Genomic DNA, 229224 nt, shown 5'->3' on the forward strand with positions numbered 1-229224 from the left:
GACTGGGGCGGTCGCCTCCCAAACAGTAACGGAGGCGCGCGAAGGTTGGCTCAGAGCGGTCGGAAATCGCTCGTTGAGTGCAATGGCATAAGCCAGCCTGACTGCAAGACTGACAAGTCGAGCAGAGACGAAAGTCGGCCATAGTGATCCGGTGGTCCCGAGTGGAAGGGCCATCGCTCAACGGATAAAAGGTACGCTGGGGATAACAGGCTGATGATGCCCAAGAGTCCATATCGACGGCATCGTTTGGCACCTCGATGTCGGCTCATCTCATCCTGGGGCTGGAGCAGGTCCCAAGGGTATGGCTGTTCGCCATTTAAAGAGGTACGTGAGCTGGGTTTAGAACGTCGTGAGACAGTTCGGTCCCTATCTTCCGTGGGTGTAGGATACTTGAGAGGAGTTGCCCCTAGTACGAGAGGACCGGGGTGAACGATCCACTGGTGGACCAGTTGTCGTGCCAACGGCAGTGCTGGGTAGCTATGATCGGACAGGATAACCGCTGAAGGCATCTAAGCGGGAAGCCCCCCTCAAAACAAGGTATCCCTGAGGACCGTGGTAGACCACCACGTCAATAGGCCGGAGATGTAAGTGCAGCAATGCATTCAGTTGACCGGTACTAATCGTCCGATAGGCTTGATCTGTTCCAGAAACAGCAACGCTTCAGAAACATACTAAAAACGTACTTCACTTGGAAATCTTGGTTCTTTCTCGGTCTGGTGGCTATAGCACGAGCAAAACACCCGGTCCCTTTCCGAACCCGGCCGTTAAGTGCCGTTGCGCTGATGGTACTGCGTCTTAAGACGTGGGAGAGTAAGTCACCGCCAGACCTAGTAAGAACCAAATTCTCTCTAAACATATCAATCTAATATCCCCATAAGCAGCTTCGCTAAAAAAGGGATAAGTGTTTACACACCCAACGCGGGGTGGAGCAGCCCGGTAGCTCGTCAGGCTCATAACCTGAAGGTCGTAGGTTCAAATCCTACCCCCGCAACCAAATCCCATGATAACAAATGCCGTATCGCCCCGCAAAACGCGGGGTTCTTTGCGTTGGTGCCACACTACCCCTTGGGCCACCGTTCCGATGGCCCAAAAGGCACGTTAATCAGGCTGTCGCAGCACTCAAACCCTGATCAAGATCCGCGATAATATCCTGAACATCCTCGATCCCGATCGATATCCGCACAACGTTCGGACCAGCTCCAGCTTTGATTTGCTGATCTTCTTCCAGCTGACGGTGCGTGGTCGAGGCCATCGGCCAAGCCAGTTATTTTGAAAGCGTGGCTTCGTCATAGACCTTAAGCACATTTTGTACGGCTTCTAACAAGGCTTCATCAAAATGCTTTGCGGTCACATTTGGCAGATACTGCGAAAGAAGCGGCTCGGGGATAGTTCGGCCAGCGAAGCGCGACTTGAGGGCTGACACGGCTTCGGACGCGTCCTCAGTCGGCCAATAATAGCGGATGCGATCAGAGTAGCTGAAGTGGCGCTGGTAAAAGAGGTCTTCGTCGGAGCCTTCGTAGTACTTCGACCAGTTGTCGGGACGCTGCAGCATCGTGTTTTCCAATGCCGACATCAGCCGGTTCTTCGGCGCATATCCGTCCATAACGTCAGCAATCGCATCAAGGCCATAGAGCGCTTCGCGCAGAGCAAACGTCAGCCAAGGGCCGACTTTCAGAATGGAGAAGCCGCCCTGTACCAGCGCAGCCAGTGCTTCTTCGCTTTGGTAGTCGGTCGAGTGCGCCTCGAATACGATCATTGGCAACGACTTTAGGTAGTCGGTCAGACCGGACGCGTTTGATGGGACGAACTTTATGACGTCCGAGTGGCCAAACTCCACCCCAGGCTGCACGACCATACCGATGACGCGGTCAAAGGCACTTTGCTGGTCTTGCTCTGCAAACGCAGTCTTATGGACCGCGTAGGTTTTTGATACCGCGTCGGTGGTCGTCACAGCCAGCTCGTGTAGCTCATCAAGTGCGCCGCCAGGCACGGGGACTTCGGTGCCGATAACGTACACAGGGTCTCTGTCCGTTTTATTGGCTTCGGCTACGGCAGCAAGCCGCGCGGCGCGCGACGCCGTTGTGTCGTCATCCAGAGCGACGGGCTCACCTGCGCAGCCCATCGAGCAATCGAGGTGGAGTTTCGTAAAGCCCGCAGCGGAGAAGGCCGCAATCATGGCTTCGGCTTTTGTCATGGCGTCCTCGGCGGGAAGCGATTTCCACGGGTTCGGGCCCAAGTGGTCGCCGCCGAGGATCACGTTGTCCATAGAGATACCGACCTTTTGCGCGATCTCCTCGACGAAGGACCGGAAGTCGGATGGCGTCATGCCCGTGTAGCCGCCTTCGTGATTGACTTGGTTGCATGTCGCCTCAATCAGGGCAGGGCGACCGGTTTCTTTTGCCAACGATAGCGCAGCCTCAATGACAACGGGATGGGCCGAGCAAACGGACGTGATGCCAAGCGGCTTTCCGGAATGGAAAGCTGCCGGGATCGAACGGAGAGGATGGGTCATACGGCTCTCTCTTTGGATTTCATAAATTCGACAAGGGTTTCATAGGTCGCGGCGCCCTCCATCGGGCCTCGCTTGGTCACAGCATGGGCGCCTGCTGCCGCGGCAACGTTCAGGGCATCGGAAACGTCCGTTCCGGCGCACCATAGGGCGACGAAGGCTCCGCCAAAGCAGTCGCCCGCACCAGTCGGGTCGACCTCGTCGACGATATAGGGCGCGATGAATTTGCTGGTGTTGGCGTCATAATACTGCACCCCCTCTGCGCCCATTTTGTGGACGATGACTTTGACGCCGAGCGCAAGGAGCTCCGCGACCGCGTCCAAGTCGTTTTGTGCTGATGTCAGCAATGTCAGTTCGGCGCCGGAGGGAAGAAAGACGTCGGTCAGCGTGACGAACTCTTTCATCGCTTCGGCCAAACCGGGGGATGAGAGGATCTCTTTACGAAGGTTAGGGTCGAACGAGATTGTCCCACCGCGCTCCTTGACCCCTCGCGCTGCTTTCAAGTTCATCTCTACGAAGGATGGGCTCGAAAGTGACGAGCCCATGACGTGGAGGTGCGTTGCGTCATCCAGAACGCGTTGCGCTGCTTCACTCTCGGGCAGCAGCCCGCTGGCTGAATGACGGATATTGAAAACGAAGTCCCTTGACCCGTCACTTCTATATCTGACGAAGGCCGAACCGGTCGGACGGTCCTGATCGATCGCTATTCCTGAGATATCCACGCCGTCTGACGCCAACCGTTCAATATTGAGCCGACCGAAGTCGTCGTCCCCGACCGTCGATACAATGGCGCACTCCGCGCCCATGCGTGCCACTTGATCGATAAAAATGGCTGGCGCGCCGGACGGATAGGGGCCTGTCATCGCAATGGGGTCTTTAAACCCATCGCCGATGGTGTCGGCCATGATCTCAACGAGAATCTCGCCAATAACCACGATTTTACCCATACCCGAACCTTCCCTGCGCTTATCGGTGGCGCGAATACGCTCGCGGATCGTCACCGTTTTGGCGCCATCCACAGGCATCGAAGTTAATCTATAAGTTTACGCGCGTAAATAAAATGTTCCGTTTTGCGGTGCGTCGTGGCAATCTTTATCTACTTGCGGCAAGTAAATGGTCCCGCCCGAGGAAAGGGATTGAAGATGGAAGAGAAAAAGATCCGCAATATGGACGAGTTTGCTACAGTGAGTGGCATCTCCCGTCCGACCCTTTCGAAGTACTTCAACAACCCGAGGAGGGTCAGGGGCTCGACGCGCGAGCGCATCGAGGCTGCTCTCGACAAATATGACTACCGACCGAACCTATTCGCGATGAACCAGAACCGGCGCTCTACCCGCAATATCGGGATCGTCGTACCGACCATCGCTGATCCCTTTTTTGCTGAAGTCGTGCGCCATGTGGAAATGCGCTGCACTGTTGCAGGGTACTGGCCGATCGTTATTTCGTCGCACGGCGAGACAGAGCAGGAACTGGCTGCGCTGGACACCCTGCGCACGTTGAGGTTGGCTGGTGCGGTGATTGCGCCATTGGGTGAACCGAGCGATGTCGAGCGCTTGCGCCAGTTCGCGGATGAGGCCCCGACAGTACTGTTCGATAGTTACCTCGATGTCGGGCAAGTCTTTGTAGGAAATGATAATTTCAACTCAATAGGATTGATCGTCGAGTATCTCTGCCGCACTGGCGAGCCGCCCTGTTTCCTAGACATGCCAGCGGTCAATCTGAACGCGTCGGAACGCCGGGACGCCTATGTTGCCGCAATGGAGCGCCTCGGCCATGAGCCGCGTGTTGTGCCGATCTTGGGGTCGAGCTGGAACTTTGAAGAGCTCGGCTACGAGGAAGGCCTTCGCCTGATCTCGAATCGCGAATTCACGTCCAGCACTGTCTTGTGCGCAAACGACCGTATGGCGATCGGGTTACTGGCTGCGGCGTACTCCAAAGGATTGCGGGTCGGGCGCGGAGCTGGCTGTGCTATGCGTATTGCTGGTCATGACGATCACCCGCTGGCGCGCTTTACCTGCCCGCCGCTGACCACCGTCGCGCAGGACTACACGGCGATTGCAGAGCGGAGCGTTGAGTCCCTGTTTGCGCTCATTGAAGGGGAAAATAGGGATGCCGTTCCAGCAATCCAGAGGCTGGGAGCGCGACTGATCATGCGGGACTCGGCCTGATAGGTCGTGGTAGGTCGAAAAATTATCGCGCGTAAAAATATTGATGCGAAGTTGAGATGTCCTCGTTTCTCACCGTGGTCTTTCAGCACCGAGGGAGGAAATGGATGAAAACCGCATGCAAACACGTGGCGGCATCGGCGCGCTAATGATCCATCGCTTGAGCCGTGAAAAGCTAGTGGCGTTGATGTTGGGCGTATAGATTGCCGAAAGCCTGAAAATTCAGGTGCAGGACCACGATGCCCGGCGCAAATTCTACCTGTGCATTACGTTGGCATAGCCATCGTGGATCACCTGGCTCATCGCTTCTCGCGCCTCTGTCGGAGCACCCGAGGCGATGGCCGAGACGATGGCGCGGTGACGTTTGGCGACGGTCTCGCGGCGATCAGAAAAGTCGCCGATATGCTCGGCCATGAACAGCGAGTAGAGCGCCGTCTGCACGAGGTCACCAAGCGACTGGAGGAAGCGATTGCCGGACAGGCGCAGGACCTGCTTGTGAAACTCGTAGTCGGCCAGTGCGAAATCGGTGCGGCTGTCTGCGGTTGCCAATCGGTCGCAGAGAGCGTGCAACTCGTCCAGCTCGACCTGATTGACGCGGCCCGCTGCTTGGGCGGCGGCCGCGGGCTCGAAGATCATCCGGATCTCGTAGAGCTCTTCAAAGAACCGCGTCGGATTGCGGGCCGTGGCGTGCCAGCGCAGAACATCCTCATCGAACATGTTCCAGTCATCGGCGCGGCGCACATGGGTGCCGACCTTGGCCTTTGACTGGATCATACCCTTGGCAATCAGCGTCTTCTTCGCCTCGCGCACTACAGTGCGCGACACGCCAAACATCTCGCACAGGTCCGGATCGAGCGGGATCATCGTCTCCGCCGGATATTCGCCAGCTACGATGGCGCGGCCGATCTGGTCCACCACGAAGGCCGTGTGGTTCGACGCACGCTCCGCCACGCCTCCGGATTGGATGAGTGTCATGAATGAGCGGCGAAGCCAGTAGCTTTCTTTCGTTTTGCCTGCCCCGCTTTTGCCTGCGTCGCCCACATCAATCCTTTCTGTAGGAGGATGAATGCGAACAGCAGCCCTCCGATGACGATTTTCGTCCACCAACTCGACAGGGTGCCGTCGAAGACGATGTACGTCTGAATAAGTCCCATAATGAGGATGCCGAAAAACGTCCCCGCGACAAAACCATATCCACCAGTCAAAAGCGTGCCGCCGATCACGACCGCTGCGATCGCGTCGAGTTCAACGCCCACAGTCGCCAACGAATAGCCGGCCGATGTATAAAGCGAGAAGACGATCCCTGAAAGCCCCGCGAGCCCTCCGGACAAGGCATAAATGCCGATCGTGGTCTGCGCGACAGGAACGCCCATCAGCTTTGCAGCCTGTTCACCGCCGCCGAGCGCATAGACGTTCTGACCGAAGCGGGTGCGGTGCGCCACAAGGATGCCCGCGATAAACGTCAGCACCATCACGCCGCCAATCAGGCGGAAGCGGGCACCGTCGACTTTCCAGTAAAGGCCCTGAAGCGTGTCGTAGAACTCGTGCGTGATCGGGACGCTTTCGGTCGACAAAACGTAGGCCGCACCGCGCGCGAGGAACATTCCAGCCAAGGTCACGATGAAGGGCGGCATTTCGAGGTAGTGAATAGTCGCTCCCATCGCGGCCCCAAAGCAGGTGGTCAGCGTCAGTACGATGGCGAATGCGACCAGCGGATGCAGCGAGGTATCGCGCAGGATAACGGCCAGGAAAACGCCGGTGAAAGCGATGATCGAACCGATCGACAGGTCGATACCGCCCGACAGGATGACAAACGTCATACCGACCGCCGCAATGCCGATGAATGCGTTGTCCGTCAGCAGGTTCGCGATCACCCGCGTCGACAGCATCGCGGGGTAGGCGTAGCCGCAAAGGGCGTAGGCCAGAACGAATGTTCCGAGGGTCACCAAAAGCGGAAGATGGGTCGCGCGGATCATTGGGTGGCCTCTTTCTTGGGACGTGCTCGGGTAGCTTCGGGCTGCGGTTGCGGACCGGTGGCGCGGATCAGATAGATCAGGTTCCCGATACGGGGCGACTGGATCACGAGGATGGTCAGGATCAGGGCCGCCTTGATCACCAGATTGAACTCCGGCGGCATTCCCGACAGCAGGATCACCGAATTGATGGACTGGATGATCAGCGCACCAAGCAGCGACGCGACGATAGAGAACCTTCCGCCAAGGAGCGAATTGCCTCCGATCACGACCGCGAGGATCGCATCAAGCTCCAACCAAAGCCCGGCGTTATTGGCGTCCGCGCCTTTGATGTCAGCTGCAACGATGACACCGGCGAGAGCAGCGCAAAGGCCGGTCAGAAGGTAGACGCAGACCAGCAGTACTCGGCTGTTGATACCGGCCAAGCGGGACGAGCGCTCGTTAATGCCGATGGCTTCGATCAGCATCCCGAGGGCCGAGCGGCGGACGACAAATGTCACCAACGCTCCCAATGCGACCCAAATCAGGATCGGCGTCGGCAAACCGAAGACCGTGCCGGAACCGAGCTGGATCAGACCCTCGTTCGAGAACGTCAGGATTTTGCCTTCGGTTACCAGCTGTGCAATCCCGCGTCCGGCCACCATCAGCACAAGCGTCGCGACGATGGGCTGGATGCGTAGCACCGCTACAAGAAACCCGTTCCACAACCCGCAAAGACCGCCCGCAAGCAGTGCGGCCAGAAGCGCCGTGCCCCAGCCATGTCCTTCGACCACTGTTGACGCCGCGACTGCGCCCGAGATCGCCATGACCGCGCCGACCGACAGGTCGATGCCTTTGGTCGCGATGACGAGCGTCATGCCGATGCACAGCAATGCGACGGGCGCGCCGCGGTTCAGAACGTCGATGAGGTTGCCGAAAATTCGGCCATTGCGGAAGTCGATCTGGAAGAAATCCGGAAAGACGATGACGTTCAGCAGAAGTGCCGCCGCGAGGATGATAAGCTGCGGCAGGATCCGTTTCAGAAGCGAAGGTTTCGGTCCCATCAGGCGTCCTCTTTTTCGTCTGCGATGGCGCGCACGATGTTGTCCGGCGTGATCTCGTCGCCGTTCAGTTCGCCGACCTGTTTGCGGTCGCGCAGCACCACGACGCGGGTAGAGTAGGCGACCAGTTCCTCAAGTTCGGACGACGCCACAAGCAGCGCCATCCCATCGGCGCGAAGCTGGTCGATGAGAGCGATAATCTCTGCATGCGCCCCGACGTCGATGCCGCGTGTGGGTTCATCAAGGATCAGGAAATCGGGGTTCGTCGCCAGCCAGCGGGCGAGGAGGGCCTTTTGCTGGTTGCCGCCAGACAGCAAGCGGATCGGCATGTCCAAAGAGGCCAAGCGGATATCCAACGCACGCACGTAGCGTTCGGCGATCTCCTGAACTTTCGCGCGGGGTATCGGCTTCATCCAGCCTTGGCGGGCTTGAAGGGCGATGATGATATTATCGCGCACCGACAGATCGCCAACGATCCCGTCGACCTTGCGATCTTCGGGGCAGAGGGCAAAGCGCTGCGCTACGGCATCTCGCGGACGGTTGACGGATACGGGCCGCCCCCGCAGGTGCGTTTCACCTTCGTCCGCTGCGACAACGCCGAAGATCAGGTTGCAAGTCTCGGAACGACCGGAGCCGAGGAGGCCGGCAAGCCCGACGACCTCTCCTTCGCGGACGGTCAGATCGAACGGCTCGATCATGCCGCGTTTGGTCAGGCCCTTGAACTCGACCAGCGCCTTGCCGGCCGGAGCGACCGTTTTGCGCTCGACGCGGGATTCAAGCTGACGCCCCAGCATCATCGTGACGATATCCCGCTGCGTGACATCGCGGATGATGCAGCTGTCCACGACGCGCCCGTTGCGCAGGATCGTCGCGCGGTCCGAAATCTCGAAAACCTGGTCGAGGAAGTGGGTGATGAACACCACCGCCAGTCCTCGGGCGGTTAGCTGACGGATCACGCCAAATAGAAGCGCGACCTCATCGCGGTCCAAGCTCGCGGTCGGCTCATCAAGGATCAGAACCTTGCCGGACATCTCTACCGCGCGTGCGATGGCGACGACCTGCTGGATCGCGACCGAGTAGGCCGAAAGCGGCTCTGCGGGGTCTATGTCCAACCCGTAGCTCGCCAGCACGTCACGCGCTTCGGTATTCATCTTTCGGCGCGCCAGAAACGGCCCGCGCATCGGCTGCCGACCGAGGAATAAGTTCTCGGCCACGGTCAGGTTCGGCAGCAGATTGACCTCTTGGTAGACGGTGCCAATGCCAAGCTTCTGGCTGGCCGCAGTAGACTCTGGCGCGACCTCTTCACCGTCGAGGACAATCACACCGCCGTCACGCCGATAGGCGCCAGTCAGGCATTTGATCAGCGTGGATTTCCCCGCGCCGTTCTCACCCAGCAGGGCATGAACTTCGCCAGCATGCAGAACGAGTTCCACATCGTCCAAAGCAATCGTACCGGGAAAAAATTTCGAAATGCCTCGTGCGTGCAGCATCGGTGCTGCGAGCGATGGCGTCATGTCGTTCATACGGAAATCCTAGAGGCTGACCGGTCTTCTTCTGACGAAAATACTGACCGGCCCGATGGGAAAGGCCGGTCAGCAGTTGGGTGCTAACGCACCTCCGGGAGAGCCTTAGTAACCAAGGTCTTTCTTCATTTCGTAGATCGCTTGGTTGTCGTCAGCCGCAGTGAACAACTTGGATTCCGTCTGGATCCACTTCGCAGGCTCGGTGCCGTCAGCCAAATAGGCTTCGAGTGCGTCCAGAGCCGGACCCGCCATGTTCGGCGTCAGTTCGATGGTCGCGTTCATCTCGCCGTTGGCAATGGCAAGGTGCGCATCCGGAACGGCGTCGATGGCGACGATCTTGATGTCTTCGCCCGGGGTCAGGCCGGCCTCTTTGATCGCCTGGATCGCGCCGACGGCCATGTCATCGTTGTGGGCGTAAAGCGCGCAAATGTTCTCGCCACCCTCGGCCTTGAGGAAGCTCTCCATCACGACCTTGCCCTGCGCGCGGGTGAAGTCACCGGTCTGCGAGCGGACGATTTCGAGGTTATCGTGTCCGGCGATGCCTTGTTCGAAACCGCTTTTACGGTCGATGGCAGGTGAGGAGCCAGTCGTGCCCTGAAGTTCGACGATACGGCAATCGGCGCCGTCCATTTCGGTTGCGAGCCATTCACCGGCAACCTGACCTTCGTGAACGAGGTCGGACGTCACGGCGGTCAGATAGAGCGACTCGTCGGCATCCACGGTACGGTCGAGCAGGACGACCGGAATCTCGGCATCCTGCGCTTCTTCGAGCACCTCGTCCCAGCCGGTCGCAACAACCGGCGCGATCAGGATCGCATCGACGCCCTGAGCAATGAAGCTACGGATCGCCTTGATCTGGTTCTCCTGCTTCTGCTGCGCATCGGCGAATTTGAGTTCGATGCCGCGCTCTTCAGCTTCGAGACGGGTCACGGTGGTTTCGGCAGCACGCCAACCGGATTCCGAGCCGATCTGGCTGAATCCGATGGTCATATCCGCAGCAATCGCGGCGATGGGCGCAGAGGCAATAGCGGTCGCTAAAAGTACAGTTTTAAGTTTCATAAATTCCTCCCTTGGAGCCTTCTCCTAACTCCGTGGAGGCTATTAAGTATTATTTTATTAGTTTTGGCAATCTTGGCGTGTGTCTGGTTGAGGCGCGGAATTGTGCGCGCATTATCAATGTTTTGCGGGTGAGAGTTGCCACGTGTCCTAATGACCTGCCGATCGAACGACCTTCTGCGACGCACCTCATGCGGGCAAAGTCGAAGCCACGATTCGCCTCTGTCCCGAGCAGCGCTACGCACCAGATCGCACGCGCCACGCGCCTGATTCAAAGCCCCTCATCTGGTGCGAAAACACCCATTTGCCGAACGCCCTGCACCTTGTTGACAATCCCTCGCGACTTGCCAGTCTGGCACCGTTTCCAGAAGGTGTCCCACATGTCGAAAAGCGTTAATCGAGTGCACGAAGCAGCCAAGTCACTGGGCCTCGACGTCGAGGTTGTCCGGATGCCGGATAGCACGCGCACGGCTGCCGATGCTGCGAACGCCTGCGGGTGTGAAGTTGGCCAGATCGTCAAATCGATGATCTTCGAAGGCGTGGAAAGCGGCGAATTAAAACTGCTGCTTGTGAGCGGCGCGCACGACGTCGATCTCACGACCATCAGCGATCATGTGGGCGAGGGGCTGACACGCGCCGACCCCAAGCGCGTTCGCGAAGAAACCGGCTTTGCCATTGGCGGGGTGTCCCCAATCGGGCACCTCGCGCCAATCGCGACGTGGATGGACGACACGCTGCTGTCGTACCAAGAGGTCTGGGCCGCCGCTGGTGCGCCGAATGCGGTCTTTCGCGTTGCGCCCGACGTTTTGAAGGCAAAGATCGAGGCGAAGGCTCTGCCGCTGAACAGCGCGTAAGTGCTCCCCGCCACTCAGAATTATCCGTTCTCCTGACGCTCTCGAGCGCGGGCGCGCGGCATGATGCGATCAAGCTCCGAGGAAAAATCACTGTCCCTCGAAGCCCCGCCCAATGGTTGAAAACGTTACCCTCCTCGCACGCAAAACATATTGATTGGAGAATGGCTAACAGCCAATCTCATCGGCACTTCACATCCTTTTGCCCAAGTTTTGTTCACGACTTATGTAGGAACGATTTTCATGACAGTTGAAGTGACTCTGACCGACTTGAACGGTTTGATCGAATACACCCTCGAAGATGTAGATTTGCTGTTCTTCGCGGGCGGCGGCGCCGCGTTCGACTTTAGTTATCTCGATGCCAATCAACTCACGGGGTTGGCGGAAATGACCCCCGCCACGATCATGCCCGAGAATACGTTCCGGCTCACCTATTACAGCGATATTACGGGATCGGTGACGGCCGATCTGGTTGGCGATTGGCCGGAGCCGCTTCAGCTTTTCCAGATCGGAAATAGCGATGCATGGGTGGAAAGCACCGCGAATATCCAGATCGAAGAGGTCACCGTTATTGCGCCGCACTCCTACAAGATCGTTATCGATTTCAACGGCGAAGGCCCGACGGTCAAGGAGTTCGTCGAAACGTGGACCGAAGCGGATCTTGCCGCGCTGAACCCGCTCGTGAATGGTGAATTCGCGACCCAGGACGGGTGGTCGGGCACCAGCGGCAAAGACAAATACAACGGCACGGCGCAGGACGACGTGATCGAGGGTCTTGGCGGCAAAGACATCCTCAGAGGTGGCCGCGGCGACGACGAGATCTTTGGCGGCAGCGGTAACGACAAACTGGTGGGACAAGCCGGAAACGACACGCTCGATGGTGGCGCTGGCAATGATAAACTGTCTGGCGGCGGCGGACGTGACCAACTGAGCGGCGGTGAGGGCAAGGACAAACTGATCGGTGGAGGCGGCAACGACAGCCTTGCCGGTGATGGCGGAAACGACGTTCTCTCCGGCGGTGGGGGCAATGACCTGCTTCAGGGCGGCACAGGCAATGACCGTCTGATTGGCGGGGGCGGCAATGACGCGCTCTCTGGCGGTGACGGCATGGACACCTTCATCGACGGTGGCGGCGACGACTACATGTATGGCGGCGGCCACGCGGACGTTTTCATCTTTGAAAAGAAGAGCGCAGGCGGTGACGACTTCGTTTCAATGGAGCGCTTCGGCGGCGACGTAATCCGTCTGGAGGGCTATGGCGTGAGTGTCGACACCTCCACAGCCAGCGCGTCCGAAATCGAAGCAGCAATGTCCAATCGTGGCATCACCGTCACGCAGGAAACGGCTGGCGGTGAATTCGTGGTCCACTTCGCGAAGTCTGGCGACACCATTACAATGAGCTTTGACCAAGCGGTCCTCCTGCCTCAGGTCTGGGACTACTTCGAGTTCGGTTGACGTCAGTGATGAAACGCAGAAGCGTCCCGACCGGTGAGTGCGGGGCGCTTGTCTGGTGTTAGTGTCGGCGCCGGTCCGACCCCCTGATCCGTTTGCGATATGCGCTCGGGGTTTCGGACCGCATCCGCAGGAAATGGCGGTTGAAGTTCGCTTGCGACGAATAACCAACGTCTTGCGAGATGATCCCGACAGGCAGATCAGTCGCCGCAAGTCGGGCACACGCTTCACCGATCCTGAGGTTGATGAGGTAACTCGACAGGCTGACGCCCACATGTCGGATGAACATCCGGTGCAGCCCCGAGGGACTGAGCGCCGCGATTGCCGCCAGAGCCTCGATGGTGATCGGCTGATCATAGTGCCGGTGGACGTGATCGAGGACGCGGTTCATCCGGTCGGGGTAGCCTTCGGATTTCTGGAGGAAGCCGATTGACGACAGCGTGGTTGCTCCATTGTCTCTTGACAGAAGCAGTAGCAGTTCCAGCAAAGTCGTGATCCCCTCACGCACCGGCAACTCGAAAAGGCGCTCAATAAGGGGGCGGGCTTTCGACTGCATTTCCTGCGAGAACTGCAGCCCGCGCTGGGCGCGATCACAGAACGACATCAGGGCCGAAAACTCCGGCGCAGACCGCCCTATGGCTTTGAGCCACTCCGCATCGAACCAGATGACCTTGGCGAGGAACGGTAGCGACGGGTCGATCCGTTCTTGAGAGGCCCATGTGTGGGGCAGGTTCGAGCCGACCAGAGCGAGGTCTCCGTCGCCGAAACCGGACACATGATCACCGACGAAACGTTGCCCGACGCAGTTCAGCGTCAACGTCAGTTCCATCTCCGAATGGTGGTGCCAGTTGAACGGAATACCCTGTTCCAAACGACGGTCGAGCCGCTGCCACGACACATCGCCGCGCTGGGGCAATACCTCTCGGCTTGCGCTCTTGAGCATGTAATCCGGCGACATGACGCCAGAATAGTATTGGAAATCGCCAGAAGTCGACAACAATCGGCATCCATGCGGCGCATGATGGTTGGGACTTACCAAGAGGGAGACCCACAATGTCAGAAGCCACCGAGCGCGATCATCACCCCACAACGTCCCAAACGACGCCTCTGCATCTTATCAAAAAACAGCTTCCGCTGCGTGTCCTGTCGCAGAGCGACTGGGAGCACTGGATTACGAAAGGCTACGTCATCGTCCGTCAGGTCGTGCCGCAAGCGAATGTCGAGCGACTGGCAAATCTGCTGTGGGAGTTCGACGAAAAGGACCCCAACGACCCGTCGACATGGTACGCGCCGCAACGGCGTGAGCACAAGATGAAGGAACTCAACAACACCGGAATGCTGGAGATCTACAATCACCAGTACCTTTGGGATAACCGCATGGAACAGCGGGTCTATGATGTGTTTGTCGACATCTGGGATCGCACCGACCTGTGGGTGACCATCGACCGCGCGAACCTCAATCCGCCGAAAAAGGTCAAAGGCAACCCTGACGGGTTCATCCATTGGGACGTGGACACCTCGCTCGATCCGCTGCCGATCGGCGTGCAAGGCGTTCTGAGCCTCATGCCGCAAGATCACGAGACCGGCGGGTTTCAGTGTGTGCCGTACCTCTTTGAGAAGTTTGACGAATGGAAGGCCACGCAGCCCGCTGACCGTGACCCGATGCACCCCGATATGACGGGGCTGGAGCGCGAGAATATCGAAATGGCGCCTGGTGATCTGCTGATCTTCAACTCGCTGCTGGCCCACGGGGTGCGCCCCAACCACTCGGACAACCGTCACCGCATGGCGCAGTACATCTCCATGCATCCCGCCGAGCCGCACAATACTGCGGAACGTGATGAACGCATCCGGCTCTGGCGCGAACAGGACCACCCGCAGCGTGATGCATTTCCGGGCGATCCGCGTGAATGGGAAAAGCGCCATGGGAAGGTCGCTGAACTGACCGAATTGGGCGAGAAACTCCTCGGGCTACAGTCGTGGTGAGTTGGCTTTAGGCGTCGAGCTTTGGATTTGTAAATGAGAGCAGGGAGTGGGCGGATAGTTCCGCCAACTCCTTTCGGCATTGACCAGCGCGGCTTGGTTGGCACCTTCGACCTCTCCATCGGCCAGAGGCCTCTGCGGGATCTGCCGTCAGATGCGCACTAATCTCGGTCTGACTGAAGCCCAAGAGATCAGAACGGCAAACGACAGCTGGTTGATCACGTCGAAGACAGCATGATCACTCCGCCGATCAGGACCGCGCAGCCGATCAATCGCCATTTGCCGACTGCTTCGCGCAGGATCAACATTCCCATCAGCGCGCCGACCATCATCGACATCTCCCGCATGGGGGCGACGAGGCTCAGCGGTGCGCCCATGCTGAGCGCGGTCAGGACGAGGATGTAGGAGAGAGGAGAGAGTAATCCCACTCCGGCAGCGGTCCACCAATGCCCGCGCATCGCGGTCAACGCACGGCGCGGGTTGGCGAGCACCAGCGGCAGCAACAGCAGCAGGCGCAACACGCTCGAAAACCAGTCGAGGACCACGGGCGCGATCCCGAGCGTCTTGACCTCATAAGCGTCGACAACTGTGTAGCTGGCGATGAGACCGCCCGTCGCCGTACCCCATCTGATACCCGCTTGGCCGCCGGGCTGGGTGAAGGCGGACAGCCGCCCTTGGGTCGCGATCAGCAGGATACCGGCGACGATTAGCACTAGCCCGACCACACCCAGTGCGGTTGGTGTTTCGCCGAGGATCAGGAACGCCCCAATCGTCGACAGCAGAGGGCCGGTTCCGCGCGCAACGGGGTAAACGACAGAAAGGTCGGCGACTTGGTATCCGCGTTGCAAACACAGGCTGTAGGCGAGGTGGATGAGCCCGCTCAACACAACGAAGCCGACCTTTATCCACGTCCAGTCGATGCTGCCCTGCATCAGCAGATACACCACCCAAGGCGCATAAAAGATGACGCCTATCACGTTGTAAAAGAATACGAATACAGCGCCGACCGATGCGGCCCGCTTGGCCAGCAAGTTCCATGTGGCGTGGCAAACGGATGCTAGAACGACGAGCAGTAACGAGGAAAGCGTCATTGAGACCTCCTGATGCGCAATTGGCGCGGTTGATCTCGACGTCTCCTCCCCTGGGCTTTTATCCCTTGGGTGCAGCCAAGGAACTCCCCCGGTCTCTGCAACGCTCGGTCCTGCGGCGCGTCGCCCGGAACCCTAGTTGCCACTCAGTCGATGGGGCGATGCTAATCATGGACGAACTCGGGCCGCAAGTGCGCGGCCTAGTAACTCATGAGGATCTTGGCTTGCGCGTCCTTGGTGAACTCGGCCAGCAGGTCAATGAAGACGCGGACGGCAGGCACGCTGGCGCGGCGCGGGGGAAGGCAGGCGAAACCTTCGATCATGGGGCCGGAGTGGCGCGGCAGGGCGCGTACGCAGATACCAGACCGGACGAGCAGATCGCCCAAAATCGCTGGCAGCAGGCCGACTCCATGGCCGCTCCGCAAGATGCCCAGAACGACCGCGGGATCGCCGACGCTCGCGAGCGGGTTGGAGGACATGGAAACCGCGCTGCCGTCGTCAGCGCGCAGAACCCAGTCCTCTGGAATACCGGGCGCCTGAATGACGACGCGGCCGAGCGCTTCGATGGACACGGGATCTTCGATGTCGATTTGATCGGCCTTCGCGGCGGGAATGTAGAGTTGCAGCGGCGAGCGCATGATCCGCCGCACGACGAGGTAATCCTCGGTCGGCTGGCCGATGCGCAGCATGACGTCGATGTCCTCCACCAGAGGATTAGGCGCGGTGCCGGTCACGATAACTTCGGCGCGGACGGACGGATGGCGGCGGTGCAGTTCGCCCAGCACCGGCCCCAGCACGAGCTGCGCAACGATCGCCCCCGCCGCGATTTTCAGCGGTCCTTGTGGCGTTTCATGCGCTGCGCGAAGGACGGCCTCTGCTTCTCGGGCGATAGAGGCCGTGCCTGCGGCAACCGAGGCCAGCGCGGCGCCCGTGCGGGTCAGGCGGAAACCTTGTCCCATACGGTCGAACAGAGGCGTGCCCGCCGATTGCTCCAGCCTCGCGAGGGCGCGCGACAGGGTTGCTTTGGATGCACGGGATCTGCGGGCGGCGGCGCTGATGCCGCCTTCCGTTGCGATCAGGTGAAAGACCCTGAGGTCATCAAGGCTCACGTTATCCATCGAGCTATCGTTTCAAAAGTGGAACACCTGTCATCAGATACGGTCATTTTCGAGACGGCGCAATTCGTTAGATTGCCGACTAATATTGCAGGATCTGACGACATGAGACACGCCAAAGCTTCGACCCCGACCGAAAGCACCAACACCAAAGACCCGCTGCGGGTTGTCGGACACCCCGAACCGAGTGACACGCCCGCTAAGCCGGCCCCTGATGAGCACACTGAAACCGCACCTCCCAAGCGCGGTGGGCGCAAAAAGTTCATCCTGCTCGCTGTCGCTTGCGTCGCGCTGGCACTTGCCGCGCGCCAGGGTGAGCATTGGTGGACCGTGGGCCGCTTTATCGAGGAAACCGAGGATGCCTACCTTCAGGCGGACATCGCATCGGTTTCCGCGCTGGTCGAAGGCACGGTGCAGGAGCTGCCGGTATCCGACAACGCCCAAGTCAGCGCTGGCGATGTGCTGCTGGTCCTCGACCCGACGACATACGAGGCGCGGCTCCAGTCCGCGCAGGCCGACGTGACGGTGGCGCAGACCGCGCTGGCGAACATCGACGCGAAGGAAGTGCTCCAACGCGCCCGCATCGCCTCTGCGGAGGCCGAGGTCTCCAATGCCGAAGCGCAGCGCCGCTTGGCCGCCACGCGGGACCAGCGCGCGCGGACGTTGGTCGAACAGGGGACCGCATCGCAGGCCACCGCAGACGACACTGGCGCCGCGCTCGACAGCGCAGAGGCCGCCGTCAGCCGCGCCAACGCCGCATTGCAGGTCGAGCAGGGCCAGATCACCATCCTCGAAAGCGAACGCGAACAGCAGCGTGCGTCCCTGATCCGCGCGCAGGCCGCCGAGCGCCTTGCCCGCATTGATCTGGACAACACGACCATCCTTGCGCCGCGCGACGGTATCGCGGGCAATATCGGCGTCGCGGTTGGCGAATACCTCCGCCCCAGCACGCGGTTCATGAGCCTCGTTCCGACGGGCGACGACATCTACATCACGGCCAATTTCAAGGAAACGCAGGTCGCCGCCTTCCACCCCGGAATGCCGGTCGAGATCGAGGTCGACATGCTCCACGGCGAGACGCTGCACGGCACGATCGAGAGCCTTGCCCCCGCGACGGGCAGCGAGTTCTCGGTGCTGCCGACGGACAATGCCACCGGTAACTTCACCAAGATCGTTCAGCGTATCCCCGTCCGCATCAAACTAACCGAGATGGGCGAGCAGCCGCTGCGGGCAGGGGCCTCGGTCGTGGTCAGCGTCGACACACGCGGAGGTCACCAGTGACCGACGACGACTTCAAACCGAAAGGAGGAACCTTCGGGTTCTTCCTGATGGTCTGCGGCATGTTCATGGCAATCCTCGACATCCAGATCGTCGCCGCATCATTGCCCGACATCCAGTCGGGCGTTGCCGCGTCAATGGACGAGGTGACGTGGGTCCAGACCGCCTACCTCGTGGCAGAGGTCGTGATGATCCCGCTGTCGGGCTGGCTGGCGCGGGTGATGTCGACACGGTGGCTCTTCGCGGCGTCATCTTTCGGTTTCACCCTGATGTCGCTGGCTTGCGGCTTTGCGTGGGACATCAACTCGCTGATCGTCTTCCGTGCGCTGCAAGGCTTCCTCGGCGGCGCGATGATCCCCACTGTGTTTGCTGCGAACTTCAAGCTGTTCCCACCTGAACGGCAGATGATCGGCACCGTAGTGATCGGCCTGACCGCCACCGTCGCGCCCTCCATCGGCCCGACGCTGGGCGGCTGGCTGACGCAGCAATTGTCTTGGCACTGGCTGTTCTTTGTCAACGTGCTGCCCGGTTTGCTGAGCACCGTTGCCGTCCCGCTGATCGTCGATATCGACCGCCCGAACTGGAAGCTTTTCCGCCGCATCGACCTGCCGGGTATCGTGCTGATCGCGGGCTTCCTTGGATCGCTCGAGTTCGTCTTGGACGAAGGCCCACGTGAGGACTGGTTCGACAGCCACGAGATCATGCTCTTCGCCGCTATCTCGGCCATTTCGGGCATCCTGCTATTCTGGCGCGCGTTCACGATCAAAGAGCCGATCATCACCTTCGGCGCGTTCAAGAACCGCAATTTCACAGTCGGCTGCATTCTGACCTTCGTGCTCGGCATCTGCCTTTTCGGGCAGAGCTTTATTCTGCCGCAGGTCCTGAGCCGCGTGCGGGGTTTCAACTCGTTCCAGATCGGGCAAGTCATGTGGGTGACGGGGGCCGCGATGTTCTTCACTGCGCCTCTCGTGGGTCGCCTGAACGGGCTGCTGGACCCGCGCATCCTCCTTGCCGTCGGCTTCCCGATGACCGCTGTTGGGATGTGGCTCAATTCACAGATGACGGGGCAGGTCGGGTTCGAGCAGCTCTTCTGGGCGCAGGCCATCCGCGGCGCTGGGCTGGTGATCTGCATCGTGCCGATCACGCAGGCCGCGCTCGGCACGCTGCCACTTTCCGAAGTCGGCACGGGTTCGGGACTGTTTAACCTGTTCCGCAACATGGGCGGGGCACTTGGCCTCGCGATGATCAACACCCAATGGGACGGCCGCTATGACCGCCACTACTGGTGGCTGGCGGAACGCCTCAGCAATACCGATGCCGACGTCGAGGCGCGTTTGGCAGGCATTGCGGGGTCGATGAATGGGCAGGGTGTTCTGCTGGGTGATCCCGACCAGATGGCGCTGCAACAACTGGCGTTCAGCGTCTCGGGGCAGTCGAACATCATGGCGTGGAACGATGTGTTCTGGATGCTGGCCGTGGTGTCGATCTGCTCGACGCTGTTGGTGCCGCTACTGGCGAAACCGCGCAAAGAGCAGATCGCCGCGCACTAAGCCCTTGTTTGCCCGCACGCCAATCGCAGCGTGCGGGCAAATTTTAGCTCGGCAGGTACTCGCGGCTCCAGCTTTCGCTGACGGCGCCGCTGGCAATCATCTCGTCGATCTGCTCAGCCGAATAGCCAAGCTCTTGCAGGATCGCGCGGGTGGAGGCGCCGAATTTCTCGGTCGGCTCCAGCGCATAGATCGAGCCGTGTTGCGGCCGGATCGCGAAAGGATCAAGCTGAGTGATGACATGGCCGCTCGGGTGGTTCTCGTAGACAGAGAACGAATAGCTACCGTTGTGAGTGCCCGGCGTTCCGTCGGCGGGGCGGCTGTTATAGGTGCGCAACGCCTCGATATTCTCGCAGACCGTGGCGCCGATATCGGCGGCGACCAGACGTTCCGCCCAGTCCTCTGCGCGGGCCAGCATGAAGGCGCTGGCGAGGAACGCGGCGCGCTCGTCTTCGGGCACGTCGATGATGCCTTCCAAACCTTCGACCGTGTTCAGCTTTGGCAGATCGGCCTCATACGCCGAAAGCAGGATGAAACGGTCCGAGGCGGTGTAGTAGAACCGCTCCAGCGGACCGGTGCCGTTAGCCTCACGGCCCGACGGTTCATCAAACAGCCCGCGCCGTTCGTAGTCGTAGCAGAACGGAATTTGCGCGAGGCCCGAGAGCGCCGACAGCGAGGTTTGGGGGCGACCGATGCGGCCGAACTTGAGCTTCTGATAAAGCGCAGCCGCAATGCCCAAAGACGCCCCGAAGCCGCACATCACGTCGATGGTGCCGACGTGAGCGTGTTCTTCCGGCGTATGCATAGTGCCGCCGAAGCGCAGCATGATGCCCGTGGTCGCCTGCACAAGGTCGTCGTACCCGAGGTAATCTGTGCGCGGCCCGCGGCGGACACCGCTGAAGCAGTCGAGCTGACAGAAAATCGCCTCGGGGTTCAGCTTGCGCAGCCCTTCGACGTCCAGACCCTTCGCCTTCACCTGACGGTCGGGCGCATTCCAGACCACGACGTCGACCTCGGCCACCAGCTTCTCGAAAATCACGCGGCCTTCGGGGGTGGAGATATCCGCAAGGATCGAACGCTTGCCGCGCCCATGCGAGAGGCTGAAAATCACCGTGTTCCAGCAATCGTAGTTCGGGACGGCGGGGTCGATCTTGATGACCTCCGCGCCGAAACGGGACAGGTAGGAGACCGAATGCGGACCCGCAATAACATTGCACATGTCGAGGATGCGCACCCCGTCCAGCCAACCCGCCGTTTCCTGATTACGCTTCGGACGCGGCAGTTTTGTCGGCAGTTTGCGCAGTTGCTTCAGGGCGGCCTCCACCGTGTCCCAACGGCGCGGGGCGGGCGAGAGCATCTCTTCGCCGCTTTCCGTCAGCCAGACCATCGGACCGGGCTGGGTCATGGGGCCGAACTCCGGATCGTCGACCTCAACCATCAGGCCAGAGGTCTCTGCATGGTCGTCGTTGATCCACTCCTGAAGCCAGCGCTGCGGCGCACCGGGGAATTTGCCGCGACCGAAGATCTTCTCCCATTCCTTCGCGGTGCGGGTGATGAACACCTCTTTCATCCGCGCAGCGATCTTGTCGGCCCAGTGTTTCGGCAGCGGGTAGACGCCCAGCGACACGTCGGACTTCCATTCGGACACGGGCAGATAGGTGTCCTCTTCCTCGGTCAGCCCTTCGGCCACGAGGTCGTCGTAGATGCCCAGCACCTTGAGGCAGCGTTTGGCGTGCTGCTTGTGGCTGGGGCAGACCACGTAGAACATCCGCCCGTCCTTGCATTCGTAGGAGCGGTAGAACGGGTCGAGGAATTCCTGCAACTCCTCGTAAGTCACGTTCATCGGCAGGCCCTCGGTACGACGGCGTTCGATCTCCATCTCGCGTTGGGTCTTGTAGCGTTCGGGGTAGTCCTGAATGTGGATCGAGTTATACGACAGCCCCTCCATCACGGCGGCGGCCAGCGGCACTTCTATCGCGTCGCCGTAGCCCGTGCGTTCGCGGGATTGCAGCGCAAGCACGACAGCCGAGGCGGCCAGCATGGTCCCGTATGCGGACGACAGCGGGAGCGGAGAGAACGACGGGTTCACGCCCATCAGCACGCGGTTGAGGCCCATGTCGGTGAACACGCCCGAGCTTGCTGCGATGATGCTTTCGAACGCGCGCCAATCACGGCGGAGCGTGTCGTTCGACGCAAAGCCGGGGATAGAGAGGGCGATCAGTTCGGGGCGCTCTTCGCGCAGCGCGGCAAAGTCGATGCCGAGGCGCTTCATCACGCCGGGGCGGAAGCTCTCGACGACGATGTCGACCTCCGCGATCAGCTCCAGCGCCTCCTCAAGCCCCTCAGGAGTCTTGAGGTCGATCGTCACGATGGTCTTGTTGCGGTTAAGCGTCGCGTTCGCGGGGCTCTGCCACATCGGGCCGTTCGGCGGATCGACATGGATCACGGTCGCGCCGAGGTCCGCGAGGATCATCGCAACGGCGGGTCCAGCGATATACTGGCCGAAGTCGAGCACTTTGACGCCCTTGAGCGGCAGGAGCGAAGGCTGGGGAGTGGTCATGTCTTAATCCATCAAAAACATGGTGTATGGGGTAACGGCGCCTCAGACGCCCGCTTGAATCCAGCGCGCGGCTTTCTCGGCGATCATCAGGGTTGGCGCGTTGGTGTTTCCGCTGGTGATTTCAGGCATGACGCTGGCGTCCACGACGCGCAGACCTTCGATACCGCGCACACGCAGATGCGGGTCCACGACGGCTGTCGGGTCATCGTCCCGGCCCATTTTCACGGTCCCAGCGGGGTGGAAGATCGTGCTGGCGATATCACCTGCGAGGGTCGCAAGCTCTTCGTCCGACTGGAACTGCACACCCGGTTTGAACTCGACGGGTCTGTATTTCTGCATGGCGGGCTTCGCCATGATCTCGCGCACTTGGCGGAGGCTCTGGGCCGCGATCAGGCGGTCTTCGTCGGTCGACAGATAGTTCGGCTGAATCACCGGCGCGTCTTCGGCCTTGTTCGAGGTGATGCGCACATGCCCGCGCGAGGTCGGGTTGAGGTTACACACGCTCGCGGTCATCGCGGGGAAGGGGTGCAGGTCCTCGCCGAATGCCTCAAGGCTCAGCGGTTGCACGTGATATTCGAGGTTCGCGTGGGGGCGGTCGGGGCTGGAGCGGGTGAACGCACCAAGCTGGCTGGGCGACATGCTCATGGGGCCGGAACGTTTCAACGCGTACTCAAGCCCGATCTTCGCCTTGCCGACCATGGAGTTCGCCAGCGTATTCATCGTTTTGGCATTCTCGACCTTGTAGACCGCGCGGATTTGCAGGTGGTCCTGAAGGTTCTCGCCGACGCTCGGGGTATCTTGCACCACGTCGATGCCATGGGATTTGAGCAGCGACGCCGATCCGATGCCCGACAACTGCAGGATTTGCGGCGACCCGATCGCACCTGCGGAGAGTATGACCTCGCCTTTCGCGTGGACGGTGACAGGCTGGCCGCCCCGACGGACCGAGGCACCGACGCAGCGTTTGGCACCGCTGTCGGTGGTCGTGAAAATCAGCCGCTCAACGTGGCTTTCGGTCCAGACGGTGAGGTTTTTGCGGTCCTTGATCGGACGCAGGAACGCCTTGGCCCCATTCCAGCGCCAGCCGGATTTCTGCGTGACCTCGAAATATCCGACGCCCGCGTTGTCGCCGCTGTTGAAGTCATCGGTGCTTTCGATACCCGCCTCGTTCGCGGCTTTGGCAAAGGACTCCAGAATATCCCAGCGAAGGCGCTGCTTTTCGATCCGCAACTCGCCGCCGCCGCCGTGCAGGTCTGAAAAACGGCTGTTGCTGCCCGTCGCAGGGTCCGCGCCGCCGTCCAGTTTGTAGTGGTGCTCGTGCGCTTTGAAATCGGGCAGGGACTTTTCCCACGACCAGTTGTCGTCGCCTGTCAGCGCCGCCCAGTTATCGTAGTCACGCGCCTGACCGCGCATGTAGATCATGCCGTTGATCGACGAACAACCGCCCAGCGTTTTGCCGCGCGGATAGCGCAGCGTGCGGCCGTTCAGACCCGGCGTCGCCTCGGTGTTGTACATCCAGTCGGTACGCGGATTGCCGATACAGTAGAGGTAGCCAACGGGCACGTGAATCCAGATGTAATTGTCGCGCTTGCCCGCTTCGAGCAGCAGCACATTCTTGGTCGGATCGGCGCTGAGGCGGTTGGCCAGAAGGCACCCAGCGGTGCCTGCGCCAACAACGATATAATCGAATTGATCGGTGGACATGGGCTGTTCCTTCTCAGCTGCGGAAGGGCAGGACGACGCCGAAACGGCGCGCAGAACGCGGGTCGCACTTATATTGCCCAAGGTTCGAATGTGTCATTGCGGTCCTCCCAGTCCTCTTGAGCATCGATAACTGCTCGGGCGGGCGGATTTCCAATGACTAATGACACAGTGCATTATAAGCTGGATTTATATGGAGCAGATCACGGACCTTCGGACCCTACGGTCTTTCGTTACGGTTGCGCGCGAGGGGAATGTCTCTCGCGCGGCAGATGTGCTGGGCCTGACGCAGCCCGCAATTAGCTTGCAGATGAAGCGCCTCGCCGAGCGGACCGAACTGACGCTTTTCGTGCGTACGGCCAAGGGCGTTGACCTGACGCCCGACGGTGCTGCGCTGCTGGTGAAGGCAGAGCAGGTGCTCGGCGCGCTTGAGGATTTTCGCCAGACCGCGCGGCGGATGAAAGGAACGGTGCGCGGGACGCTGAAGCTCGGCACGGTGATCGACCCCGACTTCATCCGCCTTGGCCAGTTTCTGCACGAGATGATTGCCGTCGCGCCCGACCTGCGCACCCAGCTGACCCACGGGATGAGCGGCGATGTGCCCGTGCGCCTGCTGCGCGGAGAGATTGACGCGGGTTATTTCCTTGGCGACCCTTCGGACGGCGGCTGGTGGTCGGGGCAGGAGCCTGATCCGTCCGCTTTCCACCACACCGTCCTGACCAAGTTCAAATACCGCGTCGTTGCGCCCGCCGGATGGCGCAACCGTACCGCTGGTTTGGGATGGAGCGGGCTGGCCTCGCTCCCGTGGATCGCCACGCCGCCTGCCTCGGTCCACCGCCGCCTGCTCGACGCGCAATTCGGCGCGCTGGGCGTCAGGCAGAACGAGGTCGCGGTGGTCGATCAGGAATCCTCCATGCTCGCCATGGTCCGTTCGGGCGTCGGATTGTGCCTCTGCCGCGAGTCCCTCGCGCTCTACGAAGAACAGGCCCACGGCATCGTCATCGTGGACGGGGCGGAGGTCGAAACGACGCTCGGCTTCATGTCGCTGGCCAATCGGAAGGCGGAGCCCAGCATCGGTCTGGCGTTCGACCTCGTTGGCAAAATCTGGAACCTGTGACGGCTTTCCTTTCGGGGCGGCGTCCCCCTATGGTGGGCCATTCAATTCAAGGATTTCCCCATGGTTTTTGAGACCAACCTGCCGCTCATTCTGCTCGCGGCCTTTGTCGCTGCCGCCAGCCCCGGTCCTGCGACGCTCACGATTGCCGGCACGTCGATGAACGCAGGCCGCAAGGCGGGCCTGCCGGTCGCCTCGGGTATCTTCGTCGGCTCGCTCATGTGGTCGGTCGCGGCGGCGCTGGGCCTGAGCACCATCATGCTCGCCCATGCGTGGATATTCGAAGCCATCCGTTACGGCGGCGCGGCCTATCTGATGTACCTCGCGTACAAATCCGCGCGCTCGGCGCTGTCGCGCAAGGACGCGAAGATGACGTCAATGACGGGCAATACTAAGGCTTTGTTTTCCAAAGGGCTGATGCTCCACCTGACGAACCCCAAGGCCGTTCTGTTCTTCGGCTCGCTCTATTCGCTCGGCGTGCCTGCGGATGCCTCGGCGTCCAGCCTGATTACGGTCATCGTGGCGGTCGGCGCGCAAAGCTTCCTGATCTTTCACGGCTACGCGCTACTCTTTTCCAGCAAGGCCATGGCGCGTCTCTACCAGCGCCTCCGCCGCGCGTTCGAGAGCGTGTTCGCCTTCGGCTTTGCAGCGGCGAGCGTGAAGATTCTGACAGCGAAATTGCAGTGAGTCTGCCCGCGCATTTATCGGATTTCGATATCAAAGTTATCGCGACTGGGCGGATTATCACATCAATCGGAGCCGATAGTGTGTCCTGACCTTTGGCCGAAATTTAAACGGAGCGATATCATCCGTGACTGCACACCGCGAACCGGCGTCGATCCGGACATTGGCGACCCTTGCGATCCTTCTGGGCTTCGCGTCGATCTCGACCGATCTGTTTCTGCCAGCGCTTCCGGCGATGGCGGCGGACCTGAATGCGCCGCAGGGGCAGCTCGAACTTGTGGTGTCGACCTACCTGTTCGGGTTCGGTTTTGGACAACTCCTCTGGGGGCCGGTCAGTGACCGCTTCGGGCGGCGCGGGCCGATCCTGATAGGTGTCATGGTGTTCGTCCTCGGCTCCGCCGGATGCGCGCTGGCGACCGAGGCGTGGCACGTGATCCTCTGGCGCGTCGTTCAGGCGCTCGGCGCGAGTGCGGGCGTGGCCTTGGCGCGCGCCATGGTGCGCGACCTCTACGAGCGGGACCGCGCGGCCAAGGTGATGTCTGGCCTGATGATGGTCATGGCCATCGCGCCGCTGGTCGGGCCGACGGTTGGGGCGCAAATCCTCGCCTTCGCGTCTTGGCAGGCGATCTTCTGGACGCTTGTCGCGCTGGGCATCGGGGTCATGCTTGCTGTGGCCGTTTTGCCCGAAAGCCTGCCGATTGACGAACGGTCCGAAGGCGCGATCTGGCACGCGTTCCGCGACTATGGGCGACATTTCCGCAATCGCGCGTTGCTTCTGCCCACCGCTGCGTTGGGGTTCTATTACACGGGCGTGTTCGGAGGCATCGCGGGCGCGCCGTTTGCCTTTATCAGCTATTACGAGCTATCGCCGCAGGCTTACGCGCTCGTCTTTGCGTCCGGGGTTTTCGGGCTGCTGCTGACCAATGCCGTCAACGTGCGACTGGTGGTGCGCTTGGGAAGTGAGCGGATGCTGCTGGTCGGAGCCATCGGCGCGGCGCTGTCCGGCGCGCTCATGTTCGTGGTCACGTTGACAGGATGGCAGGGGGCGCTCGGCCTCATCGCGGCGAACTTCCTGTTCATGGCAATGAACGGGCTGATTACTGCGAATGCCGTTGCAGGCGCTTTGGCAGGCGTACGGCAGGGCGCGGGTAGTGCCTCTGCGGTCGTCGGAGCGATCCAGTACGGCAGCGGCATGATTGGCGCGGCGCTGGTCAGCGGCTTGGCAAACGGGACGCCGGTGCCGATGGGCGTGGTCATTGTGCTGTCCGGCATCGGCTGCCTGATCTGCGCATGGCTGGCTCGTAAATGACGAACGGGCCGCAAAACGCGGCCCGCAAAGGCAGGCGATCAGCCCGCGTAGTCCTCGTCAGAGACCTTCTCCATCCACGTCACAGCCGTGCCGTCGATAGCCTCCTGAACAGCGATGTGGCTCATCGCGGTGTCTTCGGCGGCGCCGTGCCAGTGCTTCTCGCCAGCGGGGAACCAGACGACGTCGCCCTGGCTGATTTCTTCCACAGGGCCGCCTTCGCGCTGCACGCGGCCGCGTCCGAAGGTGACGATCAGGGTCTGGCCAGCTGGGTGGGTATGCCATGCGGTGCGCGCACCGGGCTCAAAAGTGACATGGCTGCCTGCCACACGGCCGGGATCTTCGGCCTGAAACATCGGGTCGATGCGGACGGTGCCAGTGAACCAGTCGGCGGGGCCTTTGACGGAAGCGGTGCTTCCCGAGCGGGTGATTTTCATCGCAAAATCCTTTGTCAGTTACTTGCCAGAGTAGACGGGGAACATCGACGCGTCGCCATAATCCTTGGCGGTGATCGATTTCAGCGTGTCCATGTCTTCGGCGCTGATGTCGAACCCGAGGTCCGCGTTCGATTTCATATGCGCAGGCGTCGCAGTTTTCGGCAGGGCCAGCATCCCTAGTTGCAGGATGTAGCGGATGCAAAGCTGCGGAACCGACACATCGTATTTGTCAGCAATCGCCTTGATATCCTCGTTTTCGAGGATTTTGCCGTGGCCTATGGGCGAGTAAGCTTCGACCAGCATGTCCTTGCTCGTCGCGTACTCGATCAGGTCGAACGGCGTGTTGCCGACGTGGGCGAGCAGTTGCAGGATCATCGGCTTGATCGAGGCGTTCTGGGTCAAGTTGTCGAGGTCGGGCTTCTGGAAGTTCGACACACCGATCGCGCGCAGTTTGCCCTCGGCCAGCGCCTCTTCCATCGCTTTCCACGCGGCAAGGTTGCCTTCGAAATAGCGGTCATCGGTGCCCCATTCGGCCCACGGCTGCGGGCTGTGGATGATGAAGAGGTCGATGTATTCAAGGCCCATGGTCTCAAGCGACTGGTCGATGGCAGCCTTCGCGCCTTCGTAGTCTTTGACCTCGGCGGCCAGTTTGGACTGCACGAACAGCTCTTCGCGGGGCACGCCGCAGGTGCGGATCGCTTCGCCAACGCCGCGCTCGTTGCCGTAGGCTTGGGCGGTGTCGATGTGGCGGTAGCCGATCTCGATGGCGGTGCGGACGGCATCGGCAACCACGTCATCCTCGATCATCCACGTGCCCAGAGCGAGTTTCGGAATGGCGACGCCGTTCGGCAGTTTGGTGGTTTCTGCAATATTCATTTTCATCTCCTTCGTCGCGGTAATGGTCCGCGTTCAGGAGGGAGATAGGCCCAGACACTCGTGTGGATAATCGGCGGAATGTGACTAGGACTTATGACTGTGGTTCATGAAACTATGACGGCGGCTTGGATCGCCCCAAGCCGCCCTCAAGTTCATGCTTTCTCGGTTTCTTCCACCGTCTCTGCAAAGGATGCAAAGAACTGGGCCGAGAGTTTCTTGGCCGTGCCTTGGATCAGACGGCTGCCAAGTTGCGCCAGCTTCCCGCCGATATCGACCTTTGCGGTGTAACGCAGCAGGGTCTCAGCGCCGCGATCCTCAAGGTGCACATCCGCGCCGCCCTTTGCAAAACCGGCCGCGCCGCCAGAGCCTTCGCCGGTGAGGCTGAACGCTTCGGGCGGGTTGTCGGGGGACAGCGTGACCTTGCCGCTGAACCGCGCCTTCACGGGGCCGACTTTCAGAACGACCTTTGCTTCGAGGTCGGTATCGCTGTGTTTGATCAGCTCTTCACAGCCAGGAATGCACTGGCGCAGCACTTCGGGGTCTTGCAGCGCGGCGTAGACGACATCGCGGGGGGCATTGATGACAATTTCATCGGTCAGATCCATTTCGGAGTCCTTCTAACAGCATGGAAATTTAACGGTGGCGAGGACGGTCGCCTGTTCGTCGTTCAGGGGCGGGAACAGGCGCCGGAAAGCGCGGGTTATGAGGCCTCTCTCCCGCTGGGGGGCTGAGGGCGGCGGCGGAATGCCACGATTTCAGCCATGATGGAGAGGGCGATTTCCTCGGAGGTGATCGCGTGGATATCGAGGCCCGCTGGCGCTTTGACGCGGTCGATGCGGGCAGAGGCGATGCCCTCGGCGATCAGCGCATCGCGCAGCGTGCCGAATTTCTTGCGGCTCCCGACGAACGCGATGTAGCCCGCATCGGTCATGACGGCAGCACGGAGGGCATCCTTGTCGCCGCGCCCTTGGGTGGCGACGACAATGGTTGATGTGGGGCCAGCCTCGATTGCGGCATCGGTCAGCAGGTCTTCGACGCGGGGCATGTCCTTAGCCTCGGGTGCGAAAACGCTTCGGCGGAAATCGAAGCGACCCGCTTGGTCGAGCAGCGCCCGCGCTACGGGGCTGTCGCCGTAGACCACAAGGCGGGGCATGGGCAGGACGGGTTCGATGAAGATGTCCATCGACCCTTTGGACGGGCAGCCGTTGCGGGCAAAGCGGATGCCGTCGACCTCTTCGCCTGCCGCATGTCCTTCGTCGGCGAGCACCTCTTCTGGCTTCAGGGATACGAACTGCGGCTTGCCGATTTCCACGGCAGTGCGGGCGGCGCGGCCCACGGCGCCGCGTGCGCAACCGCCGCCGATCCAGCCGTCGATAATCTCTCCATTTGCGCCGATCAGCGCCTTGTCACCCGGTTTGGCCGAGGTCGCGTTGACGGTGCGGACGATCGTCGCGACAGCGTAGGCGACGCCTTGGGCCTGTAGCTTTTCCGCCTCCTGCTCCAGCCGGAGGGTCGTGTGCATGGACATGGTCATAAACGTGTCAGCTCCTTTTCCAGAGAGGCGAGGTCCGCCAGCGTGTTCGCGGCGGCAAAAAGGTCGAGGTGAGGGAGCGCCGCTGCCATCCCGCGGGCAACGGGCTCGTAGCAGGTCCAACCCTTGAGCGGGTTGAGCCAGATGATGCGGCAGCCACGACGCGACAGGCGTTGCAGCGCCGCGGCGATCAGCTCGGGGGCCGCACTGTCATAGCCGTCCGAGAGGATCATCAGAACGGTATGGCCATCGACAAATCGGCGAGCGTAGGTGCGCGAGAACTGGTCGAGTGATCCGCCGATGCGCGAGCCGCCACCGAAGCCGTCCGCTAGCAGCGTGATACGATTCAAAGCGCGGAGCGGATCGTCATCGCGCAGGGCTTCGGTAATTCGCACGAGGCGGGTGTGGAACAGGTAGGCGTCCGCGTCAGGATCGGCGCGCATCAGGCCAGCCAGAAACGCCAGAAACGGCCGCGCATAGAGCGTCATTGATCCCGACACATCGCAGAGCGCCGCGATGCGAAGCGGGCGGTCCAGCGGTTTGCGGCGGATGATGTGCAGCGGCTCTCCGCCCGACGACAGACTACGCCGGATGGTGCGGCGGAAATCTACGCCGGTGCCTTTCGCAGCGATGCGCGCACGGCGGCTCCGCTTGCGGCGGATGGCGGCACCCAGACGGCGGGCGATGGCCTCGGCCTCGCGGATATCGTCGGGGGAGACGACCTCGCGCAGGTCTTTCTTCATCAGGTTCTTGAGGTCGGAAGCGATGAGCTTGCCCGTGCCCTCGGCATAGGTTTCGCCCTCACCATCAGGGCCGTCCTCGGGACTGTCGGCGGTGCCGGTGCTGTCACTCTGTTCCGTCCCCTTGCGGGTGGTGCGGGTGTGTTCGAGCGACGAGGCGGCGGAGTTCACGACCTTCTCGCGTATCCGTCCGTTGTTCATCCAGTAGGACGTGAACAGCTCGGGAAAACGGTCTCGCTCTTCGCGGCATCCGCAGAGCACGGTCTGTAGGGCGAGGCGGGTTGTTTCCGGTTCGACCATCACGCGGGACAGGGCGTCGACCGACAAGCGGGTCTCATCCGGCCCGACTCGAAAACCGTTCGCCCGCAGGTGCGCGACAAATCCGGCGATGCGCGTGGCTGGTCCGTCGTCACGCGCAGAGAAACGGGTCACGCGGGTCATGCCGCTTTCCCCGCGAGGCGCGCGGCAACTTCGGGCGGGATCGCCGCGCGGTCGCTGCGGGTTTTCAGAAGCGTTGCCAGCGTGACCGACAGCACCGCCGGATCGCTGTTCAGGTCGTTGACGCCAAGGCCCGCAACCGCGGCGGCAAAATCCAGCATCTCGGCCACGCCGGGTTTCTTTTCGAGCTCCTCACGGCGCAGCGCCTGCACGAACCCGACGATCTGCGCGGCAAGGCGCGGCTCGACCTCGGGATGGCGGCGCGTCAGGATCGCGCGTTCGGTGGTGGGGTCGGGGTAATCGACATAGGCATAGAGGCAGCGGCGGCGCAGCGCGTCCGACAGATCGCGGGTGCCGTTAGCCGTCAGGATCACCATGGGCCGTGAGGTCGCGTTGATCGTGCCGAGTTCGGGAATGGTGATCTGGAAATCGGAGAGGATTTCGAGCAGGAACGCCTCGAATTCCTCGTCCGCACGGTCGATCTCGTCGATCAGCAGAACAGGCGGAGTAGGCTGGCGGATAGCGCGCAGCAGGGGGCGTTCGAGCAGGTATTCTTCGGAGAACAGCCGCTCCTCGACCTCGCGCTCGCCCGCTTCGGAAGCGGCGCGGATCGCAAGTAACTGGCGTTGGTAATTCCATTCATAGATCGCTTGGGCCGCATCCAGCCCTTCGTAGCATTGCAGGCGGATCAGATCGCAGCCTTTGGCGGCGGAGAGGGCGCGGGCAAGTTCGGTTTTGCCCACGCCAGCCTCGCCTTCGAGAAGCAGAGGTCGTCCCAGTTCCAGCGAGAGGTGCAGCGCCATCGCAAGGTCCGGCGCGGCCACATACCCGTCTTGTTCAAGATCGTTCTGAAGGTCTGTCCAGTCGCTCATATCTGCCTCGGTCAGGAGAGTGCGGGGCGGCGCGAACCGCCCCGTTTTGGATCAGGCGTGAAGGCCCAGATCGCTCGCGATCTTCCAGATGCGCCAGTGATCGTGCGGCATGTGCGACTGACGCAGGCCGAAGGCGCGGAACGCGTCGTGCACAGCGTTAGAGAACGCCGGAACACCGCCCACATTCGGGCTTTCGCCCACGCCCTTGGCACCGATGGGATGGTGCGGAGAGGGCGTGACGGTATGGTCGGTCGTGTAGTTCGGCACTTCCCAAGCGGTGGGCAGGAAGAAGTCCATCAGCGTGCCGGTTTTCACGTTGCCCATATCGTCGTAGGCGATCTCCTGACCCATCGCGATGGCGAGGGCTTCGGTGACGCCGCCGTGGACCTGACCGTCGATGACCATAGGGTTGATGCGGGTGCCGCAGTCGTCCAACGCGTAGAACTGCCGAATGTCCCACTGGCCCGTGTCCACGTCGACTTCCATGACGCAGATGTAGGCACCGAAGGGGTAGGTCATGTTCGGTGGATCGTAGTAGCTGACCGCTTCAAGCCCCGGCTCCAGACCCGGAATGGCCTGATTGTAGGCGGCATACGCGATCTCTTTCATGGTCTTGAAGCGCTCGGGCGCGCCCTTGACCGAGAAGCGATCCACATCCCATTCCACATCGTCGTCATGCACTTCGAGCAGATAGGCCGCGATCATCTGCGCCTTGGCGCGGATTTTCCGACCTGCCAGCGCGGTTGCCGCACCCGCGACCGGCGTAGAACGTGACCCGTAAGTGCCGAGGCCGTAAGGCGCGGTGTCGGTGTCGCCTTCCTCGATGGTGATGCTGTCGGCGGGGATGCCGGTTTCGGTCGCGAGGATCTGCGCAAAGGTCGTGGCATGCGCCTGACCCTGCGAGATCGTACCGAGACGCGCAATCGCGGAGCCCGTCGGATGGATGCGGATTTCGCAGCTATCGAACATGCCCATCCCGAGGATGTCGCAGTTCTTCACGGGCCCGGCGCCAACGATCTCGGTGAAGTGGGTAAGGCCGATGCCGAGCAGCTTGCGGGTTTTGCCAGCCTTGAAGTCCTCGATGCGCTGGGCCTGCTCTTTGCGCAGCCCTTCGTAATCGACAGCCTTCAGCGCCTTGTCCCAAGCGGTGTGGTAATCGCCGGAGTCGTATTCCCAACCCAGCGCAGACTGGTAGGGGAACTGATCGGCGCGGATGAAGTTGATGCGCCGCAACTCTGCCGCGTCCATGTTCAGCTCGATGGCGAGCACTTCGATCATGCGTTCGATGAAGTACGCAGCTTCGGTTACGCGGAACGAGCAGCGGTACGCCACCCCGCCAGGCGCCTTGTTGGTGTAAACGCCGTCGACTTTCACGAATGCGGCGGGGATGTCGTAGGAGCCCGTGCAGATGTGGAAGAAACCGGCGGGGAACTTGGTCGGGTCGGCGCAGGCGTCGAACGCACCGTGGTCGGCGGTCACATGGCAATGGAGGCCCGTAATCTTGCCGTCCTTGGTGGCCGAGATGCGGCCCTTCATCCAGTAGTCACGCGCAAAAGCGGTGGCCATCAGGTTGTCCATGCGGTCTTCGATCCACTTGACCGGCTTGCCCGTCACGATGCTGGCGACGATGGCGCAGATGTAACCGGGGTAGACGCCGACCTTGTTGCCGAAGCCGCCGCCGATGTCGGGCGAGATGACGCGGATGTTGTGCTCTTCGATGCCAGACAGCAGCGAAGCGACGGTGCGGACCACGTGAGGCGCTTGGAACGTGCCCCAGACGGTCAGCTTACCCGTTACCTTGTCCATCGAAGCGACCGTGCCGCAGGTTTCCAGCGGGCAGGGGTGGGTGCGGTGGTAGTAGACCATTTCCTCGGCCACGACCTCTGCGCTGTCGATCGCCTGTTCGGTGGCGGCCTCGTTGCCTTCGGTCCATGTGAAGATGTGGTTGTGATGGTTGCGGGGCCCATGCGCGCCCGATGTTTCGTCCTTGATGTCTTCGCGCAGGACCACGTCGGACTTCAGCGCCTCGAACGGGTTCACGATGACGGGCAGTTCTTCGTAATCCACCTCGACCAGTTCCACGGCATCGGCGGCGGCATAGCGGTCACTGGCGACGACGAAGGCGACTTCCTGCCCTTGGAACAGCACCTTGCCGTCGGCGAGCACCATCTGCTTGTCACCGGCCAGCGTCGGCATCCAGTGGAGGCTCAACGGCTCAAGGTCCTTAGCGGTCAGCACGGCGACCACGCCGGGCACCTTCATTGCCTCTTCGATGTTGATGGATTTGACGCGGGCGTGGGCGTAGGGCGAGCGGACGAAGTCACCGAAGAGCATCCCGTCGAGCTTGATATCGTCGACGTAGTTGCCCTTGCCTTGGGTGAAACGGACGTCTTCCACGCGCTTGCGGGACGTGCCCATGCCTTTGAGTTTGGCGGCGCGTTCGATCTGGTCTTCTGTCAGGTCTTTCATTCTGCGGCCTCCTTCATGGTATTCATCTCGGCAGCAGCGGCCATGATGGATTTCACGATGTTCTGGTAACCGGTGCAGCGGCAGAGGTTACCCGCCATGCCGAAGCGGACTTCTTCTTCGGTCGGGTTCGGATTTTCCTGCAGCAGGCGGTACGCGCGGGTGATCATACCCGGCGTGCAGAACCCGCACTGGAGCCCGTGGTGTTCGCGGAACTTGTCCTGAAGGACATGAAGGCCGTCGGGGCCTGCGAAACCTTCGATGGTCTTGATCTCTGCGCCGTTGGCTTGGGCCGCGAATACGGTGCAGGCTTTGACCGACTTGCCGTTCAGATCGACGGTGCAGGCTCCGCAGTGGGAGGTCTCGCAGCCGATATGCGGGCCGGTGATGTTCAGCCGCTCGCGCAGCGTGTGGATCAGCAGCTCACGCGGCTCGGCCAGCATTTCGTGCTCTTGGCCGTTGACGGTCAGCTTGATGTGCATCTTGCTCATTGTCGTCCTCCCTTATGCCCGCGACCAAGCGCGCTCGATCGCGCGGCGGAGCATGGTTGCAGCCACATGGCGTTTGAATTCGATGGGGCCGCGGTTGTCCTCGTTCGGCTGGATGTCGACCTGCATCGCAGCAATTGCGGCGTTGATCGCAGCAGCATCGCAGGCGGTCCCGACCAGAGCGTCGCCAGCACCGACCGAGTGGATCGGCGTGTCGCTGAGGTTGGTCATCGCGATAGAGGCGCTCGTCACCTTGCCGCCCGACTGTTCGATCAGCACGGCGGCAGCGGCGGTGGCGTAGTCACCGATTTTGCGCTTCTGCTTCTCGTAGGCGTAGCCTGCGGTGGTGGCCTTGATCTTGATGTGGGTCAGGATCTCGTTGTCGGCACGGGCGGTCATGTAGGCCGCTTCGTAGAACTCGCGGGCGTCCACTTCGCGCTCACCGTCAGAGCCGTAGAGGACATAGGTCGCGTCGAGGCACTGCATCAGCCCCGGCATATCGTTGCCCGGATCGCCGTTCGCCACGTTGCCGCCGATGGTGCCGACATAGCGCACCTGCGGGTCAGCGATTTGAAGCGCCGCTTCGCGCAGGATCGGGGCCGCTTTGGCGAGCGCGTCGTTGCCGATCAGTTCGGCCTGTGTGACCATCGCGCCGATGGTGATGGTATCGCCGGAAACAGAGACCTCTTTCAGGCTCGCGACGTCCTGAAGGTCAATCAGATGGGACAAATCGGCCATGCGCAGCTTCATCATCGGAATGATGCTATGCCCGCCCGCAAGTACGCGCGCTTCGTCGCCGTGTTCGTCCAGAATTTTGACCGCTGCCGGTAGGTCCGACGGCCGGTGGTATTCGAAACCGGATGGTATCATGAGTTCCTCCCTTGGCCCGATGGGCTGGGAAAAACGCTATGACGAGTTTCGGAATCCGGGTCCGGAATGGCCCGAAAACAGCCCGAAATCCCATGAATTGCGCCGTTCCTGCACGAACGGCGTACGCAGGCGCAGAAAAATCGTGCTGCGCTGCGCTAAAGGCCGAGCTTCTCGCGGACCTCGCTGATGCGGGCGCGGGCGACAGGCACCTTGGGCAGAGACTCGATGCCCTCGAAATAGCAGACGCCGGTGTCCTTGCGGCGGTCGAAAGCGGTCACGAAACGGGTGTTCACGAGGTAGCTGCGGTGAGTGCGGATGATGTCGGGATGGTGGATGCGGTTCTCCGCCTCCGAAATCGACCACGGGCAGAACAGGCGCTCGGCCTCGTGGTAAAGAACGGTATAATGCCCCTCGGCGCGGATGGCGGCGACGTCCTCGAAATCGACAAAGTGGGTCTTGCCCTCTTTCTCGTAAGGAATGCGGTTCGTGCGGCTGGCGACGAGCGGGTTAGGGGCTTCCTTGACGGGGAGCGCGTCGACCTGCTGCTCTGGCGCGGCGACGTTGATGCCAGTCAGGAGGAACGCGCCGAGGATCACGAAGGCCACCAGAGTGACAGCAAAGGCGAGGGTCGCGTTGGAAATCCACGGCCCGCTGGCCGAGCTTTCGGCAGCCACGAACCCCGTGCCCGCCATCGCGACAAAGTGGACGGCAAAGACTGCGATCCCGAAGCCGAGCGAGCCCAGCAGGATGTTCCGCGTCCGCCGCCTGTCGTAGGCGATCCAGAACGCGAAACAGGACAGCGCCGTTGATGCGATCCCCGCGAGGAGGATGCCCATCGGCGTATAGACCGGACGGCAAAGCTCCATCCCCGACATGCCCGTGTAGTGCATGACCGCGATCCCGATGCCCATGAGTGTGCCAGCCGCCAAGACGCGGCCACGGGTGCGCGTTCCGAAATGCACGATAATCAGCGACACGCCTGTAATCAGAATTGCGATCAGGGCAGAGATCAGCGTGGTCAGCGCGTCGTAGAAATAGAGCACCGGCAGGTTCAGGCCCAGCATCGCGACGAAATGCATCGACCAGATGCCGCCGCCCAGTGCAACGGCCCCCATCGCGACCACGGCCTTGCGTTTGCCGAGCGGCAGTGCGGACGCCCCGCGGGTCAGGCTCAAACCTGTGAACCCCGCGATCAAGGCAATCGCAAGCGACGCCAGAACCATCCAGTAGTTATGCGTATACTCGAGCACCTAGGTTTCCTCCCCGACACCTGGCTTGCCCCCGACAACTAGCGTGCCGGTTCTCAACCCGCACCATAGCGCAACGAAGGGGGAGGCAAGCAATTGTTTTGTCAGGTGCCGGAAGGTTAGGCGTCAGATATCCTTCATCAGGCGTAGCGCATCGTAGATCGCCGCATGGGTATTGCGCGCGGAAACCGCGTCCCCGATGCGGAACAGTTGGAAAGTGCCCTCTGGGTTGCGAGAGATGGTCTGCGGCTTGCCTTGTATCAGTGCATCCTGATCCACCGCACCTTCGTTCGACGACAACGGCTTGAGGTCGAAGTAGAGGTCGGCGAGGGGCAAGGTGCCGTAGTTCACGACGATCTGGTCATAGGTCTTTTCGGTAATCAGATCGCTGTAGTCCGTCCCGATCTTGGCCTTCAGGCGGTTGCCGTCCCGCTCCACATCCTTGAGGCGGCGGGTGACGGTGAAAGTCACGTCCTTGTCCTGAAGGTTACGCATATAGGGGACGAGGTTCATCGCCATGATGTCGGGGGCAAAGGTGCGGTCGGGGGTCATGACCTCGACCTTGGCCCCTGCCTTGGCCGCGACTTCGGCTGCCATCAGGGCAGGATGATCGCCGCTTTCGTCATAGATCAGAACGTGGCTCTCGGGCTTCACATCGCCGGTGATAAGGTCCCACGTGGTGACGACGAGGTCCTGTTCGGTCTTGCTTTCAAACAGCTCCACATTCGGAAGGCCGCCTGTGGCCACAATGACCACATCGGGGTTCAGGGCTGTGACGTCCTCCGCCTCCGCCCAGAGATTAAACCGGAACTCCACATCGCGGGCGGCACATTGGGCCATGCGCCAGTCAATGATGGAGATCATCTCGCGGCGGCGATCATTGAGCGCGGTCAGGCGCACCTGTCCACCGGGGTCCTTCTGCGCTTCCAGCACCGTCACATCATGCCCGCGCTCGGCAGCCACGCGCGCGGCCTCAAGGCCCGCAGGACCCGCGCCGACGATCACGACCTTCTTGCGCTGGGCAGCAGGCGTAATGGCGTGCGGCATGGTCAGTTCGCGGCCCGTAGCGGCGTTGTGAATGCAGAGCGCATCACCTGCCTGATAGATCCGGTCCAAACAGTAGGTCGCGCCGACGCACGGGCGGATGTCATCCTCGCGGCCTTCGATGATTTTCTTGACGATGTGCGGGTCGGCCATGTGGGCGCGGGTCATCCCGACCATATCCAAAAGACCGGCAGAGACCGCATGACGCGCGGTCGCCACGTCGGGGATCTTGGCCGCGTGGAAGGTCGGCATTCCGGTCGCCTTGCGCACTTCACCCGCGAAATCGAGGTGCGGAGCGTTCCGCATCCCTTGGATCGGGATCAGGTCGGTCATCGCGGGGTCGGTGTGGATGCGTCCGCGTACGACGTTGAGGAAGTCGACCATCCCGCCATCGGCGAGGCGCTTGGAAATCTCGATCCCTTCGTTGAAATCAATGCCGCCCTTTTCGACCTCGTCGGCGGTGTAGCGGATGCCGACGATAAACTCGTTTCCGACCCGCTTGCGGATGCCCGTTAGCACGTCGTTCAGCAGCTTCATCCGGCTGTCGAGCGTCTGCGGCCCGTATGGCCCGTCGAGGTCATTGGTCAGCGGCGACCAGAACTGGTCGAGCAGGTGGCCGTAGACCTGCAATTCGATCCCGTCCATGCCGCCTTCCTTCATCCGCTCTGTCGCGTCGGCAAAGTCGCTGATGATCCGCTCGATATCCCAATCCTCGGCCAGTTTGGGGAAGGCGCGGTGCGCAGGTTCGCGGTGTTTGGAGGACGACACGGACGGCAACCAGTCGCCCTTGTTCCACGCGGTGCGGCGACCAAGGTGCGTCAGCTGGATCATCGCGGCGCAACCGTGTTCGTGCAGCCCGTCGGTCAGGCGTTTGATCCACGGCACGACCTCGTCCTTATAGGCGAGAATGTTATTGAACACGGGCGGGCTGTCCTTCGACACCGCAGCCGATCCCGCGGTCATCGCCAGCGCGACGCCCGCCTTTGCACGTTCGGCGTGGTAGGCGATGTAGCGGTCCTTGGGCATCCCGTCTTCGGGGTAGGCTGGCTCATGGCTTGTGGTCATGATGCGGTTGCGCAGGGTCAGGTGTTTGAGCTGATAGGGTTGCAAAAGGGGATCGTTGGACATGCGTCGCTCCGGCTGATGGCAGGGCCATCCTTGTTCAAATTGTTGGCGCTGGGAAGTCTACCGGTTCAGTACCACGCGTCCGGCATCGACGCCTTGCGCTGTGCGATGAAGTCCTTGAGCGCGCCGTCAATTGCAGGATCGAGGTAGGGTGCCTCGAACTCCTGCAGGATCTTCTTCCACCGTTTGTTTGCGCGTAGAGCGCTGTCTTCCTTGCCTTGTTCGGCCCACGTCTCCCACGGCTGGTCATCGTTCATGCCGCTGTCCCAATAGGCGGTCTGGTAGTGGCGCAGCGTGTGATCGGTGGCAAACAGGTGCTCACCCGGTCCGAACTGGGCCAGCGCGTCAAAGGCGAGCGTGTCCTCAGTGACCTCCATACCCTTCATGTACGCATGAAGAGCGCCGCACATGTCACTGTCGAGAATGAATTTTTCGTAGGACATGGACAGTAGGCCGTCGAGGAAGCCTGCCGAGTGGAGGATGTAATTCGCACCGCCCTGAATGGCCGACATCATCGACATCATCGCCTGCTGCATCGCCTGACCGTCGGGCATTTTCGAGGTGCTGAAGTTGCCTGCGCAGCGCAGCGGCAGATTCATGCGGCGGGCAAGTTGGCCCATGACCAGCGAGCCGAGCGCGGGCTCTGGCGTCCCGAAAGTGGGCGATCCGGTGCGCAGCGACATCGACGACAGGAAGCCCGCGAGGACCGCCGGCGCGCCGGGTCTGACAAGCTGGGTCAGAGCGCAGGAGGACATGGACTCCGCAAGACACTGCGCCACCGATCCAGCCATGGTCAGCGGCGACACCGCGCCGCCCAGAAGGAACGGCAGGTGGATCGAACCCTGACCAGCCTCGGCATATGTGCGAATGCCCGCCGCCGTCACACCGTCGAGCACCAGCGGCGAGGTCGTGTTGAAGTTGCCCATGATGACGCAGTGCTGGTCGACGAACTCAGCGCCGAACAGGATGCGGCACATCTCGATACTGTCGGCGGCACGCTCGGGCGCGGTAATAGAGCCGAGAAATCCGCGATCGGAATAGCGCATGTGGGCGTAAACCATGTCGAGGTGACGCTTGTTCACCGGCACGTCCGTCGGCTCGCAGATGGTGCCGCCCGAATGGTGCAGCCACGGCGAGGACTGGCCCAGCTTCACGAGGTTCTCGAAGTCCAGAATAGTCCCGTAGCGGCGCGTCCCGTCCGCATCGAGGATAAAGGGCGAGCCGTAGGAGGGCGCGAAGACCGCCGCCTTGCCGCCGATCTGCACATTGTTGGCGGGGTTGCGGGCGTGCTGGGTGAACTCGGCGGGTGCGGTTTGCAGGATCTCGCGGATCATGCCCGGCTCGAATTTGACACGCCACGCCTTTGCCGCCGTTTCGGTGACGCTCGCACCGGCTTCGCGATAAAGGCGCACAGTTTCCTCGTCCTCGCGCACCTCAATCCCGATCTCGGCAAGGATGCGGTCGGCGGTCGCTTCGATTTTCTCCAGCGAGCTTTCGTCTAGCAGATCGTAGGTCGGGATGTTGCGGGTGATATAAGGCACGCGCAGATGCAGGTTCTGACCCGGTTCGCTACTCCGCTCTGCATGGCCCGAGCCACGACGCTTGCGACGTCCTGATTTAGCGGGGGTCACTGTATCTTGGATCATCGCGCGTCTCCTGATTTTCACAGACAAACTTTTCGGTCCTATACGATGATTGGCAATTGCAGAAAAAGTAATCTTGGAGTTAGCTGAACTAATCTAAGAAATGTGCAGCTGCTGCTATGTAGCGTTTGCACTGACAGTGCCATGAGGTCAGCTTGGTCAAACGGCCCTATAACCTGCCGCAGATGAGCGCACTTGTGGCCTTCGAGGCAGCCGCGCGCCATGTCAGTTTCCGCTCCGCCGCGCAGGAACTAAATGTGACCCCTGCGGCTATCAGTCATCAGGTGAAGGCGCTGGAAGCAGAGCTCCGCTGCTCGCTGTTTTCCCGTCACCATCGCGGCGTCGCATTGACCGAGGCAGGGGCATATCTGCTCGTCGCCCTCCAGCGCGGGTTTGAAACGATGGCCGATGCGACCGACCAGCTTCGCCAGCGGACCGACCGCGCTGCTGTGACCATCGGTGTGTCGACGGCTGTCAGTTCACTCTGGCTCACCCCGAAGCTCGCGCGGTTCTGGCGCGAGCACGGGGACGTTTCGGTGGCCCAGATCGTCAGCGACAGCAGCCAGCAGCCGCAGGACTGCGACCTGAGTATCCATTACGGAGACATCAGCCGCGAAAAGGGCGCCTGCGATGTCTTGTTCCACGATCAGGTGCAGGCTCTCGCCAGTCCGTCCTATGCAGAGAAACATCCCGCTCAGACCGCCGCCGACCTCGCGCAGTTGTCACTGATCCATATCGACGTGAACGAGACTGGCTGGGTCGACTGGACCCGTTGGCTCGCCAGCGCGGGCTATTCAGGCAAGATGCGCCCCGGCCACCGCGTGAACAACTACGTCATCGCGCTGCAGGCGGCGGAGGATGATATGGGCGTGGTTCTGGGGTGGACGAGCCTGACGCACGGATACCTCGACACGGGGCGGCTGGTGACGATGCTGCCGCACCGCATGGAAGCCACCGAAGTTTTCTACATCAAGCTGCATCCGAATGCGTCAAATCGCGCGAAACTCGTCTACGATTGGCTGCTGAGCGGCGCTTGAGCCGATGAAATCCGTCTTGTTCGGGAACCTTCCAGTGCTGGAAGGTCGTTGGTCCTATGACCAACCCACGGAGACGGCTCATGAAATACTCGAAGTTTTTCCTGATGATCGGAACATCGACTGTCGTGATGTTCGGACTGATGTACCTTAATACCTATCTATGGGGACACGTCTTCTTTTCCGAGACACGAACCTACATGGCGATCATGATGGGTGCTGTGATGGCCATTATCATGTTGGCGTTCATGCTCGGCATGTACAAAAACCGCATGTTCAATATCGCGATTTTCGTGGGCTCGATTGTGGTGTTCGCAGGCAGCCTCTGGCTGGTGCGCAGTCAGGTGACCGTGCAGGACCGTTCCTACATGAGCGCGATGATCCCGCACCATTCGATCGCAATCATGACCTCGACTCGCGCCAACCTCACTGACCCGCGTGTGCGCAAACTGGCTGATGGCATCATCTATGCGCAGGATAAGGAAATCGCTGAAATGCGATACCTGATCGCTGATATCGATGCGAATGGCGAAGCGACCGATCCCGCGCCGACAGATGCAGCGCAACTCAAAAGCGCAGAAGACGCGCTGGCGAGCGAGGTCGTCGCGAAGGTCGATCCCGAGTTCCTGACGCAAGACGACATCGCCGCGGTGCTGCCCGATGGGGCAGTCTGCAACTTTACCTACACCACCACGAGCCCGTCGGTGCTTGCCGTGGGGCAGGAGACGGCCGTGATGAAGATCAGTGGCGATCTGGTGCAGCTTGACCTGCAGTCGGACGCTGACGAACTCACCGCCCTTGCTGCTGGTCCGTTGACCGCCGAAATCCGCAAGGGCGATGACCTGCAAGACCTCGTGGTGTCTGCAGGTGAAGACTACACAGCGGGCTTTCGCGGTCAGTATAGCTGCGCTCGTCGCTGATAGTCGCACCCATCGATGAGCGAAGCTGACGGAAGAAGAGTGGCGGTTCCCTGTAGAGAACACGCAAACCAAGTCGCCTATAGCCCCGCAAAACACTCCGCAATCTGCCCCCTGAGCCAGCGATGGCCAGGGGCGTTGTCCGAGCGGCGGTTCCAGAGCATCATTAACGGAATATCGGCGCGATCAACCGGCAGCGGATGGCGGGTAATGCCGTGATGCGGGCCAAGGCGGTCGATCAGGTGTGAGGGCATGGTGCCGATCACGTCGCTCCCCTTCACCGTTGCGAGCACGGCGGAAAAAGTCGGCAGAGTGGCGATGATGTTGCGCTTGCGCCCCATCTTGGTGAGGATCAGGTCCATATCATCCAGCGTGCGGCCATCGGGCGAAAAGTGAACGTGCGAGAGGTCGCAGGTCAGGTCGAGCGGGATCGGCTCGCCATCACCAATGCCCGCCGAGGTCAGGCGCTTGTTGCCGCTTCGCGCAATGAACTCGAACCGCGTGGTGACCAAGTGCTGGCGGTTCACCCACTTGGGCATGTCCAGATCGGGCCAGAACGCGATGTCGACCGTGCCGTTCTCCAGCGCATCCAGGGTCGTGCCGAAAACGCGGTCCACCATGACGATTTGCAGGTTCGGGGCGGACAGGCGGATGGTCTCTAGCAGGCGGGGCATCATCAATTCGGAAAAGAAGTCCGACCCCGACAGCCAGAACCGTTCGGTCAAGCGCGCAGGGTCGAGGTCCGTGCCGTAGTCGAGCAGACCCGATATCGCGGTGAGCGCCTTTTCGACTTCGGGCCGCAATTCCAGCGCCACGGCGGTCGGCGTCAGCTTGTGCCCCGCGCGAACGAACAGCGGGTCTCCCAGCGCATCGCGCAACTTTCGCAAAGACGTCGAAGCTGCAGGCTGGGACACGCCCAGACGCTCCGCCGCTTTGGTGACAGAGCCCTCTGCGAACAGTGCAGCAAAGACTTTGAGAAGGTTCAGGTCGAACGCATGAATATTCATTTCATTTATGTACGATATAATATTCAGAATATTCAATTATGATCGCGCGCGGCGTAGGGTGGACGCACGCAATTAAATTTCAAACGAAGGTTTCTACAATGAACGGGATGCCCGCAGGCACCCCGCTGGGAACCTGCATCTTCAAGGGGGGGCATTATGGAACGAACCGAAGAGGTGAGCTGGAACAATGTCAGCTACCGCACCATCCTGACCAAAGAAGCGACGAACGGCGCGATGTCGATCGTGGACTCCACCACACCGGCAGGCGAAGGGCCGCCGCGCCACATCCACGCCGCCGAGGACGAAGTGTTCGTCGTTCTGACCGGTGAGATCGAGATCTGGATCGAGGGAGACTTGCGCCGTCTCGGACCGGGCGAGAGCGGGTTCATTCCGCGCGGCAAAGAGCACACGTTCCGCGTCTGCTCTGACACGCCGTCACGCCATCTGGTCATCCTGACTCCGGGTGGTTTTGAAGGCTTTTTCTACGAATCCGCTGATCGGGACCTGAAAATCCCGATGGATATGCCCGCCATTATCGAGGCGGGTAGCCGCTTCAATCTGACGTTCACCGGCCCACCTTTGGGCGCCTGACAAAAGGGGAGACAGGCATGAACTCTGTATCGCAACGGTTTTTCGCGTTCGGCGCACTTTGCGCTCTGTGTGGCATGGCTTGGGGGATCGTGATGTCCGCCTCGGGTGACCACAGCCTTTCACCGGCCCACGGCCACCTCAACCTCATCGGCTTCGTCGCGTCGTCGGTGTTTGGTGCGTACTACGCGCTCAGCCCCTCGGCCTCGGCGTCGAAGCTGGCCAACGTGCATTTCTGGCTGGCGGTCCTATCAGTCATCGTCATCGTGCCGGGTATCGTTATGGCACTGACCGAGCAGGGAGAGACATTGGCCAAGGTCGGATCAATCCTGACCATCCTGTCGATGCTGCTGTTCTTCGTCACGGTGCTGCGCAACCGCGTCGGCGAGTAAACAGACGGGCGGCACCTGTCGGGATGCCGCCCTTCGCAATTACCAAGCGTTGTATTGCAGGTATTTGCCCGACATCTTTACCTCGACGCGGTCGCCCTTGGGGTTTTCGATCCGCTCGACAGACATGTCGAAGTCGATGGCGGACATGATGCCGTCGCCGAATTTTTCATGGATCAGCGCCTTGAGCGTCGGGCCGTAGACGCCGACGATCTCGTAGAAGCGGTAGATGCAAGGATCGGTCGGCACGGTTTGCGCGAAGACCTTCGTCGGGCTTTCGGCGAGCACTTCGGCCGCTTCGCTCGGCAGGTCGAGCGCGGCGACCAGCGCCTCTGCCTTGTCCATCGGAAACGCGTTCATGCCCATGCAGGCCGAGTGGGTGTAGACGGGTGACATGCCGATGGTTTCGGCGATGCCTTCCCACGTCAGTTTCTTCGCCTTCTTGGCGATCAGGATCAGAGCAGTGACGTCCTCTTTGGTCATGAGGTCGGCGGCGATGATGTCTTTCATGGTCTTCACTCCGGATAAGTCAGTGGAAAAGGCGGGCGGCGAGGGCAATCGTGGTCACGGCGAGGATCGCCGAGGTCGTCTGCCAGAAGCGGACGGGATTGCGCTCGATCAGGGGAACATGGCGGGCGGCGTTCCAGCTTTGGCCGGGGCGCTTCAGATCGCCGAGGAATTCGGACAGCGTGTCGTAGCGCTTCGCCGCTTCAGGATTGGTGGCGCGCTTCAACGCGGCGTCCATCCACGCGGGCACCTTGCTGTCGTCGTCCCGCGCGGGGCGATAGGTCAGACGGTGCAGGTCGCGGCGCGTGGTGACGCGTGCGACGTTCGCTCCATAGGGCAGGTGGCCCGTCAGCATCTCGTAGGCGATGACGGCGAGTGAAAACTGGTCGGACCGCCAAGTCACGTAGTCGCCCGAAAAATACTCCGGCGCGGTGAACTGGTAAGTCCCCGGCATATGGCCGAGCACGCCAGCGGTTGCTTCTTCCACGCCTGCGACAGAGGTCGAGCCGAGGTCGATGATCTTCACCGTGCCGTCGTCGTCGATCATGATGTTCTCGGGGCGCAGGTCCTGATGCAGCATTTCCTTGCGGTGGAAAGCGCGCAGGCCGATGACGATCTGACCGATGATGTCGCGCACTTGGTCGAGGTCTGGCTCGGGATTGTCAGTCATCCACTGGCGCAGTGTCCGGCCCGTGACCCATTCGGTCACCACATAAAGCGCGGTGCGGGTGTCAGGCGACTTCGCCGCGCGGAGGACATGGGACGACGAAATCCGCCGCGCGATCCATTCCTCTAGCGCGAAACGGTTGAGGTAGGCTGTGTCTTCGGCCATTTCGCGGGTCGGGATTTTCAGGGCGACCTTCTGACCGTCCGGACCCTCGGCGAGGTAGACATGGCTGCGGGCGGTGGAGTTCACGGGCCGCAGAATGCGGAAGCCGTCGATCACATCGCCCGCTTTGGGCTGCGGTGGCAGGGGGAGTTTGGCGATCTCCGGCTCGAACTCGGCCTGCTCTTCGGGGATGGCGTCGATACGGGCCAGCACCACGGTCAGGTTGTCGGCCGATCCTATGACCAGCGCGCGTTCGGTCAGCTGTTTGGCGGCATCATCAAGGCTCGGCGCCTCAAGAGCGCGTGTAACATCGCTGCCGTCGATGAATTCATGCACGCCGTCAGTGGTCAGCAGCAGCACATCACCGACCTCAAGCGAGATGCGGCGGTAATCGACGGCGATCTGGCTATCGAGGCCCATGCCGCGGGCGAGGTAGCTTTCCTCGCTCGACAGAACGGCGCGGTGGTCGGTGGTCAGGGGCTCCAGAACGCCGCCGACCAAGCGGCACACGCGGCTATCGCCTGCGTGGAGGATATGCCCTTCACTCCCCTTAAGGATCAGCGCGGAGAGGGTACAAATCTTGCCCGCATTCATATCGGGCAGTGCTTCGTTCTGGCCGTAAAGCCATGCATTCGTTGCGGAGATCACAGTAGTGGCCGCAGTGCGCGCGGTCCAAGCGTCCGATGTTGCGTAATAGTCGGTGAGCAGGGCGTTAACCGCTGCCTCCGACGCTTCGGCGCTGGTGGCGCTGGACGAAATGCCGTCCGCCACGGCGAGGGTGATCCCCTTGAGCGACAATTCGGCCCCCGTAGGCACACGAACGCCGCAGAAATCCTGGTTTTCGGGCTTCAGGCCCTTGTCCGAATACCGGCCGACCGAAACCTTCAGCGTCATCGCAGTGGTGTCTTTGGGCATGTCGGAACCTCGAATGGAAAAGAGGCCCCGCACGAAGCGGGGCCCAGTTCAGGAAGAAATTTATTCAGCCGGAACGCCGGTCACGTTGGCCGATGCGTTGCGCTTCGGGGATTCCTTGAAGTGGGTGGCGTAGATCATGCCGCCAACGAAGGTCAGACCGCCAACGAGGTTACCCAGAACAACGGGGATTTCGTTGTAGATGAAGTAGTCGGCCCAAGTGAACTCGCCGCCCAGCATGATGCCCGAGGGGAAGAGGAACATGTTGACGATCGAGTGCTCGAAACCGAGGTAGAAGAACACGAGGATCGGCATCCACATGGCCATGATCTTGCCCGAGGTCGAAGTGGACATCATCGCAGCGACAACGCCGGTCGACACCATCCAGTTACACAGAACCGCGCGAACGAAGACGGTCAGCAGGCCGGCACCGCCAGCGGCAGCATAGCCGAGCGTACGGGCTTCACCGATCTGGCCGATCTTGGCACCCACGGCATTGGGTTCGGTCGAGAAGCCGGTGGTGAATACGATCGCCATCAGGATCGCGGTGGTCATCGCACCTGCAAAGTTACCGGTGAACACGAGGCCCCAGTTGCGGAACACGCCGCCCCACGTGCAGCCTGGACGCTTGGCAATCACGGCAAGCGGGGCGAGGGTGAAGACGCCGGTCAGCAGGTCGAAGCCCATGAGATAGAGAAGGCAGAAGCCGACGGGGAACAGCAGCGCAGCAACCAGCGGCTGGCCTGTGTTGACGGCGATGGTAACGGCGAATGCAGCGGCGAGCGCGAGGATCGCACCGGCCATGTAGGCGCGGATCAGAGTGTCCTTTGTGGACATGAAAATCTTGGACTCGCCGGCGTCGACCATCTTGGCCGCGAATTCCTTGGGCGTAACGTATGACATGGTTGTGTGTCCCTTTGGCTTTGCCTGACTTCAGGCGGAAGGTTCGAAGTCGATGGAGGTGGTGTGGTGGTGCATTGCGGCGCTCCGGCTGACGCGGGCCGAGCGATGGTGTGCACGGGTCCGCAGCGATTTCGGTCTGGGAAGGCAAGCCTCCCCATAATTCGGGTTTCGAAGAGAAGATGCAGCGCCGTTGCTGCGTGCGTCCAAAGACGCTCTTGACGGAAATGGCCGCGCCGTTGCGGCTATCCGGCGGTCCGACTTGGCGGACGCGGTATGTAATTATGCACACACAAACGTGGGGCGCCGCACAAGCGCCATGACTAAAATGTTGGGTCAAATTGGCGGTTATGCGGGCGCGAGACGCAAACCGCCTAATATATGCGCTCTAATTTTGCGGCTTAGCCAAAGCAATTCGCACTCGCAGAATAGAGGCTGACGGGTGCTGGCTCTGCATTTTTGCGGGAATCGACCGGAGAGAGGTCAGGAATCCTCTAGGTTGCCAAGCCGCGCCCTGCGCATTACCCTCACGTCATTGGTCAAGGATTTCACAACGGGAGGGCAAGAGCTGAGCATGCGTATCATCCGCCGACTTCAGCATGGTCCCCGTGTTGCCCTGCAGATCCGTTTGCAGGGCTGACCGATGATTTCCATCAAAGGTCTGCCCAGAGCCGCATTGCGGCAAAATTTCTGTGACCCGAGATATCTATGACTATCATCAATACCAACGCGCTGGGCGTGACCCTTGGCGACCCGCTTTTCGCTGACCTCAACCTGACCGTTTCCAAATCCGACCGCATCGGCCTCGTGGCTGCGAACGGGCGGGGTAAGACGACGCTGCTCGATTGCCTCGCGGGGGAGCACGATCCGACGACCGGCGATATTACCTACGCCCGCGGCCTCTGCGTGGGCTATGTTAAGCAATACGTGCCAGCCGAAGCGCTGGACATGACCCTCTATGACTGGGTGCTTGCCGCGTTGCCGCCCGAGCTGGTGGACTTCGAAAGCTGGCGCGTCGACGTGGTGCTGGACGAACTGTCGATACCCTACGAGATGCAGCACAAAACGCTTGGCGAACTCAGCGGCGGTTGGCAGCGGACGGCGATGCTGGCGTCGGTCTGGGTGAAGGAACCCGATGTCCTGCTGCTCGACGAGCCGACCAACCACCTCGACCTTGAACGGGTTGCGCTATTGGAGGTATGGCTCGGCAACCTGTCGCGCGAGACGCCGGTGATCCTCACCTCGCACGACCGCGCGTTTCTGGACGCCACCACGAACCGCACCCTGTTCCTGCGGGCCGAGAATTCTCGCGTGTTCAACCTGCCGTTTTCTGCCGCCCGCGCCGCGCTGGACGAAGCCGATGCGGCGGACGAACGGCAGCTGGCCAACGACATGAACAAGGCCAAACAGCTGCGCCGACAGGCCGCCAAGCTGAAAAACGTCGGGATCAACTCCGGCTCCGATCTGCTGCTGACCAAGACCAAGCAACTGACCGAGCGGGCCGACAAGCTGGAAGCTGCCGCGCGCCCCGTCCACCGCGAACGGTCGGCGGGTGATATCAAGCTGGTGAATAGCGGCACACACTCGAAGGCGCTGGTGACGCTGGAGGATGTGGCGGTCCAGACGCCCGATGGCTGCGTCCTCTACAAGACCGGTCAAAAGTGGATTTCGCGCGGCGACCGTGTGGTTCTGCTGGGTGCCAACGGAACGGGAAAAACCCGGCTTGTCAGTCTGATCCAGAGGGCGCTGACAGGCGAAGACGACACCGTGAAGTGCGCGGCGTCGATCGTGCCTGCGTTCTCCGATCAGCAACTGAGTATGCTTAGCGGCGCCGATACTCCGATTAGCGCAGTGACCGGCGAATTCAGCATCGGCGACGAACGTGCGAGGGCATCGCTTGCGGGTGCGGGCATCAATTTCCAGATGCAGAGCACCAAGATCGACGCTCTGTCCGGCGGACAAATGGCCCGCCTCGCCATGCTGCTCCTGCGGCTGAGGAACCCGAACTTCTACCTTCTCGATGAGCCGACAAACCACCTCGACATCGAAGGGCAGGAAGCGCTGGAGGCCGAGCTGATCGACAACGACGTGTCCTGCCTGCTGGTCAGCCACGATCGCACGTTCCTGCGCAACGTCGGCAACCGCTTCTGGTTGATCAAGGGCAAGCGGCTGGTCGAAATCGACGATCCCGAGGAGTTTCTGGCGGGCGAAATGGCGGGGACTTAACGGTTCAGGTGCCGCCACCAGTCGGCCGCGTAGGCCGCAAGACGGCTGTCCTCGGGCGGTATAACGCGGGTGGTTTCGGGCGCTTTGGCGTCCGGAATGCACAGCATCGCTGCGCCGACGCTGGTGCCTGTGGCGGATGCCGCGACCTCGACGCCGTCGGGCCTGATCGCGGCGAGCATAGCGAGGAAGTCGGTGTTCTTGGCGAACGGTCCTTCGATCACGGTCGGGCCTTTGGCACCTATCAGGTCGAGGCAGGTGTGCGTCATCAGGGCGAGGTAGTAGGACAGGGCAACCAGTTCTTCGCCCTCGGCGCGGGCAGTCCCGACCCATGACGCGGCGCGTCCTGCAAAGGGGCCGGTGTTCGGCTCCACCGCTGGCAGCAGATAGATGCCGCCAAGCACGCTCTCGCGGTCAGCGCCTGTTGCCTGCCAGTCACGACCCTTGCGGATGATCTCGAACTCCCTCCCACCCATGAAGCGGGAGGTCGGGACCGCTTGGCCCAATGCGTTCACGTTCATCAGCGTATCGCGCGCCGGGTCCAGTCGCGGTGCGCTGCCGCCCATCGCCATGCAGATCACCCATGTCCCTGTCGAGACGACCGAGAACGCACCCTTGCGGCCCAGCAGGTGCGGGTAGAGCGAGGCGTTGGAGTCGTGGATGCCGACCATCACGGGCGTGCCGGATGGAATGCCGGTAGCCTTTGCGATGTTATCGGTGATTGTGCCAAGCACGTCGGATGACTTGCGGGCAGGTGCCATGAGGTCTGCGATCCTCAGACTGTCGACCAGCACCGAGAACCGCCCGTTTTGCGGCTCCCATAGGTCGGTATGGCAGCCAAGGCTAGTGACGTCGGTCGCCAGCTCTCCGGTCAGGCGGTAGCCCCAATACTGCGGGTATGTGACAATCGCTTTGACCTGATCGCGGAGGTCAGGGTGCGCCTCGAACAGCCAGTGAAGCTGCGCGCCGACATTCAGGCCGAGCGGCAACCTCGGCGAGCCGGTCGCGTCGAAAGACGGCCTCAGCGCGTCATAGCCCTCTCCGCTATCAGGCCCGCTGAATTCGTAGTCCAGCATTGGCAGCGCAGCACCGTCTTGACCGATCAGAGTAGCCGAAGCTCCGTGCGTCGTGATGCTGATCGCGTCAATGCCGTAGGCGGTCTGGAACTCGGTCAAAACCTCCATGAAGAACGCGAAATGACCATCGAGGTCGAAATGCGGGTAGGGGCCGTCGGTCAGCACCGCATTGGGACGCGTCCTGACGTCGATCTCTTCCAAAGTTGCGGCATTGACCAGCGCCAGCTTGGCGTTGGTTTTGCCGACGTCGATGACGGCGATGTGCTTCATGGCATGTGGAACACGTTCGTCAGCGGGGTCGCGACGGGTTCGTTATTCGGGTGGGTCTCCATGATGTCGGCCATATGCGCCCACCATTTCTGCATCACCGGATGCTTCGGCAGATCGTCCATGCCGTGATTGTCCGTCCGCCAGAGGACACCGAAGAGGATGCCCGTCTCCTCGTCCAGATGGATCGAATAATCCGACACGCCTGCGCTTTTCAGGAGGTCGACCAGCTCGGGCCAAATCTCGTCATGGCGGCGCTTGTATTCGTCCAGCTGACCGTCGTGCAGCTTCATCTTGAAGGCATATTTCTGCATCACTTCCTCCACATCGCCCAGAGGCGCGGCAGGGCGATCACGCCGATCAGCAGCGCGCCGATGAAGATCGACATCACGATACCCGGAACGTTCAGCAGGCCAAGGCCGAAGGTCACGAGGCCCATGACAAACGCGGCAATGACAACGCCAGGAATGGAGCCCGAACCGCCCAGAATGTTGACCCCGCCGAGGACGACCATGGTGACGACCTCAAGCTCCATGCCAAGCCCGATGGACGGGCGGGTGGAACCGAGGCGCGAGGTCAGGCACACAGCCGCAACGCCCGACATCAGGCCGGTGAGCATGAACAGAATGAACTTCACGCGGCCAACGCGGATGCCCGAAAACAGCGCGCCCGTGGCATTGTTGCCGATGGCGTAGACCGCGCGACCGAAGTTGGTTTTGTGCAGCAGGATGCCGTAGATTACCGCGAGCACGAGGAAGAGCACGAACTCGAAGCTGATGACCCACCAGACGTAGCCTTGACCAAAGAAGGCGAAATCGCGCGGGTAGCCGCGGTAGGCTTGGTCGCCGAGGACGATGTAGCTGATGCCGCGGAACAGGCTCATCGTACCGATGGTCACCACGATCGACGGCAGGCCCATGACCGTGACAAGGATTGCGTTGAACGCGCCGCAAGCTACGCCGACCGCGAGGCCGGTCAACACGATGGTCAGGGTCGACACGTCGGACTGCGCCACAGCGCCCATCGCGGTTGAGGCCAGCGCGATGATCGAGGCGACAGAGAGGTCGATCTCTCCCGCGATGATCAGCAGCGCCATCGCAAATGCGATCATCGCCTTTTCGGTGAAGTTGAAGGTTGCGTCCGACAGGTTCCATGCGTTCAGGAAGTACGGCGAGGCAAACGAGTTCGCGATGAAAATTCCGATGGCGACGGCCAGCAGCAGCGTCTCCCAGCTTTTCAGGTTTTTCTGAAGCGGGGACTGGAGGCGGTCGGGAATGATGCGGTCGGTATGGCTCATTGCGCGGCCTCCGCTTTCTTGAGGATGATGCGGCCTTTGGTGCGGCCAGCGCGGGTGTTGACGGCGATGGCGATGATGATCGCGCTCCCCGAGATGGCCATTTGCCAGAACGGGCTGACGTTGATGACCGGCAGAGCGTTCTTGATGACGCCAAGGAACAGTGCGCCGAGGACCGCGCCGCCGATGGAGCCGATCCCGCCGGAGATCGCGATGCCGCCGATCACGCAGGCGGCGACCACGTCAAGCTCGAACCCGAGCGCGATATCGACATAGGCGACGGCGTAGCGCGACACCCAGAGGTAACCTACGAGGCCCGCAAGCGCGCCCGAGAAGGTGAAGGCCCAGAACTGCGTTTTGCCGACGTCGATGCCTGTGTAGACCGCCGCGTGAGGGTTGCCGCCGACCGCATAGAATGCGCGGCCCAGCGTCGTGCGGGTCATGATGACGAAGAAGATAATCGTCATGATGATCGCGATCCACGACAGCATAGGCAGACCGAGCAGGGCGGCGCGGGGGAAGGCTTTGAAGGCGTCCGACATCTCGTGGCTGTTCACCCATTTACCGTCGGAAATCAGGAAGATAACGCCGCGATAGATGGTCATCGTGCCGAGCGTCACCACGATGGGCGGGATGTCCAATTTCCACACCAGCACGCCGTTGAACATGCCGAGCAGGGCGCCAAGCGCGATAGCGACGATCAGGATCACGACCACTGGCGTTCCGGGGGCTGCGACGTTGATCATTGCGCAGACCATGCCCGTCAGCGCGAGGTTTGCCGCCACCGACAGGTCGATACACTTCGTCAGGATCACGATCATTTGGCCTATGGCCAGCAGGATCAGCGGCGAGGTGTCATTGAACACGGCAGCGAGGTTCGAAGGCGCGACAAACGCGGGGAAACGGGTCGCGATGAGGACCACCAGTACGACAATCGCGCCTGTCAGTATCATCTCGCGGGATTTGAGGATGCTCATTTACGCCTCCGCGATGCCCGCAGCGTGGCGGACCAGAGTTTCGGGGGTCATGTCATCGCCGCTCACCTCGGCAACGATCTTGCCTTCGCGCATGACGATCACGCGGTCAGACATGCCGAGGACTTCGGGGATTTCGGAACTGACCATGATGACGGCGAGTCCCTGCGCGGCAAGTTCGGCCATAAAGTCGTGGACGGCAGCTTTCGAGCCGATGTCGATGCCCTTGGTCGGCTCATCAAGGATGATGACCTTCGGCTTCGTCGCCAGCCATTTCGCGATGACAACCTTCTGCTGGTTGCCGCCCGACAGATTGCCGACAGGCGTATCGAGCGATGCAGCCCTCAGATCGAGGCGCTGGGTGTATTCGCGGGCGAGGGCGAATTCCTCGGCCAGCCGGATGAACCCGTCCTTCGACGTGCGCTTAAGCGAGGCGAGCGACACGTTCTGGAAAATCGGCATCGGGCGGATTGCGCCTTGCAGGCCGCGGTCCTCGGGCACATAGACGATGCCCGCCTCGACCGCCGCAGCGGGCGACCGGATGACCGTGATCTGTTCGTCAATTTTAGTGATGCCCTTGGACGGCTTAGTGATGCCGAAGAGCGATTGCATGAACTCTGACCGGCCCGCACCGACAAGGCCATAAAACCCAAGGATTTCGCCACGATGCAGGGTGAAGTTAATGCCCTCGAACTCCGTCGGATGGTCGTAACCGACGACCTGAAGAACCTCGGTCCCCAAGAGCGGCTCGCGTTTCGGGAACACCTGATCGACGGAACGGCCGACCATCATCTGGACCAGCTCGCCTTCGCTAATTTCCGAAATCAAGCCGTCCGCCACGAACTGCCCGTCACGGAACACGGTGTAGCGGTCGGCGATGCGGAAAATCTCGTCGAACTTGTGGCTGATGAACAGGATCGCCTTGCCCTGCGCCTTGAGCTTATCCACCAGCTCGTACAGTTCGTGGATTTCCTTGTGGGACAGCGACGCCGTTGGCTCGTCCATGATTACGACCTGCGCGTCGATAGACAGCGCGCGTGAAATAGCGACGAGGTGTTTTGATGCGATGCCGAGGTCGCGCAGGCGGGCCTGCGGGTCGATCTCTGCCCCGATGCTCCGCAGAATTTCGGCGGCCTTTCGCGTCTGTGTGCGTGTGTCGATCAGGCCCCATTTGGTCTTGGGCGCGTGACCGAGAAAGATGTTCTCTGCAACGGTGAGGTCGTCGAACAGCACCGTTTCTTGGTGAATGGCAGTGATGCCGTGCGCCGCCGCGTCCTGCGCGGTCGGGAAATTCACTTCGGTGTCGCCGACATAGATCGCGCCGCCGTCGGGCTGGTAGATGCCCGTCAGGATCTTCACGAGCGTCGACTTGCCCGCGCCGTTTTCGCCGACAAGCGCAGTCACCTGACCCGGATAGAGGCCCAGCTGCACGTTATCGAGCGCTTTGACGCCCGGAAATGTCTTGGTGATCCGGTCGAGCCTGAGTGCGGGCCCGTCGGACTGATGAAGAGATTGCATAAAACCCCCGAAAAGAAGACCGGCGCGCGGTCTGACGCGCGCCGGTCTGTGGGATGCTTAGAAAATGTTGACGAAGTCGGCGATGTTCGATGCGTCGTAAACGAACGGATCGGCCATGGCGCCCGAGTTGGTGTCGTCGAGGGTCACTTCGCCCATGCGGCCCATCGGGATCGATGCGCCCGGCTCTGCGGTGGCTTCACCGGTGGCCAGTGCGTGCGCGATCATGGTTGCCGAGTAACCGAGGTCGATCGGGTTCCAGATGGCGAACGACTGCGATGCGCCGGACTCGATGGCGCCAGCCATTTCGGACGGCAGGCCCAGACCGGTGACGTTGATCTCGCCCGCCTTGCCAGCGTCTGCGACAGCCTGAGCGGCAGCCACAATACCAACCGAGGTCGGCGCGATGATGGCGTCGAGGTCCGGATAGGACTGCATCAGGCCCTGCGCTTCGCGGTAGGACTTGTCGGCGAGGTCGTCACCGTAAACGGTCGCGACGACTTCGATGCCGGGGTAGTTGCCCATCACCTTGTTCATCTCTTCGATCCAGATGTTCTGGTTCGTCGCGGTGGCCGATGCCGAAAGAACGGCGACCTGACCGCCGTCAGGCAGGTGGTCGGCGGCCAGCTTGATGATCATGTTACCGATCAGCGGGTTCGACGACGGGTTCAGGTGCATCTGGCGGCCTTCTTCGGCAACGCCCGAGTCCCACGAGATGACGGTGATGCCGCGCTGCATGGCGCGGGCGAGGGCAGGCGCGACCGCATCAGGGTCGTTGGCCGAAATCGCGATGGCGTCGACGCCCTGCGCGATGAGAGAGTTGATCACTTCGATCTGACCTTCAGCGGTGGTGTCGGTCGGACCGGTGTAGATGATTTCGACGTCGCCCAGCTCTGCGGCGGCCTCTTCGGCACCTTTGGCGGCAGCTTCGAAGAAGCCGATACCTAGTGCTTTCACGACCAGAGCGATGCGCATGTCTTCGGCCTGTGCAGCCGAACCGGTAAACGCAGCGGCGATCGCTGCGGTCGACAAGATCTTCTTCATTACACTCATGATTTCCTCCCTAAAGTGCAACCTAGCGGATTTAAGTTACCGCCTCCTTCGCTTCCGCGCCCTCAACAGGGGCTACGATGAGCTTGACCTCCGCTGCTTCGAGCATGGCGGCCGTCTTGTCCGTGATCCCCTCATCGGTGATCACGATGTCGATCCGGTCGAGACCGCACAGAACGAGACTGCTGCGGTGCTCGAATTTCGAACTGTCGACCAGAACGACGAGCTCGTCGGCCTGTCCGATCAGTTTCTGTTCGGCCTGGATCAAAAGCGGGTCTGCCTCCATCAGACCCAGCGGGCCGATACCTTGGGCCCCCATGAACATGCGGCGCGCGTAGAAATTGCGCGTCACGTCGTTCTCGAACGGGGAGAGCACGATGTTCTGTTCGCGGTAGATGACACCGCCCGACAGCATGATCGTGTTCTTGGAGTTCTTCAGCAGATGCGCCGCAATCGGGAACGAGTTGGTGAACACCTGCATCCGCTTGGACGCGAGCGGGTGGACCATCTGGAACGTCGTCGTGCCGCCGTTGATGATGATGGGGTCGCCATCCTCGCACAATTCGACAGCAGCGCGTGCGACTGCTTGTTTCTGCTTGATGTTGATCGTTTCGTTGATCGAAAACGGACGACCGGCGAGCCCGACCACCTGCGGCGGGGTCAGTGCTTCGGCGCCGCCACGCACGCGGCGCAGCTTCTTACGCTCATGGAGCGTGCCGATATCCCTGCGAATAGTGGCTTCCGAGGCTCCGGTCAGGCCACATAGGTCAATCACCGTCACGACCGGCCGGTCCTGAACAGCGGATAGAATGACCCTATGACGCTCGGTTTCGTGCATTAAATACTCCCTTGAGGCGGAATGTTGCGAGAGAATCCGCCGATCTGTCAATCACAAAAAATCAAAAACAATCATGCTGCACCTGCAAACGATCATTCGTGATCGTTTATGATTGACATTCCGACGCACCCCCGACAGTTTTGCATCAAAGGGTATTATCGCGTTTTGCGCGCGAAGGGAGGATATGATGTCGAATTCCGGTGCAGATCAGCGCCTTATTAACGGCTGGGACGACGCCAAAGCCGCCAGCATGAGCGAGTCGGAAAAGTTGCTTTACCGCTCGAACCTGCTTGGTTCTGACAAGCGGATCACCAATTACGGTGGCGGTAACACCTCGGCCAAGGTCATGGAAAAAGATCCGCTGACCGGTGAAGAGGTCGAGGTTCTCTGGGTCAAAGGTTCGGGCGGTGACGTCGGTTCGATCAAGATGGACGGTTTCGCCACGCTCTACATGGACAAGCTCCGCGCGCTCAAAGGTATCTATCGCGGGGTGGAGTTCGAGGACGAGATGGTCGGCTACCTGCCGCACTGCACTTGGAACCTGAACCCGCGCGCCGCGTCGATCGATACCCCCCTTCATGCCTATGTGCCGCGCAAGCACGTCGATCACATGCACCCCGATGCGATCATCGCGATTGCGGCGTCGAAGAATTCCAAAGAACTGACCCAAGAGATTTTCGGCTCTGACATCGGCTGGCTGCCTTGGAAAAAGCCCGGTTATGAGTTGGGTCTGTGGCTGGAGAAATTCTGCGTTGAGAACCCCGATGCGAAGGGCGTCGTGCTGGAATCCCACGGCCTGTTCACGTGGGATGACGATGCCAAGGCATGTTATGAGCTGACGCTGGAGATTATCCAGAAAGCGATGGACTGGTTCGCAGCCAAGACCGAAGGGCAGGCGGCTTTCGGCGGCGCGGTTCATGCCTCGCTGGACGCTGCCGCCCGCCGCGCGGTGGCCGCGCAACTGATGCCTGCAATCCGAGGCATGGTCTCCGGCGCGCAGCACATGGTCGGTCATTTTGACGACCAGGACGCCGTGCTGGAGTTCGTCAATTCGAAGAATATGGAGCCGCTCGCCGCGCTCGGTACATCGTGCCCCGACCACTTTCTGCGCACGAAAATCCGTCCGCTGGTCGTGGCCTTCGATCCTGCGAAAAACAACGTGGACGAGGTGCTGGAAGGGTTGCCCGCTCAGGTCGCCGCTTACCGCGATGACTACGCAGCCTATTATAATCGCTGCAAAAAAGACAACTCGCCCGCGCTGCGCGACCCCAACGCCGTGGTCTATCTGGTCCCCGGTGTCGGCATGATCACCTTCGCCAAGGACAAGGCGACGGCTCGCATTTCCGGCGAGTTCTACGTCAACGCCATCAACGTGATGCGTGGCTCGTCCGCCGTGTCGGAATATTGCGGTCTGCCCGAACAAGAAGCTTTCGACATCGAATACTGGTTGCTCGAAGAGGCGAAGCTTCAGCGGATGCCCAAGCCGAAATCCATGGCGGGTCGCGTTGCGCTGATCACCGGCGGCGCTGGCGGCATCGGTGCGGCGACCGCCCACCGCTACCTGACCGAAGGTGCGTGCGTCATGCTGGCCGACATCAACGCGGCCTCGCTCGAAGAGGTCCGCGCGGGCTTTGCCAAGCAGTTCGGCGCTGACGTCGTGCGCACAGTCGAGATGAACGTGACCGACGAGCAGGCGATTATCGATGCCTACGCCTACACCTCGGTCGAATTCGGCGGCGTCGATATCCTCGTGTCGAACGCGGGCATCGCGTCCTCGGCCCCGATCGAGAAGACAACGCTCGACCTGTGGAACAAGAACATGGACATCCTGTCCACGGGCTATTTCCTCGTGAGCCGCGAAGCGTTCAAGGTCATGCGCCAGCAGAACATCGGCGGCTCCATCGTGTTCGTCGCTTCGAAAAACGGCCTCGCCGCATCGCCGAACGCGTCGGCCTATTGCACCGCAAAGGCCGCTGAAATCCATCTGGCCCGCTGCCTCGCGCTCGAAGGCGCAGAGGCCGGTATCCGCGTCAACGTGGTCAACCCCGACGCCGTGCTGCGCGGCTCGAAAATCTGGGAAGGCGAGTGGTTGGAACAGCGCGCGGGCACCTACGGCACCGACAAAGAGGGGCTCGAGGAGATGTACCGCAACCGCTCCATGCTGAAACGCTCTGTCCTGCCCGAAGACATCGCGGAAGCCGCCTATTTCCTTGCCTCCGAAGCTTCGGCAAAGTCGACGGGCAATATCATCAACGTCGATGCTGGCAATGTCCAAGCGTTCACGCGGTAAGGTGCTGTTATGAAATCTGTTATCCAGAACGAGAACGAAAAGCGGTTTGCCGACCTCCAACGCGACTACGATGCGCTGGGGGAACAACTAGACCGCCGCGGCATCGACATTGCCGCGATCAAAGACCGCGCGAAGGGCTTTGGCGTTGCCGTCCCGTCGTGGGGCACCGGCACGGGCGGCACGCGTTTCGCCCGCTTCCCCGGAAAGGGTGAGCCGCGTGATATCTTCGACAAACTCGACGACTGCGGCGTGATCCACGGACTGACGGACGCGACGCCCAAAGTCTCGCTCCACATCCCGTGGGACAAGGCCGATCCGGCACAGATGAAGGCGAAGGCCGCCGAGTACGGCCTCGGCTTTGACGCGATGAACTCGAACACGTTTCAGGACCAGCCCGATCAGGCGCACTCCTACAAGTTCGGTTCGCTCAGCCACGTTGACAGCGCGACCCGCCAGCAGGCCATCGACCACAATATCGAGTGTATCGAGATCGGCCAGAAGCTCGGCTCGACCGCGCTGACGGTGTGGATCGGGGACGGCGCGAACTTCCCCGGACAGACGCATATGGGCCGCCAGTTCGACCGCTACATGCAGTCGATGTCCGCGATCTATGACAAGCTGCCGGACGATTGGCAGATTTTCAGCGAGCATAAAATCTACGAGCCCGCATTCTATTCGACGGTCGTGCAGGACTGGGGCACGTCGCTGATGATTGCGCAGGAACTGGGCGAGAAGGCCAAATGCCTCGTCGACCTTGGTCACCACGCGCCGAACGTGAATATCGAGATGATCGTCTCGCGCCTGATCCGCGCAGGCAAACTGGGCGGCTTCCATTTCAACGACTCCAAATACGGGGACGACGATCTGGATAGCGGCACTATCGAGCCATACCGTCTGTTCCTCGTCTGGAACGAACTGGTGGATGCCGAGAGCCCCGATCTGAATCTCGCGCATATGATCGACCAGTCGCACAACGTGACCGATCCCATCGAGAGCCTGATGATCTCGGCCATCGAAATCCAGCGCGCCTACGTGCAGGCGTCCATCGTCGACCGCGAGGCGCTGGGTGGATATCAGGCGGATAACGACGCACTCATGGCATCTGCCACGCTGCGCCGCGCGTTCCGCACCGATGTCGAACCGATCCTGCAAATGGCTCGTTTCGAGGCCGGAGCCGCGATTGATCCGGTCATGACCTACCGCGCATCTGGCTACCGCGCGAAGGTCGGGGCGGAGCGTCCGGAAGTGAGCGGGGCAGGCGGCGGCATCGTCTGATCTGCGCACAGACCGCAAAAGCGCCCTCTGCCGAAAGGTGGAGGGCGTTTGCATTTGCAGAACGCCGACAACCTTCTACGCCTTTAGTACAAGGCCCAAACGGCTATCTCCCTTAAAAGACACCATTCTGCGTTTTTTTGACATTCGCCCTACTACCATTGTGCAATTTCTCGTGAGCTTTTCTTGGCCCGATGATGTTTCCGGATCGAGCCACTTGCGGGAGGGAGCGGCGGCGCGGTTGCAAAACAGCATCCGAGGGAGGATTAGAATGAACCGTTTTGTCATGGCCGCATGTGCCATGGTCACGAGCGCCGCGATGGCGACCGGTCCGGTATGGGCCGAGGTGACCGAAGAAGATCTGGCCAACGACGCCGCATCGACGGGCGACGTGCTGACCAACGGCATGGGCCGCGATCTCCAGCGTTTCAGCCCGCTGACCACACTCAACCGCGACAACGTGGATAACCTCGTTCCAGTCTGGGCGTTCAGCTTCGGCGGTGAAAAGCAGCGCGGTCAGGAAACCCAGCCGCTTATCCATGACGGCATGATGTATGTCACCGCGTCCTATTCGCGGATTTACGCGATCGACCTCGAAACCGGTAAGGAAGTCTGGCAATACGACGCCCGCCTTCCCGAAGGTATCCTGCCGTGCTGTGACGTGATCAACCGTGGCGGTGCGATCTACGGCAATAACATCTACTTCGGCACTCTGGACGCGCGTATCGTGGCGCTTGACCTGAAGACAGGCGACGTCGTGTGGAACAAGAAGATCGCCGACTACAAGGAAGGCTACAGCTACACCGCAGCGCCGCTCATCGTGGACGGTCTGGTCATCACTGGCAACTCGGGCGGTGAATTCGGCATCGTCGGCGAAGTGCAGGCACGCGACGCCGAAACCGGCGAAACCGTCTGGACCCGTCCGGTCATCGAAGGCCACATGGGCACGCTCAACGGCGAAGAAAGCACCATGACCGGCACGCTGAATGCCTCTTGGCCGGGCGACATGTGGAAGACCGGTGGCGGCGCGACATGGCTTGGCGGCTCCTATGATGCCGACACCGACACGCTCGTCTTCGGTGCTGGTAACCCGGCACCGTGGAACTCGCACCTGCGCAACGCTGGTGCGCCGACCGAAGGCAACACTGGTGACAACCTCTATGCGGCCTCGCGCCTCGGCATTGATCCGGCTACCGGCGAGATCAAGTGGCACTTCCAGACCACTCCGCGCGAAGGCTGGGACTATGACGGCGTGAACGAAGTCATCGCCTTTACCGACGCAGACGGCAACATGAAGTACGCCACTGCCGACCGTAACGGCTACTTCTATGTTCTGAACCGCGAAGACGGTGCGTTCATTGACGCGTTCCCGTTCGTCAAGGACATCACGTGGGCCGAAGGCATCGACGAAAACGGTCGCCCGATCTTCAACGAAGACAACCGTCCGGGTAACCCCGCCGACTCCGTCGATGGCGCACGCGGCGAGATGGTTTTTGCCTCGCCGTCGTTCCTTGGCGGTAAGAACTGGATGCCGATGGCCTACAGCCAGAACACCGGCCTGTTCTATGTTCCGTCGAACGAATGGGGCATGGATATCTGGGACGAGCCCGTCACCTACAAGGCAGGCGCGGCGTACCTTGGTGCCGGCTTCACGATTAAGCCCAACTACGAAGACCACATCGGCAGCCTGAAGGCGATCGACCCGCAGACCGGCGAATGGATGTGGGAATACCAGAACGAAGCTCCGCTCTGGGGCGGCGTTATGACGACCGCTGGCGGTCTGGTGTTCTTCGGCACGCCCGAGGGCGAGTTCATCGCGCTCGACGACACCACCGGCGAGAAGCTGTGGTCGTTCCAGACCGGCTCGGGCATCGTTGGCCAGCCTGTCACTTGGGAAGCCGACGGCGAGCAGTATGTCTCGGTCGTATCGGGCTGGGGCGGCGCTGTTCCGCTCTGGGGCGGCGAAGTTGCCAAGAAGGTCAACTACCTGAACCAGGGTGGTACCGTCTGGACCTTCAAACTGCCCGAAGCACTTGCCATGGCGAACTGACCCCCTCCGGTCATCGTCCGCAAGGCGCGCCATCCGAAAGGGTGGCGCGTTTTGTTTGGAGATTTGATATTTGGGTGATCGGCACGCATGAAAAAGCCCCGCTTGATGGCGGGGCTTTCGATTGTCCGGTTCAGCCTTTACGGGACTGGACGCCTCTGGCTGGATCATAGCCCCAAACCGCGATGCCTGCGAAGACGATGAGCGCCAGGAGCGTCCATGCAAGGGCGGGAAGGTTGAGTTGTCCGTAAAGCGCGAAACGGATCATCTCGACCGCTTGGGTGAACGGATTGACCGCGCAGAGGTCTGCAAGAAGCGGGCTCGCCTCGCGCATCTTCCACAGCGGGTAGAGCGCGGATGACATGAAGAACATCGGGAAGATGACGAAATTCATCACCCCTGCGAAGTTCTCCAACTGGCGGATGACGGACGACAGCATGAGGCCGAGTGCGCCCAGCATCAGGCCGGTCACCAGCAGCGCGGGCAGCACGGCGAAATAGCCGACAACGGGCGGGCGAATGCCCCAGATCGCCGCGATGCCGAGGAAGATCATGCACTGGAGGATCGACACGAATGTGCCCGCCAGCAGCTTTGCCATCAGGAGCCACCAGCGCGGCAGCGGCGAGGTCAACAGGAGCCGCATCGACCCCATTTCGCGGTCGTAGACTAGTGAAAGAGATGACTGCATCCCGTTGAAAAGACATATCATTCCGAGAAGTCCGGGAATGATGTAGGTCTCGTAGGTGATGTAGGTCTGATAGGGCGGCGTGATCGACAGGCCGAGCGCCGCGCGAAAGCCTGCCGCGAAGATGAACAGCCACACCAGCGGCCTGACGAGCGCCGCAACTAGCCGTCCGCGTTGGCCAATGAACCGCAGCGCCTCACGGTGGAGGATGGCGCGCAGGGCAATGAGCCAGCTCATAGCGCGTCCTCTCCGGTCATCTGCAGAAAACGGTTAGAGAGGCTCATCTCGCCGCGAATATCGCCTGCCGTCCCGCGCGCCAGCAGTTGCCCGCGGTGGAGAATAGCGAGGTCGTCGTTATCGCGTACTTCGTCTGTCAGGTGCGTTGCCCAAAGGACCGCCATCCCGTCTGCTGCCAATTCATGCGCGTAGTCCGTGATCGCCGCCCGCGCTGCCGCATCAAGGCCGACCGTCGGCTCATCGAGCAACAGAACGGCCGGGCGGTGGATCAGCGCCCGCGCCAGCTCCATCCGTCTGCGGTGGCCACCGTTCAATGAGCGAAGCTGCTCGCCCGCGCGCTCCGCCATATCCAGCCGTTCCAGCGCGGCCTCGACCCGTGCATTCGCTTCCTTGCCCGCCAGCCCATGTAGCGCAGCGAAATACAGCAGGTTCCGCCGTACTGTTAGGTCAAGGTCCATCGTCGGTTGCTGGAACACCACGCCGATTTTCGCGAGCGCCTTACGCGGTGACTTCGCGAGGTCATGGCCCGCCACGGTGATCTGTCCGCTGGGTGCCACGAAGAGCCGTGTCAGCAGTGAGAACAACGTGGATTTCCCTGCGCCATTCGGCCCCAACAAAGCGCAAAACCGCCCCGAAGGGACGGTCAGCGTGAGGTCATTCAGGGCCGTCTTCGCCCCGTAGCGGTAGCTTATGCCACGGATCGAAAGCCCGCCCGTCATGTGTCAGCCCTTATTCAATCGTGATTTCAACGCGCTGGGTCTCTCCGGTCGTGCCGGGGATCGCGAGGGAGTAACGCCCTGGTTTGATCGCGATAAAGGACATCTCCAACGTACCTTCGTCGTCAAACTCGAATGAACTGAGGCCCATCGGGCGGACTTCGATGTCGTTGATGACTACTTCGTTCACCCAGATCGCACGGAAGAAACCCGCACCTTCGAGGGCGAGCTCTGCGCTGCCGTCCGCTTCGATCTCCAACGTGTAGTAAGTGCCAGAGGTCAGGTTCAGCGGCGCTTCGGACACCGGCACGCCCGACGAGAGCGTCAGCGGCGGCAGGTCAACGCGGTTGGCTTTGGCCAGAAGGCCGGCGGTCTGCGCATTGGCGCTGAGGGGCAGCGCGAGCAGGGCGGCGAGCAAGAGTGCTTTCATCTTCATTCCTCAGTTCGACGTGGGCCGCATCGCCGCGCCCCAAGGGAAGCGGCCGACCTTGATGGATTTGATTGCTTCCTCGCGCGCGACGTCGATGACAGTCACATCGCCTGAGACACCATTCGTGGTGAAAAGCTGCGTCTGATCGGGCGAATAGGCCATGTGCCAGACGCGGCGACCGACGAGGATGTATTTCTCGACCTCCAGCGTTTCGGCATTCACAACGGCCACGTGGTTCGACGGACCCAGCGCGACGTAGACCTTGGTCTGGTCCGGCGAGAATTTCATGCCGACAGGCTGGATCAGATCGTCGTTCACCCCCTGAATGGCAAAGCGGACTTTGCCGACTTCGCTCTGGTCAGCCACATTGAACACAGTGATCGTCCCGCCGATTTCCGAGCTGACCCAGACCTTCGTCCCGTCCTCGGTGAACTCCGCATGGCGAGGGCGTGCGTCGACGAGCGTGTTGGCGAACAGCTCGTGGGTCGACGTGTCGATCCAATGCGCCATATTGGTCGTCTCGGACGTGGTGATGACGATCTTGCCGTCAGGACTGACAGCCATGCCTTCGGGCTCGATGCCGACGTTGATCTGGGCAACCACGCGGCGGGTTTCGGTGTCGACGACAGTTGTGACCGCATCATCCTCGTTCGCGATGTAGAGGTGCCGGTTATCGGGGTGCAGAATGAACTGCTCGGGGTCTTCGCCCGACGGCAGATCGCGCAGGATTTCACCCGTGTTCGGGTCCATGACCTGCACGGTGTCGCTATCGGAGGCGCAGATATAAAGCCGCGTGTAGTCATGCGAGAACGTCACACCGCGCGGGCGTTCGCCTGTCGGGTAGGTCTGGACGACCTCCAGCGTGTCCACGTCGATCACGCTCACGGTGTCGTCTTTTTCATTCGTCACCCAGATTTGCCCGTCCGCCATGGCGGTGGAGGCAAGCAGCGTGAAGGCAAGCGCGGAGATGCGGCGCATGGGTTACTCCTGAAATGCGGTGCAAGCGCTCTCGGCCTCGTCGAGGCCAAGGCTGTCGGTTTCGTTGCGGTGGTGCAAAAAGCCCTCGACCGGAGCCAGCGTGACCAGTGCGCGGTCATTCACAACGGCAATGGGCTGGCGCATCTGGCCGTTCCAATGGCGGAACGTGAGCGCGCGGCCCTTGAAGCCGTCGAGCTGGAAATCGTCCGACAGGAAGTAGTCGCGCAGCACGGCAGGATCGGTGCTGGAGGTGCGCGTCACCGCCTCTCCGATCGCGCGAACGGCGGTCCAAGCGGCGTAGTCCTGCGAGCGCATGTTGCGGCCCGTGGCGTCCTCGAAACGGTTCTGAAGCTGCACGGCGCCCCACGCCTCGATCACGCTGGCCCAGCCTTCGGCGCGCAGGCCGTGGGTGCCAGCAACAGGGCGGGGCAGCCACGTGTTGTGCAGCACGTAGCGCCCGAAATCGTCGGTCGGATCGGCGACCAGCAGTAGGTCGTGGTCGGGCAGATCCTGCGTGAAGCGTGGGATTTCCGACATCGTCGACTCGCGCAGGTCCGTATCAAATGTCCATACTTTCTCGGCCTTGAAGCGCATCCCGAATTTGCGGGCGGAACTGCGCAGCGCCTCGGCGAAACGGGCGTCATCCTCGCGCGGCCCGACGATCATGGCGAGGTCGGTCCACTGCCGCGCGACCAGTACTTGCATCAGCGCATCGGTACGTGCCGCGTCCTCTGGAACCGTGTGCAGCAGGTTCGCACGGCAATCGGCGGACCGCAGTCGCGCCTCACCGGATGAGACATTGAAAACCACCGTTCCCGCACTTGCGGCAAGGTCGGCGGCGGCGAGGATTTCCTCCGCGCCTCCTTCGACCAGAACAACCGGATAATCCGCGATAACCTCGCGAGCGGCCCCCGAAAAATCACCGTCAGGCGGCACGCTCACATAGTCGAGGTGATACGTCTGCCCGAGGAACCGTCCGGTCGTCTGGTTGTCGCCCAGAGCAAGCTCCGCACCCGCGATCCCGAGGTCATCGGGGATCGGATCGAGGTTCGACAGCACCGGCGGGTGGTCGATTTCCTGCCGCAGGTAAAGGATTGGAACGTCAAGAGAAGTTGCGTTCTGCGCAGCCGCTATCGTCGCGGATTCCACCGCCAGTAGCGAAGCCGCACCGATCAGAAACGTTGCCCGCATAGTCCTCTCTCCCTCGGCCTTCATGTTCGTTTTACGGGTGGGGCGGAGCTATTGGACAATGGTCGTAAGATGGCCGTGGCTGCGGCATTTTGGGACGAAAGTCCAATTTCTAGGGCGCGGATTGATCGCTTACCAAAGTTCGCATCTTAGGGAGGAAGATCCATGAATACCTTTACCCGCGGCCTTCTGGCTGCACTCGCTTTCTCGGGCTTTTGCTCGACCGCTTTCGGCCACGGTGACGTTGCACCGCAGCCCGTCAACACAGATGCATTGCCGGATGTGGGTGAAGAATGGCTGACCGAAAACCCGTACCGCGCCGAAGCCGCGGGCGAGGACGTCTGGGCCGAAGCCATCATCATCGGTGACAGCGCATACAACCAGAACTGCGCCCGCTGCCACGGCCTTGGCGCGGTGTCCGGCGGTCTCGCGCCGGACCTTCGCTACCTCGAAGCCGAAGAGTACGGCGATGAATGGTTCGTCGAGCGTTTCCAGCACGGCTACACCCAAGACGGCACGACCAAAATGCCGGCGTTCGGTGAAATCCTCGGACAGAAAGCCGGCTGGGCGATCCGTACCTATATCGAAACCCGCCCCGATGACGGCGCGCTGGATGATTACACCGCTCGCTTAACTGAAATCCGCGATACGCTTGCGGCGGGTGAAGGCGATCAGGACGCGCTCCGCTCCGAGCTCGAAGACATCTCGGCCAACGTCGAAACCGCTTCGGGCGCACCGGTGTCCGACAGCGTGGTGCGCCGCGCGGTTCTGGCGCTCGACGGGTCGGACATGGCGGCCAAGCACGCCGCCGACGCGCTGACCATCGGGCTTTCGGCAACTCACTGACATGGACCACCGGTTCATACTGACGGCAGTTCTGGCGGCGGGAGTTTCGACCCTCGCCGCCCAGCCCGTTCTGGCGCGCTGTGAAGGCATCGTGCCGGGTGAGCGACCGCAAAATACCGCACGTGACTACGTCGGTCAGACGATGGACGACATCATCGAACGCGGCACGCTCAACATCGCCGTTTACGAAAACCTGCCGCCCTATAGTTGGGAAGTAAACGGCGAGCCGCGCGGCGTCGATATCGAAGTCGGGCGCATCCTTGCGGAGGCTCTCGGCGTCGAGCCGGAGTTCCGCTTTGTCCAGCCTGCGGAGAACCTGCAAGGCGATCTGATGTCCTACATCTGGCGGGGAACGGTACAACGGGAACCCGTTTCGAATGTCATGCTCCGTGTGCCTTATGACAGTACGCTGACCTGCATGATCGAGCAGGTGGTCTTTACGGGGCAGTACGCCTCAGAGACCGTTGCCATTGCCTATCGTCAGGACGCTTACCCCGACGCGATTGCGGGCGATGACCCGCGACACGAGGGCGCTCCGGTGCCTGCGTACTTCAGGTTTGATAGCGTCGCGGTGGAGAACGACACCATCGCGGACTTCTACCTGACCGCTTTTCCCGGAGCAGACCTTGCCGCCAACGTCCACCGTTACCGCACGATGGGGGCGGCGATGGAGGCTTTGGGCGATGGTGAGACGATGGCCGCAATGGGCCCGAGAGCACAGCTTGAGTGGGGCGCTACAGATGGGGTCGCAATCCACCAGCCGCCGCTCGTCGGGTTCGCCCGCGCGACGTGGACTTTGGGCATCGGCGTCCACCACAGCCACCGTGATCTGGGCTATGCGCTGGATGACGCGATTGTCGCTGCATTGGAGGATGGCCGGATCGAGAAGGCCTATGCCGACTACGGTCTGACGTTCATTCCGCCGGAACGCTAAAGCGCGAATGCAGGCGGGTCAGGTCACAACCGACAGACCCGCCTCGTTCTCTACCCAGATGCGGTGCAGGGTCGGCATCTTTGCGACCAGCGCAGCGATCTGCGGTTTCTCCATGAAAACCAGTCCGGTCGAAAGGCCGTCCGCGATGGCGGCACTGTCCGCCTCGACCGCGATAGCCGACCAGAGCGGAGCCTTGCCTTGCGGGTGCAGGATATGTGTCCGCCCGCCGATGGTCATCGCGGTAGGGCGGCTGATGGCGAGGGATGTGCCACGGATCGTCGCCGCGCCGAGCGTATCAAGGCCGATCCTGTAGAGGCCGCCAAGCGCCGCGTATTCGCCCATGTTGACCAGCGCATCTGTGAACCCGCGCTCCGCTAGCCACGCTTTCACCAGATCGGCCGCGAAGCCTTGCGCGATGCCGTTGAGCGTCAGCGACTGATCATTTCCGAGGCGCACGTGATTACCCGACAGCGAGACGCGGTCCCAGCCGATGAGCGCCTTGGTCGCATTGAGGTCGCCCCCGTCAGCAATCGCCTGCCAGAGCGGCTGGACTGTTGGATCGAACGCGCCTCCGGTGATGGCGTGGATGTCGCTGCTTAGGTGCAAAGCCTCCGCCAGCCAATCACTCACCTCCGCTTCGCCTGCGTTATTCAGGCGCTGCAATTCGGACGCCCGAAACAGCGAAAAGGTATCCTCGATCCGGTCAATGAACGCAGGCAGCTCCCACAGCGCTTCACTGGCTCCGCGCCCATCCAGCGTAATCGACGCGTCGGCACCGAGCGCCACACCGCTCCACGTTTCGGCCATCGCGCGTCCCGTCATCACCGCAGAAACGGCAGAGATCGTCAGAAATCGGCGGCGCGTGATCATTGGCGGACCTCCTTGGCTTTGGGGATGTGCAGTTCCTTGCCGCGCGACTTCAGCACCAGCGGCACGCAGGTTTTCGGGTCGTTGTAGATCGACACGCAATCGAGGCACTGGAAGCATTCCGAGTAGACGATATCGCCGCTCGGTTTGATGGCGCCGTAGTTGCAGCGCACCTTGCAAAGCTGGCACGGGCTGCCGCATTCCTTGCGCCGTTTGATCCAGTCCGGGCCGCGCAGCAGCCCGCCGATCGACATCAGCGCGCCGAGCGGACAGACGTAGCGACAGAAGCCTTTGAAGGTGAACATGCCGAGCACCAGCCAGAACACCGCGTAGACGACGTAGTACCAGTTACGGACAAAGAACGTGGTGATCGCGGTTTTGAACGGTTCGACCTCGACCAGTTTGTCGATCCTGTCGGGTGTCAGGAACACCGCGGCAACGAGGCCCGCCAGCAGCACGTATTTCAGCATCTTCAGCCGCTCGTCCCACTTGGTGGAGGGCTCCCACTTCGGCAGGCGCAGCAGGCGGCCGAGGTGGTGCGTGAACTCCTGCATCGCGCCGAATGGGCAGAGCCAGCCGCAGAACAACCCGCGTCCCCAGAGCACGAAACCGATGATCGTCGCGGCCCAGATCAGCAGCGAGAATGGATCGTAGAGCAGATAGGCGAACGATCCGCCCTCGATCACGGTGCGCAGCACGGCGAGCGGGGTGACGATGGACAGCTGCCCTTGCCCCCACCAGCCGATGAAGCCGAGCACGCCGGCAAGGATCACCAGACGGATCGCGGTGTATCGCGGGTGATCAGCGAGGCGGTTCATTCCGGGACCGAGCAGCAAGAACAGGAGCGGCAGGAAAATGGCCAGCGCGATCATGTCGCCTTGGCGGTTATAGAGCGCATCGACCCACGCGGGGCGGGGTTTGGCGACCTCGTCGCGCACATAGAACCGCTCGGGCGCAGCGTAGGTGAGGGTGAAAGTCTCGTACCCCAGTTCGGGCTGGAACATACCGTGAGCGCGGAGGGCCTTGACCTGCAAATCCCACTCGCGCGTCGGATCGAAACCCAGACGGCGGTCCACACGTAGGATCATCGCGACTCCTTCGGGCACCTCGGGGCGTGTGTCGAAGATCATGTCCGCGTCACGCAATTCGACCGGCAGTCCGTCCTGTATCGCGCCCAGAAGGTCAGGCGCGGTGTTGCGCACAAAATCCTCGCTCACCAGCCCGTGCCGCGCGCGTTCAATGAGCAGCAGTGGTTCGGCGTCGGGCGTGACGGTCAGGAACCGTTCGAGGTCGGCCATCGCATCGTCATCCAGTACCGCCTTCGCGACCGAGGGCGCACCGATGTCCACGAGCCAGAGGTCGAGGTACAGACCCTCGGGGTCGGCGGCGGCTTCGGGATCGTCATGCGCCCAGATGGTGCCTGCAAACGCGGCATCCAGTTCCGCGTTCGTGACCACCAGATGCCTCGCGATGCCTTCGTCGAGCAGTCGGTCCCACGTCAGATCCTCGCCGTATTCGCGGTTCGGGCGGGCAGGGGGCGAGGCTTGGATACCCTGCATCTTTTCGCGGGCAACGGCGAGCGTTGCAGCCATGATGCTCTCGTGCGCGATGCGCACCGACGCGGTCGCCTTTAGCACGCCATCAAGGTACGTGACCCCCGTGCCGCCCGCGTCGTGACCGTAGGGGACGCCGACGACCATCGGGGTGTTGATCGAGAGGCCTTGGTACTGTTCGAGGAAGGCGCGCAAAGGCGCTTCGCCGAGGCCGGAGACGAAGATCGGTTCGTTGTGCGAGATCAGTTTGATGTCGATGAACCGCCCTTCGAGATCGAGCATGACCATAATGTTGATCGGCGCGCCCGAAAAGCCAGGCAAGGGTGCTAAGGGTTCGGTCTCAAACACATATCCGGCTTCGGCGCCTCCGGAATTCAGAAGGCTCCAGACGCCGTTGTCGTTCAGCGGTTCCCCCAGCGCGTAGGGCGGGATCACGAAATTCTCGATCTCCTCGCGCGGCAACGGCTCGGCATGTACGAAGGTCGGACCCTGCAAAGCAAGGCCTATGAAAAAGGCGAAAAGAGAAATAATGAGGCGCATAGCAGACGGTAGGTCCGAGCTGCGAAAACCAGCAATAACACCAAAGTCTAGGGGGCGGGCCGCGTGTCCGCAGCTAACGTACCGGCATGAAATACCCCGCTCCATCCCGCGTGCCTGACAGGCTGATATTCGTGCTCTCGTTGGCCGCCTTCGTGGCCTTCTGGTGGGTGCTATCAGTCGTCAAAGGCGAGCCGCGCGTGCTGCCCGCGCCGCCCGCAGTGCTGGCGGAGTTGTGGAACGAAGCTGCCTCGGGACGGCTGACCAAGAACATCGGTGCGACGCTCACAAGGGTCGCGATCGCCTTCGGTCTGTCGATGGTGATCGGGTCGGTTCTGGGCATTCTCCTCGGGCGGATGCCGCGCCTGAACCGCTGGGCGAACCCTTGGGTGACGATCTTCCTCAACCTGCCTGCGCTGGTGTTGATCGTGCTGTGCTACCTCTGGATCGGCCTGAACGAAGTTGCCGCGATCACCGCCGTCACGCTTAATAAGACCGCGATGGTGCTGGTCACGCTGCGCGAAGGATCGCGTGCGTTGTCGCCCGACCTTGGTGATCTAGCGCGGGTCTACCGGATGCCTAAAGGCGCGGTGCTGCGTCATGTGGTGGTGCCGCAGCTTGCGCCTTACTTCGCCATTTCCGCGCGGGCGGGTCTCGCGATCATCTGGAAGATCGTGCTGGTGGTCGAATTCCTCGGGCGGTCATCGGGGGTCGGTTTCCAGATCCACACCAAGTTCCAGATGTTCGATATTCCGGGTGTGCTGGCCTACGCGCTGAGCTTCGTCGCGATCATGCTGCTGATCGAAGTCGCTCTGATCCAACCGTTCGAGCGCCGCGCGAACCGCTGGCGCCGCGTGCCGGACGGCGCGTTCGCGGGCTGAGTACGCCCTTGGTCGGATTGCCGATTACCGCGCCCCGCGCATAATGCGTAGACCGACTGACGGGGGGAGGTTCGGAATGTCCACAGCATCAGCAATGCACCATGCGCGTGTCGAGCAGGCCTTGTCCGGCGGTCAAGCTGTTCGTTCTGCGCTCGTGGCGTCTTGGGCGCGTTCGGCGAGCCTTCATGGCCTCGACCCCAGCCGCCGCCGCGATCCGTACCGTTTGACTGATGCCGAACTGCGCGTTGCGAAGGAAAAGAGCGATCCCGTCATCGCCCACGCGGCTCCGCACCTCGACCAGTTGTTCCAAGTGGTGAACGGCCTCGGCGGTTGCGTTGTGTTGGCGGATACCGACGGCGTGGCGCTGGATCGCCGCGGGCATCAGGCCATGGACCGCGATTTCGAGGAATCCGGCCTCTGGACCGGCACCAATTGGTCCGAAGCAAGCGCCGGCACCAACGCCATCGGCACTTGCCTCGCCGAAGGGCGGGCGGTGACGATCCACCGCGACCAGCACTTCCTTGCCCGCAACATCGGGCTCAGCTGTTCGTCCGCTCCCGTCTATGACGCCGAGGGTCGGCTGGCGGCGGTATTCGATGTGTCCACCGCGCGTCCTGAAATGGCCGAAGCGGTCGCGACTCTGATTGCGCAGACCGTGCAGGAGGCGGCTCGCAAGACCGAAGCCGACATGTTCCACGCCGCATTCCCCCGCGCACGCATTGTGATGATGCCGGGGCTGGAGCGCGGGCAGGGTGCCTTGCTCGCCGTCGACGCCGACGATCTGGTGATCGGAGCGACCCGCTCGGCGCGGCTCCAGATGAAAGTGCAGGGCGGTGCGAAGTTCGATCCCCGCCCGCTCGCCGACCTTCTGGACGTCGCCAGCCATGAAAACATGGAAGCCGCCGCACGCGCCGTTCTCGCCCGTGCGATGGCCCGCGCGAACGGAAATGTCTCCGCTGCGGCCCGTTCGCTGGGCGTCAGCCGCGCGACCTTGCACCGCAAGCTCGGCCGCCAGTGATTTCCGACCCGAACCTGTCGCAGAACTGCGACAGGTCGGCCCTCCCAACAGGTTTCCCCATCATGACCGGCGCGCTATAGGCGGGCATCCTTCTAAGACCAGCCGCAGAGGAGCGGCCCACAGGAGGACAATCATGAACAAACAGACTCAAGCTGACTTCCGCGTCCAATCGCCGTTCAAGGACCGCTACGACAACTTCATCGGTGGCAAGTTCGTCGCCCCCGTCGGCGGCCGCTACATGGACAACATCACGCCGATCACCGGCCATAAGGTGTGCGAAGTCGCCCGTTCGAGCGCTGATGACGTCGAGCTCGCTCTGGACGCCGCACACGCTGCGAAAGACGCATGGGGCAAGACCTCGGCTGCGCATCGTTCGAACATCCTGCTGAAGATCGCTGATCGCATCGAAGACAACATCGACCTTCTCGCCGCTGCCGAAACATGGGACAACGGCAAGCCGATCCGCGAAACCAGCCTTGCCGATATTCCGCTTTCGGTCGACCACTTCCGCTACTTCGCAGGCGTTCTGCGTGGTCAGGAAGGCACCATGAGCGAGATCGACCACGACACCGTGGCCTACCACTTCCACGAGCCGCTGGGCGTTGTCGGCCAGATCATCCCGTGGAACTTCTCGATCCTGATGGCAGCTTGGAAACTGGCTCCGGCACTGGCCGCAGGCAACTGTGTCGTCATGAAGCCGGCAGAGCAGACCCCCGCCGCAATCATGGTTCTGATGGAACTGATCGCCGACCTGCTGCCCGAAGGCGTCCTGAACATCGTCAACGGCCTCGGCGCCGAAACCGGTGATGCGCTGGCCCGCTCGAACCGTATCGCCAAGATCGCCTTCACCGGCTCGACCGCGACCGGCCGCAAGATCATGGAAGCCGCGACCGTCAACCTGATCCCCGTCACGTTGGAGCTTGGCGGCAAGTCCCCGAACATCTTCTTCTCGGACGTCATGGCGCAGGACGACGCGTTCCTCGACAAAGCTGTCGAAGGCTTCGTTCTGTTCGCGTTCAACCAGGGCGAGGTCTGCACCTGCCCGAGCCGCGCGCTCATTCAGGAAGACATCTACGAAGAGTTCATCGCTCGCTGCATCGAGCGCGTGAAGGCCATCAAGCAGGGCGACCCGCGCGAAATGTCGACCATGGTCGGTGCTCAGGCCAGCGCCCAGCAGCACGAAAAGATCATGTCCTACCTGAACATCGGCCGCGAAGAGGGCGCCGAGGTTCTGGTCGGTGGTGACGCTGCTCGTTTCAACGGCGAGCTGTCGGACGGCTACTACATCCAGCCGACCATCCTGAAGGGCCACAACAAGATGCGCGTCTTCCAGGAAGAGATCTTCGGTCCGGTCGTCTCTGTGACCACCTTCAAGGATGAAGAAGAAGCTCTCGCGATTGCCAACGACACGATGTACGGCCTCGGCGCTGGCGTCTGGACCCGTGACGGCACCCGCGCATACCGCTTTGGCCGCGGTGTCGAAGCTGGCCGTGTGTGGGTGAACAACTACCACGCCTATCCGGCACACGCCGCATTCGGTGGTTACAAGCAGTCGGGTATCGGCCGCGAGAACCACAAGATGATGCTCGACCACTACCAGCAGACCAAGAACATGCTGGTCAGCTACAACCCGAACAAGCTGGGCTTCTTCTAAGTCCATCAGTTCGCGGAAAACGGGCGGCGCGGGGAAACCTGCGCCGCTTTGCTTTTGCGCCAAGGGCTACGACCATTGGGCCATCGGAGCGGCGGAAGTCTTTGGCGTACACTCCCACTATCGTATCGCAATGACAGGGGGAGGTCGCGATGACGAAGACCGTAATTCTATCGGCCGTTCTGGCCGCGTTTGTGTCGGCAGGCTATGCCGAGGAAAACGACGAACAAGGCACGCTCAATCCCGACGAGATGAGCCTGAGCCGCCAGCTCCGCAATGCGCAGGAAGGCGAGACGTCGATGACGATCTGCGCGTCGGGATACTTAATGACCAAATCGGGCCAGCACGAGATGGCGCGCGAATTGTTCCTACGCTGTGTGGAGGACGGCTACACGGGCGCGATGACGTGGATGAGCTATCTTGAGGACAACGGGTTCGGTGCGCCGATGGACCCCGACCGCGCGGCTGAATACGACCGCATGGCCGCTGAAGCGGGTGATCCTATCGGAATGTTCAACTACGGCCTCGACATGATGCGTGGACGCGGTGCGCCACTGGACGAAGAAGCCGGGCGTGCCCTGGTCGATCAGGCGGCAGAGCTTGGCTTCGAGGATGCAGAGCGCCTACGTGCGTCGGGCTACGACCTCGACGAGGTCACGCCGGATGCGGACAACTGGAAATATGCGCCGGTTTTCTAGGCTACAAGCTGTGCAGGCTGCCCGTCCAGACGTAGAATGCGGTCCGCTAATCTGCTGGCTTCGTTCGCTGCGTGGGTGACGAGGACCGCAGCAAATCCGTGCTGCGCGTGGAGCCGTTCGACCAGCCCCATCATCTCGTCCGCCGTTGCCGCATCGAGTGAGACAAACGGTTCGTCCATCAACAACAGGTCAGGCTTGGCAGCTACAGCGCGGGCCAGCGCGAGGCGTCTTTGCTGGCCAAGTGACAACTCGTCCGGCAGGGCGCTTCCGCGATCCCCAAGGCCCACGTCCGACAGCGCCTCCTGCGCCTGTGCCTCGTCGCAGCCAGCCAGCAGCGTAATGTTCTGAAGCGCCGTGCGCCACGGTAGCAGGGTCGGCTCTTGCAGGACGATCGCGAGCTTTCCGCCCACGTCGCAAGTGCCTGAATAGTTCTTGTGCAGCCCCGCGATGATCCGCAGGAGTGTGCTTTTCCCGATACCCGATGGCCCGCAAACGGCAACAACTTCGGCCCTTGCGAGGCCGAAGTTGATCGGGCCGAGTACCTGACGGCCGACATAGGATGCCTCCGTCAGGTTCAGCGTGAGTATCGCGTTTGATGTCACCAGAAGACGCCGTCCGGCAGCGTTTCCGCCTTGCCAACCAACTGGTCACCGCCGAGGTCGGCCATGATCTTGAACATCGCAGCGGCGGAGGCTTCATCTACCGGACCTTCGTCCGGAATGCCCGCGCGGAAGCCCGCGATCAGCGCCTCGAACTGCGCGTCCGAGTTGGCGCGCATGATCGGGCGGAGGTCTTCCCATGCGCTGTCGTCGGTCGCCAGAACATCTTTGGCCGCGCGGCTGGCAGCGGCAAAGCTGGCGACGAGGTCGGGGTTCTCTGCGGCGAACTCGCCCGAAACCACGTAGCCCAGCAGCGGGGTGTCGGGATCAAGGCCAAGCGCGGCGCCCGCCTCGGCAACAGTCATCAGCGGGCGCATCCCGGCGGCTTCCATCTTGGCGCCGAAGTGCCAGAAGTTGATCGCCGCATCCAGATCGCCCGACAGCGCGGTTTCAAAGATCAGCGGCGGCGCGCCAAAGACCTGCTCTGTCTCGCCAGCAAGGTCGAAGCCTAGCTCGGACTCAGCGTAAGCGCGCAGGATCAGCCAGCTTTTATCGACCGGACCGCCCGCAATTCCGATCTGCGAGCCTTCGAGGTCGGCGAGCGTCTGGGCGCTGCTATCCTCGGGCACATAGATCGCACCGACGGCGCGGCTGTAGGGGATAAAGACGAAATCGCCGCCGTCCGCACGTTGACGCGCCACCCAGAGCCAATCCGACACGATCATATCGACCTCACCTGCCAGCAGCGCGATCTGGCCCGCAGGTCCGGCGGTGACGTCATGCACGTCGAGCGTGAACCCGTTCTCCTGATCCAGCCCGCGTTCACGGATGGTGGTGAGTTCCCAGTTCACGGTTCCGGTCAACTGGGTCGCGATGCGCAGCGTGGCGTCTTCGGCGTATGTGGCACCGGTGGCGAGTGTCGCGGACAGGACCACTGCGGCCCCCCGCAGATGGCGTGTGAATTTCGACATTGGCAGGCTCCTCCCTGAATGGCTCCATAGTAGACACGGCGGCGGACCGGCATATGCGACCATTGGACGAAAATGCGCCCCGATGTCTACGACCAAAGCCGCAAAAGGGGTGCGGGATTTAGCGCGACGTGCTGCGGATAGCGCGGAACGAGACGCCGAATTCCTGCTTAAACGCGCGGGTGAGGGCGCTCGCGTTCTGGTAGCCGGAGCGGGCGGCGATTTCCTCGACGCTTATGGTGGTGTGCTCGGCCAGTCGCCGCGCCTCCCGCAGCCGGATCGCCTGATAGAGCCGCCGCGGTCCAAATCCATAGGTGTCCGTGCAGGCTTTGGTAAACGCCTTGTCCGTCAGCCCGACCTGACTGGCGATTTCGGGCACGGACAGCGGCGCTTCGATATTGCGGCGCATGATGGCGGTCGCCATGCGGACCTTGCCCGGTCTCGTTCCACTCGGGCGGGCATCAAGGATGGTCGCCTTTTCGCCGTACATAAAGAGCGAGCTGACCTCGAGGCCGAGCATCGGGCCGTGGTGTTCCTCGATCAGGCCGAGCACGAGTTCAAAGGTAGTCGTCACGCCGCCGCAGGACAGGATGTTGCCGTCCTTCACTGTGCGGTTCTCGACAACGTCGACTTCGGGGAATGTCTCGGCAAAAGGCACCAGTTCGTCCCAGTGGATCGTCGCCCGCCGCCCGTCAAGGAGGCCCGCCGAGGCTAGCAGCCAGCTCCCCATATCCATGCCGACCAGCGTGTCATAGCGTTTTGCCGACGCCCGCAACGCACGGCTGCACTGGCCCGTCGCGTGCTGCCTGAAATCGTAGCTGGGCATGATGAACAGATAGTCGCCGCCCGCGTGATCGCTGAGCGATAGCTCCGTCTGCACGGGCAGTCCGCTGGACGAATGGACCGTCCCACCGCCGAGGCTCAGGAACTGCCAGTCGTAGAGCCGCTTGCGCGCAAGGGTATTTGCAGCCCTGAGCGGCTCGACCGCATTGGCGAGGCAGTGGTTGGAGAACGCATCGAAAAGCAGAATGCCGACCGTCCGCGTGGTGTTCGAAGATTTCCAAATCTGCACGAAAATACTCCAATTCCGCACGATGGGCTTCCGAACTTTACGCATTCTCGATCCAAACCGGCAAGGGAGAGGACGATGCATTTCGGTCTGAGTGAAGAGCAGGACATGATCGTGAAGACCGTTCGGTCGTTCGTGGAAAAGGAAATCTATCCGCACGAGACGATGGTCGAGCGCACAGGCCAAGTGCCGCATGAACTGGGCGAGGAGATCAAACAGAAGGTCATCGACCTCGGCTTTTACGCCTGTAATTTCCCCGAAGACGTCGGCGGTGCGGGCCTCTCGCACCTCGATTTTACACTGGTGGAGCGGGAACTTGGGCGCGGCTCGATGGCGCTGACGCACTTCTTTGGACGTCCGCAGAACATCCTCATGGCTTGCGAGGGCGAGCAGCGTGAGAAGTACCTTCTCCCTGCCGTGCGCGGTGAACGGATGGACGCGCTGGCTATGACGGAACCTGATGCCGGTTCGGACGTGCGCGGTATGAAATGCTCGGCCCAGCGGGATGGCGGTGACTGGGTGGTGAACGGGTCAAAGCACTTTATCTCCGGCGCGGAACATGCTGACTTCTTTATCGTTTTCGTCGCGACGGGCGTCGATGAAACGCCGAAGGGTCCGAAGAAACGCATCACCTGTTTCCTCGTCGACCGCGGCACGCCGGGGTTCGAGGTGCGCGACGGCTACGCCTCCGTTTCGCATCGCGGCTACAAGAATTACGTCCTCTATTTCGACAACTGCCGCCTGCCTGACGCTCAGGTTCTGGGCGAGGTCGACGGCGGTTTCGCGGTGATGAACACGTGGCTCTACGCCACTCGCTTGACCGTTGCCGCGTTCTGCGTGGGCCGCGCACGGCGCTGTTTCGACCACGCGCTCAGCTACGCCGCGGAGCGCAAGCAGTTCGGCCAGCAGATCGCGAAGTTCCAAGGCGTCAGCTTCCAGATCGCCGACATGATCACCGAGATCGACGCTGCCGACTGGCTGACCCTGTCGGGCGCGTGGCGTCTGGACGAAGGGCTGGAGGCGAACCGCGAGATCGCCAGCGCCAAGCTCTACGCCTCCGAGATGCTCGCCCGCGTCACTGACGCCACGCTGCAAATCCACGGCGGGATGGGCCTGATGGACGATTTCCCGATCGAACGCTTCTGGCGCGATGCCCGCGTCGAGCGGATCTGGGACGGCACCAGCGAAATCCAGCGGCACATCATCAGCCGCGATCTGTTCCGCCCTCTCGGAGCCTGACATGCGGTCTTTGGACAGATTGATGCGGCCGCAGAGCATCGCGGTCATCGGCGGCGGCGGGTGGTGCGCGAACGTCATCCGCGAGTGCGAGAAGATCGGCTTTGCAGGCGACATCTGGGCCGTTCACCCGACGCGCAGCGAAGTCGCGGGGATCAAAGCTTATGCCAGCATCGCCGACCTGCCGTCCGCGCCCGATGCCGCGTTCATCGGCGTGAACCGCGATGCGACGGTCGGCATCGTCGAGCAACTCTCCAAGGCCGGCGCTGGCGGGGCGGTGTGCTTCGCCTCGGGCTTTCGCGAGGCTTCGGCAGAGCTGGAGGACGGCAATAGCCTTCAGGACAGCTTGGTCGCGGCGGCGGGCGACATGCCGATCCTTGGGCCGAACTGCTACGGCTTCGTCAACGCGCTCGACGGCGCGGCGCTCTGGCCGGATGTGCACGGCGCGGTGCCCTGCGCAACCGGCGTGGCCTTCATCGGTCAGTCGTCCAACGTGGCAATCAACATTTCCATGCAGACGCGTGGGTTGCCGCTGGCCTATGTCGTCACCTGCGGAAACCAAGCGCAGATCGGCATGGCCGAGATTGGCGAGGCGCTGCTCTCCGATCCTCGCGTCACCGCGCTGGGTCTGCATATCGAGGGCGTGAACGACCTGCGGGCCTACGAACAGCTGGCCCGTACTGCAACGAGGCTGGGCAAGCCGGTCGTTGTGATGAAGGTCGGCGCGTCGGATCAAGCGCAACTGGCAACCGTTTCGCACACCGCTTCGCTCGCAGGCAGCGATGCCGGAGCGCGGGCGTTGATGCGCCGTCTGGGCTTCGCACTGGCGGACGATCCTGCGTCCTTCGTTGAGACGCTGAAGGTGCTGCACGTCACGGGCGGGCTGCCGTCGAACCGCATTCTGTCGATGTCCTGTTCGGGCGGCGAGGCGTCGCTGATGGCGGACCTCGGGCAGAGCCTCGGCGTGGAATATCCGCCGCTCGGCCAAGCGCAAAAGGACGCCCTCCGCGCTGCGCTCGGGCCGAAGGTCGCGCTCGCGAACCCGCTCGATTACCACACCTACATTTGGGGCGATGAGGCCGCGCTGACGGCCTGTTTCTCGGCTGGTATGGCGGGCGGCGATCTGGCGCTGGGGTGCGTGGTGCTTGATTTTCCTAGGCAGGACAGGTTCGACGCGCCCGATTGGGCCAAGGTCGTCGAGGCAGTGATTGCCACGCGCGAAACGTCGGGCCGCCCGATGGCGCTGCTTGGTTCTTTTGCCGAAGGGATGCCGGAAGCGGTGTCCGAGCGGCTGATCCAGAACGGCGTGGTCCCGCTGAACGGCATGTCTGATGGCCTCAAAGCCATCGCCGCCGCCGCGCAGGTACGCCCGATGACGGCCGAGCCGCTGCTGTTGCCGAACGGAGCCGCAGGCGAGGGCGAGACGCTGGACGAAAGCACCGCCAAGGCGATGCTAACGGAACACGGCCTCCGCATCCCGCACTCCAAGCGGACCATGACCGCCGAGGCCGCCGCCGAAGCCGCTGACGTCATCGGCTATCCGGTAGTGCTCAAAGGCATGGGCTTCGCGCACAAGACCGAAGCGGGCGCGGTGCGCATCAACCTGACCTCTGCCGCCGACGTCAGAGCCGCTGCCGAGGCGGTTCCCAGTAACGACTACCTCGTCGAGGAAATGGTCACCGGCGCGGTGGCCGAGCTGTTGGTCGGCGTGCTGTGTGACCCTGTGCACGGCTTCGTGCTGACCATCGGGGCGGGAGGGGTGATGACCGAAATCCTGCAGGATACGGTCTCGCTCCTCCTGCCATCGACCAGGGAAGACATCGCCGAGGCGCTGACCCGACTACGGTGCTATCCGCTGCTCACAGGCTATCGCGGCAAACCGGCAGCCGACATCGGCGCGATTGTCGACGCAGTCATCGCCGTGCAAAGCTTCGTCACAGCGCATCAGGACCGCGTTCAGGAAATCGAAATCAATCCGCTGCTATGCTGCCGTGACAAGGCCATCGCGGTGGACGCACTTATCCGCATGGGAGGACCCCAATGACCCATTCGCCGCTCAAAGTCACCCGCCACGGCGCAGTTCTGGAGGTCGTTCTGGACCGCCCCAAGGCCAACGCCATCGACCTCGCCACCAGCCGTCTGATGGGCGAGGCGTTCACCGAATTCCGCGATGACGACAGCCTGCGCGTGGCGATCATCACCGGCGCGGGCGAGAAGTTCTTTTGCCCCGGTTGGGACCTGAAAGCTGCCGCGGACGGCGATGCGGTGGACGGCGACTACGGTGTCGGCGGCTTCGGCGGTTTGCAGGAACTGCGCGGCCTCAACAAACCCGTCATCGCTGCAGTCAACGGTATCGCCTGCGGTGGCGGGTTGGAGCTGGCGCTGAGCGCGGACCTGATCCTCGCCGCCGATCACGCGACCTTTGCGCTGCCTGAGATCAAGTCGGGTACCGTGGCGGACGCGGCCTCGATCAAACTGCCGAAACGTATCCCATACCATGTCGCGATGGACCTGCTGCTGACGGGGCGGTGGTTCGATGCGGAGGAGGCCGCGCACTGGGGTCTCGTGAGCCGCATCGTACCCGCTGCCGACCTGATGGCCGAGGCGCACAAGCTTGCTTCGCAGCTGGCGGACGGGCCGCCGCTCGTCTTCGCCGCGATCAAAGAGATCGTGCGCGAGGCGGAGGATATGAAGTTCCAGGACGCGATGAACCGGATCACCAAAAGCCAGTTCGCGACGGTGGAGAAACTCTACCGCTCCGAGGACCAGTTGGAGGGTGCAAAGGCGTTCGCGGAAAAGCGCGATCCGGTGTGGAAGGGGCGGTAACTCAGGCCGCCGCCTTTAGCCAGTCCACGAACAGCTTTGCGTCCTGAGACGGCGAGGCGGTCGTGGACACGTAATACGCCGTGCCGAGGTCGAGCGCCCCGTCCGGCCACTCTTGCAGACTGCCGTCGTTCACCGCGCGCTCCGTGATTGATCGCCAACCGAGCATCAGCCCGCGCCCGTCGATCACCGCCTGCATTGCCTGCACGTAGTTGTTGAAACTCTGCCCGCCGGAGCGGGGGCGGGTGATGCCTCGCGCGGTCAGATAATCCTCCCATCCCGCCCAGTGCTGGTTGTGGGGGCTGCGCACATGGATCAGCGGCGCGGCGTCCAAGTTCGTGTCTTCGGCCAGCAGTCGCGCGATCAGGTCAGGGGCGCCAACGGGGCAGACAACCTCGGCAAACAATTTCTCCGATCGGCCCTCCCGCCAGCCCCCTGTGCCATAGCGCAGCGCCACGTCGACACCGGGCACGAGGACGGGCAGGTCGGTGGCGGGGGCCTGTACGTTGACTGTGATGTCGGGGTGGTCTTCGTAGAACCCCGAGAGGCGCGGCATCAGCCAGTAGGTCGCAACCCCGAGCGTGCAGGCGACCGTGATCTGCCGCTCGGCATTGGCCTGCATCGCGCGGATGTCTTCCAGCGTCGCTGAAATCCGGCCTAGCCCTTCGCGCACCGCGCGGGCGAGCAGTTCGCCTTCTTCGGTCAGGCGCGAGGGGCGGACGCTGCGGTCGATCAATGTAACCCCGACATGATCTTCGAGCTGCTTGATCGCTTGGCTCACGGCGGGCTGGGTCACATTCAGCCGCGCCGCCGCATCCCGCATGGAGCCATAGCGGGACAGCGCTTCGAACGTGGAAAGCAGGCGCAGGGGCGGGAAGGTGTTCATCGGCTGATATCATAAGCAATCGGTTAACTTAGCATCACACCAATCGCGCTATTGTTCAAGCCGTTCCCGTGGGACGGTCGGGCCAAGCGAACACCTTTTTCAGGGCCAAAGAAATGAACGAACTCAGCAGCACCATGATCGCGCCGCATGTCACCGAACTCGCAGAGAAAGGTCTGCACATCACACTTTCGGACGGCATTTCGTATTACTTCAACTACTACTGGCTCCGCGATAATTGCCCGACGTCGTTCAGCCCGATCACCCGCGAGCGGAGCTTTGACATCTTCCACCTCGAGGACTCGCCTTGCGCCAGAACCGCCGAAGTCGAAGGGGACGCGCTGGTCATCGCATGGGAGGACGAGGATCACGTCACCCGCATGCCGCTCGACTGGCTGGTTACTTATGCTGGCGGAAACAGCCGTAATGATCCTGCGGATCTGACCCGCGTCGCGTGGTACAGTGACCACTATCCGACCGTTCCGCGGTTTTCGCAGCCTGATCTGGTGGCCGATAAGGACCAGCGCGCCGCTTGGATCAAGGCGATGCTGGTTCACGGCTTCACCATCGTCACCGACATGCCCGACAGCGACGAGGGGCTGACCCAGACGGCGGAACTGATGGGCTTTGTCCGCCCGACGTTCTTCGGCACCTATTTCGATGTGCGCACCCACATCAACCCGACCAATACGGCCTACACGTCGGCGGCGCTGGAGCTGCACACAGACACCCCCGCCGAAGAATTCGCGCCCGGTATCCAGTTCCTCCACTGCCGCGCGAATACGGTGCAGGGCGGTCAGAGCCTCTATGCCGACGGCGTGGCGGTTGCGAATGACTTCCGCGAGCGTGATCCGGAGGGCTTCAAACTGCTGTCCGAAATCTCCATCCCGTTCTTCTGCGAGCACGACACCTATGACGCCCGCTCGCGCCAGACGGTGATTGAACTGGATCAGCACGGCGAAGTCTCCGGCCTCACGATCAGTCAGCACATGGCGGATATCTTCGACCTCGATCAGGAGTTGCTCGACGACTATTACCCAGCGTTCTGCCGCTTCGGGCGGATGCTTCAGGAGGACAAATACATGATGCGGTTCCTGATGAAGGGCGGCGAGTGTATGGTGTTCGACAACCACCGCATCGTCCACGGCCGCGCGGCTTACTCGGCCACCAGCGGCGACCGCTACCTGCGCGGTTGCTACGTGGACCGCGGAGAGATGCGCTCGACCTACCGTGCGCTCGTCAGCGAAGGAAGGTTCAAGGCATGAACGCACCCGTCACTACGCAGGACACCATAGCGGACCTGCGCCGCGATCTCGCGGACGCGTTCCGCATCACCCATTCGCTCGGCTGGAGCGAAAGTGTCGGCAACCACTTCAGCGCGGCTGTCTCGGCTGACGGGAACGAGTTTCTGCTGAACGCCAAATGGCAGCACTTCGCGACGATCAAACCAGATGACCTGCTGCTCCTCGATAGCCGCGATCAGGACGTGCTGGACCGCCCCGACGCGCCGGATGCCTCGGCGTGGTGCGTTCACGGCACGCTGCATCGCAAGCTGCCCGACGCCCGCGTGATCCTGCACGCTCATTCGCCATATGCGACCGCGCTGGCCTGCCTAAAAGATCCGACCGTTGTGCCGATCGACAACAACACCGCGCGGTTCTACGGGCGCACGGCCTACGATCTGTCCTTCGGCGGCATTGCCGACGCGGCAGAGGAGGGCGAGCGCATCGCGGAGAGCATGGGCGACAAGTCCGTGCTTGTCATGGGCAACCACGGTGTGACCATCGTAGGCGAGACCGTCGCGGACGCGTTCGAGGACCTCTATTTCTTTGAGAAGGCCGCTCAGACCATCATCCTCGCGCGCTCCTCGGGTCAGCCGCTCGCGGTGCTGTCGGATGCCGTGGCGCAGAATACGGCGGACGGCTGGAAGCCCTATCGCGGCATGGCAGCCAAGCACTTCGCTTATCTACGGAGCGTGCACGGACTCGGCTAAGACCAATTTCGTAGCCGTTTGACCGACGGTTTCCTCTGATCTGTGCGTTAGACCTGCGAACCGATCAGAGGATTACCTTATGACTTTACCCATCCGCGCCGCACTGCTGGCAAGCTGCTTTGCCGCGTCCGCGCTGCCGAGCTTTGCCCAGGACGCCCAGTCCATTTCAGTGGCCGACGACGGCGTCGTGACCATCACCGGCATTCCGCAGCCGGGGCAGGGGCTGACCATTCCCGAAAATTGCTCCACCGCCGACAGTGCGGTCGTCTGTCTGGCCGAGGAATTCATCGCCTCGCTGGACGAGGACCAGGCTGCAGAAGCCGTGCTAGAACTCACCGAAGAAAACTCGACGGCGTGGTCGAACCTGCCGTGCGGATCAAACTGCCGCGTCGGGATCGAGCTGTCGGAACTGACCGACGCGCAGAAAGAACTCGCGCTAACCCTCGTGATGGCGGCTGCCGGTACGGGCGAAAATAGCGGCTTCGACGAGATCACCCAGATCCTGATGGCCGACGACATCCTGACCCTTGCGCAGCAAGAGGGCCTGTCGTCTCCGATGGGTGGTGGCGGCGCGCCGGACGGTATGGAGCCGCCCGAGGGCATGGACGACATGGGCCCGCCTGACGGTGGGCCTGATGGCGGGCCCGGCGGTGGTGGCGGCCTCGCCTATTCGAGTGATAGCTACTTCATCGCGATCCTCGGTGATCCTGCTGGCGACGCGCCGTGGCAGCTGCAATTCGGCGGTCACCACCTTGGCGTGCTGCACACTTACGAAGGCGGCACTGAAATCGCGGCCACGCCGAACTTCATCGGGATCGAGCCGAAGGTCTGGGTGCAGGATGGCGAAACATACGCGCCGCTCACCGACGATCGCGACGCGATGACGGCGATGCTGGCAGCCCTGTCCGAGGATGAACTGGCGAGCGCCAAGCTGGATGCCACCTTCTCTGACGTGCTGCTTGGACCGGGTCAGGACGGGCAATTCCCCGAAGAAAAGCCGGGCCTCTCCGTTGCCGATCTGAGTGAGGACCAGCAAGCGCTGGTGCTGGCCGCGATTGAAGCGTGGGTCGGTGACACCGCTGCCAGCTCCGCCGAGGTGATCATGGACCAGTACGAAGCCGATCTGGGCGAGACCTACATCTCTTATTCGGGCAACCCGACGCTGGACCATCACGCCGACTATGTCCGTATCGACGGTCCGGGCGTGTGGATCGAATTCGTTTGCCAGAACGGCGTCATCTTTGGTGACCAGATCCACTACCACACGATCTGGCGCGACCACATAAATGACTACGGCGCGGTGTACGAGTTCTAAGATGAAGACGTTTTCTATAGTCACTCTGGCCGCGCTTCTGGGCGCGACCGCTGCCGCCGCCCATCCGGTGCCGGACAGCACAATAACCATGTCGGTCGCGGACCACGCGATCACGGCAGAGGTCACCATTCCGCTGTCTGAACTGAACCTCGTCTATCCGCTAGAAAGCGCGGACCTCACCGCACAGGCGGACGGCATTGCTGCCTATCTGACCGAGCACACGCAGGTGACGTCCGTCGACGGCACATGGGATGTCAGCTTCAGCGACATCACTTCGGGCGAGAGCGATGCGGACGATCACGGGCATTATTCGATGCTGACGGCGCAGATGCTATTGGTCCCGCCGACCGAACTGACCGACTTTACGCTCGATTATGATGCGGTCGTCGGCGAAGTGCTTACCCACGGCGTCGAAGTGTCGTGGGCCGATGCGGATGTGCTGATCGGTGAAATCGAAGCCGACGCCAAAACCGGAGTGGTCGCACCGCTTCAGGTCGAACTTCCTTAACGACTTTCGGCGGCGGGCCGGACCTGCCGCCGACGTTTCAGGCGGCAAAGGGTAGGGCTGATTGCCTCCCCGACGTCGGCCGACTGGCGAACGATTCCTGACCTAGGGTCAACGTTCGCGCCAATCCTCTCCCTGATTTTTGAAAATTTCTTGCTTGGGAAGCCCTCGCAAGTGTGAAAACCATTTTCCAAAGAGCGCAATTTTCCGCAAAAACATTGAGAAATCTTGATCGGGTATACCCGACTATCCCTTCGCGCCGCGAAAATAGAAGAAAATAATTTACAAAAATTGGACCCATGCTAGCGTTTAGGAAGCACTTGAATCGCAGGGGTTTTGTCGGAAGAGGAGTTCGGCGTCGCTGCTAATTCTCGTGCTTGAGCGGCTCGCGAAGGCGGGTCAATTCAAGGGAGAGGAAAATGTTTTACAAGCCTAAGAACTCAGTGGCGAAATCGATCAGCCGCCGTAAGTTTCTGGAGTTGGGTGGTGCCGGTGCGACCATGCTGGGGACTGGCTCCCTCGCCGTCGGCATGAACTCTGTCATCAATGTGAACCGTGTTCAGGCTGCATCGTCCGAAGAGGCGAAGTGGCAGCAGTATGCCGGCTCGAAGCTCACCTTCCTGTCGGAAAACACGCCGCCGTCTTTCGCGATCCGCGACAACATCAAGGCGTTCTACGATCTCACCGGTATCGAAGTCGAAATTCTGACCGACGACCTTCCGGTTGTTCAGCAGAAATGCGGTATCGACCTGCGTTCGGGCAAGTCGGACTACGTTCTGAACTACGTTCAGGACAAGCCGATCGGCGCACCGTTTGCTGACTTCTATGTCGACCTGACCAAGATGTTCGGCGACGACACCCTGCCGCAGGACCCCGAAGGTTACGGCGACGGTGCTTGGTTCGAAAACTTCCTGTCGGCTTGTGGCCGTTTCTACTCGGAAGACAAGATCATCGCGCTGCCGTATGACGCCGCAATCGCGACCACCTTCTACCGTCAGGACCTCTTCGAGAAGTACACCAAGGACTTCGAAGCAGAGTACGGCTATCGCCTCGAGTACACCGCCGACTCGACCTGGAAGAACGTTCTCGACATCGCGACCTTCTTCAAGACGCTCAAGGAAAACGGCGCTGACGTACCGTACGGCTACGCACAGCACCAAGGCAGCTTCGCTTGGACGACGCAGCTCGACATCCAGCGTATGATGTTCGCACACGGCCGCTGGCTGGACTTCGACATCGACGACAAGCTGGGTTCGAAAACTCCGGGCGCGACCAACTGGGGCGACGACCAGTCGATCCTCATGCTCGAGAAGTTCAAGGCTCTGGCCGACGTATCGCACCCCGACAACCTCGCGAACGGTACGCTCGAACTCAACACCGTCTACCAGTCGGGCAACATCGCGATGCAGGTCCAGTACCACGAATTCGCAGCCTCGGTCGAAGACGAGAACACCTCGGTCGCAGCAGGGGGCCGCACCGCCTATGCACCGTGTCCGAAGGGCGATCCGGAATGGATCCTCAACGGCGGCGAAGCCGTCAACGGTACCAACTGCGGTATCGGCGGCATCGGCATCAACGCGAACGCGTCCGAAGACGTCCAGCGCGCAGCCTACCTCTTCGCGATCTGGTCGACCTCGCAGAACATCCAGTACGACGTTCTCAAGGGCCTCGGCGGTACGCCGACCCGTAAGTCGGTTCTGGATATTCCGGAAGTGCAGGCAGCCCAGCAGCGTCCGAGCGCAATGCCGAACGCACTGACCTTCGACGCGGTTTACAACTACGGCATCAAGGACCCGAACTTCGTTCTCGGCCCGAAGATCCCGGAAGCCAACGAGTACCACTCGATCATCGCGTCCGAGACCCAGCGTATGCTGTCGGGCGACATGAGCCCGGCGGAAACCGCTGCAACGCTCAAGGAGCAGCTCGACTACCTCAACGACGCTTGAGGTTAAGAGCGGACGGTCCGGCACTGCGCCGGACCGTCACACTCCCTGACTTTTCCGAAAGACCACGTGCCGCACCACAGCGGACATCGAAGGAGCGATCGCGTAATGACCGACGCCACAAACTTTACCTCATCGCCGCAGGACGCAGCCGCCAAGCTGTTCCGCGCGCGTGCACACTCCGCGGAGGTCGAAGCCCGTCCTCTGGCAGAGATCACGAGCAGGCCGCAGCGGTTCAACCCGCCCATGCCCAAGCGGTATTACTTTTACCTGATGGCACCGGCGATCGCCATTCTGGCCTTCATCTCGCTCTACCCATTCTTCTGGCTCGTCATCATGTCATTTCAGGACGTGGATATCGGCGGCGGCGAATGGGTCGGCTTCAAGAACTACACCAAACTCTTCTCCGACAGCCGCTTCATCGAGGGCTGGATCCTGCTGGCGAAGTACAGCGTTCTCTGCCTCGGACTTCAGGTCACCATCGGTGTTCTGCTCGCCGTCGTGGTGAACAGTTCGAAGTATGAAAAGTACCTCGTCACCGCGCTTCTGATGCCGATGATGATGGCGCCCGCAGTGGCCGGTCTGCTGTGGCTGTTCCTCTACAACGGCACCTTCGGCTGGTATCACTGGATCCTTCAGAGCCTTGGCATCCTCGACAGCGCGTCGATCCTCGCCAGCTCGAGCACCGCGATGTATGCCATTGTTCTCGTTGACGTTTGGCAGTGGACGCCGCTCATCACGATCATCGCTCTGGCCGGTCTGAAGCGCGTCCCGCGCGACCAGCTCGAAGCGAATATGGTGGATGGTGCATCGCCGCTCCGCAACTTCTTTGCGATCACGTTGCCCAACCTCTATCCCGTGTTGTTGATCGCTGTCCTTCTGCGCTTCATGGACAACTTCCGCTTCATTGACTCCGCCCTTGTTCTGACCGGTGGTGGACCTGGCGGCGCGACGAAGATCCTCCCGATCTACCTGTTCGAAGTTGCATTCAAATTCTTCAAGCTCGGACGTGGCGCCGCAATCGCCCTGACCCTGCTGATCATGACTATCATCCTCGGCAAGCTGCTTGTCCGCGTGTTCGAGAAACCCCAAGGCGGAAAGGGCTGAACCTATGGCATCGCAAGACGTCGTCTCATACGAAACCCCGCTTTCCAAAGCTTTGCGGGTACTGGCAGGGATCTTTGTCGCCCTCTATCTGGTCTGGACCCTACTGCCGTTCTTCATCATGTTCGTCTCGTCCTTCAAGGACCTGCTCGAAGCCTTCAAGCTGCCGGAAATCGGTGACTGGTCGGGTGTCTCGGTCTTCTTCGACTTCACCCCGACGTTCAAACACTACAAGACGCTGTTCACCGAAAACAGCTTCGGCACCTACATCATGAACAGCCTTCTGGCTGCGGGTGGTTCGGCGGTAATTTCGGTGATCTTCGGCTCGCTGGCGGCCTATAGCCTCAGCCGGGTGGACTTTCGCGGTAAGCAGGATCTGTTCTTCTGGATCATCTCGACCCGTATGGCGCCTGTCGTCGCGGTGATGGTCCCGCTCTACTCGATCTTCCGCAGCCTCGACCTCGTCGGTACGCTGCCGGGTCTGATCCTTGCCTACACCACCTTCAACCTGCCGTTCGCGATCTGGATCCTCAAAGGCTTCTTCGACAACGTGCCCTTCGCGATCGAAGAAGCACAGATGGTCGATGGCTCGACCCGCTTCCAAGCGTTCCGCTCGATCCTGCCGCTGGTTGCTCCCGGTATCGGTGCCTTCGTGGTCCTGTGTATCCTGTTCGCTTGGAACGACTTCCTGTTCGCCGCGATCATCGGTTCGGGCGGTGCAAAGACGCTCCCCGTCGCGACCCGCGAACTGGTGCAGCCCCAGAACATCCAATGGGGTTCGATCATGGCCGCAGGCGTCGTGACCACCGCTCCGATGATGCTGCTGGGCCTTGTGATCCGCAAATACCTCGTCACCGGCCTCACCATGGGTGCTGTCAAAGAATGAACCGTGCCGCGCGGGGCGGAGGAGCCCTGCGCCACCAACTCACTGAATTTCGGAGGAACTCGATATGGCGACTGTAAGCATTCGCAATGTCTGGAAATACTACGGCGAAACGCCGGCTGTAAAAGACCTGAACATCACCTGCCCGGACGGCAGCTTTGTATCCATCCTCGGCCCGTCGGGCTGCGGCAAATCCTCGACCATGCGGATGCTCGCAGGTCTGGAGCACATCAGCGCGGGCGACGTTTTCTTCGACGATCAGCGCGTGAACGATCTGGCTCCGAAGGACCGCGACGTTGCGATGGTGTTCGAGAACTACGCGCTCTATCCGCATAAGTCGGTCTACGAGAACATCGCCAACCCGCTGCGTCTGCGTAACGCCAGCGAGGACACCATCAAGCAGCGCGTCAAAGGTGCTGCGGACCTTCTGGAAATCTCGCACCTGCTGGACCGCCGTCCGCACGAACTGTCGGGTGGTCAGAAGCAGCGTGTCGCCATCGGCCGCGCCATCGTCCGTGAACCCAAGCTGTTCCTGTTCGACGAACCGATTGCCCACCTCGACGCCAAGCTGCGCGCCCACATGCGCGGCGAGATCAAGCACCTCCAGCGCACGCTGGGCACCACGATGATCTACGTGACCCACGACCAGCTCGAAGCGCTTTCGATGGCCGACTACATCGCGGTCATGCACGACGGTGAGCTCCAGCAGTGGGGCACCCCGTCGGAGATCTTCAACCATCCCGTCAACGCGTGGGTCGCGGGCTTCGTCGGCGAACCGGCGATGAACTTCCTGACTTGCGACATCCAGGGCCGCGGCGATGATGTTCTGCTCAAGCACCAGAACTTCGAAATCCCGCTTCTGGACAATCAGGTGGGCCGTCTGAACGGTGCTGCCTCGGGCGGTGTTGCCCGTATGGGCGTGCGTCCCGACGCACTGTCGATCAGCATGACCAAGCCGGACGAGGCCGCAATGAACGGCAAGATCTTCGTCAACGAACTGCTCGGCGGCGACATGCTCGTGGACGTCCAGCTCGACGATTGCCGTATCCGCGTGAAGACCACGCCGGAGTTTGTCGGCAAGCCCGGTGACAACTGCTTCCTGACGGTGAACCGCGACAAGTGGCACGTCTTCGATAGCGGCGACGGTCACGCATACTTCTAAGGACGACGGTAGTGATGACGGATCAATCCCTTTCCTATGACGAGGCGATCGACGCCTTCATCGCGACCAACGTGCCTCAAGAGGGCAATGCCGGCGTCGTGGCCGCATACCGCGCCGTTCAGGCAATGCCCTACTACTCGGGTCCCGACCGTACGCCGCAGGCAGCTTTGCGTGACGGTCGGGGCGCATGTACCGCCAAGCATCTTCTTCTTCGGGATGTGCTGAGGCGGATGGGGCAGGTGGCCGATGTGGAGATCGTCGAAGGCGACTTCGCATCGGGCATCCCGCTTCACGGCTCCATGCCGGACGAACTTCAAGACATCATCCGCGATGCGGATGTGACGGACTTCCACTGCCGCGTGCGGCTGGAAGGACCGAACGGGCCGCAGAACCTTGATGCGACGTGGCCTTTGTACCTCGCTGCCTACGGCTTTCCGGTGGAGGACCAGTGGGACGGGCAGGGGGATACGCGACAGGCGATCGCCAAGGTGATCCCGCAGCCGCTTGTCGACGATGTGTTGTGTGGAAAAGCGCGGTTGCTGAAAGGGCTCGAGGAGGCCCGCATCGACCGCCGCGCGCGATTTTTGGCGCTTCTTTCGAACTGGCTCAACGGGCTCGTCCCACCAAGCCAATAAGCAGACGACAGGGAGGAGGACATCGTGTCGGGAGCAGGAAAAGTCTTTGTCGGTATCGATGCCGGCACCACGGGCTGCACGGTCATGGTCTTTGACGAAAAAGGCGACGCCATCGGCCATGGCTATCATGAATACAACTGTTCGTCGCCCCAACCGGGCTGGATCGAACAGGACCTCGACGAGGTCTGGAGCGGCATCTGCGCCGCCAGTAAACAAGCGGTCGCCAAAGCAGGCGTTCCCGCAGAGGCCTACCATTCGGTCGGTCTGTCGAGCCAGCGCGGCACCTTCGGTATGCTCGATGCGAACCGCCGCCCGCTGATGAACTCGCTAGTGTGGAACTGCGGTCGTGCGCTGAAAAGCGTCGAGGCGATCTCTGCCGAATTCGGTGCCGAAGAGCACCAAGCCCACACCGGCATGCAGATCAGCCCGCTGTGGTCGGCGGCCAAGATCATCTGGCTGCGGGAAAACCGCCCCGATCTGTTCGACGCGACCGCGTGGTTCGTCAACGGTCAGGAATACTTCCTCTGGCGCATGGGCGCCGATGACTGGGCGACCGATCCGGCCTCGCTGACGCTGAACGGCATGATGGACATCGCCAAGCTCGATTGGTCCGACCGTATCCTCGACATCTGCGGCATTGGCCGCGACCGCCTGCCGCCGGTCGGCGCGCCTGCCGCAATGGTCGGCCGTCTGTCCAAAGCCGCAGCCCACGAAACGGGGCTGCCCGCGGGCATCATCCTGTGCCGCGGCGCGGGTGACCAGCAGTGCGCCGCTATCGGCGCGGGCGTCATCAAGCAGGGTATGGCCGAATTCACCGTCGGCACTTCGGGCGTCATGGTAGCGCACCTCGACAGCGTTGATCGCATTCAGGGCGACAAGCTCTGGTGGGGTGGTCACGGTGTGCCGGGTGCATGGGACATCGAGGGCGGCGCGTTCAGCCTCGGCGCAAGCCTGCGCTGGTGGCGTGACCATCTGGGCCGCAACGAAACCGATGCCTCGCTCCAGACGGGCCGCAGCCCCTATGCGATCATGGTCGACGAAGCGCACCGCTCCAAGCCTGGTGCGAACGGCGCGATGTTCCACAGCTTCATGGCCAGCCAGGTCACGCCGTACTACGACGCGGTCGCACGCGGCGGCTTCTTCGGCCTCGGCCTCTATCACGAACGTCACGACCTCATCCGCGCGCTGCTCGAAGGTTGCGCGCACGAGATGAAGATGGTCTTCGACAGCTTCCAGTCGGACATCAAGGGCGGCATCACCGATTTCCGTCTGACCGGCGGTGGCACCAAGTCCGACGGCTTTGTCCAGGTCATGACCGACATCATCGGCCAGCCGTCCACGGTCACCAAGGAACGCGAATGCACCGCACTTGGCGCTGCGATCCTCGGCGCCTACGGCTCCGGCGCGTTCTCGTCGATCGAGGAAGCGGTGGAGAACATGGTGCAGGTCGAAAGCACCTTCGAGCCGACCATCCGTCTGGGTGAACTCTATGGCGAGCAACACGCGATCTATCGCGGCACTTACGAGGCCATTTCGCAGAGCGCGCAATACGCGGCTCTGAGCGAATTCTCGGCCAAATATCAGTAATACGGAACAGGAGAGAACAAGATGGGTATTCCCGGTATTCGCGGCATGGAACACGTCGGCATCACGGTTCCCGACATCAACGAAGCCTGCGATTTCTTCACCCGCATCCTCGGCGCGGAAGTGCTGTTCACCGCAGCGACAGACTTCCGTGCGGAAGACGACTGGATGCACCGCCACCTGCGCGTCCACCCGCGCGCCGAGATCAAGGAATTCCGCTATGTGCGCCTTGGCAACGGCACCAACCTCGAAGTGTTCGAATACACCTCGCCCGACCAGAAGACCGATGGACCGTTGAAGAACAGCGACATCGGTGGTCACCACATGGCGTTCTACGTCGATGACATCGACGCCGCGATTGCCTTCCTGCGCAGCGAAGGCGTCGAGGTTCTGGGCGAGCCGACACACTACACCGAAGGTCCGAACCTCGGTCTGTCGTGGTGCTATTTCCTTGCGCCGTGGGGGCTTCAGCTCGAAGTCGTCTCTGCGCCCAAGGGCACCGTTTTCGATAACGAAGCCAAGGCTGCAGGGAACCGCCGCCTCTTCGATCCGTCGCGTCCGGCTGAAACGCTGATCTGACGGCCCGCGCCACAGCGCGCGGACTTACTCCAAAACTGAAAGGATGAACCAATGCCTTTGGTTTCGATGGGCCCGCTTTTGCGGCGGGCCCGTGCGGACGGCTACGGCGTCGCCGCATATAACATGATCGATTTCAACTCCGCCCGTGCCATCGTCAACGGCGCGACGGACATGAACGCGCCGGTGATCATTCAGGTGTCGGTCAAGACGGTCAAACACTGGGGCTACCGCCATCTGGCGAACTGGGTCTGGATGCTGGCCAACGATGCGCCCGTGCCCGTGGCGCTCCACCTTGACCACTGCACCGACATTGACGTGATCAAACGCTGCATCGACGCGGGCTGGACCAGCGTGATGTTCGACGGCTCGTCGTTACCGTTCGAAGAAAACCTCGCCAAGTCCAAGGCCGTTTATGCCCTGACCGAGTCTGCGAAGATCGGCCTTGAGGCTGAAATCGGCGCCATCGGCGGGGTAGAGGACGACAAGGTCGTCAACGATGACGCGGCGCGCCTGGCGGACTTCGACGAGTGCCTGAAATTCGTGGCCGAGATGCCGAACCTCGCAGCCTTCGCGCCTGCCATCGGCACGGCGCACGGGTTCTATCGCGGTGAAGCCAAGATCGCGTATGACCTGCTGGAGCGGATCACCAACGCCATCGACATCCCGATTGCGTTGCATGGCGGGACGGGCCTCACCGATGATCAGTTCCACCGCTGCATCGGCCTCGGCTGCGGTAAGGTGAACATCTCCACCATGCACAAGCGGCTCTTCATCGAAGGGTTCACCAACCTCAAAGCCGAAAAGCCGACCCTCGCCGAGCCGCTGCCGTTCCTGATGGCGCAGGAAGAAGCGATGAAGGCCGACGTTCGTTCGAACATCAAGACCTTCGGGTCGGCGGGCCGTGCGTGGGAGGTGAGCGATGTCGCGTGAGATGCAGGCGCTCATCTTCGATTGCGACGGGGTTCTCGTCGACACCGAACGTGATGGCCACCGCGAGGCGTTCAACCACGCCTTCGCGGATCACGAGCTGAACACCGTCTGGTCGGTAGAGCGCTACGGCGAACTGCTGACCACGGGCGGCGGCAAGGAGCGGATGCGTCGCCACTTTGACGAGACAGGCTGGCCCGTTCCCGAAAGCCAGCGCGACCAACTGATCGCGAGCCTGCACCGCGCCAAGACCGCTTACTTCATGGAGTTGATCGCAAGCGGCAAGCTCCCTCTTCGTCCCGGTGTGCAGCGAATGGTCGACGCCGCGTTGGACGCGGGTCTCAAAGTCGCCGTCTGTTCGACGTCCAACGAGCGCGCGGTCGAAACGGTTGTCCGCGTTATGCTGGGCGAGGACCGTGCCGACAAGATCGCGATCTTCGCGGGCGATGTCGTCGCCAGAAAGAAACCCGATCCGGCGATCTACACGCTGGCAGCGACGACGCTCGGCCTCGACCCTGCAGCCTGCGTGGTGGTCGAAGACAGCCACATCGGCCTCAACGCCGCCAAGTCCGCCGGAATGCGCTGCATCGTCACCAAGTCTACCTACACGGAAGACGAAGACTTCACCGGTGCGGATCGGATCGTCTCGGACCTCGACGCGGGAATCGACCTCGCGCTTTGCCAATCACTCACCCAATCGGAGGAAGCCACATGCCACTGACCGTCGTTGCCCGGCTCAAAGCCAAGGCCGGAATGGAAGAAACCCTGAAGGCGGTCCTGTCGGGCCTCCTTGCGCCGACCCGCGCCGAAAACGGCTGCATTTTCTACGATATGCACGCCTCGGACGACGAGAAGGGTCTGTTCATGTTCACCGAGGAGTGGGAAAGCCGCGAACGCTGGCAGGACCATATGAACTCGCCGCACCTGCAAGCCTTCGAAGCGCAGCAATCCGAGCTTTGTGAAAGCTGGACGCTGTTCACCGGTCAGAGGGTCTGAGCCATGAAAATCAAATTCTACGCTCACGCCAGCTTCCGGCTCGAAGGCGACGGTCTCGCACTCATTACCGATCCGTTCAACTGCGAACTGTCGAAATTCGACCCGATTAACGAGCCTGCGGATATCGTGCTGATGTCATCAGACACCGACGATTTCCACTCTGATCCGAGCCACATCCTCGGCAATCCCGAGGTCGTCAACACACTCGCCATTCCGCAGGGCGGGCAGGATGTCAAAGGCATCCATGTGGACTCGTTCCCTGCGACCGAAAGCCTGACCTTCGACTATCAGACCGAATACGGCCGCGATCCCGATGCCAACGCGCTCTACCGCTTCAAGATCGGCGGGCTGACGTTCCTGCATATGGGCGACATTGGCACGGCGGTGCCGGATGGTCACCTTGATGCGCTCAAAGGGACGGTGGATGTAATCCTTGCGCTGACCGGTGATCACGCAACGATCCCGCTGCCCGATCTGGACCGCGCGATCGAAATCATCGGCCCGAAGGCCGTCATTCCGATGCACTATTTCAGTGAAAAAGGCGTGCTCGCCATCGAGCCCGTCGAAAGCTTCCTCGCCCGTGTGCCGGAAGACACCGTTACCCGCGTCGGCGGGTCCGAATTGGAGCTGACACCCGAGATGCTGCCTGATAGCGGCGCGCCCCGCGTGTTTGTCTTCGAGCAGTCGCGATAATCTCCCGCTGCTATCGCGACAGTAACTGCCCTCGCCGTCATCGGCGGGGGCTTTTTGTATGGGGCAGGGACGTCAGACGTCCTTGCCGAAGTGCTGGTAGTAATCGGTGAGCGCCGTGGCGGTGTTTTGCAGCTTGGCGGAACCGTCGAAATCGTCACCGAACAGCAGGCCGATATAGAGCAGGTCGATCAGGTAGATCTGGCTGATGCGGCCTTCGAGAAAGTCCCCGTAAAGCGGCACGGACGGCGTGTCGGACGTCCACGTTGCCAGATTGATCTCAGCCGCACGGGCCACAGCGGACGCAGGGTCAGAGGTCATCGCGATGGTCGTCGCACCCTTTTCCCCCGCCAGTTTCAGCGCGCTCGCGACGCCCATGGTGGTGCCGGTGTGCGAGATGCCGATCATCACGTCTTCGGGGCCGAGGTTGGCCGCCAGAACCACCTGTGTGTAGTGGTCGTTGCACGCCGTGGCATCAAGCCCGGCTTTCATGAACAGGTGCGCGGCCTCGTCACAGATCGCCGCACCGCCGCCTACGCCGACTAGCACGATACGGCGGGCTTTCTTCAGTGCGATGATACACTGGTCGATCTTGGACGAATCCAGCATCCGCTGGGTGCCTTGCAGCGCCGTGGCGAGCAGGTTTGCCAGCTTGGCCGAGGTGCCGATCAGCGTGTCGGTCTGTTCGATCTCTGCCGGGATGTTGGAGTAACGGGAGCGGGAGACCGCGCCCTCTGCCAGTGACAGCTTCAGATCGGGAAAGCCCGAATAGCCCAGCGCGCGGCTCACGCGGCTGATAGTGGCCTCGGAGATACCGAGCGTCTGCGCGAGCTCGGTGATGGACAGGCTCAGGCGCGTGCCTGCGTGCTCTCGCAGGTAGTCCGCAACGATCCGCTCCGACTTCCGGAGGTTCTGGTACCGCTCCTGGATTCGCTGAACGAGGTCAGACTCAAGGGCGGGTTGCGGTGTCATTTCGGGCATGAATTTCCTCCATCAGTAGAGCGAGGATATCGCCGAAATCCGCATTCGGTAAGAAGTTTTCAAACTTTTTTCACGGCGCATTCGGGTGGTTTCCCTCTCTTCCAGACGCGCAACGGTTTGAATCTAAAAGAACAACCTTCAGGCCTGCCCATCGAAGCTTGAAAATAACTTCCAAAAAATCGCACCGAGACCGCATTCTTGCAAAAAATTTTCTCGACAAGTTGGAATGAGATTTCTACAAAAAATACAAGAGAAACGGTCACTAAGCCGATTGAGTCGGCAGTTTGGAGGAGAAATGGGAGCCGTTGCAGATAAGAAGAACGCACCGTCGCGGGAATTTTTGGAGGAAATTTTCCGCACGGCGTTCAAGATCCGGGTCTTCGAGACCGAAGGGATCAAACTGTACCGTCAAGGCCTGATCCGCGGCTACTTCCACCCGTATCTGGGGCAGGAAGGCATCGCGACAGGCGCCTGCGCAGCACTCAGCGAAGGCGACTACATCGCGTCGACCCACCGCGGTCACGGCCACTGCATCGCTTGGGGTGCGGATGTGAAGAAAATGGTAGCCGAACTGCTCCAGAAGGAGACGGGCTACTGCAAGGGCTACGGCGGCTCGATGCACATCGCGGATATCGAGGTCGGTAACCTCGGCGCGAACGGCATCGTGGGCGCAGGTACGCCGCTCGGCGTCGGCGCTGCGCTGGCCAATCAGGTGCGCGGCTCGGATGCCGTCACCGTCACATTCTCGACCGACGGTGCGTCCAACAACGGCACCTTCCTCGAGAGCCTGAACCTTGCTGCGATCTGGAACCTGAACTTCATCCTGCTCGTGGAAAACAACGGCTACGCGGTGTCGACCCGTATCGAGGAATCCACCCGAGATACCGACCTCTACAAGCGCGGTCAGGCCATCGGCGTCGAAAGCCATCAGGTCGACGGTAACGATCCATTCGCTGTCTATCAGGTGATGAAGGACGCCGTGGAAACCTGCCGTCAGGGTAAGGGGCCGGTGCTCATCGAGGCCAAGACCTACCGCCATATGGGCCACCACGTGAACGATCCGGGCAAGTATATGCCCGAAAGCGAGCTGTCCTACTACAAGGCCCGCGATCCGGTCGACCGTGCCCGCGACGCCCTGCGCGAAATTGGCGATGCCAGCGAAGAGGAGATCGCTGCCATCGAAGCCGAAATCAACGCCGAATTCGCCGAAGCGGTCGAATTCTCGAAGAACAGCCCAGAGGTCACCATCGAAAGCTTCCGCGAATTCGCGGTCGGCTACTGACGGCACCCAAGGGAGAAGGAGGAGATATCATGGCAGTTCGTGAACTCATGTACCGCGAGGCCCTTCGGGAGGCGCTCGACGAGGAAATGGGCCTGAATTCCGATGTGTTCATCATCGGTGAAGGCATTGCTGAGCGTGGTGGCAGCTACAAGGTCACCGAAGGACTACTCGACAAATACGGACCCAAGCGCGTCCGCGACACCCCGATTGCCGAAGCAGGCATGATCGGTCTCGGCGTCGGCGCAGCCATCGCAGGTTCGCGTCCGATCGTAGAGATCCTCTACGTCGACTTCGCCATGCTGGGCATGGATATGATCGTGAACCAGGCTGCGAAGTTCCGTCTGATGACGGGCGGCGAGGGCCGTGTTCCGTTCGTGATGCGGACCCAAGGCGGTACCGGCGGCGGCGTTGCGGCGCAGCACTCGCAGTCGCTCGAAGCGTTGTTCTACCACATCCCGGGTCTGCGCGTGGTCATGCCGTCCACGCCCGCAGATGCAAAGGGCCTGCTGAAGTACGCTCTGCGTCAGGACGATCCGGTGATGTTCCTCGAACACAAGCACCTCTACATGACCAAGGGTCCGGTGCCTGACGGCGAGCACATCATCGAGTTCGGCAAGGGCGACATCAAGCGTGAGGGCACCGATGTGACCCTGATCGCTTGGTCGAACATGATCCCGCGCACGCTCGAGGCTGCTGCGGAACTGGCCGCGCAGGGCATTAACGCAGAGGTCATCGACCCACGCACGCTGGTGCCGCTGGACCGCGAGATGATCATCAATTCGGTGCTGAAGACGCGCCGCTGCGTGATCGTTCAGGAAGCCAACCGCCGCGGCGGTGTGGCCTCGGACATCGCGTCGATCATTCAGGAAGAGTGCTTCTACGAACTGGACGCACCTGTCGAGATCGTCGCCGGTCTGGATATTCCGGTACCGTTCAACCTGACGCTCGAAAAGGCGTCGGTCCCGCAGAAGGACGATGTCGTGGCAGCGGTCCGCCGCAGCCTCCACATGGCGCCTCTGGCGACCGCTGCGGAGTGAGGTGCGCCGATGTCTCTGCACGTACTCGAAAAGCTCGCAGCCACCAATCCGGACTGCGAAATCTGGTGGGATAGCTCGCCACTGGTTTACGAAAGCTGGAAGCAGAAAGTCCTGAGTTCTGCTCCGGCTGAAAAGGCCGCCGATTGGGACGAACAGCTCACAAGGCTGTTCGATACGGCGGCCGTCGAGAGCGAGGGGAAGATGGGGTTCGGTGGTGTCACCACCAACCCGCCTCTCGCTCTCCAGGCTATCCAGAACGATCCGGACTACTGGGCTGACGTCATCCGTCGTCTGGCAGCCGAAAACCCCGATGATGATGTCGAGGCGATCTACTGGAAGACCTACCTCGAGGTGGTCAGCAAGTCGGCAGAGATGCTGCTGCCGGTCCATATCGCGTCGGGTGGCAAGAACGGCTACCTCTCGGGGCAGGTCGATCCGCGCTTCGTCACGGACTACGACCGGATGCTGGCACAGGGGCTCCAGCTTGCAAGCCTCGGCGTCAACGTCATGGTCAAGATCCCCGGCAGCGCCGAAGGCTACCGCGTGATCGAGGAACTGACCGCGCTGGGTATCTCGACCAACAACACGACCTCGTTCACCGTGCCGCAATATGTGGCATGCATGAACGCCGTCAGCCGCGGTCTCGACCGTGCGCGTGTTGCGGGCATCGACCTGTCAAAGTGGCGTTCGGTCATCACCCACATGTCGTCCCGTCTGGGCAACATCGGTGATCTGAAGGCCCAAGCCGAACTGCGCGGGATCACCGTCACCGACGAGGATATCCTGCACGGCGAGATGGCAGTGCTCAAGCGCGCCTACCACATGGGCAAAAGGAACGGTCATCCGTCCAAGATGCTCCAGTGTTCGATGCGCGTCACCGACGAAGGCGAGGGCGGTTCTGCCTCCTCGTGGCACATCTCCAAGATCGCAGGCGGCGATTTCGTCTACACCTGTCCGCCCAGCTACATCGCGGCGCTCATGCAGGCCGAAGACCGTCTGCCGGAGTTCGACGCGAACGCGATCAACGAAGAGCCGCCCGTCGAGGTGATCGAGAAGCTGCGACAGCTTCCGTACTTCCGTCAGGCCTACGACCTCGACGGGATGACACCCGAAGAGTTCAGCCGCTTCGGAGCCTTCGCCGCCACTGCCACCGAATTCGCCGCCGCGACCCGCAAGACGGTCGATTTCGTGGCCCGTGCGCTGGAAAGCGCCCGTCAACAAGCCGCCTGAGGGAGAAGGACATGGCAGAAGCAATCCTTGTTCCGCAGGTCGGACAAGACCTGACCGAAGCCAAAGTGACCGAGCTGCACGTCAAGCTCGGTGACACGGTCAAGAAAGGCGACCTTGTTGCGGTCGTCGAATCCGAAAAGGCTTCGTTCGAAGTCGAAGCGTTCAGCGAAGGCACCGTCATCAGCCTGCCGTGGCAGGTTGGCGATACGGCCATCGTGCTTGAACCGCTCATGCACCTTGGCCAACCCGGAGAGGTGGTGGAAGCCGCCGCCGCTCCGGCCAAGGTCGAAGAACCCTCACCTGTAGTCGCAGAGGCGGTGCCTCCCATTTCCGCCGCTGCTACGTCGACCGTTACTCTCTCAGAACAGGTCGTCCCATCCACTGCGACTACAGGTGGTGCGGTCAATCCGGCGCGTCGGGCATCGCCCGTTGCGCGCCGGATGGCCGAAGGACGTGGTCTCGACATCTCCCAGATGCTCGGATCGGGTCCTGCGGGCGCAGTCGTTCTCAAGGACGTCGAGGGGGTGGCTGGTCAGGCCATCGCCTCTGGCGGTCCGATCGAACTGCGCACGCTCCAATCGGGGCAGGGCACGCCGGTCGTGTTCCTCCACGGCTTCGGCGCGGACTTGTCCTCGTGGCGTCCGTTGGTGGCCCGCCTCGGTATCGGATTACCGCTGCTGGCGCTCGATCTGCCCTGCCACGGCGCATCGCGAGACATTCCGGCGGGTGACTTCGCCGATCTGGTCGCGGCTGTCGGTCAGGCACTTCGCAGCGTTCACGGCGGCGTTCACCTCGTCGGTCACTCACTGGGCGCAGCGGTGGCTGTCGCGCTCACCGAACGCGGTGATCTGGACGTCCGTTCGCTGACGCTTCTGGCCCCTGCGGGTCTGGGCGCATCCATCGACGGCGACTTTGTCGAAGGCTTCCTGTCCTCGACATCCGAAGCCGCGCTCGGTGCGTGGATGTGCCGTCTGGTCTCCGATCCTGCCAGCCTCGCGCCGGTGCTGGTCCGTGCGACCCATGCCGCCCGCGAAGAAGCGGGTCTCGTTCAGGCACAGCGCCGCATCGCGAGCGGCCTGTTCGAAGCGTCGACCCAGCTGTTCTCGGTGAGAGCAGCGCTCAAACGGTACAGTGGCCCATGTACCGTCATCGCAGGTCGCGACGATGCCATCGTGCCGCTGCGCGAGATCGAGGCGGCGCTGCCGTCGCAGGTCGCGCTGCACAGGCTGAACGGCGTCGGCCACCTGCCACAGATCGAGGCTGCCGAGCTGGTGCAGACCTTGATCGCCCGGACCATCCGATCTGCGGGATGATCCGGTCCGGCGCGTGCCCTGTTGCCGTGGGGCACGCGCCCACTTCCATATCAAGCGTTCAACAGGAGCCACTCTATGAGCCGTTATGATGTTCTGGTCGTCGGTGCAGGTCCGGGCGGTTATGTGGCCGCGATCCGCGCGCGTCAGCTTGGCCTCAGTGTGGGCCTGATTGAGCGGGCTCACTTGGGCGGCATCTGCCTCAATTGGGGCTGCATCCCGACGAAAACGATGCTCAAGGGCACGGACGTCCTGCGTGATGCGAATATGGCTGAACGTTTCGGTCTTGCGCCGCTCTCCGCCGCAATCGACCCTGAGCGTCTGGTCGGTCGCTCCAAAGAGATCAGCACGCAGCTCTCCGCCGGTGTGGCTTTCCTGCTGAAGAAAAACGGCGTCGACCTGATCTGGGGCGCTGCGCGGCTCGAAGGTGGCGGGGCTGTGACCGTGAGCGACAGCGGTGTTTCCGGTCCGCGTGGTGCCTTGGGCGCGGGCCGATACGAGGCCGACCACATCATCCTCGCCACCGGTGCGAAGCCTCGCGTCATTCCGGGGCTGGAGCCTGACGGCAACCTCGTCTGGACCTACATGGAGGCGCTGCGCCCGACATCGGTGCCTGCCTCGCTGATCGTCGTCGGCTCCGGTGCCATCGGGCTGGAATTCGCTTCGATCTACGCCGCGATGGGCACGCAGGTGACGGTGGTCGAGCTTGCCCCGCAAATCCTGCCGAACGAGGATGCCGAGCTTGCGGACCTCATGTCCAAGGCCATGCAAAAACGCGGCATCAAAATCATGACCGGCGTCTCGGTCACGAGCCTCCAGCGGAACGGCAATGTCGTCGCCACGCTGTCCGACGGTCAGACCCTGACGGCCGACCGCTTGCTCAGCGCCGTTGGTGTGGTTCCGAATGCCGCCGGATTAGGCCTTGAGGAGCTGGGGATCGACATGTCCGCTGGAGCGGTCAAAACCACCGGCGCGGGCCGTACCTCTGTTCAAGGGGTCTATGCTATCGGTGATATCGCCGGTCCGCCCATGCTGGCTCACAAAGCGTCCCACGACGGGATCGCTTGCGTCGAAGCCATCGCGCGTGGCGAAACCCACGCCGCCCATTCGCCGATCCCCAGCTGCATTTACGCCCATCCGCAGCTTGCCTCCGTCGGTATGACTGAAGCGCAGGCTGTCGCCGCCGGTCGCAAAGTCAAAGTGGGCCGTTTCTCCATGCGCGGCAACGGCAAGGCGCTGGTACTGAACGAACCCGACGGCCTCATCAAATGCGTTTTCGACGCTGAGAAGGACATTCTGCTCGGCGCTCAGGTCATCGGTGCCGAAGCGAGCGAATTGATTCATGGCCTCACCATCGCAGTGACGCTCAGTGCAACGGCGGCGCAGCTGAAGTCAGTCGTCTTCCCGCATCCGACTTTGTCCGAAGCCCTGCACGAAGCCGTTCTGGCGGCAGGAGAAGGAGCCATCCATGCCTGAGCGCGTACGCGGAACAGTGATCTTCGATCTCGACGGCACGCTCGTCGACAGCGCCCCGGATCTAGCCGATGCGCTGGACACGCTGCTGACCGAAAGGGGCCTCGCGCCCATCGGGCTTGAACATACGCGCAGCCTCATCGGGCATGGCATCGCGGAACTAGTTCGCAAAGGGCTGGAGGCGCGGGGCAACTACCTCGCGCCCGAAGAGCAGGCGCTTGCCACGCAGCAGTTCGTCAAGCACTACACCGCGCACCTGTCACGCAAGAGCCAGCCTTATCCTGGAGCCGCTGAAACGCTCGCCGCTCTGCGTCATGCGGGGTGGCGGCTTGTGGTTTGCACCAACAAGCGCGAAGCGAGTGCGCGGGGACTGCTTGAGGATCTGGGCTTGTTGCAGGCTTTCGCCTTGGTCGCGGGGCCGGACACATTCGGCGTGGCCAAGCCCGACCCGAAACACCTGCTCAGCTGCTTGCCTGAAAGCAATCCCGCTTCGAAGCCCGCAATCATGATCGGCGACTCCGAGGTTGATGTCGCCGCCGCTAAGGCCGCGAAACTCCCCATCATTGCCGCCGATTGGGGCTACGCAAAGATGCCGCTTGCAGAACTTCGTCCCGACGCGCTGGTCTCCAGCCTGTCCGAGGTGCCCGACGCGGTCGAGCGCCTGATCGGTTAGACCGACCGCAGGATTTTGCCGACAGGCTTTGCCATGGCGAGGTCGGTGTCGGGCGAGATGATCAGCAGGGCTTTGCCGCTGATCGAGGCGGTTTGCAGAGTCTCAACGAGGTCACCCACCGAGGTCTCGATGAACTCTGCACGCGGGGAGGACACGTCACTAGCGATGGTGACGCCGACGCGGTCGGCGAGGCCCTCTTCGATAATCGAATTCGCAAGCTTCTCGGCGCTCGCCACGCACATGTAGAACACCACGCGGGTGCCTGATTTGATATGGCGGAGCAGGTCGCGCGGGTCTGCGTCTTCGGCGAAGGCTCCGGTTGCAAAGGTGACGGAGTCGTACTTGTTCCGCTCGGTCAGGCTCACCTGCATCTGGGCCGCGGCAGCGGTCGCGGCGGTGATGCCGGGGACGACTTCGGTCTCGATGCCAGCCTCGCGGGCGGCGTCCAGTTCCTCGGTCATGCGTCCGAAAATGGTCGGATCGCCGGACTTCAGACGCACGACGCGGCGGCCTTTCAGCGCCTCGGCAACGATCAGCTGGTTGATGCGGTCTTGGGGCAGGGCGTGCGCACCGACGACCTTGCCGACATAGACACGCTCCGCATCGCGGCGGGCAAGCTCCAGAACCTCCGGATCGACGAGGCGGTCATAGAAAATGACGTCCGCTTCCTGAAGGCGCTCAACGGCGCGGAGGGTCAGCAGATCGCGCGCACCGGGGCCAGCACCTACAAGGCAGATCGAGCCTTTAGCGGCTGCATATTCGCCTTCTGCCACAGCGGTTTTCAGCATCTCCGCCGCTTCGCGCTGCGCACCGCGTTTGAACGTGGTCCAAGGCGCGTCGTTGAAAGTCCAGCGCCAGAATTCGCGGCGGTTTTCGCGCGGGATGCGGTGGGCGACAGCGCCGCGCAGACGGCCCGCAAGCGCGGCGAACGTACCGATCTGCGGGTCCAGCATCTGCTCGATCTGGGTCTTGATGCGGCGGCCCAGCACGGGCGCGGTGCCTTCGGTGCCGATGGCGACCACGACCGGATCGCGGTCCACAATCGACGGAGTGGTGGCATCGCACAGGTGCGGCTGGTCGACCACGTTGACCAATGCGCCAGCGGCCTTGGCAATGGCGTGGATCGAGGCGTCGATCGCGGGGCAGCCCGTGCCGATCAGGACCATCGCGGTGTCCGCGAACAGCTCCGCCTTGATTGCGCCGTCAAAGTGGCTGATGCGGCCCTTGGCCAGCAGCCCCGTCAGTTCGTCGTCCAATTCGTGAGCCGCGACGATGATCGCGGCTTCCGTCTTCAGCATCAGGCGCGTTTTCTGTGCTGCCTGTTCGCCGCCACCGACAATGACGACCTTCCGGCCTGTCATTTTGATGAACATCGGGAAGGACTGCATGGTCGGGCTCCGTTATTCGGCGGCTTCGCGGATCGCTGTGCGGGCGATCAGTTGGGCGATTTCGGGTTTGCAGGACCCGCAGTTGGTCCCTGCGGAGAGCGCTTTGCCGATGGCTTCGACGGTCATCAGGCCGTCCTTCTCCATCGCGGTCAAGATAGTATTCACACCGACCGAGAAACACGAGCAGATGATCGGGCCCGCGTCGGGTTGGTCGGCTCCGGGACGACCGGCAAGCACGGCACCCGGTGCTTCGCCCAAAAGCGAGGCGAGGTGGCTGCGCGACACCGCGACCGGTTCGGGGCCGGCGAACAGAGCGCCCAGCAGCCTGCCGTTGCGGGAGACGGCGATGCGGGCAATGCCGCGCGCATCGTCGATCACGCTGGTGACGTCGCCCTTGCCGAAAAGCGAGATGGCAAAGGCTTCCCAGTCCGCAGGCTTCGCGCCCGCCAGTTCCATGCGCCAACCTGCGTCTACGCGGGCTTTGGCCCAATAGGCGCAGTCGGGCTGCGGCTCGGTGGTCGATACGGCAAATGCGTAAAAATCGGCGGCGAAGGGCTGCGCGTCCACGCAGGTCGCCTTGCTTTCGGGCTGGCCCGACACGGGGTCGGTATGGCCCGCTACCAGCGCATCGACGCGTCCGGCAGAGGAATACTGCCCCGTCCAGTGGATGGGCACGAACACATCGCGGCGGCGCACGCGGTCGGTGATGAGCGCGCGGACAGTGGCGGTGCCGTGGGGGGATGTGACCTCGACCAGATGCGCGGGTTTGATGCCCAGACGCTCTGCCGTGGCGGGGTGGATTTCGATGAACGGCTCGGCAAGGTGCTGCGACAGACGCGCCGCCTGACCCGTGCGGGTCATGGTATGCCAGTGGTCACGCACGCGGCCCGAGTTCATGCGCAGCGGGAAGGCATCGGTCGCGGCGCTTTTCGGTGCGGTGTATTGGACGGGCAGCATCTTGGCGCGGCCATCGGCGTGGTAGAACCCGCCATTGCCGAAGTAGCGTTCCTGTCCCCAGCGGGTCGGGCTCATGCCGTCATAGTCGATGTCCCAAGCCGAGATGTCGAAGTCCTTGCCGAACTTACTGCCAAGCGACGACAGCGCGGCATATTCGCGGAAGATGTCCTCCGGCGCGGTGTAGGCGAACGCGCTTTCCCAGCCCATGCGGCGACCGACTTCGGAGATGATGTCCCAGTCGTGTTTCGCCTGACCGACAGGCGCGATGAAGCCCCGCTGGCGGCTGATCGTGCGGTCGGAATTGGTGACGGTGCCGTCCTTTTCGCTCCACCCCGTCGCGGGGAGGAGGACATCGGCGGTTAGCGCGGTATCCGTGTCGCCGTACATGTCCGAGACCACGACGAATTCGCAGCTCTCGAGGGCGGCGCGGACCTTGTCGGCCTCGGGCATGGAGACCACGGGGTTGGTGCACATGATCCAGATCGCCTTGATCCGGCCATCGGCCACGGCGTCGAACATGTCGACTGCCTTCAGGCCCGCTTTGTCCGGCATCGCAGGGGCGTGCCAGAAGTCCTGCACGGCGTCGCGGTGGTCCGCGTTCTCCAGATCGAGGTGACAGGCGAGCATATTCGCCAGACCGCCGACCTCGCGCCCGCCCATGGCGTTGGGCTGGCCGGTGACGCTGAACGGTCCCATGCCGACATGGCCGATCCGGCCCGTGGCGAGGTGACAGTTGATGATTGCGTTGACCTTGTCGGAACCGCTGCTCGATTGGTTCACGCCTTGGCTGTAGACGGTGACGACCTTGCGGGTACCTGTCCACAGGTCGAGGAATGCTTGCAGGTCTTCGTCCGGAATGCCGAGCTCCGCCTGCGCCTCTTGGCGGGCAGCAGTGACGGCGGCATCGAAGCCGTTGACGTGGGCGGCGACGTAGTCGTGGTCCACATGACCGCCGTCCACGATCGCCAGCAGAAGGCGGTTGAATAGCGTGACGTCTGCGCCGACCTCGATCTGCAAATGCAGGTCCGCGATGTCCGAAGTCGCGGTGCGGCGCGGGTCGATGTTCACGACTTTCATCGCAGGGTTCGCGGTCTTGGCGGCGAGCAGGCGCTGATAGAGCACCGGATGGCACCATGCGAGGTTGGACCCCGTCAGCACCACCAGATCGGCCTGTTCGAGATCCTCGTAATTGCCCGGAACGGTGTCCGTGCCGAACGCGCGGCGATGGCCCGCGACGGAGGACGCCATACACAGGCGGGAATTCGTGTCGATGTTTGCCGAGCCGATGAAACCCTTCATCAGCTTGTTGGCGACATAGTAATCTTCGGTCAGCAGCTGGCCCGAGACGTAGAACGCCACGCTATCGGGGCCGTGCTCTGCGATGGTTTTCTGGAACCGCTTGGCGACAAGTTCCAGCGCGGTATCCCAGTCGGTTTTCACGCCGCCGATTTCGGGGCTGACCAAGCGGCCGCGGCTGCTTAGCGTATCCGCGAGGGCCGACCCCTTGGAGCAGAGCCGACCGTAGTTGGCCGGATGCTCGGGATCGCCCGTCACGGTGACTTCACCAATCGGGCTTGTGGTCGCAAGGACACCGCAACCTACGCCGCAATAGGCGCAAGTGGTCCGAACGGTTTTACCAAGCCCGAGGTCTTTCATGCTGCGCTCCGTGCCATCAGTTGGGTTGCGTCCAGATAGATGCGGCCCGCTTCGACTTTGGCCGCGTAGGTGCCGACCTGACCTTCGTCGGCGCCCTGCGCTTCGCCGGTGTTCATGTCGAACACCCAGTTGTGCAGCGGGCAGGTGACCTTGTGGCCATGGACGATGCCTTCGGAGAGGGGGCCGCCCTTGTGGGGGCAGCGGTCTTCGAGCGCGAACACATGGTCATCGAGCGTGCGGAACACTGCGACGCAGCCCTGAGCCGTTTTGACGACCCGCGCACCTTGGCGCGGGATGTCGACGAGTGCGGCGATATCGATCCACTGGGTCATTCTGCTGCCTCCATCATGAGGTTTGCCATCGGGGTGTAGCGCGCCTGTTCCTTTTCGACGTGCTCTGCCCACGGGTCTTTCTGGTAAACGGACTGGGAGATCAGGAAGCGTTCGACCAGCGCCTTGCGGTTCGCATCATCCGCGACCTGCTCTTTGACCCAGTCGAGCCCGACCTTGTTCACCCACTTGTAGATGCGGTCGAGGTACTTGGCGTTTTCACGGTAGAGCTGCATGACAGCCTGCGTGTATTCCAGAACCTCGGCCTCGGTGGTGGCTTTGTGGAAGGGTTCGGTTTCCTTCACGTCCATACCAGCAGCACCGGCGATGCCGATCTCGTAGCCGCTGTCGACGCAGACGACGCCGATGTCCTTACAGGTCGCTTCGGCGCAGTTACGCGGGCAGCCCGACACGGCCAGTTTGACCTTGTGCGGTGTCCACGACCCCCAGAGCGCCTTTTCCAACTGGATACCGAGGCCCGAACTGTCCTGCGTGCCGAAGCGGCAGTGGTCCTTGCCCACACAGGTTTTCACCGTGCGCAGACCCTTGGAATAAGCGTGACCCGACACCATACCGGCCTTGTTCAGATCGGCCCAGACGTCCGGCAAATCTTCGCCTTTGACGCCGAGAAGGTCGATACGCTGGCCGCCCGTGACGTGGACGGTCGGGATCTTGAACTTGTCCACCACGTCCGCGATGGCGCGCAGCTCGTCCGAGGTGGTCATGCCGCCCCACATACGCGGAACGACCGAGAAGGTGCCGTCCTTCTGGATGTTGGCGTGCTTGCGTTCGTTGATGAAGCGCGACTGCAGGTCATCCTGATAGTCCAGCGGCCAGTCGGCCAGCAGGTAGAAGTTCAGCGCCGGACGGCAGACGTGGCAGCCGTCGACGGTTTTCCATGCGAGTTCCTGAAACACAGCGGGCATGGATTTGAGTTCCTGCGCCTTGATCAGGCGGCGCACGTCTTCATGGGTGTGGTCCGAACATTTGCAGATCGGCTGGGCCGTCGGCATGACGAAGTCATCGCCCAGAGTGACTGCCAGAACCTGCTCGACAAGACCGGTGCAGGTGCCGCAGGAGCCAGACGCTTTGGTCGTGGCGCGCACGGCGTCCAGCGTGGTGGCACCGCCGTTGATGGCGTCCACGATCTTGCCTTTGCATACGCCGTTGCAGCCGCAGATTTCTGCGTCAGCCGGTAAGGCTGCAACGGCCGACAAAGGGTCCGCGGCGGCTCCGCCCTGATAGGCCGGACCAAAGATCAGTGTGTCGCGCATGTCGGCGACATCGGTGCCTTCCTTGATGTGGTTGTAGAACCACGCGCCGTCTGCGGTGTCGCCGTACATGACGGCACCAATGACCTTGTTGCCCTGAAGGATCAGGCGCTTGTAGACGCCGCGGGCAGGATCGCGGAACACGATGTCCTCGCGGCCTTCGCCCTCGGCAAAGTCACCAGCGGAGAACAGATCACAACCCGTAACTTTCAGCTTGGTCGATACCTCTTTGTTCACAAAGGCATCTTCGATACCCATCAGGGTGTTCGCCAGAACGCGGGCCTGATCATAGAGCGGAGCCACGAGGCCGAAGATCGCGCCGTTATGTTCCACGCATTCGCCGAGCGACAGGATATCGGGGTCCGAAGTGACCATCTGGTCATCGACATGGATACCCTTGCCAACAGCGAGGCCGGCCTCTGCGCCGAGCTTGGTGTTCGGGCGGATGCCGACAGCCATGACCAGCAGATCACACGGCAGTTCGGTGCCGTCGTCCAGCAGCAGCGCGCGGACGTGGCCGTTGTCATCGGCGAGGATCTCTTTCGAGTTCGCCTTGCACATGACCTTGATGCCTTTTTCGGTCAGCGACTTGCGCAGCAGGTATCCTGCGGCCTCGTCCAACTGACGCTCCATCAGGTGACCCATGATGTGAACCACGGTGACTTCGACTCCGCGTGCAGCCATGCCCGCAGCCGCTTCGAGACCGAGCAGGCCGCCGCCGATGACCACAGCCTTCGATCCCGGCTTCGCGCCAAGGTCGATCATCGACTGGGTGTCTTCGAGGTCGCGGTAGGGGATCACGCCGTCCAGATCGTGACCCGGCAGCGGGATGATGAACGGGTTCGAACCGGTGCCGATGACCAGCTTGTCGTAGGCGACTTCGCCATTTTCACCGATGACGACCTTGCGGTCGCGGTCGATGCCGGTGACCTTTTCGCCGAAGCGGCAGGTGACGCCGTTCTCTGCGTACCAAGCGTCGTCATGGGTGACGATCTGCTCGTAGGTCTTTTCGCCCGACAGAACCGGCGAGAGCATCAGGCGGTTGTAGTTGCCGCGCGGCTCTGCGTTGAAGAGGGTAACATCGAAATCGGCGTTCGCTTCGAACAGGCGTTCGAGCATCCGGCCGGAGGCCATGCCGGCCCCGATAACAACGAGTTTCTTTTTCATGACATTCACTCCGCTGCGATAGCTTTGACCGGCTTCGGTTTGGGCTTGGCCCCGTGTTCGTATTCCTCAAGGAAATCGAGCACTTCCTGCCGGTAGTGATAGTAATCAGGGTGTTCGAGGAGCGCCTTGCGGGTGCGCGGGCGCGGCAGTTTGACGTCGGTAATCTTGCCGATGGTGGCCTGCGGACCGTTGGTCATCATGACCACGCGGTCTGCCAGAAGGATCGCTTCGTCTACGTCGTGGGTGACGCAGATCGCGGTCACTTTGGTGCGGCTCCAGACCTCCATGAGAACTTCCTGAAGTTCCCAGCGGGTCAGGCTGTCGAGCATCCCGAAGGGCTCGTCGAGCAGCAGCAGTTTGGGCGACAGGGCGAACGCGCGGGCGATGCCGACGCGCTGTTTCATGCCGTTGGACATCGAGTGCGCGGGGCGGTCCATCGCATCGGCGAGGCCCACACGCTCGAGGTAGTATTCCACCACGTCCTGACGTTCCTGCTGCGATGCCTTGGGATAGACCTTGTCCACGCCGATCGACACGTTTTCCTTGGCCGACAGCCACGGGAACAGGTTCGGCGACTGGAACACCACGGCACGTTCGGGGTCAGCGCCCTCGACGTGGCGACCGTCCAGCTTGATCGCACCCTTGGAAATCGGGTTCAGACCCGCCGCCATCGTCAGAACCGTGGACTTGCCGCAGCCCGAGTGACCGATGAGGCTGATGAACTCGCCGCGGTTGACCTTGAGGTTGAAGTCCTCGACCACGGTGAGCGGGCCCTTGGGCGTCGGGTAGATCTTGTGAAGCTGCGAGAAGTCGAGGAAGCGCTCTTCGATCAGACCTTCCTGTGCCTTCGCGACAGCCGCCGGAATACCGTGGATCGGGGTGACGTTCGGCAGCAGGCGGGTTTCTTCCGCTTTGCCTTGGATACCCACGTCCATCAGGTAGTTGGTGACCTGAGCACGCAGCTTGTGGAACGTGTCGTCGTTGTTCATCTCGATCCGGTCACGGGGACGCGGAATGGTGACGGTGACGGGCTCGCCCAGCGTGCCATCGGGGTTGAGCGGGATGATGCGGTCCGCCAGAAGGATCGCTTCGTCCACGTCGTTGGTGATCAGGATGCAGGTCTTCTTGTCCTGTTCCCAGATATCGAGGATCTCGTCCGCGAGGTTGGCGCGGGTCAGCGCGTCGAGGGCCGAGAGCGGCTCGTCGAGCAGCAGCATTTCCGGCGACATGGCGAGGGCGCGAGCCACCGACACACGCTGGCGCATACCGCCCGACAGTTCCGCAGGGCGACGGCCTGCGGCGTGGCTAAGGCCGACCATGGCGATGTAGTGATCCGCCTTCGCGTCCTTTTCGGCCTTCGACAGCTTGGGGAACACGGAGTCGATGGCGACCATGATGTTGCCCTTCACCGTGAGCCACGGCATCAGCGAGTAGCTCTGGAAGATCAGGCCGCGTTCGGGGCCGGGGCCGGTGATCGGCTTGCCCTTGAACGTGACGCTGCCGCTGTCGGGCATTTCCAGACCCGCGATAAGGTTCATCAGGGTGGACTTGCCGGTGCCGGAGAAGCCGAGGATCGCAATGAACTCGCCTTCTTCGATGTCGAGGGAGATACCCTTCAGAACTTCGGTGCGGTTGGTCCCCTGACCGAAGCCCTTGTTGACGTTCTGGAAGCTCAGGATGCTCATGACGGTTACCGGTTTGCCGAGAAGGTGAAGAGCGACTGGAGGGCGTACATCACACGGTCGAGCAGGAAGCCGATGATACCGATGGTGAAGACGGCGACCATGATGCGGGCCAGCGACTGCGAGGAACCGTTCTGGAATTCATCCCACACGAACTTGCCGAGGCCGGGGTTCTGGGCAAGCATTTCGGCGGCGATCAGAACCATCCAGCCCACACCGAGCGACAGACGCAGACCGGTGAAGATGAGCGGCAGGGCCGACGGCAGCACCAGCTTGGTGATCTTTTTCCAGGTGCCCATTTTCAGAACCTTGGAGACCGACACGAGGTCCTTGTCGATCGAAGCCACACCAAGCGCGGTGTTGATCAGGGTCGGCCACAGCGAACATAGGGTCACGGTGATGGCGGACACGAGGAATGACTTGGCGAGGAGGCCGTCATTGCTCGGTACGAGGGCCGAGATAATCATGGTGACGATCGGCAGCCAAGCGAGAGGGGAAACGGGCTTGAAAATCTGGACCAGCGGGTTGATCGCGGCGTTCGCGATGGGCGACAGGCCCGCGATGATGCCCAGCGGAATGGCGACGGCCGAGGCGATCAGGAAGCCGAAGAACACGGTACCGATCGAGGTGCCGATCTGGTCGTAGTAGGACGGTGCGCCGGTGTAGGTCATTTCCTTGACCTCGTCACCGCGGCCCGCTTCGATCAGGCGCTGGTTACGCTGGTCGACGCGGTCGTAGAACACTGCCTCTTTTTCGGCCTTCTCGATGGCGTCCTGATGGAGGTCAACGGCGCTCGCCCAGACCTGAGCCGGTCCCGGAATGGCGCCCAGCGAGGTCTGGACCTTCGGTGCGAGGAAGCCCCACAGGGCGATGAAGCAGAGGATGGCCAGAACCGGAACGCCGAGCAGACGCCAGACTTCCTTCATCTGGGCGCGCGGGTTGTCACCTGCGGCGGCCTTCAGCATCGGTGTGATCCACCCCAGACCCAGCACGGAGAACCATGCGTCGGCTTTGTTGATGCGGGTGAAAAGGCGGGCGCGGCGTGCCTCGCGGTCGGCGGATTTTGCGAAATCGGGATCGGCGGTTGTCATCTGGCGGTCCTCGGGAAAAGGGTGATCGGGCGGCGGAGGACCGCCCGATAAGTTACTGATTAGCCTTGAACTTCGTTACCTACGACGATCTGCTCGGACTTGAGGCCGATGGGCAGGCTGTCGATGTAGGCGTTGGGCGTGCGGCCATCGAAGGCAACGCCGTCGATGATGTCTTCAGCCGGAGTGGCTTCGCGGTAGCCGTCGCTGTCGAACGGGAAGTCGGCGGCATCGGCGAGACCTTCGTCGACCAGCAGCTGGGCGGCTTCGAGGTAGATTTCCGGCTTGTAGACCGACTTGGCGACTTCGTCGTACCAGCTATCGGGCTTGGCTTCGGCGATCTGGCCCCAGCGGCGCATCTGGGTCAGGTACCAGACGGCGTCCGAGTAGTAGGGGTAGTTCGCGTAGTAGCGGAAGAACACGTTGAAGTCGGGAACGTCGCGAACATCGCCCGGCTCGTATTCGAAGGTACCGGTCATCGAGTTGTCGATCACGTCAGCGTCCGCGCCCACGTATTCGGGACGGGACAGGATCTCGACCGCTTCCTCACGGTTGGCGTTCTCGTTCTCGTCCAGCCACATGGCGGCGCGGATCAGGGCCTTGGTCACAGCGAGGGTCGTGTTCGGGTTCTCTTCTGCGAATTCCGCAGTGATACCAAAGACTTTCTCGGGGTTGTTCTTCCAGATTTCGTAGTCGGTGATGACCGGAACGCCGATGCCTTTGATGACGGCCTGCTGGTTCCACGGCTCGCCAACGCAGTAGCCGTTGATGGTGCCGGCTTCGAGCGTTGCGGGCATCTGCGGCGGCGGGGTGACGGACAGGAATACGTCAGCGCCGATCTGGCCGGTCACGTCCTCGGGCGAATAATACCCCGGGTTGATGCCGCCCGATGCGAGCCAGTAGCGAAGCTCGTAGTTGTGGGTCGACACGGGGAAGACCATGCCCATGTTGAAGGGCTTACCGTCGGCGTTGAACTGTTCGATCACCGGAACGAGGGCTTCAGCCGAAATCGGGTGCTGCGGGCGGCCATCATCCATCGACGGGATATGCGGGCGCATCATGTCCCAGACTTCGTTGGAAACGGTGATGCCGTTGCCGTTCAGGTCCATCGAGAACGGGGTGATGATGTGCGCTTCGGTGCCGTAGCCGATGGTGGCAGCCAGCGGCTGACCTGCCAGCATGTGCGCGCCGTCCAGAGTGCCGTCGATCACGCCGTCGAGCAGAACCTTCCAGTTCGCCTGCGCTTCGAGGGTCACGAACAGACCTTCGTCAAAGAAGTAGCCCTGTTCGTAAGCAACAGCCAGAGGAGCCATATCGGTCAGCTTGATGAAACCGAAGGTCAGTTCGTCTTTTTCAAGTTCCAGCATTTCGGCAAAGGCCGGAGTGCTCAGCATGGTCGTTGCAGCCAGAATGGCGGACAAATGCTTCATTTCCCTGTCGTTCCTTTGTTGTCTGTTGTCCCAGTGGGGAAAAACGAAAAAAGCCGCTGACGCTCTCTGCCAAGGGAGGAGGAAGGCAGAGGGTCGAGCGGCTTTGCTCAATCGCCCAAGTCGTTGGGCAAATCTCGTGAAGATCAACGCCATTGCTGATCTGGGTCCACATTGCGCCTTTGGTGCGCGGGGTGAAATGGGTTTTGTGCGGATTTGCTGTGATGCAGCAAAATAATCCGAAGCACTGCCCAAGTTTTCATCAGGTGCCGCTGTTGCGTTCAAAAATGCGGCGGTCGAAGAAGCCAAAAGGTTGGCTGTCCACGCCATCGGCTGTGTCCGCACCGAAAGACTCACCCTCGGAGCGGTAGTCTTTTTGCGGCAATGCAGCGGACTCGGTTGAAAGCGCTTCGCGGTAAAGGTCGGTGCGGAACACCTCCGCCGCGCTGGTTTCTGCGGCACCGCGGTCCATGCCAACGCGGGACGCCAGTTGCGAGCCAATCCATGCGGCCTGCGACTTCCAAGGGAAGGTCGCGTTGTGTCCGTAGAAATCGACAAAGTTCCGCACGCGACGTTCGTCGCCCGCGCGGTTCACGATAAGCTCGCCGTTGAGCGCACGGTCGATCACATCGGACGCGACATTGAGATAGGCAGGCCGCGCGAGGATTTCGGAAGCCATGATGCGGTTGTCTGGCTGCGCGAGCCATCGGCCCGCTTTCCACACCGCGCGGATCAGGCGCAGCGCGGTGGCTTTTTCCTGCTCGGCCCAGTCATGACGGACGGCGAGCACCTTCTCAGGCGCTCCAGCCCAGATCGCAGCGCCAGGGAGCAGCAACTCGCCCACGCCGTTCTCGACCGAGATAGAGCCCCACGGCTCGCCCACGCAGAACGCATCAATCTCGCCCGCCGCAATCGCCTGCGCCATCATCGGCGGCGGAACGGTTCGGATCTGGATGCCCTGCGGCGCGGGATGGCCGAGCGCGGAGAGCCAGTAGTAGAGCAGCTCCGCGTGCATCGAAAACGGGAAGGGCACGCCGATGCGGAAATCACCGCCCGTGGCCGCGATCAGCGCTTTGCCTGCGGCATAGGCGTCGGTGAAGGAAAAATCGAAACCGTTGGCGCGCATCTTTGCCGCCAGTTCGGTCGACACGCCCGTGACGTTGCCGTTGATGGACATCATCGACAGCACGTCGAAACGGCTGGAATTACCGATACCGAGCGCCTGCGCCACAGGGACAGGGGCAAGCATGTGCGCCGCGTCGATCTGGCCGATGTTTAGCATATCGCGCAGCATCGACCACGACGGCGATTTGTGAAGCTCCAGCTCCAACCCTTCGCCAGCGGCAAAGCCCAATTCATGCGCCACGACCAGCGGCGCGCTATCGACCAGCGGGATGAACCCGACACCGAGACGTGCGCCGCTCATGACAGTAGCTCCGACGCGGTGACGAGCGCCTGTGCGACCTCGACGACCTTTTTGCCTTGATCCATCGCAGTCTTGCGGAGCAGCGCGTATGCGTCCTCTTCGCTCAGACGGCGGGCTTTCATCAGGATACCTTTGGCGCGGTCGATCACTTTACGCTCTTCGAGCGCCCGCTTGGTGGTCTCCAGTTCCTTGCGCATCCGCTGGAACATCTGGAAACGGGTCAATGCTGCGTCGAGGATCGGCTTCAGGCGGTCGGGTCGCAGCCCGTCGACCACATAGGCGCTGAGGCCCGCCTCAATTGCGGCTTTGGTCAGGTTATCATCGCTGCGGTCCACGAACATCGCGACCGGGCGATCCAGCGGGCCGGAGGCCAGCGCCAGTTCCTCCAGCGCGTCGCGGGACGGGTCGGCCATGTCGATCAGCACGACATCGGGCTTGTGACTGGCGATGGACCGCGACAAACCCGCGGTATCCTGAAGGATGTGAACGTCATAGTCCCCCGCACCCGACAGAGCCTGCCTGATGGAGAGGGCGCGTTCAGCGTTCGCTTCGACGACGACAATGGAGAGACGATTAGCCATAGCTCTGGCTATGCCCGACTCCGGAAACCCGTCTATTGCGACATACGTATGCGGTCATGGATGCCCTAGGGCGGCGCTCAAATCTTGGACGATTGCCGAAAGTTTGCTCGCATTTTCAGCACATGAGAAACCGCCCCGCGAAAGCTATCGCGAGGCGGCCGGTAGAATGGCTCAGACCATCATACCACCAGAGATTTCAATGCGCTGCGCGTTGACCCAGCGGTTGTCCTCGGACAGCAGGGCAGAGATCGCGGGACCGATATCGTCGGCTTCGCCCGCGCGGCCCAAGGCCGTCACATCCGCGACCCACTGGTTGATCTGCGCGTTGTCCCGCACGCCGCCACCGTTGAAGTCGGTCGCAATCGCGCCCGGAGCGACGGTGTTGACCGCGATGCGTCGCTCGCCCAGTTCTTTGGCGAGGTAGCGGGTCAGCACTTCAATCGCGCCTTTCATCGCCGCGTATGCCGACGCACCAGGCGCGGCAAAGCGGGCGAGGCCGGACGAGATGTTCACGATCCGCCCGCCGTCCGCCATCAGCGGCAGCAGCTTCTGGGTCAGGAAGTACACGCCCTTGAAGTGGATGTTCATCAGCGCGTCGAACTCGTCCTCGGTGGTGTCGGTGAACGCTTTGTGCATCCCTGTACCGGCGTTGTTCACCAGATAGTCGAAGCTGCTGCGCTGCCAGACTTCGGACAGGTGGGTGGAGACCGCATCGGCGAAGTCGGCAAAGCCGCTGGTGTCCGATGTGTCGAGCTGGATCATCACGGCGCGGCTACCCAGCGCTTCGATCTCGGCCTTGGTGTCTTCGGCGGCCTGCGCGTTGGTGTGGTCGGTGCCGATCACATGGACGCCGCGGCGGGCCAGAGCGATAGCGGCAGAGCGGCAAAGGCCACGGCTGGCACCGGTGATGATTGCGATTTTCTGTTCTGAGGTGGTCATAGGGGTTTCCTCTTCGTTGCTGTGCCCCTTATGTGTTTGTTTGTGGCCTGCGAATAAGCCGCATATTTTTGTGAACAGCATTCGGGAATGTCGGATAATGGACCGGATAGACGCCATGCGCATTTTCGTGCGGATCGTGGAGCGGCAAAGCTTCGCCCGCGCCGCCGAGGATCTGCGCCTGCCTGCCTCCACCGCGACGGACGCAGTCAAAAGGCTGGAACAGCGGCTGGGCGTGCGGCTGCTGGAGCGCACCACGCGGCAGGTCCGCACCACGCTGGATGGTGAGGCGTACTATCAGCGCTGCCTGAACATCCTTGCCGAAATCGAAGAGGCGGAGGACGCCTTCAGCGGTGGTCAACCGCGCGGCATCCTGCGGGTCAGCTCGCTGGGCTCCACCGTGCGCGAACTGATCATGCCCGCTTTGCCCGAGTTCCTCGAAAAGTACCCTGAGCTGAGCCTCCACTTCAACGAGGCCGACCGCTTCGTCGATCTCGTGCGTGAAGGCATCGACTGCGTGATCCGCGGCGGTAATCTCGGGGAAAGCGATCTGGTGGGGCGTCAGGTCGCTCTGCTACCCGAAACGACGGTCGCGACGCCCGAATACTTCGCCAAGCACGGCACGCCTGAAAGCTGGGACAAGCTGGACGGCCACCACATCGTCGGCTTCCACTCCAGCGCCGTCGGCGGGGTGATCCCGTTCGATTTCACAGTGGACGGCCAGAGCCGCGAGGTCACTTTGCCCGCCCGCGTGACGGTCGAAGGGGTGGAGACGATGCGCGCCGCAGCCCTGCGCGGGCTTGGCCTCGTCCAGTTGCCGCGCCCGTCGATCGCCAAGGAAATCGCGGCGGGGCGGCTAGTCGAAGTGCTCACCGACACGCCGCCATCGCCGACGCCGGTGCATATCCTGTACCCGCAGAACAGACAGCTGAACCTGCGGGTACGGGTGTTCGTGGATTGGGTCGTGGAATTATTCCGCGACGTTTCAATCCATTAGGCTTCCACCTCGACGCGGCCAATAGGCTTGGAACAGCAGGCCAGAACGTAACCGTCCTCGACATCCTCGTCGGTGATACCGCCGTTGTGGACCATGTGCACCTGACCGGAGACCTTCTTGATCTTGCAGGTGCCGCACACGCCAAAGGTACAGCCCGACGGAATGTTGAGGCCCGCAGCACGTGCGGTGGTAAGCAGCGTGTCGTTCTCTGTGCAGGTCTGCGTGACCTCGGAGTGGGCAAAGACCACCTCGGCGCTGACAGTCTCGTCGGGGATGACGTCATCTTCCATCGGCGCGACATCGTCTTCCTCGGCGGGCTGGAAGCTTTCCTGATGGTAGCGCTCCATATCGAAGCCGAGGCCCACAAGCGCTTCTCGCACCGAATGCATGAAGCTTTCGGGGCCGCAGCAGAACACTTCGCGTTCCAGATAGTCAGGCGTGATTTGGCTGAGCATCAGCTGGTTGAAACGGCCCTGATAGCCAGTCCACGGACGGAACGGGTCTGTTTCCTTGACCACGAATTTCAGGTCGAGTTCGGGGAAACGGCTGGCCATATGCTCCAGACGCTGACGGAAGATGATCTCAGACGGGCGGCGGGCGCAGTTGATGAACATCACGTCCGCAGGGCGGCCACTGTCGAACATCCACGTGGTCATCGACACCATCGGCGTGATGCCCGAACCGGCAGAGATGAACAGGTATTTGTCCGACGGGTGGAAGTGGTTCGAAAACCGCCCCGCAGGCCCCATCGCAGTAATCCGCATCCCCGGCTTCAGGTGATCCAGCATCCAGCGCGTGCCCATGCTGCCTTCCTGCGCTTTCACAGTAATCGTCAGCGTGATCGGGCGGGAGGGCGAGGAAGAGATCGTATAGGTGCGGTAAAGCGGACCGCCCGGTACGGGCAGCTCCAGTGTAACGAACTGGCCAGGCACGTAGGAGAACAGCGCGCCCGAGGGCGCTTGGAAACAGAAGGTCGCGACGTTCGGCGCTTCAGGGATGACCGAAATGCATTCGAGCGGCTCGGACGCATCCCAGAACGTGACTGGCGCGGAGATATTGGGCTGGTGGAGTGTCATTCTGCTGCTACCGCAAGGTCGGTGGTTTCATCGGAAAGGGTCGCGCAATACCAGTTCACGAACTGGTTCACGCCATCCTCGTGCGAGGCAGAGTAGGGACCGGGCTCGTAAGCGGGCGAGTTGATGCCCTGCTGGTTGTTCTCTACGACTTCGCGGTCTTCGTCGTTGGTGTGGGTCCAGACATGAGTGAGCGTTTCGAGGTCGTAATCCACGCCCTCGACCGCATCTTTGTTCACAAGCCACGTGGTCTGCACTTCGGTCTGCTGCGGGCCAATCGGAGTCACGCGGAAGGTAATTGAGTGATCGGGCAGGAAGTGGTTCCACGTTGTCGGGTAGTGGAACATCAGGAGCGGGCCGGCATTGGCGACCGGCACGTTGCCGAGGAACTTCGACACCGCAGGCTTGCCGTTCATGGTGTAGCTGACTGCGCCGTCCAGCAGCGGCATACGCGCCACGCGGAACTGGCCGTCATCCGACATGCGGAAGCGCGACGGGATGCCAGCGGCTTCGTTCTGGCGGAAGTGGTTCTCGATCTTCTCGGGGAAAGAACCATCGGCGGACACACCGGTGATGCTCGGATCTTCGGGGTAGGTACGGCAAAGCGACGGGTGGTTGCCCGCACAGTGATAGCACTCGCGGTTGTTCTCCCACACGAGCTTCCAGTTGCCTTCTTCGATGATGGTCGACTGGAACGCGACCTTGGCGTTCGACAGATCGTGCGGCGCAAGGTAGGCGCCAGCCTTGTTCGCGAAGGTGTCGAAGTCCGGCGCTTCGTCGGCAATGCAGATGAACACGAGACCATTGAGAACGCGGCAGTGAACAGGCTTCAGACCGTGCTGGCGGGGATCGAACTCCGGTCCCATATCGCGGGCCCAAAGGAGTTTGCCGTCAAGGTCATAGGTCCACTGGTGGTAGGGACACACGAGCTTTGCCACTTGGCCGGTCTTGCCCTTGCAGATGATCGAACCACGGTGACGGCAGGTGTTGTGGAACGCACGGATTTCCTTGTCGGCGCCGCGCACCACGGTGATCGAATAGCTGCCGATCTTCTGGGTGATATAGCTGCCGGTCTTGGGCAGGGCGCAAGCGGGCGTGGCAAAGAGCCACTCGCGGGCAAAGATCTTTTCGATATCGAGATCGAAGATGCCCTGATCGTTATAGAAAGCCTGCGGCAGAGAATATCCCGGCTTACGCTGGGCGATGAGTTCGCGTGCTGTCTGACTTGCGTCCATTTTGATCTCCGAAGCCTGTAACAAGGCCGAAATAGGTATGGGCAGACAGCAGGAGACAACCGGCACGCAGAGGAGTTGCGCGACGCGAGCTCCGCCCCCACCGCCGCCCGCGGTTTGACGTAGTGTCCGGCTGGTTTCCGGGCTTGGACCTCAGAGTTGTAACGATGCCTTCCCGGGATGTCTCCTCCTCCCAGTGGCGTAATATCGTTACAATACAGTTCCTTACCGTTGCGGGGGCAGCGCCGGAATTACACCGGCTTCCCAATTATCGACCCCGCAATTTCCATCGCGAGGCCGCACCTGACATGTCGCTACCCTAGAAGAAGAGTGCTCCGAATCTGGTTCAATTCCGACTCTCGGATTGCAAAATGAGACGAAGGCGTCGCTGCGTTGCAGCTTTTTACGGTTTGCGGAACAGGCGGGCGGCTTCGAACACCTCGTCGAGTCTATCAAAGCGTTCCTTGGTGCGCGGCCAGTTCTCTTCCTGCACCGCGCCGATCAGCGTCTCCAGCAGCATCATGGTGGACACGTTGGAGTCCCACGCCGATGGGATCTCGACCCAGCACTGGAACACGTAGTCCGCCACGCTCGCCACGGGGGAGGCCCACTGGTCGGTTATGAGGATCACCGTCAGTTCACGTTCCTTGGCCAGTTCGGCAAGGCGCAGCAGGTTGGTCTCGTATCTGCGGATGTCGAACATCAGCAGCGTGTCGCCCTTTTTCATGTCCAGCACGTAGTGGGGCCATGTCGCGGAAGAGCTGGTCATATGGGTGACGCGCTCGCGGATCGCTTGGAAGTGGGTAAAGGCGTATTCCGCAAGCGCGCGGGTAATACGGCCACCCACAATATAGAGGCGGCCAGAGGTATCCGACATTTCCTTGGCCGCTTCATCGAATTTGTCGTGGTCGATATTGGACAGCGTCTGGCTGAGGTTCCGCGTCACCGCCTGCGAGAAACGGTTGAGCAGATGACTCTCGGGCGCTTCGGTCGCCCAATTGGCGCGGCGCTGCGTGGGGCCTTGGACCTTTGCCTGTAGTTCGGACAGCAAAGCCTGATGGAACTGGGGGAAGCCCTTGAAGCCCAGCTTGCCGACAGTTCGCGCGACTGTAGGCGTAGACACACCCGCATTCTGCGCCACCACGGTAATAGAGGCGATGCCCGCTGCGGGGTAATTCTCCAGCAGACGATTTGCGAACTTCTTCTCGGCGGTCGTGAGCACGCCGTAGTGCTCGCGGATCAGTTCACGGACCGTGGTGTTCTGCTGTGTCAACGCAGCCCCCGTTTTTTCCAGTGCTCCGAATTTAGGCATGACGCTGCGGAAATGGAAAGGGACCAGCGTCTCTCAAAGTGCCATCGGAAAAATATTGACAGAATTACGAACGCATGGAAACAATTTTACAAAACCACAGGGACACCAATGCGCAATCAAAGCGAAACCTCGCAGGATACGGCAGTGATCGTCGAAAACCCCATGGGGCAGGGCGGTGTGCTGATTCTGTGTGAGCACGCTTCGAACCATATCCCCGAATATCTGAACGGCTTGGGGCTGAGTGAGGCCGACCGCGTCAGTCATGCCGCTTGGGATCCCGGTGCGTTGCCAGTTGCCCGAATGTTGAGCACTGGACTGGATGCGCCGCTTGTTGCCTCCGGTATCTCGCGGCTTGTGTACGACTGTAACCGCCCGCCCGAAGCGCCGAGCGCGATGCCCGAGAAGTCCGAACTGATCGAAGTGCCGGGGAACCGTGCGCTGGATCAGGCCGAAAGGGACGCTCGCACCAAGGCGTACTATGAACCCTTCGTCGAGGCTGTCGCCAAGATGACAGAGGCCGCACAGCCCAAAGCCATTGTCACGATGCACACCTTCACGCCTGTTTATTACGGCGAGCCCCGCAGGACAGAGATCGGTATCCTTCATGACGCCGACACCCGCCTCGCTGATGCGATGCTGGCGGTAGAGACGGATCACCTTGTCGAACGGAACGAACCCTATGGCCCTAACGATGGGGTGACACACTCGCTCCGCATCCACGGGGTAGAGAAGGGCATCGCTAACGTGATGATCGAGGTCCGCAATGACCTCCTAGAGACCGAAGCGCAGCAGACCGCGATGGCAGAGACCCTGCTGACGATGCTGCGCCCCGCACTGGAACAACTGGAGGCACATGATGCCTAAAGTCATCAGGGGATACGTCCGCTTCGTGGACGCCATGAACCGCATCATCGGCCGCTTTGCCATGTACGGCATTTTCGCGCTGGTCGGCGTGCTGTTGTGGTCGTCGATCTCCAAAACGTTCTTCACGCCGTCCCTGTGGACGCTGGAGACCGCGCAATTCATCATGGTGGCCTACTACATCCTCGGCGGGCCGTATTCGATCCAGATGGGTTCGAACGTCCGCATGGACCTGTTCTACGGCGGTTGGACCCCGAAACAGAAAGCGTGGATGGACGGCTTTACCGTGTTCTTCCTGCTCTTCTACCTCGGCGTTCTGCTCTACGGCGCGCTGGGCTCGCTGGCTTATTCCATCGGTTATTTCGGAATGGAGCCGCTCGTTTTCTACAAAGACCTTATCGTCAGCTTCTTCACCGGCGGCCCCGATGCCGCGGTCGAACAGATGGGCTACCTCGAACGCAGCTCGACTGCATGGCGTCCGTACATCTGGCCGATCAAGCTGACCCTCGCGCTGGGCGTCTTCCTGATGATCCTGCAAGTCCTTGCCGAATTCTTCCGTGATATCGGCCGTATCCGCGGAGTCGAACTCTGATGTCACATGAAATGATCGCCCTTCTGATGTTCAGCGGCATGATGCTGATGCTCTTCACAGGGCAGCGCGTTTTTGGCGCCATCGGATTTATCGGAGCCATCGCCGGTCTGCTCCTCTGGGGGACCGGAGGCGTGGATGTCCCGTTCTCGGCTGCGATGAAGCTGATGAAGTGGTATCCGATGCTCACTCTGCCGATGTTCATCTTTATGGGCTACGTGTTGTCGGAATCCAAAATCGCCGACGACCTCTATAAGATGTTCCACGTCTGGATGGGGCCCGTGCGCGGCGGTCTGGCCATTGGTACCATCGGTCTGATGGTTCTGATCTCTGCCATGAACGGTCTGTCGGTCGCGGGTATGGCTATCGGTGCCACCATCGCGCTGCCCGAACTGCTGAAGCGGAACTACGACAAGATCATGGTGACGGGGGTGATCCAAGCGGGGTCATCTCTCGGGATCTTGGTGCCGCCCTCGGTCGTTCTGGTGCTCTACGCCATGATCGCCCGCCAGCCGGTTGGCCAGTTGTGGCTCGCTGGCGTGGTGCCCGGCCTCATGATGGCCGCGCTGTTCATCATCTACATCTACATCCGCTGCCGCATTAACCCGTCGCTGGGACCGGCACTGCCCGAGGAAGAGCGTCAGGTCTCACGCGCCGAAAAGCTCCGCCTGCTGCGCGCTGGCATCCTCCCGCTGGTAATCTTCGCGACGATGATGGTGCCCTTCGTCAACGGTTGGACCTCGCTCGTCGAAAGCTCCGCTATCGGCGCGATGGCTGCCTTTGTTGCCGCTGTCCTCAAGGGCCGCATGACCAAGGAAGTGTTCGAGACCTCCGTTCGCCAGACGCTCGGCATCTCCTGCATGTTCATGTTCATCATACTCGCAGCATTGGGCTTCGGCGCGATCTTCGACGGCCTCGGTGCTGTCCGTGCGATCGAGAACCTCTTTACCGAGCAGATGCACCTCAGCCCGTGGATGATCCTGATCCTCATGCAGCTCAGCTTCATCGTCATGGGGACGTTCCTCGATGATACGGCGATGCTGGTGATCGTGGCGCCGCTCTATGTCCCGCTCGTGGACGCGCTGGGCTTCGATCTGATCTGGTACGGCGTGCTTTACACGATCACGACCCAGATCGCGTATATGACGCCGCCCTTCGGCTATAACCTCTTTCTCATGCGCGCGATGGCACCGCCGGAAATCGGCCTGCGTGACATCTACCGCTCCATTATTCCGTTCGTTTTCCTGATGGTCCTCGCACTGTCGCTGGTGATGGTTTTCCCAAGCATCGCGATGTGGCTGCCGGAGCTCGTGTACGGAAACTGATCATAACAGAGCCTGTGCCAAGCGGGCCGCCCCAACCACCAACAAGGAGTACTACCATGACGACAAGACGTAAGTTCCTTCAAACGGCTGGTGTCGGCGCAGTTGCCGCCCCCCTTGCTGCTCCCGCGATTGCCCAGTCGACGATCACGTGGCGTATGCAGACCTACGCCGGTCCCGCATTGGCAGAACACGTGGTCAAACCGGCCATCGACATGTTCAACAAGATCGCTGGCGACCGGATGCAGATCGAACTGTACTTCGCTGACCAGCTAGTCCCGACCGGCGAGCTGTTCCGTGCGATGCAGCGCGGCACCATCGACGCCGTGCAGTCGGATGACGACTCGATGGCATCCCCGACCGAAGTCACCGTGTTCGGCGGCTACTTCCCGTTTGCGTCCCGCTACTCGCTCGACGTGCCGGTGCTGTTCAACCAGTACGGTCTGAACGAGATCTGGGACGAAGAATACTCCAAGGTTGGCGTGAAGCACATCTCCGCCGGTTCGTGGGATCCGTGCCACTTTGCCACCAAAGAGCCGATCAACAGCCTCGCTGACCTTCAGGGCAAGCGCGTCTTCACCTTCCCGACCGCTGGCCGCTTCATGTCGCAGTTCGGCGTCGTGCCTGTGACCATTCCGTGGGAAGACGTGGAAGTCGCCATGCAAACCGGCGAGCTTGACGGCATCGCATGGTCGGGCATCACCGAAGACTACACCGTCGGCTGGGCTGACGTGACCAACTACTTCCTGACGAACAACATCTCGGGCGCTTGGGCCGGTTCGTTCTTCGCCAACCAGGATCGTTGGAACGAACTGCCGGAAGACCTCCAGACGCTGTTCCGCGTCTGCTGTGACCAGTCGCACTACTATCGTCAGTGGTGGTACTGGGGCGGCGAAGCGCAGCTGCGTGTCGAAGGCACCAAGATGCAGCTGACCACCATTCCGGACGAAGAATGGGCCACCGTCGAAGCAAAGGCCATGGAGTTCTGGGACGAAATCGCTCAGGAGTCCGAAGTGAAGGCCCGCGTCGTCTCGATCATCAAGAAGTACAACGAAGACATGATGAAAGCCGGTCGTCCGTACCGCTACAGCTAAGTCTGACTGCCCCGCCGGAGATAGCTCCGGCGGGGCGCCACAATACCGGAGGTTCCCGCAATGCTCTCTTTCGACGAGCTGAAATCACAGGTCGCATCGGGTGCGATCGACACCGTTCTGGCCTGCATCGTGGACATGCAGGGCCGTCTGATGGGCAAGCGGTTCCACGCGCAGCATTTCGTGAACAGCGCATGGGAAGAAACCCACTGCTGTAACTACCTGCTGGCGACGGACCTCGAAATGTCCACGCCCGAAGGTTTCGCCGCAACTTCGTGGCAGAGCGGTTACGGCGACTATGTGATGAAGCCGGACCTCTCGACCATCCGCCCCGTGCCGTGGCTCGAAGGCACCGCGATGGTCATCTGCGACGTCATCGACCACCATACCCACGAAGAAGTCCCGCACTCGCCGCGCGCCATGCTGAAAAAGCAGGTGAAACGGCTCGAGGCTCTCGGCTACACCGCCATGATGGCGACCGAGCTGGAGTTCTTCCTCTTTGCCAAGAGCTTTGACGAGGTGCGCCGCAGCGGCTTCCGCGATCTCGAACCGATCTCGGCCTACAACGAAGATTACCACATCTTCCAGACCACCAAGGAAGAGGGCGTGATGCGCCCGATCCGCAACCACCTCTATGCCGCAGGTATTCCGGTCGAGAACACCAAGGGCGAGGCGGAAGCCGGTCAGGAAGAGCTGAACATCAAATACGCCGACGCGATGAGCACGGCCGAATACCACACCATCGCCAAGCACGCGGTGAAGGAAATCGCGTGGCAAAACGGTCATGCGGCCAGCTTCATGGCCAAATACCGCGCCGACCGTGTGGGATCGTCCAGCCACGTTCACCAGTCGCTCTGGCAGGACGGCACCAACGTCTTCCACGACCCCGCAGACAAGCGCGGCATGTCGGCGATCATGAAGTCCTACATGGCGGGCCTCATGAAATACGCGCCCGATTACACGTATTTCCTCGCGCCCTATATCAACAGCTACAAGCGTTTCCAGCGCGGCACCTTCGCGCCGACCCGCATCATCTGGTCGGTCGATAATCGCACCGCTGGCTTCCGCCTCTGTGGCGAGAACTCCAAAGGCGTGCGCGTGGAATGCCGCATCGGCGGCTCGGACCTGAACCCGTATCTTGCGATGGCCGTGCAGCTTGCTGCCGGTATCGCGGGCATCGAAGAAGGGCTGACCCTGGAGGCGCCGTTCACCGGTGACGCCTACGAGGCCGAGGTTGGCGAGATCCCCGCTACCTTACGCGATGCGCGCGTGACGCTGATGAAATCCGAGATGCTCCGCGAAGCGTTTGGCGATTGGACAATCGACCACTACGCCCGCGCAGCAGAAGTAGAAATCCAAGATTTCGACGCCGCCGTGACCGACTATGAGGTCGCGCGTGGTTTCGAACGTTCCTAAATTCCAAGAGGACACCATGACAGGGCAACTGAAGTGTATTTCGCCCATTGACGGCTCGGTTTTCGCGACCCGTGACACGCTCTCCAAGGACGAGGCGTTTGCAGCCGCCAAACGCGCCCGCGATGCGCAGGCCGCATGGGCCGCGCGCCCGCTGGCAGAGCGTATCGAACTGGTGCTGGCCGGTGTTGCTGCCGTCGGCGCGATGAACGACGAGATCGTGCCGGAACTGGCGCACATGATGGGCCGTCCGACCCGCTACGGTGGCGAGTTCGGCGGCTTTAACGAACGCGCCAGTTACATGGCAGAGATCGCGGAAAGCAGCCTCGCCGATATCGAGGTGGGCGAGGACGCGACCTTCAAGCGCTACATCAAGCGCGTCCCGCACGGCGTCGTCTTCGTCGTCGCGCCGTGGAACTACCCCTACATGACCGCCATCAACACGGTCGCCCCTGCGCTGATCGCGGGTAACACCGTGGTGCTCAAGCACGCGACCCAGACCCTGCTGGTCGGTGAGCGGATGGCTAAGGCGTTCCATTCCGCTGGCGTGCCCGAGGACGTATTCATCAATGTCTTCCTCGACCACGACACCACCAACGACCTGATCGCGGGCAATGCGTTTGATTTCGTTAACTTCACCGGCTCGGTCGGTGGCGGCAAGGCGATGGAGCAGGCGGCGGCAGGCACCTTCACCGGCGTCGGCCTCGAACTTGGCGGCAAAGATCCGGGCTACGTCATGGAAGACGCCGATCTGGACGCGGCCGTGGCCACGCTCGTCGATGCAGCCATGTTCAACTCTGGCCAGTGCTGTTGCGGGATCGAACGCATCTACGTCCACGAAAGCCTCTTTGATGCCTTCGTTGAAAAGGCCGTCGAGACTGTGAACGGCTACAAGCTGGGCAGCCCGCTCGACGCAGACACCACCATCGGCCCGATGGCCAACGTCCGCTTCGCCAAGGAGGTCCGCGAGCAGATCGCAGAGGCCGTCGCAGCGGGTGCCAAGACCCACATCGACACCTTTGCCGAGGACGACGGCGCCGCTTACCTGACGCCGCAAATCCTCACCAACGTGTCCCACGACATGCGCGTAATGAAAGAAGAAAGCTTCGGACCCGTCGTCGGCATCATGCCGGTCAAGAGCGACGAGGAAGCCATCGCCCTGATGAACGACAGCGAATACGGCCTGACCGTCTCGCTCTGGACGCAGGATGTGGACCGCGCGATTGCCGTGGGCGACCAGCTTGAAACCGGCACCGTGTTCATGAACCGCGCCGACTACCTCGATCCGGCGCTGTGCTGGACGGGCTGCAAGAACACAGGGCGGGGCGGCGGTCTTTCGGTGATCGGCTACCAGAACCTCACCCGTCCGAAATCCTACCATCTCAAGAAGGTGACGAAATGAACCTCGTAGGAAACTGGTCCTATCCGACCGCTGTGAAATTCGGCGCTGGCCGGATCAAGGAACTCCCAGCCGCGCTGGCGCAGGCTGGCATCACCCGCCCGCTGCTCGTCACCGACCGCGGTCTGGCCGATATGGCGATCACCCAATCGACGCTGGATATCCTCGAGGAATCCGGTTTCGGCCGCGCGATCTTTGCCGACGTCGACCCGAACCCGACCGAAGTGAACCTCGCCAAGGGCGTCGAGGTCTACAAAGCCGGCGGTCATGACGGTGTCATCGCCTTCGGCGGCGGCTCCGGCCTCGATTTGGGCAAGATGGTCGCCTTCATGGCTGGCCAGACCCGCCCGATCTGGGATTTCGAGGATATTGGCGATTGGTGGACCCGCGCTGATGCGGACGCGATCGCGCCGATCATCGCTGTGCCGACCACGGCTGGCACGGGCTCCGAAGTGGGCCGCGCCTCGGTCATCACCAACAGCGTCACCCACGTCAAAAAGATCATCTTCCACCCGAAGGTGCTGCCGACCGTGGTCATCGCCGACCCCGAACTGACCGTCGGAATGCCGAAGTTCATCACCGCAGGTACCGGCCTTGATGCCTTCGCGCACTGCGTCGAAGCGTTCTCCAGCCCGTTCTATCACCCGATGAGCCAAGGCATCGCGCTCGAAGGGATGCGTCTCGTGATCGAGAACCTGCCCAAAGCCTACGCCGACGGCACCGACCTCGAAGCGCGCTCGAACATGATGGCTGCCGCCGCAATGGGCGCTGTCGCGTTCCAGAAGGGGCTCGGCGCGATCCATGCGCTATCCCACCCGATCGGCGCGGTGTTCAACACCCACCACGGCACCACCAACGCCGTCTGTATGCCCGCGGTTCTCGAACTCAACGCCTCGGCCATCGCCGACCGTTTCGATCGCGCGGCGAGCTACATCGGTGTGGACGGCGGCTTCGACGGCTTCCGCAGCTTCGTGCAGGAGTTCAATGACAGCTTCGCCATCCCGCGCAAACTGTCCGAGATGGGCGCGTCGCTGGACAAGATCGACGAACTGGTGCCCGCCGCACTCGCCGACCCGTCCTGCGGCGGCAACCCGATTGAACTGACCGAGTCGAACGTCCGCGCGCTTTTCGAAGCCGTCATCTAAGGCGTTCGTTACATTTTCAGGCGCTCCGCTCCGGCGGGGCGTCTTTTTTGTGCCTAGTGGTTGGGCAAAGTGAAGCAATTTGGGCACACATCAGGTGACAGGTTGCAAATTGGGATAGTCGTAATCTCGGAAGAGATTTGCCAGTCTCGAAAAATATTGCATCTTGGAATCAAGATTGGCGTGGCGCTGATCCGAAACGAACCGGTTCTCGGCAAGTTTGAAAAAGCCGCCTGACCCTCTGCCTTCCTCCTCCTCCCGGCAGAGCGCGTCGGCGGCTTTTTTTGTTTTCTCCCAATACATTCCGCGATATCTGTAAAGTTGACTATTTTTATAGGTATTGGCTTTACGATTTTCGGCGCCTGAGTTACTGACTAAATCACTCAAGTAATTCCAACCCAGAGCCAGCCATGCCCCAGAACGCCGATTTCGCCGCCGCCTTTCGCCTGATCGTGGACGCCGGACCGTCGATCTGGGCGCTCACCGCGCTGAGCGTTGTGGCCGTCGCGCTGATCCTGTGGAAGATCAGCCAGCTGGTCCGCCTCGGCGCGTGGAACGGGGGCAGGGCGACGCAAAATGCGCTCAGCCGGATGGAGCAGGGCGACCGCGAGGCGGCCCGCAGATCGCTCCTCGGTCGCCGGACGCTGCGCGCGCGGATCGTGTCCTACGCCATGACCACGCGACTCTTTGGCGGGCTGCCAGAAAGCGCCGCGCGGGAGGACACCGAACGCTTCGCCGCCGCTTACCTCGAACGCACCCGCGCTGGTCTACGCCCCTTGGAGCTCGTCGTGACCATCGCGCCGCTCCTCGGCCTGCTCGGCACCGTGCTCGGCATGATCGACGCGTTCCAAGCGCTGCAGGACAGCGGAGCCTCCGCCGATCCCTCCGACCTCGCGGGCGGCATCTGGGAGGCGCTTCTGACCACCGCCTACGGCATGGCCATCGCGATCCCGGCCTCCATCGCACTGACGTGGTTCGAGGGTATCGCCGACCGCCTCCGCCACGAAATCGAGGACGGCGCGACCCGCGTGTTCGTCTACGCCAGCAAGGCTGGCCTCTGAGCCATGTTCGACTTCGCCCCTGTCCGCAAACGGCGCAGGATCAGCCTGACGCCCATGATCGACGTGGTGTTCCTGCTGCTGATCTTCTTCATGCTGGTGTCCCGTTTTGGCACCGACATGCACGTCGCGCTCGGCCTCGCGTCGGGCAGCGGTGACAGCTATTCCGGCCCGCCGCGACTGGTCACGGTGTTGCCCGAGGGTGTGGAATTAAACGGCATCGCGGTCGATGACATCGCGGCAGAGGTCGCGCCGCTGACCGAGAGCGCGGGCGATATCATCGTCCTGAAAGCCGCCGAGGCGACCGATCTGGGCCGCGTCGTCGCCGTGATGGACGACCTGCGCGGGGCAGGGTTTTCGCATCTGGTGCTGGTGGAGTAGCCGATGAAATTCGCCGCCCCCCACCGCAAACAGCCGCTGGAAAGCGTGATCCCGATGATCAACGTGGTGTTTCTACTGCTGATTTTCTTCCTCATGAGCGCCCGCATGGCCCCGCCCGAACCCGTGGAGGTCACGCCGCCGCAATCCAGCGCCGACGATCCTGCCGACCTCGACGCCGTGCTCTACGTCGGCGCGGACGGCGTGGCGGCCTATCAGGACGCCCGCGATGCAGAGGCGCTGACCGCCTACGCCGCTGTGCTGTGTGGGGGTGAGTGCGACGGAGCCGCCGCGACCATGCGCGCCGATACCAAGGCACCTGCGGTGAAGATCGCGGGGCTTTTGACGCAGCTTGCGGGGCTTGGCATTGCCGACGTCGAACTGGTGACGCAGCCATGAAGCGGGCGCTGGAAACAGCCCTTTGGGGCGTGATCGCGCTTGGCCTCCACGCAGGGGCGGTGACGCTGTTCCTCAGTGACGAAGGCGCGGCGGAAAGTGCAGGCGCTGGCGGCGAGGCGCAGCTTTCGCTCGTGGCCGCAAACGCTTCGGTCGCAGCGATGGTGGCCGAGTGGGAGCGTCCGCCGGAAGTGCAAGCCGCGCCCGCAATGACCGCTCCGACTGCGCCAGCCATGCCGCAAATGCCCGCGATGTCGTCCCCTGTGACGGACGCTCCGGTGGCGCCCGCGATGCCCTCCGCACCGGCCTTGCCGATGGCCGCGCCCCAGCCGCCGCAGATCAACACGACTCCGGCAGAGCGCCAGCCCGACCCGATGCCCGAGATCGCAGAGGGTGCCTCGACCCCACCACCCGTGCGGCCCGCTGACCTGTCGCCGCCTGCTCCGAAACAGGAACCCGTGCAGGCCCAGACGGCATCCGGCAGCGGCGGGTCGACCAACGCAGGTCAGTCCCAAGCCCGCGCCGAAGCGCAAGCGGCAGAGGCGCGCCGCCAGTCGCTTGTTATGCAGTGGGGTGCCCAAGTCGCGGCTGCTGTGGAGCGGCGCAAGCGCTATCCGTCGGCAGCGCGCGGCGCGGCGGGCAGGGTGACGTTGCGGATCACGGTGGCCACGAACGGCGGGCTGCAATCCATCGCTGTGGTCTCGTCTTCCGGCAACGAAGCGCTCGATCAAGCGGCCATCCGCGCCGCCCAGACCGCCCGCTATCCGGCAGCGCCGAGCGGGCTGCCAGATCCGAGCTACAGCTTCAATCTGCCGATCAGCTTCCAGTAATCAGGCGATGGTGGCGAGGCGGGCGAAGGCGCCGCCGCGTTCCTTAAGTTCGTCATGCCCGCCCTGTTCGATGACGCGGCCTTCTTCCAGCACAACAACCTTATCGGCGCTGCGGATGGTGGACAGGCGGTGCGCGATGACCAGCGTGGTGCGGTCCTTCGACAGCTCGGTCAGCGACGCCTGAATGGCGCGTTCGGTCTGCGGATCGAGTGCCGAGGTTGCCTCGTCAAGGATCAGGATCGGCGGATTGCGCAGGAACGCCCGCGCGATGGAGACGCGCTGTTTCTGGCCGCCCGACAGACGCACGCCGCGCTCGCCGACGATGGTGTCTAGCCCCTCGGGCAAGCTTTCGATCAGCGGCAGAAGTTGCGCGTGGGCAGCGGCGTCGAGGATTTCCTGCTCCGTCGCGCCCAGTTTGCCGTAGCGGATGTTGTCGCGCAGCGTGCCGCCAAAGAGGTAAACGTCCTGACTGACGATCCCGATCTGGCTGCGCAGCGAGGCCAGCGTTACGTCGCGGATGTCCTGCCCGTCGACCGTAATCCGGCCCGAGGTCACGTCGTAGAAACGCGGCAGCAGCGACAGCAGCGTGGTCTTGCCAGCACCCGACGGGCCGACGAAGGCAACGGTCTCTCCGGCTGCGATGTCCAAGGAAATGTCACGCAAAACAATGCTGTCCGCGTCGTAGTCAAAGTTGATGCCCTCGAAGGTGATCGCGCCTTTGGTCACTTCCAACTCGATCGCGCCCTCGCTGTCGGCGATGTCGGGCGCGGTGTCCAGAAGCTCCAGATAGCGGCGGAAACCTGCGATGCCGCGGGGGTAGGTTTCGATCACCGAGGCGATCTTGTCCAAGGGCCGGAAGAACACGTTGACCAGCAGCAGGAAGCCGACGAACGCACCCGTCGTCAGGCTGCCGTTCAGCACCATCGCCGCGCCGACCACCATGATCAGCACTTGCACGGCGCGCATTCCCATGTATTGCAGCGTGATCGAGCCCGCCATCACGCGGTACGCGTCCAGCTTCGTCGTGCGGTAGGAGGAGTTGTCCTTTGCAAACAGCTCCTTTTCGTGGCCCTCGTTGGCGAATGCCTGCACCATGCGGATGCCGCCGATGTTTTCTTCCAGACGGACGTTGAAGTTGCCGACGCGCCCGTAAATGTCCTGCCAGGTCTTCGTCATCTTGGTGCCCGCCACGGTGATGATGGCAAAGGTTACAGGCACCACAATCGCCGTGATCCACGCCAGCGTCGGGTTCAGCCACAGCATCGCGATGAAGGCGCCGGCAAAGGTCATGATGGCGATGAAAAGGTCCTCGGGGCCGTGATGGGCAACCTCTCCGATTTCCTCCAGATCACGGGTGACGCGAGACACCAGATGACCGGTGCGGGTCTTATCAAAGAACGTCCACGACAGCTTTTGCAGGTGCTCAAAGGCGCGGCGGCGCATCTCTGTCTCGATATTGATGCCGAGCATGTGGCCCCAGTAGGTCACGATCGCCATCAGCCCCGCCGCAAACGCGTAAAGCACCAGTAGTCCGACCGCCGCCCAGATCGTCAGCGACCAGTCGCCGCGCGGAATGAGGTGGTCGATGAAGCCCGTCACGGCCAGCGGGAAGGCCAGTTCGAACAGGCCCGCGAGGATCGCGCAGCCGAAGTCGAGCCAGAACAGGCCCAGCCACGGGCGGTAATAAGCGAAGAAAGAGCGTAGCATCTGGAAAATCCGATAGAAAAAGGGGGGCGACCATGCGCCCCCCTTGTCAATGTCAGGCACTCAATCAGAAGGAGTGACGGACCGCAAGCGACACATTCCGACCTTCACCGTAGAAGCAGTTCAGGTTGGTCTGGCAGCTTGCCACATAGGTCGTGTCGGCCAGATTGGTGACGGCGAGGTTGGCGCTCCAGCTATCGTTGAAGGCATAGTTCGCGCCCGCATCATAGAGCGTCACAGCCGGCACCGCTTGGGTGTTGGCGTTGTCGGCCCAGCTTGCGCCCGAATAACGCACGCCGCCGTTCAGGGTCAGCGCGGGCAGGGCGGTCGGGGTCCATTCGAAGTGCAGGCTCGCCTGATCCTCGATGGTGGCATAGGGCGTTTTCCCGACCAGCGCGGCGTTGGCGTCGTCCATGACCTCAACGTCCATCGTGGTCAGCGCCAGTTGCGCCTTCACGCCGTTGCCGAAGTCGTGGTTGGCTTCCAGCTCGAAGCCGGTCGAGCGGACTTCACCCAGTTGGGTGTAGTCATAGCCCGCGCCGTTCCACGTGCTCTGCACGATGCCTGTCCGGTCGATCTGGAAGGCCGACACGCCGACAAAGCTGCTGCCGTCCGCCGAGGCCCACTTGGCCCCGATTTCCCACTGCTCGCCCGTCTCCGGCGTGATGTCCGCACCGGCAGAAGAGGTTTCGATCTGCGGCAGGAAGTAGGTGCTGATCGACGCGTAGGGCGTCCAGCCGTTCGCCATTTCCTTGGCGATGGCCACACGGCCCGAAAATTCGCTGTCCTCGCGGTTCGAGCCCGCAGCGCCAGAGGTGCGGTCCTCCGAGGCGGTGGTTTCGACCCAGTCCTGACGGCCTGTGAGGGTGGCGATCCAGCCGTCACCGAAGCGGATCTGGTCCTGCGCATAAAGGCCAACCTGCGTCTGCTCGATCACGTTGTCTGCATACGGGGAGGTATCGGGCTGCGCCGCGCCATACTGTGGATCGCTGGCCGACAGGGTGGTCGCCGCATCGGGCCACGCGACCGACGATTGCACTTGGTCGATCTCGACAGTGCGCAGGTCGAGGCCGAACATCAGGTCGTGCTCCATCCCGCCCGTGACGTAGGTGTTTTCGATGCGGTTGTCGGAGGCGAATGACGTGGTCTCGGTGAAGTGGTCGAACTTGATGCGCGACAGCGTGTTGTCCGCATCGGTCGGGGTCGCCGAGTAGCCGTTGTAGCCGTAGGCGTAGACCGAGCCTTCGCTCACATCCGCATAGCTGAGGCGATTGTTGCTGGTCAGCGCCCACTCACCCAGCGCACCGGTGTATTCCGCGCCGAGCGTGAACTGCTCGCGGTCGTACCAGTCATACCCCGGCTCGCCGGAGTTGAAGTCGCGGGCGATGTAGCCGAAGTCCGCTTCTTCCACGGTGCCGACGTAGGGCAGCCACGAATTACCGACGTGGTCTTCTTGGATGTTGGTGTAGCTGGCAGAGACGTTGAGTTCGCCGTTCGCGGTCTGGAACGTGGCCGAGGGCGCGATGAAGCCGCGATAGCCGTCCTCGAACACGCCATTGCCGCTGGTTTGCGCCGCGCGGGCGGTCAGGCGGTAGTCGACGCCGTTCTGTGTGGTGTTGATATCGGTCGCCACCCACGCACCGCCGTCACTGTCGAGGCCCGTTTCGACTTCGCGGGTTTCTTCGCCCGTCGGACGCTTGGTGGTCATGTTGACCAGACCGCCGGGGTTCGAGCCACCGTAAAGCGCGGAGGACGCGCCGCGCACGACCTCGACCCGCTCAAGCTGGTAGGGATCGACGTAGAACCCGCCGAAACCGTAGGAAAAGTTCTGGAGCCCGTCGACGAACGCGCCCGTCGCGGTCGCCGCAAAGCCACGCACGAAGAACCAGTTGGTGTCGCTGTCGTAGCCATAGGGCGCGGCCTGAACACCGGGGGTGTAGGCGAGCGCCTCGTCCACTTTGCGGGCGTTCTGCTGGGTAAGGGCGGCGCTGCTGACGACCGATACGGACTGCGGCACTTCGGTCAGCGGAGCGGCGGTCTTTGTGCCCGACAGGGTCGCGGGGTTCGCGCCCTCGGCAGGGCCGGTGCCGTCATCGACCACAACGTCGACGGTGATTTCTTGCAGGTCGATCACGTCCTGCGCCAGAGCGGGGGCGGTCATCAGAGCGATCAGGGCGGTGTGTCCCATCACACGCGCAAGGGAGGAGGAGCGCTTCATCTTTTTGTCCTTATTCAAGCGGATGTTATTTCCGAGTGAATAAGTCAGGAATAGGGATTCCGCTTGAACAGGACTTATGCGTTTTGAATGTTCCGGCGGTTAATGCAGGTTTTGCATAATAGCCGTTCTTCTCCAGTTTGCAGGGGGCAGGCCGACGATCGCCTTGAACGTGCGGCTCATGTGCGCTTGGTCGGCAAAGCCGAAGTCCGCCGCGATTTCCGCCAGCGCTTTCTTGGGGTCTTGTGTCATCGCCTGCATGGCCCGCGCGATTTTCAGACCTGTCTGCCATTTGTGCGGCGTGGTGCCTGCGGTGTGGCGAAACGCGGTGATGAACCAGCCTTCGGAGAGGCCCACGGTGTCCGCCAGTTCCTTGTTCGACAGTGTCAGGTGCGGGCTGGCTTCGACCTTCGCCACCAGTTTGCGCATCTGCGACGGGGACAGCCCGCCGATGGTCTTGCACGCCTCGCTCGGGCGGAACAGCGCGTGCATCATCGCCTCCATCAGCGAGGCTACGAAACCGTCGGACTGCTTGGGCTCCATGCACTCGTCGGCGAGCATGTTCGCAATCAGCAGAACCTCGGGATCGTCCGCGAAAATCGGGCGGTTGAAGTTGATCTGACGCGCCGTCTGGCCCAAGACCCGCAGCAGCACATCGCGGCGGATATGCAGGTCGAGGTGGCGCAGCTCCACGCCTTCCTCGGCCACCGACCACAGCGGCATACCAGCGGGGATATAGGTGATCTTGGAGGCGGCGTACTGCTCGCCGTTCTCGCTCTTGAAGTGGATCTTGCTCTCGTTGCCCGACAGGATGATCACAATGCGCGGGTCCGGCGACAGGTAGTGCCCGCCCGCGCCCTGTTCGGCGTCAACGGACCAGTAATCGGCCACAACCCCATCAACAGAGCGGTTGGCCAGCGGGCGTTTCAGGGAAAAGCCCTGCACGAAGGACGTCATATTCGGACGGAAAGTCATGGGTCTATCCCCGTAAATCGGAATGCAAAAGAAGCGCGGCCGAGTCAGGTTTTCGGCCACCATTGCATTCTGAGTAAATTAGTCGGGAATGTGAGTAAAGTGTTTTAGTCAGGAATGGGCGGGCGCGCTAACGCCCGCCGGTCCCTTAGCCGCGCGGCTGTGCGCGTTCGACCAGTCGCACCAGATAGGACGACCCGAACGGCGCGGAGTCGTCGTTGAAATCGAACTCCGGATTGTGGACCGAAGCGGAGTCGCCGTTGCCCACGAACACGTAAGCTCCCGGACGGTTGTCGAGGAAGAAGGAGAAATCCTCTGCGCCCATTGACTTGGGGAAGTCCGCGATCACCGCGTCATCGCCAGCCACTTCGCGCGCGGTCGCCACGGCGAACTCGGTCTCGGCGGGGTGATTGTAGGTCGGCGGATAGTCGGTCTCGTAGCGCAGTTTCGTGCGCACGCCGTAGGTCTGCGCGATGCCGTCGCTGATTTCTTCCAGACGGCGGATGACCATGGCCTGCACCTCCTTGGAGAACGTGCGGACAGTGCCGTTGATATAGGCGGTCTCGGGGATGATGTTGTCGGCGCTGCCGGTGTGGATCTGCGTCACTGACACCACGATATCGTCAAACGGAGAGCGGTTGCGGCTAACGATGGTCTGCACGGCGGTTGTGATGGCGCAGGCCGCGACGATGGGGTCGGCGGCTTCCTCGTGATGAGCGACGTGACCGCCGCGGCCCGTGATGTCGATGTGGAACATATCGACGGCGGCCATGATCGGACCGGGGCAGGTGGCGAACTGGCCGATGGGCAGGTCGGGCAGGGTGTGCACGGCGTAAAGCTGCTTGATGTCAAAACGATCCAAAACGCCTTCTTCGACCATCACGCCCGCGCCGCCGCCGGCTTCTTCGGCGGGTTGGAAGATCAGCGCGACCTTGCCCGAAAAGTTGCGCGTCTCCGCCAGATACTTCGCCGCGCCGAGGAGCATCGCCGTATGACCATCGTGGCCGCAGGCGTGCATCTTGCCTTGGTTGGTCGACGCGTGCTCGGCGCCGGTGGTCTCCAGAATGGGCAGCGCGTCCATATCGGCGCGCAGACCGATGGTCGGGCCGTCACCCTGACCGTTGATCACAGCAATCACGCCGGTTTTCGCGACGCCCGTGTGGATCTCGTCCACGCCGAATTCCTCCAGCCGTTCTTTCACGAACGCCGCGGTCTCGTGACACTCGAAGCCCAGTTCGGGATGGGCGTGCAAGTGACGACGCCATGCCTTCATATCGGAGGCGAAATCGGCGATGCGGTTGATGACGGGCATGGGTGGACTCTTCTGCTTGGGTAGCTACGTTGGCTGCAACCAATCTGAAAATGCGAGTATCTGCAATGGATGACCAAGCTTCCGATAAACTGGTCCACGACAGTTCTGCGGGCATCGACCGTCTGGTCGAGATCATGCGCCGCCTGCGTGACAAGGAGAACGGATGCCCTTGGGACGTCGAGCAGACCTTTGCCACGATCTACCCCTACACCATTGAAGAAGCTTACGAAGTCGGCGACGCCATCGAGCGCGAGGCATGGGGCGAACTGCGCGGCGAGCTTGGCGATCTGCTGTTCCAATCCGTGTTCCACGCGCAGATGGCGGACGAGGCGGGGCTTTTCGATTTTCAGGACGTGGTGCAGGCGATCAGCGATAAAATGGTCTCCCGCCACCCGCATGTGTTCGGGGCGGAGGGCAACGATTTCTCCGCCGACGATCAGGTCGACCGCTGGGAAGAGGTGAAAGCCGCAGAGCGCGCCGCCAAGGCCGAAACCCGTGTGCTGGACGGTGTGGCGGTGGGGCTCCCTGCGCTGCTTCGCGCGGTGAAGCTGCAAAAACGCGCTGCCCGCGTCGGCTTTGACTGGCCAAGCACCGATCAGGTCATCGACAAAATCCGCGAGGAATCCGAAGAACTGGTCGAGGCACGAGACAAGCTGACGCAGGATGAGGTCGAAGAAGAGGTGGGCGATCTGCTGTTCGTCGTCGCCAACCTTGCCCGCCATCTGGGTGTAGAACCGGAGGGCGCGCTGCGCAAGGCCAACGCCAAGTTCGTGCGCCGTTTCAACAAGATAGAAGACAGTCTTGCAGCAATCGGCAAAACGCCAGAGCAGAGTAACCTCGAAGAAATGGACATGTTCTGGGACAAGGCGAAGGCCGAGGATAAGGTGGCCAAGAATACGTGAGCGGTTCAGTCAACTATTGACCAAAGTATTTTTGTCGGGTTTACGGTCTCCAAACTGATTTGGAGACTCCGATGAACCTGCGCAATATCTTCCTTGCCTCCGCCGCCACTCTGGTCGCAGCGCCCGCACTGGCCGATGTCAACATCTACACCACCCGCCAGCCGGAACTGATCCAGCCGGTGATCGACGAGTTCACCGCCGAAACCGGCATCGACGTGAACCTCGCATTCGTCCAGCAGGGCATCGTCGAGCGTCTGAAGGCAGAAGGCGCACGTTCGCCCGCCGACCTCGTGATGACCGTCGATATCGCGAACCTCCAGCAGATCGTCGATGCCGACGTGATCCAGCCGGTCGACAGCGAAATCCTGCACAACTCGATCCCCGAAAACCTGCGCAGCCCCGACGACCTGTGGTTCGCGCTGACCACCCGCGCACGCATCGTTTACGCTAGCAAAGAGCGCGTGGCCGACGGTGAAGTCACCACCTACGAAGACCTCGCCGATCCCAAGTGGGAAGGCCGCATCTGCACCCGTTCGGGCGTGCACGATTATAACCTCGCGCTGCTCTCGGCCATCATCGCTCACCACGGCGAAGAATATGCCCGCGAATGGGCTGCTGGCGTGAAGGCGAACCTCGCTCGCAAGCCCGAAGGCAACGACCGCGCTCAGGTTCGCGCGATCTGGGCTGGCGAGTGCGATATCTCGCTCGGCAACACCTACTACATGGGCCAGATGCTCGCCGATCCCGAGCAGGTCGAGTGGGCCAACTCGGTCCGCATCGTGTTCCCCGAATTCGAGGACGCAGGCACCCACATCAACGTCTCGGGCGTTGCGCTGACCAAGGCCGCTCCGAACAAGGACGAAGCCATCCAGCTGATGGAATTCCTCGTGTCGGAAGAGGCGCAGCACATCTACGCCGAAGCCAACAACGAATATCCGGTGCTCGAAGGCGCGCCGCTGTCGGATCTGGTGGCAAGCTGGGGTGAATTCGATCGCGACACCATGGACCTGACCACGCTGGCAGGCCACCGCGCCGAAGCTCTGCGCATTATGGAAGAGGTCAACTTCGACGGGTAATTCCGCCAAGTTGCAAAACTGAACAGAAGGGGGCCTCGGCCCCCTTTTTTGTGCGAGAATGGCGGAGTAGCGGACGCTCACATCAAGGTTTGCTAATACCTTACGGGTATCAATTTGGGCAGAACCCATACCGTTGGACCAAGCGCTAACCGTACAGACTGTGGAAAACGTCTATCGCCCTGCGGAAGCACGCACGGCCCGCGTGTAAGCCTTGGACCAACTCTGTTTTGCTCAGCTTTGGTGATCCATGTCCGTCCTCTCCCGCGCGTTTTCCCGTCTGGCCCTCGCCGCTCTGACCGTCCTGCCGATGTCCGTGTCAGCGGCGAATTTGGGAACGATTGATATCAGTGATGCGGTCGATTTTGGCTCGAAACTGACGCTGGGTTCGGTGAACGTCGGTGATACCTTCACCGTCACTGACAGCATGGGATATTGCTACGATCTGAATGCCGGATTTACGTATTCACTCTCCCAGAGTGGTATTCAATGTATGAGCACAACAACTGTCACGTTTACGAGTGCGGGAGGGGCGAGCTCATTATTTGATAATATGTGGATGGTCACCGTTGCGGAGTGGACCGCCATCACCAGCGGAACCGACTCCGACGGCAACCTGACCGCCGCTGGCACTGTCACCGAGCCTGTGGGACTCGACACGACCATCGACACGACTGGCGAAGCAGTCGATATTTTCGACTTTACGATCAGGGATGGAGGCTCTTCGGACGGTCAGTCGATGGACATCAGCCAGATCGTACTCAACGTCACGGGCACATCGACCGACGCCGACCGTGGGAACATCACCTTTCGGCTGAACGGTCCCGACGCGAGCAACGTCACGGGTACTTGTAATTCGGGCTCCGATACCATCACCTTCTCCGGCCTCAGCATCAGTGTCGCAAACGGAGCAAGCGAGACCTACACCGTCAACGCTTTCTACAACGACAACTCCGCCGTCACCGAAGACCGCACGGTCATCCTGTCTGTCGATGGTGACACGGATGTTACCGTGTCGAATGGTACGGCGTTCGGCTCCACCTCTGCAGTGACCAACGGGACGGGCACCACTCTGGATGTCACCGCGACGAAGCATGTGTTCACCACGCAGCCCGCAGGTTCGACCAGCGGCGCGACGCTCGCCACGCAGCCGGTCGTCACCGCGCAGGACGCATTCGGCAACACCGACGTGGCCTACACCGGCACCGTGACCCTGTCGCTGTCGTCGGGCAGCGGTAGCCTCAGCGGGACGGCAAAATCGGCCGTTAACGGCGTGGCGACCTTCACCGATATCGCCTACACCGCCACCGCGGACCAAGAGAGCTTTGCCCTGACCACCGATGGCGCCTCGTCCAGCGGCCTGAGCGTCAGCCCGTCGAACGCTGTGACCTCGGACGTTGTTGCGACCAAGCTCGTCTTCACCACCGAGCCCGCGCCGACCAGCATCACCAGCGCGGCCTCCACCTCTTTCACCACCGTGCCCGTGGTTAAGGCGGTAGATGCGAACAGCACCGTGGATACGGGCTATTCGACTGACATCGTGCTCAGTGTCACAGACCCCAACGACGGCACCATCGACGGCACAGTGAACAGCCTGACCGGCACCGGTGATGCGGACGGCAGCGGCACCACTGTCACCATCACTCCTGCCAGCGGTTCGTCGACCTTCACCGGTCTGACGGTCCAGTATACCAACGACTCTCTTGCCTCGAACACCATCGCGCTGAGGGCAACTTCGGGTGGACTGACCTCGGCAAACTCCACTTCGATCAACTCGACCAACATCTACCCCGTTGTAGTCACAAGCCTCAGCGACCAGACCGCGACAGCCTACACCGCGTTCAGCTACCAGTTCCCCAGCGGCTCGTTCAGCGACGCCGATGGCACTATCGCCAGCTACGCTGCGGTAGAGCAGGGACAGGCGTCGCTGCCGTCGTGGCTGTCATTCAACAGTGGCACGCGCACCTTCTCGGGCACGCCCGCGAACGCTGACGGCGGCACTGTGACGATCGAAGTCACCGCGACCGACAACAGCGGCGGCACGGTCTCGGATGCCTTCGATATCATTGTCGGCACCACGCCGCAGACACTCGACGTGAACGGCGCGGCGCTGAGCTTTGCTGGCACCGGCACCGGAACGGGCACTTCGCTCAACTCGACCCGTACCTATAGCAACGTCATCACCATCGGGACCGAGCAGGTCGACGCGACCGTCACCCTGACCGCGCTGTCGAATGCAACGGTTTCGACCTTCGACTCCACCGCGAACCCGTATTCGGAGACGCACTTCTTCCAGCCGAACATCAGCGTTTCCAGCCCCGGCGGATATGCGACCTTCAAGTTCGAATTCTTCGACGCCGGCGGCGTTCCGGTGACGCTACAGAATGTCTACATCAACACCTATGACCTCGACGGTGCAGGGGCCTCGTCCTCGGGCCGTCAATACACCGACTTTACCAATATCGACGCCTATGCGCTGTCGAGCACGTCTGACGTGACCACCACCGTGCCGTCCGCGGGCGTGACCCGTTTCGTCACCACGGTTGGCGGCAACATCACAGCGGCGACCGGTTCGGACGAGTTCAACGACATCCGTGCGCGCGTGTTCTACGACGAATTTTCCAGCATCTCGATCTCCGTGGGTGACACCTCGGCGACGGGCGTTGCGTACTATGGCCTCGATTTCTCGATCGGTTACCCCTTCGGCAACGTGGGCACCTCGGTTGCGGCCAACGTCGCGCCGACCGTTTCGGGTAACTACAACGGCACCGGCCTGACCGAAGGCGACACCAGCACGGCGATCACTGTCGCCAGCCTCCTGAGCCAGGTCACCTCTGGCGATGCTGACGGCGATACGCTCGGCATCGCGATCACCAATATATCCGGCTCGGCAAACGGCTGGCAGTACTCGTTCGACAATAGCAGCTGGAGCTCGGTTTCGACCGTATCCGACAGCAGCGCGCTGTTGCTGGACGAAAACGCGTACCTGCGTGTGGTCACCGACAGCGACAACGGCGCGAGCTACATGCTGACGTTCCGCGCGTGGGACCAGACCACGGGCACCGCGTCCACCGCACTGTCGATCAACACAACTAACGTGTCGACCAACGGTGGCACGACAGCCTTCTCCAGCGGCACGGGCACCTACACCATCGTCGCGGCAGACGCCAACGATGCACCTGCGCTCTCTGTGGCGCTGGTGGACCAGAGCGTGACCGCGCTCCAGACGCTGACCTACCAGTTCGCGGCAGGCAGCTTCACCGACGTCGATACGGGCGATGTGCTGACCTACACGGCCACACTCACCAGCGGCGGTTCGCTCCCGAGCTGGCTGTCCTTCGACGCATCCACCCGCACGTTCTCCGGCACGCCGCAGGACGCGGATGTCGGCACGATCTCGGTCCGCGTGACCGCGACCGACACAGGCTCGCTGACCGCCACTGACGATTTCGACATCGTTGTGAACGCGCGTCCCGACTCCACCGCGCCCACCGTCACCGCAGGTCAGACCCTGACCTATGACGAGAACCAGGCCGACGGCGCAATCATCGGCACCGTGGCCGCGACCGACAATATCGCAGTCACCGGCTTCAAGTTCCAAGGCTCCAATAGCGCCACCTCGGTCGACGGCTCGTTCACCATCGACAGCGCGGGTAACGTCACGCTGAACACCGGTCCCGTTCCGGCGGCGAACGACTACGAGACCACGCCGAACACCATCACTTACGCCGTTCAGGCATGGGACGCGGCGAACAACCTCTCGGTCGCTGTAGACGTGACCTTTGCCGTGGCCGACCTCGATGAAGTCGCGCCTGCGATCATCTTTGACACCACCACCTACGCCAACGCCGCCGCTGTCGCGACCTCGATCTACGAGCGCGAAACGGCAGTGGGTCAGTTCACTTCGGACGAAACCGTCACGTGGTCGCTCGGCGGCACCGACGGTAGCCTCTTCGCCATCGACACGAGCGGCAACCTGACCTTTGTCAGCGCGCCCGACTACGAGACCCCGATTGACCAAGGCGATACGGCGAACAACAACACCTATGTGGTCGAAATCACAGCGGCTGACGCATCCACCAACCAGACCATGGTCGCCGTGACCGTCACGGTGCTCGACGTGGATGAGGACGGCCCCGTGCTGACGATCACCGGTTACGGCGCGGTCAATGCCAACACCATCGAACTGTCGCGCCCCGAAAATTCGGCCGTCAGCATCGAGGTCACCTCGGACCGCACCGCCACTTGGGCGATCAGCGGCACCGACGCGTCCCTGTTCACCATGTCGAACGGCACGGTGACCATGAACGCGGTGCCCGACTACGAGGCGCCGACCGACAGCGACACCAACAACGTCTACGAATTCACCGTCACCGCGACCAATATCTACGGTGCGGATACGGCGTTCCTGCTGAAGCTGACAATCACCGATCTTGACGACACGCTGCCGCTGGTCGGCTATGACGGCGGCTCGAACACCAACGCTGATGGCGCGACCATCGCGGTCAGCGTCAACGAGAACCAGACCGGTGTCACCGACCTCACCGCGAGCGAGGCAGTCACCTGGGCCATCACCGGCGCACACGACGGCGCGCTCTTCGCGATCAGCAGTGCGGGCGAGGTGACCTTTGTCAGCGCGCCGGACTACGAGACCCCGCTCGACAGCTTCGGCACGGCGGAGGACAACGTCTACGCGCTAGAGGTCACCGCGACTGACACGTCGAGCAACGTGACCACCATCACCGTCGAAGTCACCGTGCTCGACCTTGACGACATCTCGCCTGTGATCTCGCTGGGCGGTGCGACGGCCTCGAACGGCATGGACTTCCAGATCGACGAGAACGAAACTGACGTGACCTCGGTCACGACGGACGAGACCGCGACGATTACGATCTCCGGCACCGATGGCGCTCTCTTTGCCATCAGCGGCGGTCGCCTCGTGTTCCTCACCGCACCGGACTACGACAATCCGTCGGATAACGGCGCGGACAACGTCTATGACCTCGTCATCACGGCGGAGGACGCGGCGGGTAACACCTCGACCGTCACGATCACCGTGACCGTTCTGAACCTGGCCGACAGCCTGCCGGGTATCATTGAATCCGATATGACCGACAACGACGGTGACGGGATCAACGACGCCCACGAAAGCATGACCGCCGACCGCGATGGCGACGGCATCATGGACGCGGATGACTATGACCCCGAGGGCTATTTCTATTGCGAGGACGATGGCCGTATTCTGACCGGCGGCGGCATCGTGGTGACGGGTCCGGCGGGCTCGAACTCCACGGTCGGCACCCAGAACAACATCCGCATCGAGCTCGACGGCTCCGACGGGCGGTACCAGTGGTTCGTCACCCAGCCGGGCACCTACACGATGGATATCGTATACCCGTCCGACTACCCGACCGCCGGTGCGCTGGCGTCCTCGGGCACGCTGGATCTGACCACGCTGCTGCCCGACGATCCGGCGAGCCTCGGCTCTTCGGAGTATGGCAGCACCGGCTATCTGGCCGACAGCACCCCGACCGCGTTCTACACCGTCTTCGACATCGAAGCGGGCGACCCCGTGGTCATCGGCAACAACCTTCCCGTTGCGGATTGCGGTGTGAACACCGTCACGCTGACCGGTCCGGCCAACATCGACGAGCCGACCAGCGGCACCACCGACCTGACCTTCACCGTCAGCCAGAGCCGCGTCTCTGCCGTTGATACCATGATTGCCTACACCATGTCGGGCACCGCGACCTCGGGCAGCGACTACACTGCGCCTTCGGGCACTGTGACCATCGCGGCAGGGGACACCAGCGCGGACATCACGATCACTGTGCAGTCCGACACCCTGTCCGAAGCCGACGAGACCGTGATCCTGACCCTTGCGTCGATCACGTCGTCGGACGATGCCACGGCCCTGTCGAGCGTCAGCGCCAACCTCACCGCGTCCGTCACCATCGCCGAGAGCCTGATCGACGCGATCCGTGACGACCTGACCGCTGTTCTGCAAGACGACTTCTCGCAGACCATTCAGGAACAGCAGGACCGTTTCGACGGCATCGCCAAGGGTGCGCTTGATCGCCTGAAAGAAGGTCAGGACCACCTGCGCTGCGGCGTCAACGAGGCGTTCGACGTCAGCGGCATGGCCGAAGTGGTGAACGGCGAGTTCAACACCAACGGCTCCTTCCGCGAGGATGTCTTCAACTGCATGAGCGAGGAGCGCATCATCACCGAAGGCGACTTCGAGGTGCACTACGCCGAGGACTACGGCACCGCGCTGACCCTCAACTATACCCGTCTGCACGAACGCATGACCACCGAAGACGACCTCCGCGGTTGGTTCTACGGCGGCTATGTGCGTCAGGCGCAGATCGACACGGGCAACGTTGACGGCATCATCCGCGGCTTCGGCGTCAATGGCGGTCTCTACGGTGCATCGCGCCTGAACGAGACGCTGTTCATCGACTACTACGGCGCGCTCGCCGTGGGCCGTCACAACTACACGCTCGACTTCGAAAGCCAGCAGGCGAATGCGGCGGGCGAGTACACCTACAGCGCGCTCTTCGGCGGCGTGGCCCTGTCGGGCGAGACCGAATTCGAGACCTTCACGCTCGTCCCGCGCGTCGGTATCGACACCGCCCATGCCCGTGCGGGCAGCACCGAAGTCACCGTGACCTCACTGGGTCTCAGCGAAGTCGGCGACCTCGATATCGGCGACTACGACGGCTCCACCCTGTTCGGAGAGCTGATCTACCAGACCGGCGGCTACGATGCCGAAGCCGATGCCTTCACCCGCATCGAAATCGCGCCGCGCGTCTCGTGCTCGCTGGGCGCCTCTGCCACCTGCGGCGCGGGGGCGTATATCGACTATCGCTACGCCACGCGCGGCGACGACATCGCCTACGGTCTGCGCCTCGATTACGAGGTGATGGACGAACGCGACAGCTTCACGCTCGACGTCAGCCGCAGCCGTCTCATCATGGACGGGCAGGGCACCAGCGGCGTGAACCTGACCACAGACCAGAACGGCAACGTCTCGGTCGGGGTGACGCTCGAGGCCAACTACTAAAATGCAAAGGGCGGCCCAAGTGGCCGCCCTTTTGAAATTCTGAATGCTATGTAGGGCGTTCCTCGACCTTCCGGTCCAAGTCCCGCTCGCAAACGGTTAAGCCTCTGCTTTTTCCATCAGAAGCAGCCATTCCTCTTCCGCAGCGGCGAGCGCGTCCTGCCGCTGCACCAACGCTTCCGTCGCCTTCTGGAACTTCACCGGCTGTTTGGTGAACAGCTCCGGATCTGCCATCAGCTCTTCGAGTTTCCCGATCTCTGCGGTCAGCTTGTCGATCTCGGCGGGCAGCGCCTCAAGACGGTGCTTTTCGGTGAAAGTCAGACCCGACTTGCGGGTTTCGGCCTTGGGCTTCTCCGCTTTCGGTTTCTCGGCCTTCTCGACCTTGTCCTGCTTGGTCTGCTCGCCGCGCTGCGCCAGATAATCGCTCCACCCGCCCGCATAAACGGTGGCATTGCCATTGCCTTCCATCGCGATGGTGGTCGTCGCCACACGGTCGAGGAAGTCACGGTCGTGGCTCACGAGGATCACGGTGCCGTCGTAGTTGTCGAGCAGTTCCTGAAGCAGGTCGAGCGTCTCGATATCCAGATCGTTGGTCGGTTCGTCGAGCACCAGAAGGTTCGACGGCTTCGCCATCAGTTTGGCCAGTAGCAGACGCGCCTTTTCCCCGCCCGAGAGCGATTTGACCGGCGCGCGCGCCTGAACCTCGTCGAACAGGAAGTCCTTGAGGTACGCCACAACGTGCTTGGGATTGCCGCGCACCATCACCTGATCCGCACGTCCGCCAACGCGCATTTCGGGATCGCCCGTGAGGCTGTCCCAAAGGCTCATCTCGGGATCAAGCTGCGCACGGGTCTGGTCGAACACAGCGACTTCAAGGTTCGTGCCCAGCGACACGGTGCCCTCGTCGGGCGCTTCCTGACCCAGCAGCATCTTGATGACGGTGGTCTTGCCGACGCCGTTCGGACCGACAAATGCCACGCGGTCACCGCGCTGCACCATGATGTCGAGCCCCTTGACGATCTGCTTGTCATCGAATGCCTTGGTCAGCCCGCGCGCCTCGATCACCTTCTTGCCCGAAACAGGCCCGCTCTCGAGTTGCAGCGCCGCAGTGCCTTGACGCTTGATGACTGACGCACGGTCGGCGCGCATCTCTTGCAACGCACGCACACGGCCTTGGTTACGCTTGCGGCGGGCGCTGATGCCCTCGACCGCCCAACGCGCCTCGGCCTTGATCTTGCGATCCATCTTGTGAAGGGCGACGTCCTCGTCTTCCCAGATCTTGTCGCGCCATGCCTCGAACCCGTCAAAGCCGGTCTCCTGACGGCGCACCATCCCGCGGTCGATCCAGAGCGTCGCGCGGGTCAGGCTGCGCAGGAATGCGCGGTCGTGTGAGATCAGAACATATCCCGCCTTGGTATTCTTCAGCTGGTCCTCCAGCCACTGCACCGCCTCAATATCAAGGTGGTTCGTCGGCTCGTCCAGAAGCATCAACTCGGGCGCCTCGGCCATCAGCTTGGCCAACGCAGCGCGGCGGCGTTCACCGCCCGATGCGGTTTCGACCGAACGCGCAGGATCAAATTTGAGCCCCTCGGCAACCATTTCGATGCGGTAGCGTTCCGCCTCGTCCAGCTCGCTCGCGGCGTAATCGCCCAGCGTTGCAAAGCCTTCCATGGTCGGGTCCTGCTCCATGTAACCGACGGTTACGCCCGCAGGGATCACACGGTCGCCTTTGTCGGCCTCGATCAGACCGGCCATCACCTTCATCAGGGTGGACTTGCCCGATCCGTTCCGACCGACCAGCGCAACGCGGTCGCCTTCCTGCACAATGGCCGAAAGGTCTTCGAAAACAGGATCGCCGCCAAAGGTGAGCGAAATATCGGTGAGCTGGAGTAGGGGTGCACGTGCCATGACGCAGCAGCTAATCCGCCGCCCCAGAACGCGCAAGCCCCTGCCTGCCTTTGTGCCGAAAATATCCCGGGGGTGAATGGTCCGCAGGACCAGAGGGGGCAGCGCCCCATACCGCGCAAGTCCACCCCGCGAACACTCCGCTTGCAGCAAAGCACGGAACCGCTGCGGCTCACCGGCGCTTTCCTCCCCAGATCATAAGGACCATCCCCGTGCCAAAAGACATTGCCCAGCCGACGCCGTTCACCCGCATTTCCACCGAACGGCACGAAGGCTACATCCCGATCGGCAATCACGCAGTCATCGGGGATACCTCGACAGTGGGCTTGATTGCAGGGGACGGCTCGCTGGACTGGCTGTGTATGCCGCAGTTCGACGGGGACGCGATCTTTGCCGAACTCCTCGACCGGTATCGCGGCGGTGTCTGCCGCGTGGCTCTGGCCGAACCCGAAGATGGCGAGCGCACCATCAGCCGCCGTTACCGCGACCGGATGCCAATCTTGGAGACGCTCCACCAAACGCCTGCTGGCGCGATCAAGGTCTCTGACGCGATGGACCTGCCCGTGGACGGGTGCCTGACGCGCGGGCACCGTGTGCTGCGCCTGATCGAAGTCACCGACGGCGAGCCGGAAATCGACATCACCGTGGCGCCTCGCCCGAACTTCGGCACCGTGCTGCCTCACCTCCGAAAGGACGAAAACGGGCTGTGGTATTGCGACACCGCCAACGGTGAGGTCCTTATCGAAACCGACCTCCCGCTGGAGCGCACCTGCGGCGGCACGCTGCGGCTGCGTCAAAAGCTGGAGCCGAAGTCCTTCCATTACCTCGTCATCACCTACACCGAAAACGAATGCGGTCCGATGGGTGAAGGAGCCGCGTGGGAAACGCTCGAGCGTGTTGCCCACCAGTGGGAGGACAAGTTGCAGGACTTCGACTACGACGGCCCGTATGGCACCTATGTCGAACGCAGCCTGATTACGCTTCTCCTTCTCACACACGCCGATACAGGCGCAGTCGTCGCGGCCCCCACGGTGGGCCTGCCCGAAACTATCGGCGGCATTCGCAACTACGACTACCGCTATTGCTGGCTGCGGGATGCGGCCTTCGTGCTCAATGCGTTTCTCGACCTCGGTTTCACCGCCGAAGGCACCGCGTTCTTCCGCTGGCTGATGGAAGCGAGCCGAGAGACCGCGCCGCAGCTTGGCACGTTCTACGACATCCGTGGCCGCTCCGGTCCCGATCCCGAACCGCTGACGGCGTATGAGGGCTATCGCGGCAGCGGTCCCATCATTCGCGGCAATGATGCGATGGACCAGCTACAACTCGACGTTTACGGCTCTATGCTCTACGCGGCGGTATGCTACGTGGATGGCGGCGGCACGCTGTCCGACAGTGAATGCCAGCTGCTGCAAGGTTTCGCCCGCGTGGTGCGCGACCAGTGGACGCTCCCAGACAACGGCCTGTGGGAAATGCCCGGATCGCGCCGTCACCACACCTATTCCAAGGCGATGTGCTGGTCGGCGCTCGATTGCTACGTCCTGCTCTGTGAACGCGGCATCATCGAGGACAATCCTGACCCCTTCCGCCAAGAGGCCAACGTCATCAAACGCACCGTGCTCGAGGACGCTTGGAACGAAGAGCGCGGCGCATTTATGGGCGCGATCGGCGGTGATTGGCTGGACGCTGCGGTTCTGCTGCTCCCGCGTATCGGCATCATCGCAGCGGACGATCCGCGCATGGTCTCGACCTTTCAGGCGATCACGGACGAGCTCGCGGACGGACCGTATTACCGCCGCTACGCCGACGGTGTGGACGGTCTGGACGGCACCGAGGGCACCTTTGTCGTCTGCGGTTTCTGGGCTTCCGATTACCTCGCGCGGGCAGGGCGCTGCGACGACGCTGCCCGCCAGATCGACGGGATGCTCGAAGGCTTCAACGATCTGGGTCTCATGGCAGAAGAATACGACCCCGTGACCAAACAGATGCTCGGCAATTTCCCGCAGGGATTTTCGCACGCAGGCATGATCGCGGCGGCCGCGGCGCTACGGGACGCACTGGCAAAGAGGGACGCTTGATTTCCGCGCGGCAATGAGGCTCTGTGAGGCAGATTTGATCAAAAGGAGTCTCCCATGGCGCTCGAAGACGCAAAGAAACAGGTCGACCTTGCATTCACCCGCAAAGAGCGCCGCGGTCTGGCTTATGAAAACGCATTCGGCGGCGCGACCTCGTTCCTGCGCCGCACCTACACCAAGGACCTGACGGACGTCGAAATCGCGGTCACTGGCATCCCGTTCGACCAAGCGGTCACGAACCGCACCGGCACTCGCCTCGGCCCGCGCGCGATCCGCGAGGCGTCGACGCTCCAGCCCTACGATCCGCCCTACGGCTGGCCGTTCGACCCGCTGGGCGAAACGACGATCATCGACTACGGCGACATGCCGTTCGATTACGCCCACACTCCGAGCTTTCCGGGACTTGTGACCGAGCACATCCAGACGATCCTCGGCTCCGGTGCCGCAAGTGTGACCTTGGGCGGCGACCACTTCATCACGCTGCCGATCCTGCGCGCCTATGCCGAGAAATACGGCCCCATGTCTGTGATCCAGTTCGACGCGCACTCCGACCTCTGGGCGGATGACGACTACGACCGGATCGACCACGGCACCTTTATGTACAAGGCGGTCAAGCAGGGTCTCGTGGACCCCAAACGCTCTGTCCAGATCGGTATCCGCACCGAATGCAACGACTATTGCGGCATGAATTACATCGATGCCCGCACCGTCCACGAAAAGGGCATCGCCCATGTCGTGGAGCAAGCCAAAGCGCTCGTCGGGAACAATCCGACCTACGTGACGTTTGATATCGACGCGCTCGATCCCGCCTACGCCCCCGGCACCGGCACGCCCGTCTGGGGCGGTCTGGCAAGCTGGCAGGCTGCTGCAGTTCTGCGGGATCTGGCGGGGATCAATATTGTTGGCGGCGATGTGGTCGAGGTTTCTCCTCCGTTCGATCATGGCAACATCACCGCTGTCGCTGGCGCCCACGTCGCGATGGAGCTGTGTTCGCTCATCGCGTGGCGCCTGAAAGGAAAGTGATGAAAATGCTGTTCTGGATCGTTGCCGTTGTTGTTCTGTTGGTATTGCTGTTCGCTGTCTGGGTCCGCATCGCGCCGACCGACGCCGCGCAATGGCACCGTATGCCGGACAACATTCCCCAAAGCGGCAGCGAGACAGGGCTGAATTCCCACATCGCCGTGGTGCGTACCGCCGACCAGACCAAGATCGACCGTCTGTTCGAGGCGATGGGATCGACCGACCGCACCGTGATTATTGCTGGCTCGCGCGAGGATCACATGGTCACCTATGAAACCCGCTCCAAACTGATGGGCTACCCCGATTACACCACCGTTCGGCTCGACCGCATGGCAGGCGAGGCACCCATCTGGGAGATCGTGCTCTACGCCCGTTCGCGTTTCGGCAAAGGCGATATGGGCGTGAACAAGAAGCGCGTCGACGGCTGGCTGCGCCAAGCGGGACTGTCCGAGGGCGCTTGACGCACGGCGCGTTCCGCGCCATGTCCACCGCATGATCCCGCAAGATAAACTCGCACAAATTAGCCAGCGTTTCGAATACCTCGAAGCCAAGCTGAACGAAGGTGCGTCCGCCGCCGAAATCGTCACGGTTTCCCGTGAATATGCCGAACTCAAGCCCGTCGTTGACCAGATCAACGCGTACCGCTCGGCTGTTGCCGACCTTGAGGAGGCCGAGGGCTGGCTCAAAGATCCCGAGATGCGCGACCTCGCGGAAGAAGAACTCCCTGCGCTCAAAGCCCGCATCCCCGAAATGGAGCACGCGCTGCAACTGGCGCTGCTGCCCAAGGACGCTGCCGATGCGCGCCCCGCGATCATGGAAATCCGCCCCGGAACGGGCGGTGACGAGGCGGGGCTTTTTGCGGGTGATCTGCTGCGGATGTACCAGCGCTACGCCGAAGGGCGCGGCTGGAAGTTCGAGATCCTCGAAGAACAACTGTCCGAACTTGGCGGCATCAAGGAAGTCACTGCGCGCGTCGCGGGCGAGGGCGTCTTTGCCCGTCTGAAGTACGAATCCGGTGTTCACCGCGTCCAGCGCGTGCCCGAAACCGAAAGCGGCGGGCGTATCCACACCTCTGCCGCAACGGTCGCCGTGCTGCCGGAGGCCGAGGATGTCGACATCCAGATCAACGCCAACGACATCCGTATAGACACCATGCGTTCGTCCGGTGCGGGCGGTCAGCACGTCAACACGACGGACTCGGCTGTGCGGATTACGCACCTGCCTACAGGGATCGTCGTCACATCCTCCGAGAAATCGCAGCACCGCAACCGCGAGATCGCGATGCAGGTTCTGCGCACGCGCCTTTTTGATATGGAGCGCCAGAAGGTCCACGACGAACGCTCCGCTAACCGCAAGAGCCAGGTCGGTTCGGGCGACCGTTCGGAGCGTATCCGCACCTACAACTTCCCGCAGGGCCGGATGACCGATCACCGCATCAGCCTGACGCTCTATTCACTGGATAAGGTGATGCAGGGTGATCTGGACGAAACCATCGACGCGCTGATCTCTGACGCTCAGGCCACCTTGCTGGCGGAGATGGAAGGGTGAGCCGTCCCACCGGATCCATCGTTCTGGCGCAGGCCGTGCGGCAGCTCAATGACGCTGGCGTGCCCGACGCGCCGCGCGATGCCCGCCGTATCCTCGCGCATGTTTGCGGGGTGGAGGCAGGCCGTCTGACGCTGATCCTGCCCGATCCCGTAACCGAGGACCAAGAGGCCCGCTTTGCTGCGCTGATCCTGCGCCGCGCCGCGCGCGAGCCTGTGTCCCACTTGATCGGTCGCCGCGCGTTCTACGGGCGTGACTTCAAAGTGAACCGCCACGTGCTCGACCCGCGTCCCGAGACGGAAATCCTGATTGAGGTCGCGCTTCAGGAACCGTTTCATGGGGTGATCGACCTTGGAACAGGTTCGGGCTGTATCCTTCTGACTTTGCTTGCAGAAATGCCGGACGCGCAGGGTGTCGGTACGGACATTTCCAAAGATGCCTGCCTCGTGGCCGAGGACAACGCCGATGCGCTTGGCCTGTCCGAACGCGCTGTGATCCTGAACACAAGCTGGCTGAACGGGATCGAGGGGCAGATCGACCTCATCGTGTCCAACCCGCCGTATATCGCCGCTGACGAAATGGACGGCCTGTCGCCCGAGGTTCTGGACTACGAGCCGCACCTCGCGCTGACTGACAATGCCGACGGCTTGACCTGTTACCGCGAGATCACGCGCACCGCGCCGCAGCACCTCGCACCCGGTGGCCGACTCATCGTAGAGATCGGCCCTTCCCAAGGCGCCGAAGTCGCAGGACTGTTCCGCGCGGCGGGGCTGACGGGGGTTCGGATCGTGTCCGACCTTGATGGCCGCGATCGTGTGGTAATTGGGTGTCAAACCGCCGATTGAAGCAGGTATTCGCTTATTTTCGGCGCTAAATTCGCTTTTCCGCTTGTAATCACCTGCCTGAGTTGCTTAGTGAGATGTATCAGACGGAAGCGGGCTTCGGCCCCCCACTGGTGCTAGCCTAAACACGCACGGCTTCGATCTCCCGCGGTTAAGCGGTAGGGCCATAGCGCAACGCACTTCTAACGCTGCACGAAAGCACGTTCATGAGATCTTCAAAATCCCGGTCCCGCGGTAAGAACCGCAACAACCGTCCGTCCGGCGGCAATATTATCAACCGAGTGTTCGACAGCTCGGGTCCCGACGGTAAAGTACGCGGCACGCCGCAACAGATTATCGACAAATACAACCAGCTGACCCGCGACGCGCAGCTGGCCGGTGACCGTGTGGCCGCCGAGAACTTCGCCCAGCACGCAGAGCACTATCTGCGTATGCTCGCCGAAGCGCAGCGCGAGGTCGACAAGGCCCGCGAGGAGCAGGAAGAGGAAAACCGCCGCCGTCAGGCAGAGCGTGACCGCGAACGCTCCGAGCGCCTGAAGGCGCAGGAAAACGCTGCCAACGGTTCGGGCGACCAGCCCGAAGTTGCAGAGCAGCCTGCGAATGACGAGCAGCCCAAGCAGCAGGACGAAGCGCAGCACGCGAAGTCCGAAGGCAAGCCGCAGCGTCAGCGCAAGCCGCGCCAACCGCGTGAGCACAAAGAGCACAAGGCCGACCAAGGTTCTGTCGACGTGATCGAAACCAACGACGACGCGAGCGAAGAAAGCGCGCTGGTCGACACGCCCGAAAGCCAGCCCAAGCCGCGCAAACCGCGTGCACCGCGCAAACCGCGCGCCAAGGCTGACGACGCGCCGTCGGATGACAGCCCGGCCGCAGCAGAGTAAACATCAACCCCGGCCATCGCGCCGGGGTTTTTGTTAGGGGGGACCATGCTCGAAACTTTTACCGCGCCGGACGGCGTTTCGCGTTGTTCGTGGTGCGCGGGCGATGACCAGTACATCCATTACCATGACAACGAATGGGGCTATCCGGTCACCGACGACATCCGCCTGTTCGAGAAAATCTGCCTCGAGGGCTTCCAGTCCGGCCTGAGCTGGCTGACCATCCTGCGCAAACGCGAGAATTTCCGTAGCGCCTTTGCCGGTTTCGATTTCCAAAAGGTAGCGCAGTTCGATCAGAGCGACGTGGAGCGCCTTCTGGGCGATGCGGGCATCATCCGCCATCGCGGCAAGATCGAAGCGGCGATCAACAACGCGGGCCGCGCGATTGAACTGGTCGCGGCAGAGGGTTCGATTGCGAAATACGTCTGGAGCTATGCCGATCCCGCCGATCGGGGCTCGGGCACGGAATGGCGGGCGACGTCGCCTGCGTCTGTGGCGCTGTCCAAGGACCTCAAGAAACGCGGCTGGAAATTTGTCGGCCCGACCACGATGTACGCGTTTCTGCAATCCATGGGCGTGGTGAACGATCACGCCGAGGGCTGCATCATGCGCGCCAAAGCGGCAGAGGCCTCGCCTCACTTCTGAGAGGCGACGGAGCGGGCCAGCGCGCAGAATTCCTCAAGACCGATCTGCTCTGCACGGTCCGTAGGCTTGATACCGGCGGCGGCGAGGTGGTCTTCGATATTCGGCGCAACGCCCTTGAGCGAAGCGCGGAGCATCTTGCGACGCTGGTTGAACGCAGCCGCCACAACGCGCGACAGCACAGCGGCGTCGGCGGGATAGCGCGGCTCGGGAAGGGCGGTGAGGTGCACGACAGCCGACGAGACCTTGGGCGGCGGAGTGAACGCCTGCGGCGGCAGGTCGATCACGATGCGCGCGTCGGAGCGCCACTGTGCAAGGATCGCGAGGCGGCCGTAAGCCTTGGAGCCGGGTTTTGCGACGATGCGCTCCGCGACTTCTTTCTGGAACATCAGTGTCAGCGACTCCCAGAACGGCGGCCATTCCTTTGGCGTCAGCCAGCGCACGAGCAGTTCGGTGCCGACGTTATAGGGCAGGTTCGCCGCGATCTTGATCGGCGGGGTCAGATATTCGAGCGGGTCGAACTCCAGCGCGTCGGCGTTGATCACCTGAAGGCGCCCGTCATAAGCGTCCGCGATCTGTTGCAGCGCAGGCAGGCAGCGTTCGTCTTTTTCGATGGCCAGCACGCGGCGCGCGCCTTCGGACAGCAGACCACGGGTCAGACCACCCGGACCGGGGCCGATTTCCAGCACATCGGCCTCTGCCAGTTTGCCCGCCTGACGCGCGATCTTGGCGGTCAGGTTGAGGTCCAGCAGGAAGTTCTGGCCGAGCGATTTCTTGGCGCTCAACTGATGCGTGGCGATGACGTCGCGAAGCGGAGGAAGGTTGTCGATCTGGCTCATAGCCGCTGCATGGCCCAGCTTGGGTGTCTGGTCAAGATGCGGTGATGGCTGAGGGGGAGGAGGAGGGGCGCTGCCCCTCTGGCGCTGCGCGCCATTCACCCCGGGATATTTGGGGCACAAAGGCAAAGAAGAAGGCCGCCCCGAGGGGCGGCCTTTGCTTTTATTTGCCGTAGCGGCGTTCGTTGATGAGGCCCTTGAAGATGGCGAAGACCATGATCAGGAGCACCACCGTGAACGGCAGGCCGGTCGAGATGACCATGGATTGCAGCGATTGCAGGCCGCCAGCGCTGAGCAGCAGCGTGATGGCAACTGCGCCTTCGAAGAGGCACCAGAATGCGCGCTGCGGGACGGGAGCGTCGACCTTACCGCCAGCGGTGATCGTGTCGATCACGAGCGAGCCGGAGTCCGACGAGGTCACGAAGAACACGATGACCAGAACGATACCCACCAGCGAGGTGATGCTGGCCAGCGGCAGAACGTCGAGCATCTTGAAGAGCTTGAGTTCCAGCGCCGCGTCCTGCGCGACAGTGTAGCCGTCAGCGATGACCTGATGCAGCGCGGTGCCGCCGAAGACCGACATCCACAGAACGCAGACGAGCGACGGGATCAGCAGAACGCAGACCATGAATTCGCGCACGGTGCGGCCACGGCTGACGCGGGCGATGAACATGCCCACGAACGGCGACCAGGAGATCCACCACGCCCAGTAGAACGAGGTCCAGCCCTGCGAGAAGTTCACGTCTTCACGGCCGATGGGGTTCGACAGTGCGGGCAGGTATTCGATGTAGGCGACCAGCGAGTCCCAGAACAGGGTGATCAGGTACATCGTCGGGCCGACGATCAGCACGAAAATCAGCAGGATGAACGCGAGGCCCATGTTGATCTCGGACAGGATTTTGACGCCGCCGTCCAGACCACGCAGCACCGACACGAGGGCGATGGCGGTGATCATGGAGATCAGGATGACCTCGGACGTGGAGCCGACCGGAATGCCGAAGAGCTCGTTCAGGCCCGCATTGGCCTGCGTTGCACCGAAGCCCAGCGAGGTGGCCAGACCGAAGAGGGTGGCGAACACGGCGAGGGTGTCGATGATGTGGCCGACCCAGCCCCAGACGGCATCGCCGAAGATCGGGTAGAAAGCCGAACGGATCGTCAGCGGCAGGCCCTTGTTGTAGCTGAACAGCGCCAGAGCGAGGGCGACGACAGCGTAGATGGCCCACGGGTGAAGACCCCAGTGGAAGATGGTAGCAGCCATGCCGAGGCGGGCCGCAGCGGCTTCGTCACCGGCGGCAGCGCCGAGCGGTGCCCAGTCGGTGCGGATGCCGTCCTCGACGGTGGTGCCACCCAGCGAAGACGAGAAGTGGCTCATCGGCTCGGACACCCCGTAGAACATGAGGCCGATGCCCATACCAGCTGCGAAGAGCATCGCGAACCAGCCTACGTAGCCGTAGTCGGGGCGCGCTTCGGTGCCGCCAAGGCGGACGTTGCCCAGCGGCGTGACGATCAGCAGCAGCGAGAACAGCACGAAGATGTTTGCCGCGCCAAGGAAGAACCAGTCGAAGCTCTTCGTCACGGAGTTGAACAGCCACGAGAAGACGCTGCTGGCCTGCTCCGGTAGGGCGAGGGTGTAGAATACGAACGCCACAACGGCGATCGCGGACATGGCGAAGACGGGATTATGGATATCCCAGCCGATCGGGCCGACGTTGCCTTCAACGTTGTCCTGACCGATCTCGTAATCGGTATCAATGATGTGCGAGGCACCATCGGGGGTGGGAATGCCCTCCGGCGTCTCGGTCGTCGGGTCGGTCATTCAGACCTCCTTTATAATTGTTATTGGGCGTCTCAGTCGCGAACCAGCAGCACGGAGGCTGCGGAGTGGGCCGCGAGGTGGGCGCCGTGGCCGGACCAGATGTAGTCCGTGACGTTCGGGATATGCGTGGCCATGACCACTAGATCGGCGCCGAGCTCTTCGACGGCCTTTTCCAGCTTCTTGTCCATCTGCACCGACGGGTCGTGATCGACGACCGTGTGCGCGGTGGCGGTGATGCCATGCGCTGCGGCCTGTTCGGCGGCGAAAGCGTCAAGCTTCTGGCCGAACTCTTCGGGCGAATGCGCGATGGAGCTGGGCGTGGTGGATGTCACGCTGACAAAACAAACTGTGGACTGGTACTTTTGCGCCAGCTCTGCCGCCACGCCGAGCGTCTTTGTCAGACTTCCCGTGTGGGCCAGATCGACCGGCACTACAATCTTCTGGAACATGTAAGCTCCCAATTTTGCGGGGTTTCGTACCCCAAGGTATTTTGGCCAGCGGCAAATTTCCGCCGACCGCGATATGGGTCTGCAACCTAGGACACGGTCTCGTGAAGTCTAACGATGCACAAGATTTTTCCACTTATGACAGAAATAAGACAGGATGATACACTTGTCGCTAAGAGGGTAATTGCAGCTAAAACAGTGGCTTGCAGCGCAATCTTGCGAGATTTTCGGTGCGAAAAAGTGATTAGCCGAGCGCGGCATTTCTCACGATTTCTAATAACAGGATCGCGTCATGCGGCGGTCAGTGCCACCGCGCGGCCCAAAACGAAAAAGCCGCCTCCGAAGAGACGGCTTTCGATGCTTTGTTCGCAGGTGCTGATTACAGCAGCTTGCCCATCGCAACGGCGGTGTCTGCCATGCGGTTGGAGAAGCCCCACTCGTTGTCGTACCAGGTCAGGATGCGGACCATGTTGCCTTCCATGACCTTGGTCTGGTCCATGTGGAAGATCGACGAGTGCGGATCGTGGTTGAAATCCGACGAAACCAGCGGCTCGTCGGTGTAGCCCAGAACGCCCTTCAGCGGGCCGTCAGCAGCGGCGCGGATGGCAGCGTTGACTTCCTCGACGGTGGTGGTGCGCTTGGCTTCGAACACGAGGTCGACGACCGAAACGTTCGGGGTCGGCACGCGGATGGCGACGCCGTCCAGCTTGCCCTTCAGTTCCGGCAGAACCAGACCAACGGCCTTTGCAGCGCCGGTCGAGGTCGGGATCATCGACAGGGCAGCAGCGCGGGCGCGGTAGAGATCCTTGTGCATGGTATCCAGCGTCGGCTGGTCACCGGTGTACGAGTGGATCGTGGTCATGAAGCCTTTTTCGATGCCGATGGCGTCGTTCAGGGTCTTCGCTACCGGCGACAGGCAGTTGGTGGTGCACGATGCGTTCGACACAACGATGTCGTCTGCGGTCAGGGTGTTGTCGTTGACGCCGAAGACGATGGTCTTGTCAGCGTCGGTGCCCGGAGCCGAGATCAGAACGCGCTTGGCGCCGGTCGACAGGTGGGCCTGCACTTTTTCCTTCGAGGTGAAGATACCGGTGCATTCCATGATGATGTCGATGTCACCCCACGGCAGGTCAGCCGGGTTGCGGATTGCAGTGACCTTGATCGGGCCGCGGCCCACATCGATGGTGTCTTCGGTGGTTTTGACTTCAGCCGGGAAACGGCCGTGGACCGAGTCGTAACGCAGCAGGTGTGCGTTGGTCTCGACCGGACCCAGATCGTTGATCGCGACGACTTCGATGTCGGTGCGACCGCTTTCGATGATACCGCGCAGGACGTTGCGCCCGATACGACCGAAACCGTTAATTGCTACTTTGACTGCCATGAGAAGTCCTCCGACTCGTAATTGGGATTGGCGCTCTCTCCGTTGGCGCTAACATTGCAATTTAATCGGAAAGGTCAACCTTTCTGTGCCTCACGGACACATCAAAGATCAGCGCCAGAATTGAAAGTAGTCGATGAGGTCGATGAACTTGCGCATCAAAAAGAAAATCCCGCTACCGCCGTAGTAGAAATTGTCTACTGCGATGGCGAGCAGGGCGAGGACCGCGATCCAGATGGCAACTTTGTTCGACATGGCACCCTTCTATGCGTGAAAGGTGCCATGCGCAATTCGCGTAATATGCTTAGTTGAGGCGGCCCATGTGGGCGGCAACGTCGGCCATGCGGGCCGAGAAACCCCATTCGTTGTCGTACCATGCCAGCACACGCACGAGACGGCCCATGACCTTGGTCTGGTCGGGGGCAAAGATCGAGCTTTCGGTGGTGTGGTTGAAGTCGATCGACACCTTCGGCTCGTCGTCATAACCGAGCACCATGCCCATGTAGCCGTTGGCGGCTTCGCGGACGATGTCGTTGACTTCGGCCTCGGTGACGGACTTTTCGGCCACGAAGGACAGGTCCACAGCGGACACATTGGGGGTCGGCACGCGGATCGACGAGCCGTCCAGTTTGCCCTTCATTTCAGGCAGAACCTCACCCAGCGCCTTGGCCGCACCGGTCGAGGTCGGGATCATCGCCATGGCAGCGGCGCGCGCGCGGTAGAGATCCTTGTGGCGACGGTCGAGCGTCGGCTGGTCGCCGGTGTAGCTGTGGATCGTGGTCATGATGCCGCTCTCGATGCCGATGGCGTCGTTGAGCACCTTGGCCAGCGGTGCAAGGCAGTTCGTGGTGCACGATCCGTTCGACACCATGCGTTCGTCCAGTTGCAGATCGCGGTGGTTCACGCCGTAGACGACGGTGCGCGAGACGTTCTTGGCGGGGGCGGAGATCAAAACCTTCTTCGCGCCGCGCTCGAGGTGGACCTTCGATTTCTCGCCGTCGTTGAATTTGCCGGTGCATTCGAGCACGACATCAACGCCCGACCAGTCGAGCTCTTCGGGATCGTAGGTCGACATGACCTCGATCGGTCCGCGGCCCAAATCCATCGCGTTACCGTCGACTTTGACCGGCGTGCCGAAGCGGCCATGAACGCTGTCGTACTTAAGAAGGTGCGCGTTGGTCTCGATCGGGCCGGTGGCGTTGATCTTGACCACCTGAACGTCGTTGCGGGCGGCTTCGGTGATGTGGGCCAGAGTGCAGCGGCCGATCCGGCCAAATCCGTTGATGCCGATGGTGACGGTCATGGTCTGATGTCCTTTGCAGCGGGCGAGGGTTGCCCAAAGGGACTAGCGACAAATGCCGCATTGGCAAAGGTGAAAAGGCTAATATCTGCAATGTGTTAGCGATAAATGTCGGGCGATTGCACAGGTTATCGCTAACTGTTTGCGCCAACATTTGCCGCCTTGCCATAGTGGGGTGGCGACTTACCTTTGGACGAACGAATCTGGAAAGGAACAGGCATGAGCGGACTTCTCGCTTTGCTCGATGATGTGGCCGGCATTGCAAAGGTCGCAGCGTCGAGCGTGGATGACATCGCGGCTGCCGCCGCAAAGGCAGGCAGCAAGACCGCAGGCGTCATCATCGACGACGCCGCCGTGACCCCGAGCTATCTGACCGGCTTCAAGGCCGAACGCGAATTGCCGATTATCTGGAAGATCACGCTCGGCTCGCTGAGAAACAAGCTGATCATCCTGCTGCCACTCGCGCTGCTTCTGGCCAATTTCCTTCCGCAAGCGATCACGCCGCTGCTGATGCTCGGGGGCAGTTATCTGTGCTTTGAGGGGGCGGAGAAGGTCCTGCACAAATTCTTCCCCCATGCCGATCACCATGTCGAAGAGGACATGGACATCAAAGACCCCGCCAAGCTTGAAGAGTCCAAAGTTGCAGGCGCGATCAAGACCGACTTCATCCTCTCGGCAGAGATCATGACAATCGCGCTCTCCGCTATTCCAGAAGGCGCGATCTGGGTCGAAGCCCTCGCACTCGCCCTTGTTGCCATCGGCGTCACACTCGCCGTCTACGGCTCCGTCGCGCTGATCGTCAAAATGGACGACATCGGCCTGCACCTTGCTGCCATTGGCCGTTGGAGCGGTACGCGCAACTTCGGCCGCTGGCTGGTCAAGGCGATGCCGATCGTGATGAAAGTGCTATCCTTCGTCGGTACGCTGGCGATGCTCTGGGTAGGCGGCAACATCATCACCCACGGCCTGCACGACCTCGGCTGGCATTGGCCTTACGACACCATCCATCACCTTGCAGTCGAAGCTGGCCACGCGTTCGAAACAGCGCAAGGCTTTGCCGAATGGGCCGTCACCGCGCTGATCGACGGCATCATCGGTCTGGCCTACGGTCTGCTGCTGATCCCCGTCGCCACCCACATCATCAGCCCGCTGATCGGCAAGTTTACCGGCGCAAAGGCAGCCCATTGAGCCGCTTCGACGATATATTCCTGCTTCTGGGCCGCATCCTGATCGCCGTGCTTTTCCTCGGCGGGGCGGCTCAGAAAGCAGTCTCGCCAAGCGACGCCATGGACCTCCTCGCGCGCCTGTATATGCCCACAACACTCGTTTGGCCCGCTCTGGCGTTCAACCTGATTACAGGCCTCGCGCTGCTTGCAGGCTGGCAGATACGCCTCTTCGCGCTTGCTGCGGCAGCTTACTGTGCCTTCACCAGTATCTTCCATTTTCTGCCCGATGATCCGTGGCAGATGACGATCTTCGTGAAGAACTGGTCCATCGCAGGCGGTTGCCTCGCGCTGGCCGTAGCGGGCGCCGGACGCTTCGCGGTCCGGCGGTAGGGGCGCTGCCCCTCTGGCGCTCCGCGCCATTCACCCCGGGATATTTCCGGCACAAAGGCAGAGCGGCGCTGCGCTTCATTCTGACAAAAATACCTCGGGGAGTCCCGCAGGGACGGGGCGGAGCCCCACTCCGCATAAAAGAAAACGCCGCGCAGTGATGCGCGGCGTTCTGTTTTGTAACCTGTAGCAGGGGATCAGAGCAGGCTCTTGACCTTTTCCGCGACGGCCTCGGCGGTGATGCCGAATTTTTCGTAGAGGGTTTCAGCCGGAGCCGAGGCGCCGAAGCTGTCCATGCCGACGAAACCGGCTTTCTGTTCGCGGCCGCGCTCGCCGAGGAGGTATTTGTCCCAGCCCTGACGGACGGCGGCTTCGACAGCCACGCGGACCGGACCTGCGGGCAGAACGCGCTTGCGGTAGCTTTCGTCCTGCTTGTCGAACAGTTCCATGCACGGAACCGAAACGACGCGGGTGCCGATGCCTTCGGCTTCGAGGATGTCACGTGCGGCCAGCGCAATTTCGACTTCCGAACCAGTTGCCATGATGATCGCCTGACGCTTGCCGTTTTCGGCGTCGCGCAGAACGTAGGCACCTTGGGCGACGAGGTTCTTGGTCTTGTGCTCGACGCGGACGGTCGGAAGGTTCTGGCGCGAGAGAGCGAGGACCGACGGGGTTGCCGTTTCGGTCAGCGCGATTTCCCAGGCTTCAGCGGTTTCCACGACGTCTGCGGGACGGAACACGAGGGTGTTCGGGGTCGCGCGCAGCATGGCGAGGTGCTCGACCGGCTGGTGGGTCGGGCCGTCTTCGCCCAGACCGATCGAGTCGTGGGTCATGACATAGGTGACGGGCAGGTGGCTCAGAGCCGACAGGCGCATCGCACCGCGTGCGTAGTCGGTGAAGCACATGAACGTACCGCCGTAGGGGCGTACGCCGCCGTGAAGCGCCATACCGTTCATCGCAGCGGCCATGCCGTGCTCGCGGATGCCGTAGTAGACATAGCGGCCCTTGCGGTCTTCGGGCGAGAAGATGCCCAGATCGCCGGTCTTGGTGTTGTTCGAGCCGGTGAGGTCAGCCGAGCCGCCGACGGTTTCGGGCATGATCGGGTTGATGACTTCGAGCACCATTTCCGACGCCTTGCGGGTCGCGACTTTGGGCTGCTCTTCCGAGATCTGCTTTTTCAGGGCGCGGATGACGGCCGACAGCTTCTTGGGGGCTTCACCTGCGAGCTGACGGTTGAACTCGGCCTGCTTGGTGCCCGAAAGCGCGGCGAAGTTTTCTTCCCACTGCTTGCGGGCTTCTGCGCCGCGGTTGCCGAAGGATTCCCACTGCGACTTGATGTCGGCGGGGATTTCGAACGAACCCCAATCGACGCCGTAGTTCTTCTTGGCTTCTGCAAGCTGCTCGGCGTTGGTCAGTGCGCCGTGACCCTTGGAGGTGTCCTGAGCAGCGTGGCCCAGAGCAATGTGGGTTTTGCAGGCGATCATCGACGGGCGCGGATCGGCCTTGGCGGCAACGATGGCTTCGTCAATCGCGACAGGATCGTGGCCGTCGATTTCCTGAACGTGCCAGCCGGACGCTGCAAAGCGCTCGGGCTGGTTGGTCTTGTCAGCCAGATCGACTTTACCGTCGATGGTGATGTTGTTGTTGTCCCAGAAGACGATCAGGTGCGACAGCTCGTGCTTGCCTGCCAGACCGATGGCTTCCTGGCTTACGCCTTCCATGAGGCAGCCGTCACCGGCCATCACGTAGGTGTAGTGGTCCACGACCTTCTTGCCGAACCGTGCGCGCTGGATTTCCTCGGCCATGGCGAAGCCGACCGAGTTCGAGATGCCCTGACCCAGCGGGCCGGTGGTCACCTCAACGCCGTCGAGCAGGAAGTTTTCCGGGTGGCCGGCGGTCTTGGCGCCCCACTGGCGGAAGTTCTTGATCTCGTCGAGGGTCACTTGCTCGTAGCCGGTGAGGTAGAGCAGCGAGTAGATCATCATCGAGCCGTGGCCGGCCGACAGGATGAAACGGTCGCGGTTCGGCCAAAGCGGGTTCTTCGGGTCGAAGTTGATGTGCTTTTCGTAGAGCACGGTCGCAACGTCGGCCATACCCATCGGCATGCCCGAGTGACCCGAATTCGCGGCCGCAACGGCATCGAGGGTCAGGCAGCGGATGGCGGCGGCTTTTTTCCAGTGATCGGGGTGCGCTTCGCGCAGGGCAGCAATATCCAAAACTTCGGTCCTTCGCTAATTTGCGGATCGTTACTTGGGGTCATACCAGTACGGGAAACAAGATCAAGCGTGAGGCTTAAGTCATTGGGCCGTAAAAGAACGATATGACGGCCCGCACTTTGCGCTTTCGCGGGTTTCACATACGCTTTCTATGAGAACGAACGATTCGGCGCGGCCTTTGCGGCCCAGGTCCCGAGGCAGGGATAACGCCGACCCAATAGGCAGAAAATGCCAGAGGAGAAGGGGCTTATGAGCGAAATCGCGGAACTTGGATACCGGATCACAGTGGCACTCGACCGGATCCGCACCGCTTCCCAGTCGCAGCCCGAGAGCGCGCCGGCCGTTAATGCGGACGCGACTGAGCCGAAAGTCGCCGAATTGACCGCTGCCGTCGAGGCAGGCCGCACTGAGGCCGATGCGCTGCGCCGTGAAAACGAGGGCCTGAAGGCCGAAGCGGACGTGATGCGCGCCCGTGTCGCCGCGTTCGAGGCCGATCTGAATGCGCTGCGTCAGGCTAATGCCGACGTGCAGGCGCAGGCCGAAGCCGTGCGCACAGCCGCCGAAGAAGGCGCCGCTGATGCAGAGCTGATCAACCGCGCCATGCAGGCCGAGCTCGAAGCCGTCAAGGCGCTCCGTCAGGCAGAGGCCGACGAGGTTGCCGCCATTCTTGCAGAACTCAAACCCATCGTGGAGGAGGCCGAATAATGCCGCAGGTTGTCATCTCTATCGGCGGCCGCTCGTTCGAGGTCGCCTGTCAGGAAGGCGAGGAATCCTACCTCCAGCAAGCTGCCTCGCTCATCGATGCGGAGGCCACGGTCCTCACCAGCCAGATCGGGCGGATGCCGGAATCGCAGATGTTGCTGATGGCATCGCTGATGCTCGCGGATAAAACGGTGGGGCTGGAAGACAAGCTCAAGACCGCCGACGCCGAACTGGCCGATCTGCGCGCCAAGGTCGCCGATCTGGAAAGTCGCGCCACGGCGGAGCCGGAACGGATCGAGGTTCCGTATATCCCCGAGTCGGTGACGGATATGCTCAAAGAACTGGCGGCGCAGGCCGAGGATCTGGCCGAGCAACTCGCCAAGAAGTCCGCAGGAGAGCCGCAATGATCCGCTATGGCCTCATCGCTGCCGCGCTGGCGCTGCCGCAAATGGCCCACGCCATCGCCGACATCGAGGCTGTCGAATACCGCTGCGAACGCAACGTAAAGATCGACGTGGCCTATGTGAACTCCGACGGTGCGCCGCAGGTGGTCGTCATGGCCGAGGGCAACGTGGCCGTCCTGCGCGCAGTCCCGACCGCATCGGGCGTGCGCTACCAAGGCCCGCCCGTCGAGGATGGCTACGTGTGGTGGACCCAAGGAGATGACGCGATGCTGGGCTGGTACGACGCCGAACTGGCGGAGGAAGTCACGCTGTTCATGAGCTGCAAGCAGCTCCGCAAGTAACAGCCACCGCCATTCAAATGAAAAGGGCCGGAGGAAATCCTCCGGCCCTTTGTTCTTTTATGCCGATTGGCGCTTACTGGTTCGCAGCGCGGATCTGATCGGCCTTTTCCTTGTCGAAGGTGACGCCTTCGTTCGCGAACATGGTGTCCAGTTCGCCCGAGAGGGTCATTTCGGTGATGATGTCACAGCCGCCGACGAACTCGCCATTGACGTAGAGCTGCGGGATGGTCGGCCAGTCGGCGTAATCCTTGATGCCCTGACGGATTTCGTCGTCAGCCAGCACGTTCACGTCGGTGTAGTTCACGTCCATGAAGTTCAGGATGCCGGCCACGCGCGAGGAGAAACCGCACTGCGGCATTTCCTTGGTGCCCTTCATGTAGAGAACAACCTGGTTCGAGGTGACGGTTTCTTTGATTCTTTCCTGAGCGGACATTGGTATTTCCTTATTCCGGGGCGCGGGTGGTGAGCGCCAATGCGTGGAGTTCGCCGCTGTCCAGCTTTTCACGGATGGCGGCGTTGACGGCGCGCTGCTGCTGGACCCGGTTCATGTTGCGGAAGCTTTCATCCTCTACTAGGGCAGCAAAGTGCTGTCCGTCGTCGCCCTGCACCTGAATGTTGGCGTCGGGAAAGGTTCCGCGGATCAGTGTTTCGATTTCTTCTGCGGTAATCGCCATGCAAAGGCCTCCTGTCTTACCTAAGATGTAAGACGGCGGATTGGCAGTCGCAAGCGGTTAGCTGCCCGCATGTGTGCGAAGGTCGCGGATAAAGGCGTCGAACGCCTCTTTCGCGGTCGGGCTATCGCTCCAGATGCGGGAGGTCTTGCGGATCAGCTGTTGGCGGCGCTCCTCAAGCTCTGGCGTGAGGCTGTATTTTTCGGCGGCGACCAGCATCGTCAGGCGTTCATGCAGCGGGCGGAGGTTCGCGAAGTCGCGCATCATGGCAGGCAGCAGTTCGGGCGCGTCGCGCCAGCTTTCGCCGTTGAAGCGTTCCTGCGTCACGCGCTGGCCCGCACCGGCGCAGTCGTAGAGGGTGCAGCCTTTGAAGCCCTTGTCCTCTAGGTCTTCGTGGATCGTGCAGAGGTGTCCGCCGAGGTTGGGGCAGGCTTTGCCAGCGGGTTTGTCGATGGCGAACATCTTGCCCTTGTCCAGCACGAGGCTGACGCAGCAGAGCGCGGCGCAGTTCATGCAATCGGATGTCAGGTCGGGCAGGGACATGGGCGAATTCCACTCCGCTGCGCGGAGCGGATGCCTCCGGCGGAGGTATTTTTATCAGAATGAAGGCAGGGGTGCGAAAAGGCCCGCGGAGGGGCGGGCCTGATGCGTTCTGTCTTAGTGGACCGCGTCGTAGAAGGCCGAGCGGAACAGCGTTTTCAGCTCGTCCAGCGGGGCCGAGACGCCGCCGAAGCTGACGTCCGAGCCGCCGAACTTGCCAACGGTCTGGATGGTGATGCCTGCCTGACCGGCGGCGATCATCAGTTCTTCGGCCTTGTCGTAGCCGCAAGCGATCAGGTAGCGGCCCTGATCCTCACCGAAGAGGGTCGGGGTGTCGCCTGCGTCGAGCGTGACGCCGACGCCTGCTGCTTCGGCCATCTCAAACGCGGCGAGCGCGAGGCCGCCGTCTGCGAGGTCGGTACAGGCGGTGATCATGCTGCGGTTGGCGCGGATGAAGTCGCCATGGGCGGCTTCCTTGGCCAGATCGACGTGCGGGGCGTCGCCTTCTTCGCGGTTGTAGACTTCTGCGAGGAGAGCCGACTGGCCGAGGTGGCCGGTGGTCTCGCCGATCAGCAGAGCGACGTGACCATCACGTGCGGTGCCGAGGATCGCGTCTTCGAGGTTTTCGATCAGGCCAACAGCGCAGATGGTCGGGGTCGGCAGGATGCCCTGACCGTCGGTCTCGTTATAGAGCGAGACGTTGCCCGATACGATCGGGGTGTCCAGGGCGATACAGGCTTCACCGATACCTTTGAGCGCGCCGACGAACTGGCCCATGATCTCGGGCTTTTCGGGGTTGCCGAAGTTCAGGTTGTCGGTGGTCGCGAGCGGCTTGGCGCCAACAGCGGACAGGTTGCGGTAGGCTTCGGCCACGGCCTGCTTGCCGCCTTCGATCGGGTTCGCCTTGACGTAGCGCGGGGTCACATCAGAGGTGAAGGCCACGGCCTTGTTGGTGCCGTGGATACGCACGATGCCTGCGCCGATACCCGGACGCTGGACGGTGTCGCCCATGACTTGCGTGTCGTACTGTTCATAGACCCACTGTTTGCCTGCGTAGTTCGGCGAGGACAGCAGGGCCTTCAGGCCGTCGATCGGGTCAACGCCGGGAACGTCGGCCAGGTCTTCTGCGGCAGGGGTTTCCACCCACGGACGGTCGTATTCGGGAGCCGAGGACGACAGTTCCGACAACGGCAGGTCGGCCATGACCTTGTCGCCGTGCAGGATAAGGAAGCGGTCTTCGGCGATGGTTTCACCGACAATCGCGAAGTCGAGGTCCCATTTGTCGAACACGGCACGGGCTTCGGCTTCCAGCTCGGGGTTGAGGACCATGAGCATACGTTCCTGAGACTCGGAGAGCATCATTTCGTAGGCGGTCATGTTCTCTTCGCGCTGCGGTACGCGGTCGAGTTCGAGTTTGATGCCGAGGCCGCCCTTGTCGCCCATTTCAACGGCCGAGCAGGTCAGACCCGCAGCGCCCATATCCTGAATGGAGATCACGGCGCCGGTCTGCATCAGTTCCATGCAGGCTTCCATCAGGCGCTTTTCGGTGAAGGGGTCGCCAACCTGAACGGTGGGGCGCTTCTCTTCAATGGTCTCGTCGAATTCTGCCGACGCCATGGTTGCGCCGCCGACGCCGTCACGGCCGGTTTTCGCGCCGAGGTACACCACCGGCATACCGACGCCCGAGGCGGCGGAGTAGAAGATCTTGTCCGCATCGGCGAGGCCGGCTGCGAATGCGTTCACAAGGCAGTTGCCGTTGTAGGCGGGGTGGAAGCGAACTTCACCGCCGACGGTAGGCACGCCGAAGCAGTTGCCGTAGCCGCCAACGCCTTCAACGACGCCGTTCACGAGCTGCTTGGTCTTGTGGTGGGCCGGTTCACCGAAAGACAGCGAGTTCATCGCCGCGATCGGGCGGGCGCCCATGGTGAAGACGTCGCGCAGGATGCCGCCAACGCCGGTCGCCGCACCTTGGTACGGTTCGATGTAGGACGGGTGGTTGTGCGACTCCATCTTGAAGACGATGGCCTGATTGTCACCGATATCGACGACGCCAGCGTTCTCGCCAGGGCCGCAGATAACCTGCGGGCCGGTGGTCGGCAGGGTGCGCAGCCATTTCTTGGAGGACTTGTAGGAACAGTGTTCGTTCCACATCGCCGAAAAGATGCCGAGTTCGGTGAAGGTCGGCTCGCGCCCGATGATTTCGAGAATACGCTCGTACTCGTCCGGCTTGAGGCCGTGGGCTGCGATCAGGTCTTCGGTGATTTGCGGTTCGTCCATAGTGTCCCCCGGAAGGCTTGGAATTGCCGCCCTATTAGAGCAGAGGCGCTAAAGGGGGAAGGGCTGGGGTGACACTAGGTCAAAAAAAACGCCGGGCACACGGCCCGGCGAAGTCCAACAGGGAGGTATGAAGATGATGAGCTTAAAAGCATCATCGGCTTCGATTGCTCAAATAGGCAGCAGAGTTTGAACGATCAAGAAAATTAAGTCTCGCCCGTATACAACTCCGCTATGCACTCAGTGCATGGCTACTCGGTGGCGCCTGCGGTGCCTTCACGCATTTTCTTGCGATGCGCGAAAAGCTCTTCCTGAACGAAGTCGCGGAATGCGGCCACGCGCTTGGATTGGCGCAGCTCTTCGGGGTAGGCGAGGAACACCGGAACCTCTGCGGATTCCACATCGGGCAGGACGCGGATCAGCTGCGGGAAATCTTCGGTCAGGTAGTCGGGAAGAACGCCCACTCCGACGTTCGCGATGACCGCCTGAAGTGCACCGAAATAGTTGTTTACCGTCAACGTGCTGGAGACTTCGCAAGCCAGCAGGTTATGCACCAGAACGGCGCCCGCGCTGACCTGCGGCGCGTTGGGGTTCTGACAGATCAGACGGTGGTTCGAGATGTCTTCCATCACGTCCAGCGGACCGTGCGAGGCCATGTAGTCCTCGGTCGCGTAGAGGCGCATACGGATGTTCATCAGACGCTTGCGGATGAGGTCGGCCTGCGAGGGCTCTTTCATCCTAATGGCGACGTCGGCTTCGCGCATGGGAAGATCGAGAACGCGCTCTTCCAGCATCAGGTCGATCTTGAGGTCGGGGTAGCGGTCATAAAGCTTTGACAGACGCGGTGCGAGCCAGAGCGTGCCGAATCCCGTGGTGGTGGTCACTTTCAGCTCGCCGAAGACTTCTTCTTCGCTGTCACGGATTCGCGCAGCGGCAGCTTCGAGTCGCTTGTTCATCGAACGGGTGGCGTCAAAAAGCAGTTCACCCTGTTCGGTGAGGATCAGGCCACGGGCATGGCGGTGGAAGAGGGTGGTGTTCAGCGACTCTTCCAGTGCGCGGATCTGGCGGCTCACAGCCGACTGCGACAGGTGAAGCGTGTCACCTGCGTGTGTCAGCGAGCCCGCGTCAGCGACCGCGTGAAAAATGCGAAGTTTGTCCCAGTCCATTTCAGTGCCTGCCAGTCTTTGCCTGCTAGTCGTTCTTGTGCGACGAAGGTCGCCCCATTACTTTAGGACATAACAGCTATGCAACCAGCACAGTGAAAGAATTTTCACTGATGGTCGGGTTTTAGCCGCCGATTGTCGCGTCCATGCCGCTTATTGAGGCAACGCCTCCGCTGCCGGAAGTGTTGCAATGCCCGTACCGTTCTACCGCAGAGTGGTAAATTTATCGTCCACCTTCATGGATATCTTGCACATTCGGACGTATGAGCCATGTTATCCTTCAATAAGAGCAGGTTTGCAGGGCAGGATAATTCAATGGCAGTCGGCATTTTCGATAGTGGTTTGGGTGGATTGACGGTGCTTGACGCCTGTCAGAAGCGTCTGCCGGACGTGCCTTTCGTCTATTTCGGTGATAACGCCCATGCGCCGTACGGCGTGCGCGATGCCGATGACATCTATAATCTGACGACCGCTGCGGTCGAACGGCTCTGGGAAGCGGGCTGCGATCTAGTGATCCTTGCATGTAACACCGCGAGCGCCGCTGCGCTCCGCCGGATGCAGGAAAGCTGGATCCCCCGCGATAAACGCGTGCTCGGCGTGTTCGTCCCGCTGATCGAAGCGCTGACCGAACGCCAGTGGGGCGACAACTCTCCGCCGCGTGAGGTCGAGGTGAAGCACGTCGCGCTGTTCGCTACACCTGCCACCGTCCGTTCGCGGGCATTCCAGCGTGAACTGGCGTTCCGCGCCATCGGTGTGGATGTCGAAGCGCAGGCTTGCGGCGGCGTTGTCGATGCGATCGAGGACGGCGATATGATCCTTGCCGAAGCTCTCGTGCGTAGCCACGTCGAGGCGCTGACCCGCAAGATGCCGAACCCCGATGCCGCGATCCTCGGCTGCACGCACTATCCGATCATGGAAAAGGAATTCCAGGACGCCTTGGGTGCGGATGTGAAAGTGTTCAGCCAAGCGAACCTTGTGGCCGAAAGCCTCGCCGATTACCTCGTGCGCCGTCCCGAAATGGTCGGAAAAGGCACCGAAACGACGTTCCTGACCACCGGAAACCCGAAAAAGGTATCCGACCGCGCGACGCAGTTCCTCCGCCGGAAGGTTGAATTCGTCTCGGCTTGATGCGTCAATCCTGACAGTTGTATGACTCTCGGACTGCACCTATGTGCAGTTCGGGATATATGAGGGGACGAGGGATGGCCGGACTGAAAAGCCTTAAGAAAAAACGCCGTATTCAGGTGATTGTGCTGGCACTGGTGGCGCTGGCGATTTCGGCCGGACTGATCGGCTACGGCTTCCGTGACGGCATCAATTTCTACCGTGATCCGAGCGCCGTCATCGCATCCCCGCCGCCGCCCTCCGAGACGTTCCGCATGGGCGGTCTCGTGGTCGAGGGCTCGCTGGTGCGCGGTCAGGGCGAGACGATCACCTTCGAAGTCACCGACAACGCAGAGGTCGTGCCTGTCCATTTCACCGGCATCCTGCCCGACCTTTTTGGCGAGGGACAGGGCATGATCGGCACCGGTAAGTACATTGACGGTGTCTTCGAAGCCTCTGAAATCCTTGCCAAACACGACGAAGAGTACATGCCAAAAGAGGTCGCGGATAGCCTCAAGGAAAGCGGTGTTTACGTCGATCCGAACGCTGGCACAGCCACGAATTAACCTTTTTGCGTCAGTCTTTGCCTCGGGTCACTCGGAGGCAGAGACATGCAGACAGTCCAGCAAATCGCAGAAGATATCGTCGCCCGCGAAGGCGGCTTTGTCCACGATCCCGATGATCCGGGCGGTGCGACCAACCACGGCGTGACGCTGGGAACCTTGCAGCGGCTCAGGCGTGATCTGGATGGTGACGGGCATGTTGATGTGGATGATGTACGGGCGGTAACGCCCCGTATTGCCACGGATATTTTCGTCCAGCATTACTTCGATGGCCCGCAGATCGGGCTGTTGCCCGAAGCGCTCTGGCCGACGGTGTTCGATATGTATGTGAACGCTGGGTCCGAGGCGGTGAAGATCCTCCAGCGGCTGCTGTGTGACATGCGTATCCCTGTAACCGTCGACGGCGTGATCGGGCCGGAGACCGCAGGCGCGGCGGCCAAGGCGCTGGATGCTGCCCCCGATCATCTGGTCGACGCCTACGGGATCGCGCGGCGCAATTATTACTACGGCCTCGCGGATCGCCGTCCGAGCTTGCGCAAATTCGCCCGTCGCCGCGATGGCGGCAAAGGTGGCTGGATTGCGCGGGCCGAGGCGTTCATCCGCCCGAAATACTGGCTCACCGATTTCCAACATGCCTCGCGCGTGGCGGCTTGGGGATGAGGGGGCTTTGGCAATTGCTGACGGGCCGCAGCAACATCATCACCACCACCGCCGGTGCGTTCATCGAAAACGCCGAAGCCGCCAGCAAGCGCGAGGCGGAGGGCAAAGCGCAGGCGCGCCGTCAGTTTGGCGAGGAGTTCAGCCAGCCGCGTCAGGGCACATTCGACCGCGCCATCGACGGGCTGAACCGTTTGCCGCGCCCCATGCTGGCGTTCGGGACCATTGGGCTGTTTATCATGGCGATGGTGGACCCCGTGTGGTTCGCAGGACGCATGCAGGGGATCGCGCTGGTGCCGGAGCCGCTCTGGTGGCTGATGGGTGCGATTGTGAGCTTCTATTTCGGTGCGCGTCATCAGGCCAAAGCGCAGGACTTCCGCCGTTCCGTTGCGGAGACCGCCGCCGAGGCAGGCGCGGTCGATGCGCGGGTAAAGGCGCTGGATGCGCTTGGCTCGGATGCCAGCGACAATCGCGCACTCGATGACTGGAGGGCTGCTCGTGGATGACCACTGGATCAGGCAGGTCGACCGCCGTTTGGGGCTTCTGGAGACCCACGTCGCGGTCGATGCCGTGCAGCGAGATAACGTTGATAATCGCCTGCAAGCCATTGAAGACATGCTGAAATGGCTGGTTCGCCTTGTCATGGGCGGACTGGTGATGGCGCTGATCGGGTATCTGGTGGCGGGAGGCTTCGCCCTGACCGCCAGCTGATCGAGGGGTGCGTCAATCGGCGCCCCGTTTGCGCAAATTTTAACCGGCTTTTGATTTGGCCCCGTCCGCAGATCGGATAGAACGGAGGCATGATTACAGAACTCGGACACTTCACCCTGATTCTGGGCTTTGGCGTTGCCATCTTCCAGATGATCGTTCCCATGATCGGTGCCTCCAAAGGCTGGCGCGGGTGGATGTCCGCGGCAGAGCCCGCGGCGACCGCCCAGTTCCTGCTGGTGGCGTTTAGTTTTGCGGCGCTGACACATGCCTTTGTGACCTCGGATTTCTCGCTGCGGCTGGTGACGCTGAATAGCCATTCGGCGAAACCGATGATCTACAAAATCTCGGGCGTTTGGGGGAACCACGAAGGCTCCATGCTGCTGTGGCTGTTGATCCTTGTGCTGTTCGGCGCTTGCGCTGCGTGGTTTGGCGGCAACCTTCCTGCGACGCTTCGCGCACGTGTTCTGTCCATTCAGTCGGCCATCGCGGTGGCGTTTTTCGCGTTCATCCTGTTCACATCGAACCCGTTCCTGCGCCTCGCGCAGCCGCCCTTTGACGGGCAGGATTTGAACCCGCTGCTGCAAGACCCCGGCCTCGCATTCCACCCGCCGTTTCTCTACCTCGGCTATGTTGGTCTTTCGATGTCGTTCTCCTTTGCCGTCGCGGCGCTGCTTGAAGGCCGCGTCGATGCGGCTTGGGCGCGATGGGTGCGTCCGTGGACGCTGGCCGCGTGGATTTGCCTGACCATCGGCATCGCGCTGGGGTCGTGGTGGGCGTATTACGAGCTGGGCTGGGGCGGCTTCTGGTTCTGGGATCCGGTTGAGAACGCCTCCTTCATGCCGTGGCTGCTGGCCGCCGCTCTCCTTCATTCCGCGATCGTGACCGAAAAGCGCGAGAGCCTGAAAAGCTGGACCATCCTGCTGTCGATCCTAGCATTCGGCTTCTCGCTGCTAGGCACATTCCTCGTGCGTTCGGGTGTCATCACCTCGGTCCACGCCTTCGCCAACGACCCCGAGCGGGGCGTGTTCATCCTCGCCATCCTCGCGATCTTCCTCGGCGGCGCATTGACACTTTACGCGGTGCGCGCGTCGAGCATGGTGGCGCAGGGCGTGTTCTCCTCGGTCAGTCGTGAAAGCGCGCTGGTGATGAACAATATCCTGCTCGCCGTGTCCGCATTTGTGGTGTTCGTCGGCACGCTCTGGCCGCTGGTGTCCGAGGTCACGATGGGCCGCACGCTGTCCGTCGGCGCGCCGTTCTTTAACGCGGCCTTCACCCCGTTCTTCGTCGGCCTCGCGATCATCCTGCCGCCAGGCGCGATCCTTGCGTGGAAGCGCGGTAGCCTGAAGAAAGCGATGTCGTCGCTCTGGGCTGTGCTCGCGCTGGCCGTCGCTGCCGGAGCGCTGACCTTCGCGCTGCAAACGGGCCGCAGCGCGCTTGGTCCCATCGGCGTCGTGCTTGGCGTCTGGGTCGTTCTGGGCGCGATGATGGACCTCTGGACCCGCGCGGGTAAAGCCGACGTGGGCGCTCGTATCCGCCGTATCCGCAACCTGCCGCGCGCCGATTGGGGCAAGTTCTGTGCCCACGCGGGCCTTGGTATCGTGATGTTCGCGATTGCCGGTCTGACCGCGTGGGAGGCGGAGGATATCCGCACCGCCAACATCGGCGACAGCTTTACCGTGCGCGATGTGACGATCACGCTCGACAGCGTCGATCAGGTTGAAGGGCCGAACTATTTCAGCCAGATGGCGCAATTCACGGTCAGCAAGAACGGCCGCGAAATTGCGACGCTGCACCCCGAAAAGCGTGTCTATCCGATTGCCGCCATGCCGACCACCGAAGCGGGCATCGACAACGGGTTCCTGCGCGACATTTACGTGGTGATCGGGGACAAGCAGTCAGACGGCGGCTATGCCGTGCGGACCTATATCAAGCCCTTCGCGAACTGGATCTGGGGCGGCGCGATCCTGATGGCCATCGGCGGTCTGATCTCGCTCACCGACCGTCGTCTCCGCGTGGCTGCAGGTGCTGCCAAGGCGCGTAGCAAGATGGTGGCTGCAGAATGAAACGCCTGATCCTTCCGCTCGCGCTGGCCGCGACGCCTGTGCTGGCCGTCCAGCCAGACGAGATGCTCTCCGACCCGATGTTCGAAGCCGAAGCACGCGAAATCTCCGAGGGGCTGCGCTGTCCGGTCTGCCAGAACGAGAATATCGACGACTCGAACGCCGTGATTGCCGGCGAATTGCGCATCCTCGTGCGGGAACGGCTGTTGGTGCATTACCTTGAGGCGCTGGAAGAGGTGCTCGCGGGCACGGACATCGCGGCAAACATCCAGCAGGGCCTGAACGATGCGGCGCGTCCCTCGACGGGTGTCATCATCAACGAGGCGTTCGTGGACGACATTCTTGCGCAGATCGAGGCGGCGGACATGGACGTTGAAGCCGTCGATGCCAAAGCGCGCGAGGTCTACCTATCGGGCAATCCGCAGCAGGAGGTCGTCGACTATATCGTGTCTCGCTACGGCGAGTTTGTTCTGCTGCAGCCGACGGCTGAGGGGGCGAACCTTGTGCTCTGGATTGCCCCGCTGGTGATGCTGATCCTCGCCCTCGGCGTGGGTATCGTGACGATCCGCAACAAGCCCGCAGCGAAGCCCGACGCGCTCAGCGACGAGGAAAAGAAGCGGCTCGGGGAAATCTTGGGTTCGTGACGCTCCGTCGCGCTTTGTCCTGCGCGAAGTCGGGGTAGTCTGCGGGAAATTCACAGAGGATTCACCCGCATGGAATACGCGACCATCAAGCTCACACTGGCCGACAATGCGGCGACGATCCGTCTGAACCGTCCGGACAAGATGAACGCGCTGAACTCGCAGATGCGGGCGGAACTGACTCACGCGATCAAGGATATGAGCACTAAGGCCCGTGTGATCGTGCTGACGGGCGAGGGGCCTGCGTTCTGTTCAGGGCAGGACCTCGGGGACGGCAAATCCATTGCTCCCGATGACCTGCCGCGCATCCTCGAAGACGAATACGTGCCGATGCTGAACGCGATTTACGACTGCCCTGTGCCGGTCATCGCGGCGGTCAACGGCGCAGCGGCGGGTGCAGGTGCGAACCTTGCGCTGGCTTGTGACGTGGTGATCGCAGCGGAAAGCGCTGTGTTCATCCAGGCGTTTACCCGTATCGGCCTGATGCCCGACGCGGGCGGGACGTGGTTCCTGCCGCGCCAGATCGGCATGGCGAAGGCGATGGGGTCGATGCTGTTCGCCGACACGATCACAGCACGCAAGGCCGCCGACTGGGGCATGATCTACGAAGCGATCTCGGACGAAGGGTTTGAGGCGTACTGGCAGACCCGTATTGCGCAACTCGCCTCCGGCCCGACCGAAGCCTATCGCTCGATCAAGCAGGCCGTCCGCGCGAGCTACGGCAACACGGTGCAGGAGCAACTGCTGCTGGAGGCCGAGCTTCAGGGCGTTTGCGGCAAGACCACCGACTTCAAAGAGGGCGTGATGGCCTTCCTCGAAAAGCGTCCCGCGAAGTTCCAAGGGAAGTAAGGCAAACCGTCATCGACGCGCAGGCTGACGCTGGGGTACCTTGGCGTCAGTAGTTGCGAGTGACGTGTGATGCCCGAAGAGACCCGAGAAGACCTGATCCGTTCCTATTACCGCGTGCGGACCGCGCTTGGGCTTCTGGGTTTGTCGCTGCCGGTGACGCTCATTGTCGGCGGCATTCTCCCGCTCGGGCATATCGAGCCGTCGATTTCCGACTATTACCACACGGTCCTGCGCGACATCTTCGTCGGGACCATGTGCGCGATTGCGCTGTTCCTGATCTCCTACAGCGGCCATCGCCGCGCGATGGGGGAGCGGATTTCCGACAACTTCATGACGACCTGCGCGGGGATCGCGGCCTTCGGCGTTGCGTTCTTTCCCAACGAAGGGCCGGAGGGCACGGTGGCGTCGTCGCTGGCGCAGGTGGCTTTGGGCCGCGATCTGGCGGCAACGGGGCATTACACCTCGGCGGTGATCTTCTTCACCTGTCTGGCCTATATGTGCCTCGCCAAATTCTCGCGCACGGCCAGGCCGTTCCGCCGCCGCATCTATAAGGCCAGCGGGTGGTGCATCGTTGTGATGACCTTCGCCATCATCGCGGCGTCCTACGTGAAAATCAGGCTCACGGGCGCACTGCATGACTTCGTCGTCGATTGCATGCTGGTGCTGTGGTTCGAAGCGATCGCGATCTGGGCGTTCTCGATCGCGTGGCTGACCAAGGGCAGGGCGGAGATGTCGATCGTCAAACTGGTGAAGCGCCGCCCGAGCGCAGTACCGACCCCCGCAGAATGAAAAAGGCCGCCCGAAGGCGGCCTTTTGAGTGATTAGCGCTTGTCGAGCGGCGTGTAGTCGCGTGCCATTTCGCCGAGGTACAGCTGGCGCGGACGGCCGATCTTGAGCTGCGGATCTGCGAGCTGTTCCGACCACTGCGAAATCCAGCCGACGGTACGGGCCAGAGCGAAGATCGGGGTGAACATCGAGGTCGGGAAGCCCATCGCGTCGAGGATGATGCCCGAATAGAAGTCCACGTTCGGGTAGAGCTTCTTTTCCTTGAAGTACGGATCCTCCAGAGCGATGCGCTCCAGTTCCTTCGCAACCTGAAGGGTCGGGTTGTCTTCGATGCCGAGCAGGTCGAGCACTTCGTCAGCCGACTGCTTCATGACCTTCGCACGCGGGTCGAAGTTCTTGTAGACGCGGTGACCGAAGCCCATCAGGCGGAACGGATCGTTCTTGTCCTTAGCGCGCTCGATGAATTCCGGAATGCGGTCGACCGAGCCGATTTCACGCAGCATTTCCAGACAAGCCTGGTTCGCGCCGCCGTGTGCCGGACCCCAGAGGCAGGCGATGCCGGCTGCGATACATGCGAACGGGTTTGCGCCCGACGACGAAGCAAGGCGAACGGTCGAGGTCGACGCGTTCTGTTCGTGGTCGGCGTGCAGGGTGAAGATACGGTCCATCGCGCGGGCGAGGATCGGGTCGACTTTGTACTCTTCCGCCGGAACGGCAAAGCACATGTGCAGGAAGTTCGCCGCATACGACAGGTCGTTGCGCGGGTAAACGAACGGCTGGCCGATCGAGTACTTGTAGGCCATCGCAGCGATGGTCGGCATCTTCGCGATGAGGCGGTGCGATGCGATCTCGCGCTGGCGCGGGTCCGAGATGTCGGTGGAATCGTGGTAGAAGGCCGACATGGCGCCGACAACACCAACCATGGTCGCCATCGGGTGGGCGTCACGGCGGAAACCACGGAAGAAGTGGTGCATCTGCTCGTGGATCATGGTGTGGTTGGTGATGGTGTTGACGAACTTCTCGTACTCCGCCTTCGACGGCAGTTCGCCGTGCATCAGCAGGTAGCAGACTTCGAGGTAGTTCGACTGTTCAGCCAGCTGGTCGATCGGATAACCGCGGTGCAGCAGCTCGCCCTTGTCACCGTCGATGTAGGTGATGGTCGAGTCGCACGAAGCGGTCGAGGTGAAGCCCGGATCGTAGGTGAAAACGCCGGCTTGCGCGTACAGTTTACGGATGTCGATGACATCCGGACCGCCGGTCGGCGAAAGGATCGGCAGTTCGTAATCCGAGCCGTCGATATTCAGCTTAGCGGTCTTGTTGTTCTCGGCCATTCTTTATCCCCTATGTGGACCCGTGGGCCGGATGGCCCGCGGGGGGTGGTCGTAGTCACCGCCTTAACGACACGAAATACATGTCGTCTTAGGCAGTTACATCGTTCAACCGGGCGAGCGTCTCGTCGCGGCCCAGAACGAGCATCATGTCGAATACACTAGGCGAGACCGCGCGACCGGCAAGAGCGGCGCGGAGAGGTCCGGCCAGCTTACCCAGTTTGGTGCCGTTAGCTTCGGCGACCTGCGCGACGATCCCCTCCAAGGTCTCACGCTCCCAGCTAGCATTTTGCAACTGCGGCGTCAATTCACTCAGTATACCACGGGATACCGTATCGAGGGCAGCTTCGGCCTTCTCGTCCAACTCAAGCGGGCGCTGCGCAAGGATAAAGTGTGCTTTTTCAACCAGTTCACCCAAAGTCTTCGCGCGATCTTTCAGGCAGTACATCGCGCGAGACATACCGTCGCGCTGTGCATCCGTGAACGGCTCCTGTCCGGATGCCGCAAGGTAACCCTCCAATTCTTGCAGCAGTGCAGCGTCGTCCGCCGCCGCAATGTGCTGACCGCAGATGTTCGCGAGCTTTTTGAAGTCGAAGCGCGAGGGCGATTTGCCGATTCCGTCGAGGCCGAACCACTCCATCGCCTGCGCGTCGGTGAAGAATTCGTCGTCGCCATGCGCCCAGCCCAGACGGGCGAGGTAGTTGCGCATACCGGCTGCCGGATAACCCATCGCCTGATATTCATCGACGCCGGTCGCTCCATGACGCTTCGACAGCTTCTTGCCGTCGGGGCCAAAGATCAGCGGGATGTGCGCGTAGACGGGCAGATCCCAACCCATGTTGGTGTAAATCTGGATCTGGCGCGCCGCGTTGGTCAGGTGGTCGTCACCGCGGATGACGTGGGTAATGCCCATGTCGTAGTCGTCGACAACAACGGCCAGCATATAGGTCGGCGTGCCGTCCGAACGCAGAAGCACCATGTCATCGAGCTGGTCGTTGCGGATTGTCACATCGCCCTGCACCTGATCGTGGATCACGGTCGCACCATCACGCGGCGCCTTCAGACGCACCACATAAGGCGCATCGGGGTGGTCCGCCGGATCGGCGTCACGCCACGGCGACAAGAACAGGGTCGACCGCTTTTCAGCCGAGGCCGCATCACGGAACGCCTGAATTTCGTCCTGGGACGAGAAGCACTTATACGCCATGCCCTTGGCGAGCATTTCGTTGGCCACCTCTGCGTGACGGCCCGCGCGCTCGAACTGGCTGACGACATCACCGTCCCAGTCGAGGCCGAGCCACGTCATGCCCTTCAGGATCGCGTCCGTCGCCTCGGGGGTCGAGCGTTCGCGGTCGGTATCCTCGATCCGCAGGAGGAATTTGCCACCGCGTCCACGGGCGTACAGCCAGTTGAACAGCGCGGTGCGGGCGGTGCCGATGTGCATGTAGCCGGTGGGCGAAGGCGCGATACGGGTCACGACGGGCGAAGCGGTCATTTCTTTACCTTTTTCTAAGCAAGGTCGGTTTGAGTGAGGGGATAAAGGGCAAGGCAGGTCAGGACAAGTGCAGGTGTGGGATTGGTTGGTCCGGCAGTGGGGTCTTCAGCGGGGATACCTGCCCAATTGGGTGCCCGTGCTGATGGGCTGCGGGGTCGTCTGGTACTTTGGGTTGGGGCGCGATCCATCCGTGACGGAGTGGTCGTGGTTGTTTGCTTGGGCCTTGCTGGCGTGGGTTCTTGGCATCGTGTTTTCGCGCTGGCGGCCTGTGTGGTTCGTCGTTGCGTTGGCGGTGAGCGGAGCACTGTTGGCGGGGTTTCACGCCAACCGCCTTGCCGCGCCGCAACTGACGTTCCGCTACTATGGGCCGATCGTCGGGCGGATCGTGCACATCGACCAGTCGCAATCGGGCGCGGTCCGTTTGATGCTCGATCAGGTGGTGCTGGAGCGGATGGGACCGGACCGCACGCCGGAGCGCGTCCGCGTGTCCCTACATGGCGATCAGAACTGGATGGAGCCCGAGATCGGCCTGCGCGTCGGGATGACGGGGCACTTGTCGCCGCCCTCCGGTCCGGTCGAGCCGGGGGGCTACGATTTCCAGCGCAGCGCTTGGTTCGACCGGCTGGGGGCCGTCGGCTACACCCGCACGCCCGCCGTGGCGATCGCGCTGCCGGACCGCTCGCACCCCATTGCCGCCTTCCGCCATCACCTGTCCGAGGTCATCCGCGCCCATATGCCCGACCGGACCGGAGGCTTCGCTGCGGCCATCATCACAGGCGACCGCTCGACGCTGGACGAGACGGCGGTGGAGGCACTGCGGGCCACGAACCTCGCGCACCTTCTGGCAATTTCGGGCCTGCACATGGGCCTGCTGACAGGGTTGGTCTTCGGCGGCGCACGCTTGTTGTTCGCGCTCTTTCCGCCCGTCGCGCTGCGCTGGCCGACCCGCAAGATCGCTGCCGTTTTGGCGATTATGGCGGGCGCGGGCTACCTCGTGCTGTCCGGAGCCAGCGTCGCCACCCAGCGAGCCTTCGTTATGGTCACGGTCATGTTCATCGCCGTGCTGCTAGACCGCCGCGCGATCTCCATCCGCTCGGTCGCCGTGGCCGCGACGTTGATCCTGATCGCGGCCCCTCAGGAAGTCATGGGCCCTGGATTCCAGATGTCTTTCGCCGCGACTGTGGCACTGGTCACAGGCTTTCAAGCGATGCGCGGACGGTTCCCGAGAGCACCGAAGCTCTTGCGCCCGCTGGTCGGCGTCATCGCGTCATCCGCGCTCGCGGGCCTCGCCACCGCGCCGTTTTCCGCCGCGCATTTCAACCAGATCAGCCACTATGGATTGATCGCCAACGTCCTCAGCGTGCCGATGATGGGCGCGGTCGTCATGCCGTCCGCCATCGCAGCGCTGGTCCTTGCGCCCTTGGGCCTTGAATGGATCGGGTTCGCGCTGATGGACTTCGGCCTTGGCTGGATTCTAACGGTCGCGGAAACCGTGGCGAGCTGGCCCAAACCCGTGACGTTCATCGTCTCGCCGAAGCCGGCCGTCTTGGGCCTCATGGCGTTCGGAGGGCTGTGGTTTGCCATCGCGCGGGGGTATTTCCGTCTAGCTGGGCTGGCTCCGATGGCACTGTCCGCCGTCCTCTGGTCCCAGACCGAGCGCCCTTATATCCTGATCTCTGACACCGGAGGCTTGGTCGGCGTAATGACAGCCGAGGGCAGGGCGCTGAACAAACCCAAGGGCGACGGCTTCTCTGCCGAAAACTGGCTGCAGAATGACGGAGACGGTGCGGCGCAGGACATCGCGGCGGGGCGCATTGCTGAGAACTCACCGATCCGCGCCATTTCGGGAAAACGGTCACTTGAGACCCTGCAAGACTGCGGCGGAGCGCGCTACCTCGTCACCAACCAGCCCGATGCCGGAGAGCGCCCTTGCGAGACCTTTGATCTCAGCCGCCTGCGCCAGACAGGCTCGGTCGCCATATATGAAAACGGGCGGATCGAGACCGCCCGTCAAATCACCGGTGAGAGGCTTTGGAACGGCGGCGCAGCGCCGCTCACCCTCAGTAGCTTCGGATCAGACCGACGAGGCGGCCCTGAACCTTGACCTGATCGTCGCGCAACATCCGCGTCTCGTAGGCGGGATTCGCCGCTTCCAGTGCGATCATGCCTTTCTGGCGGCGGAAGGTTTTCAGCGTTGCTTCAGCATCTTCGACCAGCGCCACGACGATATCGCCGTTATCGGCAGTGGTGGTTTCGCGGATGATCACCACGTCACCGTCGTTGATACCGACCTCAATCATCGAGTCACCGCGGACTTCTAGCGCGAAATGGTCGCCCTTGCCGACCATGGTCTGCGGGATCATCACGTTGTGGCTGATCTCGGAAATCGCTTCGATCGGCACACCGGCGGCGATGCGGCCCATGACGGGTAGTTCGATCACGCCAATCGCCTCGACCATTGGTGCGGGCTTCGGCTTGTCCGCTTTGCCGCCGTCGATAACCTCGGGCGTGAAGCCGTGCTTTTCCTGCAGGCTTTCGGGCAGCTTCAGGATTTCGAGCGCGCGGGCGCGGTGTGCAAGGCGGCGGATAAATCCGCGTTCTTCCAATGCGGTAATTAAACGGTGGATGCCGGATTTCGACCGCAGATCCAGCGCGTCCTTCATTTCATCGAAAGACGGCGGCACACCATCGCGCTGCACGCGCTTATGGATGAATTCGAGCAGGTCGAGCTGTTTTTTGGTCAGCATGGGGCATCCTTGCACAGTTTCGCGGTTTGGACCGCGTTTATTCTATGTTCTACCCATGTTCCCGTTTTGTGTCAACAATTCCGTTCACAGTGGAACGATTTCAACGACTTCGCCTTTCTGGCGCGCCTCGTCACCGATGGGGCGGATCACGAGGCAGTTCGCCTCGGCCATGACGGTCAGCAGCGAGCTGTCCTGCGATCCGGCAATGGTCACCTCGTCGCCTTCGATCGTGGCGCGCATGTAGTGCGTGCGCGGCCCGTTTTTCGGGGTGTCGTGGGCGAGGCGGGCGGTGCGGGTCGCGGGGAACACGTCCTCCAGCCCCTGCATCCGCTTGACCAGCGGGATGAGGAACAGCAGCGCGCAAACGATGGCGGACACTGGGTTGCCCGGCAGGCCGAGGTAAGGCGCGCCATGCGGAAAACGTCCTGCAATCAGCGGCTTACCGGGCCGCATGGCGATCTTGTAGAACGACCGCTCAACGCCGAGCGCATCGCTGACTTTGCCGACCAGATCGTAGTCGCCGACGGACGCGCCGCCGATGGTGATCGCGATGTCGCCGGTCATGGCCTTCATCGCTTCGGTGATCGCCTCTTCGGTGTCGGCGGCAATCGGGTGGATGTGCGCGATGCCGCCAGCCTGTTCGACCAGCGCTTTGATCGCGAAGAGGTTAGACGCGATGATCTGGTCGCGGGTCGGCACTTCGCCCGGCATGACCAGTTCGTCGCCGGTGGCGAGGATGTCGACCACGGGGCGCTTTGCCACGGTCACGCGGTCGACGTTCATGGCGGCCAGAAGTGCGAGGTCGATAGCGCTTAGACGGCGAGGGGCCTTGAGCGTGAAATCGGACGGGAAATCAACGCCTTCGGGGCGGATGTTCGGGCCGTCACCGAGGTTGGGCTGGATGGTAATCGTGTCGCCGTCGCGGGAGATGTCCTCTTGAATGACGACGTGGTCGGCCCCTTCGGGCACGGGTGCACCGGTGAAGATCCGGACCGCTTGGCCCGCTTGCAACGTGCCGTCCCAGCCATGACCCGCAGCGGACTCGCCGACGACGGTGAAGCGTGCACCAATGGCGACTTCGCTGTCCTTGACCGCATAACCGTCCATCGCCGCCGAGCGGAACGGAGGCTGCGCGCGGCCGGCCTGCGCGGTGACCGCCAGAACACGCCCCGCCGCGTCAGCAAGCGCGATTTCCTCGGTGCCGACAGTGTCCGCAAGCCCGAGGCAAAGACGCTGCGCTTCCTCGACAGAGATCATGTCATTCCGCCTCGAAGCGTCCGGATTTGCCGCCGTCTTTCATTGTCACGCGGATTCCGCCGATAACCATGTCTTTCTGGACGGCTTTGACCATGTCGTGGACGGTCAGGGCGGCTGTGGAGACGGCGGTGAGGGCCTCCATTTCGACGCCGGTCTGGCCGGTGGTTTTGACGGTGGCCGAGATGCGCACGCCGGGAAGCGCTTCGTCGGCGGTCAGCTCGACCGAGACCTTGGTGATCGGGAGCGGGTGGCAGAGCGGGATCAGCTCTGCGGTTTTCTTGGCGCCCATGATGCCAGCAAGGCGGGCGATGCCGAGCACGTCGCCTTTTTCAGCACGGCCCTCGACGACGAGGGCAAGCGTTTCAGGCGTCATGGTGATGTAGCCCTCGGCCACTGCGATGCGGGACGTCACGGCTTTGTCCGAGACGTCGACCATGTGGGCCTTACCGGCCTCGTCGAAGTGGCTGAGGCCCGACATCAGTATCCTCCGGCGTTCAGCGGGTTGGCGAGCAGAGTGCGGGTCGCGTTCGCAACGTCGTCCTGACGCATGAGGCTCTCACCGATGAGGAAGCTGCGGGCACCGTAGCGGGCCATGTCAGCGAGGTCTTCAGGCGAGAAAAGGCCGCTTTCGCAGACGATCATGCGGTCCGCAGGCACCATGCGCGACAGCTGGCGGGTGGTGTCCAGCGAGGTCTCGAAGGTGTTGAGGTTGCGGTTGTTGATGCCGATCATCGGGGATTTCAGGAGCGTGGCGCGCTCCAGTTCCTCGGCGTCGTGGACCTCGATCAGCACGTCCATGTTGTAGTCGAACGCCGCGGCTTCGAGTTCCTGTGCCTGCGCGTCCTCGACCGAAGCCATGATGATCAGGATGCAGTCGGCACCCATCGCGCGGGCTTCGGCGACTTGGTAGGTGTCGTACATGAAGTCTTTGCGCAGGACGGGCAGTTCGACGGCCTCGCGGGCGGCGATCAGGTAGTCCTCGTGGCCTTGGAAGCTCGGCGCGTCGGTGAGGACGGACAGGCAGGCTGCGCCGCCTTCTTCGTAGGCTTTGGCAATCGCGGGCGGATCGAAGTCCGGACGGATCAGGCCCTTGGACGGGCTGGCTTTTTTGACCTCGGCGATCAGGCCGTAACCTTCGCGGCTGGCGGCCTGAAGGCTCTCGTGGAAGCCGCGGACGGGAGACGCGTTATTGGCGGCATCCTCGACCTCGGACAGCGGGCGGGCCTCCTTGCGCGAGGCGACTTCCTCGAGCTTGTAGGCTTTGATTTTATCCAGAATGGTGGCGGTCATAATTACTCCGGTGGCGGCCGCACATGCGGGGCTGCCAGTTTGGTATTTCAGGCTTCCGACGTGACTTTGGCCAGCATGGTGACTGCGGCCTTCGCGCGGTGGCTATCGATGGATTCAGTTGCGATTTCAACGCCTTCCTTGAGGCTGCTCGCGCGGTCCGCAACCACCAGCGCGGCGGCGGCGTTCAGCAGGACGGCATCGCGGTAGGCACCGGCTTCGCCCTCAAGCAGCGCACGCAGCGCATCGGCGTTTTCCTCGGGTGTACCGCCGAGGATATCGCGCAGACGGTGCACGGGCAGACCGGCGTCCTCGGGGTGGACTTCGAGGCCTTTGATCTCTCCGTCCTCGAGCGCGGCGACCGAGCTGGCGCCGGTGATGGACAGCTCGTCCATGCCGTCGTTACCGTGCACGAGCCACGCCTTTTCAGCGCCAAGTTCTTTCAGCGTCTCCGCCATCGGCCAGATCAGGTCGACTGCAAAAGCACCCGTGAGCTGACGCTTGACGCCAGCGGGGTTGGTCAGCGGGCCGAGGATGTTAAAGATCGTTTTGCAGCCCAGTTCCTGACGCACGGGCATGACGTGCTTCATCGCGGGGTGGTGCATCGGGGCCATCATGAAGGCGATGTTCGCCTCTTTCAGCCCGCGCTCCACGATATCCGCGCCGACCATGACGTTGATGCCCAGCTGGCCGAGCGCATCGGCAGCGCCCGATTTCGACGACACATTGCGGTTGCCGTGCTTGGCCACGGGCACGCCCGCACCAGCGACAACAAAGGCGGTCGCGGTCGAAATGTTCAGCGTGCCAAGGCCGTCACCACCCGTACCAACGATGTCGATCGCGCCCTCGGGGGCGTTCACGGGGATGCACTTGGCGCGCATGGCGGCTGCGGCAGCGGCGTATTCGGACACGGACTCGCCACGGGCGCGCATCGCCATCAGAAGACCCGCGACCTGCGCGTGGCTTGCGCCGCCTTCGAACAGGATTTCGAACGCCTGATTGGCCTGCGCCCGCGACAGCGGACCTTCGGAAGCAGCGTAGATGAGCGGTTTGATTGCGTCGGTCATGCGTTCACCTTCATCTTGGCGATAGTCAGGAAGTTTTCGAGCATCTGGTGTCCGTGCTCGGAAGCGATGCTTTCGGGGTGGAACTGCACGCCCTGGATCGGCAGCTCCTTGTGCTGGAGACCCATGATGGTCCCGTCCTCAAGCTGCGCAGTGACCTCGAGACAGTCCGGAAGGCTTTCGCGCTCGACGACCAGCGAATGGTAGCGCGTTGCGGCAAAAGGCGAGGGCAAACCCGCAAAAACACCTTTGTTTTCGTGATGCATGGTGCCCATCTTGCCGTGGACGATTTCGTGGCAGCGCACGACGTTGCCGCCGAATGCCTGACCGATGGTCTGATGGCCGAGGCACACACCCATCAGCGGCGTTTTCGTCTCTGCCGCAGCTTCGGTCAGCGCAAGGCAGATGCCCGCATCATCGGGGGTCGCCGGTCCGGGCGAGAGCAGGATCGCTTCGGGCTTCATCGCCATTGCTTCCTGAACATTCAGCGCATCGTTACGCCAGACCCGTACGTCAGCGCCCAATTCGCCCAGATAGTGGACAAGGTTGTAGGTGAAGCTGTCGTAGTTATCGATCAAGAGCAACATGGTAGGCCCAACAAGCATTTAGGGGTTTTGCCGGAGACAAAGTCGGCGATATAGTCGGGCCTACACAATCCCGTTCAGCCTCCATCGTCAAGGTGCGGGGGCCACTCCTGATCGGAGAATTGTGAGGGCAGACTACAAAACACGGGGGCACAAACGTGTTACGCGGATTACTAGGTGGAGCAGCGGTCGGCGCAATCGTCGCCGGGCTGGGACTTGCGGCGGCTTCGCTGTTCGTTTCGGTCCCGATTTCGAACGAGGCACCGCAGGTCGAAGACACCACCACGCTGGCCCCAGAGGTCGCCATGCCCGAAGAGCCGACGCTCGAAGTGGAGCCTGTGACGGGCATCCAGATCGAAGCACCCGTGCTGGCCCCGCCGCCCACCGAAACCGAAGCGGAGGTCGAGGAAACACCCGACATGACGCTCTCTGCGGATAAGCCGCAGGTCGACGCCTCGCTCGGCATGGAGCTTGATACCCCGACGGTGAACAGCGATCCTGCGGTTTCTGCCACGGACGAAGATCCCGTGCTGCCAAGCCCGCTCGCCGCCGCGCCCCAAACCCCGCCGAATGAAAGCAACCTGTCGGTCAGCACCGAATCCGCCGTGCCGGTCATCGTCGAAGTGCCGGAAGATGACATGCCCGCCGCCGAAGCCGAAGACGGCGCAGGCGCTGTGCCCTCGACCGACGACACCCCGCTGCCTGACGTCGCTGTGGATCGCCCTGCGGTCGAAGCGCCGGAGGCCGCGCCCGAAACCAACACCGACATCGCAACGCCCACGCCGGAACCCACACCTGTTGTGCCGCGCGAACGCCCGTCGTCCATTCAGGTCGGCGGCAACTCAATGCCGGGTAACTCCGACGGCGTCGTAATCCGGCGCCTCGTGGACGATACAACGACAGAAACCACCGCGACCGAGGCCGCACCCTCGGCCATGAGCGAAGCGCTGGTTGCCTATTCGATCCCGTTCACCGACCCGCTGGAGATGCCGAAACTCTCGATCATCCTGATCGACGAGGGCGCGCTGCCCGACGGCCCGACGCTGGTGCGCTCGATCCCCTTCGACGTGACGGTCGCTATCCCGATGTCGGAGGAAAACGCCGCTCAGAAAATGCGTGATTACCGCAGCGCCGGTATCGAAGTTGTCGCGATCGCCGATCTGCCCGCAGGCGCATCCGCTGGTGACGCAGCCATCTCGATGGAGGCCACCTTCAACGAACTGCCCGAAACCGTCGCGCTCCTTGATATCGGTATCGACGGCGCACAGCCCAGCCGCCAAGCGACCGAAGCCGTCCTCAGCCGCCTCGACGCGGACGGGCGCGGCTATATCAGCGGTGTCGACGGTCTCGGTTCTGGCCTGCGCCTTGCGGATACCTTCGATGTGCCCGCAGTGGAAATTGCCCGCGATCTGGATAGCAACGGTCAGGACGCCACGGTGATCCGCCGCTTCCTCGACTTCGCGGCGTTCCAGACCCGCCAGCAGGACGGCGCAGTGCTGCTCGCTCGTATCCGCGCCGAAACCATCTCGGCCCTGACGCTCTGGGCGACAGCCAACCGCGCCAGTCAGGTCGCACTCGCGCCCGTGTCGGCCATCCTGCTCGAACAGGACTAAAACAAAGGGCGCCTCAATCGGGCGCCCTTCTTCATTCTGACAAAAATACCTTGGGGGAGCGCGTCAGCGCGGGGGCAGAGCCCCCAATCCCTCAACGGTTGCCGCTGCTGGTGAACCGCGAGGCGTCTTCGGCGGCTTTGCGGATCGCGTTCGATTTGTGAACGGTCTCCATGTACTCGGAGTCGGGGTTGGAGTCGTAGACGATCCCCGCACCGGCCTGAATGTACAGCTTCTCGTCTTTCAGAACCGCAGTGCGCAGCGCGATACACATGTCCATGTCACCGTTGGCGCTGAAATAGCCCACACCGCCGCCATAGACGCCGCGCTTTTCGGGCTCCAGCTCGTCGATGATCTCCATCGCGCGGACCTTCGGCGCGCCCGAAACGGTGCCAGCAGGCATGCCCGCAAAGAACGCGGACAGCGCGTCGTGGTCCTCTGACAGCTCGCCCACAACGTTCGAGACAATGTGCATGACGTGGCTGTAGCGCTCGACGATGAACTCTTCGGTCGGGCGCACGGTGCCGATCTTGGACACGCGGCCGACGTCATTGCGGCCGAGGTCGAGCAACATCAGGTGCTCTGCCAGTTCCTTTTTGTCGGCCAGCAGATCGGCTTCGAGCGCGTTGTCTTCTTCGGGCGTTGCGCCGCGCGGGCGGGTGCCTGCGATCGGGCGGATCGTCACGCGGCTGCCGACGACCTGCACGAGAATCTCGGGGCTCGCGCCGATGATCTGGTAGCCGCCGAAGTTGAAGTAGAACATGTAGGGCGACGGGTTTGTGCGGCGCAGCGAACGGTAGAGCGCGAAGGGCGGCTCTTTGAAATCCTGCGTCCAGCGCTGGGACGGCACAACCTGGAAAATGTCGCCCGCGCGGATGTAGTCCTTGGCCTTCTCGACCGCTGCCATGAACCCTTCTTTGGAGAAATTCGAAATGGCAGGGGCCGCGTCATGCGCCTCGCGGAATTCGCGGCTGTCGACGGGCACGGGGCGGTCCATGGCGCGCTGCGCGTCCATCACCCGCTCGGCGGCTTGGGCGTAGGCGGCCTTTGCCGACATGCCGGTGTTCGCCCATGCGGGGGACACGAGGATCACGTCGCCTTTGACGCCATCCAGCACCGCGATCACGGTCGGGCGCATCATCACCGCATCGGGCAGGCCGATGGGATCGGGGTTGGCGTCCGGCAGGCGTTCGACCAGACGGATCGTGTCGTAACCGAGGTAGCCGAACAGACCCGCCGCCGCAGCAGGCAGATCGTGGGGCAGATCAATCCTGCTTTCGTCCAGCAGCTTGCGCAGCGAGGTCAGCGGATCGTCCTGTTCGTCAACGAAAGCGTCCTCGTCATAACGGGCCGAGCGGTTCAGGCGCGCCGTCTCGCCGCGGCATTCCCACACGAGATCGGGGTTCATGCCGATGATCGAGTAGCGACCGCGGATTTCGCCGCCGGTCACGCTTTCGAGCATGAACGCATCTTTACCCGCACCGGCAAGGCGCAGCATCAGCGACACGGCGGTGTCGAGGTCGGCCGCGAGGCGGGTGAAAACGATCTGGTTCTTGCCTGCGTCGAAGTTGGACTTGAACGTCTCGAAGTCGGGGCTGAGCGCCATTTAACAGGTTCCCGTTTACTGGAATTGGGTCAGGACAGCGCTGACAGCCGCGTCGTTGATGTCGACCTCGGTTTTGGCTTCGAGCTCGCGCAGGGTGATGAGGAAGATATCCTCGGCCAAGCCGTTGGCGGCGCGCTCGGCTTCGGTCGTCATCAGCGCTTCGGTGTCGGCATTGCCTTGCTCGGGCGCTTTTTCCTCGTCCACGCGGGCGATCACAGCGCCGTCTGCGTAGGGCACAGCGAAGGCCTCACCGATGTTGGTCGCGAAGACCTCTTGGACAAAGCCCTGCGGGGTGCGGTCGATGAAGGTGCGGCGGGTCACGTTGTCGTCCTGCTGCGGCGAGAGGCCGAGCTCTTCGAACGATGCGCCGTTTGCCAGCTCGCCGGTCAGCTCGCGGCCTTTTTCGACGATGGCGTTGCGGGTGGCGTCGGCCATCCATGCGGCTTCGACCTCGGCGCGGGCTTCATCCAGCGGGATGACTTCCGGCTCGCGTACTTCGGTGATTTCCATGGCAAAGAGGCCGCCGTCTTCGAGCGCGATGACCTCGGGGTAGTCGCCGATTTCGCCGTTCGCCGCAGCTTCGCGGAATTCAGGGTAGGCGGCCATGCCGTCGGTGTCCTCGGCGGTCCATTCGACGGTCGAAACGGTAATGTCGGTGCTATCCGGCAGGTCCTGCAGCGCAACGCCGCCAGCCAGTTCGTCGGTGATGAGTTCGGCCTGTTCAGCGATCTGGCGGCGGGCTTGGGTCAGCGCCTGTTCGTTGCGCAGCTCCTCGCGGGCCTCTTCGAACGGCACGGAGTCCGCGGCAAGAACGGCGTTCATGCGGAACAGGGCGGGACCGACGAGCGTGTCGATCGGGCCGACCACCTCACCGGTTTCGGCAGCAAAGACAGCGTCGCCCGCGTTGCTGAGGTCGCGCTTGGACACGTCGCCGAGGTCGATATCGTCCAGCGTCAGACCGCGTTCGGTGACAATGGCGTCAAAGGTGGTCTCGCCCGCGTCGATCGCGGCTTTGGCTTCTTCAGCAGCGGCCTGATCGGCGAACGGCAGACGCTCGACGAGGCGGCGCTCTTCGGTGTTGTAGACGTCGAAACGCTGGTCGTAGAGCGCGCGCAGGGTCTCGTCATCGAAATCGAGGCTTTCCGCGATGTCCGACGGCAGGAGCGACGCGACGGTGATGACCTTGGTTTCGGGACGAGTAAAGTCGGCGGCGTGCGCTTCGTGGTAGGCGGCCAGCTCTTCGTCGGTCGGTGCGGCGACCGGCTCCGTCAGGATGCTTTCGTCGAGCGAGGCCCAAGTGATGTCGCGGCGGGTCGCGAGGTATTCGGCGCGCACTTCGGCAAAATTGGTGGCCGGCTCGATGCCCGTCACCAGACCAAGCTGGAGGAGGGTGCCTGCAACTTCGTCACGGACTTTGTCCTCGTAGCGGGCTTCGCGGGTGCCCATCTGGCTAACCACGTTGCGATAGGTGTCGCGGTCGAACTGGCCGGTCAGGCGGCTCTGGAACAGCGGGTTGGCCTGAACGCTCTCGCGCACGGCGTCGTCACCGGCAGAGATGCCCAGATCGGCAGCAGCGTTTTCCATGATCCGGCGGTTGAGCATACCGCTCAACACGTCCTGCGGAATGCCCGATGCCTGCATCTGCGCCATGCTGATCGGCGTCTGGTACTGGGCGCTCAGGCTCTGGCGGGCCTGATCCAGTTCGAGACCGAATTCCTGCGTGGTAATTTCCTTGTCACCGACAGACGCGAGCGTGTTGTTGGAGAGGGAGAGGTTGGTGCTGCCAAATCCGAGCAAGCTGACCACGACCACACCCAGAACAATGTAGACGCCAATGCTCGATTTCTTCTTCGTCGCCACTTTCGGCTCCTCCCGTCGGTACGTACTGCCGGATCAATTATAACGGCCCGCAACTCAATAACAGGCCAGATGCGGGGCGCAAGATCAGAGAGCGACCTGCTCCAAACGATCAAACAATGTGTTGATGCCCGCGCGGTCCACATTGGCGAATGCAATGCGGAGCTGGCGTTTACCTGCCGCGTTGTCGTTCGGCATGAACATTGTTCCCGGAAGCAGCAGAACGCCCGCCTCAGTCACGAGTTTCTTGGCGACTTCATCGGACGGCAGATCGAAGGGGTGTTCGACATAGGCAAAGTAGGCACCGCAGCCGAGCAGCTTCCAGCCCTTGTCCGCGAGGCGGTGGAAGCCTTCGTTGATCGCAGCGCGGCGGTCGAGGATCTCGGCCCGCTCACCCGCCAGCCACTGCGACAGGTTCTGCATCCCCCAGAGCGCGGCCTTCTGGCCGATCTGGTTCGGGCAGATTGCAACGGTGTCGAGATACTTTTCGACCTCGGCAAGGATCGGCGTTGATGCGCAGACGGCACCGACGCGGTGGCCCGTGAGGCGGTAGGCTTTGGAAAACGAATAGAGCTGGATGAACGTCTCTTCCCAGTTCTCACGGGTGAAGAGGTCATGGGGCGCGCCGTCCCGCGCATCGAAATCGCGGTAGGTTTCGTCCACGATCAGCTTGATGCCTTTGGATTGGCAGAGATCATAGAACGCAGCGAGGGTTTCGGCGGGATACTCGACACCGCCGGGATTGTTCGGGCTGACAAGGACGATGGCCTGCGTGCGTTCGGTGATGAGCGCGGCGGCGTCTTCGGCGTGCGGGATCAGACCTTCGCGCGGCGTGAGCGGCACGGTTTTGACGTCTGCCATGTCCAGCCACATGCGGTGGTTGAAGTAGTAGGGGACGGGCAGAATGACTTCGTCACCTTCGGTGCAGAGCGCGGTGGTGACAGCCGTAAACGCTTGGTTGCAGCCAGAGGTGATGGCGACCTGATCCGCGGCGAGAGTGCCGCCATAGGACGCGGTCCACTGCTTTGCGATCTCTGCGCGGAGTTCCGGCAGACCCAGAACCGGACCGTAGAGGTGCGAGGAGGCGTCGTTCACCACCATGTCGGCCATTGCGCGCAGCATCGGCTCCGGCGGAGTGTCGACGGGTGCGGCCTGACTGACGTTGATGAGCGGGCGGTCTTCGGGGAACGTGACGCCCTCGATCCAGCGGCGTGCCTCCATCACCGGCGGGGCGAAGGTGGTCTGGGTGCGGGAGAGGTGCGTCATGTTCGGTATCCCAAGGAGCGCCTGCGGCGCGAGGTTATATCTCGTCCTCGGCCGCTGGCCTCGCCCTCGGGCTGCCTCCGGCGGAGGTATTTTCCGTCAGAATGAAGGAGGTTCAGTCCTTACCGCGGAACGGCTGGACGTATTGCAGCGCCATGTCCCACGGGAAGAAGATCCATGTGTCCTGGCTGACTTCGGTAACGAAGGTGTCGACCTGCGGGCGGCCTTTGGGCTTGGCGTAGACAGTCGCGAAGTGGGCGTTGGGGTACATCTCGCGCACCAGTTCCAGCGTTTTGCCCGAGTCGACGAGGTCGTCGATCACGAGGATGCCGTGGCCGTCACCTGTGATTTCGGCGTCGGGAGCCTTCAGCACTTTTGCCGATGTCTGGCTCTGGTGGTCGTAGGATTTGACGCTGATGGTATCGACGGTGCGCACATCGAGTTCGCGGGCGATAATCATTGCCGGTGCCATGCCGCCGCGGGTGATCGCGATCACGGCTTTCCATGCGCCGCCTTCCAGCGGGCCGTGGCCGTCAAGGCGCCACGCAAGCGCGCGGCTGTCACGGTGGAGTTGGTCCCAGCTGACGTGGAAGCCTTTTTCGTAGGGGAGGCGATCCGTTTGCGGCATCGGATGGAGGTCCTTCAGGTAAGGGCGACTTTGAGGCCCAAAAGCACGAGCAGACCGCCGAATGTGCGGTCGACGCCAGCCTTGAGTCGCAGATAGGCATTTCGTGCGCGTGGCATAGAGAACACGCGCGCGACGACGATATACCAGAGTGTTTCGTTGGCGAAAACCGCCGCAAGGATCGCAAGACGCCACGGCAAGGGGGTGTCATGCGGCACGAGGCCTACGAAAACCGCGCCGAAGAAAATGGCGGGCTTCGGGTTCGATGCGAAGGTCAGGAAACCGTAGCGGATCGCCGAAAGCGCGGAGCGCGGGGCGGTATCGGTGTTCTGGGGCAGGGGCTCTTTGGCGTGTTTCCACATCTGGAAGGCAATCCAGAACAGGAACAGCGCGCCAACGATTTTCAGGCCCAGAAACAGCGCGGGCACCAGTTCAAACAGGATGGCGAGGCCGGCCATGGCCGCGCCCGCCCACAGAACAGCGCCCAGTCCGAAGCCCAAGGCCAGCGCCGAAGCCACACGGAAACCGTCGGAGGCGGCGGTGCGGACGGCGACGACAAAGCTCGGACCGGGGGAGATCGCCGCCGCGAGGTGGATCAGAACGATCGAGATGAACGCGGCGGTGGTCATCGCTTATTCCTTGTTCATGTCCGGCGCGTCGACGGCCTTCATGCCGACAACGTGGTAGCCAGCGTCGACGTGGTGGGTTTCGCCGGTGACGCCCGTCGAAAGGTCCGACAGCAGGTAGAGCGCGGAGCCGCCAACTTCGTCGATCGACACGTTCTTGCGGAGCGGCGAGTTGTACTCGTTCCACTTCAGAATATAGCGGAAGTCGCCGATGCCCGACGCGGCGAGGGTCTTGATCGGACCGGCCGAGATCGCGTTGACGCGGATGTTGTCCTTGCCGAGGTCTTCGGCGAGGTAGCGGACCGATGCTTCCAGAGCGGCTTTGGCGACGCCCATGACGTTATAGTGGGGCATCACGCGTTCGGCGCCGTAATAGGTCAGCGTCAGGCACGAGCCGCCTTCGGTCATCATCTTGGCCGCGCGCTGGGTGACGGCGGTGAACGAGTAGACCGAGATGTCCATGGTGGTCAGGAAGTTCTGGCGGGTGGTGTCGACGTAGCGACCGCGCAGTTCGTTCTTGTCCGAAAAACCGATGGCGTGGACGATGAAGTCCAGCTTGCCCCATTTGGCTTCAAGCTCGCTGAAGAGGGTATCGACCGAATCCATGTCCGAGACGTCGCAAGGCAGAACGAGATCCGAGCCGAGTTGCGCGGCCAGCGGGCCAACGCGCTTGAGCAGGGCATCGCCCTGATAGGAGAACGCCAGCTCGGCGCCTGCATCGGCGAGCGCCTTGGCGATACCCCATGCAATCGATTTGTCATTGGCAAGGCCCATGATGAGCCCGCGCTTGCCCTGCATCAGTTGTGACGACATATGTTCCTCTTGCCTCCGAGGCTTAGTTTCGTTTCGGTGTAGGCGATTGGCCGAAGCTCATCAAGTGCGCCCGCGACGCAACGTCACTATTGAAGGCGCACAACTTGAAGTTAAGTGCCGCGCGTTTGGAGAAGAAAACATGAGCGACAGAAGCGGAATATTTGCCGGAAACGATCCTTTCGTGATCGCGAAGGTTTGGCTGCAAGAGGCCGAAGGATCGGAACTCAACGATCCGAACGCTATCGCTTTGTCCACCGTGGATGCGGACGGGATGCCGAATGCACGGATGGTTCTGCTGAAAGACATCGAAGCGGACGCTTTCGTTTTCTACACCAACTACGGCAGCCGCAAAGCGCAGGAAGTCGAGCAGGCCGGAAAGGCTGCCTTCGTCATGCACTGGAAGTCGCTCCGCCGTCAGGTGCGCGTGCGCGGCATCGTGGAAAAAGAAGACGGGCCACAGGCCGACGACTACTACAACTCGCGCTCGCTCAAGAGCCGTCTGGGGGCATGGGCGTCCAAACAGTCCCAGCCGCTCGATAGCCGCGGCACGCTCATGGCCGAGGTTGCGACGGTGACGGCGCGCGAGGGAATCAACCCAAAACGTCCTCCGTTCTGGGGTGGGTTCCGAATTAGACCGCTGGAAATCGAATTCTGGGCTGATGGCGCCTTCCGGTTGCACGACCGGTTCCGATGGTCCCGTTCGGATATACGGGAGGAGTGGAAAATTGACCGTCTGTACCCGTGAATTCCACGCTTCGTGAATGTAATATCCCAAGTTTAAGCTTGTTTTATCATCGAAAAACAGGTCTGTTGGGTAACTAGAAACTTCGGCCGGATGGGGGTCGAGGCGGGAATATAATGAATAAGATGACTGACGAAATACTGACCGGACGCACCCTTACCGGGCGCGTCAAGTGGTTCGATCCTGCCAAGGGTTATGGCTTTGTCATAACAGACCTCGGCGGACCGGATATCCTTCTGCACGCGAATGTCTTACGTAACTTCGGACAAAGCTCCGTGGCCGACGGCTCGCGTATTGAACTTGTAACTCAGGAAACCGACCGCGGTATCCAAGCTGTCGAGATCCTCGCGATCGAGCCTCCGGAAAATCCGGGCGCTGGCAGCACGCTGACCGATCTGGTGGAAATCGACGAGGCTGTCCTTGCCGATACCGAGATCGAACCGGCCCGCGTGAAGTGGTTCGACAAAGCCAAGGGTTTTGGGTTTGCAAATGCCTTCGGATCGCCCGAAGATGTGTTTCTGCACATCGAAGTGCTGCGCCGTTCGGGTCTTGCCGATCTTCAACCGGGTGAGGCTATCGGCCTGCGCAGCATAGATGGCAAGCGTGGCAAGATGGCTGTCGAGGTACTGGTTTGGGAAAGCGCAATACAACGCTGAGTTCTTTCATTGCGGCGACAGTCGCGGTTCTTGGTTTCACTCACCCTGTTTCCGCACAAGTCAGCTGCCGTGATGATCTTGTCACTGTTTCGGGCGACTTCGGTGTCGCCCGTTTCACCGTCCAAGTGGCCGACGACTATGAAGAGCGGGCGCAGGGACTGATGAACGTACCCTCCATGCCGACCTTGTCGGGCATGCTGTTTGTGTACGACCAGCCGCAGCAGACCGCGTTCTGGATGCGCAACACGCTTATCTCTCTCGACATGCTGTTTGCGGATGAAACGGGTACGATTACCCGCATCCACGATAAAGCTATTCCGCTCGACGAAACACCGATCCCTGGCGGGGATGACATCCAGTACGTGCTGGAGATCAACGGCGGCCTTGCCGCGCGCCTCGGAATCGAGGAAGGCGACGTCATGCAGCATCCGTCGATGGGCGAGAACGCGGCAAAACCCTGTCAGTGACTTTTTGATCTTTTCTTTCCGGATCAGTCACTTTAAACGGGCGCCAGTCGGGGCGTAGCGCAGCCTGGTAGCGCGACGGTTTTGGGTACCGTAGGCCGCAAGTTCGAATCTTGCCGTCCCGACCACTTCCTCCTCACAACAGAATCATCTGATGAATCGCAGGCGGGAACTTTGGTTCTCACGGCGCCGTGATTTTGTGCGTTTGCCCAAAAATGGTGAACATGTATCCGAACGGATAGGGTCGAGATTACCGTCAGGATTAAGGTCTCGTTAACTCTCTGTGGATGAAACAGTGGGTGAATCGGGCAATTGGTGCGGTTCCCCGCCGGTCAACAGTTTTTATCCTTCATTTAGATTAAAAACCCCGTTGACCCCCTAAACCTAGTTTTGCCAATTTGCGTGCATCGGCGACGTCTCACCAGATGTAGTGCCGATCAATCGGTTCAATACAATGCAGCGGCCCTTTGCGGGCATCATGTTTCGGCTCTCCGAAGCACCGAATGTTGTTTGCCGTTTGGGGGATCGGTCGGGCTGGGTTCGGCTGGAATGGTTATGCGGGGCAGGGAACGGCCCCGGAATTTTGGGCAGAACAAGATGAAAATCGAGCGCTACTTTACGAAGGCCGGTCAGGACGCCTACGCGGGTATCGAATTCCGCAAAGTCTCTTCTGAAATCCGCAATCCGGACGGGTCGATTGTCTTCAAACTCGACGACTGCGAAGTGCCCGAAACCTGGAGCCAGGTCGCAAGCGATGTGATCGCCCAGAAATACTTCCGCAAAGCCGGCGTGCCGTCGAGTGCGACTAAGGTCAAAGAAAAAGACGTGCCCGAATTCCTGTGGCGCTCCGTTCCCGCCAAAGACGCCGAGATGGGCGGAGAGACCAGCGCCAAACAGGTGTTCGACCGCCTCGCCGGTGCTTGGACCTACTGGGGCTGGAAGGGTGGCTATTTCACCACCGAGGACGACGCCCGCGCATACTTTGACGAAATGCGCTACATGCTGGCCAACCAGATGGCCGCGCCGAACAGCCCGCAGTGGTTCAACACCGGTCTGCATTGGGCCTACGGCATCGACGGTCCCGCGCAGGGCCACCACTACGTCGACTACAAGACCGGCAAGCTGGTCAAATCGAACTCCGCCTACGAGCACCCGCAGCCCCACGCCTGCTTCATCCAGTCCGTCGCCGACGATCTGGTGAACGAGGGCGGTATCATGGACCTTTGGGTCCGCGAGGCGCGTCTGTTCAAATACGGCTCGGGCACGGGCACTAACTTCTCGTCGCTGCGCGGTGAGGGCGAGAAACTCTCGGGCGGCGGCAAGTCGTCGGGCCTGATGGGCTTCCTCAAGATCGGCGACCGCGCTGCCGGTGCGATCAAGTCGGGCGGCACCACTCGCCGCGCCGCAAAGATGGTGATCGTCGACGCCGACCACCCTGATATCGAGGACTTCATCAACTGGAAGGTCATCGAGGAACAGAAGGTCGCGTCCATCGTCGCCGGTTCCAAGATGCACGAGCAGAAGCTCAACGCAATCTTCAAAGCGATCAACACTTGGGACGGCGCAGAGGCCGACGCCTACGATCCGGCGAAGAACGACAGCCTGAAGGCCGCTGTCCGCGAAGCCAAGAAGGTCGCTATCCCCGAAACCTACGTCAAGCGCGTGCTGGACTACGCCAAGCAGGGCCATACCAGCATCGAATTCCCCACCTACGACACCGACTGGGACAGCGAAGCCTATGCGAGCGTGTCGGGCCAGAACTCCAACAACTCCATCCGCGTGACCGATGCCTTCCTTGAGGCCGTCCGTAACGATGGCGACTGGAACCTGATCAACCGCAAGGACGGCACCGTTTCCAAGACCGTCAAGGCGCGTGACCTTTGGGATCAGGTTGGCCACGCCGCTTGGGCCTGCGCCGATCCGGGCATCCAGTTCCACGACACCGTCAACGCGTGGCACACCTGCCCCGAAGACGGCGCGATCCGCGGCTCGAACCCGTGCTCGGAATACATGTTCCTTGACGATACCGCGTGCAACCTCGCGTCGATGAACCTGCTCCAGTTCTACCATCAGGGCGAGTTCAACGCCGAAGCCTACATCCACGCGACCCGCCTCTGGACCGTGACGCTGGAAATCTCGGTGATGATGGCGCAGTTCCCGTCCAAGGAAATCGCGCAGCTGTCCTATGATTTCCGGACGCTGGGTCTGGGCTACGCCAACATCGGCGGCCTCCTGATGAACATGGGCTATGGCTATGACAGCGACGAGGGCCGTTCGCTAAACGCCGCTCTGACCGCGATCATGACCGGCATCGCATATGCTACCTCGGCCGAAATTGCGGGCGAGCTGGGCACTTTCGCGGGCTACGAGCGCAACAAGGCGCACATGCTCCGCGTCATTCGTAACCACCGCAATGCAGCGCATGGCAACGCGGACGGTTACGAGGCGCTTGCGGTAAAGCCGGTCGCCCTCGACCACGGCAACTGCCCCGACAACCGCCTAATCGCGCTGGCGGTCGAGGCATGGGATGAGGCGCTGCGTCTGGGCGAGAAGCACGGCTACCGCAACGCGCAGGTTTCGGTCATCGCGCCGACGGGCACCATCGGTCTGGTCATGGACTGCGACACCACGGGCATCGAGCCGGATTTCGCGCTGGTGAAGTTCAAGAAACTCGCGGGCGGCGGTTATTTCAAGATCATCAACCGCTCCGTGCCGTCGGCGCTTGAGGGGCTGGGCTATAACTCCGCCCAGATCGAAGAGATCATCGCCTATGCCGTCGGTCACGGCACCATCGGTCAGGCGCCTGCGATCAACCACACCGCGCTGATCGGCCATGGCTTTGGTCAGCCCGAAATCGACAAGATCGAAGCGGCGCTGAAAACCGCCTTCGACATCCGTTTCGTATTCAACCAGTGGACGCTGGGCGAGGAGTTCTGCCAGAAGTCGCTCGGTATTCCGGCGGCCAAGCTGAACGATCCGTCGTTCGACCTGCTGCGTCACCTCGGCTTCAGCAAGCAAGACATTGATGCTGCCAACGACCACGTTTGCGGCACCATGACGCTGGAAGGCGCGCCGCATCTCAAGGAAGAGCACTACCACATCTTCGACTGCGCGAACCCGTGCGGCAAGAAGGGCAAGCGGTTCCTGTCGGTCGACGCGCACATCCGCATGATGGCGGCGGCGCAGTCGTTCATCTCGGGTGCGATTTCCAAGACGATCAACATGCCGAACTCGGCCACCATCGAGGACTGCCAGAAGGCTTAAGAGCTGTCGTGGAGCCTCGGCATCAAGGCGAACGCGCTCTACCGTGACGGCTCCAAGCTGTCGCAGCCGCTCGCCGCTGCGTTGGTCGAGGAAGATGACGAGGCCGCGGAAGTGCTGGAAAGCGGCACCCCGACCGAAAAGGCTGCTGTCATCGCCGAGAAGGTGATCGAAAAGGTCATCGTCAAGGAGGTTGTCCGCGCCAGCCGTCAGAAGCTCCCCGAGCGCCGCAAGGGCTACACCCAGAAAGCGGTCGTCGGCGGTCACAAGGTTTACCTGCGCACCGGCGAATACGCTGACGGGAACCTCGGCGAGATCTTCCTTGATATGCACAAGGAAGGTGCGGGCTTCCGCGCGATGATGAACAACTTCGCCATCGCGGTGTCCGTCGGCCTCCAGTACGGCGTGCCGCTGGAAGAGTTCGTGGACGCGTTCACCTTCACCAAGTTCGAACCGGCGGGCATGGTTCAGGGCAATGACTCGATCAAGTCGGCGACCTCGATCCTCGACTACATCTTCCGCGAACTGGCGGTGTCCTACCTCGACCGGACCGACCTTGCGCACATCAAACCGCAGGGCGCGGCCTTCGATGATCTCCACGCCGATCAGGCGGGCAACGTTGCTGAGCCGAGTGAAACTGCGGCCTCCAAGTCGTTGGAAGTGCTGCGACAAATCTCTTCGGCGGGGTACTTGCGCAAGCGTCTGCCGGAAGAGTTGACGATGCTGAACAGCGTCGCGCCGGTCGCGCCGTCTGCTGTGAAAACGGTGCAGACAACGGTATCCGAAGTTGCCGTCGCGACCGCCATCTCTGCCCGTGACAAGGCGCGGATGCAGGGGTACGAAGGCGACCCATGTGGTGAATGCGGCAACTACACGCTGGTGCGCAACGGCACCTGCATGAAGTGCAACACCTGCGGCTCGACATCGGGCTGTAGCTAAGGAATTCGATCTGGCGGCGGTTTTGGCTGGCAGATCAAAAGGCTAGGGGGCGATCTTCGCCCTCTGGCGTCACGGTTCCGGGGCCGGTGCGCTGGCCCCCGACGCGGATCGGGATACAGGCAAAAAGCTAACGGGCGGTATATAATTCCACCCGATCCGTGACACTGGGGAGCCCTTGCGGCTCCCCTTTCTTTTTCGAAAACAGATATTTACGAGGCAATTTTACTGCGCCGCAATCTGGCTCGCGTTCTTCGCGGGCGCGCTGCTGTTGGCGGGCTTCGCTTTGCTGGTGCCGCCGCTCGTGCCGGTATTCGTCAGCTTGTAGGTGGCGATTTCGCTGCGGATGATCTCGTTCGCGGCACTCAGGCTGCCGAGCGTCATATTCAGCTCGTCTGCTTGAAGGGTGTTGCGGCGGGTGAGGTTCTCGATCTCGGTCATGGAGAAGTTGATCTGGTCCACCGCGCGGGTCTGCTCCGAACTGGCAAGGTTGATCTCGCCCAGACGGGTCGCGACTTCGGCGATGTCCTTGTTGATCTTCTCGAAGGTTTGGCTGGTCTCGCTGGAGGTTTCCACGCCGACGACGACCTGCTGACGCGAGGTCTCGATGAGGCGCGAGGTTTCCTGCGCGGCCTTGGACGAACGGGCGGCGAGGTTGCGGACTTCCTGCGCAACAACGGCAAAACCGCGACCATGTTGACCGGCGCGCGCGGCCTCGACGGCAGCGTTCAGCGCGAGCAGGTTGGTCTGGAACGCGATTTCGTCGATGACCTTGATGATCTGCATGATCTCGCGCGAGGACGTTTCGATCTTGTCCATCGCGGTGACCATGTTGTCGACCTGGTTCTTGCCGCGCTCTGCGGTGCGGGCAGCGCCGCTGGCCAGTTCGTTGGCGAGTTTCGCGGTCTGGGCATTGGAGCGCACCACGCTCGCGGTTTCCTCGACCGATGCGGACAGTTCTTCGACCGCCGAGGATTGCTGTTCGGAGTTGCTGCCGACGAGCTGGATCGCAGAGGCCAGCGCCTTGGACGAAACGTTCACGTCTGCCGAGCCGCGGCCCAGCGTCTGCATCGTATGTTCAAGCTCGGTCAGGAAGGCGTCGATGGTGCAGTTCGGACCAAGCTCCACGCGGCGGGACAGGTTCTTGTCGCCGGCGATCCCTTTGAAGGTGGTGCGGACGCGGCTAAACCGCTTTTCCCAGCGGGTGCCGCGCTGAAGTCCGAAAATCGCCGTTCCGATGCCGACCACGCCAACGATGGCGCTGGACCATGCCGGTCCGCCGCTCAGTTGCCACGCTACCAAACCACCGCTTACCAAAACCGAGCCTGCGAGAACGCCGAGCTCGAGACGTGCCATACCTGCAATCTGCATCATACTGTCCGTTTATCTGCCGCCCCTCTCTTGGGGGTACAGCAAAGGTAACGACCGAATGAAGTAGACGTTTAGGTAGAAGGGGGACTTATTCGAAGGAGTCCGCACCACCATTGCTGTTCGCAATGGACTGGACCATCCGGCAGAGGCTTTCGCGCACGTCGGGATCGTCGACCTTGGCCAGCGCGAACAGGATGCGCGAGGCGGTGTTGTCCATCTCTTGCTGGGGCGCGGTAGAGTCGTATCCGTCAAAGAAATAAGACGGTTGGACGTCGAGCGCTTCGGCGATTTCATAGAGACGGCTGGCCGAAACGCGGTTCTGGCCGGCTTCGTATTTCTGGAGCTGCTGGAACGAACATCCGATCTGTGCAGCAAGTCCCGATTGGGTCAATCCGCGCATCAAGCGAGCCTGCCGAATTCGCTGTGCGACGAAATCGTCTACCGGGTGGGCCATGCTGTTCTCCATCGTTACTCGTTAAACTGCCTATCATGAACGATGAAGTAATATTCAACTGATGAAATTTGTTCGGCAACGGTAAGCGTATCATACACCAATGTATGATTTATCACTCATAGGTATTAGACTAAGACGGAATTGCGTGGATCTGCCGTAATAACATACAACCATAATGTATGTTGAGGCAGTGTCGCGAGTGGCTACGCATAACCAGGGACGAGCACCGTTGTTATATGAAATGCTGCGATCGTTTACGACGCTCGCAGAAGTATTAAATCTTTCGCGTGCAGTTACCCTTTTGGGTAGCACCCGGCAGACTTTGCGCCGGCATATTTCGATTCTGGAGCAGGAACGTGGCGAGAAGCTGTTCGAACTCGACGAGGACCGCCGCTACAAATTGACGCCGGAAGGTGAACGGGCGCTCGACGAGGCGCTCGAGATCGTTGCGCGGGGTGATGCGTGGCTCAAGAACCAGTCCGGTAAGATCAAGGGCCTGTCCCACTTGATGGTCGAGCCGGAGCAGGGGAATCGCTACTACCTTCAGCAACATTCGCTCACGAAGCTCTGGCAGGACGGGCCGGAGAGGCTCCGCGCGACAGCAAAGGCGTGGGCGGAGGCCGAAGGAAAGCTCAATCATCGCGCATTTGCAGCACATCGTTCGCACTGCATCGTATTCCGTCCGTCAGGGACGCAGTGGGTCTGCGCTGAAATCGGCGCGCGGTCGTCCTATGCAACGTGGTTCGGCAAGGACTGGGCGGCGTCGAGCATTGGCCTGTCTTTCAGCAGCCTCGTGCGCGGATCGGGGCTGGGGGCGGTGTCGTTCGATCCCTACCGCGAAATCCTCGCCAATGGCGGGGTGCGGTTCGACCATATCTCGACCGAATTGCCGCGCGAGGAGCCTGACGAGAAGTTCCCGATCTCGTATGCGCGGGTGATGATGGGCTGCCGTTTCCCCGACAACAGTGTCGGTGTCGTGTCCTCGTCGATCCGGACCTACGATATCCAGATTGCGGGCGTGCCTGATAGCTGGATCAAGTCGATGGACCCGTCAGCGCTGATGGACGACGATATCTAGGCCCCTAAAAAGGAAAAAGGCGCCCGAAGGCGCCCAAATTCCATAGCCAAAGCCGGAAGGCTTTAGCCGTTCCACGTACGCACGCCACCACAGTCCATGTGGACGAAGTTCGAACCACGATAGGTGCCGACGCCGCCCGCTTGGCACGACTGTGCTGCCGAAGCCATCTGGGTGATCGAACGGCTTTGCAGACGGAGGTCTGCGGCCTGTGCCTGCATGTGCAGCGAGTTCTTGGCCACGCCCGACGAACGGCTACGCAGCATCGCGTTGGTTTCCGGCGAACGATAGCCCGAGAGCATCATGTACGGCTCGTCGGTTTCGAGCATGTTGTGGACTGCTGCCATAATGTCGATCGTGCGAGTGTCGACGTTTTTGGTCTGGCCGTTGCGCCAGTCGCGCATGAAGTAGGTAACCTGATCCACGGCTTCGCGGATATAGTCGCCTTCGACCCAGTAGATCATGTCCACTTTTTCACCGGTACGACCCGAGTACATCTTGATGCGGCGAATATCTCCCGCACCACGAAGGAACCCAGCGGCCTTGGAAAACGTTGGTGCTGCAACAACGGTCGTTGCTGCGAAAGCACGCAGAAGTCCACGCCGAGTGAAACCCGTAGAGGTATGTTCAGTCATGGTAATTTGCCTGTCCCGTTTCTAGTGCCCGCTATCGAGCGGGTTGTGTCATCTCATCCCCAGATGCAGGCACTTTATGACATGGGAAAGTTAACGAACCAACCACGGATTGAGAAAGGTTCCATCGCCAGCGCACAAATCGGCAGGAACTTGCGCAAAACCTGTGCGGATTTGTGCCTGTGGCCGAATTACCCTGCAAATGGATAGTCGGGACAGTTGGCATTGGCGGAATTCAAAGAGCGGCCTATTATCAATTAAAACGCCGCGTGCAGTGCGGTTTTATGAATAAAAAGAGGCATTTGGTATAAGTATGGCGCGAATTGTTAAACGCCCCGCCGCCTTTATGGCTGCCACCGCAATCGCCTTGACGGTTGTATTCAGCACTCCGGCACACGCCCAAGTGACGGCTTTCCGACAGGCAATTGCCGAGAATGCCTCTCAGGACGACGCGATTGCCGCATTTTATCGTGCTCGCGACTTCCAAGGGCTTTGGTCCGGAACCGACGAAATGGCCCAAGCGCGCCGCAACGCGCTGCTCGGCGCGTTTGATTCCGCCTCGCTCCACGGCTTGCCGCAAGCCCAGTTTGACCCGCAGGCACTGATTGCCCGTATGCAGGCTGCCGACACCGTTTACGAACGCGGCCAGATGGATGTCGAGCTGACGAAGCTCTTCCTCGATTACGCCCGCGATCTGCAAAGCGGCATCCTCGTGCCGTCGCAGGTCTCCTCCGACATCAAACGTCAGGCACCCGTGCGCGACCGTCTGGAAACGCTGACCGCGTTCGCTGAGGCTGATCCCACTACATATATCCGCGACCTCGCACCGCAGACCGGCGAATACGCCCGCCTAATGCGCGCGAAGATCGACCTTGAACACCGCATCCTTGCGGGCGGGTGGGGCGAGACTGTCCGCGCGTCCGACACCCTGCGTCCCGGCGATACTGGCCCGACCGTGGTCGAGCTGCGCAATCGTCTGATCAAGATGGGCTACATGGGCCGCTCGGTGTCGTCGACTTACGACGACCAACTGGTCGAGGCCGTCAGTAAATTCCAGGCCGAGCATGGTCTGCTCGTTGACGGCGTTGCCGGTGGCGGCACGCTGACCGAACTGAACGTCTCGCCCGAAGAGCGTCTGCAATCCGTGATCGTTGCGATGGAGCGTGAACGCTGGCTGAACCGCGAACGCGGCGAACGCCACGTCTGGGTGAACCAGGCTGACTTCACCGCAATGATTATCGACGATGATATCGTCACGTTCGAGACCCGCGCGGTTATCGGCGCCAACACCAGCGACCGCCGCTCGCCGGAGTTCTCTGACACGATGGAGCACATGGTCATCAACCCCAGCTGGTACGTGCCGCGTTCCATCGTCGTGGGTGAGTACCTGCCGCAGCTCCAGCAGAACCCTGCGGCAGCGGGTCAGCTGCAGATCATCAATGCCTCGGGGCAGGTGATGAGCCGCAATCAGGACTTCAGCCAGTTCACCGCGTCCAGCTTCCCGTATTCGATGAAGCAGCCGCCGGGTCCGGGGAACGCGCTGGGAACCGTGAAGTTCATGTTCCCGAACCGCTACAACATCTATCTGCACGACACCCCGTCGCGCAGCCTGTTCGCGCGCGAATCCCGTGCGTTCAGCCACGGGTGTATCCGCCTGCAGGACCCGCACGACTTTGCCTATGCGCTGCTGGCGCGTCAGACCGACGATCCGCAGGGCTTTTTCCAAGCCAAACTGCGCACTGGCGTCGAACAGCGCGTCAATCTGGAGACGCCGATTCCGGTGCACCTCGATTACCGCACGGCCTTCACCAATGCGGATGGCACGCTGCAGTTCCGCCGCGACGTTTATGGTCGTGACCGTCAGATCTGGAACGCGCTGAGCGCGGCAGGGGTGGCAGGCGCCGGCGTTCAGGGCTAAACCCTCCTGAAACGGAGGATGTCATGGCACACTCGATCGCTGAGATTGCAAAGGCTCTGAACGCTGAGGCGTTCGGGGCAACCGACATCATAGTAGACGGCGCGTCCGAACCCGCTTCGGCTGGTCCGCGCGATCTGGCGCTGGCGATGTCGCCTGCATACGGCGAGAAACTGGCCGAAGGGCAGGCCCGCGCTGCCATTGTATGGCCCGGAGCCGATTGGAAAGCGCTGGGGCTGGAAGCCGCGATCATCGCGCCGCGCGCCCGCCTCGCCATGGCTCGCCTCACGCAGATGCTCGATACGCCGTGGGATATCGAGGACGGCATCCACGTCACTGCAATCACTGACGGCGCGGAGATCGGCAAGGGCGTCGCCATCGGTCCTTATAGTATAGTGGGCAAAGGCGCCAAGGTCGGCGCTGGCTCTCGCATTGCGGCCCATGTCGTCATCGCACCGGGCGTTGTGATCGGTGAAGGCTCGGTGATCCTCGACGGGGCCAAGATTTTGCGACGCGTCACCATCGGCGCGCGCGCAGTCATTCATCCGAACGCCGTGATCGGCAGCGACGGGTTTTCGTGGGTCTCGGCCGATGTATCCAACGTCGAACGCGCCCGCGCCACGATGGGCGAGGCCGAGGCGAACATCCCCGACGATCCAAGCTGGCACCGCATCCACTCCCTCGGCGGGGTGGAGATCGGTGACGACTGCGAAATCGGTGTCGGTAGCACCATCGACGCAGGCACCATCCGCGCAACGAAGGTCGGCAACGGCTGCAAGATCGACAACGGCTGCCACCTTGGCCACAACGTCACGATGGGCGATCACTGCCTCATGGCGGGGCACGCTGCCGTTGCGGGCTCGACCGTGATCGGAGACCGCGTTGTGCTTGGCGGACAGACCGGCGTCGGTGACAATCTGAAAATCGGTGACGATGTCGTTACGTCGGCAGGGACGATCGTTCTTGCAAATGTACCATCGGGTCGTGTGATGATGGGCTACCCTGCGACGACGATGACGCAGCAGGTCGATATGTATAAGGCACTCCGCCGCCTACCGCGTTTTTCGCGCGACAAGGTCGGATCGTCAAAATCTGGTTTCAATAGCAAGCCAGAATGACTAGATCATCAGCGCGGCCTTTCGGGTGCGCGCTGTAAAGGGATACGGGGACTACAGCATGACGAACGACGTTCGTGAAAAAACCATTGCTATCATTGCCGAGCAGGCCGTTCTGGAGCCGTCGGACGTGAAGATGGAAAACACTCTCGAAGATCTGGGCATCGACAGCCTCGGTCTGGTGGAAAGCATTTTCGCGATTGAAGAAGCCTTCGACATTACTGTCCCGTTCAATGCCAACGAACCCGAGAAAAGCGATTTCGATATTTCGACCGTCGCGTCGATCGTTGCTGCTGTCGAGCAGCTGGTGACGGAAAAGGTCTAATCCAGAATGCACCGCGTCGTCATTACCGGAGCCGGCACGATCAACGCGCTCGGCCATGATGTGGCTTCCACCCTTGAGGCAATGCGCGAAGGGCGCTGCGGGATCGGGCAGCTCGATGTCCGCGATGTGGAACGTCTGGCCGTGCAGATCGGCGCGCAGGTCAAAGATTACGACGAGCAGGTGCATTTCAACCGCCAGCAAATCGCGCTGTTCGACCGTTTCACCCAGTTCACGCTGCTTGCCGCGCGTGAAGCGATGGCCCAGTCGGGTATCGTGTTTCAAGGCGAGCTGGCCGACCGTTCGGGCGTGATCCTCGGCACCTCGGGCGGCGGTCTGTCCACGCAGGACGAAAACTACCGCGCAGTTTACGAGGAGGGGAAGAACCGCGTTCACCCCTTTATCGTGCCCAAACTGATGAACAACGCCGCGACCAGCCATGTGTCGATGGAGTTCAACCTCCGCGGCCCGTCGTTCACCGTTGCGACCGCCTGCGCGTCGTCCAATCACGCCATGGGCATGGCATTCCAGATGATCCGTTCGGGCATGGCGCAGGCGATGCTGACGGGCGGATCGGAGTCCATGCTGGTCTTCGGCGGCGTGAAAGCGTGGGAAGGTCTGCGCGTCATGTCCAAAGACGCCTGCCGTCCGTTCAGCGCCACCCGCAACGGCATGGTGCAGGGCGAAGGCGCGGGTGTTTTCGTGTTCGAGGAATACGAGCACGCCAAGAAGCGCGGCGCGGTCATTCTGGCCGAAGTCGTCGGCTTTGCCATGTCCTCGGATGCGTCCGACATCGTGATGCCGTCGAAGCAAGGCGCGGCGCGCGCGATCTCCGGCGCGCTGAAAGACGGCAAGATCAACGCCTCTGACGTTGGCTACATCAACGCCCACGGTACCGGCACGGCAGCGAACGACAAAACGGAATCGGCGGCCGTCGCGGATGCGTTCGGCAGCCATGCGGACAAGCTGATGATCTCGTCCACGAAATCCATGCACGGCCACCTGATCGGCGGTACGGGCGCGGTAGAGCTTCTGGCGTGTGTCATGGCGCTGCGTGACGGCGTGATCGCGCCGACCATCGGCTATGAAGAGCCCGATCCCGAATGCGCGCTGGACGTGGTCCCGAACGAGGCGCGGGAGGCGAATGTGGACACGGTGCTGTCCAACGCCTTTGCCTTTGGCGGGCTCAACGCTGTCCTCGCGCTTCGCAAAGCCAACTAAGAAAAAACGCCGCCCCGAAAGGCGGCGTTTCCGTTTTCAGATATGGCGCGGATTAGCGCGGTGCGGTCGCCTGTTCGAAGCCAGCAGTGAAGCCGGTCAGCGACATATCGAGCAGCACTTCTTCGCCATCCGAAGCACCGGCGGGAACGAGGCGCACGGTGCCCTTGTTGCCGCGCTTGAGGCTGTTCAGTTCTTCCGCACGCAAACCGATGCGCGAGACGCAGCCAGCCTGGTTACAGAATTCGAACGGGTAGCGCTGCGGCTGGCCACCATCGACGGTGAGCGTCACGCCTTCGGGGATCAGGGTCATCAGCGGAACGACGATCACAGCGCCAGCGACGACCTCGTTACCTTCGGGCAGCGGGAACATCTTCACTTCGGAAACGGCATTATCGTCACCGTCGGTCAGAAGCTGGTAGATCTGGCAGTCGTCGGTGTTGCCTTCTTCCGCCTTCATGCAGCGCACTTCCCAGTCGCCCGAGGTTTCCTTGATATAGACCTGACCCGGCTGCGGGACGGTCGGCTCTGCGGTCGCTTCGCTGGTCGTCTCTGCGGTCGCGGCGGCATCGTCGGTGGCGGGCTCGGCGTCCTGAGCAAAGGCGGCGCCACCCATGGCGATCAGGGCGATCGTTGCGAGCGGTTTAAGCGTGTTGATCATCATAAATCCTAAATTATTCGTCGGTGCGAAAGCTAACATAGGATTGAGATAGTGCCAGTAGGGTTTGCTGACAATTGCAGGCGATCACGGAGTGATGAAAATACTTGAACTTTGGTTCGTAAAACTGTGATCCAAAAGTAAAAAGGAGCCGCAACGCAGCTCCTTTTCACATCTCTCCCTGTCGGACTTGGCCGACTATTTGTGCAGACGCTACGCAATGCAGCACGTACCGTCAACAGGCAAAATGCAGGATTTTCGCTGTTAAGAAAAAAGCCGCGCCAAGAGGGGCGCGGCAAGTCCTTCAGGGAGAAGTTTACTACAAAGCTGACCGCTCTGGAGTAACTTCGTTATACCGTAAAATCGTAAAAGTTGTATTGCGCAAAGGTACAACACCGACGCGCGAAAGTATTAGCCGAGCGGACGTATCTTCACGGTTGCAACGCGGTTGCGTTCCTTCTCCAGAACCTCGAACCGAAAGCCGTGGAAGCTGAATACCTGACCACGCAGCGGGATCAGTTGCGCCTCGTGGATGACAAGGCCCGCAACGGTGTTCGCCTCGTCATCGGGTAGGTTCCAGTCGCGCGCACGGTTGAGGTCGCGGATGGTCATCGCACCGTCAACGATCACCGCGCCGTCTTCGGTTTCGGTGATCTGGTCGTTGTCTTCTTCGTCGAATTCGTCGGCAATCTCGCCGACGATTTCCTCAAGGATGTCCTCCAGCGTGATGAGACCTTCCAGCCCGCCATATTCGTCCACCACCAGTGCAAAGTGCGATTTGCGTTTCAGGAACTGACGCATCTGGTCGTCGAGCGTGGTGGTTTCGGGGATGAAGTACGGCTCCATCGCCACGTCGAGGATGTTGAAGTTCGCCATTTCCTCGGGCTCGATCCGGCCGTCGGCCATCATGCGGTTGAGGGCGCGCAGCAGGTCTTTGGCGTGGAGGACACCGACGACGTTTTCCATCTCGTTGCGATAGAGCGGCAGGCGGGTGTGCGGGCTTTCCAGCACGCGGTCGAGGATCTCGGTGACGGGAAGATCGGCGTCCAGCATTTCAATGTTGGAGCGGTGGGTCATCACCTCTTCAACAAAGCGGTCGGACAGGTCGAGCGCGCCGAGGATACGGTCGCGGTCTTCCTTTTCCACCACGCCTTCGGAGTGGCCAAGGTTCAGCGCGCCCGCGATTTCTTCGCGGACGGCGAGGATGTGGCTGTTCGGGTCGGTGTCGACGCCAAAGACGCGCAGGACCAGGCGCACCAAAAGGCGGACCGCAGACACGATGGGCGAAAAGATCAGGATGACGAACTTGATCGGGGCCGCGACACGGCTCGCCACGGTTTCGGCATTGGTGATCGCGTAGGTTTTCGGCAGCACTTCGGCAAAAATCAGCACGAGCAGGGTCATCGCCAGCGTTGCGACAGCCACACCGTTCTGGCCGAATACCTTCGTGAGCAGGGCGGTCGCCAGCGAGGTCGCAAGAATGTTGACCACGTTGTTGCCCAGTAGGATCGAGCCGATCAGGCGCTCGCTGTCTTCTGTCACCTCCAGCGCGTTTTCGGCGGAGCGGGAGCCTTTGTCGGCGGCAGCGCGCAGCTTGCCGCGGCTGGCAGCCGTCAGCGCGGTTTCGGAGCCCGAGAAGAACGCCGAAAGCACCAGCAGCACAAGGATGCCGGCGGCAGTGAACCAGAATGCAGTGTCGAGAGCCGTAGTCATATGATTTTCCGAGTTTCTCTCTCGGTTATGGGGCGCGCGGGCCCTTGTTTCAAGTTGTCTTGCCGCTCTTTCGCGCCAGCGGGTGATGTTCGAGCACCAGTGATTTCAAGCGCTCGTCGACCACATGGGTGTAGATTTCCGTGGTCGCGAGGTCTGCATGGCCGAGCATGGTCTGGATGACGCGCAAGTCCGCGCCGCCTTCGAGCAGGTGCGTGGCGAAGGCGTGGCGCAGCGTGTGGGGCGTGACCGATGCGGGCGAAATGCCCGACGCGACGGCCAGTTCCTTGATCAGCATAAAGAACCGGTGCCGCGTAAGGTGGCCGTCCTTACCGCGCGAGGGAAACAGGAATTTCGAGGCGGGCTGGCCTTTGCGGCGGGCGAGTTCCTCGGCGTTGTCGCGTTCGATCAGCCAGTCGGTTATGGCCGCGCGGGCGGGGTCGGACAGTGGGACCATCCGCTCTTTGCCGCCTTTACCGCGCACCAAGACCATCTGCGGATCGCCCCTGACGGCGGCGACGGGCAGGCTGACCAGTTCGGTCACGCGCATCCCTGTGGCGTAGAGCAGTTCCATGAGGCAGGTGTTCCGCGCCACTTCGCGCCCGTGGGTCCGCGCGGCGTGGAGCAGTTTGTCGACGTCTTCCACGGTGAGCGTTTTCGGCAGCTTCTTTGTCTTCCCCGGACCGCGGATCTGGATGGCGGGGTTGTCCTCTCGCCAGCCTTCTTCGAACGCGAAACGGTAGAGTTGTTTGATCGCGGACAGGCGGCGGGCGCGGGTGGATTGGGCCAGCCCCTCGGCCTCGCAAGCGATCAGATAGCCTTCGACCTGATCCTGCATGACTGTCGCGAAATGGACATCGCGCCGTTCCAGCCAGCCGGCGAAATCCTTGAGGTCGCGGGCGTAGGCCAGTTGGGTGTTGGTGGCCGCATCGAGCTCTGCCGCCTGCGCTTCAAGGAATGCCTGCACCCAATGAAGCATCGGCTGCTCGGCTGGTGTCACGACGGACGCTCCAGCAGCAGGTATTCGAGGGCGGCGCGGCGGGCCACGTCCTCAAGTCCGACAGCCCGGAAGGTGGCCAGCGCCTCGGTGATGCCGACCGGATCGCCCGTCATGCCTTCGCCGAAGGTCGCGATGGCGCGAAGCAGCGCCTCGCCCAGTTTGCGCTCGCCCAGCAGGGTTGAGGTGATGTCCGGGACGGGAGTGCCTTGGAAGGCGTTATAGATTGTGCGCTGCTTGTCGGACTGCGGCTCGACCTCGCTGACGTCACCGCGCGCGACGGCGATATAGAACGCCTCGTCGACGTCGGTCGGCACGTAGGTCTGCGCGGCCTCTTCATATTCGGGCGACAGCATCGCGATGCGGAAGGCGAGTTTCTTAGCCTGGCCAGTCAGCGGCAAACGCGCCAGGTCTGCGGCGAAGATACGGGCAAACGGAGCCTCGGCGCGGGCTTCTTCCATCGCGGCCCAAGCGGCGGGCAGGGTGGAGGACACGGCGCTCGGGTCGCCGGAGTTGATCGCGGTGCTGAACTGCTGGAACGCTTCGGCACGATCCCAGACACCGCCCGATGCGGCGGGGCTGCGTTCTTCATAAAGCGCGCGTAGGACGTTGGAATTGATCGCATCGGCACGGGCCAGACGCTCGGCGGCTTCCAGACGGGTGCGCCAGCTCATGATGTCGCGCAGGTCGGCGTAGGCGAAGGCGCGGGGCAGAGAAGTCGTCGCGATCGGCTCGCCGATGGCTTCGAACATGCGGAAGACCAGCGGGCTGAGGCGTTCGGGCTGCTCCAGCGGGGCAGAAATATCATCGAGGTGCGCGTCGAGGAACCGCTCGACCAGCAGCTCCAGATCGGCAGGCATATCGCCCAGCGCGCGGGCGGTGTTGAACACAAGAACCGCGTCATCCCAGTCGCCGCCCCGCGCGAGGCAGAAAATCTGCGCCGCCTCTGTAGGTGACAGGTCCGGCACATCGTTGAGCATCGCGCAGGTCGCTTCCTCGGTCCCCGTCAGCAGCGAGATATCGAACCAGCGGCGGAAAATTTCGGGCCGCTTGAGGTCAGCGGCCTCAACCAGCGCCTGCGCCTGTTCGAGCTGTCCAAGGTCCAGCAGTTTATCGAGACGTGCGAGGAACAATGCGCCGTCGGGACCGGCATCATGCGGGGCCACAGCCTCGGCAAGAAGTAGCGTAACGAGCAGATCCTGCACCGCAGGCAGCATCGACGTGCGCTCCGCGTTCACCAGATTGACCAGCGTCGATTCGTCCGACTGTTGCCAGAGGTTCATCGGCAAACCAGTGATTTGCGCCGAAAGAATGCCGACCGTATCTGGCGACGCGCTATCGAGCGGCGTGACGGTCACGTCCTCGTCCACAGCGCCTTCCATGCCGTTCGGCACCGCTTGCTCCAGCGGCTGTTCGGTCGTGGGATCGACGCTACGCGACAGCCAGTCGATCGCCGAAAGCGGCTGTTCCGACTGGGCGCTCGCGGTGCTGGCGATCAACGCCAGTAAGGATATCGTACCGGCAAACCGCATGTGATTACTCGACGTCCAATTCAATCGGCTGGGTCACGGTCTGCGTCGGCGCGTCAAAGTCCGAGGGGAAAATCAGCGGTCCGACATAAGCGTAAACCACCAGACCGATGCCTGCCAAAATCAGCAGAACCAGTAGAAGCTTGATCAGTTTCCACAACATTCCCGAACCTTTCTTGCCTTCTTTGCCTCGACGGGCTTTGCACCCTTGGCGGTCTTTATATATTCCCTTGAACACAAGATCACGTCAGTTTGGATAACAAAATGGGCCCTCGGGTGCAGGAGAGCGATCACGACACCGACAACTCGGTCGCGAAAGCTGAAAAATACCGTCTGCATCGCACGGTCGTTCTTGTCGGGATGATGGGGTCGGGCAAGAGCGCGATCGGCAAGGCGCTCGCCGCAAAACTGGGCGTTCCCTTCGTCGATTCGGACCACGAGATCGAAGTCGCCGCCAATGCCACCATCGCAGAGATCTTCACCCGCGACGGCGAGGAGTTTTTCCGCCGCCGCGAAAGCGAGGTAATCGAGCGCCTTCTGTCCGGTCCGCCCTGCATCCTGTCCACGGGCGGCGGTGCCTTCATGGCCGAACGGAACCGCACCGCGATCACCGAAAAGGGCGTGTCGGTCTGGCTGAAGGCGACGCTGGATACGCTCTGGGACCGCGTGCGCCACAAGGACACCCGTCCGCTGCTGCGCACGCCGAACCCGAAAAAAACGCTGTCGGAACTGATGACGAAACGCGATCCGATCTACGCGCTGGCGAACCTCAGCGCGCAAACCAAAAAGGGCAACAGCATCGAGGCGACCACGAACGCCGTGATCCGCTCTCTGCTGTCCCGCCCTGATGTACTGGAGAAAGAGTAATATGCAGCAAACCGTGCACGTCGGCCTTCCGGGCCGCGAATATGATGTGGTGATCGGACCGGGCCTTCTGGAGGAAGCCGGTGCGCGCATCCTGCCGCTGCTGCGCAAACCCACCGTTGCGATCATCACCGACGAAACCGTCGCGGGCTTGCATCTGAAAACGCTCGAAGCCTCGCTGGACAAGGCCGGCATCTCCCACACCGCGCTGGCGCTGCCCGCTGGTGAAAGCACGAAAGGGTGGGAGCAATTCTCCCGCGCCGTCGAATGGCTTCTGTCCGAAAAGGTAGAGCGTACCGGCGTTGTCATCGCCCTTGGCGGCGGTGTGATCGGTGACCTCGTGGGCTTTGCTGCAGCGGTCGTGCGCCGCGGTGTTCGCTTCGTGCAGATCCCGACGTCGCTGCTGGCGCAGGTCGACAGTTCTGTCGGTGGGAAAACAGGCATTAACGCGCCCCAAGGCAAGAACCTGATCGGCGCCTTCCACCAGCCGAGCCTCGTTCTGGCCGACACCGCGATCCTCGCGACGCTGCCCGAACGCGATTTCCTCGCGGGCTACGGTGAAGTCGTGAAATACGGCCTGCTCGGCGATGCGGAGTTCTTCGACTGGCTGGAGAAAAATGGCCCCGCGCTCCGCGACGGAGACATGGAAGCCCGCGTCCATGCCGTGACCCGCTCGGTGCAAATGAAAGCCGAGATCGTCATGCGCGACGAGACCGAGCAAGGCGACCGCGCGCTCCTCAACCTCGGCCACACGTTCTGCCACGCACTGGAAAACGCGACGGGCTACTCCAGCCGCCTCCTGCACGGCGAAGGCGTGTCGATCGGTTGCGCGCTGGCATTCGAACTCTCGGCCCGCCTTGGTCTGTGTAGTCAAGAAGACCCCAGCCGCGTCCGCGCTCACCTCAAAGACATGGGCATGAAAACCGACGTCACCGACATCGACGACGATCTGCCGGATGCAGAGGCGCTTCTCGATCTGATGGGACAGGACAAAAAAGTCCTCGACGGCAAACTGCGCTTTATCCTCGCGCGCGGCATCGGCGAAAGCTTCGTCACATCGGACGTGCCGCGCGATGCAGTCCTTGATGTTCTGAGCGACGCGCTGAACGGATAAGACAGCGGAGGGGCGCTGCCCCTCTGGCCTCCGGCCATTCATCCCGGGATATTTAGGGCACAAAGGCAGGGCGACCTGCGCTTCATTCTGATAAAAATACCTCGGGGGAAGCCCGAAGGGCGTGGGGGCAGAGCCCCCTTGGACAAAAGAAAACCCCGCCGGATGGCGGGGCTTTTTGTTTAGAACGGGATTTCGTCGTCCATGCCGCCGGAGTTGCCACCGCCGGAGGGGCCACTGTCGTAGCCGCCGCCGTAGCCGCCGCCCGACGAGGACGGGCCGTTGTCGTAACCGCCGCCGTAGCCACCGCCACCGCCGCCACCCTGACCGCCGTCACCGCGGCCGCCGAGGAGCGTGAGGTTGCCGGTGAAGGGACGCAGAACGACCTCGGTCGTGTAGCGGTCCTGACCGGACTGGTCCTGCCACTTGCGGGTTTCCAGCTGGCCTTCGACGTAGACGGTCGAGCCCTTGCGCAGGTATTGCTCTGCAATGCGGCCCAGGGCTTCGTTGAAGATGGCGACCGAGTGCCATTCGGTGCGCTCGCGGCGCTCACCGGTGTTGCGGTCTTTCCAGTTTTCCGAGGTGGCGATGCGCAGGTTGACGACTTTGCCACCGTTATTGAAGTTGCGGACTTCCGGGTCGCGACCCAGATTTCCGATCAGGATGACTTTGTTGACTGAACCGGCCATGCCGCGTCTCCCTCGAATCTCGTTTCTTTTGTTCGGGACGTTACATCATCCCGTGCGGGATGAATAAAGCACAAAGTCCCTCACGTCCGGTAAATACCCAGCGGGCAGAGAATTGCCGATCACGGAGCTGTGTGGTTTTCCTGATGGAACCTATGTCCTAGGTTTGCCGAAACAAACGGGACAGGTGCGGAACGATGCGAATTTTGGCGATTGCTGCGGTATGCAGCGTGGTTGCTGGTGGCGCGCTGGCGGATAGCGTGTCGTCGTCGGGCCGGATGGCCCTGTTCCAGAGCCAGTTGTCAGTCCTCGATGGCCGTGCATCCGAGCAGTACTCGACCTCCAGCCGTTTGATGCCGACCAGCCCGCCTGCGCCGATTGCCGTGTCGGCTCCGGCTTACAATGGCGGTTATAGCGGCGAGTATCTGACGATGGCCCGCTCGGCTGCCAGCAAGTATAACGTGCCCGTTGATCTGTTCCTGCGCCTCGTGCAGCAGGAGAGCGGCTGGAACTCTTCCGCCAAGAGCAGCAAGGGCGCGATCGGTCTGGCGCAGCTGATGCCGGCGACTGCGACGTTCCTTGGTGTCGATCCGCACAATCCGCGTCAGAACCTCGAAGGCGGCGCGCGTTATCTGCGGATGCAGTACGACCGTTTTGGCGACTGGCGTCTGGCGCTGGCTGCCTACAACGCGGGCCCTGAGGCCGTGGACCGCTATGGTGACGTGCCGCCGTACCGCGAGACCACCCACTATGTCGCGGTGATCTGGGGCAGTTAATGCGCCTTGCGGAAGGCTGACGGGGTCATGCCTGTTTCGTGCTGGAAGCTACGGGTGAAGTAAGCCGCAGACGAGAAACCCAAATCCGAAGCGATTGTTTTCACGGGCGTTTTGCTGGTGCGCAGGCGCTCGCGTGCCTCGTACAGAATGCGGTCGTTGATGATGGCGAGCGCCGATTTCCCGCAGGTTTGTTTGCAGCAGCGGGTGAGGTGCGTCGGGGTTACGCCAAGCTCGCGCGCGTAGGCGGTGACGCCTTTTCCGGATGCGAATCCACGCTCCAGCAGATCTGTGAAAGCTGCCACCAGACGTGCGGCGGAGCTTGTGGTGCGGCCCGTGGTATCGACGGGCGGGTTGTCCTCAAGCTGACGCTGGAAGAACACCGACATGATGCCGAGCATGTGGTGCGCGGCGCGTTCATGGCCTGCGCGGCCGGATTTCATTTCACGCTCCAGACTGTCGAGGGTGCTGACGAATTCCTTTTGGATCAGCACGTCGCGCATCCGCAGGTGAACGGGGTCTTCGGGCCATTCGTGAGCGAGGGCACGGGGGATCGAGATGACGTAGCCAAAGACAGTCGTTCCGGCCTCGTAGCCAAACAGCGTATTGGCGGGGACGTAGATCAGGTTGTTCGCGCCGTAGCCGCTGGTCAGGCCCGACACGGTAATGCGGCCTTGGCCCTTGGTGAAGAAGATCAGTCGCGGAGAGCTATAGCTGCGCATCGCCTCGGTCCGCCATTTGCTGGCGGCGTTCTGCGGGACGATATGGGTCAGCGAGAGGGCGTTCTGCGCTGGGTCGGCATAGGGCTTCGGCGGGGTCATCGTCGGCTCCGATGTTCGGTTTGTGCAACCTTTACCGAAGCGATTCGACCAAGCAACGGTTTTGATTCGCACCCGTAAAACCGTTGTAAACTTGCCGCATCAGGGCAGGGCGACGGGCCTCCAATGTTTCATTCTGTTACGAAACCACGTGCGTTGGCGCTTGGCGTACTGGCGTGACGCGGTGACGGCGGCGTCGCGGGCGTCCTCCAGCGTCATCGCGCCTTGGAGGTGCGCAATCATCTCGGGCGCGCCGATGGCTTTGGAGGACAGATAGCTCGGGTCCCAGTGGGGCAGCATGGCACGGGCTTCGTCCAGAGCGCCGCTCTCAATCATCAGATCGAAGCGTCGGCCAATACGTTCGTTCAGCCAGTCCACATCGGGGCGCAGCACTAGCGCGTGCGTGTCAGCGGCAGGCAGCAGCGGCGGGGGCGTGTCGTCCTGCCAGTCGGCGAGTGCGCGCCCCGTGGCTGTCAGCACCTCCCAAGCGCGCTGCACACGCGGGCGGTTGTTCGTATCGATCCGCGATTTCGTTTTGTCGTCGAGCGCGGCGAGCAGATCGGGCAGGGCGATGAGGTCACCCTCAGCACGAACCTCAGGCGGGGTCGCGGGGATTTCCACCAGCCCTTCGGTCAGCGCCATGAAGTAGAGGCCCGTGCCGCCGACGATGATCGGGCGCTCTCCGCCCAGCAGAGGGGTCACATCGCGCAGCCAGTGACCCGCCGAATAGGGCTGATCGAAGGGCACATGGCCGTAAAGTTTGTGCTCCGCCCGTGCCAGATCAGAATCATCGGGCCGCGCGGTGAGGATGCGCCAGCCGCTAAACACCTGTAATGCATCGGCATTCACGATCACGCCGCCCTTGGCCTCTGCAATGCGAAGCGCCAGTTCGGATTTGCCCGAGGCCGTCGGACCCGCAATGAGCACGGGCTTTTCGGCGGATATGCTATCGATCAGTGACACGAAATGCGGCAACCTTTCCTAGATGCTGTGCAGGTTTTACAGAGAATTCACACAACCTGCCAATTTCCGGCGATACCGCCATTGCCCTTTCGCGCCTTTTGCGACATTTTCCACGCCGATCAAAGTACCAGCGCGAGGATAGAGCCATGACCGACGGCAAGGATGTGAAATTCAAACGGGTCATGCTCAAAATATCAGGGGAAGCCCTGATGGGCGACGGCCAGTTCGGCCTCAACCCGCCGACCGTTGAGCGCATTGCCCGCGAAGTCAAATCGGTCCACGACCTTGGCGTCGAAATCTGCATGGTCATCGGCGGAGGTAATATCTTCCGCGGCCTTCAGGGCTCCGCACAGGGCATGGAACGCACCACTGCAGACTACATGGGCATGCTCGCGACCGTGATGAACGCGCTGGCGATGCAGTCCGCGCTTGAAACGCTCGGCGTCTTCACCCGCGTCATCTCGGCCATTCCGATGGATCAGGTTTGCGAGCCCTACATCCGCCGCCGCGCGGTGCGCCACCTCGAGAAAAAGCGTGTGTGCATCTTTGCCGCCGGCACGGGCAACCCGTACTTCACCACCGACACCGCCTCGGCGCTGCGTGCCAACGAGATGTCCTGCGAGGCGATCTTCATGGGCAAGCAGGTCGACGGTATCTACGACAGCGACCCCAAGAAGAACCCTGACGCAAAGCGCTTCGACCGTATCTCCTACGACGAGGTTTTCCGCCAGAATCTCAAGGTGATGGACGCTTCGGCTATTGCGCTGGCCCGCGACAACAACATGCCGCTGATCGTGTTCAGCCTCGACGAGCCGGGCGGTTTCCGCGGTATCCTCGCGGGTGAAGGCACCTATACAACTGTGCACCGTTAAGGTTATAGCAGTCCGAACCGAAGAATACCCCCGAGGGGAGCAGAAAGTATGTCCGAAGATTTTGAACTCGACACCGACGACCTGACCCGCCGTATGGACGGCGCCATTTCCGCGCTGCGCACCGAATTCGCTTCGCTGCGTACCGGCCGTGGTTCGGGCTCCATGCTGGAGCCGATCCAGGTCGAAGCCTACGGCACCATGACGCCGATCAACCAGCTGGGCACCGTCAACGTGCCCGAGCCGCGCCTTGTCACCATTAACATCTGGGACAAGGCCATGGTCGGTAAGGTCGAAAAGGCCATCCGCGAGTCCGGTCTGGGCATCAACCCGCAGCTCAACGGCACCATCATCATGCTGCCGATCCCCGAACTGAACGAAGAACGCCGCCGCGAGCTGACCAAGGTCGCAGGCCAGTACGCCGAACACGCTCGCGTTGCGATCCGTAACCTGCGCCGTGACGGTATGGACCAGATCAAGAAGGCCAAGAACGACGGCCTTTCGGAAGATGACCAGAAGTTCTGGGAATCCGAAGTTCAGGATCTGACCAACAAGTACGTCAAGCAGGTCGACGATCTTCTGGAGAACAAGCAGGCGGAGATCATGCAGGTTTAAACCTGCATGTTTCGTGGCGAGGAACTCCAGTATGGACGGACATTTGGAAACTGACCAAGACGGTCCGCGCCACGTCGCGATTATCATGGACGGCAACGGCCGCTGGGCGCAGCAGCGCGGGCGGCCTCGTCTTTTCGGGCATCAGGCCGGTGCCAAGCGTGTCCGCGAAATCGTCGAAGCCTGTCCGCCCAACGGCGTGAAGTACCTCACGATCTTTGCTTTCTCGACCGAGAACTGGAAACGCACCCAGACCGAAGTTGCCGGTCTGATGAAGCTGTTCCGCATGTATATCCAACGCGAAGCCCGCGCTTTGCTTCAGGCAGGCGTGCGTGTCCGTTTCATCGGTGACCGCGTGAAGCTGGAGCCAAAGCTGGTCACGCTGATGGACGAGCTGGAGCTTCTGACCTCGACCAACGACAAGTGTCACCTGACCATCGCGCTGAACTACGGCGGCCGCGATGAGGTGACCCGTGCGGCCCAGCGCCTCGCCTATGAGGTGGAGCAGGGCAACCTGACCCACAAGGACGTCGACGCCGAAACGCTGTCGCGTTTTCTCGACACTCGCGTGCTGCCTGACCCCGATCTTGTGATCCGGACATCGGGCGAAGCGCGCATTTCGAATTTCCTTCTGTGGCAGTCGGCCTATTCTGAATATGAATTCGTCGATACGCTCTGGCCTGACTTCACGGCCGAAGAGTTCGGCAAGGTCGTCAAGAACTACGCCAACCGCGAACGTCGGTACGGCGGAATCAAAGGCTAAGATGCGCGAACGTGTCAAAAACAAATGGCGTGACCTCGGGCCACGCGTGACTTCGGGCATCGTGCTCGCAATCATCGGCGGTGGCGCACTGGTCCTCGGACATTTCGTCTTCCTTCTTTTCATCTCGATCTGTGCAGGTCTGATGATCTGGGAAATCTACCGGATGGGGCATCCGCTCGCGAACCTGCGCGCCAAGGCGTTCGGAGTTGTCGGCGGCATCACGGTATTCCTGTGCGTGTTGATCCCGTTCGGTGCAGAGGGCGTGATCTTTGCGCTGCTGGCCGCCGCGATCTTTGCCACGATCAAACGTGACCGCGTATGGCTGTCGCTTTACGCGTTCGGCGTTCTGGCCGCCTGCGGGTCGATCTGGATGCTGCGTGAGCTTTCGCTGCCCTATACGCTCTGGCTCGTGCTGGTGGTCGTAATGTCCGATATCCTCGGTTATTTCGTGGGTAAAAGCCTCGGCGGTCCGAAGTTCTGGCCCGCGATCAGCCCCAAAAAAACATGGTCCGGCACCACTGGCGGCTGGGTCGGCGCGGCAGCAATCGGCTGGGCGTTCTCCGAAGGCTCGACCGTAGCAGTCCTCGTACTTATGTTCACGTCGGTGTTTATGGCCTTTGCGGGCCAGCTGGGCGATATTGCCGAAAGCGCGCTGAAACGTCGGGCAGGGGTCAAAGACAGTTCAGCCCTCATTCCGGGGCATGGCGGTCTGCTTGACCGGTTCGACGCGCTGATGGCCGCAGCACTGGTCCTCGCGGCATATGTCGTGATCATGGAGCCGTTTATCGCGTCGAAGGGATATTGATGAGACGTGTGTCCATTTTCGGCGCAACGGGAAGCATCGGACAGAACACGATCGACCTGATTGCCCGCGCTCCGCAGGAATACGATGTGGTCGCGCTGACGGGTGCCCGTAACATTTCGCAATTGGCCAAGGACGCGATCCGGCTGAACGCCGATGTTGCTGTGACCTGCCATGAAGAATTATTGCCCGACCTGAAAGACGCGCTGGCTGGAACTGGCGTCGAAGCCGCCGCAGGTGCGGACGCGATGCGCGAAGCGTCCCAGCGTCCAGCCGATTGGGTCATGTCCGCGATTGTCGGCGCTGCCGGTCTGTTGCCGGGGCTGGAGGCGTTGAAGCAGGGCGCGACGCTGGCGCTTGCCAACAAGGAGTCGCTCGTGACAGCGGGTCCGCTGCTGATGCAGACCGCCGCCGAGCACAACGCGACCGTCGTTCCCGTCGACAGCGAACATTCGGCCGTGTTCCAAGCGCTGGTGGGTGAGGATCTGTCTGCCGTCGAGCGCGTCATCATCACGGCCTCGGGCGGTGCGTTCCGCGACTGGCCGATGGAGAAACTGGCGACAGCCACGGTTGAGCAAGCCTCCACCCATCCCAACTGGGATATGGGCCAGCGGATCACCATCGACAGCGCCTCGATGTTTAACAAGGCGCTCGAACTGATTGAGACCAAAGAGTATTTCGGCGTTCACCCCTCGCAGATCGAGGTTCTGGTCCACCCCGAAAGCCTGATCCACGCGATGGTCGGCTTTAACGACGGCGCGCTGATGGCCCACGTTGGGCCTGCTGATATGCGCCACGCCATCGGCTACGCGCTGCATTGGCCCGAGCGCCGCAAACTGCCTGTCGAACGTCTGGACCTCGCCAAAATCGGCCAATTGACATTCCGCGCCCCCGACGATGCGCGTTACCCCGCGCTGGCGCTGGCGCACCGCGTGATGCATGAAGGCGGCCTGTCCGGCGCGATCTTCAATGCCGCGAAGGAACGCGCCCTCGACGGGTTCATCGCGAAGAAAATCGGGTTCCTCGACATGGCACAGGTCGTCGAACGCACAATGGACACTATGTCGCCCTCGACTGATCGCACAAATGCCCACGGGATTGATACGATCATGCAAGCAGACACCGAGGCCCGCGCACGCGCTTCGGAAATCATGGAGACGATGGATTAACAGATGACCAGCTTCCTGCCCAATTTCGGTAACATCGCTCTGGCCATCCCTGCCTTCGTTATTGCCCTGTCGATCATCGTGGCGATCCACGAATACGGCCACTACATCGTCGGTCGCTGGAGCGGCATTAAGGCCGACGTGTTCTCGCTCGGCTTCGGTAAGGTGCTGTTTTCGCGCGTCGACAAGCACGGCACGCAGTGGCAGCTGGCGGCGATCCCGCTCGGCGGCTACGTCAAATTTCGCGGCGATGCGAACGCGGCGAGTGTGAACACCAGCGATGTGGGCGGGCGTGATACGATGCTTGGCGCGCCGCTCTGGGCGCGCTCGGCAACTGTCGCTGCGGGTCCGATCTTCAACTTCATTCTGACGGTCGTCATCCTCACTGGCCTCGGCCTTTGGTCGGGCAAGGCGACGGACCCGCTGACCCTGCGCACCGTGCCGGAACTGCCCGCGACCTATCTGCAAGAGCTTGAAGCCGGCGACCAGATTATTGCCGTGGAAAACATGGACGCCCGCTCGGTCGCCCAGTTCGCTGCCGCGCTTGACGATCTGCCGCTGGAGCCGTCGCTGACCTACACCATCGTTCGCGATGGCGAGGAGATGCAGGTCGAAGGCCCGTATCCGCAGACGACCCGCGTCATGAGCCTGACCCAGAACGGCGCCGCGCGTG

The 229224-nt window shown here is 61.8% G+C and carries 205 protein-coding genes, 2 tRNA genes, 2 rRNA genes, 3 pseudogenes and 1 riboswitch (2 of these 213 only partly in view); of the genes and pseudogenes, 108 read left to right on the forward strand and 104 right to left on the reverse strand.

Going from position 1 to position 229224, the window contains the following annotated elements; genetic code table 11:
• The 3 genes from IF204_RS04270 to IF204_RS04280 form a co-directional block, all read left to right on the forward strand.
• Positions 1 to 641, forward strand: a 23S ribosomal RNA gene (locus IF204_RS04270); it begins 2185 nt to the left of the window's first position.
• 71 nt (positions 642 to 712) lie between these two features.
• A 5S ribosomal RNA gene (gene rrf / locus IF204_RS04275) occupies positions 713 to 827 on the forward strand.
• A gap of 90 nt (positions 828 to 917) precedes the next feature.
• Positions 918 to 994 (forward strand) — tRNA-Met (locus IF204_RS04280).
• Between the two features lie 108 nt (positions 995 to 1102).
• On the opposite strand, the pseudogene IF204_RS04285 reads toward IF204_RS04280, so the two are convergent.
• From IF204_RS04285 to IF204_RS04295, 3 genes and pseudogenes are all read right to left on the reverse strand, one after another.
• Positions 1103 to 1249 (reverse strand): annotated as a pseudogene (locus tag IF204_RS04285) (PLP-dependent transferase); the annotation flags it as partial.
• A 15-nt stretch (positions 1250 to 1264) separates the two neighbouring features.
• The gene (locus IF204_RS04290; RefSeq protein ID WP_194094948.1) at positions 1265 to 2512 is read right to left on the reverse strand and encodes a D-tagatose-bisphosphate aldolase, class II, non-catalytic subunit; all 1248 of its coding nucleotides are present in this window, start codon (positions 2510 to 2512) and stop codon (positions 1265 to 1267) included.
• Positions 2509 to 3534 (reverse strand): tagatose kinase, encoded by a 1026-nt coding sequence (locus tag IF204_RS04295; RefSeq protein WP_228069055.1) that lies wholly within the window; start codon positions 3532 to 3534, stop codon positions 2509 to 2511. The genes IF204_RS04290 and IF204_RS04295 overlap by 4 nt, the downstream gene beginning before the upstream one ends.
• Before the next feature lie 117 nt (positions 3535 to 3651).
• On the opposite strand from IF204_RS04295, the gene IF204_RS04300 reads away from it, so the two are divergent.
• Positions 3652 to 4677, forward strand: coding sequence for a LacI family DNA-binding transcriptional regulator (locus IF204_RS04300; protein ID WP_194094950.1), 1026 nt, complete (start codon positions 3652 to 3654; stop codon positions 4675 to 4677).
• Positions 4678 to 4929: 252 nt separating this feature from the next.
• Here IF204_RS04300 and IF204_RS04305 read toward each other — a convergent pair whose 3' ends face one another.
• The 5 genes from IF204_RS04305 to ytfQ all read right to left on the reverse strand — a co-directional run bounded on the left by IF204_RS04305 (position 4930) and on the right by ytfQ (position 10269).
• Complete coding sequence (locus IF204_RS04305) at positions 4930 to 5649, reverse strand: FadR/GntR family transcriptional regulator (protein WP_194094951.1); 720 nt, start codon at positions 5647 to 5649, stop codon at positions 4930 to 4932.
• Positions 5646 to 6650 carry a galactofuranose ABC transporter, permease protein YjfF gene (yjfF, locus tag IF204_RS04310; protein ID WP_228069057.1) on the reverse strand — a complete coding sequence of 335 codons (1005 nt, stop codon included), beginning with the start codon at positions 6648 to 6650 and terminating at the stop codon, positions 5646 to 5648. The genes IF204_RS04305 and yjfF overlap by 4 nt, the downstream gene beginning before the upstream one ends.
• Positions 6647 to 7690, reverse strand: a complete 1044-nt coding sequence (locus IF204_RS04315) for an ABC transporter permease (protein ID WP_194094953.1) — start codon at positions 7688 to 7690, stop codon at positions 6647 to 6649. Before IF204_RS04315 ends, yjfF begins: the two co-directional genes overlap by 4 nt.
• Positions 7690 to 9210, reverse strand: a complete 1521-nt coding sequence (locus IF204_RS04320; protein WP_228069059.1) for a sugar ABC transporter ATP-binding protein — start codon at positions 9208 to 9210, stop codon at positions 7690 to 7692. The genes IF204_RS04315 and IF204_RS04320 overlap by 1 nt, the downstream gene beginning before the upstream one ends.
• Positions 9211 to 9315: 105 nt before the next feature.
• Positions 9316 to 10269, reverse strand: coding sequence for a galactofuranose ABC transporter, galactofuranose-binding protein YtfQ (ytfQ, locus tag IF204_RS04325; protein ID WP_194094955.1), 954 nt, complete (start codon positions 10267 to 10269; stop codon positions 9316 to 9318).
• 377 nt (positions 10270 to 10646) lie between these two features.
• Here ytfQ and IF204_RS04330 point away from each other — a divergent pair, with 377 nt between their 5' ends.
• Both IF204_RS04330 and IF204_RS04335 read left to right on the forward strand, forming a co-directional pair.
• Positions 10647 to 11120, forward strand: coding sequence for a YbaK/EbsC family protein (locus IF204_RS04330; RefSeq protein WP_194094956.1), 474 nt, complete (start codon positions 10647 to 10649; stop codon positions 11118 to 11120).
• Positions 11121 to 11360: 240 nt separating this feature from the next.
• The gene (locus IF204_RS04335) at positions 11361 to 12572 is read left to right on the forward strand and encodes a calcium-binding protein (RefSeq protein ID WP_194094958.1); all 1212 of its coding nucleotides are present in this window, start codon (positions 11361 to 11363) and stop codon (positions 12570 to 12572) included.
• A 58-nt stretch (positions 12573 to 12630) separates the two neighbouring features.
• Here the strand turns inward: IF204_RS04335 and IF204_RS04340 are convergent, their stop codons facing one another.
• On the reverse strand, positions 12631 to 13569 hold the full coding sequence (locus IF204_RS04340; protein ID WP_228069061.1) for a helix-turn-helix domain-containing protein: 939 nt from the start codon (positions 13567 to 13569) through the stop codon (positions 12631 to 12633).
• A 53-nt stretch (positions 13570 to 13622) separates the two neighbouring features.
• Here IF204_RS04340 and IF204_RS04345 point away from each other — a divergent pair, with 53 nt between their 5' ends.
• Positions 13623 to 14555, forward strand: a complete 933-nt coding sequence (locus tag IF204_RS04345) for a phytanoyl-CoA dioxygenase family protein (RefSeq protein WP_194094960.1) — start codon at positions 13623 to 13625, stop codon at positions 14553 to 14555.
• Between the two features lie 215 nt (positions 14556 to 14770).
• Here IF204_RS04345 and IF204_RS04350 read toward each other — a convergent pair whose 3' ends face one another.
• Complete coding sequence (locus IF204_RS04350) at positions 14771 to 15643, reverse strand: DMT family transporter (protein WP_194094962.1); 873 nt, start codon at positions 15641 to 15643, stop codon at positions 14771 to 14773.
• 197 nt (positions 15644 to 15840) lie between these two features.
• A complete protein-coding gene (locus IF204_RS04355) occupies positions 15841 to 16758 on the reverse strand; it encodes a LysR family transcriptional regulator (protein ID WP_194094964.1) in 918 nt (305 codons plus the stop codon).
• 102 nt (positions 16759 to 16860) lie between these two features.
• Between IF204_RS04355 and IF204_RS04360 the strand changes: the two genes are divergently transcribed.
• A complete protein-coding gene (locus IF204_RS04360; protein ID WP_194094966.1) occupies positions 16861 to 18036 on the forward strand; it encodes an HlyD family secretion protein in 1176 nt (391 codons plus the stop codon).
• A complete protein-coding gene (locus IF204_RS04365; RefSeq protein ID WP_322743254.1) occupies positions 18033 to 19583 on the forward strand; it encodes a DHA2 family efflux MFS transporter permease subunit in 1551 nt (516 codons plus the stop codon). The genes IF204_RS04360 and IF204_RS04365 overlap by 4 nt, the downstream gene beginning before the upstream one ends.
• Positions 19584 to 19626: 43 nt before the next feature.
• Here IF204_RS04365 and IF204_RS04370 read toward each other — a convergent pair whose 3' ends face one another.
• Together IF204_RS04370 and IF204_RS04375 are read right to left on the reverse strand one after the other, a co-directional pair.
• A complete protein-coding gene (locus tag IF204_RS04370) occupies positions 19627 to 22140 on the reverse strand; it encodes a CoA transferase (protein ID WP_194094967.1) in 2514 nt (837 codons plus the stop codon).
• Between the two features lie 42 nt (positions 22141 to 22182).
• Positions 22183 to 23844, reverse strand: coding sequence for a GMC family oxidoreductase (locus IF204_RS04375; protein ID WP_194094969.1), 1662 nt, complete (start codon positions 23842 to 23844; stop codon positions 22183 to 22185).
• A 190-nt stretch (positions 23845 to 24034) separates the two neighbouring features.
• Here IF204_RS04375 and IF204_RS04380 point away from each other — a divergent pair, with 190 nt between their 5' ends.
• From IF204_RS04380 to IF204_RS04390, 3 genes are all read left to right on the forward strand, one after another.
• Positions 24035 to 24958: a LysR family transcriptional regulator gene (locus IF204_RS04380; protein ID WP_194094971.1), complete on the forward strand. Its 924-nt coding sequence runs from the start codon at positions 24035 to 24037 to the stop codon at positions 24956 to 24958.
• Positions 24959 to 25018: 60 nt separating this feature from the next.
• A complete protein-coding gene (locus tag IF204_RS04385) occupies positions 25019 to 25642 on the forward strand; it encodes a LysE family translocator (RefSeq protein ID WP_194094973.1) in 624 nt (207 codons plus the stop codon).
• A 124-nt stretch (positions 25643 to 25766) separates the two neighbouring features.
• Positions 25767 to 26948 (forward strand): multidrug effflux MFS transporter, encoded by a 1182-nt coding sequence (locus IF204_RS04390; protein WP_322743255.1) that lies wholly within the window; start codon positions 25767 to 25769, stop codon positions 26946 to 26948.
• Positions 26949 to 26986: 38 nt separating this feature from the next.
• Here IF204_RS04390 and IF204_RS04395 read toward each other — a convergent pair whose 3' ends face one another.
• From IF204_RS04395 to IF204_RS04450, 12 genes are all read right to left on the reverse strand, one after another.
• On the reverse strand, positions 26987 to 27382 hold the full coding sequence (locus IF204_RS04395; protein ID WP_194094975.1) for a (R)-mandelonitrile lyase: 396 nt from the start codon (positions 27380 to 27382) through the stop codon (positions 26987 to 26989).
• 18 nt (positions 27383 to 27400) lie between these two features.
• Complete coding sequence (locus IF204_RS04400; RefSeq protein ID WP_194094977.1) at positions 27401 to 28258, reverse strand: aldo/keto reductase; 858 nt, start codon at positions 28256 to 28258, stop codon at positions 27401 to 27403.
• Between the two features lie 152 nt (positions 28259 to 28410).
• A complete protein-coding gene (locus IF204_RS04405) occupies positions 28411 to 28863 on the reverse strand; it encodes an SRPBCC family protein (protein ID WP_194094979.1) in 453 nt (150 codons plus the stop codon).
• A gap of 95 nt (positions 28864 to 28958) precedes the next feature.
• On the reverse strand, positions 28959 to 29780 hold the full coding sequence (locus IF204_RS04410; protein WP_194094981.1) for an XdhC family protein: 822 nt from the start codon (positions 29778 to 29780) through the stop codon (positions 28959 to 28961).
• Positions 29781 to 29788: 8 nt separating this feature from the next.
• A complete protein-coding gene (locus tag IF204_RS04415; protein WP_194094983.1) occupies positions 29789 to 30970 on the reverse strand; it encodes a vWA domain-containing protein in 1182 nt (393 codons plus the stop codon).
• Positions 30967 to 31839, reverse strand: coding sequence for an AAA family ATPase (locus IF204_RS04420; protein WP_194094985.1), 873 nt, complete (start codon positions 31837 to 31839; stop codon positions 30967 to 30969). The genes IF204_RS04415 and IF204_RS04420 overlap by 4 nt, the downstream gene beginning before the upstream one ends.
• A 51-nt stretch (positions 31840 to 31890) precedes the next feature.
• Positions 31891 to 34308, reverse strand: a complete 2418-nt coding sequence (locus IF204_RS04425) for an aerobic carbon-monoxide dehydrogenase large subunit (protein ID WP_167638833.1) — start codon at positions 34306 to 34308, stop codon at positions 31891 to 31893.
• Positions 34305 to 34796, reverse strand: coding sequence for a (2Fe-2S)-binding protein (locus tag IF204_RS04430; protein WP_194094987.1), 492 nt, complete (start codon positions 34794 to 34796; stop codon positions 34305 to 34307). The genes IF204_RS04425 and IF204_RS04430 overlap by 4 nt, the downstream gene beginning before the upstream one ends.
• Before the next feature lie 12 nt (positions 34797 to 34808).
• On the reverse strand, positions 34809 to 35663 hold the full coding sequence (locus IF204_RS04435) for an FAD binding domain-containing protein (protein ID WP_194094989.1): 855 nt from the start codon (positions 35661 to 35663) through the stop codon (positions 34809 to 34811).
• A gap of 155 nt (positions 35664 to 35818) precedes the next feature.
• Positions 35819 to 36913 carry an MHYT domain-containing protein gene (locus IF204_RS04440; protein ID WP_322743256.1) on the reverse strand — a complete coding sequence of 365 codons (1095 nt, stop codon included), beginning with the start codon at positions 36911 to 36913 and terminating at the stop codon, positions 35819 to 35821.
• 123 nt (positions 36914 to 37036) lie between these two features.
• A complete protein-coding gene (locus IF204_RS04445; RefSeq protein WP_194094991.1) occupies positions 37037 to 39082 on the reverse strand; it encodes an NADH:flavin oxidoreductase in 2046 nt (681 codons plus the stop codon).
• Between the two features lie 65 nt (positions 39083 to 39147).
• Positions 39148 to 40725 (reverse strand): trimethylamine methyltransferase family protein, encoded by a 1578-nt coding sequence (locus tag IF204_RS04450; protein ID WP_194094992.1) that lies wholly within the window; start codon positions 40723 to 40725, stop codon positions 39148 to 39150.
• 152 nt (positions 40726 to 40877) lie between these two features.
• Between IF204_RS04450 and IF204_RS04455 the strand changes: the two genes are divergently transcribed.
• Together IF204_RS04455 and IF204_RS04460 are read left to right on the forward strand one after the other, a co-directional pair.
• Complete coding sequence (locus IF204_RS04455) at positions 40878 to 41759, forward strand: LysR substrate-binding domain-containing protein (protein ID WP_194094994.1); 882 nt, start codon at positions 40878 to 40880, stop codon at positions 41757 to 41759.
• Positions 41760 to 41839: 80 nt separating this feature from the next.
• The gene (locus IF204_RS04460; protein WP_194094996.1) at positions 41840 to 42676 is read left to right on the forward strand and encodes a DUF305 domain-containing protein; all 837 of its coding nucleotides are present in this window, start codon (positions 41840 to 41842) and stop codon (positions 42674 to 42676) included.
• Between the two features lie 77 nt (positions 42677 to 42753).
• Here IF204_RS04460 and IF204_RS04465 read toward each other — a convergent pair whose 3' ends face one another.
• Complete coding sequence (locus IF204_RS04465) at positions 42754 to 43680, reverse strand: LysR family transcriptional regulator (protein ID WP_194094998.1); 927 nt, start codon at positions 43678 to 43680, stop codon at positions 42754 to 42756.
• A 156-nt stretch (positions 43681 to 43836) separates the two neighbouring features.
• Between IF204_RS04465 and IF204_RS04470 the strand changes: the two genes are divergently transcribed.
• Positions 43837 to 44271, forward strand: a complete 435-nt coding sequence (locus tag IF204_RS04470) for a cupin domain-containing protein (protein ID WP_194094999.1) — start codon at positions 43837 to 43839, stop codon at positions 44269 to 44271.
• Between the two features lie 17 nt (positions 44272 to 44288).
• Positions 44289 to 44660: a hypothetical protein gene (locus tag IF204_RS04475; RefSeq protein ID WP_194095001.1), complete on the forward strand. Its 372-nt coding sequence runs from the start codon at positions 44289 to 44291 to the stop codon at positions 44658 to 44660.
• A gap of 39 nt (positions 44661 to 44699) precedes the next feature.
• On the opposite strand, the gene cynS is transcribed toward IF204_RS04475, so the two are convergent.
• The 3 genes from cynS to IF204_RS04490 are packed head-to-tail and all read right to left on the reverse strand — an operon-like array spanning position 44700 to position 47808.
• Positions 44700 to 45167: a cyanase gene (gene cynS / locus IF204_RS04480; RefSeq protein ID WP_194095003.1), complete on the reverse strand. Its 468-nt coding sequence runs from the start codon at positions 45165 to 45167 to the stop codon at positions 44700 to 44702.
• Between the two features lie 19 nt (positions 45168 to 45186).
• The gene (locus tag IF204_RS04485; RefSeq protein WP_228069063.1) at positions 45187 to 46908 is read right to left on the reverse strand and encodes a bifunctional protein-serine/threonine kinase/phosphatase; all 1722 of its coding nucleotides are present in this window, start codon (positions 46906 to 46908) and stop codon (positions 45187 to 45189) included.
• A 60-nt stretch (positions 46909 to 46968) separates the two neighbouring features.
• Positions 46969 to 47808, reverse strand: a complete 840-nt coding sequence (locus IF204_RS04490) for a formate/nitrite transporter family protein (protein ID WP_194095005.1) — start codon at positions 47806 to 47808, stop codon at positions 46969 to 46971.
• 705 nt (positions 47809 to 48513) lie between these two features.
• On the opposite strand from IF204_RS04490, the gene IF204_RS04495 reads away from it, so the two are divergent.
• The gene (locus tag IF204_RS04495) at positions 48514 to 50031 is read left to right on the forward strand and encodes an ATP-binding cassette domain-containing protein (protein WP_194095007.1); all 1518 of its coding nucleotides are present in this window, start codon (positions 48514 to 48516) and stop codon (positions 50029 to 50031) included.
• Here IF204_RS04495 and IF204_RS04500 read toward each other — a convergent pair.
• The 7 genes from IF204_RS04500 to IF204_RS04530 are packed head-to-tail and all read right to left on the reverse strand — an operon-like array spanning position 50028 to position 57042.
• Positions 50028 to 51374, reverse strand: coding sequence for an FGGY-family carbohydrate kinase (locus tag IF204_RS04500; RefSeq protein ID WP_194095008.1), 1347 nt, complete (start codon positions 51372 to 51374; stop codon positions 50028 to 50030). The two genes, IF204_RS04495 and IF204_RS04500, sit on opposite strands and share 4 nt — an antisense overlap.
• Positions 51371 to 51685, reverse strand: coding sequence for an L-rhamnose mutarotase (gene rhaM, locus IF204_RS04505; RefSeq protein ID WP_194095010.1), 315 nt, complete (start codon positions 51683 to 51685; stop codon positions 51371 to 51373). Before rhaM ends, IF204_RS04500 begins: the two co-directional genes overlap by 4 nt.
• Entirely contained in the window at positions 51685 to 52668 is a 984-nt protein-coding gene (locus IF204_RS04510) for an ABC transporter permease (protein ID WP_194095012.1), read from the reverse strand. Before IF204_RS04510 ends, rhaM begins: the two co-directional genes overlap by 1 nt.
• Positions 52665 to 53642: an ABC transporter permease gene (locus tag IF204_RS04515; RefSeq protein WP_194095014.1), complete on the reverse strand. Its 978-nt coding sequence runs from the start codon at positions 53640 to 53642 to the stop codon at positions 52665 to 52667. Before IF204_RS04515 ends, IF204_RS04510 begins: the two co-directional genes overlap by 4 nt.
• Entirely contained in the window at positions 53643 to 55157 is a 1515-nt protein-coding gene (locus IF204_RS04520; protein WP_194095016.1) for a sugar ABC transporter ATP-binding protein, read from the reverse strand.
• Between the two features lie 57 nt (positions 55158 to 55214).
• Positions 55215 to 56207 carry a rhamnose ABC transporter substrate-binding protein gene (gene rhaS / locus IF204_RS04525; RefSeq protein WP_194095018.1) on the reverse strand — a complete coding sequence of 331 codons (993 nt, stop codon included), beginning with the start codon at positions 56205 to 56207 and terminating at the stop codon, positions 55215 to 55217.
• Positions 56208 to 56238: 31 nt separating this feature from the next.
• Positions 56239 to 57042 (reverse strand): DeoR/GlpR family DNA-binding transcription regulator, encoded by an 804-nt coding sequence (locus IF204_RS04530; RefSeq protein WP_167638852.1) that lies wholly within the window; start codon positions 57040 to 57042, stop codon positions 56239 to 56241.
• Between the two features lie 187 nt (positions 57043 to 57229).
• On the opposite strand from IF204_RS04530, the gene IF204_RS04535 reads away from it, so the two are divergent.
• From IF204_RS04535 to IF204_RS04545, 3 genes are all read left to right on the forward strand, one after another.
• Positions 57230 to 59332, forward strand: a complete 2103-nt coding sequence (locus IF204_RS04535; protein WP_194095019.1) for a bifunctional rhamnulose-1-phosphate aldolase/short-chain dehydrogenase — start codon at positions 57230 to 57232, stop codon at positions 59330 to 59332.
• A gap of 9 nt (positions 59333 to 59341) precedes the next feature.
• On the forward strand, positions 59342 to 60607 hold the full coding sequence (gene rhaI, locus IF204_RS04540; RefSeq protein WP_194095020.1) for an L-rhamnose catabolism isomerase: 1266 nt from the start codon (positions 59342 to 59344) through the stop codon (positions 60605 to 60607).
• Positions 60608 to 60875: 268 nt separating this feature from the next.
• The gene (locus tag IF204_RS04545) at positions 60876 to 62654 is read left to right on the forward strand and encodes a PQQ-dependent methanol/ethanol family dehydrogenase (RefSeq protein ID WP_194095021.1); all 1779 of its coding nucleotides are present in this window, start codon (positions 60876 to 60878) and stop codon (positions 62652 to 62654) included.
• Positions 62655 to 62784: 130 nt separating this feature from the next.
• Here the strand turns inward: IF204_RS04545 and IF204_RS04550 are convergent, their stop codons facing one another.
• Genes IF204_RS04550 through IF204_RS04570 form a run of 5 tightly spaced genes read right to left on the reverse strand, consistent with a single transcriptional unit; the run spans position 62785 to position 66888 of the window.
• A complete protein-coding gene (locus IF204_RS04550) occupies positions 62785 to 63573 on the reverse strand; it encodes an ABC transporter permease (protein ID WP_194095022.1) in 789 nt (262 codons plus the stop codon).
• Positions 63570 to 64292 carry an ABC transporter ATP-binding protein gene (locus IF204_RS04555; RefSeq protein ID WP_194095023.1) on the reverse strand — a complete coding sequence of 241 codons (723 nt, stop codon included), beginning with the start codon at positions 64290 to 64292 and terminating at the stop codon, positions 63570 to 63572. Before IF204_RS04555 ends, IF204_RS04550 begins: the two co-directional genes overlap by 4 nt.
• Positions 64293 to 64302: 10 nt before the next feature.
• On the reverse strand, positions 64303 to 64719 hold the full coding sequence (locus IF204_RS04560) for a hypothetical protein (protein ID WP_228069065.1): 417 nt from the start codon (positions 64717 to 64719) through the stop codon (positions 64303 to 64305).
• 9 nt (positions 64720 to 64728) lie between these two features.
• Complete coding sequence (locus tag IF204_RS04565; RefSeq protein WP_194095025.1) at positions 64729 to 65697, reverse strand: YVTN family beta-propeller repeat protein; 969 nt, start codon at positions 65695 to 65697, stop codon at positions 64729 to 64731.
• Between the two features lie 3 nt (positions 65698 to 65700).
• On the reverse strand, positions 65701 to 66888 hold the full coding sequence (locus IF204_RS04570) for an ABC transporter substrate-binding protein (RefSeq protein WP_194095026.1): 1188 nt from the start codon (positions 66886 to 66888) through the stop codon (positions 65701 to 65703).
• A gap of 162 nt (positions 66889 to 67050) precedes the next feature.
• Between IF204_RS04570 and pedF the strand changes: the two genes are divergently transcribed.
• Both pedF and IF204_RS04580 read left to right on the forward strand, forming a co-directional pair.
• Positions 67051 to 67731, forward strand: coding sequence for a cytochrome c-550 PedF (gene pedF, locus IF204_RS04575; protein ID WP_194095028.1), 681 nt, complete (start codon positions 67051 to 67053; stop codon positions 67729 to 67731).
• A 1-nt stretch (position 67732) separates the two neighbouring features.
• Positions 67733 to 68665 carry a substrate-binding periplasmic protein gene (locus IF204_RS04580; RefSeq protein ID WP_194095030.1) on the forward strand — a complete coding sequence of 311 codons (933 nt, stop codon included), beginning with the start codon at positions 67733 to 67735 and terminating at the stop codon, positions 68663 to 68665.
• 18 nt (positions 68666 to 68683) lie between these two features.
• Here the strand turns inward: IF204_RS04580 and IF204_RS04585 are convergent, their stop codons facing one another.
• The gene (locus tag IF204_RS04585) at positions 68684 to 69535 is read right to left on the reverse strand and encodes an FAD:protein FMN transferase (RefSeq protein ID WP_194095032.1); all 852 of its coding nucleotides are present in this window, start codon (positions 69533 to 69535) and stop codon (positions 68684 to 68686) included.
• Entirely contained in the window at positions 69532 to 71625 is a 2094-nt protein-coding gene (locus IF204_RS04590; RefSeq protein WP_194095034.1) for a 4Fe-4S binding protein, read from the reverse strand. Before IF204_RS04590 ends, IF204_RS04585 begins: the two co-directional genes overlap by 4 nt.
• A gap of 86 nt (positions 71626 to 71711) precedes the next feature.
• On the opposite strand from IF204_RS04590, the gene IF204_RS04595 reads away from it, so the two are divergent.
• From IF204_RS04595 to IF204_RS04610, 4 genes are all read left to right on the forward strand, one after another.
• Entirely contained in the window at positions 71712 to 72503 is a 792-nt protein-coding gene (locus IF204_RS04595) for an ABC transporter permease (protein ID WP_194095036.1), read from the forward strand.
• A gap of 76 nt (positions 72504 to 72579) precedes the next feature.
• Entirely contained in the window at positions 72580 to 73521 is a 942-nt protein-coding gene (locus tag IF204_RS04600; protein WP_194095038.1) for a helix-turn-helix domain-containing protein, read from the forward strand.
• A gap of 133 nt (positions 73522 to 73654) precedes the next feature.
• The gene (gene adh / locus IF204_RS04605) at positions 73655 to 75175 is read left to right on the forward strand and encodes an aldehyde dehydrogenase (RefSeq protein ID WP_194095041.1); all 1521 of its coding nucleotides are present in this window, start codon (positions 73655 to 73657) and stop codon (positions 75173 to 75175) included.
• A gap of 149 nt (positions 75176 to 75324) precedes the next feature.
• The gene (locus IF204_RS04610; protein ID WP_194095043.1) at positions 75325 to 75870 is read left to right on the forward strand and encodes a tetratricopeptide repeat protein; all 546 of its coding nucleotides are present in this window, start codon (positions 75325 to 75327) and stop codon (positions 75868 to 75870) included.
• On the opposite strand, the gene IF204_RS04615 is transcribed toward IF204_RS04610, so the two are convergent.
• The 3 genes from IF204_RS04615 to IF204_RS04625 all read right to left on the reverse strand — a co-directional run bounded on the left by IF204_RS04615 (position 75867) and on the right by IF204_RS04625 (position 78509).
• On the reverse strand, positions 75867 to 76472 hold the full coding sequence (locus tag IF204_RS04615) for an ABC transporter ATP-binding protein (protein WP_322743258.1): 606 nt from the start codon (positions 76470 to 76472) through the stop codon (positions 75867 to 75869). The two genes, IF204_RS04610 and IF204_RS04615, sit on opposite strands and share 4 nt — an antisense overlap.
• A complete protein-coding gene (locus IF204_RS04620) occupies positions 76469 to 77440 on the reverse strand; it encodes an ABC transporter substrate-binding protein (RefSeq protein WP_194095045.1) in 972 nt (323 codons plus the stop codon). Before IF204_RS04620 ends, IF204_RS04615 begins: the two co-directional genes overlap by 4 nt.
• 118 nt (positions 77441 to 77558) lie before the next feature.
• The gene (locus IF204_RS04625; protein WP_322743259.1) at positions 77559 to 78509 is read right to left on the reverse strand and encodes a GlxA family transcriptional regulator; all 951 of its coding nucleotides are present in this window, start codon (positions 78507 to 78509) and stop codon (positions 77559 to 77561) included.
• Positions 78510 to 78584: 75 nt separating this feature from the next.
• Here IF204_RS04625 and IF204_RS04630 point away from each other — a divergent pair, with 75 nt between their 5' ends.
• From IF204_RS04630 to IF204_RS04640, 3 genes are read left to right on the forward strand one after another with little or no spacing between them, the layout of a single operon-like run.
• The gene (locus IF204_RS04630) at positions 78585 to 79745 is read left to right on the forward strand and encodes an acyl-CoA dehydrogenase family protein (RefSeq protein WP_194095049.1); all 1161 of its coding nucleotides are present in this window, start codon (positions 78585 to 78587) and stop codon (positions 79743 to 79745) included.
• 1 nt (position 79746) lies between these two features.
• Positions 79747 to 81786, forward strand: coding sequence for an acetate--CoA ligase family protein (locus IF204_RS04635; RefSeq protein ID WP_194095051.1), 2040 nt, complete (start codon positions 79747 to 79749; stop codon positions 81784 to 81786).
• Positions 81783 to 82568 carry a carnitinyl-CoA dehydratase gene (locus IF204_RS04640; RefSeq protein ID WP_194095053.1) on the forward strand — a complete coding sequence of 262 codons (786 nt, stop codon included), beginning with the start codon at positions 81783 to 81785 and terminating at the stop codon, positions 82566 to 82568. Before IF204_RS04635 ends, IF204_RS04640 begins: the two co-directional genes overlap by 4 nt.
• A gap of 1 nt (position 82569) precedes the next feature.
• Here IF204_RS04640 and IF204_RS04645 read toward each other — a convergent pair whose 3' ends face one another.
• The gene (locus IF204_RS04645; RefSeq protein ID WP_194095054.1) at positions 82570 to 83451 is read right to left on the reverse strand and encodes a LysR substrate-binding domain-containing protein; all 882 of its coding nucleotides are present in this window, start codon (positions 83449 to 83451) and stop codon (positions 82570 to 82572) included.
• Positions 83452 to 83564: 113 nt separating this feature from the next.
• Here IF204_RS04645 and IF204_RS04650 point away from each other — a divergent pair, with 113 nt between their 5' ends.
• From IF204_RS04650 to IF204_RS04720, 15 genes are all read left to right on the forward strand, one after another.
• Positions 83565 to 84713: a TauD/TfdA family dioxygenase gene (locus IF204_RS04650; RefSeq protein WP_194095056.1), complete on the forward strand. Its 1149-nt coding sequence runs from the start codon at positions 83565 to 83567 to the stop codon at positions 84711 to 84713.
• Positions 84710 to 85441: a class II aldolase/adducin family protein gene (locus IF204_RS04655; protein ID WP_194095058.1), complete on the forward strand. Its 732-nt coding sequence runs from the start codon at positions 84710 to 84712 to the stop codon at positions 85439 to 85441. Before IF204_RS04650 ends, IF204_RS04655 begins: the two co-directional genes overlap by 4 nt.
• A gap of 79 nt (positions 85442 to 85520) precedes the next feature.
• Complete coding sequence (locus tag IF204_RS04660) at positions 85521 to 86756, forward strand: DUF3500 domain-containing protein (RefSeq protein ID WP_194095060.1); 1236 nt, start codon at positions 85521 to 85523, stop codon at positions 86754 to 86756.
• A 1-nt stretch (position 86757) separates the two neighbouring features.
• Complete coding sequence (locus IF204_RS04665) at positions 86758 to 87264, forward strand: hypothetical protein (protein WP_194095062.1); 507 nt, start codon at positions 86758 to 86760, stop codon at positions 87262 to 87264.
• A gap of 416 nt (positions 87265 to 87680) precedes the next feature.
• Positions 87681 to 89207, forward strand: coding sequence for an extracellular solute-binding protein (locus IF204_RS04670; protein ID WP_194095064.1), 1527 nt, complete (start codon positions 87681 to 87683; stop codon positions 89205 to 89207).
• A gap of 105 nt (positions 89208 to 89312) precedes the next feature.
• The gene (locus tag IF204_RS04675; protein WP_194095066.1) at positions 89313 to 90311 is read left to right on the forward strand and encodes a carbohydrate ABC transporter permease; all 999 of its coding nucleotides are present in this window, start codon (positions 89313 to 89315) and stop codon (positions 90309 to 90311) included.
• 4 nt (positions 90312 to 90315) lie between these two features.
• On the forward strand, positions 90316 to 91194 hold the full coding sequence (locus IF204_RS04680) for a carbohydrate ABC transporter permease (RefSeq protein ID WP_194095068.1): 879 nt from the start codon (positions 90316 to 90318) through the stop codon (positions 91192 to 91194).
• 64 nt (positions 91195 to 91258) lie between these two features.
• Positions 91259 to 92353 carry an ABC transporter ATP-binding protein gene (locus tag IF204_RS04685; protein ID WP_194095070.1) on the forward strand — a complete coding sequence of 365 codons (1095 nt, stop codon included), beginning with the start codon at positions 91259 to 91261 and terminating at the stop codon, positions 92351 to 92353.
• Positions 92354 to 92367: 14 nt separating this feature from the next.
• Positions 92368 to 92988: a hypothetical protein gene (locus tag IF204_RS04690; RefSeq protein WP_194095072.1), complete on the forward strand. Its 621-nt coding sequence runs from the start codon at positions 92368 to 92370 to the stop codon at positions 92986 to 92988.
• Positions 92989 to 93012: 24 nt separating this feature from the next.
• A complete protein-coding gene (locus IF204_RS20250; RefSeq protein WP_194095073.1) occupies positions 93013 to 94575 on the forward strand; it encodes an FGGY-family carbohydrate kinase in 1563 nt (520 codons plus the stop codon).
• 21 nt (positions 94576 to 94596) lie between these two features.
• Positions 94597 to 95151 carry a VOC family protein gene (locus IF204_RS04700; RefSeq protein WP_194095075.1) on the forward strand — a complete coding sequence of 185 codons (555 nt, stop codon included), beginning with the start codon at positions 94597 to 94599 and terminating at the stop codon, positions 95149 to 95151.
• Positions 95152 to 95202: 51 nt separating this feature from the next.
• Positions 95203 to 96081, forward strand: a complete 879-nt coding sequence (locus tag IF204_RS04705) for a class II fructose-bisphosphate aldolase (RefSeq protein ID WP_194095077.1) — start codon at positions 95203 to 95205, stop codon at positions 96079 to 96081.
• On the forward strand, positions 96071 to 96799 hold the full coding sequence (locus IF204_RS04710; protein WP_194095079.1) for an HAD family hydrolase: 729 nt from the start codon (positions 96071 to 96073) through the stop codon (positions 96797 to 96799). The genes IF204_RS04705 and IF204_RS04710 overlap by 11 nt, the downstream gene beginning before the upstream one ends.
• A complete protein-coding gene (locus tag IF204_RS04715; RefSeq protein WP_194095081.1) occupies positions 96790 to 97074 on the forward strand; it encodes a putative quinol monooxygenase in 285 nt (94 codons plus the stop codon). The genes IF204_RS04710 and IF204_RS04715 overlap by 10 nt, the downstream gene beginning before the upstream one ends.
• A 3-nt stretch (positions 97075 to 97077) precedes the next feature.
• Positions 97078 to 97767 (forward strand): MBL fold metallo-hydrolase, encoded by a 690-nt coding sequence (locus tag IF204_RS04720; RefSeq protein ID WP_194095083.1) that lies wholly within the window; start codon positions 97078 to 97080, stop codon positions 97765 to 97767.
• A gap of 72 nt (positions 97768 to 97839) precedes the next feature.
• On the opposite strand, the gene IF204_RS04725 is transcribed toward IF204_RS04720, so the two are convergent.
• A complete protein-coding gene (locus tag IF204_RS04725; protein ID WP_194095085.1) occupies positions 97840 to 98745 on the reverse strand; it encodes a MurR/RpiR family transcriptional regulator in 906 nt (301 codons plus the stop codon).
• A gap of 295 nt (positions 98746 to 99040) precedes the next feature.
• On the opposite strand from IF204_RS04725, the gene IF204_RS04730 reads away from it, so the two are divergent.
• The 6 genes from IF204_RS04730 to gph all read left to right on the forward strand — a co-directional run bounded on the left by IF204_RS04730 (position 99041) and on the right by gph (position 105750).
• Complete coding sequence (locus IF204_RS04730; RefSeq protein ID WP_194095087.1) at positions 99041 to 100027, forward strand: thiamine pyrophosphate-dependent dehydrogenase E1 component subunit alpha; 987 nt, start codon at positions 99041 to 99043, stop codon at positions 100025 to 100027.
• Between the two features lie 29 nt (positions 100028 to 100056).
• Positions 100057 to 101064 (forward strand): alpha-ketoacid dehydrogenase subunit beta, encoded by a 1008-nt coding sequence (locus tag IF204_RS04735; RefSeq protein WP_194095089.1) that lies wholly within the window; start codon positions 100057 to 100059, stop codon positions 101062 to 101064.
• Positions 101065 to 101073: 9 nt separating this feature from the next.
• The gene (locus IF204_RS04740) at positions 101074 to 102294 is read left to right on the forward strand and encodes a transaldolase family protein (protein WP_194095090.1); all 1221 of its coding nucleotides are present in this window, start codon (positions 101074 to 101076) and stop codon (positions 102292 to 102294) included.
• Between the two features lie 11 nt (positions 102295 to 102305).
• Entirely contained in the window at positions 102306 to 103607 is a 1302-nt protein-coding gene (locus IF204_RS04745; protein ID WP_194095092.1) for an alpha/beta fold hydrolase, read from the forward strand.
• 75 nt (positions 103608 to 103682) lie between these two features.
• Positions 103683 to 105080: a dihydrolipoyl dehydrogenase gene (gene lpdA, locus IF204_RS04750; protein ID WP_194095094.1), complete on the forward strand. Its 1398-nt coding sequence runs from the start codon at positions 103683 to 103685 to the stop codon at positions 105078 to 105080.
• On the forward strand, positions 105073 to 105750 hold the full coding sequence (gene gph, locus IF204_RS04755; RefSeq protein ID WP_194095096.1) for a phosphoglycolate phosphatase: 678 nt from the start codon (positions 105073 to 105075) through the stop codon (positions 105748 to 105750). The genes lpdA and gph overlap by 8 nt, the downstream gene beginning before the upstream one ends.
• On the opposite strand, the gene cysG is transcribed toward gph, so the two are convergent.
• The 10 genes from cysG to IF204_RS04805 all read right to left on the reverse strand — a co-directional run bounded on the left by cysG (position 105747) and on the right by IF204_RS04805 (position 119661).
• On the reverse strand, positions 105747 to 107138 hold the full coding sequence (gene cysG, locus IF204_RS04760) for a siroheme synthase CysG (RefSeq protein ID WP_228069071.1): 1392 nt from the start codon (positions 107136 to 107138) through the stop codon (positions 105747 to 105749). The two genes, gph and cysG, sit on opposite strands and share 4 nt — an antisense overlap.
• A 12-nt stretch (positions 107139 to 107150) precedes the next feature.
• Positions 107151 to 109751, reverse strand: coding sequence for a nitrate reductase (locus tag IF204_RS04765; protein ID WP_194095098.1), 2601 nt, complete (start codon positions 109749 to 109751; stop codon positions 107151 to 107153).
• The gene (gene nirD / locus IF204_RS04770; protein WP_194095100.1) at positions 109748 to 110083 is read right to left on the reverse strand and encodes a nitrite reductase small subunit NirD; all 336 of its coding nucleotides are present in this window, start codon (positions 110081 to 110083) and stop codon (positions 109748 to 109750) included. The genes IF204_RS04765 and nirD overlap by 4 nt, the downstream gene beginning before the upstream one ends.
• Positions 110080 to 112518, reverse strand: a complete 2439-nt coding sequence (gene nirB, locus IF204_RS04775) for a nitrite reductase large subunit NirB (protein WP_194095101.1) — start codon at positions 112516 to 112518, stop codon at positions 110080 to 110082. The genes nirD and nirB overlap by 4 nt, the downstream gene beginning before the upstream one ends.
• A gap of 5 nt (positions 112519 to 112523) precedes the next feature.
• Positions 112524 to 114203: an ABC transporter ATP-binding protein gene (locus tag IF204_RS04780; RefSeq protein ID WP_194095102.1), complete on the reverse strand. Its 1680-nt coding sequence runs from the start codon at positions 114201 to 114203 to the stop codon at positions 112524 to 112526.
• 5 nt (positions 114204 to 114208) lie between these two features.
• Positions 114209 to 115291: an ABC transporter permease gene (locus IF204_RS04785; protein ID WP_194095103.1), complete on the reverse strand. Its 1083-nt coding sequence runs from the start codon at positions 115289 to 115291 to the stop codon at positions 114209 to 114211.
• A gap of 59 nt (positions 115292 to 115350) precedes the next feature.
• Positions 115351 to 116718 (reverse strand): CmpA/NrtA family ABC transporter substrate-binding protein, encoded by a 1368-nt coding sequence (locus IF204_RS04790; protein ID WP_194095104.1) that lies wholly within the window; start codon positions 116716 to 116718, stop codon positions 115351 to 115353.
• 259 nt (positions 116719 to 116977) lie between these two features.
• Positions 116978 to 118141: an ABC transporter substrate-binding protein gene (locus tag IF204_RS04795; RefSeq protein WP_194095105.1), complete on the reverse strand. Its 1164-nt coding sequence runs from the start codon at positions 118139 to 118141 to the stop codon at positions 116978 to 116980.
• A complete protein-coding gene (locus tag IF204_RS04800; protein ID WP_167638885.1) occupies positions 118138 to 118722 on the reverse strand; it encodes an ANTAR domain-containing response regulator in 585 nt (194 codons plus the stop codon). The genes IF204_RS04795 and IF204_RS04800 overlap by 4 nt, the downstream gene beginning before the upstream one ends.
• A 171-nt stretch (positions 118723 to 118893) precedes the next feature.
• On the reverse strand, positions 118894 to 119661 hold the full coding sequence (locus IF204_RS04805) for an SDR family NAD(P)-dependent oxidoreductase (protein WP_194095106.1): 768 nt from the start codon (positions 119659 to 119661) through the stop codon (positions 118894 to 118896).
• 115 nt (positions 119662 to 119776) lie between these two features.
• Here IF204_RS04805 and IF204_RS04810 point away from each other — a divergent pair, with 115 nt between their 5' ends.
• A complete protein-coding gene (locus IF204_RS04810) occupies positions 119777 to 120655 on the forward strand; it encodes a LysR family transcriptional regulator (protein WP_228069072.1) in 879 nt (292 codons plus the stop codon).
• Here the strand turns inward: IF204_RS04810 and IF204_RS04815 are convergent.
• From IF204_RS04815 to IF204_RS04825, 3 genes are all read right to left on the reverse strand, one after another.
• The gene (locus tag IF204_RS04815) at positions 120652 to 121731 is read right to left on the reverse strand and encodes a hybrid-cluster NAD(P)-dependent oxidoreductase (protein ID WP_194095109.1); all 1080 of its coding nucleotides are present in this window, start codon (positions 121729 to 121731) and stop codon (positions 120652 to 120654) included. The two genes, IF204_RS04810 and IF204_RS04815, sit on opposite strands and share 4 nt — an antisense overlap.
• Positions 121728 to 122963 carry an aromatic ring-hydroxylating oxygenase subunit alpha gene (locus IF204_RS04820; protein ID WP_194095111.1) on the reverse strand — a complete coding sequence of 412 codons (1236 nt, stop codon included), beginning with the start codon at positions 122961 to 122963 and terminating at the stop codon, positions 121728 to 121730. Before IF204_RS04820 ends, IF204_RS04815 begins: the two co-directional genes overlap by 4 nt.
• A gap of 111 nt (positions 122964 to 123074) precedes the next feature.
• A riboswitch (cobalamin riboswitch) is annotated at positions 123075 to 123282 on the reverse strand.
• A gap of 81 nt (positions 123283 to 123363) precedes the next feature.
• On the reverse strand, positions 123364 to 124272 hold the full coding sequence (locus IF204_RS04825; RefSeq protein WP_407658890.1) for a MurR/RpiR family transcriptional regulator: 909 nt from the start codon (positions 124270 to 124272) through the stop codon (positions 123364 to 123366).
• Between the two features lie 108 nt (positions 124273 to 124380).
• Between IF204_RS04825 and IF204_RS04830 the strand changes: the two genes are divergently transcribed.
• The 7 genes from IF204_RS04830 to IF204_RS04860 are packed head-to-tail and all read left to right on the forward strand — an operon-like array spanning position 124381 to position 132092.
• Positions 124381 to 125136: an N-formylglutamate amidohydrolase gene (locus IF204_RS04830; RefSeq protein ID WP_194095115.1), complete on the forward strand. Its 756-nt coding sequence runs from the start codon at positions 124381 to 124383 to the stop codon at positions 125134 to 125136.
• Positions 125129 to 125725 (forward strand): TRAP transporter small permease subunit, encoded by a 597-nt coding sequence (locus IF204_RS04835; protein ID WP_167638892.1) that lies wholly within the window; start codon positions 125129 to 125131, stop codon positions 125723 to 125725. The genes IF204_RS04830 and IF204_RS04835 overlap by 8 nt, the downstream gene beginning before the upstream one ends.
• Positions 125725 to 127047 carry a TRAP transporter large permease gene (locus IF204_RS04840; RefSeq protein WP_194095117.1) on the forward strand — a complete coding sequence of 441 codons (1323 nt, stop codon included), beginning with the start codon at positions 125725 to 125727 and terminating at the stop codon, positions 127045 to 127047. Before IF204_RS04835 ends, IF204_RS04840 begins: the two co-directional genes overlap by 1 nt.
• Positions 127048 to 127103: 56 nt before the next feature.
• Positions 127104 to 128138 (forward strand): TRAP transporter substrate-binding protein, encoded by a 1035-nt coding sequence (locus tag IF204_RS04845; protein WP_194095118.1) that lies wholly within the window; start codon positions 127104 to 127106, stop codon positions 128136 to 128138.
• 60 nt (positions 128139 to 128198) lie between these two features.
• Entirely contained in the window at positions 128199 to 129551 is a 1353-nt protein-coding gene (locus tag IF204_RS04850) for a glutamine synthetase family protein (RefSeq protein WP_194095119.1), read from the forward strand.
• A 16-nt stretch (positions 129552 to 129567) separates the two neighbouring features.
• Positions 129568 to 130950 carry an aldehyde dehydrogenase family protein gene (locus tag IF204_RS04855; protein WP_194095120.1) on the forward strand — a complete coding sequence of 461 codons (1383 nt, stop codon included), beginning with the start codon at positions 129568 to 129570 and terminating at the stop codon, positions 130948 to 130950.
• Entirely contained in the window at positions 130947 to 132092 is a 1146-nt protein-coding gene (locus tag IF204_RS04860) for an iron-containing alcohol dehydrogenase (protein ID WP_194095121.1), read from the forward strand. The genes IF204_RS04855 and IF204_RS04860 overlap by 4 nt, the downstream gene beginning before the upstream one ends.
• A 90-nt stretch (positions 132093 to 132182) precedes the next feature.
• Here the strand turns inward: IF204_RS04860 and IF204_RS04865 are convergent, their stop codons facing one another.
• The gene (locus tag IF204_RS04865) at positions 132183 to 132476 is read right to left on the reverse strand and encodes a hypothetical protein (RefSeq protein ID WP_194095122.1); all 294 of its coding nucleotides are present in this window, start codon (positions 132474 to 132476) and stop codon (positions 132183 to 132185) included.
• 23 nt (positions 132477 to 132499) lie between these two features.
• Between IF204_RS04865 and IF204_RS04870 the strand changes: the two genes are divergently transcribed.
• Genes IF204_RS04870 through IF204_RS04885 form a run of 4 tightly spaced genes read left to right on the forward strand, consistent with a single transcriptional unit; the run spans position 132500 to position 134751 of the window.
• Positions 132500 to 133150: a MotA/TolQ/ExbB proton channel family protein gene (locus IF204_RS04870; protein WP_194095123.1), complete on the forward strand. Its 651-nt coding sequence runs from the start codon at positions 132500 to 132502 to the stop codon at positions 133148 to 133150.
• Positions 133151 to 133153: 3 nt separating this feature from the next.
• Positions 133154 to 133528: an ExbD/TolR family protein gene (locus IF204_RS04875; RefSeq protein ID WP_194095125.1), complete on the forward strand. Its 375-nt coding sequence runs from the start codon at positions 133154 to 133156 to the stop codon at positions 133526 to 133528.
• Between the two features lie 3 nt (positions 133529 to 133531).
• Positions 133532 to 133924, forward strand: a complete 393-nt coding sequence (locus tag IF204_RS04880) for an ExbD/TolR family protein (protein ID WP_194095127.1) — start codon at positions 133532 to 133534, stop codon at positions 133922 to 133924.
• On the forward strand, positions 133921 to 134751 hold the full coding sequence (locus IF204_RS04885; protein ID WP_194095129.1) for an energy transducer TonB: 831 nt from the start codon (positions 133921 to 133923) through the stop codon (positions 134749 to 134751). Before IF204_RS04880 ends, IF204_RS04885 begins: the two co-directional genes overlap by 4 nt.
• On the opposite strand, the gene IF204_RS04890 is transcribed toward IF204_RS04885, so the two are convergent.
• The 4 genes from IF204_RS04890 to IF204_RS04905 all read right to left on the reverse strand — a co-directional run bounded on the left by IF204_RS04890 (position 134752) and on the right by IF204_RS04905 (position 140954).
• Complete coding sequence (locus IF204_RS04890; RefSeq protein WP_194095131.1) at positions 134752 to 136458, reverse strand: ABC transporter ATP-binding protein; 1707 nt, start codon at positions 136456 to 136458, stop codon at positions 134752 to 134754.
• Positions 136459 to 136522: 64 nt separating this feature from the next.
• Entirely contained in the window at positions 136523 to 138673 is a 2151-nt protein-coding gene (locus IF204_RS04895; RefSeq protein WP_194095134.1) for a TonB-dependent siderophore receptor, read from the reverse strand.
• A 99-nt stretch (positions 138674 to 138772) separates the two neighbouring features.
• The gene (locus IF204_RS04900) at positions 138773 to 139645 is read right to left on the reverse strand and encodes a helix-turn-helix domain-containing protein (RefSeq protein ID WP_167638708.1); all 873 of its coding nucleotides are present in this window, start codon (positions 139643 to 139645) and stop codon (positions 138773 to 138775) included.
• A gap of 145 nt (positions 139646 to 139790) precedes the next feature.
• Positions 139791 to 140954, reverse strand: a complete 1164-nt coding sequence (locus IF204_RS04905; protein ID WP_194095136.1) for a M20 aminoacylase family protein — start codon at positions 140952 to 140954, stop codon at positions 139791 to 139793.
• A gap of 65 nt (positions 140955 to 141019) precedes the next feature.
• Here IF204_RS04905 and mazG point away from each other — a divergent pair, with 65 nt between their 5' ends.
• The 3 genes from mazG (at position 141020) to IF204_RS04920 (ending at position 149995) form a co-directional block, all read left to right on the forward strand.
• On the forward strand, positions 141020 to 141856 hold the full coding sequence (gene mazG / locus IF204_RS04910; protein ID WP_194095138.1) for a nucleoside triphosphate pyrophosphohydrolase: 837 nt from the start codon (positions 141020 to 141022) through the stop codon (positions 141854 to 141856).
• 71 nt (positions 141857 to 141927) lie between these two features.
• Positions 141928 to 142932 carry a Fe(3+) ABC transporter substrate-binding protein gene (locus IF204_RS04915; protein ID WP_194095140.1) on the forward strand — a complete coding sequence of 335 codons (1005 nt, stop codon included), beginning with the start codon at positions 141928 to 141930 and terminating at the stop codon, positions 142930 to 142932.
• A gap of 247 nt (positions 142933 to 143179) precedes the next feature.
• Complete coding sequence (locus IF204_RS04920; protein WP_194095141.1) at positions 143180 to 149995, forward strand: putative Ig domain-containing protein; 6816 nt, start codon at positions 143180 to 143182, stop codon at positions 149993 to 149995.
• A 96-nt stretch (positions 149996 to 150091) separates the two neighbouring features.
• Here the strand turns inward: IF204_RS04920 and IF204_RS04925 are convergent, their stop codons facing one another.
• A complete protein-coding gene (locus IF204_RS04925; protein ID WP_194095143.1) occupies positions 150092 to 151900 on the reverse strand; it encodes an ABC-F family ATP-binding cassette domain-containing protein in 1809 nt (602 codons plus the stop codon).
• Positions 151901 to 152109: 209 nt separating this feature from the next.
• Between IF204_RS04925 and IF204_RS04930 the strand changes: the two genes are divergently transcribed.
• The 7 genes from IF204_RS04930 (at position 152110) to IF204_RS04960 (ending at position 158899) form a co-directional block, all read left to right on the forward strand.
• Positions 152110 to 153972, forward strand: coding sequence for a glycoside hydrolase family 15 protein (locus IF204_RS04930; RefSeq protein ID WP_194095145.1), 1863 nt, complete (start codon positions 152110 to 152112; stop codon positions 153970 to 153972).
• A 54-nt stretch (positions 153973 to 154026) separates the two neighbouring features.
• Positions 154027 to 154992 (forward strand): agmatinase, encoded by a 966-nt coding sequence (speB, locus tag IF204_RS04935; protein WP_194095147.1) that lies wholly within the window; start codon positions 154027 to 154029, stop codon positions 154990 to 154992.
• A 5-nt stretch (positions 154993 to 154997) separates the two neighbouring features.
• On the forward strand, positions 154998 to 155450 hold the full coding sequence (locus tag IF204_RS04940; RefSeq protein ID WP_194095149.1) for a DUF1499 domain-containing protein: 453 nt from the start codon (positions 154998 to 155000) through the stop codon (positions 155448 to 155450).
• A gap of 31 nt (positions 155451 to 155481) precedes the next feature.
• Positions 155482 to 156537, forward strand: a complete 1056-nt coding sequence (gene prfA / locus IF204_RS04945) for a peptide chain release factor 1 (protein WP_194095151.1) — start codon at positions 155482 to 155484, stop codon at positions 156535 to 156537.
• The gene (prmC, locus tag IF204_RS04950; protein WP_194095153.1) at positions 156534 to 157379 is read left to right on the forward strand and encodes a peptide chain release factor N(5)-glutamine methyltransferase; all 846 of its coding nucleotides are present in this window, start codon (positions 156534 to 156536) and stop codon (positions 157377 to 157379) included. The genes prfA and prmC overlap by 4 nt, the downstream gene beginning before the upstream one ends.
• Positions 157380 to 157582: 203 nt before the next feature.
• Complete coding sequence (locus IF204_RS04955; protein ID WP_194095154.1) at positions 157583 to 158257, forward strand: DUF4167 domain-containing protein; 675 nt, start codon at positions 157583 to 157585, stop codon at positions 158255 to 158257.
• 45 nt (positions 158258 to 158302) lie between these two features.
• On the forward strand, positions 158303 to 158899 hold the full coding sequence (locus IF204_RS04960) for a DNA-3-methyladenine glycosylase I (RefSeq protein ID WP_194095155.1): 597 nt from the start codon (positions 158303 to 158305) through the stop codon (positions 158897 to 158899).
• Here IF204_RS04960 and rsmA read toward each other — a convergent pair.
• From rsmA to gap (IF204_RS04990), 6 genes are all read right to left on the reverse strand, one after another.
• The gene (gene rsmA / locus IF204_RS04965) at positions 158890 to 159735 is read right to left on the reverse strand and encodes a 16S rRNA (adenine(1518)-N(6)/adenine(1519)-N(6))-dimethyltransferase RsmA (protein WP_194095156.1); all 846 of its coding nucleotides are present in this window, start codon (positions 159733 to 159735) and stop codon (positions 158890 to 158892) included. The genes IF204_RS04960 and rsmA overlap by 10 nt on opposite strands.
• A 160-nt stretch (positions 159736 to 159895) precedes the next feature.
• Entirely contained in the window at positions 159896 to 161548 is a 1653-nt protein-coding gene (locus IF204_RS04970; RefSeq protein WP_194095157.1) for a BCCT family transporter, read from the reverse strand.
• Positions 161549 to 161580: 32 nt separating this feature from the next.
• Positions 161581 to 161997 (reverse strand): universal stress protein, encoded by a 417-nt coding sequence (locus IF204_RS04975; protein ID WP_194095158.1) that lies wholly within the window; start codon positions 161995 to 161997, stop codon positions 161581 to 161583.
• A gap of 376 nt (positions 161998 to 162373) precedes the next feature.
• Complete coding sequence (gene gap, locus IF204_RS04980) at positions 162374 to 163375, reverse strand: type I glyceraldehyde-3-phosphate dehydrogenase (protein ID WP_194095159.1); 1002 nt, start codon at positions 163373 to 163375, stop codon at positions 162374 to 162376.
• Between the two features lie 108 nt (positions 163376 to 163483).
• Positions 163484 to 163627 carry a hypothetical protein gene (locus IF204_RS04985; protein ID WP_167638725.1) on the reverse strand — a complete coding sequence of 48 codons (144 nt, stop codon included), beginning with the start codon at positions 163625 to 163627 and terminating at the stop codon, positions 163484 to 163486.
• Positions 163628 to 163676: 49 nt separating this feature from the next.
• On the reverse strand, positions 163677 to 164675 hold the full coding sequence (gene gap, locus IF204_RS04990) for a type I glyceraldehyde-3-phosphate dehydrogenase (protein WP_194095160.1): 999 nt from the start codon (positions 164673 to 164675) through the stop codon (positions 163677 to 163679).
• 216 nt (positions 164676 to 164891) lie between these two features.
• Between gap (IF204_RS04990) and IF204_RS04995 the strand changes: the two genes are divergently transcribed.
• A complete protein-coding gene (locus IF204_RS04995) occupies positions 164892 to 165860 on the forward strand; it encodes a DUF808 domain-containing protein (protein ID WP_194095161.1) in 969 nt (322 codons plus the stop codon).
• Entirely contained in the window at positions 165857 to 166228 is a 372-nt protein-coding gene (locus IF204_RS05000; RefSeq protein ID WP_194095163.1) for a DoxX family protein, read from the forward strand. Before IF204_RS04995 ends, IF204_RS05000 begins: the two co-directional genes overlap by 4 nt.
• A 194-nt stretch (positions 166229 to 166422) precedes the next feature.
• Here IF204_RS05000 and tkt read toward each other — a convergent pair whose 3' ends face one another.
• Positions 166423 to 168441 (reverse strand): transketolase, encoded by a 2019-nt coding sequence (gene tkt / locus IF204_RS05005; protein ID WP_194095165.1) that lies wholly within the window; start codon positions 168439 to 168441, stop codon positions 166423 to 166425.
• A gap of 249 nt (positions 168442 to 168690) precedes the next feature.
• On the opposite strand from tkt, the gene IF204_RS05010 reads away from it, so the two are divergent.
• Genes IF204_RS05010 through IF204_RS05020 form a run of 3 tightly spaced genes read left to right on the forward strand, consistent with a single transcriptional unit; the run spans position 168691 to position 169888 of the window.
• Complete coding sequence (locus IF204_RS05010) at positions 168691 to 169146, forward strand: hypothetical protein (RefSeq protein ID WP_194095166.1); 456 nt, start codon at positions 168691 to 168693, stop codon at positions 169144 to 169146.
• Complete coding sequence (gene zapA, locus IF204_RS05015; protein ID WP_194095167.1) at positions 169146 to 169550, forward strand: cell division protein ZapA; 405 nt, start codon at positions 169146 to 169148, stop codon at positions 169548 to 169550. Before IF204_RS05010 ends, zapA begins: the two co-directional genes overlap by 1 nt.
• Positions 169547 to 169888: an MliC family protein gene (locus IF204_RS05020; RefSeq protein ID WP_194095168.1), complete on the forward strand. Its 342-nt coding sequence runs from the start codon at positions 169547 to 169549 to the stop codon at positions 169886 to 169888. Before zapA ends, IF204_RS05020 begins: the two co-directional genes overlap by 4 nt.
• 73 nt (positions 169889 to 169961) lie before the next feature.
• Here the strand turns inward: IF204_RS05020 and grxD are convergent, their stop codons facing one another.
• The 5 genes from grxD to IF204_RS05045 form a co-directional block, all read right to left on the reverse strand.
• On the reverse strand, positions 169962 to 170321 hold the full coding sequence (gene grxD / locus IF204_RS05025; protein ID WP_194095169.1) for a Grx4 family monothiol glutaredoxin: 360 nt from the start codon (positions 170319 to 170321) through the stop codon (positions 169962 to 169964).
• Between the two features lie 10 nt (positions 170322 to 170331).
• Positions 170332 to 170562 carry a BolA/IbaG family iron-sulfur metabolism protein gene (locus IF204_RS05030; RefSeq protein ID WP_167638734.1) on the reverse strand — a complete coding sequence of 77 codons (231 nt, stop codon included), beginning with the start codon at positions 170560 to 170562 and terminating at the stop codon, positions 170332 to 170334.
• Between the two features lie 57 nt (positions 170563 to 170619).
• Positions 170620 to 171102 carry a hypothetical protein gene (locus IF204_RS05035; protein WP_194095170.1) on the reverse strand — a complete coding sequence of 161 codons (483 nt, stop codon included), beginning with the start codon at positions 171100 to 171102 and terminating at the stop codon, positions 170620 to 170622.
• Between the two features lie 114 nt (positions 171103 to 171216).
• Positions 171217 to 173376 (reverse strand): phosphoribosylformylglycinamidine synthase subunit PurL, encoded by a 2160-nt coding sequence (purL, locus tag IF204_RS05040; protein WP_194095171.1) that lies wholly within the window; start codon positions 173374 to 173376, stop codon positions 171217 to 171219.
• A gap of 248 nt (positions 173377 to 173624) precedes the next feature.
• Positions 173625 to 174539, reverse strand: a complete 915-nt coding sequence (locus tag IF204_RS05045) for a LysR family transcriptional regulator (protein WP_194095172.1) — start codon at positions 174537 to 174539, stop codon at positions 173625 to 173627.
• Positions 174540 to 174851: 312 nt separating this feature from the next.
• On the opposite strand from IF204_RS05045, the gene murI reads away from it, so the two are divergent.
• The 10 genes and pseudogenes from murI (at position 174852) to IF204_RS05090 (ending at position 181910) form a co-directional block, all read left to right on the forward strand.
• Positions 174852 to 175664 carry a glutamate racemase gene (gene murI / locus IF204_RS05050; RefSeq protein WP_194095173.1) on the forward strand — a complete coding sequence of 271 codons (813 nt, stop codon included), beginning with the start codon at positions 174852 to 174854 and terminating at the stop codon, positions 175662 to 175664.
• Between the two features lie 83 nt (positions 175665 to 175747).
• Positions 175748 to 176206, forward strand: a complete 459-nt coding sequence (gene ccmE / locus IF204_RS05055) for a cytochrome c maturation protein CcmE (RefSeq protein ID WP_194098148.1) — start codon at positions 175748 to 175750, stop codon at positions 176204 to 176206.
• Positions 176207 to 176251: 45 nt separating this feature from the next.
• Positions 176252 to 176863: a holin-associated N-acetylmuramidase gene (locus tag IF204_RS05060; protein ID WP_194095175.1), complete on the forward strand. Its 612-nt coding sequence runs from the start codon at positions 176252 to 176254 to the stop codon at positions 176861 to 176863.
• Complete coding sequence (locus IF204_RS05065) at positions 176860 to 177366, forward strand: holin family protein (RefSeq protein ID WP_194095177.1); 507 nt, start codon at positions 176860 to 176862, stop codon at positions 177364 to 177366. Before IF204_RS05060 ends, IF204_RS05065 begins: the two co-directional genes overlap by 4 nt.
• Positions 177359 to 177571, forward strand: coding sequence for a pseudouridine synthase (locus IF204_RS05070; RefSeq protein WP_322743260.1), 213 nt, complete (start codon positions 177359 to 177361; stop codon positions 177569 to 177571). Before IF204_RS05065 ends, IF204_RS05070 begins: the two co-directional genes overlap by 8 nt.
• An 89-nt stretch (positions 177572 to 177660) precedes the next feature.
• Positions 177661 to 179634 (forward strand): heme lyase CcmF/NrfE family subunit, encoded by a 1974-nt coding sequence (locus IF204_RS05075; RefSeq protein WP_194095180.1) that lies wholly within the window; start codon positions 177661 to 177663, stop codon positions 179632 to 179634.
• Positions 179631 to 179840, forward strand: a pseudogene (locus IF204_RS20055) (cytochrome c-type biogenesis protein); the annotation flags it as partial. The gene IF204_RS05075 and the pseudogene IF204_RS20055, both read left to right, overlap by 4 nt.
• Positions 179841 to 180275 (forward strand): cytochrome c-type biogenesis protein, encoded by a 435-nt coding sequence (locus tag IF204_RS20330; protein WP_407658939.1) that lies wholly within the window; start codon positions 179841 to 179843, stop codon positions 180273 to 180275. It abuts the pseudogene before it with no gap.
• 69 nt (positions 180276 to 180344) lie between these two features.
• Positions 180345 to 181121, forward strand: a complete 777-nt coding sequence (locus IF204_RS05085) for an enoyl-CoA hydratase-related protein (RefSeq protein ID WP_194095182.1) — start codon at positions 180345 to 180347, stop codon at positions 181119 to 181121.
• 69 nt (positions 181122 to 181190) lie between these two features.
• On the forward strand, positions 181191 to 181910 hold the full coding sequence (locus tag IF204_RS05090) for a hypothetical protein (RefSeq protein WP_194095183.1): 720 nt from the start codon (positions 181191 to 181193) through the stop codon (positions 181908 to 181910).
• A gap of 32 nt (positions 181911 to 181942) precedes the next feature.
• Here IF204_RS05090 and gltA read toward each other — a convergent pair whose 3' ends face one another.
• Positions 181943 to 183238 carry a citrate synthase gene (gene gltA / locus IF204_RS05095; RefSeq protein ID WP_194095184.1) on the reverse strand — a complete coding sequence of 432 codons (1296 nt, stop codon included), beginning with the start codon at positions 183236 to 183238 and terminating at the stop codon, positions 181943 to 181945.
• Positions 183239 to 183326: 88 nt separating this feature from the next.
• Positions 183327 to 184730 carry a glutamate--tRNA ligase gene (gltX, locus tag IF204_RS05100; protein ID WP_194095185.1) on the reverse strand — a complete coding sequence of 468 codons (1404 nt, stop codon included), beginning with the start codon at positions 184728 to 184730 and terminating at the stop codon, positions 183327 to 183329.
• 73 nt (positions 184731 to 184803) lie between these two features.
• Here gltX and IF204_RS05105 point away from each other — a divergent pair, with 73 nt between their 5' ends.
• On the forward strand, positions 184804 to 186834 hold the full coding sequence (locus IF204_RS05105) for a ComEC/Rec2 family competence protein (RefSeq protein WP_322743261.1): 2031 nt from the start codon (positions 184804 to 184806) through the stop codon (positions 186832 to 186834).
• On the opposite strand, the gene lexA is transcribed toward IF204_RS05105, so the two are convergent.
• From lexA to IF204_RS05135, 6 genes are all read right to left on the reverse strand, one after another.
• On the reverse strand, positions 186791 to 187477 hold the full coding sequence (gene lexA, locus IF204_RS05110) for a transcriptional repressor LexA (RefSeq protein WP_167638747.1): 687 nt from the start codon (positions 187475 to 187477) through the stop codon (positions 186791 to 186793). The two genes, IF204_RS05105 and lexA, sit on opposite strands and share 44 nt — an antisense overlap.
• An 84-nt stretch (positions 187478 to 187561) precedes the next feature.
• Positions 187562 to 188734, reverse strand: coding sequence for a molybdopterin molybdotransferase MoeA (locus IF204_RS05115; protein ID WP_194095186.1), 1173 nt, complete (start codon positions 188732 to 188734; stop codon positions 187562 to 187564).
• A 1-nt stretch (position 188735) separates the two neighbouring features.
• Positions 188736 to 189212 (reverse strand): cyclic pyranopterin monophosphate synthase MoaC, encoded by a 477-nt coding sequence (moaC, locus tag IF204_RS05120; RefSeq protein ID WP_194095188.1) that lies wholly within the window; start codon positions 189210 to 189212, stop codon positions 188736 to 188738.
• On the reverse strand, positions 189212 to 190024 hold the full coding sequence (trpC, locus tag IF204_RS05125; protein ID WP_194095190.1) for an indole-3-glycerol phosphate synthase TrpC: 813 nt from the start codon (positions 190022 to 190024) through the stop codon (positions 189212 to 189214). The genes moaC and trpC overlap by 1 nt, the downstream gene beginning before the upstream one ends.
• Positions 190025 to 190071: 47 nt before the next feature.
• Positions 190072 to 191088, reverse strand: a complete 1017-nt coding sequence (gene trpD, locus IF204_RS05130; RefSeq protein ID WP_194095192.1) for an anthranilate phosphoribosyltransferase — start codon at positions 191086 to 191088, stop codon at positions 190072 to 190074.
• Positions 191085 to 191672 carry an anthranilate synthase component II gene (locus IF204_RS05135; RefSeq protein ID WP_194095194.1) on the reverse strand — a complete coding sequence of 196 codons (588 nt, stop codon included), beginning with the start codon at positions 191670 to 191672 and terminating at the stop codon, positions 191085 to 191087. Before IF204_RS05135 ends, trpD begins: the two co-directional genes overlap by 4 nt.
• A gap of 155 nt (positions 191673 to 191827) precedes the next feature.
• On the opposite strand from IF204_RS05135, the gene IF204_RS20255 reads away from it, so the two are divergent.
• Positions 191828 to 193282 carry a divergent polysaccharide deacetylase family protein gene (locus IF204_RS20255; RefSeq protein ID WP_194095196.1) on the forward strand — a complete coding sequence of 485 codons (1455 nt, stop codon included), beginning with the start codon at positions 191828 to 191830 and terminating at the stop codon, positions 193280 to 193282.
• A gap of 91 nt (positions 193283 to 193373) precedes the next feature.
• Here the strand turns inward: IF204_RS20255 and trpE are convergent, their stop codons facing one another.
• The 6 genes from trpE to fabI form a co-directional block, all read right to left on the reverse strand.
• Positions 193374 to 194885 (reverse strand): anthranilate synthase component I, encoded by a 1512-nt coding sequence (gene trpE / locus IF204_RS05145; protein ID WP_194095198.1) that lies wholly within the window; start codon positions 194883 to 194885, stop codon positions 193374 to 193376.
• A 15-nt stretch (positions 194886 to 194900) separates the two neighbouring features.
• The gene (locus IF204_RS05150) at positions 194901 to 196745 is read right to left on the reverse strand and encodes a peptidylprolyl isomerase (RefSeq protein WP_194095199.1); all 1845 of its coding nucleotides are present in this window, start codon (positions 196743 to 196745) and stop codon (positions 194901 to 194903) included.
• A gap of 84 nt (positions 196746 to 196829) precedes the next feature.
• The gene (locus IF204_RS05155; protein WP_194095200.1) at positions 196830 to 198008 is read right to left on the reverse strand and encodes an aminotransferase; all 1179 of its coding nucleotides are present in this window, start codon (positions 198006 to 198008) and stop codon (positions 196830 to 196832) included.
• A 112-nt stretch (positions 198009 to 198120) separates the two neighbouring features.
• Positions 198121 to 198633 carry a xanthine phosphoribosyltransferase gene (gene gpt, locus IF204_RS05160; RefSeq protein ID WP_167638758.1) on the reverse strand — a complete coding sequence of 171 codons (513 nt, stop codon included), beginning with the start codon at positions 198631 to 198633 and terminating at the stop codon, positions 198121 to 198123.
• Positions 198634 to 198647: 14 nt separating this feature from the next.
• Complete coding sequence (locus tag IF204_RS05165) at positions 198648 to 199259, reverse strand: LysE family translocator (RefSeq protein WP_167638759.1); 612 nt, start codon at positions 199257 to 199259, stop codon at positions 198648 to 198650.
• Positions 199260 to 199262: 3 nt separating this feature from the next.
• A complete protein-coding gene (fabI, locus tag IF204_RS05170) occupies positions 199263 to 200069 on the reverse strand; it encodes an enoyl-ACP reductase FabI (protein WP_194095201.1) in 807 nt (268 codons plus the stop codon).
• Positions 200070 to 200208: 139 nt separating this feature from the next.
• Here fabI and pdxH point away from each other — a divergent pair, with 139 nt between their 5' ends.
• From pdxH to IF204_RS05195, 5 genes and pseudogenes are all read left to right on the forward strand, one after another.
• Entirely contained in the window at positions 200209 to 200814 is a 606-nt protein-coding gene (pdxH, locus tag IF204_RS05175) for a pyridoxamine 5'-phosphate oxidase (protein ID WP_194095202.1), read from the forward strand.
• A gap of 122 nt (positions 200815 to 200936) precedes the next feature.
• Entirely contained in the window at positions 200937 to 201467 is a 531-nt protein-coding gene (locus IF204_RS05180; RefSeq protein ID WP_194098150.1) for a cold-shock protein, read from the forward strand.
• Positions 201443 to 201934, forward strand: coding sequence for a DUF192 domain-containing protein (locus IF204_RS05185; protein WP_194095203.1), 492 nt, complete (start codon positions 201443 to 201445; stop codon positions 201932 to 201934). The genes IF204_RS05180 and IF204_RS05185 overlap by 25 nt, the downstream gene beginning before the upstream one ends.
• A gap of 48 nt (positions 201935 to 201982) precedes the next feature.
• Positions 201983 to 202059, forward strand: a tRNA-Pro gene (locus IF204_RS05190).
• Positions 202060 to 202528: 469 nt separating this feature from the next.
• Positions 202529 to 206131 (forward strand): annotated as a pseudogene (locus IF204_RS05195) (vitamin B12-dependent ribonucleotide reductase).
• Between the two features lie 222 nt (positions 206132 to 206353).
• Here IF204_RS05195 and IF204_RS05200 read toward each other — a convergent pair.
• Positions 206354 to 207484, reverse strand: a complete 1131-nt coding sequence (locus tag IF204_RS05200) for a methyl-accepting chemotaxis protein (RefSeq protein WP_194095204.1) — start codon at positions 207482 to 207484, stop codon at positions 206354 to 206356.
• A 103-nt stretch (positions 207485 to 207587) separates the two neighbouring features.
• A complete protein-coding gene (locus IF204_RS05205; RefSeq protein WP_167638765.1) occupies positions 207588 to 207953 on the reverse strand; it encodes a helix-turn-helix domain-containing protein in 366 nt (121 codons plus the stop codon).
• A 241-nt stretch (positions 207954 to 208194) separates the two neighbouring features.
• On the opposite strand from IF204_RS05205, the gene IF204_RS05210 reads away from it, so the two are divergent.
• Positions 208195 to 209031, forward strand: coding sequence for a LysR family transcriptional regulator (locus IF204_RS05210; protein ID WP_194095205.1), 837 nt, complete (start codon positions 208195 to 208197; stop codon positions 209029 to 209031).
• 62 nt (positions 209032 to 209093) lie between these two features.
• Here IF204_RS05210 and IF204_RS05215 read toward each other — a convergent pair whose 3' ends face one another.
• A complete protein-coding gene (locus tag IF204_RS05215; RefSeq protein ID WP_194095207.1) occupies positions 209094 to 209663 on the reverse strand; it encodes a YcbK family protein in 570 nt (189 codons plus the stop codon).
• 310 nt (positions 209664 to 209973) lie between these two features.
• Between IF204_RS05215 and IF204_RS05220 the strand changes: the two genes are divergently transcribed.
• From IF204_RS05220 to IF204_RS05235, 4 genes are read left to right on the forward strand one after another with little or no spacing between them, the layout of a single operon-like run.
• On the forward strand, positions 209974 to 211578 hold the full coding sequence (locus IF204_RS05220; RefSeq protein WP_194095208.1) for a L,D-transpeptidase family protein: 1605 nt from the start codon (positions 209974 to 209976) through the stop codon (positions 211576 to 211578).
• 23 nt (positions 211579 to 211601) lie between these two features.
• Positions 211602 to 212693, forward strand: coding sequence for a UDP-3-O-(3-hydroxymyristoyl)glucosamine N-acyltransferase (locus IF204_RS05225; RefSeq protein ID WP_194095211.1), 1092 nt, complete (start codon positions 211602 to 211604; stop codon positions 212691 to 212693).
• A 58-nt stretch (positions 212694 to 212751) separates the two neighbouring features.
• Positions 212752 to 213015 carry an acyl carrier protein gene (locus tag IF204_RS05230; protein ID WP_194095213.1) on the forward strand — a complete coding sequence of 88 codons (264 nt, stop codon included), beginning with the start codon at positions 212752 to 212754 and terminating at the stop codon, positions 213013 to 213015.
• 6 nt (positions 213016 to 213021) lie between these two features.
• A complete protein-coding gene (locus tag IF204_RS05235) occupies positions 213022 to 214233 on the forward strand; it encodes a beta-ketoacyl-[acyl-carrier-protein] synthase family protein (protein ID WP_194095215.1) in 1212 nt (403 codons plus the stop codon).
• Between the two features lie 52 nt (positions 214234 to 214285).
• Here IF204_RS05235 and IF204_RS05240 read toward each other — a convergent pair whose 3' ends face one another.
• From IF204_RS05240 to IF204_RS05260, 5 genes are all read right to left on the reverse strand, one after another.
• The gene (locus IF204_RS05240) at positions 214286 to 214891 is read right to left on the reverse strand and encodes an invasion associated locus B family protein (protein WP_194095217.1); all 606 of its coding nucleotides are present in this window, start codon (positions 214889 to 214891) and stop codon (positions 214286 to 214288) included.
• Between the two features lie 408 nt (positions 214892 to 215299).
• Complete coding sequence (locus IF204_RS05245) at positions 215300 to 216601, reverse strand: HlyC/CorC family transporter (RefSeq protein ID WP_194095219.1); 1302 nt, start codon at positions 216599 to 216601, stop codon at positions 215300 to 215302.
• A gap of 49 nt (positions 216602 to 216650) precedes the next feature.
• Entirely contained in the window at positions 216651 to 217577 is a 927-nt protein-coding gene (locus IF204_RS05250) for a site-specific tyrosine recombinase XerD (RefSeq protein WP_194098151.1), read from the reverse strand.
• A 17-nt stretch (positions 217578 to 217594) separates the two neighbouring features.
• On the reverse strand, positions 217595 to 219127 hold the full coding sequence (locus tag IF204_RS05255; RefSeq protein ID WP_194095221.1) for a hypothetical protein: 1533 nt from the start codon (positions 219125 to 219127) through the stop codon (positions 217595 to 217597).
• A gap of 4 nt (positions 219128 to 219131) precedes the next feature.
• Positions 219132 to 219287: a hypothetical protein gene (locus tag IF204_RS05260; RefSeq protein WP_194098259.1), complete on the reverse strand. Its 156-nt coding sequence runs from the start codon at positions 219285 to 219287 to the stop codon at positions 219132 to 219134.
• Positions 219288 to 219388: 101 nt separating this feature from the next.
• Here IF204_RS05260 and IF204_RS05265 point away from each other — a divergent pair, with 101 nt between their 5' ends.
• Entirely contained in the window at positions 219389 to 219991 is a 603-nt protein-coding gene (locus IF204_RS05265) for a shikimate kinase (protein WP_194095223.1), read from the forward strand.
• Position 219992: 1 nt separating this feature from the next.
• A complete protein-coding gene (aroB, locus tag IF204_RS05270) occupies positions 219993 to 221102 on the forward strand; it encodes a 3-dehydroquinate synthase (RefSeq protein WP_194095225.1) in 1110 nt (369 codons plus the stop codon).
• A gap of 179 nt (positions 221103 to 221281) precedes the next feature.
• Here the strand turns inward: aroB and ssb are convergent, their stop codons facing one another.
• A complete protein-coding gene (gene ssb / locus IF204_RS05275) occupies positions 221282 to 221788 on the reverse strand; it encodes a single-stranded DNA-binding protein (RefSeq protein WP_194095226.1) in 507 nt (168 codons plus the stop codon).
• A 194-nt stretch (positions 221789 to 221982) separates the two neighbouring features.
• Here ssb and IF204_RS05280 point away from each other — a divergent pair, with 194 nt between their 5' ends.
• Positions 221983 to 222561: a lytic transglycosylase domain-containing protein gene (locus IF204_RS05280; RefSeq protein ID WP_194095228.1), complete on the forward strand. Its 579-nt coding sequence runs from the start codon at positions 221983 to 221985 to the stop codon at positions 222559 to 222561.
• On the opposite strand, the gene IF204_RS05285 is transcribed toward IF204_RS05280, so the two are convergent.
• Both IF204_RS05285 and miaA read right to left on the reverse strand, forming a co-directional pair.
• A complete protein-coding gene (locus IF204_RS05285) occupies positions 222558 to 223379 on the reverse strand; it encodes a helix-turn-helix domain-containing protein (protein ID WP_194095230.1) in 822 nt (273 codons plus the stop codon). The genes IF204_RS05280 and IF204_RS05285 overlap by 4 nt on opposite strands.
• 99 nt (positions 223380 to 223478) lie before the next feature.
• Positions 223479 to 224339 (reverse strand): tRNA (adenosine(37)-N6)-dimethylallyltransferase MiaA, encoded by an 861-nt coding sequence (gene miaA / locus IF204_RS05290; RefSeq protein WP_194095232.1) that lies wholly within the window; start codon positions 224337 to 224339, stop codon positions 223479 to 223481.
• A gap of 146 nt (positions 224340 to 224485) precedes the next feature.
• Here miaA and pyrH point away from each other — a divergent pair, with 146 nt between their 5' ends.
• The 6 genes in view from pyrH to rseP are tightly spaced (at most 48 nt apart) and all read left to right on the forward strand, a layout consistent with a single transcriptional unit that may run on beyond the window.
• The gene (pyrH, locus tag IF204_RS05295) at positions 224486 to 225211 is read left to right on the forward strand and encodes a UMP kinase (protein WP_167638781.1); all 726 of its coding nucleotides are present in this window, start codon (positions 224486 to 224488) and stop codon (positions 225209 to 225211) included.
• 48 nt (positions 225212 to 225259) lie between these two features.
• Complete coding sequence (gene frr / locus IF204_RS05300) at positions 225260 to 225823, forward strand: ribosome recycling factor (protein WP_194095234.1); 564 nt, start codon at positions 225260 to 225262, stop codon at positions 225821 to 225823.
• A gap of 31 nt (positions 225824 to 225854) precedes the next feature.
• On the forward strand, positions 225855 to 226583 hold the full coding sequence (uppS, locus tag IF204_RS05305; RefSeq protein WP_194095236.1) for a polyprenyl diphosphate synthase: 729 nt from the start codon (positions 225855 to 225857) through the stop codon (positions 226581 to 226583).
• A gap of 1 nt (position 226584) precedes the next feature.
• Positions 226585 to 227388 (forward strand): phosphatidate cytidylyltransferase, encoded by an 804-nt coding sequence (locus IF204_RS05310; RefSeq protein ID WP_194095238.1) that lies wholly within the window; start codon positions 226585 to 226587, stop codon positions 227386 to 227388.
• Entirely contained in the window at positions 227388 to 228554 is a 1167-nt protein-coding gene (gene dxr / locus IF204_RS05315; RefSeq protein ID WP_194095240.1) for a 1-deoxy-D-xylulose-5-phosphate reductoisomerase, read from the forward strand. Before IF204_RS05310 ends, dxr begins: the two co-directional genes overlap by 1 nt.
• A gap of 3 nt (positions 228555 to 228557) precedes the next feature.
• Positions 228558 to 229224 carry the 5' portion of an RIP metalloprotease RseP gene (rseP, locus tag IF204_RS05320; RefSeq protein WP_194095242.1) on the forward strand. Its footprint extends 647 nt past the window's final position, so only the first 667 of its 1314 coding nucleotides appear in the window; it begins with the start codon at positions 228558 to 228560; the stop codon falls past the right edge of the window.

It is taken from the genome of Marivivens aquimaris, from assembly GCF_015220045.1.
Classification (GTDB): domain Bacteria; phylum Pseudomonadota; class Alphaproteobacteria; order Rhodobacterales; family Rhodobacteraceae; genus Marivivens; species Marivivens aquimaris.

What these genes read in the sequence shown, in the direction of transcription:
- IF204_RS04330 (WP_194094956.1), top strand. Translation starts at nt 10,647, where the DNA reads ATGTCGAAAAGCGTTAATCGAGTGCACGAAGCAGCCAAGTCACTGGGC.
- IF204_RS05060 (WP_194095175.1), top strand. Translation starts at nt 176,252, where the DNA reads ATGCAGACAGTCCAGCAAATCGCAGAAGATATCGTCGCCCGCGAAGGC.
- IF204_RS05045 (WP_194095172.1), bottom strand. Translation starts at nt 174,539, where the DNA reads ATGGACTGGGACAAACTTCGCATTTTTCACGCGGTCGCTGACGCGGGC.
- IF204_RS04660 (WP_194095060.1), top strand. Translation starts at nt 85,521, where the DNA reads ATGACTTTACCCATCCGCGCCGCACTGCTGGCAAGCTGCTTTGCCGCG.
- IF204_RS05235 (WP_194095215.1), top strand. Translation starts at nt 213,022, where the DNA reads ATGCACCGCGTCGTCATTACCGGAGCCGGCACGATCAACGCGCTCGGC.
- IF204_RS05240 (WP_194095217.1), bottom strand. Translation starts at nt 214,891, where the DNA reads ATGATCAACACGCTTAAACCGCTCGCAACGATCGCCCTGATCGCCATG.
- rhaM (WP_194095010.1), bottom strand. Translation starts at nt 51,685, where the DNA reads ATGCAGAAATATGCCTTCAAGATGAAGCTGCACGACGGTCAGCTGGAC.
- IF204_RS04510 (WP_194095012.1), bottom strand. Translation starts at nt 52,668, where the DNA reads ATGAGCCATACCGACCGCATCATTCCCGACCGCCTCCAGTCCCCGCTT.
- IF204_RS05085 (WP_194095182.1), top strand. Translation starts at nt 180,345, where the DNA reads ATGGAATACGCGACCATCAAGCTCACACTGGCCGACAATGCGGCGACG.
- IF204_RS04780 (WP_194095102.1), bottom strand. Translation starts at nt 114,203, where the DNA reads ATGAGCATCCTGAGCTTCCAGAACGTCAACAAGGGCTTCGGTCAGGGG.
- IF204_RS04805 (WP_194095106.1), bottom strand. Translation starts at nt 119,661, where the DNA reads ATGACCACCTCAGAACAGAAAATCGCAATCATCACCGGTGCCAGCCGT.
- IF204_RS05075 (WP_194095180.1), top strand. Translation starts at nt 177,661, where the DNA reads ATGATTACAGAACTCGGACACTTCACCCTGATTCTGGGCTTTGGCGTT.
- IF204_RS05030 (WP_167638734.1), bottom strand. Translation starts at nt 170,562, where the DNA reads ATGGCGATTACCGCAGAAGAAATCGAAACACTGATCCGCGGAACCTTT.
- gltX (WP_194095185.1), bottom strand. Translation starts at nt 184,730, where the DNA reads ATGACCGCTTCGCCCGTCGTGACCCGTATCGCGCCTTCGCCCACCGGC.
- nirB (WP_194095101.1), bottom strand. Translation starts at nt 112,518, where the DNA reads ATGAAAAAGAAACTCGTTGTTATCGGGGCCGGCATGGCCTCCGGCCGG.
- IF204_RS04725 (WP_194095085.1), bottom strand. Translation starts at nt 98,745, where the DNA reads ATGCCCGAAATGACACCGCAACCCGCCCTTGAGTCTGACCTCGTTCAG.
- IF204_RS05245 (WP_194095219.1), bottom strand. Translation starts at nt 216,601, where the DNA reads ATGACTACGGCTCTCGACACTGCATTCTGGTTCACTGCCGCCGGCATC.
- lpdA (WP_194095094.1), top strand. Translation starts at nt 103,683, where the DNA reads ATGAGCCGTTATGATGTTCTGGTCGTCGGTGCAGGTCCGGGCGGTTAT.
- IF204_RS04650 (WP_194095056.1), top strand. Translation starts at nt 83,565, where the DNA reads ATGAACGAACTCAGCAGCACCATGATCGCGCCGCATGTCACCGAACTC.
- IF204_RS04960 (WP_194095155.1), top strand. Translation starts at nt 158,303, where the DNA reads ATGCTCGAAACTTTTACCGCGCCGGACGGCGTTTCGCGTTGTTCGTGG.
- IF204_RS05200 (WP_194095204.1), bottom strand. Translation starts at nt 207,484, where the DNA reads ATGGCACGTCTCGAGCTCGGCGTTCTCGCAGGCTCGGTTTTGGTAAGC.
- IF204_RS04315 (WP_194094953.1), bottom strand. Translation starts at nt 7,690, where the DNA reads ATGGGACCGAAACCTTCGCTTCTGAAACGGATCCTGCCGCAGCTTATC.
- IF204_RS04685 (WP_194095070.1), top strand. Translation starts at nt 91,259, where the DNA reads ATGGCGACTGTAAGCATTCGCAATGTCTGGAAATACTACGGCGAAACG.
- IF204_RS04680 (WP_194095068.1), top strand. Translation starts at nt 90,316, where the DNA reads ATGGCATCGCAAGACGTCGTCTCATACGAAACCCCGCTTTCCAAAGCT.
- IF204_RS04570 (WP_194095026.1), bottom strand. Translation starts at nt 66,888, where the DNA reads ATGCGGGCAACGTTTCTGATCGGTGCGGCTTCGCTACTGGCGGTGGAA.
- purL (WP_194095171.1), bottom strand. Translation starts at nt 173,376, where the DNA reads ATGGACGAACCGCAAATCACCGAAGACCTGATCGCAGCCCACGGCCTC.
- IF204_RS04995 (WP_194095161.1), top strand. Translation starts at nt 164,892, where the DNA reads ATGAGCGGACTTCTCGCTTTGCTCGATGATGTGGCCGGCATTGCAAAG.
- IF204_RS04830 (WP_194095115.1), top strand. Translation starts at nt 124,381, where the DNA reads ATGCGCAATCAAAGCGAAACCTCGCAGGATACGGCAGTGATCGTCGAA.
- IF204_RS04500 (WP_194095008.1), bottom strand. Translation starts at nt 51,374, where the DNA reads ATGAAGCACATCGCCGTCATCGACGTCGGCAAAACCAACGCCAAGCTG.
- IF204_RS04395 (WP_194094975.1), bottom strand. Translation starts at nt 27,382, where the DNA reads ATGAAAATCACCCGCTCGGGAAGCACCGCTTCCGTCAAAGGCCCCGCC.
- IF204_RS04555 (WP_194095023.1), bottom strand. Translation starts at nt 64,292, where the DNA reads ATGACGGGCGGGCTTTCGATCCGTGGCATAAGCTACCGCTACGGGGCG.
- IF204_RS04715 (WP_194095081.1), top strand. Translation starts at nt 96,790, where the DNA reads ATGCCACTGACCGTCGTTGCCCGGCTCAAAGCCAAGGCCGGAATGGAA.
- IF204_RS04610 (WP_194095043.1), top strand. Translation starts at nt 75,325, where the DNA reads ATGACGAAGACCGTAATTCTATCGGCCGTTCTGGCCGCGTTTGTGTCG.
- IF204_RS04795 (WP_194095105.1), bottom strand. Translation starts at nt 118,141, where the DNA reads ATGAGCGGCGCACGTCTCGGTGTCGGGTTCATCCCGCTGGTCGATAGC.
- nirD (WP_194095100.1), bottom strand. Translation starts at nt 110,083, where the DNA reads ATGACCCAGTGGATCGATATCGCCGCACTCGTCGACATCCCGCGCCAA.
- IF204_RS04970 (WP_194095157.1), bottom strand. Translation starts at nt 161,548, where the DNA reads ATGACCGACCCGACGACCGAGACGCCGGAGGGCATTCCCACCCCCGAT.
- cysG (WP_228069071.1), bottom strand. Translation starts at nt 107,138, where the DNA reads ATGCAGTCCTTCCCGATGTTCATCAAAATGACAGGCCGGAAGGTCGTC.
- IF204_RS04460 (WP_194094996.1), top strand. Translation starts at nt 41,840, where the DNA reads ATGAAATACTCGAAGTTTTTCCTGATGATCGGAACATCGACTGTCGTG.
- IF204_RS05210 (WP_194095205.1), top strand. Translation starts at nt 208,195, where the DNA reads ATGCTGCGATCGTTTACGACGCTCGCAGAAGTATTAAATCTTTCGCGT.
- IF204_RS04855 (WP_194095120.1), top strand. Translation starts at nt 129,568, where the DNA reads ATGACAGGGCAACTGAAGTGTATTTCGCCCATTGACGGCTCGGTTTTC.
- IF204_RS04375 (WP_194094969.1), bottom strand. Translation starts at nt 23,844, where the DNA reads ATGTCCACCGATCAATTCGATTATATCGTTGTTGGCGCAGGCACCGCT.
- IF204_RS05115 (WP_194095186.1), bottom strand. Translation starts at nt 188,734, where the DNA reads ATGATCTCTGTCGAGGAAGCGCAGCGTCTTTGCCTCGGGCTTGCGGAC.
- IF204_RS04545 (WP_194095021.1), top strand. Translation starts at nt 60,876, where the DNA reads ATGAACCGTTTTGTCATGGCCGCATGTGCCATGGTCACGAGCGCCGCG.
- rhaI (WP_194095020.1), top strand. Translation starts at nt 59,342, where the DNA reads ATGAAATCTGTTATCCAGAACGAGAACGAAAAGCGGTTTGCCGACCTC.
- IF204_RS04485 (WP_228069063.1), bottom strand. Translation starts at nt 46,908, where the DNA reads ATGCCCAAAGACACCACTGCGATGACGCTGAAGGTTTCGGTCGGCCGG.
- IF204_RS04445 (WP_194094991.1), bottom strand. Translation starts at nt 39,082, where the DNA reads ATGTCCAACGATCCCCTTTTGCAACCCTATCAGCTCAAACACCTGACC.
- IF204_RS04630 (WP_194095049.1), top strand. Translation starts at nt 78,585, where the DNA reads ATGCATTTCGGTCTGAGTGAAGAGCAGGACATGATCGTGAAGACCGTT.
- IF204_RS04435 (WP_194094989.1), bottom strand. Translation starts at nt 35,663, where the DNA reads ATGATACCATCCGGTTTCGAATACCACCGGCCGTCGGACCTACCGGCA.
- IF204_RS04300 (WP_194094950.1), top strand. Translation starts at nt 3,652, where the DNA reads ATGGAAGAGAAAAAGATCCGCAATATGGACGAGTTTGCTACAGTGAGT.
- trpE (WP_194095198.1), bottom strand. Translation starts at nt 194,885, where the DNA reads ATGGCGCTCAGCCCCGACTTCGAGACGTTCAAGTCCAACTTCGACGCA.
- IF204_RS05255 (WP_194095221.1), bottom strand. Translation starts at nt 219,127, where the DNA reads ATGCGGTTTGCCGGTACGATATCCTTACTGGCGTTGATCGCCAGCACC.
- IF204_RS05205 (WP_167638765.1), bottom strand. Translation starts at nt 207,953, where the DNA reads ATGGCCCACCCGGTAGACGATTTCGTCGCACAGCGAATTCGGCAGGCT.
- IF204_RS04890 (WP_194095131.1), bottom strand. Translation starts at nt 136,458, where the DNA reads ATGCTACGCTCTTTCTTCGCTTATTACCGCCCGTGGCTGGGCCTGTTC.
- IF204_RS05310 (WP_194095238.1), top strand. Translation starts at nt 226,585, where the DNA reads ATGCGCGAACGTGTCAAAAACAAATGGCGTGACCTCGGGCCACGCGTG.
- IF204_RS04580 (WP_194095030.1), top strand. Translation starts at nt 67,733, where the DNA reads ATGGACCACCGGTTCATACTGACGGCAGTTCTGGCGGCGGGAGTTTCG.
- IF204_RS04360 (WP_194094966.1), top strand. Translation starts at nt 16,861, where the DNA reads ATGAGACACGCCAAAGCTTCGACCCCGACCGAAAGCACCAACACCAAA.
- IF204_RS04860 (WP_194095121.1), top strand. Translation starts at nt 130,947, where the DNA reads ATGAACCTCGTAGGAAACTGGTCCTATCCGACCGCTGTGAAATTCGGC.
- IF204_RS05265 (WP_194095223.1), top strand. Translation starts at nt 219,389, where the DNA reads ATGGGCCCTCGGGTGCAGGAGAGCGATCACGACACCGACAACTCGGTC.
- IF204_RS04380 (WP_194094971.1), top strand. Translation starts at nt 24,035, where the DNA reads ATGGAGCAGATCACGGACCTTCGGACCCTACGGTCTTTCGTTACGGTT.
- IF204_RS05280 (WP_194095228.1), top strand. Translation starts at nt 221,983, where the DNA reads ATGCGAATTTTGGCGATTGCTGCGGTATGCAGCGTGGTTGCTGGTGGC.
- pdxH (WP_194095202.1), top strand. Translation starts at nt 200,209, where the DNA reads ATGAGCGACAGAAGCGGAATATTTGCCGGAAACGATCCTTTCGTGATC.
- IF204_RS04450 (WP_194094992.1), bottom strand. Translation starts at nt 40,725, where the DNA reads ATGATCCAAGATACAGTGACCCCCGCTAAATCAGGACGTCGCAAGCGT.
- prfA (WP_194095151.1), top strand. Translation starts at nt 155,482, where the DNA reads ATGATCCCGCAAGATAAACTCGCACAAATTAGCCAGCGTTTCGAATAC.
- IF204_RS05250 (WP_194098151.1), bottom strand. Translation starts at nt 217,577, where the DNA reads ATGCTTCATTGGGTGCAGGCATTCCTTGAAGCGCAGGCGGCAGAGCTC.
- trpD (WP_194095192.1), bottom strand. Translation starts at nt 191,088, where the DNA reads ATGACCGACGCAATCAAACCGCTCATCTACGCTGCTTCCGAAGGTCCG.
- ytfQ (WP_194094955.1), bottom strand. Translation starts at nt 10,269, where the DNA reads ATGAAACTTAAAACTGTACTTTTAGCGACCGCTATTGCCTCTGCGCCC.
- IF204_RS05090 (WP_194095183.1), top strand. Translation starts at nt 181,191, where the DNA reads ATGCCCGAAGAGACCCGAGAAGACCTGATCCGTTCCTATTACCGCGTG.
- IF204_RS04425 (WP_167638833.1), bottom strand. Translation starts at nt 34,308, where the DNA reads ATGAAAGACCTGACAGAAGACCAGATCGAACGCGCCGCCAAACTCAAA.
- IF204_RS04350 (WP_194094962.1), bottom strand. Translation starts at nt 15,643, where the DNA reads ATGACGCTTTCCTCGTTACTGCTCGTCGTTCTAGCATCCGTTTGCCAC.
- IF204_RS04640 (WP_194095053.1), top strand. Translation starts at nt 81,783, where the DNA reads ATGACCCATTCGCCGCTCAAAGTCACCCGCCACGGCGCAGTTCTGGAG.
- rhaS (WP_194095018.1), bottom strand. Translation starts at nt 56,207, where the DNA reads ATGAGTGTAATGAAGAAGATCTTGTCGACCGCAGCGATCGCCGCTGCG.
- IF204_RS04295 (WP_228069055.1), bottom strand. Translation starts at nt 3,534, where the DNA reads ATGCCTGTGGATGGCGCCAAAACGGTGACGATCCGCGAGCGTATTCGC.
- IF204_RS04515 (WP_194095014.1), bottom strand. Translation starts at nt 53,642, where the DNA reads ATGAGCATCCTCAAATCCCGCGAGATGATACTGACAGGCGCGATTGTC.
- IF204_RS04635 (WP_194095051.1), top strand. Translation starts at nt 79,747, where the DNA reads ATGCGGTCTTTGGACAGATTGATGCGGCCGCAGAGCATCGCGGTCATC.
- IF204_RS04645 (WP_194095054.1), bottom strand. Translation starts at nt 83,451, where the DNA reads ATGAACACCTTCCCGCCCCTGCGCCTGCTTTCCACGTTCGAAGCGCTG.
- IF204_RS04590 (WP_194095034.1), bottom strand. Translation starts at nt 71,625, where the DNA reads ATGCGCCTCATTATTTCTCTTTTCGCCTTTTTCATAGGCCTTGCTTTG.
- IF204_RS04730 (WP_194095087.1), top strand. Translation starts at nt 99,041, where the DNA reads ATGGGAGCCGTTGCAGATAAGAAGAACGCACCGTCGCGGGAATTTTTG.
- pyrH (WP_167638781.1), top strand. Translation starts at nt 224,486, where the DNA reads ATGACCGACGGCAAGGATGTGAAATTCAAACGGGTCATGCTCAAAATA.
- IF204_RS04290 (WP_194094948.1), bottom strand. Translation starts at nt 2,512, where the DNA reads ATGACCCATCCTCTCCGTTCGATCCCGGCAGCTTTCCATTCCGGAAAG.
- IF204_RS04975 (WP_194095158.1), bottom strand. Translation starts at nt 161,997, where the DNA reads ATGTTCCAGAAGATTGTAGTGCCGGTCGATCTGGCCCACACGGGAAGT.
- IF204_RS04885 (WP_194095129.1), top strand. Translation starts at nt 133,921, where the DNA reads ATGAAGCGGGCGCTGGAAACAGCCCTTTGGGGCGTGATCGCGCTTGGC.
- IF204_RS04850 (WP_194095119.1), top strand. Translation starts at nt 128,199, where the DNA reads ATGCTCTCTTTCGACGAGCTGAAATCACAGGTCGCATCGGGTGCGATC.
- IF204_RS04720 (WP_194095083.1), top strand. Translation starts at nt 97,078, where the DNA reads ATGAAAATCAAATTCTACGCTCACGCCAGCTTCCGGCTCGAAGGCGAC.
- grxD (WP_194095169.1), bottom strand. Translation starts at nt 170,321, where the DNA reads ATGTCCGCTCAGGAAAGAATCAAAGAAACCGTCACCTCGAACCAGGTT.
- frr (WP_194095234.1), top strand. Translation starts at nt 225,260, where the DNA reads ATGTCCGAAGATTTTGAACTCGACACCGACGACCTGACCCGCCGTATG.
- IF204_RS04835 (WP_167638892.1), top strand. Translation starts at nt 125,129, where the DNA reads ATGCCTAAAGTCATCAGGGGATACGTCCGCTTCGTGGACGCCATGAAC.
- IF204_RS04585 (WP_194095032.1), bottom strand. Translation starts at nt 69,535, where the DNA reads ATGATCACGCGCCGCCGATTTCTGACGATCTCTGCCGTTTCTGCGGTG.
- IF204_RS05155 (WP_194095200.1), bottom strand. Translation starts at nt 198,008, where the DNA reads ATGACGCACCTCTCCCGCACCCAGACCACCTTCGCCCCGCCGGTGATG.
- IF204_RS04530 (WP_167638852.1), bottom strand. Translation starts at nt 57,042, where the DNA reads ATGCACGAAACCGAGCGTCATAGGGTCATTCTATCCGCTGTTCAGGAC.
- IF204_RS04905 (WP_194095136.1), bottom strand. Translation starts at nt 140,954, where the DNA reads ATGCCCGTCATCAACCGCATCGCCGATTTCGCCTCCGATATGAAGGCA.
- IF204_RS04355 (WP_194094964.1), bottom strand. Translation starts at nt 16,758, where the DNA reads ATGGATAACGTGAGCCTTGATGACCTCAGGGTCTTTCACCTGATCGCA.
- speB (WP_194095147.1), top strand. Translation starts at nt 154,027, where the DNA reads ATGGCGCTCGAAGACGCAAAGAAACAGGTCGACCTTGCATTCACCCGC.
- gpt (WP_167638758.1), bottom strand. Translation starts at nt 198,633, where the DNA reads ATGCCGCAAACGGATCGCCTCCCCTACGAAAAAGGCTTCCACGTCAGC.
- IF204_RS05260 (WP_194098259.1), bottom strand. Translation starts at nt 219,287, where the DNA reads ATGTTGTGGAAACTGATCAAGCTTCTACTGGTTCTGCTGATTTTGGCA.
- gph (WP_194095096.1), top strand. Translation starts at nt 105,073, where the DNA reads ATGCCTGAGCGCGTACGCGGAACAGTGATCTTCGATCTCGACGGCACG.
- IF204_RS04320 (WP_228069059.1), bottom strand. Translation starts at nt 9,210, where the DNA reads ATGAACGACATGACGCCATCGCTCGCAGCACCGATGCTGCACGCACGA.
- IF204_RS04815 (WP_194095109.1), bottom strand. Translation starts at nt 121,731, where the DNA reads ATGACACTCCACCAGCCCAATATCTCCGCGCCAGTCACGTTCTGGGAT.
- IF204_RS04690 (WP_194095072.1), top strand. Translation starts at nt 92,368, where the DNA reads ATGACGGATCAATCCCTTTCCTATGACGAGGCGATCGACGCCTTCATC.
- murI (WP_194095173.1), top strand. Translation starts at nt 174,852, where the DNA reads ATGGCAGTCGGCATTTTCGATAGTGGTTTGGGTGGATTGACGGTGCTT.
- IF204_RS04495 (WP_194095007.1), top strand. Translation starts at nt 48,514, where the DNA reads ATGACTATCATCAATACCAACGCGCTGGGCGTGACCCTTGGCGACCCG.
- IF204_RS04415 (WP_194094983.1), bottom strand. Translation starts at nt 30,970, where the DNA reads ATGACCCGCGTGACCCGTTTCTCTGCGCGTGACGACGGACCAGCCACG.
- IF204_RS05215 (WP_194095207.1), bottom strand. Translation starts at nt 209,663, where the DNA reads ATGACTGAACATACCTCTACGGGTTTCACTCGGCGTGGACTTCTGCGT.
- IF204_RS04560 (WP_228069065.1), bottom strand. Translation starts at nt 64,719, where the DNA reads ATGAAAGCACTCTTGCTCGCCGCCCTGCTCGCGCTGCCCCTCAGCGCC.
- IF204_RS04535 (WP_194095019.1), top strand. Translation starts at nt 57,230, where the DNA reads ATGTCGAATTCCGGTGCAGATCAGCGCCTTATTAACGGCTGGGACGAC.
- IF204_RS04940 (WP_194095149.1), top strand. Translation starts at nt 154,998, where the DNA reads ATGCTGTTCTGGATCGTTGCCGTTGTTGTTCTGTTGGTATTGCTGTTC.
- IF204_RS04915 (WP_194095140.1), top strand. Translation starts at nt 141,928, where the DNA reads ATGAACCTGCGCAATATCTTCCTTGCCTCCGCCGCCACTCTGGTCGCA.
- lexA (WP_167638747.1), bottom strand. Translation starts at nt 187,477, where the DNA reads ATGCTGACCAAAAAACAGCTCGACCTGCTCGAATTCATCCATAAGCGC.
- IF204_RS05035 (WP_194095170.1), bottom strand. Translation starts at nt 171,102, where the DNA reads ATGTCCCTGCCCGACCTGACATCCGATTGCATGAACTGCGCCGCGCTC.
- IF204_RS04400 (WP_194094977.1), bottom strand. Translation starts at nt 28,258, where the DNA reads ATGAATATTGCAGAAACCACCAAACTGCCGAACGGCGTCGCCATTCCG.
- IF204_RS04740 (WP_194095090.1), top strand. Translation starts at nt 101,074, where the DNA reads ATGTCTCTGCACGTACTCGAAAAGCTCGCAGCCACCAATCCGGACTGC.
- IF204_RS04705 (WP_194095077.1), top strand. Translation starts at nt 95,203, where the DNA reads ATGCCTTTGGTTTCGATGGGCCCGCTTTTGCGGCGGGCCCGTGCGGAC.
- IF204_RS04895 (WP_194095134.1), bottom strand. Translation starts at nt 138,673, where the DNA reads ATGAAGCGCTCCTCCTCCCTTGCGCGTGTGATGGGACACACCGCCCTG.
- IF204_RS04665 (WP_194095062.1), top strand. Translation starts at nt 86,758, where the DNA reads ATGAAGACGTTTTCTATAGTCACTCTGGCCGCGCTTCTGGGCGCGACC.
- IF204_RS04305 (WP_194094951.1), bottom strand. Translation starts at nt 5,649, where the DNA reads ATGACACTCATCCAATCCGGAGGCGTGGCGGAGCGTGCGTCGAACCAC.
- IF204_RS04875 (WP_194095125.1), top strand. Translation starts at nt 133,154, where the DNA reads ATGTTCGACTTCGCCCCTGTCCGCAAACGGCGCAGGATCAGCCTGACG.
- IF204_RS05020 (WP_194095168.1), top strand. Translation starts at nt 169,547, where the DNA reads ATGATCCGCTATGGCCTCATCGCTGCCGCGCTGGCGCTGCCGCAAATG.
- zapA (WP_194095167.1), top strand. Translation starts at nt 169,146, where the DNA reads ATGCCGCAGGTTGTCATCTCTATCGGCGGCCGCTCGTTCGAGGTCGCC.
- IF204_RS04870 (WP_194095123.1), top strand. Translation starts at nt 132,500, where the DNA reads ATGCCCCAGAACGCCGATTTCGCCGCCGCCTTTCGCCTGATCGTGGAC.
- IF204_RS04550 (WP_194095022.1), bottom strand. Translation starts at nt 63,573, where the DNA reads ATGAGCTGGCTCATTGCCCTGCGCGCCATCCTCCACCGTGAGGCGCTG.
- IF204_RS04405 (WP_194094979.1), bottom strand. Translation starts at nt 28,863, where the DNA reads ATGGATCTGACCGATGAAATTGTCATCAATGCCCCCCGCGATGTCGTC.
- IF204_RS04675 (WP_194095066.1), top strand. Translation starts at nt 89,313, where the DNA reads ATGACCGACGCCACAAACTTTACCTCATCGCCGCAGGACGCAGCCGCC.
- gap (WP_194095160.1), bottom strand. Translation starts at nt 164,675, where the DNA reads ATGACCGTCACCATCGGCATCAACGGATTTGGCCGGATCGGCCGCTGC.
- aroB (WP_194095225.1), top strand. Translation starts at nt 219,993, where the DNA reads ATGCAGCAAACCGTGCACGTCGGCCTTCCGGGCCGCGAATATGATGTG.
- IF204_RS04955 (WP_194095154.1), top strand. Translation starts at nt 157,583, where the DNA reads ATGAGATCTTCAAAATCCCGGTCCCGCGGTAAGAACCGCAACAACCGT.
- IF204_RS04520 (WP_194095016.1), bottom strand. Translation starts at nt 55,157, where the DNA reads ATGCAATCTCTTCATCAGTCCGACGGGCCCGCACTCAGGCTCGACCGG.
- gap (WP_194095159.1), bottom strand. Translation starts at nt 163,375, where the DNA reads ATGGCAGTCAAAGTAGCAATTAACGGTTTCGGTCGTATCGGGCGCAAC.
- dxr (WP_194095240.1), top strand. Translation starts at nt 227,388, where the DNA reads ATGAGACGTGTGTCCATTTTCGGCGCAACGGGAAGCATCGGACAGAAC.
- IF204_RS04790 (WP_194095104.1), bottom strand. Translation starts at nt 116,718, where the DNA reads ATGAAGCATTTGTCCGCCATTCTGGCTGCAACGACCATGCTGAGCACT.
- fabI (WP_194095201.1), bottom strand. Translation starts at nt 200,069, where the DNA reads ATGTCGTCACAACTGATGCAGGGCAAGCGCGGGCTCATCATGGGCCTT.
- IF204_RS04825 (WP_407658890.1), bottom strand. Translation starts at nt 124,272, where the DNA reads ATGCCTAAATTCGGAGCACTGGAAAAAACGGGGGCTGCGTTGACACAG.
- IF204_RS05065 (WP_194095177.1), top strand. Translation starts at nt 176,860, where the DNA reads ATGAGGGGGCTTTGGCAATTGCTGACGGGCCGCAGCAACATCATCACC.
- IF204_RS04900 (WP_167638708.1), bottom strand. Translation starts at nt 139,645, where the DNA reads ATGACTTTCCGTCCGAATATGACGTCCTTCGTGCAGGGCTTTTCCCTG.
- IF204_RS04820 (WP_194095111.1), bottom strand. Translation starts at nt 122,963, where the DNA reads ATGGACGCAAGTCAGACAGCACGCGAACTCATCGCCCAGCGTAAGCCG.
- gltA (WP_194095184.1), bottom strand. Translation starts at nt 183,238, where the DNA reads ATGGCCGAGAACAACAAGACCGCTAAGCTGAATATCGACGGCTCGGAT.
- IF204_RS04920 (WP_194095141.1), top strand. Translation starts at nt 143,180, where the DNA reads ATGTCCGTCCTCTCCCGCGCGTTTTCCCGTCTGGCCCTCGCCGCTCTG.
- pedF (WP_194095028.1), top strand. Translation starts at nt 67,051, where the DNA reads ATGAATACCTTTACCCGCGGCCTTCTGGCTGCACTCGCTTTCTCGGGC.
- mazG (WP_194095138.1), top strand. Translation starts at nt 141,020, where the DNA reads ATGGATGACCAAGCTTCCGATAAACTGGTCCACGACAGTTCTGCGGGC.
- IF204_RS04465 (WP_194094998.1), bottom strand. Translation starts at nt 43,680, where the DNA reads ATGAATATTCATGCGTTCGACCTGAACCTTCTCAAAGTCTTTGCTGCA.
- ssb (WP_194095226.1), bottom strand. Translation starts at nt 221,788, where the DNA reads ATGGCCGGTTCAGTCAACAAAGTCATCCTGATCGGAAATCTGGGTCGC.
- IF204_RS04385 (WP_194094973.1), top strand. Translation starts at nt 25,019, where the DNA reads ATGGTTTTTGAGACCAACCTGCCGCTCATTCTGCTCGCGGCCTTTGTC.
- IF204_RS04475 (WP_194095001.1), top strand. Translation starts at nt 44,289, where the DNA reads ATGAACTCTGTATCGCAACGGTTTTTCGCGTTCGGCGCACTTTGCGCT.
- IF204_RS04655 (WP_194095058.1), top strand. Translation starts at nt 84,710, where the DNA reads ATGAACGCACCCGTCACTACGCAGGACACCATAGCGGACCTGCGCCGC.
- IF204_RS04840 (WP_194095117.1), top strand. Translation starts at nt 125,725, where the DNA reads ATGTCACATGAAATGATCGCCCTTCTGATGTTCAGCGGCATGATGCTG.
- IF204_RS05180 (WP_194098150.1), top strand. Translation starts at nt 200,937, where the DNA reads ATGACTGACGAAATACTGACCGGACGCACCCTTACCGGGCGCGTCAAG.
- IF204_RS04810 (WP_228069072.1), top strand. Translation starts at nt 119,777, where the DNA reads ATGCGCATTTTCGTGCGGATCGTGGAGCGGCAAAGCTTCGCCCGCGCC.
- IF204_RS05165 (WP_167638759.1), bottom strand. Translation starts at nt 199,259, where the DNA reads ATGACCACCGCCGCGTTCATCTCGATCGTTCTGATCCACCTCGCGGCG.
- moaC (WP_194095188.1), bottom strand. Translation starts at nt 189,212, where the DNA reads ATGTCGGGCCTCAGCCACTTCGACGAGGCCGGTAAGGCCCACATGGTC.
- cynS (WP_194095003.1), bottom strand. Translation starts at nt 45,167, where the DNA reads ATGAAAGACATCATCGCCGCCGACCTCATGACCAAAGAGGACGTCACT.
- IF204_RS04800 (WP_167638885.1), bottom strand. Translation starts at nt 118,722, where the DNA reads ATGGCTAATCGTCTCTCCATTGTCGTCGTCGAAGCGAACGCTGAACGC.
- IF204_RS05225 (WP_194095211.1), top strand. Translation starts at nt 211,602, where the DNA reads ATGGCACACTCGATCGCTGAGATTGCAAAGGCTCTGAACGCTGAGGCG.
- IF204_RS04470 (WP_194094999.1), top strand. Translation starts at nt 43,837, where the DNA reads ATGGAACGAACCGAAGAGGTGAGCTGGAACAATGTCAGCTACCGCACC.
- IF204_RS04410 (WP_194094981.1), bottom strand. Translation starts at nt 29,780, where the DNA reads ATGCACACGACCCTCCGGCTGGAGCAGGAGGCGGAAAAGCTACAGGCC.
- IF204_RS04335 (WP_194094958.1), top strand. Translation starts at nt 11,361, where the DNA reads ATGACAGTTGAAGTGACTCTGACCGACTTGAACGGTTTGATCGAATAC.
- IF204_RS04370 (WP_194094967.1), bottom strand. Translation starts at nt 22,140, where the DNA reads ATGACCACTCCCCAGCCTTCGCTCCTGCCGCTCAAGGGCGTCAAAGTG.
- IF204_RS05285 (WP_194095230.1), bottom strand. Translation starts at nt 223,379, where the DNA reads ATGACCCCGCCGAAGCCCTATGCCGACCCAGCGCAGAACGCCCTCTCG.
- IF204_RS04985 (WP_167638725.1), bottom strand. Translation starts at nt 163,627, where the DNA reads ATGTCGAACAAAGTTGCCATCTGGATCGCGGTCCTCGCCCTGCTCGCC.
- IF204_RS04735 (WP_194095089.1), top strand. Translation starts at nt 100,057, where the DNA reads ATGGCAGTTCGTGAACTCATGTACCGCGAGGCCCTTCGGGAGGCGCTC.
- IF204_RS04880 (WP_194095127.1), top strand. Translation starts at nt 133,532, where the DNA reads ATGAAATTCGCCGCCCCCCACCGCAAACAGCCGCTGGAAAGCGTGATC.
- IF204_RS04745 (WP_194095092.1), top strand. Translation starts at nt 102,306, where the DNA reads ATGGCAGAAGCAATCCTTGTTCCGCAGGTCGGACAAGACCTGACCGAA.
- IF204_RS04600 (WP_194095038.1), top strand. Translation starts at nt 72,580, where the DNA reads ATGTCCACAGCATCAGCAATGCACCATGCGCGTGTCGAGCAGGCCTTG.
- IF204_RS04620 (WP_194095045.1), bottom strand. Translation starts at nt 77,440, where the DNA reads ATGTCGAAATTCACACGCCATCTGCGGGGGGCCGCAGTGGTCCTGTCC.
- IF204_RS04565 (WP_194095025.1), bottom strand. Translation starts at nt 65,697, where the DNA reads ATGCGCCGCATCTCCGCGCTTGCCTTCACGCTGCTTGCCTCCACCGCC.
- IF204_RS04845 (WP_194095118.1), top strand. Translation starts at nt 127,104, where the DNA reads ATGACGACAAGACGTAAGTTCCTTCAAACGGCTGGTGTCGGCGCAGTT.
- uppS (WP_194095236.1), top strand. Translation starts at nt 225,855, where the DNA reads ATGGACGGACATTTGGAAACTGACCAAGACGGTCCGCGCCACGTCGCG.
- IF204_RS04700 (WP_194095075.1), top strand. Translation starts at nt 94,597, where the DNA reads ATGGGTATTCCCGGTATTCGCGGCATGGAACACGTCGGCATCACGGTT.
- rsmA (WP_194095156.1), bottom strand. Translation starts at nt 159,735, where the DNA reads ATGAGCCAGATCGACAACCTTCCTCCGCTTCGCGACGTCATCGCCACG.
- IF204_RS04925 (WP_194095143.1), bottom strand. Translation starts at nt 151,900, where the DNA reads ATGGCACGTGCACCCCTACTCCAGCTCACCGATATTTCGCTCACCTTT.
- yjfF (WP_228069057.1), bottom strand. Translation starts at nt 6,650, where the DNA reads ATGATCCGCGCGACCCATCTTCCGCTTTTGGTGACCCTCGGAACATTC.
- IF204_RS04420 (WP_194094985.1), bottom strand. Translation starts at nt 31,839, where the DNA reads ATGAGCGACTGGACAGACCTTCAGAACGATCTTGAACAAGACGGGTAT.
- IF204_RS04595 (WP_194095036.1), top strand. Translation starts at nt 71,712, where the DNA reads ATGAAATACCCCGCTCCATCCCGCGTGCCTGACAGGCTGATATTCGTG.
- IF204_RS05230 (WP_194095213.1), top strand. Translation starts at nt 212,752, where the DNA reads ATGACGAACGACGTTCGTGAAAAAACCATTGCTATCATTGCCGAGCAG.
- IF204_RS04710 (WP_194095079.1), top strand. Translation starts at nt 96,071, where the DNA reads ATGTCGCGTGAGATGCAGGCGCTCATCTTCGATTGCGACGGGGTTCTC.
- IF204_RS05010 (WP_194095166.1), top strand. Translation starts at nt 168,691, where the DNA reads ATGAGCGAAATCGCGGAACTTGGATACCGGATCACAGTGGCACTCGAC.
- IF204_RS05135 (WP_194095194.1), bottom strand. Translation starts at nt 191,672, where the DNA reads ATGTTGCTCTTGATCGATAACTACGACAGCTTCACCTACAACCTTGTC.
- IF204_RS04785 (WP_194095103.1), bottom strand. Translation starts at nt 115,291, where the DNA reads ATGACAACCGCCGATCCCGATTTCGCAAAATCCGCCGACCGCGAGGCA.
- IF204_RS04345 (WP_194094960.1), top strand. Translation starts at nt 13,623, where the DNA reads ATGTCAGAAGCCACCGAGCGCGATCATCACCCCACAACGTCCCAAACG.
- IF204_RS04490 (WP_194095005.1), bottom strand. Translation starts at nt 47,808, where the DNA reads ATGTCATACGTTACGCCCAAGGAATTCGCGGCCAAGATGGTCGACGCC.
- IF204_RS05220 (WP_194095208.1), top strand. Translation starts at nt 209,974, where the DNA reads ATGGCGCGAATTGTTAAACGCCCCGCCGCCTTTATGGCTGCCACCGCA.
- adh (WP_194095041.1), top strand. Translation starts at nt 73,655, where the DNA reads ATGAACAAACAGACTCAAGCTGACTTCCGCGTCCAATCGCCGTTCAAG.
- trpC (WP_194095190.1), bottom strand. Translation starts at nt 190,024, where the DNA reads ATGACCGCCACCATTCTGGATAAAATCAAAGCCTACAAGCTCGAGGAA.
- IF204_RS04430 (WP_194094987.1), bottom strand. Translation starts at nt 34,796, where the DNA reads ATGAGCAAGATGCACATCAAGCTGACCGTCAACGGCCAAGAGCACGAA.
- IF204_RS04670 (WP_194095064.1), top strand. Translation starts at nt 87,681, where the DNA reads ATGTTTTACAAGCCTAAGAACTCAGTGGCGAAATCGATCAGCCGCCGT.
- IF204_RS04765 (WP_194095098.1), bottom strand. Translation starts at nt 109,751, where the DNA reads ATGAAAGACCTCGGGCTTGGTAAAACCGTTCGGACCACTTGCGCCTAT.